General features: G+C 50.4%; 221 protein-coding genes, 5 tRNA genes, 1 pseudogene and 1 other annotated feature (2 of these 228 only partly in view). Of the genes and pseudogenes, 127 read left to right on the top strand and 100 right to left on the bottom strand.

The annotated features are described in order from the left end of the window. The 5 genes from F5I99_RS19895 to F5I99_RS14830 form a co-directional block, all read left to right on the top strand. A protein-coding gene (locus F5I99_RS19895) for a bifunctional diguanylate cyclase/phosphodiesterase (RefSeq protein ID WP_151057323.1) crosses the window boundary here: on the top strand, positions 1-1,918 show its 3' portion. It extends 866 nt beyond the left edge of the window; the window shows 1,918 of its 2,784 coding nt (coding positions 867-2,784); the start codon falls outside the window, past its left edge; it ends in the stop codon at positions 1,916-1,918. 39 nt (positions 1,919-1,957) lie between these two features. Continuing rightward, positions 1,958-2,045 (top strand) — tRNA-Ser (locus F5I99_RS14845). Between the two features lie 27 nt (positions 2,046-2,072). Beyond that, positions 2,073-2,148, top strand: a tRNA-Asn gene (locus F5I99_RS14840). 20 nt (positions 2,149-2,168) lie between these two features. Continuing rightward, positions 2,169-2,244: transfer RNA gene (locus F5I99_RS14835), tRNA-Lys, on the top strand. A gap of 18 nt (positions 2,245-2,262) precedes the next feature. Continuing rightward, positions 2,263-2,338: transfer RNA gene (locus tag F5I99_RS14830), tRNA-Lys, on the top strand. 74 nt (positions 2,339-2,412) lie between these two features. On the opposite strand, the gene greB is transcribed toward F5I99_RS14830, so the two are convergent. From greB to F5I99_RS14815, 3 genes are read right to left on the bottom strand one after another with little or no spacing between them, the layout of a single operon-like run. After that, positions 2,413-2,904, bottom strand: a complete 492-nt coding sequence (gene greB, locus F5I99_RS14825; protein ID WP_151057321.1) for a transcription elongation factor GreB — start codon at positions 2,902-2,904, stop codon at positions 2,413-2,415. A gap of 19 nt (positions 2,905-2,923) precedes the next feature. Beyond that, on the bottom strand, positions 2,924-4,033 hold the full coding sequence (locus F5I99_RS14820; protein ID WP_151057319.1) for a GGDEF domain-containing protein: 1,110 nt from the start codon (positions 4,031-4,033) through the stop codon (positions 2,924-2,926). After that, positions 4,030-4,500 carry a hypothetical protein gene (locus tag F5I99_RS14815; RefSeq protein WP_151057317.1) on the bottom strand — a complete coding sequence of 157 codons (471 nt, stop codon included), beginning with the start codon at positions 4,498-4,500 and terminating at the stop codon, positions 4,030-4,032. The genes F5I99_RS14820 and F5I99_RS14815 overlap by 4 nt, the downstream gene beginning before the upstream one ends. A gap of 207 nt (positions 4,501-4,707) precedes the next feature. On the opposite strand from F5I99_RS14815, the gene F5I99_RS14810 reads away from it, so the two are divergent. Next, positions 4,708-5,154 carry a hypothetical protein gene (locus F5I99_RS14810; RefSeq protein WP_151057315.1) on the top strand — a complete coding sequence of 149 codons (447 nt, stop codon included), beginning with the start codon at positions 4,708-4,710 and terminating at the stop codon, positions 5,152-5,154. Between the two features lie 10 nt (positions 5,155-5,164). Here the strand turns inward: F5I99_RS14810 and F5I99_RS14805 are convergent, their stop codons facing one another. From F5I99_RS14805 to F5I99_RS14760, 10 genes are all read right to left on the bottom strand, one after another. Further along, complete coding sequence (locus F5I99_RS14805; protein ID WP_151057313.1) at positions 5,165-5,545, bottom strand: hypothetical protein; 381 nt, start codon at positions 5,543-5,545, stop codon at positions 5,165-5,167. Further along, the gene (locus tag F5I99_RS14800; RefSeq protein ID WP_151057311.1) at positions 5,529-5,816 is read right to left on the bottom strand and encodes a hypothetical protein; all 288 of its coding nucleotides are present in this window, start codon (positions 5,814-5,816) and stop codon (positions 5,529-5,531) included. Before F5I99_RS14800 ends, F5I99_RS14805 begins: the two co-directional genes overlap by 17 nt. A gap of 13 nt (positions 5,817-5,829) precedes the next feature. Continuing rightward, complete coding sequence (locus F5I99_RS14795) at positions 5,830-6,672, bottom strand: putative RNA methyltransferase (protein ID WP_151057309.1); 843 nt, start codon at positions 6,670-6,672, stop codon at positions 5,830-5,832. Continuing rightward, positions 6,669-7,808 carry a succinyl-diaminopimelate desuccinylase gene (gene dapE, locus F5I99_RS14790; protein ID WP_151057307.1) on the bottom strand — a complete coding sequence of 380 codons (1,140 nt, stop codon included), beginning with the start codon at positions 7,806-7,808 and terminating at the stop codon, positions 6,669-6,671. Before dapE ends, F5I99_RS14795 begins: the two co-directional genes overlap by 4 nt. A gap of 15 nt (positions 7,809-7,823) precedes the next feature. Then, a complete protein-coding gene (gene dapD / locus F5I99_RS14785) occupies positions 7,824-8,855 on the bottom strand; it encodes a 2,3,4,5-tetrahydropyridine-2,6-dicarboxylate N-succinyltransferase (RefSeq protein ID WP_151057305.1) in 1,032 nt (343 codons plus the stop codon). Further along, positions 8,848-9,207 carry an ArsC family reductase gene (locus tag F5I99_RS14780; RefSeq protein ID WP_151057303.1) on the bottom strand — a complete coding sequence of 120 codons (360 nt, stop codon included), beginning with the start codon at positions 9,205-9,207 and terminating at the stop codon, positions 8,848-8,850. The genes dapD and F5I99_RS14780 overlap by 8 nt, the downstream gene beginning before the upstream one ends. Before the next feature lie 14 nt (positions 9,208-9,221). Continuing rightward, positions 9,222-10,418: a succinyldiaminopimelate transaminase gene (dapC, locus tag F5I99_RS14775; protein WP_151057301.1), complete on the bottom strand. Its 1,197-nt coding sequence runs from the start codon at positions 10,416-10,418 to the stop codon at positions 9,222-9,224. Between the two features lie 101 nt (positions 10,419-10,519). Continuing rightward, positions 10,520-11,893, bottom strand: coding sequence for a class II fumarate hydratase (locus F5I99_RS14770; RefSeq protein WP_151057299.1), 1,374 nt, complete (start codon positions 11,891-11,893; stop codon positions 10,520-10,522). After that, entirely contained in the window at positions 11,890-15,054 is a 3,165-nt protein-coding gene (locus tag F5I99_RS14765) for an efflux RND transporter permease subunit (RefSeq protein WP_151057297.1), read from the bottom strand. The genes F5I99_RS14770 and F5I99_RS14765 overlap by 4 nt, the downstream gene beginning before the upstream one ends. Further along, positions 15,051-16,340, bottom strand: coding sequence for an efflux RND transporter periplasmic adaptor subunit (locus F5I99_RS14760; RefSeq protein WP_151057295.1), 1,290 nt, complete (start codon positions 16,338-16,340; stop codon positions 15,051-15,053). The genes F5I99_RS14765 and F5I99_RS14760 overlap by 4 nt, the downstream gene beginning before the upstream one ends. Positions 16,341-16,498: 158 nt before the next feature. Here F5I99_RS14760 and F5I99_RS14755 point away from each other — a divergent pair, with 158 nt between their 5' ends. Further along, positions 16,499-17,497, top strand: coding sequence for a hypothetical protein (locus F5I99_RS14755; protein WP_151057293.1), 999 nt, complete (start codon positions 16,499-16,501; stop codon positions 17,495-17,497). Here the strand turns inward: F5I99_RS14755 and F5I99_RS14750 are convergent. After that, positions 17,494-18,195 (bottom strand): hypothetical protein, encoded by a 702-nt coding sequence (locus F5I99_RS14750; protein ID WP_225307430.1) that lies wholly within the window; start codon positions 18,193-18,195, stop codon positions 17,494-17,496. The genes F5I99_RS14755 and F5I99_RS14750 overlap by 4 nt on opposite strands. 117 nt (positions 18,196-18,312) lie before the next feature. Between F5I99_RS14750 and pdxH the strand changes: the two genes are divergently transcribed. After that, positions 18,313-18,966, top strand: coding sequence for a pyridoxamine 5'-phosphate oxidase (gene pdxH, locus F5I99_RS14745; protein ID WP_151057291.1), 654 nt, complete (start codon positions 18,313-18,315; stop codon positions 18,964-18,966). 60 nt (positions 18,967-19,026) lie between these two features. On the opposite strand, the gene F5I99_RS14740 is transcribed toward pdxH, so the two are convergent. The 5 genes from F5I99_RS14740 to F5I99_RS14720 all read right to left on the bottom strand — a co-directional run bounded on the left by F5I99_RS14740 (position 19,027) and on the right by F5I99_RS14720 (position 25,463). Beyond that, positions 19,027-19,287: a hypothetical protein gene (locus F5I99_RS14740; RefSeq protein ID WP_036519584.1), complete on the bottom strand. Its 261-nt coding sequence runs from the start codon at positions 19,285-19,287 to the stop codon at positions 19,027-19,029. A 409-nt stretch (positions 19,288-19,696) separates the two neighbouring features. Beyond that, on the bottom strand, positions 19,697-19,897 hold the full coding sequence (locus F5I99_RS14735; RefSeq protein WP_151057289.1) for a hypothetical protein: 201 nt from the start codon (positions 19,895-19,897) through the stop codon (positions 19,697-19,699). 660 nt (positions 19,898-20,557) lie between these two features. Then, positions 20,558-23,395, bottom strand: coding sequence for a valine--tRNA ligase (locus F5I99_RS14730; protein WP_151057287.1), 2,838 nt, complete (start codon positions 23,393-23,395; stop codon positions 20,558-20,560). Between the two features lie 122 nt (positions 23,396-23,517). Continuing rightward, a complete protein-coding gene (locus F5I99_RS14725) occupies positions 23,518-23,946 on the bottom strand; it encodes a DNA polymerase III subunit chi (protein WP_151057285.1) in 429 nt (142 codons plus the stop codon). Further along, complete coding sequence (locus F5I99_RS14720) at positions 23,946-25,463, bottom strand: leucyl aminopeptidase (RefSeq protein ID WP_151057283.1); 1,518 nt, start codon at positions 25,461-25,463, stop codon at positions 23,946-23,948. The genes F5I99_RS14725 and F5I99_RS14720 overlap by 1 nt, the downstream gene beginning before the upstream one ends. A gap of 97 nt (positions 25,464-25,560) precedes the next feature. On the opposite strand from F5I99_RS14720, the gene lptF reads away from it, so the two are divergent. After that, entirely contained in the window at positions 25,561-26,667 is a 1,107-nt protein-coding gene (gene lptF / locus F5I99_RS14715; RefSeq protein ID WP_151057281.1) for an LPS export ABC transporter permease LptF, read from the top strand. After that, positions 26,664-27,722: an LPS export ABC transporter permease LptG gene (gene lptG, locus F5I99_RS14710; protein ID WP_151057279.1), complete on the top strand. Its 1,059-nt coding sequence runs from the start codon at positions 26,664-26,666 to the stop codon at positions 27,720-27,722. The genes lptF and lptG overlap by 4 nt, the downstream gene beginning before the upstream one ends. 7 nt (positions 27,723-27,729) lie before the next feature. Here the strand turns inward: lptG and F5I99_RS14705 are convergent, their stop codons facing one another. From F5I99_RS14705 to gloA, 3 genes are all read right to left on the bottom strand, one after another. Beyond that, positions 27,730-28,197: an RDD family protein gene (locus tag F5I99_RS14705; protein ID WP_151057277.1), complete on the bottom strand. Its 468-nt coding sequence runs from the start codon at positions 28,195-28,197 to the stop codon at positions 27,730-27,732. A gap of 67 nt (positions 28,198-28,264) precedes the next feature. Continuing rightward, on the bottom strand, positions 28,265-29,065 hold the full coding sequence (locus F5I99_RS14700; RefSeq protein ID WP_151057275.1) for a tetratricopeptide repeat protein: 801 nt from the start codon (positions 29,063-29,065) through the stop codon (positions 28,265-28,267). A 180-nt stretch (positions 29,066-29,245) separates the two neighbouring features. After that, on the bottom strand, positions 29,246-29,638 hold the full coding sequence (gene gloA / locus F5I99_RS14695) for a lactoylglutathione lyase (RefSeq protein ID WP_151057273.1): 393 nt from the start codon (positions 29,636-29,638) through the stop codon (positions 29,246-29,248). A gap of 141 nt (positions 29,639-29,779) precedes the next feature. On the opposite strand from gloA, the gene F5I99_RS14690 reads away from it, so the two are divergent. The 6 genes from F5I99_RS14690 to ung all read left to right on the top strand — a co-directional run bounded on the left by F5I99_RS14690 (position 29,780) and on the right by ung (position 34,621). Beyond that, positions 29,780-30,109 carry a phasin family protein gene (locus F5I99_RS14690; RefSeq protein ID WP_151057271.1) on the top strand — a complete coding sequence of 110 codons (330 nt, stop codon included), beginning with the start codon at positions 29,780-29,782 and terminating at the stop codon, positions 30,107-30,109. Beyond that, the gene (gene fldB / locus F5I99_RS14685; RefSeq protein ID WP_151059238.1) at positions 30,109-30,636 is read left to right on the top strand and encodes a flavodoxin FldB; all 528 of its coding nucleotides are present in this window, start codon (positions 30,109-30,111) and stop codon (positions 30,634-30,636) included. Before F5I99_RS14690 ends, fldB begins: the two co-directional genes overlap by 1 nt. 79 nt (positions 30,637-30,715) lie before the next feature. After that, on the top strand, positions 30,716-31,150 hold the full coding sequence (locus F5I99_RS14680; protein WP_151057269.1) for a c-type cytochrome: 435 nt from the start codon (positions 30,716-30,718) through the stop codon (positions 31,148-31,150). Between the two features lie 148 nt (positions 31,151-31,298). Continuing rightward, on the top strand, positions 31,299-32,393 hold the full coding sequence (gene prfB, locus F5I99_RS14675) for a peptide chain release factor 2 (protein WP_151057267.1): 1,095 nt from the start codon (positions 31,299-31,301) through the stop codon (positions 32,391-32,393). A gap of 35 nt (positions 32,394-32,428) precedes the next feature. Further along, positions 32,429-33,934, top strand: a complete 1,506-nt coding sequence (lysS, locus tag F5I99_RS14670) for a lysine--tRNA ligase (RefSeq protein WP_151057265.1) — start codon at positions 32,429-32,431, stop codon at positions 33,932-33,934. Between the two features lie 3 nt (positions 33,935-33,937). Then, positions 33,938-34,621 (top strand): uracil-DNA glycosylase, encoded by a 684-nt coding sequence (gene ung / locus F5I99_RS14665; protein WP_151057263.1) that lies wholly within the window; start codon positions 33,938-33,940, stop codon positions 34,619-34,621. Here the strand turns inward: ung and ygfZ are convergent, their stop codons facing one another. The 4 genes from ygfZ to rsgA form a co-directional block, all read right to left on the bottom strand. Further along, complete coding sequence (ygfZ, locus tag F5I99_RS14660; protein WP_191905866.1) at positions 34,622-35,662, bottom strand: CAF17-like 4Fe-4S cluster assembly/insertion protein YgfZ; 1,041 nt, start codon at positions 35,660-35,662, stop codon at positions 34,622-34,624. Between the two features lie 86 nt (positions 35,663-35,748). After that, positions 35,749-36,615, bottom strand: coding sequence for an archaetidylserine decarboxylase (gene asd / locus F5I99_RS14655; RefSeq protein WP_151057259.1), 867 nt, complete (start codon positions 36,613-36,615; stop codon positions 35,749-35,751). 2 nt (positions 36,616-36,617) lie between these two features. Then, positions 36,618-38,246: an HDOD domain-containing protein gene (locus tag F5I99_RS14650; protein ID WP_151057257.1), complete on the bottom strand. Its 1,629-nt coding sequence runs from the start codon at positions 38,244-38,246 to the stop codon at positions 36,618-36,620. Between the two features lie 36 nt (positions 38,247-38,282). Beyond that, positions 38,283-39,308 (bottom strand): small ribosomal subunit biogenesis GTPase RsgA, encoded by a 1,026-nt coding sequence (gene rsgA, locus F5I99_RS14645; protein ID WP_151057255.1) that lies wholly within the window; start codon positions 39,306-39,308, stop codon positions 38,283-38,285. Between the two features lie 107 nt (positions 39,309-39,415). On the opposite strand from rsgA, the gene orn reads away from it, so the two are divergent. Continuing rightward, positions 39,416-39,958, top strand: coding sequence for an oligoribonuclease (gene orn, locus F5I99_RS14640; protein ID WP_151057253.1), 543 nt, complete (start codon positions 39,416-39,418; stop codon positions 39,956-39,958). Here the strand turns inward: orn and queG are convergent. Then, on the bottom strand, positions 39,912-41,045 hold the full coding sequence (gene queG, locus F5I99_RS14635; protein ID WP_151057251.1) for a tRNA epoxyqueuosine(34) reductase QueG: 1,134 nt from the start codon (positions 41,043-41,045) through the stop codon (positions 39,912-39,914). The genes orn and queG overlap by 47 nt on opposite strands. A gap of 36 nt (positions 41,046-41,081) precedes the next feature. On the opposite strand from queG, the gene F5I99_RS14630 reads away from it, so the two are divergent. The 11 genes from F5I99_RS14630 (at position 41,082) to F5I99_RS14580 (ending at position 53,752) form a co-directional block, all read left to right on the top strand. Further along, on the top strand, positions 41,082-42,605 hold the full coding sequence (locus F5I99_RS14630; RefSeq protein WP_191905865.1) for an NAD(P)H-hydrate dehydratase: 1,524 nt from the start codon (positions 41,082-41,084) through the stop codon (positions 42,603-42,605). Then, the gene (tsaE, locus tag F5I99_RS14625; RefSeq protein ID WP_225307429.1) at positions 42,595-43,068 is read left to right on the top strand and encodes a tRNA (adenosine(37)-N6)-threonylcarbamoyltransferase complex ATPase subunit type 1 TsaE; all 474 of its coding nucleotides are present in this window, start codon (positions 42,595-42,597) and stop codon (positions 43,066-43,068) included. Before F5I99_RS14630 ends, tsaE begins: the two co-directional genes overlap by 11 nt. Before the next feature lie 9 nt (positions 43,069-43,077). Then, positions 43,078-44,448: an N-acetylmuramoyl-L-alanine amidase gene (locus tag F5I99_RS14620; RefSeq protein WP_225307428.1), complete on the top strand. Its 1,371-nt coding sequence runs from the start codon at positions 43,078-43,080 to the stop codon at positions 44,446-44,448. Then, a complete protein-coding gene (gene mutL / locus F5I99_RS14615; protein ID WP_151057248.1) occupies positions 44,448-46,313 on the top strand; it encodes a DNA mismatch repair endonuclease MutL in 1,866 nt (621 codons plus the stop codon). Before F5I99_RS14620 ends, mutL begins: the two co-directional genes overlap by 1 nt. Position 46,314: 1 nt before the next feature. Further along, complete coding sequence (gene miaA / locus F5I99_RS14610; protein WP_151057246.1) at positions 46,315-47,244, top strand: tRNA (adenosine(37)-N6)-dimethylallyltransferase MiaA; 930 nt, start codon at positions 46,315-46,317, stop codon at positions 47,242-47,244. A gap of 114 nt (positions 47,245-47,358) precedes the next feature. Further along, positions 47,359-47,598, top strand: coding sequence for an RNA chaperone Hfq (hfq, locus tag F5I99_RS14605; protein WP_036519535.1), 240 nt, complete (start codon positions 47,359-47,361; stop codon positions 47,596-47,598). Positions 47,599-47,607: 9 nt separating this feature from the next. Beyond that, positions 47,608-48,912 carry a ribosome rescue GTPase HflX gene (gene hflX, locus F5I99_RS14600; RefSeq protein WP_151057244.1) on the top strand — a complete coding sequence of 435 codons (1,305 nt, stop codon included), beginning with the start codon at positions 47,608-47,610 and terminating at the stop codon, positions 48,910-48,912. A gap of 73 nt (positions 48,913-48,985) precedes the next feature. After that, complete coding sequence (hflK, locus tag F5I99_RS14595) at positions 48,986-50,209, top strand: FtsH protease activity modulator HflK (protein WP_151057242.1); 1,224 nt, start codon at positions 48,986-48,988, stop codon at positions 50,207-50,209. Between the two features lies 1 nt (position 50,210). Further along, a complete protein-coding gene (gene hflC / locus F5I99_RS14590) occupies positions 50,211-51,083 on the top strand; it encodes a protease modulator HflC (protein WP_151057240.1) in 873 nt (290 codons plus the stop codon). Between the two features lie 169 nt (positions 51,084-51,252). Next, positions 51,253-52,425 (top strand): ATP phosphoribosyltransferase regulatory subunit, encoded by a 1,173-nt coding sequence (locus F5I99_RS14585; protein ID WP_151057238.1) that lies wholly within the window; start codon positions 51,253-51,255, stop codon positions 52,423-52,425. Positions 52,426-52,459: 34 nt separating this feature from the next. Then, positions 52,460-53,752 (top strand): adenylosuccinate synthase, encoded by a 1,293-nt coding sequence (locus tag F5I99_RS14580; RefSeq protein ID WP_151057236.1) that lies wholly within the window; start codon positions 52,460-52,462, stop codon positions 53,750-53,752. A 52-nt stretch (positions 53,753-53,804) separates the two neighbouring features. Here the strand turns inward: F5I99_RS14580 and F5I99_RS14575 are convergent, their stop codons facing one another. Further along, positions 53,805-54,605 carry an inositol monophosphatase family protein gene (locus tag F5I99_RS14575; RefSeq protein ID WP_225307426.1) on the bottom strand — a complete coding sequence of 267 codons (801 nt, stop codon included), beginning with the start codon at positions 54,603-54,605 and terminating at the stop codon, positions 53,805-53,807. 445 nt (positions 54,606-55,050) lie between these two features. Between F5I99_RS14575 and F5I99_RS14570 the strand changes: the two genes are divergently transcribed. From F5I99_RS14570 to F5I99_RS19990, 4 genes and pseudogenes are all read left to right on the top strand, one after another. Continuing rightward, complete coding sequence (locus tag F5I99_RS14570; protein WP_151057234.1) at positions 55,051-55,686, top strand: hypothetical protein; 636 nt, start codon at positions 55,051-55,053, stop codon at positions 55,684-55,686. Beyond that, positions 55,658-58,567 (top strand): hypothetical protein, encoded by a 2,910-nt coding sequence (locus tag F5I99_RS14565; RefSeq protein ID WP_191905864.1) that lies wholly within the window; start codon positions 55,658-55,660, stop codon positions 58,565-58,567. Before F5I99_RS14570 ends, F5I99_RS14565 begins: the two co-directional genes overlap by 29 nt. Positions 58,568-59,013: 446 nt before the next feature. Then, positions 59,014-59,382 (top strand): annotated as a pseudogene (locus F5I99_RS14560) (reverse transcriptase domain-containing protein); the annotation flags it as partial. Between the two features lie 404 nt (positions 59,383-59,786). Then, the gene (locus F5I99_RS19990; protein ID WP_151059227.1) at positions 59,787-59,855 is read left to right on the top strand and encodes a carbon storage regulator; all 69 of its coding nucleotides are present in this window, start codon (positions 59,787-59,789) and stop codon (positions 59,853-59,855) included. A gap of 36 nt (positions 59,856-59,891) precedes the next feature. Here F5I99_RS19990 and F5I99_RS14550 read toward each other — a convergent pair. The 3 genes from F5I99_RS14550 to F5I99_RS14540 all read right to left on the bottom strand — a co-directional run bounded on the left by F5I99_RS14550 (position 59,892) and on the right by F5I99_RS14540 (position 62,919). Next, positions 59,892-61,117 (bottom strand): IS3 family transposase gene (locus F5I99_RS14550; protein ID WP_407670306.1). Its coding sequence is split into 2 segments (ribosomal slippage): positions 59,892-60,829 and positions 60,829-61,117, totalling 1,227 coding nucleotides; the frame shifts between segments, so codons are not numbered across the junction. Beyond that, positions 60,723-60,839: a sequence feature (AL1L pseudoknot), on the bottom strand. Its footprint overlaps the gene before it by 117 nt. 4 nt (positions 61,118-61,121) lie before the next feature. Continuing rightward, positions 61,122-61,397, bottom strand: coding sequence for a recombinase family protein (locus F5I99_RS14545; protein WP_151057230.1), 276 nt, complete (start codon positions 61,395-61,397; stop codon positions 61,122-61,124). Positions 61,398-61,759: 362 nt separating this feature from the next. Further along, a protein-coding gene (locus F5I99_RS14540) for an IS3 family transposase (protein WP_151057228.1) occupies positions 61,760-62,919 on the bottom strand; the annotation gives its coding sequence in 2 pieces (ribosomal slippage) (positions 61,760-62,655 and positions 62,655-62,919; 1,161 coding nt in all). A 242-nt stretch (positions 62,920-63,161) separates the two neighbouring features. On the opposite strand from F5I99_RS14540, the gene F5I99_RS14535 reads away from it, so the two are divergent. The 16 genes from F5I99_RS14535 to F5I99_RS14460 all read left to right on the top strand — a co-directional run bounded on the left by F5I99_RS14535 (position 63,162) and on the right by F5I99_RS14460 (position 80,635). Continuing rightward, positions 63,162-65,690: an AAA family ATPase gene (locus F5I99_RS14535; RefSeq protein ID WP_151057226.1), complete on the top strand. Its 2,529-nt coding sequence runs from the start codon at positions 63,162-63,164 to the stop codon at positions 65,688-65,690. Positions 65,691-65,699: 9 nt separating this feature from the next. Then, a complete protein-coding gene (locus F5I99_RS14530; RefSeq protein WP_151057224.1) occupies positions 65,700-67,568 on the top strand; it encodes a hypothetical protein in 1,869 nt (622 codons plus the stop codon). 241 nt (positions 67,569-67,809) lie between these two features. Continuing rightward, positions 67,810-68,079 (top strand): hypothetical protein, encoded by a 270-nt coding sequence (locus tag F5I99_RS14525; protein WP_191905863.1) that lies wholly within the window; start codon positions 67,810-67,812, stop codon positions 68,077-68,079. Between the two features lie 101 nt (positions 68,080-68,180). Then, positions 68,181-69,899, top strand: coding sequence for a MobH family relaxase (gene mobH, locus F5I99_RS14520; protein WP_191905862.1), 1,719 nt, complete (start codon positions 68,181-68,183; stop codon positions 69,897-69,899). A gap of 4 nt (positions 69,900-69,903) precedes the next feature. Next, on the top strand, positions 69,904-70,809 hold the full coding sequence (locus F5I99_RS14515; protein WP_151057220.1) for a tyrosine-type recombinase/integrase: 906 nt from the start codon (positions 69,904-69,906) through the stop codon (positions 70,807-70,809). Positions 70,810-71,153: 344 nt separating this feature from the next. Next, entirely contained in the window at positions 71,154-71,924 is a 771-nt protein-coding gene (locus tag F5I99_RS14510) for an RNA methyltransferase (protein WP_151057217.1), read from the top strand. Further along, entirely contained in the window at positions 71,917-72,699 is a 783-nt protein-coding gene (cysE, locus tag F5I99_RS14505) for a serine O-acetyltransferase (protein WP_151057215.1), read from the top strand. The genes F5I99_RS14510 and cysE overlap by 8 nt, the downstream gene beginning before the upstream one ends. Before the next feature lie 117 nt (positions 72,700-72,816). Further along, positions 72,817-73,293 carry a Fe-S cluster assembly transcriptional regulator IscR gene (iscR, locus tag F5I99_RS14500; RefSeq protein WP_151057213.1) on the top strand — a complete coding sequence of 159 codons (477 nt, stop codon included), beginning with the start codon at positions 72,817-72,819 and terminating at the stop codon, positions 73,291-73,293. 35 nt (positions 73,294-73,328) lie between these two features. Next, positions 73,329-74,486: an IscS subfamily cysteine desulfurase gene (locus tag F5I99_RS14495; protein ID WP_151057211.1), complete on the top strand. Its 1,158-nt coding sequence runs from the start codon at positions 73,329-73,331 to the stop codon at positions 74,484-74,486. 30 nt (positions 74,487-74,516) lie between these two features. After that, positions 74,517-75,953, top strand: coding sequence for a Fe-S cluster assembly protein SufB (gene sufB, locus F5I99_RS14490; RefSeq protein WP_151057209.1), 1,437 nt, complete (start codon positions 74,517-74,519; stop codon positions 75,951-75,953). A gap of 23 nt (positions 75,954-75,976) precedes the next feature. Next, positions 75,977-76,744 carry a Fe-S cluster assembly ATPase SufC gene (sufC, locus tag F5I99_RS14485; protein WP_407670305.1) on the top strand — a complete coding sequence of 256 codons (768 nt, stop codon included), beginning with the start codon at positions 75,977-75,979 and terminating at the stop codon, positions 76,742-76,744. Next, positions 76,744-78,042 carry a Fe-S cluster assembly protein SufD gene (sufD, locus tag F5I99_RS14480; RefSeq protein WP_151057206.1) on the top strand — a complete coding sequence of 433 codons (1,299 nt, stop codon included), beginning with the start codon at positions 76,744-76,746 and terminating at the stop codon, positions 78,040-78,042. The genes sufC and sufD overlap by 1 nt, the downstream gene beginning before the upstream one ends. Then, positions 78,035-79,270, top strand: a complete 1,236-nt coding sequence (locus F5I99_RS14475) for a cysteine desulfurase (RefSeq protein ID WP_151057204.1) — start codon at positions 78,035-78,037, stop codon at positions 79,268-79,270. Before sufD ends, F5I99_RS14475 begins: the two co-directional genes overlap by 8 nt. A 21-nt stretch (positions 79,271-79,291) precedes the next feature. Next, positions 79,292-79,651 (top strand): HesB/IscA family protein, encoded by a 360-nt coding sequence (locus tag F5I99_RS14470; RefSeq protein WP_151057202.1) that lies wholly within the window; start codon positions 79,292-79,294, stop codon positions 79,649-79,651. Next, positions 79,651-80,184, top strand: a complete 534-nt coding sequence (gene sufT / locus F5I99_RS14465; protein WP_191905861.1) for a putative Fe-S cluster assembly protein SufT — start codon at positions 79,651-79,653, stop codon at positions 80,182-80,184. Before F5I99_RS14470 ends, sufT begins: the two co-directional genes overlap by 1 nt. 19 nt (positions 80,185-80,203) lie before the next feature. Beyond that, positions 80,204-80,635 carry a SufE family protein gene (locus F5I99_RS14460; RefSeq protein ID WP_151057200.1) on the top strand — a complete coding sequence of 144 codons (432 nt, stop codon included), beginning with the start codon at positions 80,204-80,206 and terminating at the stop codon, positions 80,633-80,635. 16 nt (positions 80,636-80,651) lie between these two features. Here F5I99_RS14460 and F5I99_RS14455 read toward each other — a convergent pair whose 3' ends face one another. Both F5I99_RS14455 and fliK read right to left on the bottom strand, forming a co-directional pair. After that, positions 80,652-80,930 carry an EscU/YscU/HrcU family type III secretion system export apparatus switch protein gene (locus tag F5I99_RS14455; protein WP_151057198.1) on the bottom strand — a complete coding sequence of 93 codons (279 nt, stop codon included), beginning with the start codon at positions 80,928-80,930 and terminating at the stop codon, positions 80,652-80,654. Next, entirely contained in the window at positions 80,930-83,032 is a 2,103-nt protein-coding gene (gene fliK, locus F5I99_RS14450; protein ID WP_151057196.1) for a flagellar hook-length control protein FliK, read from the bottom strand. Before fliK ends, F5I99_RS14455 begins: the two co-directional genes overlap by 1 nt. A gap of 132 nt (positions 83,033-83,164) precedes the next feature. On the opposite strand from fliK, the gene ccmA reads away from it, so the two are divergent. Genes ccmA through ligA form a run of 11 tightly spaced genes read left to right on the top strand, consistent with a single transcriptional unit; the run spans position 83,165 to position 94,502 of the window. Beyond that, positions 83,165-83,809 (top strand): cytochrome c biogenesis heme-transporting ATPase CcmA, encoded by a 645-nt coding sequence (gene ccmA / locus F5I99_RS14445; RefSeq protein ID WP_151057194.1) that lies wholly within the window; start codon positions 83,165-83,167, stop codon positions 83,807-83,809. Continuing rightward, positions 83,806-84,540, top strand: coding sequence for a heme exporter protein CcmB (ccmB, locus tag F5I99_RS14440; protein WP_151057192.1), 735 nt, complete (start codon positions 83,806-83,808; stop codon positions 84,538-84,540). The genes ccmA and ccmB overlap by 4 nt, the downstream gene beginning before the upstream one ends. Positions 84,541-84,550: 10 nt before the next feature. Continuing rightward, a complete protein-coding gene (locus tag F5I99_RS14435; protein ID WP_325062993.1) occupies positions 84,551-85,312 on the top strand; it encodes a heme ABC transporter permease in 762 nt (253 codons plus the stop codon). A 1-nt stretch (position 85,313) separates the two neighbouring features. Continuing rightward, entirely contained in the window at positions 85,314-85,493 is a 180-nt protein-coding gene (gene ccmD / locus F5I99_RS14430) for a heme exporter protein CcmD (protein WP_151057190.1), read from the top strand. After that, the gene (gene ccmE / locus F5I99_RS14425) at positions 85,490-85,954 is read left to right on the top strand and encodes a cytochrome c maturation protein CcmE (protein WP_151057188.1); all 465 of its coding nucleotides are present in this window, start codon (positions 85,490-85,492) and stop codon (positions 85,952-85,954) included. The genes ccmD and ccmE overlap by 4 nt, the downstream gene beginning before the upstream one ends. A 2-nt stretch (positions 85,955-85,956) precedes the next feature. Then, a complete protein-coding gene (locus F5I99_RS14420) occupies positions 85,957-87,927 on the top strand; it encodes a heme lyase CcmF/NrfE family subunit (RefSeq protein ID WP_151057186.1) in 1,971 nt (656 codons plus the stop codon). A 2-nt stretch (positions 87,928-87,929) separates the two neighbouring features. Next, positions 87,930-88,469 (top strand): DsbE family thiol:disulfide interchange protein, encoded by a 540-nt coding sequence (locus F5I99_RS14415; protein WP_151057184.1) that lies wholly within the window; start codon positions 87,930-87,932, stop codon positions 88,467-88,469. After that, the gene (locus F5I99_RS14410) at positions 88,466-88,996 is read left to right on the top strand and encodes a cytochrome c-type biogenesis protein (RefSeq protein WP_151057182.1); all 531 of its coding nucleotides are present in this window, start codon (positions 88,466-88,468) and stop codon (positions 88,994-88,996) included. The genes F5I99_RS14415 and F5I99_RS14410 overlap by 4 nt, the downstream gene beginning before the upstream one ends. Then, complete coding sequence (gene ccmI, locus F5I99_RS14405; protein WP_151057180.1) at positions 88,993-90,246, top strand: c-type cytochrome biogenesis protein CcmI; 1,254 nt, start codon at positions 88,993-88,995, stop codon at positions 90,244-90,246. Before F5I99_RS14410 ends, ccmI begins: the two co-directional genes overlap by 4 nt. Positions 90,247-90,295: 49 nt before the next feature. Beyond that, a complete protein-coding gene (gene zipA / locus F5I99_RS14400; RefSeq protein WP_151057178.1) occupies positions 90,296-92,074 on the top strand; it encodes a cell division protein ZipA in 1,779 nt (592 codons plus the stop codon). 22 nt (positions 92,075-92,096) lie between these two features. Continuing rightward, the gene (gene ligA / locus F5I99_RS14395; RefSeq protein ID WP_151057176.1) at positions 92,097-94,502 is read left to right on the top strand and encodes an NAD-dependent DNA ligase LigA; all 2,406 of its coding nucleotides are present in this window, start codon (positions 92,097-92,099) and stop codon (positions 94,500-94,502) included. A 3-nt stretch (positions 94,503-94,505) separates the two neighbouring features. Here ligA and F5I99_RS14390 read toward each other — a convergent pair whose 3' ends face one another. Genes F5I99_RS14390 through ampD form a run of 3 tightly spaced genes read right to left on the bottom strand, consistent with a single transcriptional unit; the run spans position 94,506 to position 97,756 of the window. Further along, a complete protein-coding gene (locus tag F5I99_RS14390) occupies positions 94,506-95,159 on the bottom strand; it encodes a CBS domain-containing protein (protein ID WP_151057174.1) in 654 nt (217 codons plus the stop codon). A gap of 52 nt (positions 95,160-95,211) precedes the next feature. Continuing rightward, positions 95,212-97,185: a bifunctional tRNA (5-methylaminomethyl-2-thiouridine)(34)-methyltransferase MnmD/FAD-dependent 5-carboxymethylaminomethyl-2-thiouridine(34) oxidoreductase MnmC gene (mnmC, locus tag F5I99_RS14385; protein WP_151057171.1), complete on the bottom strand. Its 1,974-nt coding sequence runs from the start codon at positions 97,183-97,185 to the stop codon at positions 95,212-95,214. Beyond that, the gene (gene ampD, locus F5I99_RS14380; protein ID WP_407670304.1) at positions 97,172-97,756 is read right to left on the bottom strand and encodes a 1,6-anhydro-N-acetylmuramyl-L-alanine amidase AmpD; all 585 of its coding nucleotides are present in this window, start codon (positions 97,754-97,756) and stop codon (positions 97,172-97,174) included. The genes mnmC and ampD overlap by 14 nt, the downstream gene beginning before the upstream one ends. A gap of 62 nt (positions 97,757-97,818) precedes the next feature. Here ampD and nadC point away from each other — a divergent pair, with 62 nt between their 5' ends. Then, positions 97,819-98,661 (top strand): carboxylating nicotinate-nucleotide diphosphorylase, encoded by an 843-nt coding sequence (gene nadC / locus F5I99_RS14375; protein ID WP_225307425.1) that lies wholly within the window; start codon positions 97,819-97,821, stop codon positions 98,659-98,661. Between the two features lie 17 nt (positions 98,662-98,678). Here the strand turns inward: nadC and F5I99_RS14370 are convergent, their stop codons facing one another. Then, positions 98,679-99,779, bottom strand: coding sequence for a malate dehydrogenase (locus tag F5I99_RS14370; protein ID WP_151057165.1), 1,101 nt, complete (start codon positions 99,777-99,779; stop codon positions 98,679-98,681). Between the two features lie 228 nt (positions 99,780-100,007). Between F5I99_RS14370 and F5I99_RS14365 the strand changes: the two genes are divergently transcribed. From F5I99_RS14365 to F5I99_RS14355, 3 genes are read left to right on the top strand one after another with little or no spacing between them, the layout of a single operon-like run. After that, on the top strand, positions 100,008-101,291 hold the full coding sequence (locus F5I99_RS14365; RefSeq protein ID WP_151057163.1) for a DUF4123 domain-containing protein: 1,284 nt from the start codon (positions 100,008-100,010) through the stop codon (positions 101,289-101,291). 59 nt (positions 101,292-101,350) lie between these two features. Beyond that, a complete protein-coding gene (locus F5I99_RS14360; RefSeq protein WP_151057161.1) occupies positions 101,351-102,205 on the top strand; it encodes a hypothetical protein in 855 nt (284 codons plus the stop codon). 5 nt (positions 102,206-102,210) lie between these two features. Further along, on the top strand, positions 102,211-103,641 hold the full coding sequence (locus F5I99_RS14355; RefSeq protein WP_151057159.1) for an esterase/lipase family protein: 1,431 nt from the start codon (positions 102,211-102,213) through the stop codon (positions 103,639-103,641). 171 nt (positions 103,642-103,812) lie between these two features. Here F5I99_RS14355 and F5I99_RS14350 read toward each other — a convergent pair whose 3' ends face one another. Next, entirely contained in the window at positions 103,813-104,217 is a 405-nt protein-coding gene (locus tag F5I99_RS14350) for a type II toxin-antitoxin system HicB family antitoxin (protein WP_151057157.1), read from the bottom strand. A 54-nt stretch (positions 104,218-104,271) separates the two neighbouring features. Next, on the bottom strand, positions 104,272-104,367 hold the full coding sequence (locus F5I99_RS14345; RefSeq protein WP_225307666.1) for a type II toxin-antitoxin system HicA family toxin: 96 nt from the start codon (positions 104,365-104,367) through the stop codon (positions 104,272-104,274). Positions 104,368-104,451: 84 nt separating this feature from the next. Here F5I99_RS14345 and ubiU point away from each other — a divergent pair, with 84 nt between their 5' ends. Both ubiU and F5I99_RS14335 read left to right on the top strand, forming a co-directional pair. Continuing rightward, a complete protein-coding gene (ubiU, locus tag F5I99_RS14340) occupies positions 104,452-105,447 on the top strand; it encodes a ubiquinone anaerobic biosynthesis protein UbiU (RefSeq protein ID WP_151057152.1) in 996 nt (331 codons plus the stop codon). Between the two features lie 9 nt (positions 105,448-105,456). After that, positions 105,457-106,362, top strand: coding sequence for a U32 family peptidase (locus tag F5I99_RS14335; RefSeq protein WP_151057150.1), 906 nt, complete (start codon positions 105,457-105,459; stop codon positions 106,360-106,362). A gap of 82 nt (positions 106,363-106,444) precedes the next feature. Here F5I99_RS14335 and F5I99_RS14330 read toward each other — a convergent pair whose 3' ends face one another. The 7 genes from F5I99_RS14330 to glpK form a co-directional block, all read right to left on the bottom strand. Then, entirely contained in the window at positions 106,445-108,172 is a 1,728-nt protein-coding gene (locus F5I99_RS14330; protein WP_151057148.1) for an ABC transporter substrate-binding protein, read from the bottom strand. 57 nt (positions 108,173-108,229) lie between these two features. Next, on the bottom strand, positions 108,230-108,502 hold the full coding sequence (locus tag F5I99_RS14325) for a DUF2160 domain-containing protein (protein ID WP_151057146.1): 273 nt from the start codon (positions 108,500-108,502) through the stop codon (positions 108,230-108,232). An 11-nt stretch (positions 108,503-108,513) separates the two neighbouring features. After that, complete coding sequence (locus F5I99_RS14320; RefSeq protein WP_151057144.1) at positions 108,514-109,308, bottom strand: carbohydrate ABC transporter permease; 795 nt, start codon at positions 109,306-109,308, stop codon at positions 108,514-108,516. A gap of 16 nt (positions 109,309-109,324) precedes the next feature. Continuing rightward, a complete protein-coding gene (locus F5I99_RS14315; protein ID WP_151057142.1) occupies positions 109,325-110,203 on the bottom strand; it encodes a carbohydrate ABC transporter permease in 879 nt (292 codons plus the stop codon). Continuing rightward, a complete protein-coding gene (locus F5I99_RS14310) occupies positions 110,196-111,302 on the bottom strand; it encodes an ABC transporter ATP-binding protein (RefSeq protein ID WP_151057140.1) in 1,107 nt (368 codons plus the stop codon). Before F5I99_RS14310 ends, F5I99_RS14315 begins: the two co-directional genes overlap by 8 nt. A 1-nt stretch (position 111,303) precedes the next feature. After that, positions 111,304-112,392, bottom strand: a complete 1,089-nt coding sequence (locus F5I99_RS14305; protein WP_151057138.1) for an ABC transporter ATP-binding protein — start codon at positions 112,390-112,392, stop codon at positions 111,304-111,306. A 184-nt stretch (positions 112,393-112,576) separates the two neighbouring features. Beyond that, positions 112,577-114,073 carry a glycerol kinase GlpK gene (gene glpK, locus F5I99_RS14300; protein WP_151057136.1) on the bottom strand — a complete coding sequence of 499 codons (1,497 nt, stop codon included), beginning with the start codon at positions 114,071-114,073 and terminating at the stop codon, positions 112,577-112,579. Between the two features lie 206 nt (positions 114,074-114,279). Between glpK and F5I99_RS14295 the strand changes: the two genes are divergently transcribed. Continuing rightward, positions 114,280-115,038 carry a DeoR/GlpR family transcriptional regulator gene (locus F5I99_RS14295; RefSeq protein ID WP_151057134.1) on the top strand — a complete coding sequence of 253 codons (759 nt, stop codon included), beginning with the start codon at positions 114,280-114,282 and terminating at the stop codon, positions 115,036-115,038. A 197-nt stretch (positions 115,039-115,235) separates the two neighbouring features. Next, positions 115,236-116,735: a glycerol-3-phosphate dehydrogenase gene (gene glpD / locus F5I99_RS14290; RefSeq protein ID WP_151057132.1), complete on the top strand. Its 1,500-nt coding sequence runs from the start codon at positions 115,236-115,238 to the stop codon at positions 116,733-116,735. A 26-nt stretch (positions 116,736-116,761) separates the two neighbouring features. On the opposite strand, the gene ubiT is transcribed toward glpD, so the two are convergent. Next, positions 116,762-117,259 carry a ubiquinone anaerobic biosynthesis accessory factor UbiT gene (gene ubiT / locus F5I99_RS14285; protein ID WP_151057130.1) on the bottom strand — a complete coding sequence of 166 codons (498 nt, stop codon included), beginning with the start codon at positions 117,257-117,259 and terminating at the stop codon, positions 116,762-116,764. A 92-nt stretch (positions 117,260-117,351) separates the two neighbouring features. Next, a complete protein-coding gene (locus F5I99_RS14280; RefSeq protein ID WP_151057125.1) occupies positions 117,352-117,948 on the bottom strand; it encodes a helix-turn-helix domain-containing protein in 597 nt (198 codons plus the stop codon). Between the two features lie 257 nt (positions 117,949-118,205). On the opposite strand from F5I99_RS14280, the gene purU reads away from it, so the two are divergent. The 10 genes from purU to amt all read left to right on the top strand — a co-directional run bounded on the left by purU (position 118,206) and on the right by amt (position 130,043). Beyond that, positions 118,206-119,060: a formyltetrahydrofolate deformylase gene (gene purU, locus F5I99_RS14275; protein WP_151057123.1), complete on the top strand. Its 855-nt coding sequence runs from the start codon at positions 118,206-118,208 to the stop codon at positions 119,058-119,060. A gap of 9 nt (positions 119,061-119,069) precedes the next feature. Beyond that, complete coding sequence (locus F5I99_RS14270; RefSeq protein WP_151057121.1) at positions 119,070-120,311, top strand: FAD-dependent oxidoreductase; 1,242 nt, start codon at positions 119,070-119,072, stop codon at positions 120,309-120,311. A gap of 10 nt (positions 120,312-120,321) precedes the next feature. Beyond that, complete coding sequence (locus F5I99_RS14265) at positions 120,322-120,588, top strand: sarcosine oxidase subunit delta (protein WP_151057119.1); 267 nt, start codon at positions 120,322-120,324, stop codon at positions 120,586-120,588. After that, positions 120,572-123,481, top strand: coding sequence for a glycine cleavage T C-terminal barrel domain-containing protein (locus F5I99_RS14260; protein ID WP_151057117.1), 2,910 nt, complete (start codon positions 120,572-120,574; stop codon positions 123,479-123,481). Before F5I99_RS14265 ends, F5I99_RS14260 begins: the two co-directional genes overlap by 17 nt. Then, positions 123,481-123,969, top strand: coding sequence for a hypothetical protein (locus F5I99_RS14255; RefSeq protein ID WP_151057115.1), 489 nt, complete (start codon positions 123,481-123,483; stop codon positions 123,967-123,969). Before F5I99_RS14260 ends, F5I99_RS14255 begins: the two co-directional genes overlap by 1 nt. Then, on the top strand, positions 123,969-125,303 hold the full coding sequence (gene glnT, locus F5I99_RS14250; RefSeq protein ID WP_151057113.1) for a type III glutamate--ammonia ligase: 1,335 nt from the start codon (positions 123,969-123,971) through the stop codon (positions 125,301-125,303). The genes F5I99_RS14255 and glnT overlap by 1 nt, the downstream gene beginning before the upstream one ends. Before the next feature lie 24 nt (positions 125,304-125,327). Further along, entirely contained in the window at positions 125,328-126,233 is a 906-nt protein-coding gene (locus tag F5I99_RS14245; RefSeq protein ID WP_151057111.1) for a class II glutamine amidotransferase, read from the top strand. Between the two features lie 11 nt (positions 126,234-126,244). Beyond that, on the top strand, positions 126,245-126,928 hold the full coding sequence (locus F5I99_RS14240; protein ID WP_151057109.1) for a GltB/FmdC/FwdC-like GXGXG domain-containing protein: 684 nt from the start codon (positions 126,245-126,247) through the stop codon (positions 126,926-126,928). Positions 126,929-126,938: 10 nt separating this feature from the next. Continuing rightward, entirely contained in the window at positions 126,939-128,264 is a 1,326-nt protein-coding gene (locus F5I99_RS14235; RefSeq protein WP_191905860.1) for an FMN-binding glutamate synthase family protein, read from the top strand. A gap of 444 nt (positions 128,265-128,708) precedes the next feature. Next, positions 128,709-130,043, top strand: coding sequence for an ammonium transporter (gene amt, locus F5I99_RS14230; protein WP_151057107.1), 1,335 nt, complete (start codon positions 128,709-128,711; stop codon positions 130,041-130,043). 49 nt (positions 130,044-130,092) lie between these two features. Here the strand turns inward: amt and F5I99_RS14225 are convergent, their stop codons facing one another. From F5I99_RS14225 to F5I99_RS14205, 5 genes are all read right to left on the bottom strand, one after another. After that, positions 130,093-131,919, bottom strand: coding sequence for a flagellar brake protein (locus tag F5I99_RS14225; protein ID WP_151057105.1), 1,827 nt, complete (start codon positions 131,917-131,919; stop codon positions 130,093-130,095). A 16-nt stretch (positions 131,920-131,935) separates the two neighbouring features. Next, positions 131,936-132,367, bottom strand: a complete 432-nt coding sequence (locus F5I99_RS14220; RefSeq protein ID WP_151057103.1) for a PaaI family thioesterase — start codon at positions 132,365-132,367, stop codon at positions 131,936-131,938. A 17-nt stretch (positions 132,368-132,384) separates the two neighbouring features. Further along, on the bottom strand, positions 132,385-132,933 hold the full coding sequence (locus F5I99_RS14215; protein WP_151057101.1) for a biotin transporter BioY: 549 nt from the start codon (positions 132,931-132,933) through the stop codon (positions 132,385-132,387). A 100-nt stretch (positions 132,934-133,033) separates the two neighbouring features. Beyond that, positions 133,034-133,657 (bottom strand): energy-coupling factor transporter transmembrane component T family protein, encoded by a 624-nt coding sequence (locus F5I99_RS14210; protein ID WP_151057099.1) that lies wholly within the window; start codon positions 133,655-133,657, stop codon positions 133,034-133,036. Beyond that, a complete protein-coding gene (locus F5I99_RS14205) occupies positions 133,654-134,370 on the bottom strand; it encodes an energy-coupling factor ABC transporter ATP-binding protein (RefSeq protein ID WP_151057097.1) in 717 nt (238 codons plus the stop codon). Before F5I99_RS14205 ends, F5I99_RS14210 begins: the two co-directional genes overlap by 4 nt. A gap of 783 nt (positions 134,371-135,153) precedes the next feature. On the opposite strand from F5I99_RS14205, the gene F5I99_RS14200 reads away from it, so the two are divergent. The 8 genes from F5I99_RS14200 to F5I99_RS14165 all read left to right on the top strand — a co-directional run bounded on the left by F5I99_RS14200 (position 135,154) and on the right by F5I99_RS14165 (position 143,106). Then, complete coding sequence (locus F5I99_RS14200) at positions 135,154-137,124, top strand: type VI secretion system Vgr family protein (protein WP_151057095.1); 1,971 nt, start codon at positions 135,154-135,156, stop codon at positions 137,122-137,124. Continuing rightward, positions 137,121-138,053 carry a DUF4123 domain-containing protein gene (locus tag F5I99_RS14195; RefSeq protein ID WP_151057093.1) on the top strand — a complete coding sequence of 311 codons (933 nt, stop codon included), beginning with the start codon at positions 137,121-137,123 and terminating at the stop codon, positions 138,051-138,053. The genes F5I99_RS14200 and F5I99_RS14195 overlap by 4 nt, the downstream gene beginning before the upstream one ends. Positions 138,054-138,107: 54 nt before the next feature. After that, a complete protein-coding gene (locus tag F5I99_RS14190; RefSeq protein WP_151057091.1) occupies positions 138,108-139,679 on the top strand; it encodes an IS1182 family transposase in 1,572 nt (523 codons plus the stop codon). A 214-nt stretch (positions 139,680-139,893) separates the two neighbouring features. Beyond that, on the top strand, positions 139,894-140,232 hold the full coding sequence (locus tag F5I99_RS14185) for a hypothetical protein (protein ID WP_151057089.1): 339 nt from the start codon (positions 139,894-139,896) through the stop codon (positions 140,230-140,232). Continuing rightward, on the top strand, positions 140,168-141,262 hold the full coding sequence (locus F5I99_RS14180) for a hypothetical protein (RefSeq protein WP_191905859.1): 1,095 nt from the start codon (positions 140,168-140,170) through the stop codon (positions 141,260-141,262). Before F5I99_RS14185 ends, F5I99_RS14180 begins: the two co-directional genes overlap by 65 nt. A 100-nt stretch (positions 141,263-141,362) precedes the next feature. Then, positions 141,363-142,391 carry a hypothetical protein gene (locus tag F5I99_RS14175; RefSeq protein WP_151057085.1) on the top strand — a complete coding sequence of 343 codons (1,029 nt, stop codon included), beginning with the start codon at positions 141,363-141,365 and terminating at the stop codon, positions 142,389-142,391. Positions 142,392-142,459: 68 nt separating this feature from the next. After that, positions 142,460-142,726 carry a PAAR domain-containing protein gene (locus F5I99_RS14170; protein WP_151057083.1) on the top strand — a complete coding sequence of 89 codons (267 nt, stop codon included), beginning with the start codon at positions 142,460-142,462 and terminating at the stop codon, positions 142,724-142,726. Positions 142,727-142,899: 173 nt separating this feature from the next. Further along, positions 142,900-143,106: a carbon storage regulator gene (locus tag F5I99_RS14165; protein ID WP_151057081.1), complete on the top strand. Its 207-nt coding sequence runs from the start codon at positions 142,900-142,902 to the stop codon at positions 143,104-143,106. 198 nt (positions 143,107-143,304) lie between these two features. Here the strand turns inward: F5I99_RS14165 and F5I99_RS14160 are convergent, their stop codons facing one another. Continuing rightward, positions 143,305-143,625: a hypothetical protein gene (locus tag F5I99_RS14160; RefSeq protein WP_151057079.1), complete on the bottom strand. Its 321-nt coding sequence runs from the start codon at positions 143,623-143,625 to the stop codon at positions 143,305-143,307. A gap of 152 nt (positions 143,626-143,777) precedes the next feature. Here F5I99_RS14160 and F5I99_RS14155 point away from each other — a divergent pair, with 152 nt between their 5' ends. The 6 genes from F5I99_RS14155 (at position 143,778) to F5I99_RS14130 (ending at position 151,798) form a co-directional block, all read left to right on the top strand. Further along, positions 143,778-144,686 carry a LysR family transcriptional regulator gene (locus tag F5I99_RS14155; RefSeq protein ID WP_151057077.1) on the top strand — a complete coding sequence of 303 codons (909 nt, stop codon included), beginning with the start codon at positions 143,778-143,780 and terminating at the stop codon, positions 144,684-144,686. A gap of 92 nt (positions 144,687-144,778) precedes the next feature. Then, positions 144,779-145,915: an AI-2E family transporter gene (locus F5I99_RS14150; protein ID WP_151057075.1), complete on the top strand. Its 1,137-nt coding sequence runs from the start codon at positions 144,779-144,781 to the stop codon at positions 145,913-145,915. Positions 145,916-145,957: 42 nt separating this feature from the next. Beyond that, on the top strand, positions 145,958-146,977 hold the full coding sequence (locus F5I99_RS14145; RefSeq protein ID WP_151057073.1) for an adenosine deaminase: 1,020 nt from the start codon (positions 145,958-145,960) through the stop codon (positions 146,975-146,977). A gap of 16 nt (positions 146,978-146,993) precedes the next feature. After that, a complete protein-coding gene (locus F5I99_RS14140) occupies positions 146,994-148,781 on the top strand; it encodes a putative bifunctional diguanylate cyclase/phosphodiesterase (protein ID WP_151057071.1) in 1,788 nt (595 codons plus the stop codon). A 16-nt stretch (positions 148,782-148,797) separates the two neighbouring features. Continuing rightward, on the top strand, positions 148,798-151,143 hold the full coding sequence (locus F5I99_RS14135; protein WP_151057069.1) for an ATP-binding protein: 2,346 nt from the start codon (positions 148,798-148,800) through the stop codon (positions 151,141-151,143). 31 nt (positions 151,144-151,174) lie between these two features. Beyond that, the gene (locus tag F5I99_RS14130) at positions 151,175-151,798 is read left to right on the top strand and encodes a nucleoside 2-deoxyribosyltransferase (protein ID WP_151057067.1); all 624 of its coding nucleotides are present in this window, start codon (positions 151,175-151,177) and stop codon (positions 151,796-151,798) included. 51 nt (positions 151,799-151,849) lie between these two features. Here the strand turns inward: F5I99_RS14130 and yiaY are convergent, their stop codons facing one another. The 3 genes from yiaY to F5I99_RS19855 form a co-directional block, all read right to left on the bottom strand. Then, complete coding sequence (yiaY, locus tag F5I99_RS14125; RefSeq protein WP_151057065.1) at positions 151,850-152,998, bottom strand: L-threonine dehydrogenase; 1,149 nt, start codon at positions 152,996-152,998, stop codon at positions 151,850-151,852. A gap of 268 nt (positions 152,999-153,266) precedes the next feature. Further along, on the bottom strand, positions 153,267-155,441 hold the full coding sequence (gene katG, locus F5I99_RS14120) for a catalase/peroxidase HPI (RefSeq protein ID WP_151057063.1): 2,175 nt from the start codon (positions 155,439-155,441) through the stop codon (positions 153,267-153,269). A 151-nt stretch (positions 155,442-155,592) separates the two neighbouring features. Continuing rightward, the gene (locus F5I99_RS19855; RefSeq protein WP_151057061.1) at positions 155,593-156,321 is read right to left on the bottom strand and encodes a FadR/GntR family transcriptional regulator; all 729 of its coding nucleotides are present in this window, start codon (positions 156,319-156,321) and stop codon (positions 155,593-155,595) included. Positions 156,322-156,605: 284 nt separating this feature from the next. On the opposite strand from F5I99_RS19855, the gene F5I99_RS14110 reads away from it, so the two are divergent. From F5I99_RS14110 to F5I99_RS14070, 9 genes are all read left to right on the top strand, one after another. Next, positions 156,606-157,580 (top strand): TRAP transporter substrate-binding protein, encoded by a 975-nt coding sequence (locus F5I99_RS14110; protein ID WP_151057059.1) that lies wholly within the window; start codon positions 156,606-156,608, stop codon positions 157,578-157,580. Between the two features lie 64 nt (positions 157,581-157,644). Then, complete coding sequence (locus F5I99_RS14105) at positions 157,645-158,199, top strand: TRAP transporter small permease (protein ID WP_225307423.1); 555 nt, start codon at positions 157,645-157,647, stop codon at positions 158,197-158,199. Further along, positions 158,196-159,488 (top strand): TRAP transporter large permease, encoded by a 1,293-nt coding sequence (locus F5I99_RS14100; protein ID WP_151057057.1) that lies wholly within the window; start codon positions 158,196-158,198, stop codon positions 159,486-159,488. The genes F5I99_RS14105 and F5I99_RS14100 overlap by 4 nt, the downstream gene beginning before the upstream one ends. A gap of 2 nt (positions 159,489-159,490) precedes the next feature. Further along, positions 159,491-160,510, top strand: a complete 1,020-nt coding sequence (locus tag F5I99_RS14095; protein WP_151057055.1) for a 4-hydroxythreonine-4-phosphate dehydrogenase PdxA — start codon at positions 159,491-159,493, stop codon at positions 160,508-160,510. A 55-nt stretch (positions 160,511-160,565) separates the two neighbouring features. Continuing rightward, positions 160,566-161,738: an L-rhamnonate dehydratase gene (locus F5I99_RS14090; protein WP_151057053.1), complete on the top strand. Its 1,173-nt coding sequence runs from the start codon at positions 160,566-160,568 to the stop codon at positions 161,736-161,738. A gap of 8 nt (positions 161,739-161,746) precedes the next feature. Further along, positions 161,747-162,742, top strand: coding sequence for an AraD1 family protein (gene araD1 / locus F5I99_RS14085; RefSeq protein ID WP_151057051.1), 996 nt, complete (start codon positions 161,747-161,749; stop codon positions 162,740-162,742). A gap of 14 nt (positions 162,743-162,756) precedes the next feature. Continuing rightward, a complete protein-coding gene (locus tag F5I99_RS14080; protein WP_151057050.1) occupies positions 162,757-164,325 on the top strand; it encodes an aldehyde dehydrogenase (NADP(+)) in 1,569 nt (522 codons plus the stop codon). 114 nt (positions 164,326-164,439) lie between these two features. Then, entirely contained in the window at positions 164,440-165,918 is a 1,479-nt protein-coding gene (locus F5I99_RS14075; protein ID WP_151057048.1) for a solute carrier family 23 protein, read from the top strand. A gap of 246 nt (positions 165,919-166,164) precedes the next feature. Continuing rightward, positions 166,165-166,602, top strand: coding sequence for a hypothetical protein (locus tag F5I99_RS14070; protein WP_151057046.1), 438 nt, complete (start codon positions 166,165-166,167; stop codon positions 166,600-166,602). 76 nt (positions 166,603-166,678) lie between these two features. Here F5I99_RS14070 and F5I99_RS14065 read toward each other — a convergent pair whose 3' ends face one another. The 5 genes from F5I99_RS14065 to F5I99_RS14045 all read right to left on the bottom strand — a co-directional run bounded on the left by F5I99_RS14065 (position 166,679) and on the right by F5I99_RS14045 (position 170,686). Beyond that, positions 166,679-167,578, bottom strand: coding sequence for an MBL fold metallo-hydrolase (locus F5I99_RS14065; protein WP_151057044.1), 900 nt, complete (start codon positions 167,576-167,578; stop codon positions 166,679-166,681). Positions 167,579-167,677: 99 nt separating this feature from the next. After that, the gene (locus F5I99_RS14060; protein ID WP_151057042.1) at positions 167,678-168,331 is read right to left on the bottom strand and encodes a peroxiredoxin; all 654 of its coding nucleotides are present in this window, start codon (positions 168,329-168,331) and stop codon (positions 167,678-167,680) included. A 96-nt stretch (positions 168,332-168,427) separates the two neighbouring features. Further along, on the bottom strand, positions 168,428-169,639 hold the full coding sequence (locus F5I99_RS14055) for a TsoY family (seleno)protein (protein ID WP_151057040.1): 1,212 nt from the start codon (positions 169,637-169,639) through the stop codon (positions 168,428-168,430). A 66-nt stretch (positions 169,640-169,705) separates the two neighbouring features. Then, complete coding sequence (locus F5I99_RS14050) at positions 169,706-170,020, bottom strand: NifB/NifX family molybdenum-iron cluster-binding protein (RefSeq protein ID WP_151057038.1); 315 nt, start codon at positions 170,018-170,020, stop codon at positions 169,706-169,708. Positions 170,021-170,218: 198 nt separating this feature from the next. Further along, on the bottom strand, positions 170,219-170,686 hold the full coding sequence (locus F5I99_RS14045) for an MgtC/SapB family protein (protein WP_151057036.1): 468 nt from the start codon (positions 170,684-170,686) through the stop codon (positions 170,219-170,221). A 243-nt stretch (positions 170,687-170,929) separates the two neighbouring features. Here F5I99_RS14045 and F5I99_RS14040 point away from each other — a divergent pair, with 243 nt between their 5' ends. Further along, entirely contained in the window at positions 170,930-171,211 is a 282-nt protein-coding gene (locus F5I99_RS14040) for a DUF883 family protein (RefSeq protein WP_151057034.1), read from the top strand. Positions 171,212-171,249: 38 nt separating this feature from the next. After that, on the top strand, positions 171,250-171,531 hold the full coding sequence (locus F5I99_RS14035) for a hypothetical protein (protein WP_151057032.1): 282 nt from the start codon (positions 171,250-171,252) through the stop codon (positions 171,529-171,531). Here F5I99_RS14035 and F5I99_RS14030 read toward each other — a convergent pair. The 6 genes from F5I99_RS14030 to F5I99_RS14005 all read right to left on the bottom strand — a co-directional run bounded on the left by F5I99_RS14030 (position 171,491) and on the right by F5I99_RS14005 (position 175,291). Further along, the gene (locus F5I99_RS14030; protein ID WP_151057030.1) at positions 171,491-171,904 is read right to left on the bottom strand and encodes a phage holin family protein; all 414 of its coding nucleotides are present in this window, start codon (positions 171,902-171,904) and stop codon (positions 171,491-171,493) included. The genes F5I99_RS14035 and F5I99_RS14030 overlap by 41 nt on opposite strands. Beyond that, positions 171,901-173,058 (bottom strand): AI-2E family transporter, encoded by a 1,158-nt coding sequence (locus tag F5I99_RS14025; RefSeq protein WP_151057028.1) that lies wholly within the window; start codon positions 173,056-173,058, stop codon positions 171,901-171,903. The genes F5I99_RS14030 and F5I99_RS14025 overlap by 4 nt, the downstream gene beginning before the upstream one ends. A gap of 14 nt (positions 173,059-173,072) precedes the next feature. Continuing rightward, positions 173,073-173,288 carry a DUF3185 family protein gene (locus F5I99_RS14020; protein WP_151057026.1) on the bottom strand — a complete coding sequence of 72 codons (216 nt, stop codon included), beginning with the start codon at positions 173,286-173,288 and terminating at the stop codon, positions 173,073-173,075. A 101-nt stretch (positions 173,289-173,389) separates the two neighbouring features. Beyond that, on the bottom strand, positions 173,390-173,782 hold the full coding sequence (locus F5I99_RS14015) for a PRC-barrel domain-containing protein (RefSeq protein ID WP_151057024.1): 393 nt from the start codon (positions 173,780-173,782) through the stop codon (positions 173,390-173,392). Continuing rightward, positions 173,779-173,958 carry a hypothetical protein gene (locus F5I99_RS14010; protein WP_151057022.1) on the bottom strand — a complete coding sequence of 60 codons (180 nt, stop codon included), beginning with the start codon at positions 173,956-173,958 and terminating at the stop codon, positions 173,779-173,781. Before F5I99_RS14010 ends, F5I99_RS14015 begins: the two co-directional genes overlap by 4 nt. Before the next feature lie 124 nt (positions 173,959-174,082). Further along, positions 174,083-175,291 (bottom strand): phospholipase D-like domain-containing protein, encoded by a 1,209-nt coding sequence (locus F5I99_RS14005; RefSeq protein WP_225307422.1) that lies wholly within the window; start codon positions 175,289-175,291, stop codon positions 174,083-174,085. A gap of 218 nt (positions 175,292-175,509) precedes the next feature. Here F5I99_RS14005 and F5I99_RS14000 point away from each other — a divergent pair, with 218 nt between their 5' ends. Both F5I99_RS14000 and F5I99_RS13995 read left to right on the top strand, forming a co-directional pair. After that, a complete protein-coding gene (locus F5I99_RS14000) occupies positions 175,510-177,603 on the top strand; it encodes a catalase (protein WP_151057018.1) in 2,094 nt (697 codons plus the stop codon). Positions 177,604-177,646: 43 nt separating this feature from the next. Then, complete coding sequence (locus tag F5I99_RS13995; protein WP_151057016.1) at positions 177,647-178,918, top strand: DUF2254 domain-containing protein; 1,272 nt, start codon at positions 177,647-177,649, stop codon at positions 178,916-178,918. Between the two features lie 44 nt (positions 178,919-178,962). On the opposite strand, the gene F5I99_RS13990 is transcribed toward F5I99_RS13995, so the two are convergent. Both F5I99_RS13990 and F5I99_RS13985 read right to left on the bottom strand, forming a co-directional pair. Continuing rightward, positions 178,963-179,229: a GlsB/YeaQ/YmgE family stress response membrane protein gene (locus F5I99_RS13990; RefSeq protein ID WP_151057014.1), complete on the bottom strand. Its 267-nt coding sequence runs from the start codon at positions 179,227-179,229 to the stop codon at positions 178,963-178,965. A 359-nt stretch (positions 179,230-179,588) separates the two neighbouring features. Next, the gene (locus tag F5I99_RS13985) at positions 179,589-180,149 is read right to left on the bottom strand and encodes a PRC-barrel domain-containing protein (RefSeq protein ID WP_151057012.1); all 561 of its coding nucleotides are present in this window, start codon (positions 180,147-180,149) and stop codon (positions 179,589-179,591) included. 329 nt (positions 180,150-180,478) lie between these two features. On the opposite strand from F5I99_RS13985, the gene F5I99_RS13980 reads away from it, so the two are divergent. Beyond that, positions 180,479-181,567, top strand: a complete 1,089-nt coding sequence (locus F5I99_RS13980; RefSeq protein WP_191905858.1) for a GGDEF domain-containing protein — start codon at positions 180,479-180,481, stop codon at positions 181,565-181,567. Between the two features lie 47 nt (positions 181,568-181,614). Here F5I99_RS13980 and F5I99_RS13975 read toward each other — a convergent pair whose 3' ends face one another. The 5 genes from F5I99_RS13975 to F5I99_RS13955 form a co-directional block, all read right to left on the bottom strand. Next, entirely contained in the window at positions 181,615-184,218 is a 2,604-nt protein-coding gene (locus tag F5I99_RS13975; protein WP_151057008.1) for a chemotaxis protein CheB, read from the bottom strand. Between the two features lie 97 nt (positions 184,219-184,315). Beyond that, the gene (locus F5I99_RS13970) at positions 184,316-185,575 is read right to left on the bottom strand and encodes a Crp/Fnr family transcriptional regulator (protein ID WP_151057005.1); all 1,260 of its coding nucleotides are present in this window, start codon (positions 185,573-185,575) and stop codon (positions 184,316-184,318) included. A gap of 148 nt (positions 185,576-185,723) precedes the next feature. Next, positions 185,724-186,038, bottom strand: a complete 315-nt coding sequence (locus tag F5I99_RS13965; RefSeq protein WP_151057003.1) for a BON domain-containing protein — start codon at positions 186,036-186,038, stop codon at positions 185,724-185,726. Positions 186,039-186,150: 112 nt separating this feature from the next. Further along, positions 186,151-187,044 (bottom strand): transglutaminase-like domain-containing protein, encoded by an 894-nt coding sequence (locus F5I99_RS13960; RefSeq protein ID WP_151057001.1) that lies wholly within the window; start codon positions 187,042-187,044, stop codon positions 186,151-186,153. A gap of 61 nt (positions 187,045-187,105) precedes the next feature. Continuing rightward, positions 187,106-187,324 carry a CsbD family protein gene (locus F5I99_RS13955; RefSeq protein ID WP_151056999.1) on the bottom strand — a complete coding sequence of 73 codons (219 nt, stop codon included), beginning with the start codon at positions 187,322-187,324 and terminating at the stop codon, positions 187,106-187,108. 305 nt (positions 187,325-187,629) lie between these two features. Here F5I99_RS13955 and F5I99_RS13950 point away from each other — a divergent pair, with 305 nt between their 5' ends. After that, positions 187,630-189,597 (top strand): methyl-accepting chemotaxis protein, encoded by a 1,968-nt coding sequence (locus F5I99_RS13950; RefSeq protein ID WP_151056997.1) that lies wholly within the window; start codon positions 187,630-187,632, stop codon positions 189,595-189,597. Positions 189,598-189,625: 28 nt separating this feature from the next. Further along, on the top strand, positions 189,626-189,745 hold the full coding sequence (locus tag F5I99_RS13945) for a DUF924 family protein (protein ID WP_225307421.1): 120 nt from the start codon (positions 189,626-189,628) through the stop codon (positions 189,743-189,745). A 41-nt stretch (positions 189,746-189,786) separates the two neighbouring features. Here the strand turns inward: F5I99_RS13945 and F5I99_RS13940 are convergent. The 9 genes from F5I99_RS13940 to lptD all read right to left on the bottom strand — a co-directional run bounded on the left by F5I99_RS13940 (position 189,787) and on the right by lptD (position 198,240). Beyond that, positions 189,787-189,863: transfer RNA gene (locus F5I99_RS13940), tRNA-Met, on the bottom strand. 66 nt (positions 189,864-189,929) lie between these two features. Continuing rightward, on the bottom strand, positions 189,930-190,298 hold the full coding sequence (locus F5I99_RS13935) for a PilZ domain-containing protein (protein ID WP_151056995.1): 369 nt from the start codon (positions 190,296-190,298) through the stop codon (positions 189,930-189,932). Next, the gene (locus F5I99_RS13930; RefSeq protein ID WP_151056993.1) at positions 190,295-191,083 is read right to left on the bottom strand and encodes an OmpA/MotB family protein; all 789 of its coding nucleotides are present in this window, start codon (positions 191,081-191,083) and stop codon (positions 190,295-190,297) included. Before F5I99_RS13930 ends, F5I99_RS13935 begins: the two co-directional genes overlap by 4 nt. Further along, entirely contained in the window at positions 191,080-191,910 is an 831-nt protein-coding gene (locus F5I99_RS13925) for a motility protein A (protein WP_151056991.1), read from the bottom strand. The genes F5I99_RS13930 and F5I99_RS13925 overlap by 4 nt, the downstream gene beginning before the upstream one ends. A gap of 74 nt (positions 191,911-191,984) precedes the next feature. After that, positions 191,985-192,371, bottom strand: a complete 387-nt coding sequence (gene apaG, locus F5I99_RS13920; RefSeq protein ID WP_225307420.1) for a Co2+/Mg2+ efflux protein ApaG — start codon at positions 192,369-192,371, stop codon at positions 191,985-191,987. Beyond that, positions 192,364-193,191 carry a 16S rRNA (adenine(1518)-N(6)/adenine(1519)-N(6))-dimethyltransferase RsmA gene (gene rsmA, locus F5I99_RS13915; protein ID WP_151056989.1) on the bottom strand — a complete coding sequence of 276 codons (828 nt, stop codon included), beginning with the start codon at positions 193,189-193,191 and terminating at the stop codon, positions 192,364-192,366. The genes apaG and rsmA overlap by 8 nt, the downstream gene beginning before the upstream one ends. Positions 193,192-193,197: 6 nt before the next feature. Further along, positions 193,198-194,196, bottom strand: a complete 999-nt coding sequence (gene pdxA / locus F5I99_RS13910; RefSeq protein ID WP_407670356.1) for a 4-hydroxythreonine-4-phosphate dehydrogenase PdxA — start codon at positions 194,194-194,196, stop codon at positions 193,198-193,200. 14 nt (positions 194,197-194,210) lie between these two features. Next, positions 194,211-195,509 (bottom strand): peptidylprolyl isomerase, encoded by a 1,299-nt coding sequence (locus F5I99_RS13905; RefSeq protein WP_151056984.1) that lies wholly within the window; start codon positions 195,507-195,509, stop codon positions 194,211-194,213. Further along, positions 195,496-198,240 (bottom strand): LPS assembly protein LptD, encoded by a 2,745-nt coding sequence (lptD, locus tag F5I99_RS13900; RefSeq protein WP_151056982.1) that lies wholly within the window; start codon positions 198,238-198,240, stop codon positions 195,496-195,498. Before lptD ends, F5I99_RS13905 begins: the two co-directional genes overlap by 14 nt. Positions 198,241-198,352: 112 nt before the next feature. Here lptD and F5I99_RS13895 point away from each other — a divergent pair, with 112 nt between their 5' ends. The 3 genes from F5I99_RS13895 to djlA are packed head-to-tail and all read left to right on the top strand — an operon-like array spanning position 198,353 to position 200,909. Further along, the gene (locus tag F5I99_RS13895) at positions 198,353-199,390 is read left to right on the top strand and encodes an aminoglycoside phosphotransferase family protein (RefSeq protein ID WP_151056980.1); all 1,038 of its coding nucleotides are present in this window, start codon (positions 198,353-198,355) and stop codon (positions 199,388-199,390) included. Continuing rightward, on the top strand, positions 199,387-200,079 hold the full coding sequence (murU, locus tag F5I99_RS13890) for an N-acetylmuramate alpha-1-phosphate uridylyltransferase MurU (RefSeq protein ID WP_151056978.1): 693 nt from the start codon (positions 199,387-199,389) through the stop codon (positions 200,077-200,079). The genes F5I99_RS13895 and murU overlap by 4 nt, the downstream gene beginning before the upstream one ends. Then, entirely contained in the window at positions 200,076-200,909 is an 834-nt protein-coding gene (gene djlA, locus F5I99_RS13885; RefSeq protein WP_225307419.1) for a co-chaperone DjlA, read from the top strand. The genes murU and djlA overlap by 4 nt, the downstream gene beginning before the upstream one ends. On the opposite strand, the gene F5I99_RS13880 is transcribed toward djlA, so the two are convergent. Beyond that, positions 200,906-201,787, bottom strand: a complete 882-nt coding sequence (locus F5I99_RS13880; RefSeq protein ID WP_151056976.1) for a DUF3530 family protein — start codon at positions 201,785-201,787, stop codon at positions 200,906-200,908. The two genes, djlA and F5I99_RS13880, sit on opposite strands and share 4 nt — an antisense overlap. 97 nt (positions 201,788-201,884) lie before the next feature. On the opposite strand from F5I99_RS13880, the gene rpe reads away from it, so the two are divergent. Then, the gene (rpe, locus tag F5I99_RS13875) at positions 201,885-202,562 is read left to right on the top strand and encodes a ribulose-phosphate 3-epimerase (protein WP_151056974.1); all 678 of its coding nucleotides are present in this window, start codon (positions 201,885-201,887) and stop codon (positions 202,560-202,562) included. A 133-nt stretch (positions 202,563-202,695) separates the two neighbouring features. Continuing rightward, complete coding sequence (locus F5I99_RS13870) at positions 202,696-203,754, top strand: cytochrome-c peroxidase (RefSeq protein ID WP_151056972.1); 1,059 nt, start codon at positions 202,696-202,698, stop codon at positions 203,752-203,754. A 97-nt stretch (positions 203,755-203,851) separates the two neighbouring features. Here F5I99_RS13870 and gatB read toward each other — a convergent pair whose 3' ends face one another. Genes gatB through gatC form a run of 3 tightly spaced genes read right to left on the bottom strand, consistent with a single transcriptional unit; the run spans position 203,852 to position 207,091 of the window. Then, the gene (gene gatB / locus F5I99_RS13865; RefSeq protein WP_151056970.1) at positions 203,852-205,303 is read right to left on the bottom strand and encodes an Asp-tRNA(Asn)/Glu-tRNA(Gln) amidotransferase subunit GatB; all 1,452 of its coding nucleotides are present in this window, start codon (positions 205,301-205,303) and stop codon (positions 203,852-203,854) included. A gap of 12 nt (positions 205,304-205,315) precedes the next feature. Further along, positions 205,316-206,770, bottom strand: coding sequence for an Asp-tRNA(Asn)/Glu-tRNA(Gln) amidotransferase subunit GatA (gene gatA, locus F5I99_RS13860; RefSeq protein ID WP_151056968.1), 1,455 nt, complete (start codon positions 206,768-206,770; stop codon positions 205,316-205,318). A gap of 33 nt (positions 206,771-206,803) precedes the next feature. Continuing rightward, positions 206,804-207,091, bottom strand: coding sequence for an Asp-tRNA(Asn)/Glu-tRNA(Gln) amidotransferase subunit GatC (gene gatC, locus F5I99_RS13855; protein ID WP_151056966.1), 288 nt, complete (start codon positions 207,089-207,091; stop codon positions 206,804-206,806). A gap of 147 nt (positions 207,092-207,238) precedes the next feature. On the opposite strand from gatC, the gene F5I99_RS13850 reads away from it, so the two are divergent. From F5I99_RS13850 to F5I99_RS13825, 6 genes are read left to right on the top strand one after another with little or no spacing between them, the layout of a single operon-like run. Continuing rightward, the gene (locus F5I99_RS13850; RefSeq protein WP_151056964.1) at positions 207,239-208,276 is read left to right on the top strand and encodes a rod shape-determining protein; all 1,038 of its coding nucleotides are present in this window, start codon (positions 207,239-207,241) and stop codon (positions 208,274-208,276) included. 31 nt (positions 208,277-208,307) lie between these two features. Next, positions 208,308-209,180, top strand: coding sequence for a rod shape-determining protein MreC (gene mreC, locus F5I99_RS13845; RefSeq protein WP_325063025.1), 873 nt, complete (start codon positions 208,308-208,310; stop codon positions 209,178-209,180). Next, positions 209,177-209,668 (top strand): rod shape-determining protein MreD, encoded by a 492-nt coding sequence (gene mreD, locus F5I99_RS13840; protein WP_151056960.1) that lies wholly within the window; start codon positions 209,177-209,179, stop codon positions 209,666-209,668. Before mreC ends, mreD begins: the two co-directional genes overlap by 4 nt. 7 nt (positions 209,669-209,675) lie before the next feature. Next, positions 209,676-210,284 (top strand): Maf family protein, encoded by a 609-nt coding sequence (locus F5I99_RS13835; protein WP_151056957.1) that lies wholly within the window; start codon positions 209,676-209,678, stop codon positions 210,282-210,284. Further along, positions 210,277-211,755: a ribonuclease G gene (gene rng, locus F5I99_RS13830; RefSeq protein ID WP_151056955.1), complete on the top strand. Its 1,479-nt coding sequence runs from the start codon at positions 210,277-210,279 to the stop codon at positions 211,753-211,755. Before F5I99_RS13835 ends, rng begins: the two co-directional genes overlap by 8 nt. A 9-nt stretch (positions 211,756-211,764) precedes the next feature. Next, a complete protein-coding gene (locus F5I99_RS13825; protein ID WP_151056953.1) occupies positions 211,765-215,373 on the top strand; it encodes a YhdP family phospholipid transporter in 3,609 nt (1,202 codons plus the stop codon). Between the two features lie 9 nt (positions 215,374-215,382). Here the strand turns inward: F5I99_RS13825 and yjgA are convergent, their stop codons facing one another. Genes yjgA through F5I99_RS13770 form a run of 11 tightly spaced genes read right to left on the bottom strand, consistent with a single transcriptional unit; the run spans position 215,383 to position 222,742 of the window. After that, complete coding sequence (yjgA, locus tag F5I99_RS13820; RefSeq protein WP_151056951.1) at positions 215,383-215,916, bottom strand: ribosome biogenesis factor YjgA; 534 nt, start codon at positions 215,914-215,916, stop codon at positions 215,383-215,385. A gap of 8 nt (positions 215,917-215,924) precedes the next feature. Continuing rightward, positions 215,925-216,194 carry an HPr family phosphocarrier protein gene (locus F5I99_RS13815; protein WP_151056949.1) on the bottom strand — a complete coding sequence of 90 codons (270 nt, stop codon included), beginning with the start codon at positions 216,192-216,194 and terminating at the stop codon, positions 215,925-215,927. 11 nt (positions 216,195-216,205) lie between these two features. Beyond that, positions 216,206-217,063 (bottom strand): RNase adapter RapZ, encoded by an 858-nt coding sequence (rapZ, locus tag F5I99_RS13810; RefSeq protein WP_151056947.1) that lies wholly within the window; start codon positions 217,061-217,063, stop codon positions 216,206-216,208. A gap of 3 nt (positions 217,064-217,066) precedes the next feature. After that, positions 217,067-217,531 (bottom strand): PTS sugar transporter subunit IIA, encoded by a 465-nt coding sequence (locus tag F5I99_RS13805; protein WP_151056945.1) that lies wholly within the window; start codon positions 217,529-217,531, stop codon positions 217,067-217,069. Between the two features lie 20 nt (positions 217,532-217,551). After that, positions 217,552-217,842 carry a ribosome hibernation promoting factor gene (gene hpf / locus F5I99_RS13800; protein ID WP_151056943.1) on the bottom strand — a complete coding sequence of 97 codons (291 nt, stop codon included), beginning with the start codon at positions 217,840-217,842 and terminating at the stop codon, positions 217,552-217,554. Positions 217,843-217,890: 48 nt separating this feature from the next. Further along, positions 217,891-219,396 (bottom strand): RNA polymerase factor sigma-54, encoded by a 1,506-nt coding sequence (locus tag F5I99_RS13795; protein ID WP_151056941.1) that lies wholly within the window; start codon positions 219,394-219,396, stop codon positions 217,891-217,893. A 39-nt stretch (positions 219,397-219,435) separates the two neighbouring features. Beyond that, positions 219,436-220,164: an LPS export ABC transporter ATP-binding protein gene (lptB, locus tag F5I99_RS13790; protein WP_151056939.1), complete on the bottom strand. Its 729-nt coding sequence runs from the start codon at positions 220,162-220,164 to the stop codon at positions 219,436-219,438. 2 nt (positions 220,165-220,166) lie between these two features. Then, positions 220,167-220,679, bottom strand: a complete 513-nt coding sequence (gene lptA / locus F5I99_RS13785) for a lipopolysaccharide transport periplasmic protein LptA (protein WP_151056937.1) — start codon at positions 220,677-220,679, stop codon at positions 220,167-220,169. Continuing rightward, on the bottom strand, positions 220,666-221,232 hold the full coding sequence (lptC, locus tag F5I99_RS13780; RefSeq protein WP_151056935.1) for an LPS export ABC transporter periplasmic protein LptC: 567 nt from the start codon (positions 221,230-221,232) through the stop codon (positions 220,666-220,668). The genes lptA and lptC overlap by 14 nt, the downstream gene beginning before the upstream one ends. Continuing rightward, positions 221,232-221,768 carry a KdsC family phosphatase gene (locus F5I99_RS13775; RefSeq protein ID WP_151056933.1) on the bottom strand — a complete coding sequence of 179 codons (537 nt, stop codon included), beginning with the start codon at positions 221,766-221,768 and terminating at the stop codon, positions 221,232-221,234. The genes lptC and F5I99_RS13775 overlap by 1 nt, the downstream gene beginning before the upstream one ends. A gap of 2 nt (positions 221,769-221,770) precedes the next feature. Next, positions 221,771-222,742, bottom strand: a complete 972-nt coding sequence (locus F5I99_RS13770) for a KpsF/GutQ family sugar-phosphate isomerase (RefSeq protein ID WP_151056931.1) — start codon at positions 222,740-222,742, stop codon at positions 221,771-221,773. 217 nt (positions 222,743-222,959) lie between these two features. On the opposite strand from F5I99_RS13770, the gene F5I99_RS13765 reads away from it, so the two are divergent. From F5I99_RS13765 to hisD, 9 genes are all read left to right on the top strand, one after another. After that, the gene (locus F5I99_RS13765) at positions 222,960-223,781 is read left to right on the top strand and encodes an ATP-binding cassette domain-containing protein (RefSeq protein ID WP_151056928.1); all 822 of its coding nucleotides are present in this window, start codon (positions 222,960-222,962) and stop codon (positions 223,779-223,781) included. Beyond that, positions 223,781-224,563, top strand: a complete 783-nt coding sequence (gene mlaE, locus F5I99_RS13760; RefSeq protein WP_151059213.1) for a lipid asymmetry maintenance ABC transporter permease subunit MlaE — start codon at positions 223,781-223,783, stop codon at positions 224,561-224,563. The genes F5I99_RS13765 and mlaE overlap by 1 nt, the downstream gene beginning before the upstream one ends. Positions 224,564-224,565: 2 nt before the next feature. After that, complete coding sequence (gene mlaD / locus F5I99_RS13755) at positions 224,566-225,024, top strand: outer membrane lipid asymmetry maintenance protein MlaD (protein WP_151056926.1); 459 nt, start codon at positions 224,566-224,568, stop codon at positions 225,022-225,024. 5 nt (positions 225,025-225,029) lie between these two features. Continuing rightward, entirely contained in the window at positions 225,030-225,683 is a 654-nt protein-coding gene (locus F5I99_RS13750) for an MlaC/ttg2D family ABC transporter substrate-binding protein (protein WP_151056924.1), read from the top strand. Then, positions 225,670-225,957, top strand: a complete 288-nt coding sequence (locus tag F5I99_RS13745; protein WP_151056922.1) for an STAS domain-containing protein — start codon at positions 225,670-225,672, stop codon at positions 225,955-225,957. The genes F5I99_RS13750 and F5I99_RS13745 overlap by 14 nt, the downstream gene beginning before the upstream one ends. Before the next feature lie 90 nt (positions 225,958-226,047). After that, the gene (locus F5I99_RS13740) at positions 226,048-226,287 is read left to right on the top strand and encodes a BolA family protein (RefSeq protein WP_151056920.1); all 240 of its coding nucleotides are present in this window, start codon (positions 226,048-226,050) and stop codon (positions 226,285-226,287) included. Positions 226,288-226,311: 24 nt separating this feature from the next. Beyond that, positions 226,312-227,574 carry a UDP-N-acetylglucosamine 1-carboxyvinyltransferase gene (gene murA, locus F5I99_RS13735; RefSeq protein WP_151056918.1) on the top strand — a complete coding sequence of 421 codons (1,263 nt, stop codon included), beginning with the start codon at positions 226,312-226,314 and terminating at the stop codon, positions 227,572-227,574. Positions 227,575-227,586: 12 nt separating this feature from the next. After that, positions 227,587-228,231 carry an ATP phosphoribosyltransferase gene (gene hisG / locus F5I99_RS13730; RefSeq protein WP_151056916.1) on the top strand — a complete coding sequence of 215 codons (645 nt, stop codon included), beginning with the start codon at positions 227,587-227,589 and terminating at the stop codon, positions 228,229-228,231. A 1-nt stretch (position 228,232) separates the two neighbouring features. Then, positions 228,233-229,543, top strand: a complete 1,311-nt coding sequence (hisD, locus tag F5I99_RS13725) for a histidinol dehydrogenase (RefSeq protein WP_151056914.1) — start codon at positions 228,233-228,235, stop codon at positions 229,541-229,543. A gap of 19 nt (positions 229,544-229,562) precedes the next feature. Here the strand turns inward: hisD and F5I99_RS13720 are convergent, their stop codons facing one another. Further along, positions 229,563-230,686 carry the 3' portion of a trypsin-like peptidase domain-containing protein gene (locus tag F5I99_RS13720; protein ID WP_151056912.1) on the bottom strand. The gene runs 22 nt beyond the window's last position, so the window shows 1,124 of its 1,146 coding nt (coding positions 23-1,146); its start codon lies off the right edge, out of view; it ends in the stop codon at positions 229,563-229,565.

Raw genomic sequence — 230,686 nt, 5'->3', positions numbered from 1 at the left:
CACACTAGGGAATAAACGCTTCTACAGTTATTTTGGTGAGGATTCTCAGGGTAAACAGGTATTTGATCTACTGGATGAGCCCTATGCTAGTGAAATTCAGCGCTATGATGAAGAGGTGATCCGCAGTCGAAAACCCTTGCAGTTTGAGTGTAGCTTTCCGGTTGATGGGAAGATGAACAGCTGGTTTATGGTGAAGTTTCCCTTGTTTGATGATCTGGGGCAGCCTGAAGCGATCTGCTCAGTAGCAACCAATGTCACCGAGCAAGAGCAAAATGAGTATATGCTGGGCGTGTCACGGCGCATTTTTGAACATGCGGCCGAGGGCGTTATGATTACCGATGATGCCAATCGTGTGATCGATGTGAATGCATCATTTGAACGTATATCCGGTTACTCTCGAGAGTCTGTTCTGGGTCAGGATCCGGCCTTGCTGAAATCTGATCTGCATGACAGCTATTTTTATCAAGCGATGTGGAATCAGGTTAAGAGTGAGGGTAGCTGGAAAGGCGAGTTGTGGAATAAGCGTCCGGATGGTACGGCTTATCCAGTCCGTTTATCTATCAGCAGTATTCGTGATCGGCGTGACGTGCCAACGGGTTATTTTGGTATCTTTCAGGATGTATCTGAAGAGTATCAGGCACGTACTAAATTACGTAAGCTGGCTTACCGTGACTCGCTTACCGGGTTGTTCAATCGCTTGGCTTTCAAAGAAAAAGTGCATGAATATCTGGCCAGAGCGCGTCGCTATAATGAAACATTTGCACTGTTGTTTGTTGATCTTGATTTATTCAAGGAAGTAAACGATTCCTTCGGACATGATGCAGGTGATGCTTTGCTGAAGCAGGTAGCTGATCGCATTCTGGGGCAGGTTCGAGACAGTGATATTGTCAGTCGTCTGGGTGGAGATGAGTTTACGTTGCTGATCTCACCGGTAGAGAATGATATTGCTCTGGCCAGTATTGCTGAAAACCTTATTGATACACTGAGTAGACCTTTCCAACTGGATGATGTTGAAGTCAGTATTGGCTGTAGCGTTGGGGTGGTAAGTTATCCTCGTGACGGTGAGAACTTAGATCAACTTATGCGACATGCCGATGCCGCCATGTACCATGCTAAAGCGTTGGGGCGGGGTTGTTATGCCTTTTTTGATGTAGATCTGGATCAGCGCAACCACCGGTTGATGCAGATCAAACATGGTCTGCGTCATGCGCTGAGCCGCAATGAAATGAGCCTGGTTTATCAGCCGGAAATACATCTGGAAACACGAGAAATTTTTGGATATGAAGTGCTGATGCGCTGGCACAGTGAAGAGCTTGGACCTATATCACCGTCTGAGTTTATTCCTGTGGCCGAAGAGTCTGACATTATTGCTGATCTGACCAGTTGGATGATGTTGCAAGCCTGTCGGGATCTGTTGCCGCTACTGAATGACAAAATGCAGATTGGCGTCAATATTTCGCCAAGACAGTTTGGTGGTGATCGCTGGTTGACATTGATACGTCAGTGTATCGATCAGGAGGGCCTGAGGCCCTCTCAGTTGTGCGTTGAGATTACCGAGGGTGCACTGATCAGAGATATGGAACAAGCCGTGGTGCAGCTTTCTGAGCTGCGCAAGCTGGGTATCCGGGTGGCTATTGATGATTTTGGTACCGGCTACTCATCACTCAGCTATCTGAAACGCTTGCCAATCGACTTTTTAAAGATCGACCGGACCTTTGTTGCTGACATAGAAACAGATCAGGATGATCAGGCGATTATCTGTGCCATTATCAATATGGCGCAGAGTCTTGGTATAGGCCTGATAGCCGAGGGAGTAGAGACCCAGGAGCAGCTCAAGTTCCTCAAATCTCAAGGTTGTGACATCGCTCAGGGGTATTTTTTCGCCCGTCCTATGTCGGTAGATCAAATTAAGTGTTGACATAATTTGCCGAGACGGTAGAATCTGCGCCCATCCTTTGGAGGGATGGCTGAGTGGTCGAAAGCACCGGTCTTGAAAACCGACGAGTCGAGAGGCTCCCAGGGTTCGAATCCCTGTCCCTCCGCCAAAGGATGAATGAAAATGCAAGGGTTGTTCCCTGATAGCTCAGTTGGTAGAGCAGTAGACTGTTAATCTATTGGTCGCTGGTTCGAGTCCAGCTCGGGGAGCCATATAACCCAGGCAAATGAGCGGGTCGTTAGCTCAGTTGGTAGAGCAGTTGGCTTTTAACCAATTGGTCACAGGTTCGAATCCTGTACGACCCACCACTCATACCTGCCGCAGTTGGGTCGTTAGCTCAGTTGGTAGAGCAGTTGGCTTTTAACCAATTGGTCATAGGTTCGAATCCTATACGACCCACCATTTCCTTTTCCTTGCTTATCCGAACGTTATAAAAAACAGCGATAGGCGGTTTGTATTTGGTTCGACGTGGTTTTTTATTCCAGCGGTTCAGCATCCAGTTCGTAGCGAATCTCATTAATATACCAGCAACTGCTACCAGCGGGTGTTTCCACGGTGGCTTCGTCGTCAACAGACTTTTTCAGTAAGGCGCGGGCCATGGGTGAGTCGATAGAAATATAATCCTTGCGCTCGAAAATCTCGTCATAACCGACAATACGAAATTGGCGAGTTTCACCAGAATCATTCTCTATAGTGACCCAGGCACCAAAGAAAACCTTTCCCTCCTGCTCGGGTGCATAGTCGACAATACGAATCTGCTCCAATGTTTTCAACAGATAGCGTACGCGGCGGTCTATCTCTCGCAGGCGTTTTTTGTTGTACTGATAGTCGGCATTTTCGGAACGATCACCCAGGCTTGCTGCCCAGGTTACCTTGCGGGTAACTTCCGGGCGTTCTTCACGCCATAGCAGATCTAGCTCCTGCTTCAATTTCAGATAGCCCGTGCGGGTGATCAGTTGACTTCTCATCTGGTATATCCGGTAAGTGTCAGGTGGCCAGGCAGTTACGACCGTTATGTTTAGCCTGATAAAGCTTTTTATCGGCATCACGAATCAGTGCATCAGCATTGCGTGTGCCTGCGTTGGCGCAGCTGATACCTATGCTGATGGTCAGGTAGGTTGAAGGACTGCCCGGGTTGGCGATATGCAGCTGCTCTACGGCTTCTAATGCACGAAAGGCTACCTCCACCCCTTCGTCACTGGTTGTGCCCGTCAGTAGCACTGCCAGCTCCTCTCCGCCGTATCGGTAGATGCGATCCTCCTGGCGAAGTACTTCTTTGATGGCCGTGACAACGCGTTGCAGTGCTTTATCACCCTCGGCATGGCCTAGAGTATCGTTATAGGGCTTGAAATAATCGATATCACACATCAGCATGACAAAGCTGTAATCTTCCGAGGCCATACGCTCAAAATGCAGGTTCAGGTCGGCATCCAGTGCCCGACGGTTCAATGCTCCGGTTAACGGATCATGTAAGGCTTGTTTTTTCCAACGCAGTTTGTCACGTAAATTCTGGTTAAAGGCCATACGCTGTTGCTCATGCAGCCACCAAAAGCCAATACCCATTAAATAAAGTATAGCGGCACCACCAAGCAGCATGCGCTGATGGAAGTTGATACGTTCGGCAACTTCCATGGCAACCGCTGAGCGGGTATCCCATTGGCCTTGTTCTATCTCCGTAGCGCACTGTAATACAGGAAGTAATTCAAGTAGAGACTCTTGCGCTGTTGGCGGTGATGTAGTGTCAATTCGCGCAATAAACCGGTCCAGTCTATCAAGGCTCGGGCTGGTGCAGGGGTAGTGTTCTTTATACACGGCGATATTGATAAATCCCCATGCTATGTCCAGATTGGACTTTGCATTGGCAAGAGCATCAGCTGTGTCTTTCGTGATGGCGAGGTCTGATAGAGCCGCTTGTAAATGGTGCCGGCTACGACTGGCAAGTTGCTGTCCCATCAGAGTGCCTGAGTCACCAAAGTAACGTCGCATTTCCGGGTAAAACCAGCGGGTCTCGTAAGTGATCCAGGCCAGTATAATACTGAAACTTAACAGGCTGAGCCAAAGCCAGCGAGTACGCGAGCGCAGCAGATTTCCTATCACTGCAGAACCTCAATTGTTTTGACCATCCATACCCAGTCATTAAAATTACGTAGGTTTGTCGGATTGCGGTTGCCGAGATTTTTTTCAATCAACTTAATCGGGCCATGGTCCCGTAGGCGCAGTTCATGCCCATTTTCGTGCGTGACGAGTAGCCAATTGCCGGAGTCCCACTGCGAAATTTGTACTTTATAGTCATCCATAGCAATGAAACTGACGGCACTGGCCTGACGATGATCAGCGGCAAAGTGTTCAATAAAGGCGATCAGGTCGACCCCGCGGACAGGGACGTTTGCTCGCTGAAATGGGTCATAAATTTCCAATTCACTACCCGCCATCTCACGCAGCTCATTTAAGCTGATCTGCATTTCACCTGATGGTGTTTTCAGTGTCACAGTAGACTCATCAGCAAGTAAACCGGAGCAGCAGATAACCAGTAGCAAAAAAATCAAGTGCTTACTGAAGTGCATGGCTAAGTCGCTCCGCATCCTGTGCATGTACCTTTATTATAGTTATTGTTCAGGTTCAAACTGGGTATGAATAATAATGAATTGGCAATTATTCTAGCAGATAGTGGGCCATAAAACAGACTCTGCTTCATTGAGTCTGTTGTTGATATCGGTGTTAAAGTAATGAGCTTTCTTGCCGATATCAGATGTATTGCAATGGAGACACGCATGTCGAATGAGCGGATAACAAATGAGGTTTTTCTTAATCGGGTAGAAGGTTATACAGCGAACCTTCCCCAAGCTGTGCGCTCACCCAATAGCGCACAGTTTGGTATGCTGTTGAGTCTGATTGCTTCCAGTAACGAGCGCTATTCTTCAGAGGCCAGAGCAACAGCGGCGGCAGACGGTAACTTTCAATTGCCGGGTAAGACGGTTTACCCAGAGCCGGATAGCCTGTTTGACCGGGATCTTGTTGGGCGTTTGAATCATGCCGTCACCGCTCAGGAGACAGGTGAGTTTGCTTATTTAGTCAGCCATCTGAATGTTAAAACCTTGATGCCGTTAAATAGCCCGATTAGAAATGATCGCTTTGCGCAACTATCTCTGGCTTCATTAGGTGGGCATATGCTGGAGCAGATTAGTGCCGCCAAAGACGGTTTTCAGGCGGTAGCCTGAATCACAAGACTCAATCTGTAACCCATTGCATTTTAACTTCTTGGCCTTCCTCAACTTTCCACCACTCATCCGGATCATCACCTTCCTGCCAGCCTGAAGCGATACACCGTACCTGTGCTTTAAGCACGGCTGAAGCTTCGCGTGCGCAGTCCAGATCCACTTTCCAGGGCGTGGTATTGGATTGGAACCAGACACTGATCCAAGCCTTGCCTAATGCTTTTTCATGCACGGCAATAGCAAACTTATGGCCCTGATAGCTGGCGCTGAATTGATGCAACATCCCTTTGCTGCCGGTTGCTTTAACACTGTCGAGGCGTTCAGATAACCACTGGATTACCTCATCCAATTTGCAGTTTTTTATGTAAATTTCAATATCAGGATGGTTTGTCATTATCAGAGTCCAGAAAACGCAATATTCGTAATACACTCAGGCTGAGATAGCCAATGGCAGCAAGGATAATACCACCGCCGAGTAACACTAAACCAAATAATGCCACTAATTCAGCCATTAACGAGCCGGGTAACAGAAACTGGGCTATACCTATAGTCAGCAGCCCCAGCATGAATATACCAAATCCGCTTAATAGCAGCATAAAGTTTTCACGTGGCTGATCAGCGCGTTTGCGCAGGTACTGGCGCAATGGGTGCATAGATGGCTTCATGGTTTGAACGGGGTCACCGTTTTTTATACAGGCTCAGACGTATATCCGCCTGAATGTCCAGTTGCTCGATTTTCAGCAGAGCCTCACGGCGCTCCTGGTTCAGGCGTTGTCCATGGGGCGTCATCACTAATAAATCAGCTAGCTGGGCAGTATCGCTGATCTGAAAACGAAAACGCAAGGTTTCCATGCTGAGTGGTTCAAATAGCTCGTGCAGTTGTGCATCAGGGTTCAGGTCAGAGTCACGTACATCCGTGTAGATCAGCTCGCGTAATTCCCGCAGATGATCCGGGCCAGGCCAGACCACCAGAAACAAACCATTTTTATTTAAGACTTGTGCCGTGGGTTCGGGCAAAAGTCGGGCAAAAATCAACGTGGCCAGATCCACTGAGTCAGGCTGCAACGGAATATCAGCCCCCGTGGCAACTAGCCAGGTGATACGTTTGTCACGCTTACACGCCTGGCGAATGGCCGCTTTGGAGATATCCAGACCAATCAAACTGGCATGTCGCTCAGCCCGGACAAAGCTATGACACAGGTGATCGGTGTAGTAGCCCTCACCACAACCCAGATCCAAGATAACCGGGTTATCCACAGAATCAGTTGCGTGCAATCCTATTGCACATACTGCATCGGCAATGGGCTGATAGTGGTGTTGATCCAGAAAACGCTGGCGTGCTTGTACCATGGCTTCATTGTCACCTGGCGCTTTGGAGCGCTTGCGCTGCGGTAACAACAGGTTCCAATAACCCTGACGAGCACGGTCAAAACTGTGTCCGTTAATACAACGCAGTTGTTTATTATCAGCACCCGGTTGCAGCGGATCACTACAGACCGGGCAGCGTAATACCGAGATCATGCGGTTAATAGCCGGATCATAATCTGTTCATAGATGGCTGACAGGGCGTCCAGATCGTCAATGCTGACGCGCTCATCGATTTGATGAATAGTGGCATTCACCGGGCCGAGCTCTACTACCTGGGCACCCGTGGGTGCAATGAATCGGCCATCTGATGTACCGCCAGCGGTGGAAAGCTCACTCTCCAGTCCGGTGATCTGATGTATGGCAGCACGGCTGGCATCTACCAGACTGCCCGCTGGTGTCAGGAAAGGGTGACCTGAAAGTGTCCAGTCAATCTGCCAATCCAGCTGATGTCGATCCAGCAGCTCAGCAATGCGCGCTTTAATGGCATCGGCCGTGATTTCGGTGGAAAAGCGCAGGTTGAAAGCCACCTCCAGTTCACCTGGTACCACGTTGGTAGCGCCGGTACCTGCATGAATATTGGAGATTTGAAAACTGGTAGGAGGAAAAAACTCATTGCCTTCATCCCAGACCAGTTGCGATAGCTCTGCCAGCGCCGGTGCGGCCAGGTGCACCGGATTGCGAACCAGGTGCGGGTAAGCGACATGGCCTTGAACCCCTTTTACAGTCAGGCTGCCACTGATAGAGCCCCGGCGTCCATTTTTGATAACATCACCCACCCGTTGTGAGCTGGAAGGCTCACCAACCACACACCAGGTGATTTTTTCCTGACGCGCTTCAAGCGTATCAATTACCCGGGTGGTGCCATTGATGAAGGGACCTTCCTCATCACTGGTGATCAGCAGAGCGATGGACCCTTGATGGTCAGGGTAGCTGGCTATAAAACGTTCCAGCGCGGTAATGAAGGCAGCAATGCCACCTTTCATATCGGCGGCACCCCGGCCCCAGAGGTAGCCCTCCGACTCAGTGGGCTCGAAAGGCGGGAAGCGCCATTTTTCTGCAGGCCCTGAAGGGACTACATCGGTATGACCGGCAAAACAAAACAGCGGTCCATCGGTGCCACGGCGCGCCCAGAGGTTGGTAACCTCTGCAAAAGGCATGGATTCAATGGTGAATCCCAAGGCCTCAAGACGACTGATCAAATACGCCTGACAGCCAGCATCATCCGGTGTGACTGACGGTCGGCTGATCAGCTCTTTGGCCAGGGTTAACGTGGCAGATCCGTGTGACATAGGGTTGGCCTGTTATCAGTTATGCTTGTGTAGTTCAGCGTTGAGTTCAATGGCTGACTGGTTGGTTTTTACTTCAATCTGCCCGGTTTGTGAGTTGCGGCGGAATAGTAGATCAGGCTTACCTGCCAGCTCGGCAGCTTTGACCACAGCAACCGTTTGGTTGGTATCATCCAGCAGGGTTACTTTGGAGCTGCCGGTAACATACAGGCCCGCTTCGACAGTACAACGATCACCCAGAGGCAGACCCAAACCGGCGTTAGCACCGATCAAACAGTTCTCACCCACGGAAATCACCAGGTTGTTACCCCCGGACAAGGTGCCCATGGTTGAGCAGCCACCTCCCAGGTCTGAGCCGTTACCGACTACTACACCGGCTGAAATCCGGCCTTCAACCATACTGACACCCAGGGTGCCGGCATTGAAATTGATGAAACCTTCATGCATCACTGTGGTGCCTTCGCCGACGTAAGCACCCAGACGGATACGCGCGGCATCACCGATACGTATACCTTCAGGAACGGCATAGTTGGCCATTTTCGGGAATTTGTCGACACTGTAGACTTCCAGAATGCGACCCTGAGCGCGGGCAGACAGTTGCCGTTTTGCCAGTTCATTCTGGGCAATGGCCCCTTCTGAGGTCCAGGCGACATTGGGTAGCAGACCGAACATGCCGGTTAGATCCAGACTGTGTGGTCTGGCCAGTCGCTGCGATAGCAGGCTGAGTTTCAGGTAGACCTCGGCAGTCGTTTCCGGTTTGCTGTCTGTTTCCAGAATACACAGCACCAATGGCTGGCGTGTACCTTCCAGAATTTCAGTCAACTCGGCCTGATCTTCTGCATCAATAGACAGAAAGGCCACTTCCAGTGCTTTGAGCTGCTCGGCGCTGATCTCGATCGCCTGGTTGCCACCCTGGTAGCCAACCTTGTCGGCTATCGCCTCAACCAATGTGTCGGCAGCATCCACCAGAGGGGCGTAGTAGTAGACTTCCAGCCATTGTCCTGCGGCCGACTTAGTGCCGACACCTAAACCAAATGCAAAATTACTCATGGGTTACTCCGTTCATTAATGCGCTATATTCAGTTTCGTTAAAGCCGACATGGCAAAGCTTATCGCCTTCCAGTAGTGGGCGTTTGATCAGTGCCGGGTGCTCCAGCAGCAGCGCCTGCAGACCAAGGGTGTCTAAGCCCTCCTTGCGCTCTTCAGGCAGTTGGCGCCAGGTAGTGCCTCGCTTATTCAGCAGCTTGTCTATGCCGATAGAGTCAGTCCAGCGGCTAATCTGTTCAGCGGTCAATCCATCTTTCCTGAAATCGTGAAAGTGGTAATCAACCTGGTGTGCGTCAAGCCACTTGCGTGCCTTGCGCACGGTATCGCAGTTATTGATGCCATACAGTGTCAACATAAGCCGCTTCCTATTTAGAGTGATTCTACATAACGGCGAATACGTGTTGCCGCTTCAACACACTCGTCCACTGTGGCTACCAGGGCCATACGTACATAGTTGGCTCCCGGTAACAGGCCATCTACTTCTCTGGATAAGTAGCGCCCAGGCAATACTGTCAGGTTCTGAGATTGCAGTAAGCCACGGGTGAAGCTTTCATCATCAATGGGGGTGGGTGCCCAGAGATAAAAGCTGGCTGGTGGCTGTGTTACATCCATTACCGGTGCCAGAATGTCGATGACAGCGGTGAATTTTTCGCGATAGAGATTGCGGTTATCAATCACATGGGCTTCATCCTGCCAGGCGGCTGTTGACGCGACCTGGTGCTGAACCGGCATGGAGCAACCATGGTAGGTGCGGTATTTCAGGAAAGGTCCGATCAGTGCGGCATCACCGGCAATAAACCCGGAACGCATGCCGGGCAGGTTGGAGCGCTTCGACAGACTGTGAAATACCACACAGTTGCGGTAATCATCACGGCCTATTTCAGCACAGACTTCAAGCAGACCGGTGGGTGGATGAGCCTCATCCAGATAAATCTCGGAATAGCATTCATCACTGGCCAGTACAAAATCATACTGATCGGACAGGGCAATCAGCTTTTTCAGCGTAGCCGCATCGTGTACTGCTCCGGTTGGGTTACCGGGAGAGCAGACAAATAATAACTGACAGTTTTCCCAGACGGCGGCCGGTACGGCATCGTAATCAGGAATAAAACCATTTTCACGGGTGCAATTGAGGTACCAGGGTTTGGCACCTGCAAGATACGCAGCCCCTTCATAAATCTGATAAAAGGGGTTGGGAGAGACGACCAGAGCCTCTGCGCTGGGGTTTATCAGCGCCTGGGTGAAAGCGAAAATGGCTTCGCGCGTGCCATTAACCGGCAGAATGTGCTGCTCAGGATCAAGGCTTTGCGCTTTCAGACCGAAGCGTTGTGTGGCCCAGTCGGCAATGGCCTGGCGCAGACTGAGTAGCCCTTTGGTCGTCGGATAGTTGGATAAACCGGCAAGATTGTTACGTACGGCATCCATCACCAGCGCGGGTGCCGGATGCTTGGGCTCACCAATTCCCAGTGAAATAGCTTCAAGGCTGGGTTCAGGTTGAATGTCGCGAGTTAACTCAGCGAGCTTTTCAAATGGGTAGGGATGCAGCTTATCAAGGTTGCTGTTCATGTGGGTGTCCTGTGTTAACCCCTGCTATCATCAGGGTTTGGGTCTGCCGGATAGGCGCAGCAGTATACCGAATGCGGCTAGTTCATCCAAATAGCCAGGACTCAGTCATGTTCAGCCAGCACAGCCGGATCCAGTAGCTTTTCGAGTTCTGCACGGCTGATATCAGTCATTTCTACTGCTACATCAATGACCTTGCGATTGCTTGCGTAAGCCGCCTTAGCAATTTCAGCCGCCAGCTCATAACCGATTACCGGATTCAATGCGGTGACCAGTATTGGATTACGCACCAGCGCTTCTTCTATATGACGCTCATTGACACTGAACCCGGCAATGGCTTTATCGGCCAGTGCCATGGCCGCGTTGGCAAGCAGTTCCTGGCTTTGCAACAGATTATAGGCGATCAGCGGTAGCATGGTGTTGAGCTGGAAATTACCTCGCTGAGCACAGAAAGTGATACTGGCATCATTGCCGTTGATCTGGGCTACGGCCATGATGACCGCTTCCGGAATCACCGGGTTCACCTTGCCTGGCATGATCGATGAACCTGGCTGCAGTGCTGGTAAGACAATTTCACCCAGACCGGAAAAGGGCCCTGAATTCATCCAGCGCAGATCTTCGGCAATTTTTAGTAAAGCGGTTGCACAAGCCTTGAGCTGACCAGAGAGTGCCAGCGCTGTGTCCTGGCAGGCCTGCGCGGCAAAATGACTGTCTGGTGGGGTCAAACGGTAGGTCGTGCGATTACTCAGGTGGGTACAAAAGCGTCTGGAAAATCCCCGTGGTGCATTCAGTCCACTGCCGATCGCTGTGCCCCCCTGGGGTAATTTCATCAGATCAGCACGTAGCGACTCCAAACGCTGTTCAGCCTGACGTATCTGGCTGCCCCAGGCACGGACTTCATCTTCCATGCGCATGGGGACGGCATCCATCAGATGGGTGCGGCCGGTTTTGATAATCTCGGAGACTTCCACCGCTTTGCGACTGCAACGGGTGCGCAGGTGTTCCAGAGCTGGCAGCAGGGTCTTATCCAACTGTATCAGTGCACTTAAATGAATTGCTGAGGGAATGACATCATTGGAGCTCTGACTCAGGTTGATATGGTCATTGGGGTGCAGCGTCAGGCCCGCATCCTGTTGCACCAGTGAGGCCAATACCTCATTCATATTCATGTTGGTGCTGGTACCGGAGCCTGTCTGAAACACATCTACCGGGAAGTGTTTACGGTAGTGTCCTTTCTGAATTTTATCGCAGGCCTTGATGATAGCCTGGGCCTCATCTTTAGATAATACCCCCAGCTCAGCGTTGGTCTGGGCCGCCGCCGCTTTGATCTGAGCCAGTGCCGAGATAAATGCGACAGGCATTTTTAGTGGGCTTAAGGTGAAATTTTCAACGGCTCTTTGTGTTTGAGCACCATAAAGCGCATCTTCGGGGACTTGAATTTCACCCATACTGTCTTTTTCAGTTCGGTAGGCTTTCATGCTTGGCGTTCCTGTGAAGAGTGTCTCTGTGTTGTGTCCGCCTGATTTTGATTTGCCGGATCACCTTTGCCCTCAAGTATACTAAGCATAGCCGGAACCACCAGTAAAATCAGCACACTGCCATAGGCAAGGCCAAATACGATAGAGGTTGCCATGGGAATCAAAAACTGCGCTTGCACTGAGGTTTCAAATAATATCGGTGCCAATCCGGCAATGGTTGTCAGGGTGGTCAGCAGTACTGCTCGAAGGCGTTGGCAGGCGGCTTCTTCAATGGCCTGGTATGTGGCAACCCCCTGTTCGCGCAGTTTTTTGTAAAAGCTGACTAACACGATGGTGTCATTGATAACGATTCCTGACAAGCCAAAAAGACCAAAAAGTGATAGAACTGTCAGACTTTGTCCAGTTAAGAAGTGCCCAAGAATCGCACCAGTCAAGCCCAGCGGGATGGTTAACATAACAATTACTGGCCAGCTGTAAGACGCAAAGACCCAGGCGAGAATGATATAAATCAATGCCAGGCCCAGCATCAGTCCAGTGCGCATATCAGCCAGGGTTTCCTGCTGGTCACGACTTTTACCCTCAAAGCTGGCTTCTACGCCATAGTGCATCAGCAGGTCCGGTAAAGTCCGGGTCTTAAGGTCGGCGAGTATGTCATTGGCATTAGCGCGTTGTTCATCCAGGTCAGCAGATACATTCAATGCTAATTGACCATTGATACGCTGCACCGAATCCAATCCCTGGCGCGCGTTTAGTTCCACCAGATTGCCTAGCAGGCTGGTGGAGCCATCCGGCAGGACAATCGGTAGTTGCTCAATGGCGACCAGTTGATTGCGACTTGCATCCGGCAGTGATACCCGGACTTCGATTTCATCCTGTCCTTCGTAGAAAGACTGAATTCTGAGACCATCGAAAGCGGCCCTTAGCTGCCGCCCCAGGGTTTCCAGTTGTAGCCCTGCGGCATGCCCCTGGGCATTGAGTGAGTAGATTAGTTGTGACGTGCCAAAAGGTAGATCATCATCGATGTTGGACAGCCCCGGATAGGCGCGCAAGGCATCCTGAACTGCCAGTGACGCTTGTTTGAGCCGGTCGGTATTTTTTCCAGTGAGTTTGATCTCGATGGGCTTGCCAGGGGGGCCTCCCTGGCTGATATTGATGCTGAATTTTTCAATACCTGCCGGAAGCTGAATCGATTGCCGCCATTGCTGAATAAATGCCTGGTTACTGACAGTGCGATCATCAGCAGTAGTTAATTCCACATGCAGCGAGGCATATTCATCCCCAATAAAACTCCCACGGCCGGTACGTGGAAAGTAGGCGATACCCTGTTGTTGCAAGCTGAGTTTAAGCAGTTTTTCATCCAGGTTGCTATCGGTTTGTCGTAGCGTGGTGTCCAAATGCTGTAAAAAAGCATTTATACGCGTGGTATCTGTCCCTGCAGCGAACTGTACATTTGCAGTGAGGATATCCTGTTCAACACTGGGAAAAAAATTAAACTTTAATTGCCCACCTGCCAGTAAACCGGCACTGAGTATCAACAAGCCAACCGTACTGGCCAGTACAACCCAAGGATAGCGCACGGCAAATCTGACACGCTGACGAAATGCATGATTTCTGAACTGATCAAAGGCTTTGTCGAGCCGGATACGCAAGGCTGAGGGCTTGAGGTCTGCAGCACGGTGCAGGCTGTGATGCAGATGTCCTGGCAGAATGAGAAAACACTCAATCAAAGACGCAATAATGACGCAGATGACCACCAGTGGAATATCGATAAGGATATTACCGATAATCCCGCCGACCATGAGTAAGGGTAAAAAAGCGGCAATAGTGGTTAGGGAGGAGGCAATGACTGGCGACTGCATGCGATGTGCTCCGCCAATAGCGGCCTGCAGCCCTGGCTCGCCCTGTTGCAGATGCGTTAGAGTATCCTCACCGACAACAATGGCGTCATCTACAATAATGCCCAAAGCCATGATTAACGCAAATAACGACATCATGTTAATGGAACCACCAATACCATAGAGGATGCCCAGAGTAGCCAGGAAAGACACGGGAATACCGACCATCACCCAAAAAGCGACCCGGGCATTCAGAAACAGAAACAAAATCATCACCAGCAGCAGTAAGCCGGTTAAACCATTTTTAATCAGCAAACCTATACGATCACTGATCAACTGCCAGCGTTCATTAAAGACCACCAATTCAATGCCGTCTGGTAGGTCATTTCGAGCGCTCTCCAGCCAGTTGGTCAGAATGCGGGCAGCTCGTAGGCTATCTTCGGATTCGGTGCGCTTCAGGCTGAATCGAATAGCAGGCTGGCCTTTATAGCTGAGCAGTACCTGGCCATCGCGTATACGGCGTTCAACCTGAGCAATGTCATCAATACGAATCAGCTGTCCTGGCGGGGTGTTATTGAGTGGTAACTGACGAAAGCCTTCTACATCCCGTTGCTGACTCAGGCTGCGCAGCTGTCTTGCTCCCTCATCGCGTGCCGCTGTGCCAGCGGGCAAATCGATGCTGCTAAGACGTATATCAGCCGCCAGCTCAGATAGAGTCATACCCAGTTTATGCAGCTCATCGGGTTGCACCAGTATGGCAATTTCTTCTTCTGCCAGTCCGGTGAAATCAATCTTGCGCACGCCCAGATCAAGCAGTTCCTGTTCAAACTGGCGAGTCAGCCTGCGCAACTCATCCAGGCTGGCTTGTGAACTGGTCAGGATAACATCGGCAATTTCTTCATAACGTAGGGTCTTTTGCACCAGCGGCTCTTCTATGTCGGCAGGCAATCGACTGCGAACACTGTCCAGCCGCTGTTTGACTTCACTAAGGGCATAGTCCACATCACTGCCATCATCCAGCTCGATACGGATAGACGCCGACCCTAACCGCGCGGTTGCAAAAATTTGACGGATATTATCGACACTGCGCAACTCATCTTCTATGGGAACCAGCACTGACGTGGCAATATCCTCAGCGCTGGCACCGCTCCAGATAACTTGTACCGTGACGGTGTCGAGGGAAAAGCTGGGAAAAAACTGGGTGTTTAGTTTAGTAAGGCCATAAATGCCTGACAGAATCATCAACGCCATCAGTAGATTAGCTGCCACTCTATGGCCCGCGAATACCCGGATCAACTGTTTTAATGGACCTTCGTAAATGCTCATGGTGGTGTATTTCCGGTGCCAGCAACACGCCTGACAGGCAGGCCACTGATGGCATTGGGTAGCTGGGTCGTCAGTATCCAGTCACCGGGTTGCAAAGCCTCGCTGCGGACCAGGATCTCACTATCTTGTTCGGTACCTGGTCGCGATCCCAGCCGTTCCACATCGAGGGCTTCAAGCTGCTCATTAACCAGGCGATAGATGCGATCATTGCCATATAAGGCCTGCGGCGGCAGTGCGACTACCTGACTTTCTGGAGGGAGTTGTAGCGTGAGTGTTACCTGACGGCCGGGTTCTGGAAGCCAGGGAGCGTCTTGAAAACGAAAATAGGCTTCAATACCTGTGCGGCTATTGTGGCTGTCGGCTGCTAAGCGGTCGAGATGCAGGGTAAATGCCTGGCCGTCTACCTGTGTGCGTGCCAGGATAGTTTGCTCCTGGCTTTGCAGTTGTTGGCGAAAACGGGTCAGGCTAGAGGATGGCAGTAAGGCTTTCACTTCCAGGTTGCTCAGGTCGTAAAGGCTGAGTATCGGCTCTCCGGGTCTCAGGCGTTCACCAACACTAGCCAGTCTTTCTGCCACACGACCATCAAAGGGGGCATAGATGTCTGTGCGGTCCAGGTCACGTTGTGCTTGATCCAGCAGAGCTTCACTACGATCTCGTTCGGCTTCAGTCTGACGTAAACGATTTGGGTGGTCAGCCAGTGCCATGCGTCGGGAGTTGACTGCCAGTGCTTGTTGCTGGAGCGCGATTCGTGCGGTATCCATCTGCTCCTGGCTACTCAGGTTGCGTTGACTCAGGTCTTCTAATCTGCGCAGTTTGCGTTGTTGAATCTGCAGTAACTCTTCATCCAGTGCGAGTGCCTGTTGATCGGCTTCAAAGCGGATATGCTCAGCGGCTATACGGGCTTGAGCTGACTCAAAATCTGCCTGGCGCTGACGAAGTTGCAATAATAGATCTGTCTTGTCGAGGCTTGCGAGCAAGGTGTTTTCACTGACGCGTTGACCTTCATTAACATTCAACTGCTGCAGCTCCGCGGTGACTGCACTGGTCAGGCTTGCCAGACCGTGGCTGGTTATCTGGCCAAAAATTTGTGTTTCAGCCTGGGCTGTTATCCATTCCACTTGCTGCGCCTGAACATTCCAGCGCTGCGTTTCTGGCGGGATGAGTGGCGTTTCCGCCCGGTTCATCTTCAGCCAGTAAAAGCCAATAATAGAGAGAACAACAATAAACAGTGGCAGTATCCAGATGAAACGCTGTGTCGCACGAGGTGGCTGAAAAGGCGAAGCCATGGCCGTGAAAATCCTTTGTATAAGTGATTGCTGATGTAGCCGGTATGGTGACAGGCTGTGAACATGTCGGCAAGTGATATAAATAAAGCCAGTTGATTTGGTTTTTACCTCAGGCTTGCGGGATAATGAAGTCTACTTGATTATAAGGTGAATGGATCATGAGTGTATTGATTAGCTGGCCATCGAGTCATTTATGTTTGACCGAGCTGGAAAGACAAGCTGCAAGCTGTGCGGTGGAATCGGCTTTTACATCGGCCCTTGAAAACCTTCGGGTGGATATTGGCTTTCGCGATATGGTCGAACAGCTTTATGTACCGATGGGCGCCTGGGTTGCTCAGCAGCAGAGTGACAAGAATAAACCTCTGGTGATTGGTATTAATGGAGCTCAGGGCGCCGGTAAATCAACCCTGTTTAATCTGCTGGAGGTCACGCTGAGTGAGGGTTTCGGTTTGCGGGTTGTGGGTTTCTCCATTGATGATTTGTATAAAACCCGTGCCAAACGATCCGAGTTAGCTGAGCAGGTGCACCCACTGCTACAAACCCGCGGTGTACCAGGCACGCATGATGTTGAACTTGGGATTGAAATTCTTGACTCATTGCTACATGCGAACGATACCACTGTGACTCGAATCCCGGTGTTTGATAAATCTATTGATGACCGTTGTCCGGATTATGTCTGGCAGGAGTGGGTTGGACGTGCCGATATCATTGTACTGGAGGGCTGGTGTGTAGGGGCTACCCCTCAGCTCGACGAAGCCTTGTCTGAGCCAGTCAATCAGTTGGAGCGTGAAGAAGATTCTAATGGGATCTGGCGGCGTTATGCTAATGAGCAACTTAAATATCAGTATGCTGAACTTTTCTCGCGACTTGATCTGCTGATTATGCTGCAGGTGCCTAGTATGCAAGCCGTATTTGAGTGGCGTTCGTTACAAGAGAAAAAACTGGCGGAGCGCGTGCAGTATATACATGATCAGCAGCAGTCGACCGATCACTTACGTATCATGAATGAGCAGCAAATCGTGCGCTTTATCCAGCATTACGAACGTCTGACTCGTGCCATGCTGGAGCAGATGCCGCAGGTGGCTGATCTGGTGTTGAAGCTCAATCAAAATCATAAAATTGAACAGATTGTGATTAACCGCACCCGCGTTGATTAAATCGGAAAAAGTGCTGTTGTGGCAAGGCTGAACACCGCCTTGTTAATACTGCGGTTGGTCTTGTCCGAGATAACGCGTGCCATCATATCCTGATGAGCGATCAGCTTGCCAAATAAGCGTTCAAAACTGAGGTTGCTAATACCCTCTTCACTAACTCCATTGGTAAGAATAAAGGGCTCTCCGTGCTCATTCAGGCGGTTACTCAGTCGCCATACAATAATTTCCACATTGCGGGCGCTGTCATAAAGACGTTGTTGGTTAAGATCGTCGAGTATGAAGAACTCGTCTTTGAAGTTGTAAGCACCGTGGAGCATGCCTGATAAACCTACCATCAAAGCAAACACTCTATCACCATCAAAGTCGGGATCAAATGCCAAAGGAATAGCATCAATGCCGTAGCGATTGTAAAGCTCGGGATGGCTATAGATGCGAGGCGAGTCAAAAAGTTGCTTTTGCCGCATTTCCAGTGTGGTACCGGCCGTCCCTTTGAGCAGTTCACGAGGGTTGCGCTGGTAAAGTTTGACCATCAATTCGCGGAGTAAACTGGTTGTTTCTTCTACATGTGCATCAGCGACCAAATCTATATCCGACTTGGCCAGGTTCTTCAGTTGAAAGGGTCGTTCATTGGTTTGCTGCCCGGCACAGCCTGTTAACAGTCCCAGGATCACTGTCAGAGTTAGAAAATGAAGTAATCGCAAACCTTAATCCTTTCATTTATGAAGATGTAATCATGTAAACAAACCCTGAGGAGGATCATATCTCCCAAGTGTTGTTTTTCGCTATAGTAAGCCAAGTATAACAACCGGAGAAACCCAATGAGTCAAGATACATCAGACCTCAGATCACTGAGGCGTGAATATGAGGTCGGAGACCTGAATCGGGATGACCTGAGTGCCGATCCTATGCAGCAGTTTGCCACCTGGTTTGAACAGGCGCTAGCTCAGTATGCGGATGAAGCCACGGCAATGACCTTGGCTACGGCGGATGCAGAGGGTATGCCGGCTGCCCGTATTGTTTTATTGAAACAGTATGATAGCAAAGGTTTTACCTGGTTTACGGATTACCGCAGCGAAAAAGGTCAGCAATTGGCGATTAATCCTCAGGCTGAACTTTTGTTCTACTGGCCTGCGCTGTCTCGCCAGATCAGGGTGCGTGGGCAGGTGCAGAAATTATCGGCGGCGGATGGTCAGGCTTATTTTAGTCAACGTCCGGCAGGCAGTCGTCTGAGCGCGGCTGTGTCTTGTCAAAGTCAGCCGATAGCGTCACGAGAGCTACTTGAGGTCGCTATCGCAGAGCTTAAGCAGCAGCATCCTGATGGTAATGTTGCCTGCCCAGAATCCTGGGGTGGCTATCTACTCAAACCGCAACGTTTTGAGTTCTGGCAAGGTCGTCCCAGTCGCCTGCATGACCGTTTTAGTTATCGGCTTCAGGATGATGGCAGTTGGGCAATAGAGCGCTTGCAGCCCTGATTTAGTTATTCTTTTTCTATCTATAATGTAAAAAGGTTTCCTGCAGTGCTCTCCTGATGTTCAGGAAACCTTTTCCCGCCATTGCAACTCCCCGATCTGCACATTCAACCAATCAAAACCTATGCGCTTGGCTACTGCCGCTGCGCCATCCAGGCTTTTGAACTCGCGTTCAGTATTTGATCGTTGCAGGTTCAGCGTGATGATTTCCTGATCACGGGTTACGAATTTTAGCGTCCAGCCGCGAGACATGGAAATGGGTATCGCCTGACAGGATTCAAACACGCCAGCTTTAAAAAGCAGCCTTACTTCCTTCTCTTGCATGATCATATCCTCTTTAAGAAACATCATTTAACTATTATTGATAAGTTTATATCAAATAATGATTCATCACAAGTATTTAGTGAATAAATTATGGTTTTAAGTCATTGAAAAACAAGGATAAATAACTATTTATTCAAGGATTTTGAGTTGCAGAATATATATTATCTAACTATTTGATATATAAGGAGTAATTCGCATTTTCTTTGCAAGTTTTTTTAGTCTTTTTTGCTATAAAAATTAGCTTTAGAGTAATCAAAAAATAGTTTTTGATTACTCTAAATTAATAGTTGATGTTTCGTATCTGAGATACAGAATATTAGGGGGAGGTGGTGTGAGTTGGCAGGGTTGAGCGGTAAGGTCGGGTAGGGTGGACCAGGGCTATCCTTTGAGATCTGCCCTGGTGAGCCAATCAGTTGTCTTGTTTGGCGTTAAGGCGCATTTTAAGAGCCTGTTCAATTGCATCAAGTTTTTTGTTGGCTGCGACAACGCGGGCATCGGAATCATCAAGTTCTGGTGAAAATTTGATCATATCCAACACCTCAACCATGAAGGTTTCTTCATTCATTTTGATGACTTCGTCAGCAGTCCAGCGGTTAAAACGATTAGCCATGTTCAACTCCTTTTTTATTTCATAGTGATCTACTTAGAGTGTAATGGGAAGGTGATTAGGAATGCCAGTCTGGAAACATAAATTCTGCGGTGTCTGAGCCGATGTTAGTGCGACCGGAAGAAAAATTGAGCTGGGTCAATATTCCATAGTAAATAAGCGGGTACTCTAGTCGCAGTTAACCGTTAAGAGGTGATGACATGTTCGGAATAGATATCCATAGTCTGGAAGTACTGGTCCCTAGTATGATCGGTATCATCGGTATTACTGCTGTAATGATTTGGGCAGGGTTCAAGCTGCGTGTCTTGATGAAAGAAGATCAAAAAAAGTAAGTCTGCCGGTTTCTTTTTAGATAACAGCTTCATTCTCAAAAATTGTGCCCTGTAAAAACCTGCTGCCTCATCCAGCAGGTTTTTTTATGTACAGGATGTACGGGCAGAAAATTGCTCCTGCATTTTCTGCATACGCGCCATCCTTGGCGCTATATGCCGCGGGCTCTAAGGATTTATACGGGCAGCTGCTGTTCCTGTGTTTTCTGCATGGGCGCCATCCTTGGCGCTACGCTATATGCCGCAGGCTCTACAGGATTTATACGGGCAAGCTGTGCTGTTCCTGTGTTTTTTACATACACGCCGTCCCTGGCGCTATATGTCCTGGTCCGGATTAGATTGCAGCAATAGTGCTGTGCTGTTCTTCAAGGCGGGTATAGGCTGATTGCATTTCTGCCAGCTTGGCGCGCTCTTTCTCCACGACTTCCGCGGGTGCCTTGCTGACAAACCCCTGGTTAGACAGCTTGCCATCCAGTCGGCTGATCTCCTTGTTGAGTTTTTCCAGTTCTTTGCTCAAACGGCTGAGTTCGGCCTCTTTATCAATGATACCAGCCATGGGTACCAGTATTTCCATCTGGCCGACCAGGGCTGTCGCTGACATAGGTGCTTCCTGCTGGCTATCCAGCAGTTCAATCAGCTCCAGCTTGGCCAGTTTGGTGAGCAGTGGGCGGGTTGCTTCCAGGCGGCGTTGATCTTCGGTTGAGGCGTTGCCAAGCCATACCGGAATCGCCTTGCCGGGTGACAAGTTCATTTCACCGCGAATATTACGAATAGCCAGCATTACTGCTTTCAGCCATTCGATGTCGGCATTGGCTTGAGTGTCAATCTTGCTGTCTTCGGCAAGCGGGTAAGCTTGCAGCATAATCGTATCGCCCTGTTTTCCGGCAAGGGGTGCAATACGTTGCCAGATCTCTTCGGTAATATAGGGCATCAGCGGGTGAGCTAAACGCAAAATAGCTTCCAGTACTCTGACTAAGGTGCGGCGCGTACCGCGTAAGCGTTCAGTCGGTGCAGATTCATCCCAAAGCACTGGCTTGGACAGTTCCAGATACCAGTCGCAGTATTCATTCCAGACAAATTCATACAGGGTGCTGGCGACCAGGTCAAAGCGGTATTCGGCAAAGTGTTTGGCAATTTGCGCTTCGGTTTCCTGCAGGCGAGAAATGATCCAGCGATCCGGCAGGGTGAGTTCCACGGTTTCTCCCTGGATGCCGCAGTCCTGCTCTTCGGTATTCATCAGTACATAACGAGCGGCGTTCCAGAGTTTGTTACAGAAGTTGCGATAGCCTTCCATGCGCTGCATATCGAACTTGATATCGCGGCCGGTCGAGGCCAGTGACAGGAAGGTAAAGCGCAGTGCATCTGTACCATAAGCGGCAATACCCTCGGGGAAGTGCTTGCGGGTCTGGTCTTCGATTTTTTTAGCCAGCTGTGGCTGCATCATGTTACCGGTGCGTTTGGCCACCAGGGTTTCCAGGTCGATGCCATCGATCAAATCCAGCGGGTCGAGTACGTTACCTTTAGACTTGGACATTTTCTGTCCATCCTGATCACGCACCAGGCCATGCACATAGACCTGTTTGAAGGGGACTTCGCCGGTGAACTTGAGGGTGAACATGATCATTCTGGCAACCCAGAAGAAGATGATGTCAAAACCGGTAACCAGGGAGCTGCTGGGGTGGAAGGTATTCAGTTCCGGGGTGTTTTCCGGCCAGCCCAGGGTGCCAAAGGTCCAGAGTCCTGAGGAGAACCAGGTATCCAGCACATCATCGTCCTGTTTCAGTGGCAGGTCATGGCTGAGTTGGTATTTGTCTCGTACTTCAGCTTCGTTACGGGCGACATAGACATTACCGCAGTCGTCATACCATGCGGGTATACGGTGACCCCACCAGAGTTGGCGAGAAATACACCAATCCTGCAGGTCACGCATCCAGGCAAAATACATGTTTTCATATTGTTTGGGGACGAATTCAATGTCGCCATTTTCCACCGCGGCAATGGCCGGTTTTGCCAGTTCTTCAACGGCGACAAACCACTGGTCGGTGAGCAGGGGCTCAATGACGACACCTGAACGATCGCCATAGGGCACTTTCAGGGCATGCGGATCAATTTTTTCCAGCAGATCGGCAGATTCAAATTCGCTGATAATCAGTTTGCGCGCATCAAAACGGTCCAGTCCCTGATACTGTTCCGGCAAACGATCATCCAGTTCGGTATTTTCACTGCTGTCAGTGTTGAAGACCTCGGCTCGTTGCAGTATCGCACCGTTGTGATCGAATATATTGATCATGGGTAGCTGGTGGCGTTTGCCGACTTCGTAGTCGTTAAAGTCATGTGCCGGGGTGATCTTCACACAACCACTACCAAACTCGGCATCGACATAATCATCGGCAATGATCGGTATGCGGCGACCGACTAAGGGTAATTCGACATACTGACCAATCAGAGAGGTGTAGCGTTTGTCGTTCGGGTTTACCGCAACCGCGGTGTCACCGAGCATGGTTTCGGGTCGTGTGGTGGCTACAATAAGGTAGTCTTTACCATCACTGGTTTTAGCACCGTCGGCAAGCGGGTAGCGGAAATGCCACAGGTGACCACTTTGATCCTTGTTTTCCACTTCCAGATCAGAGATGGCGGTGTGCAGTTTGCAGTCCCAGTTCACCAGGCGCTTGCCACGATAAATCAGCTTGTCATCATATAAGCGTACAAAAACTTCCTGTACGGCTTTGTAAAACCCCTCGTCCATGGTGAAGCGCTCACGACTCCAGTCCAGCGATGCACCCATGCGACGCAGTTGGCGAGTAATCGTGCCGCCGGATTCTTCTTTCCATTCCCAGATCTTGTCGATAAAAGCCTCGCGGCCTAGATCATGGCGGGTTTTACCTTCTTCGGCAGCCACTTTGCGCTCAACCAGCATCTGGGTGGCAATGCCGGCATGATCTGTGCCTGCTTGCCAGAGGGTGTTTTTACCCAGCATGCGCTGATGGCGGATCAGGCTGTCCATGATGGTGTCCTGGAAGGCATGGCCCATATGTAAACTACCGGTCACGTTGGGCGGCGGGATCATAATGCTGTAGGCATCTCCCTGACCTGAGGGCTTAAAGTAACCGCTCTGCTCCCATTTGTCGTACCAGGTGTTTTCAATTTCATGTGGCTGATAGGTCTTATCCATGCTCATCTCAGTAGTTAACATTCGGGACTGGGGGAAGTGACGCAAGGTGGTAATGCAATGCTTCCGCAAAAATGCGTCATTATAACGGCTGTAGCACACAGGTTGTAGGTTTGTCGGTTAGATTATTTGCGCATGTCCGTTCGGTGCATCTCATAACCCAGTTCCCGGCAGCGGCTGTAGTTCTGACGTGAGCTTGCCAGCAGCTCTGGGGCCTGGATCACCACATCGGCGATGCGTTCAAACTCAAAGGCTGCTTCCGGCAGTAAGCTAGCTGCATTGAGAAACAGCTGTCGGTGTTCGGGTAGCTGATCGCCATGACCTATGCTGATGGGGGCTGTTGGCGTATTGCCGATCAAGTGATGAGGCAGGAAACTGTCATCCCGAAAGGACCAAAGTAGTCGATCAAGGCTTTCAGCTTTTGCTTGATGGTCGGTGTGTATATAGACCTCTAGCCCCTGCTGCATGGCTTTCTGACAAACCCGACAGATGAAGACAGCGCGGCTGTCTTCATCGGCTTGAGGTAGAATGTAAAAATCAGCGCGTCGTGACATCAGTGATGCACTTCCTCGTTGACCTCAACGGCTTCGGCTTGATCAATCAGGTACTGGCAGAGTAATGAGACACAGCGTCCGGTAGCACCTTTTTCTTTGCCATTGCTATTCCAGGCGACGCCAGCGATATCCAGGTGAGCCCAAGGATAGGCTTTAGTGAAGCGCGACAGGAAACAGGCGGCCGTGATGGTGCCAGCTGAGCGGCCACCGATGTTGGCTATATCGGCAAAGTTGGAATCCAGCAGTTCCTGGTACTCATCCCATAGTGGCAATGGCCAGGCGCGGTCAGAGGCAAAGTCACCAGCTTGCTGCAGAGCTCCAGCCAGTTCATCATTATTGGACAGCAGGCCAGTGGCCTGGTGGCCCAGGGCGATAATGCAGGCACCCGTCAGCGTGGCGACATCTATGACGCTGGCCGGTTTAAAACGTTCTGCATAGGTCAGTGCGTCGCAAAGCACCAGTCGGCCTTCGGCATCGGTATTTAGAATTTCTACTGTCTGGCCTGACATGGTGGTGACAACATCGCCGGGTTTGGTGGCTTGACTACCTGGCATATTCTCGGCGGCGGCGACAATCACGACGAGGTTTATGGGCAGTTGCATCTCGGCGGCGGCTTCAACAGTACCCAAAACACTGGCGGCACCACACATGTCAAACTTCATCTCATCCATGCCTGCACCGGGTTTTAGGCTGATGCCGCCGGTGTCGAAGGTAATCCCCTTGCCAACCAGAACGTGTGGAGCATCCGTATCTTTGCCGCCATGGTATTCAATGACAATGAGTTTGGAGGGTTGCGCACTGCCACGGCCTACTGAAAGTAAGCTATGCATGCCAAGTTTTTCCATTTTTTCTTCATTAAGAATTTTAACCTTCAGGCTATCAAACTCCTCGCCCAGTGCTTTGGCTTTGTCGGCCAAATAAGTGGGGGTGCAAATATTGCCTGGCAGGTTGCCCAGTTCACGGGCGCTGCTGACACCGTTGGCAATGGCGACGCCATCCAGTAATGCACTTTCACCTAGTTCGGCGTCGTCTTCCTGGAGGTGAATAGCATACTGTTCCAGTGACACTGGATCGGATTTTTTGCTCTTGGTGCTGTCGTATTTATAAAAATCGGCAGAGGTCCATTCGGTGAACAAGCGAGTCTGTCGGTAAACGTCACTTTGATCGCTGGCCAGTCCATCGAGGGCGATAGTGACAGACTTTAGTTTCAGTTTACCTAGGACCAGGTTGATGCCTTTGACTAGTTTGCGGAAATGACGATCTTTACGTTCATCGGCTTTACCTAAGCCTGCAACCAGGACGCGTGCAGCAGAAATGCCAGCTAAATTATGCAACATCAGCAGTTCGCCCGCTTTACCCGTCAGGTCGCCGCTGTTGATCAACGTTTGAATTCCGCCGCCTGTTGCTTGATCAATCAGTGCGGCTGTCGGCGTCAGGGCACCTTCCGCTTCAATGCCAATTACCAAGCAGTCAGTGGAGAGGGTTTGCGGGGTGTCGCTGATTATTTCAAAAAACATGTTGGCTCCAGAGAAGACATTCAAAAGCGATTGATAGATAATGCCACTATAAACTATTTCCATCGTTCGAAACCATGTTCGCGACCAGGATTCTGCGTTGATCATATTCCGTTACATCACCCGCGAGGTGTTAGTCAGTACGTCCGCTGTAACGGCTGTACTGATGCTTATCATTACCAGTGCCCGCTTAATTAAATACCTGTCTGATGCCGCAGCGGGAAAGTTGCAGGCGGAGGCTGTCTTTCTGGTGTTGCTATATCGCATGCCTGGCTTCCTTGAGTTGCTCTTGCCTCTGGGGTTATTTCTGGGCATTTTGCTGGCGCTGGGGCGCTTGTGTCTCGATAGTGAGATGGTCGTGCTTAGGGCGACGGGTTTCAGTGGCAATCGCTTGTTGAGTTATGTATTTGGGCCAGCGCTGGTTGTTTCCTTGCTGGTTTTGCTGTTGAGCGCCTGGCTATCACCACTGGGATTGAATAAAGCGGATCAACTATTGGCTGTCCAGGATGCACGCAGTGAGCTTGACCTTGTGACACCTGGGCGTTTTCTGTCCCAGTCATCAGGCCAGGTTACCTATGCGGAAGCGATGCAGGGTGATCAGTTGAAGCAAGTGTTTATCTCTCAGCGTGGTGAGGATGGCCGTCCGAATATTCTGATTGCGGAGTCGGCTGAGCGACGTATATTTCCAGAAGCCCACCAACGGTTTTTAGTACTGCTGAATGGTTATCGCTTTGATGGTCGTCCTGGTGACGCTGATATGAGTCGTATCCACTATAGTGAATACGGGGTGCAGTTGGATGAGCCAGAACTGGCGGCTGAAATCCGGGAGGTGGATGCGAAGCCCACAACTATGCTACTGACTTCCTCTGAACACCGAGATTTGGCGGCTTTACACTGGCGTTTCTCTCTGCCGGTGTTGGTGCTCGTGGTGACCTTGTTAGCTGTTCCACTAAGTTATACTAACCCTCGGCAGGGACGTTTTGCCAAACTGATTCCGTCGATCCTGCTTTATCTGGCTTACATGACGTTGCTGACCACCGCCCGTTCGCAGGTTGAGTCGGGAGGATCTCCCGCCGTGCTCTGGTCTGTGCATTTTGTGTTTGTTTTTATCGCAGGCAACTTCCTCTATTTAGGGCGCTATTGGCAGCAGTTGTTCAGCTATCTTTCGCCATTGAGACGTTGGAAGCCTGGGAGGAAAGCGCTATGAAGGTGCTGGATAAGTATATTTTTAAACAGGTTGCACTGTCGGTGCTAGTGGTGTTGTTGGTTGTTCTTGGGTTGGATCTGCTGATCGCTTTTCTGGATCAGATGGATAACATGAATGAACACTATACCTTGAGTGGCGCTTTTTATTATGTGGTGTGGACTCTGCCGCGACGTCTGTATGAGTATATCCCGCTGGGAACCCTGGTTGGGGTGATGGTGGGTTTGGGCATGCTGGCCTCTCAGAGTGAGTTGACTGTGATGCGTGCGGCGGGTATTTCTACGGGACGTATTTTGCTGACGGTATTCAAACCGGTGATGTTGATGGCGCTGGTGGGGTTGCTGCTTGGGCAATTTATAGCGCCAATAACAGAGCAGCGAGCACAGAGTGTACGTGCTCTGGCGATGGCTGGTGGAGGTGCCTATTCTGATAATGGTGTCTGGCACAAAGAGGACAATACCTTCATCTTTATCAATGCCGTAGAAAGCGGTGAAATTATACACGGCGTGACACGCTATGAATTTGCTTCAGACCTGCAGCTGCTGCGTAGCAGTTTCGCGGAGCGTGGAACCTTTGAAGATGGCGCCTGGAGTCTGAGTAATATTAGTGAAACTCGTCTTCATGATGCGCATACTGAAACAGCCACCTTGGCACAAGAGCGCTGGCAAAGTGGTTTGACACCTGATTTGCTGTCGATAGTCGTGGTGGAGCCGGTCGATTTGTCTATCACCGGGCTTTGGGAGTATGCCCGTTATTTGCAAGGGCAGGGCGTAAATGCCGATGTCTATTTTCTGGCTTTCTGGGCTAAGCTGCTGCAGCCTTTGTCGATTGTGGCGCTGGTGTTAGTGGGCATTTCTTTTGTCTTCGGGCCATTAAGAAGTGTCCCTATAGGGCAGCGAATTGTGTCGGGTGTTATTCTTGGGTTGATATTCAAGTTTGCTCAGGATCTGTTGGGGCCAGCAAGTAGTGTCTATGGTTTTCCGCCCTTGCTGGCAACGTTGTTACCTATTCTGTTATGCAGTCTGGGTGGTTGGTATTTACTCCGGCGAGCGGGTTGAGGGATCTTCAATCATTTTTCTTGGGCGTTTTTGGAAGTTGTACAATGCAGCTTTCTGAAAGTTTGTCATGCCAGGCGAGCTTTTCATCACTGAACAGTATCCACAAATATCCCAGTCCGAGTGGAATAAAAGAGATGATCGCCAGCATAAAGCGCATCAGTGCACGACTCCAACTGAGGTGGTAGCCATCCAGTGTTTGTACTCTCAGGCGCCAGGCCTGCATGCCTAATGTTTGCCCAAGACGGGTCCAGAAGTAACCAAAAAATAGAAAAGTTAAGCAGAATAGTGCGGTCTTAAACAAGGGGCCTTCCACCGCTTCACCATCATTGAGTGCCACCGCAACAAAGCCGGTAACTACCCATATTGCCAAAATCAGCATGAAGTCGTATAGCATAGCCATTAGGCGCTTTATCAAGGAGGCGGGGCGGATTCCAGGGACATCAGTCCGGAAAGGACGTTTAGCCGGGCTGTTCATTGGGTGTGTTCCTGATCGTATTGAGGAGTGACTGGCAAGCGACCTTTAGGTCGCTTGCCAGAAAAGTCTAGGGGTTGATGTACTGCGTTTTGTAGCGTTCAGCCAGTTGTTTTGCAGTTTTTTCTTGCTCATCGTCCAGTTTAAGTAACAGACGTTCAGCGATAGGTCGCGCGGTTTGGTCACCCAGTTCGGCGGCATTCTGTAACCAGGCATAAGCGATAATATCGCTGTTGTAACTGGTATCAATACCATGGTCAGTGGCATAAAGGGTGCCTAGAAAAAACAGAGATTTAGTGTATCCACGATCTGCTGCTCGACGGTACCAATCTTCTGCCACTTCAAAATCCTGATCTACGCCTGTACCAAAATTGTAGCTGCGACCTAAGTTATGCCAGGCGGAAATTTCACCTTGATCAGCAGCGCGTTGGTACCAAGCGAAGGCTTCCAGTTTATTGCGTTCAACGCCCTGGCCAAATTCGAGCATTTCGCCAACCCGGTTTTGTGCTTCGCTGTTACCGGCTTCAGCCAAAGGCAATAGCTGACTGTACTCTTTGGCAAACGCTTTATTCTGTAATGCCCGCAAGCTGGTTACGCTATCAAGGTGACCCTGGTTGGCACCGATGCGATAGAGTCGAGCAGCCTCTTCTTCATCGACCTCCACACCCCAGCCATTTTCATACATCTGCCCAAGCAGGATGTTGGCATCCAGGCTGCCTTCTCTGGCCAGTAGTTGGAGTTGTTCCAGTGCTACTGTGTAATTCTCAGATTCAATGGCATCTCTGGCATCCTGAAGTGTGTCAGCACTGACGGACCCCATGTGCAGTGTCAGCATAAGTCCTGCTGCTGCAATGAAAGTTGATTTTTTCATTCAAAGTAAACCCTTCGTCTTTACCGGGATAAATAGCAAATGGCCTTAACCATCGGGATAAGGCCCTTCTCAGAAGCAGCAAATACCTGCCGATTCTTTGGCAGGGTGGATCAATGTTTCTAGTTGCTGCGAATATTAGCAAAAAAATTGACTGTCAGCACTCCGGATACTTGATCAGTGTCAGTCTTTTCTTTCAGTGCTCAGCAGCTCTACCATATAACCATCGGGATCACGCACAAATGCAAGAATGCTCTTGCCGTGTTTCATCGGGCCCGCTTCCCTGACAACTTCGCCGCCCTTGCTTTTGATTTGGTCACAGGCGGCATAAACATCATCCACTTCTATGGCAATGTGACCATAGCCTTCACCCAGGTTGTACTCATGGGTATCCCAGTTATGTGTCAATTCCAATACGCTGTTGCTGGCCTCATCACCATAGCCGACAAATGCCAGGGTGAAGCGACCTTCAGGGTAGTCTTTCTGACGCAATAGCTGCATACCAAGAATATCGGTGTAAAATTGCAGAGACTTTTCCAGATTTCCGACACGTAACATAGTATGTAAAATGCGCATGGACAGCTCCTGTTGCGGGTAATTCATTGTAAAGTGGGATCATAGAACTTGTCACGGGTTCCTGATCAGCATGAAAAATAGTTGGAATAGCGTTAAACTGTAACACACAGCGCAAGCATTTTTTTGTTAAGGAGAATAACTATGTTTCAGGATATGACAAAACAGATGACTGAGTCGATGGAACCTTTTAAAGATCTGGTGAATATCCAGACACGTATGTTGGAAGATCTGACTCGCCATCAAATGGAATGTACCAAAGCTTGTCTTGAAGCGACTATGCAGCAGACGGCTGATCTACAGAAGTGTAAGACACCGGTTGATTTGATTGAGTTGCAACAAGCATATGCAAAAGATCTGGAGCAGACTTTGCGTGCCGCAAATGAACAGAATATGAAAGCCCTGAGTGAGGCACGCAGCTCCATGGAAAAACTGGCGCGTGGTTCTGTCAATAAGGCGTCTGACACCTTGTGATGCAGACGATCGAAGAGCCAATTGGAGTTTTTTATGCCAGCACCACCGGTAACACCGAGTTGGTGGCAGAGAAAATAGCCGAGCTACTTGCCGGGCGAGCCCGGTTACATGATATTGCGGTTGAAGGTCTGGTGGCTATACCCGCTTACAAATATATGATCATGGGAATACCTACCTGGGATTTTGGTGAGCTTCAGGAAGACTGGGCTGTGCACTGGGATGCATTAGGCCAGATGGACCTGAGCGGCGTTCAGATAGCCTTGTTCGGTCTGGGCGATCAGATAGGTTATGGTGAGTGGTTTCAGGATGCCATGGGGGCGCTTCATGATTTATTACGTAACACTGGTGCACAGATGCTCGGTTATTGGTCTGTAGAAGGTTATGATTTTGAAGCATCAAAAGCCTTGACTGAAGATGGACAGCAATTTGTCGGCCTGGCATTGGATGAGGATGGTCAGTCAGGGCTGACAGACGAGCGTCTGCAAAAATGGTTGGTTGATGTTTGCAATGTCATACAAGCGAGTTAAACTGAGCTGTGTATATTAGTTCATTCTTATGCTGTGATGTTGCAACCTATAATCTGTTAATGAAATAAAGGATTGAATCATGAAGAAGCTTACATTGACCTGTCTGACTGTATCTTTACTATTTACTGCGGGAACTGTGCTGGCAGATGCCGAAAAATCGATTGAATATCGTCAGTCGGTTTTTAACGTGACCAAATGGCACATGGATCCCCTGGGTGGTATGGCGAAAGGGGAGTTGGCGTATGATGCGGATGCCGCTTTGCATCATGCTCGCCAGGTGAATGCCATGAGTCATATGGCTGAGGAAGGCTTTGCTGAAGGCACCGAAGGAGGGGATGCTAAAGCTGATATCTGGTCAAACTGGGATCAGTTCAGCGGTGGCATGGAAAAATTTCAACAAGTTAGTGCTGAACTGGTGTCTGCTGCCGAAGTCGGAACTCTTGAAGCACTGCGTCCTGCTGTAGGTGAGATGGGTAAAACCTGCAAAGGCTGTCACGATAATTTCCGCGACTGAAGTTCAATTCGCCTGATTTCTGGAGCAGCTTTGGCTGCTCCATTTGTTTAAACACCTTGTTTAAACTCTGCTCAGTAGATTCAATCAATCCCCGATATCAGTTAGAATAGCTCTCTTTTTTGCCAATGCCGGAGTTCTAGGTTCTAAAATGGAAATCAATCCGATTCTTAACAGTCTTAAAGACTTTGATGAGCGAACCACTACGCTGAAACGTTATCTTGATTACGATGGCAAACGTGAGCGTCTTGAAGAGGTGGAGCGCGAACTTGAGAATCCGGATATATGGAATAATCCGGAGAATGCACAGCAGTTAGGCCGTGAGCGCAACAGTCTTAGTACCACGGTTGAAACGCTGGATGAACTGGTTTCCGGCATCAGCGATGCGCGTGATCTGCTTGATCTGGCCGTTGAAGAAGATGACCAGGAAACCGTCACCGAAGTTGAAGCTGAAGTCAGTGCGTTGGGTAAAAAGCTGGATGATCTGGAGTTCCGTCGGATGTTTTCCGGTGAAGCAGATGCAAACAATGCGTTTGTGGATATCCAGTCCGGATCGGGCGGCACTGAAGCCCAGGACTGGGCCAACATCATGTTACGCATGTACCTGCGCTGGGGTGAAGACAAGGGCTTCAAAACAGAGTTGATTGAAGTATCCGATGGTGATGTGGCTGGCATCAAAAGTGCCACCATCCGCTTTGAAGGCGAATATGCCTTTGGGTGGTTGCGTACGGAAACGGGTGTACACCGTCTGGTACGTAAGTCACCCTTTGACTCAGGTGGTCGTCGCCATACCTCCTTTGCTTCGGTGTTTGTGTCACCGGAAATCGATGACAATATCGATATCGAGATTAATCCGGCGGATCTGCGTGTCGATGTCTACCGCGCCTCCGGGGCGGGTGGTCAGCATGTTAACCGTACCGAGTCGGCCGTGCGTATTACTCATGAGCCCTCGGGTATCGTGGTGCAAAGCCAGTCGGCCCGCTCACAGCATCAGAACCGTGATGTATGTATGAAGCAGTTGCGCTCAAAGCTGTATGAAATGGAAATGCTGAAACGTAATGCCGCCGCCCAGGAGTTGGAAGATTCCAAGGCGGATATCGGCTGGGGTAGCCAGATACGTTCCTACGTGCTGGATGATCAGCGTATCAAAGATCTGCGCACCCATGTACAGACCTCCAACTGCGATCGTGTGTTGGACGGTGATCTGGATCAGTTCATTGTAGCAAGCCTGAAAGCCGGCCTCTGATTAATCGATAATTTACAGACTAGGGTAATAACTTCATGTCCGAAGTGAATCAACCGCAAGATGAAAACCGCCTGATTGCTGAGCGTCGTGAAAAACTGCGCCAGTTACGTGAACAGCAGGGTGGTGCGTTTCCTAATACCTTTAGACGTGACAGCTATGCGGCTGACCTGCAGGCGGCGCATGGGGATAAAACCAAAGAAGTGCTGGAAGCCGAGGGTAATCTGGTCGCGGTCGCCGGACGCGTCATGCTCAACCGTGGCGCGTTTATGGTACTTCAGGACATGAGTGGCCGGATTCAGCTGTATGTAAATAAAGCTGCACGCCCTTTTGCCAAATCCCTGGACCTTGGCGATATTATCGGTGTGCGTGGGATACTGCATAAGTCAGGCAAGGGCGATCTGTATGTGGATATGGCAGAGAATGAATTACTGACTAAAAGCCTGCGACCCTTGCCGGAAAAGCACAAGGGCTTGCAGGATACCGAAATGCGCTACCGTCAGCGCTATGTCGATTTAATCACTAATGAACATTCGCGTCGGGTGTTCGAAGTACGTTCAAAGATCGTGTCCGGCATACGCCAGTATCTTGCAGCACGTCGTTTTATCGAAGCCGAAACGCCGATGCTGCACAGTATTCCCGGCGGCGCCACGGCACGTCCGTTTGTCACCCATCACAATGCGCTGGATCTGCAAATGTACCTGCGTATCGCACCAGAACTCTATCTGAAGCGTTTGGTCGTTGGCGGGTTTGAGCGGGTTTTCGAAATTAACCGTAATTTCCGTAATGAAGGCTTGTCTACCCGGCATAATCCGGAATTCACCATGATTGAATTCTATCAGGCCTATGCCGACTATCATGACCTGATGGACTTGACCGAAGATATGCTGCGCACTTTGGCCCAGGATATTCTCGGTACCACCACCCTGACCAATACCATCCGTAATGAAGACGGTGAGGTGCTGGAAGCCTTTGAATATGACTTGAGTCAGCCTTTCCGTCGCATCAGCGTGTTTGATTCCATTTTGCACTACAATCCGGACATCAAACCTGAGGCTTTGGCCGATGAGCATGCGGCTCGCCAGATCGCTGAGCGTTTGCATATCAACTTGATGGACAACTGGGGGCTCGGCCGTATCCAGATGGAAATCTTTGATAAAACTGTAGAGCATCATCTGGATCAGCCCACCTTTATCACCGAATATCCTACTGAGGTTAGCCCACTGGCACGCCTAAGTGACCATGATGCACATGTTACTGACCGCTTTGAGTTCTTTGTCGGTGGTCGAGAGCTGGCCAATGGTTTCTCGGAGCTTAACGATGCCGAAGATCAGGCTGAGCGTTTTCGCCGACAAGTGGCGGAAAAAGATGCCGGTGACGATGAAGCCATGCATTACGATGCTGATTATATCAATGCGCTGGAATATGGTCTGCCACCCACTGCCGGTGAAGGTATAGGGATTGACCGTTTGGTGATGTTGTTTACCGATTCACCGTCTATTCGTGATGTCGTGTTGTTCCCCGCCATGCGGCCGCGCGGTTAAACCATGGCACTGGAAAGCGCGCCGAGCTGGAAGCCTTATCTGGATGAGGAGTTTCAGAAGCCCTATATGCAGGCGCTGAAACAGTTTCTGCGCGCGGAAAAAGATCGACATAAAGTGATTTTTCCGCCGTCGTCTGACTGGTTTCATGCTCTGGAGGCTACGCCGCCAGAGCGGGTGAGCGTGGTGATTCTCGGACAGGACCCTTACCATCAACCGGGGCAGGCACACGGTTTGTGTTTCTCGGTGAAGCCGGGTGTGCGTATTCCACCGTCGCTGCAGAATATTTACAAAGAGCTGCAGGCCGATTTGGGGATTCAGCCCCCTGGGCATGGATTTTTGGACAGTTGGGCGGCTCAGGGTGTGCTGCTGCTTAACGCCGTGCTCACAGTTGAACAGGGGCAGGCCAATGCACATCAGGGCCAGGGCTGGGAGACCTTCACCGACAAAGTGGTTGAGGTGGTTAATCAGCAATGTGATCGGGTGGTGTTTATGCTCTGGGGCAGTTACGCCCAGAAAAAAGGTGCAGGTATCGATAGGCAACGTCATTTGGTACTTAAGGCGCCACACCCCTCACCGCTTTCGGCCCATCGCGGATTTCTGGGGTGTCGTCACTTCAGTCAGGCCAATCAATGGCTGATTGAACAGGGACGCGCGCCGATCAATTGGCAGTTGCCTGCACTGGTTTGATCAGCGTTTACTTTCAAACAGCCGGGCATCCAGGCTGTAAGGAAGCTCTAACAGTTGCAGTGGGCTCTGATCCGGCAGCAATACTGTGTCAGTCTCGGCGCGTGCCTTCAGTATCACTGCTAGCAACTCAAATTCACCGGCCCGTCCGGTTTCAGCCGCCAGTACTACCTGACCTATGCCATCTTTGTCATCACAGTGCAGCGGTGTGCCCGGAAGGGGTAGGGTTTTGCTCTGCACCCGGGCGCGATACATAGGGCGCTTCAATTGGCCACGATGCTGTAGACGCGTGATAATCTCCTGTCCGGTATAACAGCCTTTGCGAAAACTGATCCCCTCAAACTCCTGCAGGTTGGTCATCTGTGGAATAAAGGCTTCGGACGTTTCCTGTCGCAGATCGGGGATACCTGCCTGAATATCACTTAGCAGCCATTGTTGCAGAGGCATTACTGCGGCAGTCGCCTGAAGTTTAGTTAGCAGGGGTTTTAGTGCGGCTGCTTCAGCCCAAAGTTCATAGCGCTGCTTGCCGACACAAACAAAGCTGATCTGCTCTAGCTGAAGACTCTGTCCCGGCTGGGTGGGTAAACTCTCAGCGGGTAGACCTGCCAATTGGCTAAGCCTTGCGGTAGTTGCCTTTCCTTGTACGCCCAGTCCAACAAGGTCGCTAGCTATCTCAGCGGTGGCTTTGGAAAATATGATGTATTTTTTTAACTGTGCCAGGGCTTTTTCACTCAGATCCTGACTGCCTCTAAGCCAGAAAACACTCTCCTCAGGCTGAATCACTCGGAACAGACTCAACATATGGCCTTTGATATTGCAGTGTGCTCCGAGTCGGGTCATCTCTGTGCCGATATCACGTAGGTCGCAGCTGAGTTGTCCCTGCAGAAAGCTGAAAGCATCTTTGCCCTCGACCCTAATCACCTGCTGGTGCTGCAAGGGTGTGAACAGGCAGTCACTGGCCGGATCGGAAAACGGTCCGACAATACCAACCTCTTCAAAGCTCAACTGAGTGGGTAGAGCCAGTGTGCGCCAAAAGCTGTGCATAGCCAGATTCATCCTGTGATACAAAAATCATTAAGACTTCTATTGTAGACAAGGATGCGACAGGATTCATCCGCTGCCTTGTGGGGTTATTCCGTTGTGCTTTGCTTGATACGACCGATTGCACTTCCCAGTGTGACAGGGCTGCCCGCGGTGAGTGTGCTCTGCCATTCAACGGCATCCTTGCCGAACAGTAAGATCACAGTAGAGCCCAATTTGAAGCGCCCCATCTCGTCACCTTTGCTCAGGCTGATACTGTCATCGTAGCGCTTACCCAGCACCAGCGGTGTTTTTTGCATGGGAGCTACGTGCCCCTGCCAAACGACTTCGATACCGGCAACGATCATCGCCCCGACAAGTACCATGGCCATCGGGCCGATTTCCGTGTCAAACAGCGCCACCAGGCGTTCATTGCGGGCGAACAGCTGGTCTATCTGCTCGGCGGTGACCTGATTGACTGACCAGAGGTCTCCGGGAATATAAACAGTTTCGCGCAGTACCCCGCTGATGGGCATGTGTACTCGGTGATAATCGCGTGGAGACAGGTAAATGGTGGCAAAACTACCATTGATAAATTCGGCGGCACGAGACTCATTTCCGCCTAGTAAGGTCGTTAGCGAATAGCTTCGCCCTTTGGCCTGAAACAGGCGACCATACTCGATCGGCCCTGCTTGACTCACGGCGCCGTCTGCTGGCGAGACCAGCGTATCCTGATCCTTGTCGATGGGACGGGCATCTGCATTTAATGCACGGGTAAAAAAGGCGTTGAAGTTGGCATAAGCCAGTGGATCGGTTTCCTGAGCGTCGAGCATGTCGACACGATAGCGTTTATGAAACCAGCTGATAAACAGATTCTTTATCCACACAACGCGGCAATCGGCCAGTTTGCCGACAGCGCGTGATAACAAGTGCTGGGGGATCAGAGTTTGCAGCAGAATAAAAAGACGATCTTTCACGGCTATTCCTGTGGTGATTGTTTCAGGGCCAGTACGGCAGATGAACCTAAATAACGAAAGCGCTCAAAGTAAAACTCGTCCATGGGGGGCGCCTGCTGGCCTTGGTCTGCATAAATAATGGCAAGTGGCCCTGATGGCCCGAACAGTGACATCATCAGCCAGTCATGAGCTGGCAGGCAGTTTTCAAAATCGCTTGGTAGCATTGGCATCAGGCGATTATAAGTACGGTAATTATACCAGATGCAGGTAGGCTTATCGCAAAGTCGTTTGAACAGGCTGGGGATTTCCAGGTTGTTAGTATATTGAGTCAGCGGATGCTGGCTATCAAAGCCTTCGTTGATCAGGGGTTTAAGTTGATGCTGGTTTATCTGCATAATGCTTACACGCGGCATGCCCAGGCCCTCATGGACGCCTTGTAACAACATTCTTAACACCTGATCGGCCTTACGGTAGTTAGCATCCGTTTGTCGAAGGGATGAGATGATATTGTCATACAGTGGCTGGTCCAGAAACGAGGCGGCGGTGGGTGCACTTGGCTTATCTGAGGGTTGCGTTGATGCAGAAGACGGCGATTCTGCCCGCCTCAGGCTACTGACGGCGGGGGCTGTTTCATACAGTTTTTGACGTTCTGATTTGCCTAATATTCCCGGCGTCGGTTGCGCAGAAGGAATCAGTAGCAGCTCACTGGCGGGCGACAACACCCCGGGCAGATGGTACTGTCTGGCCGACACGGCACAGGTGGTATGTAAGCGCGCCAGCGTTGCGTTTTGATCGAGTCTCAGATAATCGCCGATGATTTCATAGAGACGGCGCGCCTTAGGCGTGTTCCAGCCACGGGTAGCCGTTAATGCCAGCCAGTTAGCCAGCTTAACAGCAAAAAAAGGTTGTTGCAGAAAGTGATTGACCTCGCGCAGATCCTTGCCATCCAGGCGTGGATCACCCATCGCCTTGAGATGTAGCTTGTTTAGCAGGTTTGATGACGGTGAGGTGTCGTGGCTCAGTGCCTCAACAGTCAGTTCCGGCAATTTCCACCGCTGTGCCAGGCGATAGCCCAACTCCTGGAGCGTACAACCGAACACATCAAATTCTGCCAGGGCTACATCGACACCATCTTCTATCACTTTGCGCTGATAGGCTTCCTTATGCAGCGGTGCATAAAGCCAGGCGCACCAGTGTATAAAGCCATAAAGCAAAGCAGATAGTTTGACTTCTTCGGTGTTGCTGGCATTTTTTCTTTCCTGCCAGTCGGCGGCCTGGGTAGCGGCATGATGGCTGTCAGCCACGGCGCGCATAAACAGGGTATGGACTGTACTGGTAGGATTTAGCCTGAAACTCTTAACCTGGCTGAGTAATTGAGTGATTTGATCAAATCCGAGCGTTTGAACGGCATGGTCTATCCCGGCAATCTTGCCTTCCTTGTCGCTGAGTAGTGCTTGTGCGGCCCGGGTCACATGTAAACAAAGAACCGGATCAGTACGGATGATCGGTGCCAGCGTTAACAGGTTACTGGATGGATGATCGAGGGCCTTGTTCAGTCGAGCAGCCGTGCTGGCTCGGACAGGTAGTGACTTGTCCTGAAAAAAATCGAGCCACTCATTCAGGCCGACGGGGGAGGTGGGGGTTCGAGACATGGGCAGTTCCGGTAAGGCTGTCCTGAAAAATTCAGTTTACAGGGTTTCTTGCATGGAGTTAAGAATCATGCGGTAGCTTTTAAAACGCTGCTCGGATATTTCTCCCTTATCCACGGCACCCATGAGCGCACATCCGGGTTCCTGAAGGTGCTTGCAGTCACGAAAACGACAGTGACCAATAAAAGGTCGGAACTCGATAAAACCCTCCAGTACTTCATCTTCGTGCATATGCCAAAGGCCGAATTCGCGAATACCCGGCGAGTCAATCAGGTCGCCACCATCCGGCATGTGGAACAGTCTGGCAGTTGTGGTGGTGTGTTTGCCTTTGCCACTTTGTTCCGAGAGTCCTCCGACTTTCAGATCAATACCGGGTAGTAATGCATTGATCAGTGACGATTTTCCGACACCTGATTGACCGACAAATACGCTGATGCGGCCATTCAGTAGTGCTTTTAATTCAGTTAGACCTGATTGCTCGGTAGTTGATGCTTCGAGTATGCGGTAGCCGATCTGCCGGTACAAGGCCAACATGGGGTCCAGCCAGACTTTATTTTCCGGGGTTATCAAGTCAGTTTTGTTCAGCAGCAGCACGGGTTCAATTTCCGAGCGTTCGCAAGCAATCAGATAGCGGTCAATCAGGTTGGCATGGGCTCTGGGTTCCGGCGCCAGGGTAATGACGATCTGATCTATATTGGCTGCAACGGGTTTCAACTCGCCATGGTTGTTGGGGCGTTGCAACTGATTATGGCGTGGCAGCACGGCAACCACTACGCCGCCATCTGGAGAGCGGCGCCAGATCACCCGATCGCCGGTAACCAGTTGTCCTAGATGAGTGCGCAAATGACAGCGTACGATAGCCCCCTGCGTGTCGCCTTCCAGCGCTTCAACATCCACCTGTTTGCCAAAGTGGGAAATGATCAGCCCGTTTTGCTCAGTGCCCAGTTCTCCACCACTAAGCTGTTCTTCAATCTGGGTTTCCTTGCGATTGGCACGGTCGGTGCGTTCCTGCTGGATCTTACTGATGCGCCAGGATTGGCGGCGGGTGACTTTGCGTTTACTCATGCGTAGGTGTGCTTTCCTGAGGGTCGGGTTTTGGACTACGTTCTTTATAGAAGATAAGGTAATCTATAGTGCAACTTTAATACAGTCTTATAACTGGAGAATAGCGGATGCCGCGACAGAATGCCCTGCTGTGGATAGATCTGGAAATGACCGGGCTGGATCCGGAAAAAGACCGGATCATTGAAATGGCTGCAATTGTCACCGATGCTGATTTGAACTCACTGGCGGAAAGCCCTGTGATTACGGTACATCAGCCAGACAGCTTGCTAGCACAAATGGATGAGTGGTGTACCCGTCAGCACGGACAGTCAGGTCTGACGGCACGGGTGCGCGAATGTCGTGTTACCGAGGCCGAAGCTGAGCAGCAGATGCTGGCATTCGTGCGCCAGTATACTGATAAGGGCGTTTCACCTATGTGTGGTAACAGCATCGGTCAGGATCGCCGCTTTCTGGTGAAATACATGCCGGAGCTGGAAGCGCACTTTCATTATCGCAATATCGATGTGAGCAGTATCAAAGAGCTGGCGAAGCGTTGGAAACCCTCGATCATGAGTGGTATTAAAAAGAAGGGCGCTCACCTGGCGTTGGATGATATTCGTGATTCTATTGAAGAGATGCGTTATTACCGCCGGCATCTGTTTCGCCTCTGAGTCGAGCCAGGGCCCAGTGGATATGTTCAGCCAGCATAGCTGAACAGTCGGATTGCAGGCGTTGATTTAACGCGGCTTCCACCTCGGGCCCTCCACGGCTATTACCCAGCGCTACAGCCAGGTTGCGTTGCCAGCCTTCAAAGCCGGTTCGTCGGATCGCAGAGCCCTCGGTGCGCTTGAGAAACGTCGCTTCGTCCCATGCAAACAGGCTTAACAGGTCTATGTCATCTAACTGATGCCTGGGTTTAAAGTCGCTTTCTTGTGAGTGTTTGGCAAAGCGGTTCCAGGGGCATATCAACTGACAGTCGTCACAGCCAAAAATCCGATTACCCATTTTTGCCCGTAGCTCTACCGGTATGGGGCCTTTGAGTTCAATGGTCAGGTAGGAAATGCAGCGGCGTGCGTCCAGCACATAAGGACGAGGGAAAGCCTGAGTGGGACAGATATCCAGGCAGGCACGGCAACTGCCGCAGTGGCTGTTTGTTTCTGGCGCATCAACGGGCAAGGGTAAATTGATGAACAGTTCGCCGAGAAAAAACCACGAACCAGCCTGGCGGTTAAGCAGTAGCGTATGTTTACCTATCCAACCCAGTCCGGCATTGCGTGCAATCGGGCGCTCCAGTATCGGTGCACTATCAACAAATGGGCGAAAAGTGCTGTTTTGCTGTAAGTGTTCATCAATGCGTTGGCCCAGTTGCTGTATGCGTTTACGCATCAGTTTGTGATAATCCCTGCCCAGGGTATAGCGGGCGATATAGGCTTTATGTGGATTATTGAGTATGCGCAGGGTCTCAGTCTCAGGGGGCAAGTAATCCATGCGCAGGCTGATGATACGCTGGGTGCCTGGGAGCAGTTGTGACGCGTCCAGCCGTTTAGGTTGATGCTGCTCCAGCCAGCGCATTTCGCCATGCATACCCTGGTCCAGCCATTCTGTCAGGCTGTCAGCTTCGGCTGACAGGTCTGTGTCAGTGATGGCACACTGTTGAAATCCCAGTTCGCCGGCCCAGTGTTTAATCTTGCCAGCCAGTTCGGCGAGTGACAGGGTGTCGGGGAGGGGTTGATTTTGCTTGCTCTGTTCGCTATGCATGCCAGAATAACAATTAAAGATTAAGGAGAATACGGCATGATCACTCGAACCACACTGCCTTCGACATTATACACAGCTGAGCAGTCACGTGCGCTGGATCAGCAGGCAACCGAGGCTTTCGGTATCCCGGGCTTTCGTTTGATGCAGCGTGCCGGACATGCTTTGTTTGCGGTGATACTGCAACAATGGCCGCAGGTTAAGCGCCTGACACTGCTTTGTGCGACTGGCAATAATGGCGGTGATGGGCTGATTGTAGCGGGATTGGCTCAGCAACAGGGCCTTGATGTGCAGGTGCTGACCCTGGGTGAGGAACCTTATGCTGATCAGCTTCAGGGCGAGGCGCTGGAGGCCTGGCGCTGGGCTGAAGCTGTTGGCGTGACAACGCAGCCCTGGTCAGCGCAGCTGGAATTGAGCGGTGAGGTTATAGTGGATGCAATGCTCGGTACGGGCATCAAGGGTGATGTAAGAGGCCAGGTTCGTGACGCCATCATCAAGTTGAATCATCAAAGTCGTCCGGTGGTGGCAGTGGATATTCCCTCAGGTCTGTGCAGTGATACCGGTCAGGTATTGGGTGTGGCGGTCAAAGCGGTTATTACGCTGACATTTATTGGTGTCAAACAGGGATTGCTGACACATGAAGGGGTGAATTACTGCGGCAGCTTACGTTTTGACAGCTTGCGCGTGCCGGATGAACTCTATGAACGCGTGCCTGTCAGTGCATTTCGAACCGATCAGGATGATCTGCAAGAGCTGTTGCCTGCACGTCAGCGCTCGGCGCATAAGGGCTGCTTTGGTCATCTGCTGGTTGTCGGTGGCGGTTTGGGATTGGGTGGTGCGGCACTAATGGCAGCCCAGAGTGCTGCGCGTAGCGGCAGTGGTCTGGTGTCTCTGGCCACGCGACATGAGCATGTTGCGGCGGCTTTGACTCGCCTGCCAGAAGTTATGGCGTTGGGGGTTGGTTCCGGTCAGGAGGTGGTGCCTCTGCTAGAGAAAGCCAGCGTTGTTGTTGCCGGTCCCGGTTTAGGTAATAGTGCCTGGGCGGATCAGTTAATGCAGCAGGTGTTGAGCTCGGACAAATTTCAGGTGCTGGATGCCGATGCGTTGAATTACCTGACAAGTGCTACAGATCGCTACAGCTATCGACGGGTGATTACACCCCATCCCGGCGAAGCCGCACGGCTGCTGGGCTGTTCTGTGAGTGAGGTGCAGCAGGACCGCTTTGCCGCTATTAAGGCGTTGCAGTTGCGCTTTGGTGGTACCGTGGTGCTTAAGGGCGCTGGATCACTGACCTTCGATGGCGATGTAATCCACCTTTGTAGCGCCGGTAACCCGGGGATGGCCAGTGGTGGCATGGGGGATGTATTGTCAGGCATAATCGGCGCATTAATGGCGCAGGGATTGAAACCGGTCGATGCGGCTCGCCTGGGTGTGTATGCCCATGCTGTAGCCGCTGACCGGTGTGTGGCAAAATCGGGAGAGCGTGGTTTGCTGGCAACCGATCTGATCCCTGAAGTGCGCCGTGTATTAAATGGTTTAGGAGAGCAGGTAATTGATCAATAGCGTTTATCTGGCTGATGATGCGGCAACCATTCAGTTTGGTGTCTGGCTTGCTGAGGCCGTGGGGACACAGGGTGCGGTGGTTTTTTTGCACGGTGATCTCGGTATGGGCAAAACCACACTGTGTCGGGGTGTAATGCAGTCGTTGGGGCATCAGGGTGCGGTTAAAAGTCCGACCTACACCTTGGTTGAGCCCTATGAGTTACCTGATAAAACCGTTTACCATTTTGATCTGTATAGACTTTCAGACCCTGAAGAGCTGGAATACTTTGGTATTCGTGATTATTTCGCTGAGCAGGCACTTTGCCTTATCGAGTGGCCGGAAAAAGGGTTGGGCTGGTTGCCTGCAGCGGATCTTGAGTTAACTTTAAGTGAAAATTTACCTGGTCGATGTATAAAGTGGTCAAAAAACACTCAAAAAGGGTGTATGATTGCCGATAGAATAGTAAAGAAATTGAATGGGTAAGCGCATACTGTGAAAGTAAATGCTCGCAGTTTTCTGGTGAAGCTGCTGTTATTGTGGGTAAGCCTGTTGCCGGTATTGGTGTTTGCCAATGCCGAGGTGAAGGGTGTGCGCTCCTGGTTGGCGCCGGATAACACTCGCTTGGTGTTTGATCTCAGCGGACCGGTTGAGCATCGCCTGTTCACTCTGTCGAATCCGGATCGAATCGTCATAGATGTCAGCGATACCCGCCTGCAAACTGATTTTGATCAACTGTCTCTGGATGAGAGTCCCATCGATGCTATTCGCTACAGCCATTCCGAGGGTACCCTTCGCATTGTCCTGGACCTGAAAGATCAGGTGCGCCTACGCCCAAAGAGCTTTGACCTGCCGCCCAATGATCAGTATGGCCATCGTTTGGTGGTAGATCTTGAAAATCAGGCTGTGGCGGCTGTTTCTGCACCGGTTGTCAGTGCGACCCCGCCTGCGGATGGGCAGGGTCAGTTGCGTGATATAGTGATTGCTATAGATGCCGGGCATGGAGGTGAGGACCCGGGCGCTGTGGGGGGGAATGGTACTCGGGAAAAGGATATTGTTTTGGCTATTGCGCTGGCATTAAAACGCGTTGTCGATGCGCAGCAAGGCTACAAAGCGGTGATGATTCGTGACGGAGATTATTTTGTCAGTCTGCGTAATCGTTCCCTTAGAGCGCGCCAGGCCAATGCCGACCTGTTCATTTCAATCCATGCTGACGGCTGGAAAACGCCGAGAGCCCGGGGCGCCTCGGTGTGGGTTCTGTCAGAGCGTGGTGCCAGTAGTGAAATGGGGCGCTGGCTAGCAAGCCGTGAAAATAGTTCAGACTTGATCGGAGGGGTCGGCAGCGTCAGCCTGGAAGATAAGGATGAAGTTCTGGCCAGTGTGCTGCTGGATATGTCCATGACTGCCAGTCGTACCGGCAGTCGCGAGGTTGCCGGTATTATTCATAGCAATCTGGAGCAATTTGCGCGTATGCACAAGTCCAATGTTGAAATGGCTAACTTTGCCGTGCTGCGCTCACCCGATGTGCCGTCGATTCTGGTCGAAACCGGCTTCATAACCAATCCTCAAGAAGAAGCGCAGTTACGTACGGCTGCTTATCAGCAGCGTATGGCCCAGGCGATTTTTCAAGGCGTGAATAATTATTTTTGGCAAAAACCACCCGATATGACCTGGATAGCCTGGCACAAGCGTCAGGGGGGTACGTCCCTGGCCAGTGTTGATCGTACCCATCGTGTACAGCCTGGTGATACACTGTCTGTGATTGCTGTGCGTAATGGTGTGTCGGTGACCGCCTTGCGTGAGGCAAATCAGATCAATGGTGATCGTATTCGAATAGGTCAAGTGTTAAGGATACCTGCGGGTTGATGCAAAAAGAACCATTACAACCATCTTCAATACATCTGCTTACACCACAACTTGCTAACCAGATTGCCGCGGGTGAAGTCGTTGAGCGTCCGGCATCTGTGGTCAAAGAGCTGCTGGAAAATAGCCTCGATGCCGGTGCGCGATCAGTTACGCTTGAAGTTGAACAGGGCGGTGTCCGCCTGATACGGCTGCGTGATGATGGCTCAGGTGTCAGTAAAGATGACTTGCCCCTGGCGTTGAGTCGTCATGCTACGTCCAAAATCACCGTGCTGGAAGATCTTGAGGCTGTTATGAGCCTGGGGTTTCGGGGGGAGGCGCTGGCCAGTATCAGCTCAGTGTCGCGTTTGACGCTGACTTCACGACCCCGGCATCAGGATCAGGCCTGGTCTGTAACGGCCGAAGGGCGTGATATGGAGCCGGAAATGGCACCGGCTGCCCATCCTCATGGTAGTACCGTAGAAGTCCGCGATCTATTTTTTAATACGCCGGCACGGCGCAAATTTCTGCGCACTGAAAAGACGGAATTCAATCATCTGGAAGAGGTGGTCCGACGGCTGGCGCTGAGTCGCTTCGATGTCAGTTTTACCCTGACACATAATGCCCGGACCCTGTATCAGTTGCGTCCGGCAGTCTCGGAGCTGGAGCGCGAGCGGCGTTTATCGCAACTGCTGGGGCAGCCGTTTATTGAGCATGCGCTGGTTGTGGATATGCAAGCTGAAGCCTCGGGCTTACGTTTATATGGTTGGATTACTCAGCCGACGCACTCGCGCAGTCAAGCCGATCAGCAGTACTTTTTTGTTAATGGTCGAATTATCAAAGACAAGGTGGTCAGTCATGCGGTGCGTCAGGCCTATCAGGATGTGCTTTATAATGGCCGCCATCCGGCCTTTGTGCTGTATTTAGAGCTGGATCCGGCCTTGGTGGATGTCAATGTCCATCCGACCAAACATGAAGTCAGATTTCGTGAAAGTCGTTTGGTGCATGATTTTATCTACCGTTCCCTGCACCGCGTGATTGCGCAGATGACACCAGCAACTGTACTTGAGCAGGCCGCTCCCATACCACATCAGGCTGAGTTTGCTTCTTCGGACGCGTCGGCTCAAGCACCTGAACAGCAATTTTCACAAAATCGTTTTTACTTGCCACCTCAGACCTCTTCAGCGCCATCAGCGTCTGCGGTGCAGCGACAGATCGCCCAGTATGGGCAGCTCTATCCAGATGACCGCAATGCGGTTGTTGCCAGCGTGAATGAAGCCATGCCAGCCGATGCCGTGGACGGTACTCCACCACTGGGCTTCGCACTCGCACAGTTGCATGGCGTGTATATTCTATCCCAAAGTTCAACCGGTCTGATTCTGGTGGATATGCATGCGGCGCATGAACGTATTGTCTATGAACGTATGAAACTGGCGTTGACGGATGAGCGTCTGAGAAGTCAGCCCTTGTTGGTTCCTGTCAGCTTATCGGTCAGTCGGCGCGAAGCCGATCTGGCGGAAGAGCAGCAGGAACTCTTTGCGCGCTTGGGGTTTGGTTTGCAGCGACTGGGCGATGAAACCCTGGGTATTCGTGAAGTGCCCGTCTACCTGGCTAAGGCTGATGTGCAGCAACTGGTCAGGGATGTACTGGCAGATCTGTTTGAACTGGGTGATAGTCGTCGGATAGAAAATCATATCAATGAATTGCTCGGCACTATGGCCTGTCATGGCGCTGTGCGTGCTAACCGACAGCTGACTTTGGCGGAAATGAACGCCTTGTTGCGCGACATGGAACAAACTGAGCGCAGTGGCCAGTGTAACCATGGACGTCCGACCTGGGTGCCGTTGAGCATGACTGAACTGGATAAGTTGTTTCTGCGTGGACAATAACATGAAACCGTTGGTGGTGTGCCTGATGGGACCTACCGCTTCGGGAAAGACTGACCTGGCTATGCGCCTCGCTGATCACCTGGATGTTGAGCTGATCAGTGTTGACTCAGCACTGATCTACCGGGGTATGGATATAGGTACAGCAAAGCCTGATGCCGACACCCTGCAGCGCTATCCTCATCATCTGGTTAATATTCGTGATCCGGCTGAAAGTTATTCGGCCGCTGAGTTTCGTGAAGATGCTCTGCAATGTATCGATCAGGCGCTGTCTGCTGGACGCACCCCGTTATTGGTGGGGGGGACGATGATGTACTTCAATGCATTGCTGAAAGGTCTGGCGACTTTGCCTGCGTCTGATCCGGGCGTACGGGCTGAGCTGGACGATCGCATTGCAGCGAAGGGGATCGAAGCTTTACATAGTGCGTTGAGGGTCGTGGACCCGGTTGCTGCTGCGCGCTTGCATCCGACCGATACCCAGCGAGTCCAGCGGGCGATGGAAGTTTATGTGCTTACCGGTAAAACCCTGACGCAGCACTGGCAAGAACAGTCTCAGCAGGAGCTGCCCTTCAGGGTATTGTCTCTGGCGTTGCTGCCGGGTGATCGTGTTGCACTGCATCAACGTATCGCTTTACGCTTTGAACAAATGCTCGCAGAAGGGTTTGAATCAGAGGTGTCCGAGCTGTTCAGGCGTGGTGATCTGCATGAAGGTATGCCCTCTATGCGCTGCGTAGGTTATCGGCAGATGTGGCACTACCTGGAGGGCCATCTAGATTATGCCAGCATGCATCAGAAGGCTGTTATAGCGACACGCCAGTTAGCTAAACGGCAGTATACCTGGCTCAGAGGTTGGCCGGAATTACACATCCTGCCAGAAGAAAAACACGATATCCTCAGAGATAGCTTGATGTTGATAGAGGGTCGCGTTATATAATGCAATGGTTTTGTGCATTGCAGGTCTTGTGCGGTTGGTATAAGGTCTGCCATTGCTTAAAAGTATAATTACACTAATTTTTATGACTGAATGTTTTCAGTGAAGGAGTAAACAATGTCAAAAGGGCAGTCATTACAAGACCCTTATCTAAATGTGTTGCGCAAGGAGCGGGTCCCTGTATCGATTTTTTTGGTTAACGGTATCAAGCTTCAGGGGCAGATCGAGTCATTTGATCAGTTCGTTATTTTGCTGAAAAATACAGTCAGCCAGATGGTCTATAAACATGCCATCTCAACCGTCGTTCCTTCCCGTCCGGTGAAGTTGCCGCAGCCGGAAGATAAGCCTGAAGAGTGAGTGAACTGATTGTTTTTTGAGCGTCCGGAGTCCGGAGAACGCGCCATATTGGTGCATATTGATCTGGCCTCAGAAGCTGAGGCTGAAGATCCGAAAGAACTTGAAGAGCTTGCTCTTTCCGCTGGTGCTGACCCCATTTGCTTCATGAATGGCAGCCGCTCTGATCCGAGTCCTCGCTTTTTTCTTGGTAAGGGAAAGGTTGAGGAACTGGCGGAGTTGGTTCGCTTGCACGAAGCCGATCTGGTTATTTTTAATCACGCGCTGAGCCCTGCTCAAGAGCGTAACCTTGAGCGCGAAATCAAGTGCCGGGTGCTTGACCGTACCGGCCTGATTCTGGATATTTTTGCTCAGCGTGCACGTACCCATGAGGGTAAGTTGCAGGTTGAGCTGGCACAGCTGGAACATATGTCTACACGTCTGGTGCGTGGTTGGACTCACCTTGAGCGTCAGAAGGGCGGGATAGGGCTGCGAGGTCCGGGTGAAACGCAGCTGGAAACCGATCGGCGCTTGTTACGTGCCCGTATCAAAGCGATTCTTAAACGACTCGATAAGGTTCGGCGGCAGCGTGATCAGGGGCGTCGTGCGCGTGTCAGAGCGGAAATCGCCACAGTCTCTCTGGTTGGTTATACCAATGCAGGCAAGTCAACTCTGTTCAATCGGTTAACAACGGCGAGTGTTTATGTCGCTGATCAGTTGTTTGCCACCCTTGATCCTACGTTGCGTAAAGTGCAATTGCCGGATGTGGGCCCCATTATCTTGGCGGATACCGTCGGGTTTATACGGCACTTGCCGCATAAGCTTGTGGAAGCTTTTCGTGCTACCCTTCAAGAGACGGCTGAGGCTGACCTGTTGTTGCATGTTATTGACTGTCATGACGATGAGCGTCAGGCGCACATAGCGCAGGTTAATGATGTGTTGACTGAAATAGGGGCCGACTCGCGGCCTGTGCTGTTGGTGTATAACAAAATAGATCTGTTGGATGACTTTTCTGCACGGATAGATCGTGATGAGGAAGGCACACCGGTTCGGGTCTGGTTATCTGCTGAGACAGGTGAGGGTGCTGAGCTGCTGTTGCAGGCGGTGAATGAGCGTCTGTCCGGGTTGATGTTTGAAGATGTTTTGCAATTAAGTCCATCAGAAGGTCAGCTTCGCTCTTTGCTTTACACAAAAGATGCTGTGTTGAATGAGCGGATTGATGAGGATGGCCGTATTAGTCTTCAGGTGCGTATACAGCAGAAGGATTTTCGTCAGCTATTGAGTCGACTGGATATTCCGGCGGAACGATACCTGCCGGTTAGGGTCGATAATGAATAGCGGTTGCATCCATGTAGCGCGCCTCATAGAATTTCATTTTTTTAATTAAGTTGTTTTTAAAGCGGAGAACACTATGGCTTGGAATGAGCCTGGCGGAAATGGTAAGAACCATGACCCCTGGAGCAGCGGCGGTGACAAAAATCCCGGCGGTGGTAAGCGTAACGGTGGCGGTAACAATGATCAAGGGCCTCCTGATCTGGATGAGGCGCTGCAAAAGTTGCAGGATCGTTTAAATGGGCTGTTTGGGAGTAAGAAAGACGGCTCTGGTAACAGTGGCGGTACTGGTAGCTCCGGTGGCGGCAAGGGCGGCAGCTTTACACTCGTGGGTATCGTGGCGGTTCTGGCTCTGGTTGTCTGGGCCGGTATGGGCTTTTATACGGTAGATCAGCAGGAACGTGGTGTCGTGCTGCGATTGGGTAAATTCCACAATGTGGTAAACCCTGGTCTGCAATGGAACCCGCCGCTCATTGACGAGGTGAATAAGGTCAATGTCACTCAGGTGCGTATCCATGATCATCGTGCGTTGATGTTGACGGAAGACGAAAATATCGTTGATGTCGATATTAGTGTGCAGTACGTTGCTGAAAATCCGGAGTTTTTTACTCTCAAGGTGAGAAATCCTGAAGTCAGTCTTGCGCAAGCATCAGAAGCGGCATTGCGTCAGGTTGTCGGTGGTTCTGATATGAACTCTATTCTGACTGAAGGTCGCCAGATCATGGCGATCTCTGTGCAGGAGCGTTTGCAGCGTCATATGGATAACTACGAAACCGGTATTCGTATCTCTGGTGTTAACGTCCGTAATGCCCAGGCACCAAGCCAGGTTCAGGATGCCTTTGATGACGTGATCAAGGCGCGTGAGGACGAGCAGCGTTCGAAAAACGAAGCTGAAGCCTATGCTAACAGCGTAGTTCCAGAAGCACGCGGTAATGCTCAGCGTATGTTTGAAGAAGCCAGTGCCTATCGTGAAGAGGTGGTTGCCAGAGCCAATGGTGAGTCGCAACGTTTCCTGGCGCTCTTAACTGAATATCGTCAGGCGCCAGATGTTACCCGTGAACGCCTCTATATCGATATGATGCAGAATGTGCTGACCAATACGCCGAAAGTACTCATGGATGTTGAGAGTGGTAGCAATAATGTTATGTTCCTGCCGCTGGACAAGTTGATGGAACAGCAGCGCGGAACGTCGGGCGCCTCAACCCGAAGCAGTAGTGCTGAGATGAATCTGCGTCAACTGAATGATCAGGTTACGGAACAGGCGCGAAATCGTCAGGCCGGCAGTCTGAGGGAGGGTCGATAAGATGAAATCCAATTCAGTAATAGTGCTGGTTGTTGCACTGATCGCAGTCTGGCTGGTGTCTGAATCAGTTTATATTGTCAAAGAAACCGAGCGTGCGGTGAAGCTGCAATTCGGCGAAATTGTCGAGCCGGATATCGAACCAGGTTTGCATTACAAAATTCCATTTGTGAATACGGTGCGCAAATTTGAGTCGCGTCTGATCACCATGGATTCCAGACCTCAGGCATTTCTGACGCTGGAAGCCAAGCGTCTGATTGTTGACTCGTTCATTAAGTGGCGCATCTCTAATGTGCAAAAGTATTACACCGCAACCTCAGGTGATGAAGACCGGGCCAACAGCCTGCTTTCCAGTCGAATTGAGACTAACCTGCGTAATCAGTTTGGTGAACGTACTTTGAATCAGGTTGTATCCGGTGAACGTGAAGAGCTGATGGACCAGGTCAATCAGGCGTTGAGTCTGGTAGCGCAGGATGAGCTGGGTATTGAGATAGTCGATATCCGTATCAAGCGTATCGATCTGCCCACAGAGGTTTCAGCATCAGTTTATGATCGTATGCGTTCTGAACGTTTGCGTCTGGCACGTGAGTTGCGAGCACGTGGTATGGAACTGGCTGAAGGTATTCGTGCGGATGCGGATCGTCAACGTACCGTTATTACCGCGAATGCATTCAGCGCTGCTGAAATCGTTCGCGGTGAAGGGGATGCTGAGGCCGCTAATATCTATGCTAACGCTTTTACGCAGGATGCAGAGTTCTACGCTTTCATGCGTAGTCTGGATGCCTACCGCGAGTCCTTTAATGGCAGCGGTGATGTGATGGTGCTTGAACCGAAGAGCGACTTCTTCCGTTACTTACAGAACCCAATGGTTCAGTAAGTAGGCTAACAAGTACGCTAGCGTATGACTAAAGCAGGTGCCAATGGCACCTGCTTTCATGTTAGAATTCGTTAACCGGGTCAGGGCCCGGTTTTTTTATGTACAGGATGTGCGCTATGCTGCGGGTGCAGGGATGTACAGAGAGTGGCGATGACAAGAGGAATGATGCATGGCACTGGCAGATAGATGGTTGCTGCCTGAAGGTATAAAAGAACTGCTGCCTCCTCAGGCCCGTCAAGCGGAACTGATGCGCAGACGTATACTGGATTTGTATAACAGCTGGGGCTATGAATTAGTGATGCCGCCATTGGTTGAGCATCTGGAATCCCTGTTAACGGGTACCGGTCGTGATTTGGATCTGATTACGTTCAAGTTGACTGATCGTCAGAGTGGTCATGCGCTGGGCATTCGTGCTGATATTACTCCCCAGGTCGCACGTATAGATGCGCACAGACTGCGCACTGAAGGTGCCAGTCGCTTGTGCTATTGTGGCTCGGTAATTCACACCCATGCCGCGCATATGCTTGCCAGCCGTAATCCGCTGCAGGCCGGTGCAGAACTGTATGGTCATGCGGGTATTGAAAGCGATGCGGAGATCATTGCCTTGATGCTGGAAACACTTCACGCCGCCGGTATCAGTGATGTGCTGACGTTGGATCTGGGGCATGTGGGTCTGTTTCGTGCGTTGGTTCGGGAAGCCGGTCTGGATCAGGAGCAGAAAGATCAGTTCATTGACTTGCTGCAGCGCAAGGCGATGCCTGAAATAGCCGTTTTTATTGAAACACTTCCGGTCAGCGAAACGCTGCGTAAACAGTTGTCGGTTCTGCCAAGTTTGCATGGTACTGTAGAGGTACTGGCTAAAGCGCGTGATTGCTTCAATCAACCAGAAGCACGTCAGGCCATTGATTATCTGGCACAGTTGGCAGCCCTGATTCAGCAGCGCTATCCGACGGTGCGTTGTTACTTTGACTTGGCCGAGTTGCGTGGATACCACTACCATACCGGTGTGGTGTTTGCCGCTTATACACCCAGCTATGGTCAGTCGCTTGCCAAGGGCGGGCGCTATGATGAGATAGGTGAGGATTTTGGTCGAGCGCGTCCGGCTACTGGCTTCAGTACTGATTTGAGTACGCTTATCGATCTTGCGGGTGTGACGGCTGAGGCTGAAAAGGCCATACTTGCACCTGCCGATGTTTCAGATTCGGCGCTTCAGGATAGAGTTCGTACGTTACGACAGCAAGGTTATCGTGTCATTCAGATGCTGGATGGCCTGCCTGTACCGGCATCATGTGATCGTCGGCTGGAAAACCAGGGTGGAGAGTGGCAGATCAAGCCGCTCTGATTTATTAACACTTTTATGAGTACATGAGACAGCAATGGGTAGAAACGTCGTTGTTCTGGGCACCCAGTGGGGTGATGAAGGAAAAGGTAAAATCGTCGATCTTTTGACTGAAAAGATTGCCGCGGTGGTACGTTTTCAAGGCGGTCACAATGCTGGCCATACGCTGGTAATCGATGGAAAGAAAACCGTACTCCATCTGATTCCTTCCGGGATCCTCCGGGAGAATGTACTCTGCCTGATTGGTAATGGCGTGGTGCTTTCTCCGGAAGCCTTGCTAAAAGAGATCGCAGAACTGGAAACCACCGGTATCCCGGTCAGTCAGCGTTTGCGTTTAAGTCCGGCTTGTCCTTTGATTCTTCCGTCTCATGTGGCTCTGGATCAGGCGCGTGAACTGGCGCGTGGTGAATCTAAAATTGGAACCACCGGTCGTGGTATCGGTCCAGCTTACGAAGATAAGGTCGCTCGCCGTGGTTTACGCTTAGGCGATATCCGTGATGCTGATCTGTTTGCTGCAAAGTTGCGTGAATTGCTTACGTTTCACAACTTCATGCTGCAACAGTATTATGGCGTGGAGCCGGTCAGTTTTGGTGCTGTGTTAGCTGAATGCATGGAAATGTCCAAGAAACTGCTGCCGATGATTGCCGATGTAACCACTATTCTGCATGACTTGCGCCGTCAGGGTGCCAGCATCATGTTTGAAGGTGCACAGGGTTCCTTGTTGGATATTGACCACGGTACCTATCCCTATGTGACCTCGTCTAATACCACCGCAGGTGGCACGTCTACCGGTAGTGGTTTTGGTCCGCTCTACCTCGATTATATTCTCGGTATCACCAAAGCCTACACTACACGTGTCGGTGGCGGTCCTTTCCCGACAGAGTTGTCTTGTGGAATCGGCAAGCAGTTGGCTGAAAAAGGTCACGAGTTTGGTGCGACCACCGGGCGTGCACGTCGTTGCGGTTGGTTTGATGCTGTAGCGCTGAAGCATGCCATCGAGATCAACTCGATTTCGGGTTTGTGTCTGACTAAGCTGGATGTGCTCGATGGTCTGGAGCAGATAGGCATTTGTACTGGCTATGAAGATGCGCAGGGTCAACCGGTCTATTCACTCAGTGGCAGTGAAGATTATGAAGCGATTACGCCCGTGTATGAGATGATGCCAGGCTGGAGTGAGTCGACAGTGGGTGCTAAAACGGTTGAAGACTTGCCTGAGAATGCGCGTGCGTATATTCGTCGGTTGGAAACGCTGGTAGGTGCACCGGTTGATATTATTTCAACTGGTCCTGACCGTAATGAAACGATTGTGTTGCGCGATCCGTTTAACTGATCGATGAAGCAACCACTGCCAGAGTAAGCTCGCTGGCAGTGGTTGTTTTGACTTATCCGACTGTCTGAATCGTTTTGATCAGCAGTTTAAACATTTTCGGATTGGCCGCTACCAGATTGCCAGTTTGGCGATGAGCATTACCACCCTTGTAATCACCCACTAAACCACCCGCTTCCTGAATCAGCAGTATGCCTGCATCCATATCCGCTTCGCTCAGATCCGCTTGAAAGAAGCCATCCAGTCGGCCTGCGGCGGTATAGGCCATATTCAGTAGCGCAGATCCGCTGCTAAACAGATTGGCACCGGCTGTGGAGATGTGGCTTAACAGGCGCTGATGTTCTGCAAACGCCTGGTCACGATCGGTAGCAGAGACAAACCCACTTCCCAGTAGTGCCTGCAGCAGGTTTTTGTTGTTGCTGACACGTAAGCGGCGTCCGTTAAGCTGTGCACCATTACCACGGCTGGCGGTGAATTCTTCGCCGGTTACCGGATTGATGACCACGCAGTGTTCGATGCGGCCATTGATGCGACCGGTCAGGCTGAGTGCATAAACCGGTAGAGCGTTGGAGAAGTTGAGCAGGTTGTCGACTGGGCTGATATGCCAGTCGCATACCACCGGACCTTCACCTGTTGCTTTGTAGTTGCCACTGAAATCTCCCTGCACCGTGTGGTGTGGGTAAGCTTTCTGAATGGACTGAGCTATGCTCCGCTCAACCTGTGAACAGGTTTCGCTAATGAATTCAGCCGCACTGGACTGTTCGGATTTGATCAGATCAAGGCGTTCTGCCGCGCGGGCAATCTGTTCTCCGCCAAGGCGGGCAGCACGAAGTGCGATATTTACTATCGGTTGCATCAGGTTAAGCGTCCAGTTTTGTTCAAGAGCAAAGCGCCATTATACTGAAGTGGCGGTTGCTTATCTATTCATGTGGGTTTTTTTCATGTTCTTGGTATTGGTGCATGGCTGGGGTGGTGGTATCGCTTTGCTGTGACACGCTTTGCATCATCCCTGATCGCTCGGCAGCCGCCTTCCCTGGCGGCTGACGGTCACACCAAAGCGATACCACCACCCCGCTGAGAGTTCGGTGCCACCTGATGATTTAGGATCGATGTGTTGATCAGTTTTTCATCGCTGGACAATTTGATGTTGTTGGTGGAGTATACTGAGTAAATTTAGGGTAATAAAAAGTGCCAGCCTAACACCATATTTTTAGATTTTGCTTACGCACTTTTGGGCAAGGTAGGATTAATGCAATATTATTTATTCGAAGAATATTTTGGCACTTAGAGAGTAAAGATCAGTGCTAAATGACGAACAACAGCGAGTTTATGAATGGCTGAATGATGATCTCAGCCTTTCAGTCTTTGCCGAGGCGTATAAAGGTGCTGCAATTTTAATAAATCAGAGGTCAGCAGGTTACGTCTCCTTTGTTGCCCATGTTGGTCGGGACTTGATGAACCGTCTTGCATCTACTGTTGCTGGCATCAAATCGGAGCGCGTTCAATATCAGCAGCATATCGACAAATTACAGGGTGGCTGGCGTGAGGAGTGGCGGTTAACTAATGAGTTTTCGTCTGAAGTGGCCGAGAAAGGACACCTGATTCCCATCGATGTATGTCAAAAAATCTCTACACTGATTGATGAGCACAAATCTGGCCGCATGCGAAGTTCAGAGGCTGATGGCTTGTTTTTCAGCACATTTCTCGATTACTCCGATAGAGACAAGATACCCGATAATTTTCTTTCAGAATGGAAAGCTGCAAAAGAATGGTTTCTTGGTCATGCACATCTTCGGGACAAACCCTTTCGTGAAAATATCGGCAATGACTTAGAAAAGCATTTCAATTGTCTGGATGGGTATCTCTACATAGCAGCCAGTAGTCAATATGATCGACTTAAGGACTTAAATGAAATCCTGGACGCCACCAACCAATGAGATGATAGATAAAGTAATGGCTTCCGTTAAAAAAGAGACGGATCGACAGTACTTTTTCTCCAGGCTAAATAACCCTCTCTGGGTAGAACCACTGCGACAACGTGGCTATTTTAGCAGCCCCCCCGGTTTGAAACAGCTGCGTGACGGGTATGTGCAATATCCACATTGGCCAGAACTGAGCTATTTATTGACCATTACAGAGGAGGTACCAGATCAAGTAGTCGAAATTATTTTATCTCTGCCGAAAACAGATAACCCTCGGGTTTATGATGATGTCCTTGCAATAGCACTTAAGCTAGAAGGGCGGCAATCCGCAGAGTTGTACCCGAAGCTTAATGAATACATTGAACTTGATAATCCGTTCCTTGCTCATCGTTATCCTGAATTACTTAAGCATTGGATGGCGCAAGGTAACATTGCCGAATCGCTTAAAGTAACGAAATCACTGGTTTCCTTTCGGGAAGACCCAAAAGCTCGTGAAAAAGAGCTACTTCGCAAAAAAAATCCAAAGTCTTTAGTATCCTTACTAGAACCTATACCCCGCTTTCAACAATGGGAATATCAGCAAATCCTGGAAAATGGTGTTCGCCCCTTGGCCGAGCATGAGCCCTATCAGGTTTCCCGCATCCTGATTGATGCGGTGGCAAGCATGATCAGGCTGGGAATTTATCAGGAAGATTTCGAAAAAGGGAGCGGACAGGATTATTCGGAAATCTGGTGCCGGAGGCTGGATAAGCCAGATCGCGAGTATCAAGATGTAAAAGGAACTCTAGTGCAGACGCTGGCTTATGCCTGCGAGCAGGTTTATGACAAAGCTCCGGAATCCATTGACTCCCTGGACCAGGCATTGCGAAATCATCGTTGGAGGGTGTTCACGCGGCTGCGGCAGCTCCTTTATGCATCTAATCTGAATGATAAGACCCTCCCATGGATACGTGAGCAAATCCTTGGACATGATGACTACTCTAAATGGGAGCACCACTACGAATTCCAATTGATGATCCGTAAGGCAAGTGAGCGTTTCGGCCTCCGCTTGCTCAGCGAGGACGAACGAAAAAGAATATTCGATGGTATTCTCAGTGGACCTTCGACAGATGATTATCGTGCTTGGATGGGCGAGAGTTACACTGATGAGAGTTTTCAACAACATCAACGCTACTTTCATCGCATGCAGCTACGCCCCTTCGCTGTTCTGCTGAGCGGGGATGTCCAACGTTATTTCGATGAGCTGGTAGGTGAAACACTGGATGAAACTGTTACTGATGACAGCTATTTACCCTATGGTGAGGTAACCGGCGGTACGATCAGCTATAGGAGTCCGAAGTCTGTCAAGGATCTAGAGAGCTTTACGGATGAAGAGCTTCTATCCTATCTAAACGACTGGGACGAAGAGTGTCGGGACAAAGACAACTCGCTGATTGAGATCAATATATCTGCGCTGGCTGATGTCTTTCAGTCCCTTTTCAAAAAGCAGATTATGCCTGATGTCGAGCGACTGGATTTCTGGCTGGCGAGCGGTGACAGGATTGCTCGGCCAGTCTATGTCGCTGCCATGCTCAAGGCCATGATCGAGGTCGTCAAGGAAAGGAATTTCGAAAACCTGGACCGGTGGATTTCATTTTGTACATGGATCTTGTCTCATCCAGACATCCAGCGAGTAGAAGGACAACCCGAACCCCAAGACGAATCACGCGTCCACCCCGATTGGGGCAGTTCGCGCCGAGCCGTAGTTGATTTTATTGATGCATGTGTGAAAAAGGATACGGATGCGCCAATTACCGCAAGGGATGGACTTGGGGTTATGCTTCGACAAGTGTGCAGTCAATTTGATTGGCGGCTCGACCAGGATTGTCCAGTGCTGCTTAATCGTAACGATCCCATTACTGAGGCTATCAACAACACCCGTAGTCGGGCACTCGAGTCCCTTGTTAATTTTGGCTTCTGGGTTCGCCGTCATTTTCCAGAAGATCATGTCTCGGAAGTGACCGATATCCTCACAAGACGTATAGCAGAGGATGCTGATATTAAGTTAACTGCGCCTGAGCATGCGCTAGTGGGGATGCACTTCGGAAACCTTTGTACTCTCAATCCGGGTTGGGCTAATCTGCAACGAAAAATCTTATTCCCTCAAGCAAATGAAGCTGTTTGGCGGAGTGCCTTTTGTAGCTTTATACGCTTTAATCGTCCAGTCAAGCTGACGTTTGAAATTCTGAGGGGTGATTTTGAACACGCAGTAGCGAACCTGAGCATCCTGTCAACCGAAGAAGGCAGTGGTAAGGATATTGTCGACAGACTAGGTCAGCACCTTTTCGCCTACTACCTTTGGGAGGTCTACTCTCTAACGGGTCATGAAAGCCTGCTTGAGCGTTTTTACGATATGACTAAAAACGACCGTGAACGCTGGAGTCAGCTTTTCGATCATGTTGGTCGATCACTGAAAAATAGCGGTAGGCAACTGGATAAGACATTGACTGCTCGCATTATCGCATTTTTTGATTGGCGCTTTGAAGCTGCTGAGCCGCTAGAACTTCAGGAATTTACCTTTTGGCTGGAAGCCGAATGCCTCGAACCTGACTGGCGTTTGCAATCGTACTCGAAGATTCTTGATCTTGATCTTGAACAGGGAAAGGGTATTGGGCTTTCCATTCAGGTAAGAGCCTTAAATAATCTGCTCCCAAATCACTTAGCTTTAGTTGTCGAATGCTTTGCTAAAATCACGGATACCATGGATCAAGGTACACAGATATATATTTTAGACGAGGAAGCTAAACCTATCTTGAAAGCGGGCCTAAAATCTGAAGACCAGGAGGTCTGCAATAATGCTGTACGTGCTCAAGAAAACTTGTTGCGGTTAGGCTGCTTTGATTATCTGGAGGTTTAATGAATGAGGGCTTGTGATGGCTTGCGTTAGTGCGTCAAGCGAAGCTTGATGCATCTTACAGGGTGAAAGTCCCTGTCAGGTAAGGGTTAACCACCCATCTATATCGAGTGTTGCGCGTTGTGCGGAGTCTGAAATCAGGAATATTTGTGTGGCAGGAAGCACGGATGAATAAGCAACGTGAAGCGTACACAGAGAATCATATAGGCCACGGGGGCTGTCGTGGCCCTGACGTGCCGGTATCGCCCGATAATAAAGTGAGTTCTGACTGACGAGGTTTGTAACGCCATCGAAGTCCATGCAAACCAGCCGCCTTGGTGAGGCTGTGATGAGTCAGAGATGTTCCACAGGGGACGTGGTAGGGAAGTCCAGCGTAACAGCAGGCCGACGATAGACGACAAGCTGGTCCAGCAGGGCGTCAGCCTGATCCTGTAAAGCACTGGGAACAGGACTTTCGCGGTTATCGGCCCAATAACAGTGCTCATCAGACGGTTCATAGCTTAGGACTGAACCTGCAATGCAAAGGCTATGGTTACATCGTGGAGGCCGACATCAAAGGTTTCTTCGACAATATGGATCTCGACTGGATGAAACGTATGTTGGTCCACCGGATCGATGATGATGCCCTACTGAGCCTGATTGGTCAGTGGCTAAAAGTGCGGATTAAATCACCGGAAGGAGAATACACTAAGCCTAGCAGTGGTAGCCCACAGGGAGGGGTGATTAGTCCGATTCTGGCGAACATCTATCTGCACTGTGCGCTTACCTGGGGTTCGAGTTTTACTGGGGCAAGGACGTCAACGGTTAGCCTCGGTTGAGGCAGCGAACGGCATCGAAGAAGCTGAAGGTGACGATGAGCGAGTACTACCGCAGGATCAAATACAAACAGTCTACAGCACTGAGGGAGTGGCTCCTGTGAGCGCTCGGGGCATACTTCTGACAGCGCTGATGCATTGCAATCGAATGAGTATATAGCCACAGTTCCATGGTAATAGAGTGCGATATTCTACAACGGAATCAAAGTGTTATAGATCCTGCTTTTATCGGTAATGACTGCCTCTGTGAAGTTTTGCCTAATCGAATCACCTTGTGCAGAAATTCAGATGGGCTGCAGGTGCAGGGTAGGGCCTCTAAAGATGATGTTCACACAGTTGAAAAATCATCTGGTTTGCGCTAGATTTTGATATTCAAAGGACTATCACATAATCAAGGAGAAGATTAAATGCTTATATTGACCCGCCGCGTTTGCGAGACATTACTGATTGGCGACGATGTGACAATTACTGTATGAATCGTACCGGGTTTTGTGGAGGCAGTTTGCTTTAAGTCAGGCCGCTATAGCCTGACCAGTTTGGTGCTGATAGTAGTTTGCCTCAGCTTCCGCTGGAGGTATATACCCAATCGAACCCAGTAGCCGTTGATGGTTGTACCAATGCACCCATTTCAGAGTAGCCATTTCAACGGCTTCACGGCTCTTCCATGATTGGCGGTGGATCACCTCAGCCTTGTACAAGCCATTGAGGGTCTCAGCCAATGCATTGTCGTAGCTGTCTCCTTTACTGCCCACAGAAGGCTCTATATTGGCCTCGGCTAGGCGCTCAGTGTATCGGATGGAAACATACTGGCTACCTCGGTCACTGTGATGGATCAGCCCCCCCCCGGCCCGATGTGGTTGTCGTTCATGCAAGGCCTGCTTGAGTGCATCCAGAACGAAATCAGTCTGCATACGGTTGCTGACCCGCCAACCCACAATTCGACGCGCAAAGACATCGATCACAAAAGCCACATAGAGCCAGCCCTGCCAGGTCGAGACATACGTGAAATCCGATACCCACAACTGGTTGGGCTGATCAGCATGGAAATAGCGCTTAACCCTGTCTTGTGGGTAGGCGGCTTTATCATCAGGTACCGTGGTGCGGACAGCTTGGCCTCGACGCACACCCTGTAATCCAAGACGCTGCATCAGGCGCCTCACGGTGCATCGAGCCACCTCAACCTGCTCCTGTAGAAGCTGCTTCCAGACCTTAACTACATCGTAGCATTGCATGTTGTCATCCCAGACACGCTGGATTTCAACACAGAGCTGGTCATCCCGTTTACTGCGGTCAGGGCGCAACTCAGGATCACGAGCTCTGGCGACCTGCTTGCAGTAACCCGACGGAGCAATCTGTAGGATTCGACAGATCGGCTCGACTCCGTATTGGTCACGATACTCATCAACAAAAGCAATCAATGTTTGGTACGGCGGTCGAGCTCCGCCTTGGCAAAATAAGCACTGGCGAGTCGAAGAATTCCATTGGCTCTGCGCAGCTCTCGATTCCCACGCTCAAGCGCTTTCATGTGCCTTTGCTCATCAGTGGTTTGACCAGAGCGCTGACCTGTATCCGTCTGATGGCGGCGTAACCAGCCGTGAAGGGTCTGAGGGAAACAACCAATCTTGGGTGCAATGGACTCAATAGCGGCCCACTCAGATGGATAATCATTAAGGTGTTCTTGAACCATACGCACGGCACGCTCACGAACTTCGGGGGAGTATCTGTTAGAGTTTTTCATAGCCTTATTCTCTCAAAGAAATAGGCCTCCACGAAAGCCGGTACGATTCAATAATCTCTACCAGGTCTTTGAGTGATCGTGCTAATCGATCCATTCGCCAGACCACTAGAGTGTCGCCCTTGCGAAGTGTACGAAGACACTGCGTCAATTCTGGTCGCTCTCGAAGCTTGCTTGTGATTTTTTCCTGATATATCTGTTCACATCCGGCTTGAATGAGGGCATCGAGCTGCAGATCTGAGTGCTGGTCTTGGGTGCTGACCCGAGCATAACCAATAATCATAAAAAAACGTACCTAATCTGTTTATAGATTGTTGTACGGGAATATGATCATAAAAACAATGATTATTGAGTGTTTTTGGTGTGGAAAGGTGAGTGTCCAACAAGCGGTGGTTTTTTTGTAATCCTTCATACCCCTACAACAATGTTTATCGAGAATTTGTAGCTCACCATCTATTGCGTAATCGAGGTCAGCAACGAATAGAAAGACGTTAACACGGAGTTTTTTCCTAGGACTCACATTAGCGAGCATTTTTACAGAGCCCAGTTTAGGGAATCTATCAGGAAATCACTTTGATGAGACAAAATGTATTAGGATGACTAAGATCAACCTTTCTATGGATTTAGTAAGTAGGGGTGTACTGGTCAACTAAAACCGGACACTTTTTTTAGCTCGTTTTCATAGTCCACCGGTGACCGATCACCGTTGGCCGTATGTAATCTTTCCAGGTTGTAATAACGCATGTATGCTGCCACGTCATTTCTCATATGCTGCCGTGTGGGCTGTGGGATTTTCAGTAGCCAATCATGCTTCAGGCTCCCAAAGAAGCGCTCTACAACGGCATTATCCCAACACGCACCCACGTCTCCCATGCTGGCCCGCATGTTGTAATCGGCCAACAGTTTACGATACCGACGACTCGTGTACTGAGAGCCTCGGTGGCTGTGGAACACCAGCCCAGGTGGAGGGTTCCGCAAATTAAACGCTTTCATCAGCGATTTACTGACAAGATCGGTCGTCATGCGCTTATCTATATGCCAGCCGACTATACGGCGGGAATATAAGTCCATTACCACCGCCAGATACATCCAGCCTTCTCCAGTTCGGCAATACGTCACATCACCAGCCCACACCTGATTCGGCCCTGTGGGATTAAAATTCTGATTCAACAAGTTATCAGCGACCGCATCGCTGAATTTGCGCTTGGTGGTCACTTTGTAGGCCACGCGCTGATGTACAATCAGGTTCATTTGCTCCATGAGTTTACGTACCCGATAGCGACCAATTTTAAAGCCTTCTCCGCGTAGTTTTTTCAACATCTCTCGGCTCCCCAAGCTTGAACGACTGCGCTTAAACAGCTTTTTCATCCGGCGTCTAAGCGTCAACCCTTCAGCCGGTATAAGCTTGCCAGGCCGTTTTTGCCAGTCATAGTAGGCCGAGCGGCTCACACCCATTACCTGGCAAAGAACAGCAACTGGGTAATGGGTTGATTCAGCCGCGATGAAATCAAACTTTACTTCATTTCTTTCGCGAAGAAGGCTGAAGCCTTTTTTAAAATCTCCTTTTCCATCCGCAGGTTACGGTTCTCTTTGCGTAACCTAAGCAGTTCTTCTCGTTCGGTCTCAGTGACTTGGTTGCCACTGTTTTTAGCTTCTAGTTTATCTTTCCAGCGATAAAGCATATTCGTATTAATACCCAAGGATTTGGCCGCCTCTGGAATCGTATAACCTTGATCTGTGACCAACGCCACGGCTTCTTCTTTGAACTCTGCCGAGTACTGTTTGTAGGTTCGTTTCTGACTCATAATGACACCTCAATAGCTGACTGATATTGTCGCTAATTAAAGTGTCCGGATCTATTAGACCAGTTCAGGGTGTGTAAATTTAATTTCGACTAATGTATAAATATAGTAAATAAGCACATTCATTTAAGCAGGATTGGCTAAGAGTGAATGACGTCGAAAAGATCGAAATTAGGAGAGCTACACTAGACTTCCCTAAGTTTTAGGGCTTCTAAACCAGACTATTCTTTATTAAGGACTACCCAATGAGCCCAAACCTGAAGATCGAAAACGTAATTGTTTATAAGCGACGCCCCCTACTAGAAGACGACAACAAAGGATTTCTCACCCCTCTGCTCTCTGTGACTGAGGACGGAGAGCTCCAATATATCGACAAATCAGACTATCCCTCCGACATATTTGTTTCACAAGCTTATCAATCAATCGATAAAGCCTATGCAGAGCATGAGCCGTTCCTACTGAGCGTCCACTTTCGGGACGATGAAAAAACTGAATCAGTGGGTGAAAAAAGGTACTGGACAGACGGTAAGCATGCTAAATCACTTCCAGCCGGGTATTTAATCCCCGTCGTGAATACGATACTGCCGCCAGCGGAATCAAGCCGTCTTCCTTCTGGACTTAAAGCACCTAAAACTCCATTTTTTATAAAGGATGGTCAACAAGGAAGCTTGTTCGGATTATTCATGGCTACAGATGAGGGTGAGAACGGCCAACTGCTTGAGCCAAGATCTTCTAATGCGCTCAATTACGCTTCACACGCAGTAGCCAAATTCGATCATAACGAGGTCAGAGACAGCCTTGTTGAACTATCGATTAACGGAGTACTGAAAATATTTGTGTCTACGTTGAAACATCTGTCTCAGCACACTTATGAAACTTATGACTATATGAGCAATTCAAAGTTGATTACTTACTTCAACGGCATGCAGGCGGGAAAGAAGAATACATTTCTCAGTAAGCGTGAGGCTGATAAGTTAAAACAAGGCATTGCTCAGTTCGAGCGCCAAAACCTGAACATTAAGGGCAGTCCCCACCTAGATCGATTAAAGACCGTTCTTGATGAGTATCTAGCTGCTACTGATACGGGCCACCAAATTGTCAGAGATTACTTTGAGTCCTCCAAAGGTAAAATATTCCTCGAGGATTATGTTGCCAAGAACAAGGATGCACTTCTGAGTGATCAAATCAGCAAAATCGAAGAAGATGCAAAAAAGCAAGAAACCGAGGCCAAACGACGAATCGAGCAAATTGAGGCTCAAATCGCGAAAAAGCAAAGCGAGCTGAAAACGGTTGGAGATGAGGTTACGCAAGCACGACGTGATGCAGAAGTAACAATACAGATTATCAAGGAAGAGACTGAAGTTACTCGCAGGGAAAATCTCAAGGAGCTGGAGTCCGAACTTCAAGCCGGGATTGAAAAACTTGAACAACAACGGGATGAAATTGCCGATGATGTAGCTAGCAGGCTACAAACACTCCAGTTAGTAGAGCAAGTTGAAGACCTAAATACTGAGATCAGGGTACTCGAACGAGAGATCACTAAACGGAAGGGGGAAAACGAGGAGCTCAATAAAGCTCGAAAATCAGTCGAGGATACTTTGAAGCATAGTGACCTAGCTGCCAAGGTCGGTGAGATGGCTGTTGTCAGCAGAGTCCTCAAAGGCGGATCAGTTACGAGCAATGAATCGAGTAAGTTCAAGCCCCTTCAATTTGCAAGTGAAAAGCCTAGTTCGGCTACAGAAGTCGTAGACTCGGTTCGTAGTCATTTAGATGAAGACTATGGCAAAACTTTCTCTGATGTCGAAATGGCTAACCTGCTTCTCAGCACCACTCAGTCGTTTCTTACAGTGCTAGCAGGGCCGCCGGGGGTCGGTAAAACTTCTTCTGTTGTCCGTCTCGCTGATGGCCTTCAATTGGGCGACTCATCCAATGATAAAAACTTTCTCTATATGCCCGTTGCTCGTGGCTGGGTTTCTGGCCGGGATATCCTCGGATTCTATAACAGCCTCAATAACTCCTACCAAAGAGCCCGTACTGGCCTCTATGACTTCCTGAACAATCCGGTGGATGAAACGAACGATAGTTTACGGCTGGTGCTGCTCGACGAAGCCAATCTTAGTCCGATGGAGCACTACTGGTCTGATTTCATCGGTATGTGTGATAAAGAAGGCCGCCATCGTCCTATTGTTACGGGTCGTCCAGAAAAAGGGAGTGATCTGCTCAAAGTGGCCAGGAATGTGCGGTTTGTCGCGACCATCAACCATGATGCGACAACAGAGCGATTGTCCCCTCGGCTGATCGATCGTGTTCCAATTATCTCGCTTGATAATGATGATAGTTCCAAGAACGACTTTGCTACGGGCCTGAAACTCAATGGCGCATTGAACTACGATCTCTTTGAAAAGTACTTCACAACGGAAGATGCGGAACTTTCTTCAGTTCTCGAAGATAAACTCAATACGATCATCAATCTCCTTGGTGAACGTGATCCCGCACTAGGTCAGCCGGTCTCTATCTCTCACAGGAAGGTTGCGGCGATTACTGAGTATTTTGGTGCAGCGATGGACGGCAATCTCATGGATGCGACAACCGCCTTCGACTTCGCCCTCAGTCAGCATATCCTCCCGCATATTGAGGGCTACGGATCGAAGTTCAGAGTCAGAGTTGAGAAGCTGCAGAGCGAAATCGGCTCTAGTTATACACGATCCTCACGCCATCTAGAGCGCATTCTGGCCAGCGGCAATGACATGACCGGCACCTACTCATTTTTCTAGGAGGTCGAGATGGAACTTGAACTCTTAATACTAGATGGGAAAAGATCAGGAGAGGTCGTAACCTTGCCGGATATTGAGCAACCGATACAGGAGAATTTGCCATGGGTGCTCGAGGATGAACGAATAGAGTTTCGTCTTCGAGTCCCACGACACTTTTCAAACGCGACACTTGAACTGTACCAACATGCAATTGAGGCGACTCATCGCGAATATCCTGATGCAGCGGAAACCACAGAGTTTGTATGGACGCCTAAAACTTCGAATTATCGAACTGAGAAACTTTTCAGTAACTACTTCGGAATCTCCGAGCTAACGGTACTTTTACATAATGAGGCGGGAGAAGCGGTTGAGCTAGCAGCGTTTCAGCCCCTACAAGTGGCAGCTAAAGCGACTTCTGCAGAAAATGTCGAGCGAATGTTTGAATACCTGGCGGGCCTATCTAGCGATGCTTTGCATTCGGTCTTCAGTGCCACAAGGCACAGCGCCGGATTCAGTGAGGGTGCTGTTTCGCCTGCTCACACGTTAGAAAGGATCGAGCGATCGATTGAGCTGCTAGTGGATTCAATGCCTATCATCATCAACAAGCCAATCACGCGACTCGTACCCAAGCAGCGAATGGTTTCGCCGACTGGTGGCGAGGAGATGGATGATTCAACCATAGGGTGGTTGCTCGAGAATCTTTCTGTTTTGGAGCCCGATGAAAATCCGGATCAGGCACATATCCTCTATGAAGGTGAGCATTTCAGAGCATCTAGCTTGAGAATGCCGGTGCTACTCGAAAACCCTGATGTCTACGAAAACTGGATAATTCACGGTTATGTAGATCTTCTTCTCAGGGAGGCACAGCAACTGGCTCAGAAGTACCAGCGTGAGTTCAGGGCAGGAAACCTAAGCGCACAGCTACCCAAAGGCTATATCTCATTTTTTGATAAAGTATCGAAGTTCAAGTCCCATCTTATGGGGGCTCACATAACACGAATCGACAGGCTCATTGATAACCTTAAGCAGATCAAGGGGCACTTAGATACGCGCCTACCCGTCTCTAGGCCCCTGAATGAGCGGCCAATTATCACACCTAAGACACGCAGCAACCATGTCTACATGGAAGTCTTTATTGATATCATCAAATGGCATCAACGTGGGACTCTTGACTGGTCGGCTTACGAGAACCTGTTTGCCATACAGAGCATCCCTGATCTCTTTGAAGCATATTGCTATTTCCGGGTTGTTCAGAGCGTAAATATCTACTTCAATCCGGCTCTTGCGAGCAGTGATTCAACACCAAATCTTGAAACTGTATTCACAGATCCGAAAGGCACTCAGCTCATTGTAGAGCGAGAGCCCATCTACTGGACTCCTTTGAATTCAGCTCAGCATCGGCATGGGTTGGTAAATAGCGAGGCCTACTCCATCAAGGATAAATCTTACTTTAGGGAGCGGGGTCAGTTTTGGATTAACTCCAAGCGAGTGCCTGATATTGTGATTCAGTTAATAGACTCTGAGACAGGGGATATTCGGCTACTAGTAATGGATGCTAAATACACGAACCGTAACTGGGCATTCGTAAACTATCTTCCAGAGTTGACAATGAAGTATGTCCATGGGATACACCACCCTAACCAGAAGACGCCAACAGTTAACTCCTTAACGATACTCTACACCGAAAAGGAATTAGGTGATTTAGCGAGCTATCATCATGGCGAAATGGGTATTCATGGGACTAACCCTGTATCACCCAACTTGCAAAGTGTTGGTTTGATACTCGGTGCCAAGCGCGACACCGATCCGCTACAAAAACTCGTGACAAGATTGCTCGAGATAAACGGTGTTAAGCGCACGGGTTTGACTCTAGTAACTAAAAGTAGAGAGGTGGCATAGCCACCTCAGTGCTTTAAATGAATCGGCACCTGTACGCTAGAGATTTAGTATTTGTAGCGGACTAGTGTTCCACTTACTTTCGTCCCAAGTGCGCACTCTGCCCCCAAAGTGAACACCTATTCTGGTGCAAAGTGAACATTTTTGCCCGATTTCCAGAATCAGTGTTCACTTAATTCCAGAATGCCTTCTCCGCGTTGATTGTTATCACTGATAACCTATTCATTTTCAGATGGATACGGTTATGACCAGACAGAGAACATCCATGCGTAAACTTCGTGAAATCCTTAGGTTACGGTTGCATGCTGGCCTATCCGTTCGTCAAGTCCGCGATAGCCTGCGTGTCAGCGTCGGTGCCATCCAAAAAGTAACGAGTTCAGCCGAACAGCAAGATCTCAATTGGGAAACCATTTGTACTCTTGATGATAGCGCACTGGCACGGCTAATCTATCCGAAAGCACAGTCCTCAGGTGCAAATAAATTAGTCAATTTTTCATTTAAGCTTTTCACTTGATTGAAGTGTAACTTTATTTATATTGAGTTTATCAATATAAATAGTTGAAATATATGATTAATAAACTGATTCAAAAGCTAATACCTTCAAGTGCTGTGAGTATGTCTGAAGCCGTTGATTTGCAGGCAAAAGAAGATGGTTGGCTACTATCTAAGTCAAGTGATGAGCTGTTACAAGACGTCAATAGAAGGCAGCTTATTAGGCAGCTTTGGGATCTAACTTCATTAACGCACGAATCATTTGAGTTGCATGTGGAGCAACCTATCCGTCGGCTTGCCGAAATAGTGCAATTATTACCGGCATCAGCTAATCATCATCATTGTTACCCTGGTGGTTTGATAGATCATGTGCTTGAAGTCGCTATATATGCTTTAAAAATACGCAGGAACAGGTTGTTACCACCAGGAGGTAAGTCTGAGGAGCAGTCCAAAGTAGCAGAAATATGGACCGCCGCTATCATCTATGGTGCACTTTTACATGATATTGGAAAAATTGCGTTTGATATGAGAGTGCAGGCTATCGATGGTACTGACTTATGTCTGATTCATGGAAATATACCCTTTGGAACTCAGTATACCATTTCATATGTGAAGGGCAGAGATTACCAAGTTCACGGCGTTTCTGGTTTGCTATTTTTTACCAGAATTTTAACCCAAGTGAATATCGACTGGATTCGATCTGAAGTAGATGTCTTTAATCAATTGGTTATGGAATTGTCCGGCCATCATGATAAGTCTGGTGTGATTGGTGAAATTGTAAAAAAGGCAGATAAAGCCAGCGTAAGTAAGTTCATGGGAGGTAATCCTAAAATCGCAATAGAGCAAAACATTGTTTCACTTCAAGGGAAGCTGATCACTGGACTACGTTATATAGTAAATAATCGACTAAAACTTAATGAGAAGGGTGCAAGTTGCTTTGTTACAGGTGATGCTGTTTGGCTTGTTAGTAAAACAGTAGCAAATGAATTGCGGTCATATTTACTTGAGCTTGGCTATAGTAGTGTGCCTTCGAGCAATCCAATTTTGTTTGATGAAATGCAAAGTTGTGGATTGCTTCAGCCTAACTTGCAAAAAAAAGCTGTATGGAAGTGTAAAATATCAATTGATGAATGGTCGGTCTCCTTGACATGTGTAAAGGTTCATCCTTCAGTTTTGTGGCCAAATGGTGACTTAAGCGATTTATTTAAAGGTGATGTTACAATCGAAGATAATCAGTATATTGAGTCTGACAATTCTAATCCGCAAGATCAAGTTATTTTAGATAGCTCTGAAGAATTAAAATGCGAAGATAAAAATATAATTAAGCCCGAGGTATCATTGCACTCATCTAGCTATCTGGATGTATTTGACGACCTTGATATTTCTAGTGCTAATGTGAATTATTGTGATGGATCTGAAGAAGATTTAAATAATTCTATATCTTATAAAAATGAATCTATTGATACTTTTGAAGTGGATGTGTCTTTAGGGAAGCAGTTTCTTGAATGGGTATTTAGCAGTATTAATTCTAAAAAATTAATTATTAATGATGCAAGGTCATTCGCCCATACGGTAGATGATACCTTATTCATTGTTAGTCCTAAGGCATTCAAAAGATTTAGTCTTGAGAAGTATGGTGATGACAATGCATGGAAAGATATCCAGAAATCCTTCCAGAGATGTAAAGTTCACCAGAAGAGTGAGGACGCAATGAATATATTTAAGGTGAATGTACAGGGGCCTAAGAGAAGCTCAGTAATCCAGGGGTACCTACTCAGGAAAGAGTGTAATCAAGTTAGTTTTTTGTATAATAATCCCTTTCTAGAGCTGAAAAGGGATTGATGAAATGGATGACAAAGTGACTTTTGATGAGCTGATCGAGCTGTACACTCTTGAAAAAAATCTACGGAGTAGTAGTAATAAACTTTTTATATCAATTGTATCTAGGTTTTCTATAACTATTGATGCTGTATACCCTGATGATGTTGATAGGCAGGCGGTTTTATTATGGAGGAAGGATTTTTTGAAAAAAATAAAACCCGCAACTATAAATTCATATATTGCATATCTTAATAGTTTTTATAAATTTGGAATTAAAAATAACTATTTGAAAAGTAAATTTAGCCCATTTGAGGGCTTGAGCGTTAAAGCCCCTATTAGTAATGATAGAAGATTGAGTGATAAAAAAATTAATAGAATTTTTAAATTCATAGATGATAATGATGTTTTATTTAATAGGGATCCTTCGTGGTTTTGGAAGACTGTAGTAATGGTTTTTTATCACACAGGTATGAGGGTTTCACAGCTTATAGGTCTGAACAATCAAGATGTGGATTTGGTTGATGGTTGGATTAGATTAAGAGCAGAGCATTCAAAAAATTATCTTGAATACAAAGTTCCAATTAGTGATGATTTGAATCGTGTGCTTGTAGACTATATTTCAAAAAGAAAACGCATAGCAAATCAATTTTTTAATATTCACGAAAATAGGCTTAAGTTTGATCCAAAGCGTAAAGATTATATGAATTCAGATGATGTTTTTTATGCATTTGGGCTGTTGTCAAAAAGTGTTGGTTTTAGGGTAACAAGTCATATGTTTAGACATACTTTAGCCTCAGATATAATTAAAAGTAGTGGTAATGTGGTTTATGCACAAAGACTTCTAGGTCATTTGAGTGTTCAAACAACCACTAGATATATACATCTCGATACTGAGGATTTAAAGGAAACCTTAAATGACTGTAGAAAGTAAGCCCTACTTAAGCTGAGTTTTGCGCTACCGATTTTAGCTCAACTTTATAGATTGTTGCTATCGCTTCGTTCTGTGAAGCGATAGCTTATGGACTATGTGCTGAGTTGTTATGTTGTATAATCAGTATCAGAAAGTTGCTGCGAATCCAAAAAAGCCATACATAGTTGTATTAATATCTAGCTTAATCTATACTCATGATAGTTCGGCCAAAAGTGTAAGTTCTAATTGTTGTATTACACTTCTTATCACTCTGTTGATAGGTCTAAGATCTATCTTGCATCTCTGCACTTCCCTGATTATCTGCTATTATACCGGCCTTGTTTTTTTGCTGGAAATGTCGAGCTATGTTGGGCCAGATACGTATTGTCATGATTCATACCACGCACCCGGGCAATATCGGTGGGGTGGCGCGTGCCATGCAGAATATGGGATTAACGGATTTGTGTCTGGTTGCGCCTAAGCGCTTTCCTGATCCGGAAGCGGACGCGCGTGCCTCTGGGGCCACGGATCTTCTGGCCTCTGCTAAGGTTGTTGAGACGTTAGACGAGGCGTTGGACGGGTGTCATCTTGTGGTGGGCACCAGTGCGCGTGATCGACATATTCCCTGGCCTGTGATTACACCGCGGCAAATGGCGTCGGTGGCATGTGACTTGCAACCGGGTAAGCGGATGGCCATTTTGTTCGGTCGTGAAGACCGGGGTTTGACTAATGATGAGTTGCATCGCTGTCATCATCATGTGCATATACCCACTAATCCTGATTTTAGTTCGTTGAATGTCGCTGCAGCGGTGCAGGTGATTGCTTATGAATTGCGTATCGCCAGTCTTGAAAGCGAGCCAGGGCTGTTACCGCAATGGGGGACGGCCTGGGATATTGATCTGGCTGATGCGCGTGAAACTGAGTTGTTGTTTGAGCATCTGGAGAAGACCCTGGTTGGCGTCGAGTTTCTTGATCCGGATAATCCGCGCCAGTTGATGACGCGGCTGCGTCGGCTGTTTCTGCGAGCCGTTCCGGACAGGGTTGAGGTGAATGTGATGCGTGGCTTCCTAAGTGCTATTGATAAGGTGCTGGCAAGAAATCCCCGGATGAAGGGTGAGGAGAAAAACGATGTTTGAACGGTTGAAGGAAGATGTGCGCTCGGTGTTTGACCGAGACCCGGCGGCACGTAATTTTCTGGAAGTGATTACTAACTATCCGGGCTTGCATGCTGTTTGGTGGCACCGAATGGCCAATGCTTTGTGGCGACGTAATTTTAAGTGGCTGGCGCGTATGGTGTCGAATTTTGCCCGTTGGACAACCGGTATTGAGATACATCCGGGTGCGCAGATAGGTCGGCGTTTTTTTATAGATCATGGTATGGGTGTGGTCATAGGTGAGACTGCCGAAGTGGGTGATGATGTCACCCTCTATCAGGGGGTGACGCTCGGTGGTACCAGTTGGAATAAGGGGAAGCGTCATCCAACCCTGGAGAATAATGTCATTGTCGGTGCGGGTGCGAAAATACTGGGGCCTTTCACCGTAGGGGCGGGGGCTAAAGTGGGTTCTAATGCGGTGGTGACCAAAGCGGTACCGGCTGGCGCTACTGTAGTGGGTATACCGGGCCGTATCGTCAAGCGTGCAGACGATGACCGGGAGGGTAGTAGTGATGAACAGCGTCGGAAAATGGCCGATAAAGTCGGCTTTGATGCCTATGGTGTCACCAATGAAGTCTCCGACCCGGTAGCTCATGCCATTGGTTGCATGCTGGATCACCTGCAAGCTATGGATAAGCGCATGGATAAGATGGGTAATGTGCTGTGTGATATGCGTCCGGAGTACTGTGATGAGCAGTTGCCGGAGTTGAAAAAAGAGGATTTTGAAGGCGCTGTAGAAGAGGAATCAAAGCCCTGAAAAAATTGTGATCGATACAGTGATCCGAAGCCTGAGTAAAATAGTAGGATATATAGTTGACTATTTATGTTGGTTTTAGCATAATCCCTACATTCTGTAAGCGATGTGAGGTGAGAAATGCGGTTAACAACTAAAGGACGTTATGCGGTGACAGCCATGTTGGATCTGGCACTGCATGAAGGTAAAGGGCCAATCAGCCTGGCGGATATATCAGAACGACAGGGGATCTCTCTGTCTTATCTGGAGCAGTTATTTGCCAAGCTGAGACGTAATGAACTTGTCAGCAGTGTACGTGGACCGGGCGGTGGCTATCAATTGAAGCGCTCTCAGCGTGATATTAATGTTGCCGAAGTGATCGATGCTGTCAATGAGAATGTTGATGCTACCGGCTGCAACAAGCGCGGAGACTGCCAGTCAGGCGAGGTGTGTCTGACGCATCACCTTTGGTGTGATCTGAGTGATCAGATTCATACTTTTTTGAATGGCATAACACTGGCTGATCTGGTGGAACGCCAGGATGTTAAAGATGTGTCTCAGCGTCAGGATGGTCGACACACTGAGCAGATGATTGCCAGTGACATACATGTTAGCTAACGGACTCTGAATTTAACTTTGTCAGTGAAGGTGTAATGAGAAAGCCGGTGTATCTTGATTATGCGGCCTCGACTCCCGTAGACCCTCGGGTTGCCGAGAAAATGATGGCCTGCCTGACGTTGGATGGAAATTTTGCTAATCCGGCTTCCCGGTCGCATATATACGGCTGGAAAGCTGAGGAAGCGGTGGAAACAGCGCGTCAGCAGGTGGCTGAATTGGTTAATGCCGATCCACGTGAAATTGTCTGGACCTCGGGAGCAACCGAGTCCAACAATCTGGCATTAAAAGGAGCTGCGCATCAGCATCGGCGCAAGGGGCAGCACCTAATCAGTTCAGTGATTGAGCATAAAGCCGTCATAGATACGCTGCGCCATTTAGAGTCAGAGGGTTACGAGGTTACCTGGTTAGCTCCTGATTCTAACGGTTTGATTCAGCCGGATCAGGTGGCAGCCGCCATCCGTGAAGACACACTGTTGGTCAGCATCATGCAGGTCAACAATGAGATCGGCACAATTAACGATATTGCCGCAATAGGTCATATCTGTCGTGAGCGTGGGGTGTTGTTTCATGTTGATGCCGCGCAGAGTCTGGGTAAATTGCCTATCGATCTGCGCGAGTTGCCGGTGGATCTGATGTCCTTCTCAGCCCACAAACTGTATGGGCCCAAGGGCGTCGGTGCACTCTATGTTCGCCAGCAGCCTCGGGTTCGCTTAGAGGCTCAGATACACGGTGGCGGGCATGAGCGGGGGATGCGCTCGGGTACGCTGGCGACACATCAATTGGTGGGTATGGGCGAGGCCGCCCGTCTGGCTGCTGAGTCTATGGCAGAAGAATCCGCACATATTCAAGGAATCAGAACACGTTTTCTTGAGGGTGTCAGGGACTTGCCGGGTATCCATGTGCATGGTTCATTAACACAGCGAGTTGCAGGTAACCTGAATCTCGGTGTTGAGCAGGCTGATGGTGAGTTGTTACTGATGGCGCTGAAAGATCTGGCTATATCGACAGGTTCGGCCTGTACGTCGGCCAGTCTTGAACCCAGTTATGTGCTGAAGGCTATAGGTGTTCCAGATGCGTTGGCACATGCCTCCCTGCGGATCAGCTTTGGTCGTTTTACCACAGTAGAAGAAGTCGATTTTGCCGTTGCCCATTTCCGGCAGGTGGTGAGTAAATTGGTCAGTATCACCGCCTGACCGTGGTTAGCGAGAATTAGAGGTAGGGTTATGTCTGAACAGGTTGAGCAGTTAATTAACAAAGAGTACGCGGCAGGTTTTCATACGGATGTCGAGTCTGAAACCTTGCCTCCCGGGTTGAATGAGGATGTCGTTCGCTTTATTTCTGCCAAGAAAAACGAGCCGGAATGGATGCTGGAGTGGCGTCTTAAGGCTTACCGGGCCTGGCTGACGATGAAAGAGCCGGAGTGGGCGCATGTGCATTATCCGACTATCGATTTTCAGTCGATCTCCTATTTTTCAGCACCTAAAAGCCTGGCTGACCGGCCGCAGAGTCTGGATGAAGTTGATCCCGACCTGATTGAAACCTACAACAAGCTGGGTATTCCTCTGCATGAGCAGGAAATGCTGGCGGGTGTGGCTGTGGATGCGGTATTTGATTCTGTGTCTGTGGTGACCACCTTCCGGGCAAAACTGGAAGACGCCGGTGTGATTTTTTGCCCTATCAGTGAGGCGGTGCACAAGTACCCTGAGCTGGTGAAAAAATATATCGGCTCTGTCGTACCTCAGCGTGACAACTATTACGCTGCGCTTAACTCGGCGGTTTTCTCTGATGGCTCCTTTGTCTATATCCCCAAGGGGGTGCGTTGCCCGATGGAGTTATCGACTTATTTCCGCATTAACCAGATGAATACCGGGCAGTTTGAACGTACGCTGATCGTTGCCGAAGAAGGTTCTCACGTTAGTTATCTGGAAGGCTGTACGGCCCCTCAGCGTGATGAAAATCAGTTGCATGCGGCGGTTGTTGAGCTGGTTGCAATGGATAATGCTGAAATCAAATATTCTACCGTGCAAAACTGGTATCCCGGTGATGCGAACGGTAAGGGCGGGATCTATAACTTTGTCACCAAGCGTGGCATCTGTCATACCCGCGCCAAAATTTCCTGGACCCAGGTTGAAACGGGTTCTGCAGTCACCTGGAAGTACCCGAGCTGTATTCTTAAAGGGGATCACAGTATCGGTGAGTTTTACTCGGTTGCGTTGACCAATAACTATCAACAGGCCGATACCGGTACCAAGATGATCCATCTGGGTAAAAACACCCGCTCGACCATCATCTCCAAAGGGATCTCTGCTGGATACAGTCAGAATGCCTACCGTGGCCTGGTGCGTATGGGGCCAACCGCGGCCGGTGCGCGTAATTACACCCAGTGTGATTCGCTGCTGATTGGTGACCGTTGCGGCGCGCATACCTTCCCCTATATTGAAAGCTCGCATCCTTCGGCCATTGTCGAGCATGAAGCCACCACCTCTAAAGTGAGTGATGACCAGATGTTCCTGTGTCAGCAGCGCGGTCTGGATCCGGAAAAAGCGGTGTCGATGATCGTTAATGGCTTTTGTCGTGAGGTGTTCAAGCAGTTGCCGATGGAGTTTGCCGTAGAAGCCGGCAAGCTTTTGGAAGTCAGCCTGGAAGGTTCTGTCGGTTAAGCGATCCTCAGCCGTATACGTTAATGTTTTTGGAAGATACTATGTTAAATATCAGTAATTTATGTGCCTCTGTAGAAGATAAAGCCATCCTCCGTCAGTTATCGCTGGAGGTAAAGCCAGGAGAGATTCACGCCATTATGGGGCCCAATGGTGCCGGTAAAAGTACGCTGGGCAATGTATTGTCAGGGCGCCCCGGCTATGAGGCTACCTCCGGTAGCGTCACTTTTAAGGGGATGAATCTGCTCGATCTTGAGCCTGAAGTGCGGGCGCGTGAGGGACTGTTTCTGGCATTTCAGTATCCGGTGGAAATCCCGGGTGTCAGCAATATGGAGCTGCTCAAGGCGGCTGTCGATGCTCGCCGCGCACATACCGGACAGGAAGAGCTGTCAGCCATCGATTTTATGAAAATGGCGCGTGAAGCCAGCAAGGCTGTCGATCTGGACCCAAACTTCCTCAAGCGTGGCGTCAATGAGGGCTTCTCCGGTGGTGAGAAAAAACGTAATGAGATCATGCAGATGATGCTGATGGAACCGTCACTGTGCATTCTGGATGAAACTGACTCAGGTCTGGATATCGATGCCCTGCAGGTGGTCGCCCGTGGCGTCAACGCCATGCGTGCAGAGAACCGCAGTTTTATTGTTGTGACCCACTATCAGCGTCTGCTGGATTTCATCGTGCCGGATTATGTGCATGTACTGGCTAACGGTCGCATCGTTAAATCGGGTGACAAGTCACTGGCGCTGGAACTGGAAGCCAAGGGTTACAGCTGGCTCGAAAACGAGGTGGCGTGATGACTTCTGAGTTTCAGCAACAGGCAATATCGCTGGCAGCTAGCCAGCCGTTTCCGGCTTGGTTGGGTCAAGTAAGAGAGCAGGGCAGTCAACTGTGGCAGGATTTGCCCTGGCCGACACGTAAAACCGAAGCCTGGCGCTATACCTCTCTTCTACCGATTGAAAATGCACAGTGGCAGTTGGCGTCTCAGGCAAAGCTGGATTCTACTGATGGGCTTATCGAACTGGATGCCTATCGCCTGGTGTTTGTGAATGGTCGCTTCGATGCTGCTTTGTCTTCAAGCCTGCCTGCCGAAGTGGTGCGTTTTTCCGCCGCAGATAGCGAACAGCAGGCACTGATCAATGAACATCTGAATAGCATTGCTGATCAGCGTAAACACCTGTTTGCGGCACTCAATAGCAGTTGGCTTGAAGAAGGTGTTTTACTGCATGTGCAGGCCAATCAGCGCCTGGATAAGCCGGTGTATATCGTGCATGCAACCGATACGCCGTCAGCCGAAGTGGTTAACAGCCGTTTACTGGTGGTGTTGGAAAGTGGCGCTGAAGCGCAAGTGCTGGAGCATTTCTTTAGCATGAAAGACCAGGAAAAAGGCTGGGTAAATTCCACCACTGAGCTGGTCCTGAAAGCCAATGCCTCACTAAGCCATCATCGTATTAACCTGGAATCTGAGCAGTCACTGCATACCGGTGGTGTGCATGTCAGTCTGGACGCCGATGCGCGTTTGCTGGGATTCACCCTGGCGACTGGCAGTCGTCTGAAACGCATTGATTACCATGTGTTTCATCAGGGCAGTGGCGCTGATTTGCAGCTTAATGGCATCTATCTGCCACGCAATAATCAACGTATTGATTACCACACCAATGTTGAGCACTGTGTCCCTAACTGTACCACCACGGAAGTGTTCCGTGGGGTGATGTCGGATAGCTCAAAAGCGGTTTTTAATGGCCGTATCCATATTCATAAGGATGCCCAGAAAACCCTGGCACAGTTAAGCAACCGCAATCTGCTTACCTCAGATCGGGCCCAGGTCAATACCAAGCCTGAGCTGGAAATTTATGCGGATGATGTGCGCTGTGCGCATGGAGCAACTGTCAGTCAGCTGAATGATGAATCGCTGTTTTACCTGACCAGTCGCGGTATTTCTGAAGCAGAAGCGCGGGTAATGCTGAGCTTTGGTTTCGTTAACGAGCTGGTAGAGAACCTGACCCTGGAGCCCCTGAAACTCTGGCTGCGTCCACGTCTGGCAAAGTTGTTTGGCCAGGATGGACAACTGACACGGCATATTATTCATGACTGAACAACGTAAACCCTTTGATGTTGACACTGTGCGGGCTGACTTTCCTATCCTGCAACAGCAGGTGAATGGTCATCCTCTGGTCTACCTGGATAATGGCGCCACGACACAGAAGCCTCAGGCGGTGATTGATGCGCTGGTGCACTACTACACCTGTGACAACAGTAATGTACACCGGGGCGCACATACCCTGAGTGATCGTGCTACCGAGGGCTTTGAACAGGCGCGCTTGGCGGTGGCGGCGTTTATCAATGCACCGGAAGCGCGTGAAGTGATCTGGACACGCGGTACCACCGAAGGCATTAATCTGGTCGCCGCCAGTTGGGGGCGTCAGCATCTTCAGGCTGGGGACAGAGTGTTGGTTTCGATGATGGAGCATCATTCCAATATTGTGCCCTGGCAGTTAATTGCGGCTGACAAAGGTGCGCAGGTAGAGGCGATTCCCGTCACAGCATCAGGCGAAATCGATATGCTGGCATTCGAAAGTATGCTGGATGAGCGCGTCAAGATGGTCTCTGTCGGGCATGTATCCAACGCCCTCGGCAGTATCAATCCGGTGCGTGAGATAGCCCGGTTGGCTCATGCAGTGGGGGCGCTGGTGATGATTGATGGAGCTCAGGCGATCAGTCACTGGATGACGGATGTACAGGCTTTGGAGTGTGATTTTTACGCCTTTTCCGGGCATAAACTGTTTGGCCCGACTGGTATTGGTGCTCTCTGGGGACGTGCTGAACTGTTGGAAGCTATGCCGCCCTGGCACGGTGGCGGCGAAATGATTGAAGATGTCAGCTTTGCAGGCACGACGTTTAACAAGATTCCTTTCAAGTTTGAAGCTGGTACACCCAATATTGCCGATGCCATAGGTCTGGCCGCGGCCATTAGCTATCTCAACAGTCTCGACAAAGCGGGCATGATCGCGCATGAGCAGGCTCTGATGCAGTATGCTCAGCAGCGTGCTGAGGCGTTCGAAGGAATGCGTTTGGTGGGTACAGCGCAGAACCGCATCTGTGTGATGAGTTTTGTGCTTGAGGGGATACACGCCGCTGATATCGGTATGTTGCTCGACCAGCAGGGCATCGCTGTGCGTACCGGAAATCACTGCGCCCAGCCAGTGATGGAGCATCTGGGTCTGGATGGTACGGTCAGGGCAAGTTTTAGTTTTTACAATACGCTGGCTGAGGTGGATCGTTTGTTCGATGGTCTGGCCAAGGCACGCGAATTCCTACTCTGAATTACAGGTGGAGGTTAATTTATGTCGGTAGAACGTTTTGATCCGTCGACTCAGACAGTAACGGTACTTCCAGCTGCCCTTGAGCATTTTCGCAAACAACTGAGCGCTCAGCAGAATGCTCAGGCTATCCGCTTGAGTGTGAAACCCAGCGGTTGTTCTGGTTTTATGTATGTCCTTGATCTGGTTGAAGCCGGGCAACAGGAAGACCTCAAACTGCAGGTGGAAGATGTGACGCTGCTGATTGATAAGTCCAGCCTGGCGATTGTCAGTGGCTCAGAAATTGATTATGTGCGTGAAGGTATTAATCGCCAGATTAAATTTATCAATCCCAATGCCACCAGCGAATGCGGTTGTGGTGAAAGTTTTACGGTGAATGAATAATGGAAAGACGCATGGTTGTGACTCAGACTGACTGTCCGGCGCGTATTGTTCCGGCAGGCACGCCTGTGACCATTCCCAAGGATACCTTTGTCACTATCACCCAGTCCCTTGGCGGCAACTATACGCTGACCTGGCATGGACAGATGGTGCGTGTGGATGGTACCGATGCGGCGGCGCTGGGACTGGAAGCGGAAAAGCTGTCCTTCCCGCCCGCGGAAACGGATGAAATTGTCGAAACTCAGGTCTGGGACGCACTGCGGACTATTTATGATCCGGAAATTCCGGTAGATCTGGTGAATCTGGGGCTGATTTATTCGGTCCGTATTGATCAGCAGGCACACAGGGTTGATATCGACATGACGCTGACAGCACCGGGTTGTGGTATGGGGCCGGTACTAGTGGGTGATGTCGAATACCGGGTGGCCAAAGTCCCTAATGTTGAAACGGTTAAGGTTGAGTTGATATTTGATCCGCCCTGGCAACGCGATATGATGAGCGAAGAGGCGCAACTCGCTACCGGTATGTTCTACTGAAAGAGATAACAGACAGCTGATGAAAACTTTTGGAACCGATATAACCACCGACGATATAATCGACACCCTGTCTTTTTTTGATAGCTGGGAAGATCGTTATCGTTACATCATCGATCTAGGCAAAGAGCTTCCGCCTATGGATAAGGCACAGCAGACCGAAGCCAATCAGGTCAAGGGATGCCAGAGTCTGGTGTGGTTGTCTGAGCGCCTGAAGGATGACAAACTCTATTTTGAAGCCGATAGCAATTCGCATATTGTGCGTGGACTGCTGGCGGTGGTTCTGGCGGCCTACAATGCCAAAACCCCGGCTGAGATTCAGCACTTTGATATCGAAGGCTATTTTGAAGCATTGAATCTGATAAAACACCTCAGTCCAAGTCGTGGTAATGGGCTGAAGTCCATGGTGGCCCGGATTCGGGAGACCGCTGCGCGTATGTCGGCGATGGCGTAACTCTGTCTATCCTGCATTAACTATCCGTCTCGTTTTGCTTTAGTGTGTAGGCAAATGCGATGACTTCGGCAATCGCTTTGTAGAGTGTTTCCGGGATTTCGTCACCTAACTCCAGCCTGATCAGTACTTCAAGCAATTCCGGGTTCTCGTGAATATGTACATCATGTTCACGCGCCAGCGCCAGGATCTGTTCGGCGATCAGGCCTTTGCCCTTGGCAACAATTTTGGGCGCTGTCCCTTTCTGTTGATCATATTTCAGGGCGACGGCCTGGGTGTCGAGTTCGGATTTTTTCATCAGGTATGCACGTCTACTAAGCGTTTCTGCAACGGAGTGAGCTCCGGATTAGCCATTTTTCCCAGTCTGGCATTGAGCGGCGACACATCAAACCCCTTGCGCTTCAAATCACCTTCGAAACCATTCAGGCGTTCGCGCAGACGCCCAAGTGTTTCGGGCTTTTCCACCCAAAAGCTGGCGCTGAGTTGGAAGTTATCTTGCAGATTGATATCGGCATCGATAGAGCCGTCTTCCTCCAGTTCGAAGTGCAGGCGTACGCTCCAAAGGGTGACAAAGTTGCCCTGTTCATCCCGGCGACGGTGTTCGGTAATGCGCAGCTCGGCATTGTCGAATTTCTTATCCTGCTGGATTGGCAGGTCCAGTCGGAAGTGGCGTTCCTGACCGCCATCGGGCAGGTCCTTCCAGCCTTGCAGGCTGCTGATCTGTTGAGCCGTTGAGCGGGCAAGCAGTGAATTGATTAGTTGTGTCAGTTGTTCGCGGGCCTGAGGCGGGAGCTGATCGGCCAGTTTAAGCAGTTGCCCGAGTTGTTGTTTTAAGTCGGGTGGCGGCGCACGCTCACCGCTGGCTCGGTTCAGTCCGGCCTCACTCAGCAGTCCCCCTTGCTGTAGATTACGGGCAATCGCCTTATCGGCATCGGCTGAGCCAGGTTTTACGCTGAAAAGCCCCAGCATTGACTGAATTAACTGATTTAACGCACTGTTTTGCTTCACTCCCTGGCGCTCACTGATTTGCATCAACTGGTTTAGACCATCAGCCAGTGGCAATTGTACCGGTAACACTTCGCGTAGCGCTTGTTGCATGATGGCCTGAATGCCGGGCTGTTGTGACAAGGGTAAGGCGGGTTGGGTAATCTGCAGGCGTAACAGTCCCTGGTCATTGCGGCTGACTTCAACCTGTTGGCCTGCCTGTATAGGGCGAGGGCTGACCAGATCGATAGCCTGTCCGGCTACCAGAACACGCACCGGATACCCTTGTGGTCTGGAGGCTGTTTCGGCCTGGCCGAGCGCATTGACTAAGGGGGTGGTAGGTGTGGTGAGTGGTGGGGCCGTGGCGGCTTGTGGAGCGCCAGAAGCGGGAGGTGCTGACGATTGACCGGGTGTTGTTGTCGCTGGAGGTAGAGGGGCTGGTTGAACATTGGCTTGTGTCGGCTGCTGTCCACTAGTCTGAAGCGGGAGTGGTTGGCTGGTTATAGTCGCTGCCAATGCATTTGCACCCGCTACTGCAGCTGGTAATGCAGCCGCTGGAGAGGTTGGCGAGCCGAATGTTGCCGCAGCCGATGCTGCTGTAGCGGCTGCCGTTGCGGCGCTGCCAGCGGGTGCTGATGTGCCAGGTGCTGTGTTGCTGGCCGAGGTATTACTGCTGGCACTGGATGCGGGAGCTGTCGTTGCTGGTACGGTGCTGGTCGCGGACGCGCTGCTGGCTGGGGTAGCACTGGTAGCCGTTGCCGGTGTAGCTGTGGCCGGTGTGGTGCTGGCGGGGCTGCCGCTGGTTGTGGGTGCTGTAGTTGCGGGCGCCGTGTTGGTCGGGTTACCGCTAGTACTGGGTGTCGCTGCAGCCGGAGATGTGTTACCGCCACTCCCCGGTGTTGCCGTGGCGGGTGTGCTGCCTGGCAGTGGTGCTGTTTGCGCTGCAACAGCGGGCTGTGAAATGACCACCCCGCGAACCGGTTGATTTAAAGGTAGACTGTTGGCCTGGCTGAGTGATCCGGCGGTGATACGCAGCAAAAAAGCTTCAGCCGCCGCTCTGGCCTGGGCCGGTGCATTCTGGGCATTGCCAGCCCCCGATTGCCCGGGCATTTGTGCTGCAGAAGATTGCCCTGTGTTGATTGGCAGACGCAGTTGTAGATTACCTTCCGTGTCACGGCTGAGGATAACCTGACTGCCTTGAGGTAATGGGCGCTGGGTAGTCAGTTCCAGGGTTCGATTGCCGCTTTGCAACTGGACAGTGAACTGTCCAGGCTGTGCCGGATTCTGTGATACACGCTGAACGGTCGCACTGGCTTCCTTGCCGGCAGGCAGCATTCGGGCAATATCTGTCCCTCGACCAGTTTGACTGGCTTCATTGCTGACATGGTTAGCACGTATGTTCAGGTATGATTGCACAGTCTTCCCCGGTAAACCTCTAACATGACTGACTCTAACAGTTTATAATAATAGTTATGTTTATATCGGCGGTAATACAGATTTTTTCAGTGTTATTGCTGATTCAGTATATTTTTCATGACAGGGTGATTTGTGGCTGACCCGCTTCTTCAGGTGGTAGACCTCTTCTGCGAACGTGATGACCGAGTTTTGTTCGATGGATTATGCTTCAGTGTGTTTCCTGGCGAAATCTTGCAGGTCGAAGGTCAGAATGGTAGTGGCAAGACAACACTGTTGCGTATTCTGAGTGGTCTGTCACGGCATTATGAAGGGCAGATCCTTTGGCGTGGTGAGCCGGTTGCCCGGCAGGTAGACGCATTTCGGCGTCAACTCTTGTATTTCGGTCATCAGCCAGGTGTTAAAGCGATACTGACAGCGGAAGAGAATTTGCGCTGGTACGCGGCATTGGATCCAGGTATTGATCTACAGCAAATCACTCCGGCGCTTGATGCGGTAGGCTTGAAAGGGTTTGAAGATATACCCTGTCACATGCTCTCGGCCGGACAGAATCGACGGGTCAACCTGGCTCGCTTATACCTCAGTCGGGCACCTTTGTGGATTTTGGATGAGCCTTTTACGGCAATCGATAAAAAAGGGGTTGCTGCAAAAGAAGCACTGCTGGTAGAACATGCAGCGCGGGGTGGCACAGTGATGCTGACCACTCACCATGAGCTGGATTTGAGTCGGCATGTTCGTCGTATCAATCTGGATGAATTGTCGGGAACTAAATGCGCATGATAGACACAAATCCTCAGCGATTGGCTGCATTACAAACTGACAGTGAAACTGATTACAGCCTGGCAAAAATTTTTTTCGCTACGTTAAAGCGTGAGATGCAACTGGCATTGCGCCGACGCAGTGATCTGGTTAATCCACTGATCTTTTTTTTGATGGTCGCTACGCTGTTTCCGCTGGGAGTCAGTCCTGAGCCGACCTTGCTGGCAATATTGGCCCCTGGTGTGGTTTGGGTGGCGGCTTTACTGGCAACCTTGCTGGCGATGGATAGTCTGTTTCGTTCAGATTTTGAAGATGGATCGCTTGAACAGATATTGTTAAGCCCGCAACCTTTGTTTGTCGTGGTGTTAGGTAAAGTATTGGCGCATTGGATGATGACCGGTTTGCCGCTCACATTGATGGCGCCTTTATTGGGTGTGATGCTGTTTTTGCCGGCAGAGGGAATGCAGGGGTTAATGCTGAGTCTGCTGATCGGCACTCCGACTTTGAGTCTGGTGGGAGCAATAGGGGCGGCGCTAACAGTGGCTTTGCGTAAAGGTGGTGTGTTGATTTCATTGCTGGTGCTGCCCTTGTATATACCGGTACTAATCTTTGGTACGGCGGCTGTTGAGGCTGCCTTGACGGGTCTGCCGGTCGGTGGGCATCTGGCTTTACTGGGCGCGTTGCTGGCACTGGGGTTGGCTTTAGCGCCACTGGCCATTGCAGCTGCATTACGAATTTCGGTGAGTGGATAAAGAGAAAATTATGGCAGGAAAAAACCTGATGCCGCGCTGGTTTTATCAGTTGGCTTCACCACGCTGGTGTTACCAGATTACCGGAAAGCTATTACCGGGGTTTGCAATCGCTGCAGTCATACTGATTGTGGGCGGAGTGATCTGGGGGCTGGCCTTTGCGCCACCGGATTATCAGCAGGGTAATAGTTTCCGGATTATCTATTTACATGTGCCGACCGCTTACATGGCGCAGTCCACTTATATGACGATGGCGATTGCCGGAGCTATAGGTCTGATCTGGAAAATGAAGGTGGCTGATATGGTCGCCAAATCCTGTGCACCTATCGGGGCTTCATTAGCTGTGTTGGCACTGATTACTGGCGCAATCTGGGGTAAGCCTACTTGGGGCTCCTGGTGGGTTTGGGATGCCAGACTAACGTCTATGCTGATCCTGCTTTTTTTATATTTAGGCGTTATGGCACTGAACTCTGCCATAGAAAGTGAGTCTACCGCTGCACAATCTACGGCTGTATTAGCGTTGGTTGGATTAGTGAATATACCAATCATCAAGTATTCAGTGGACTGGTGGAATACATTACACCAGCCCGCCACGTTTAGCATAACGGAAAAACCAGCTATGCAAGCGGAAATGTGGGTGCCTTTGCTGATCCTGGTGATAGGTTTCTACTGTTTTTTTGCCGTTGTACTGATGATGCGCTTACGTAATGAAATCATCCGTCGGGAGCGCCGCACCGGTTGGGTTCGTGAATTATTGCTGCAGCAAAGGGGTTGATGTGAGTTTCGATAGCTTTTCTGATTTTCTCGCCATGGGCGGGCATGGGCTGTATGTCTGGAGTAGCTACGCCTTGGGTCTTGTGGTCCTGCTGGCGAATGTGATTTCACCTATGATGACGCGAAAACGACTGTTCGCTGAACAGTTGCGTCGGATTCGCAGAGAGGAGACAAAATCATGAATGCACAACGCAAGCAACGCCTAACGATTGTGTTGATGATTGTATTTGGCGCCAGTGTCGCTGTCGGTCTGACGGCCTATGCGTTGAGTCAGAACATCAATCTGTTTTACTCCCCCAGCCAGATTTCCATGGGCGAGGCACCGGCTGATACGCGTATTCGTGCCGGAGGTATGGTGGTTGAGGGCAGTATCCTTCGTGACCCGGACAGTCTGAAGGTGGAATTTGATATTACTGATTATGCCCATACCACTCGAGTGGAATATGTGGGGATATTGCCTGATCTGTTCCGTGAAGGTCAGGGGATCGTTGCTCAGGGAATGCTAGATCAGGGTGGCCGTTTCGTAGCATCTGAAGTACTGGCAAAGCATGATGAAAATTACATGTCACCCGAGATAGCTGAAGCTCTGGCTGCATCGGGCAAAGCGCCAACCATGCCAGCCTCAGCCGGTAAGGAATACTAAGCATGATCCCTGAGTTAGGTACTTTTTCGACGATACTTGCTTTATGTTTGGCCTTGATGCTTGCCGTTGTGCCGTTGACTGGCACTTACACTGGCAACAAACTCTGGATTGATTATGCCAGGCCTTTGGCTAAGGGAGTATTTTTCTTCCTGACCCTGGCGATGTTGCTGTTGGCCTATTCATTTCAGTTGGATGACTTCTCGGTCGTTTATGTGGCTCACAGTTCTAATATCAACTTGCCCTGGTATTACAAGGTCAGCGCGATCTGGGGTGGCCATGAAGGATCATTGTTACTGTGGGTGTGGATACAATCCTTCTGGACCCTGGCTGTAGCGATCAAGAGTAAAGACCTGCCTCTGGATATTATGGGGCGTGTATTGGCGGTTATGGGGATGATCTCTGCTGCCTTTTTACTGTTTATCTTATTCACTTCCAGTCCCTTTGAGCGCTTCCTGCCCAATGCACCGATGCAAGGTGCGGACCTTAATCCCTTGTTGCAGGATTTTGGTCTGATCATCCATCCACCGGCTTTGTACATGGGCTATGTGGGTCTATCAGTGGCTTTCTCATTTGCCATAGCGGCGTTGTTGAGTGGTCGACTTGATGCGGCCTGGGCACGCTGGTCACGTCCCTGGACCAATGTCGCCTGGGCATTTCTGACGCTGGGGATCGCGCTGGGTAGTTGGTGGGCTTACTACGAACTCGGCTGGGGAGGCTGGTGGTTCTGGGACCCAGTGGAAAATGCATCATTAATGCCCTGGTTGGTGGCTACTGCCCTTGTTCACAGTCTGGCTGTTACTGAAAAGCGCGGGGTGTTCAAAAGCTGGACAGTGTTGCTGGCGATTTCCGCTTTCTGTTTGAGTTTGCTGGGGACCTTCCTGGTGCGTTCCGGTGTATTAACTTCGGTACATGCCTTTGCCACAGATCCTGAGCGCGGTATCTTCATTTTAGGTATGTTGGTGTTTGTCATCGGTGGTTCGCTGCTGTTGTACGCCATTCGGGCCGGTTCGGTAAAAAGTGAGTCATCTTTTGCGCTCTCATCACGTGAAAGCTTTCTGCTGGTAAACAATATTCTCTTTACCGTAGCCTGTGCCACGGTATTGATTGGCACCCTCTATCCGCTGGTGATGGATGCGCTGGGTATGGGCAAAATTTCAGTAGGGCCTCCTTACTTCAATGCCTTGTTTGTGCCGCTGATGTCTCTGATGGTGATTTTCCTCGGCATTGCCTCTGTGAGTCGCTGGAAAGAAACCTCGGTTTCCCTGCTGCTATCAAAACTCTGGTTGCCCGCCGTGCTGGCTGTGATTGCTGGTTTTGCGACCAACTGGTTGTATAGTGGCTCGCTGGATTTTTGGGTGGTATTGGCCTTTGTACTGAGTTACTGGATCGTGTTCACCTGGGGGCTTGAGTTTGTCGGTCGTCTGCGCAGGCGCAAAGGGCTGCTAAGTGGGTTGAGCAAGCAGTCACGTAGCTACTATGGCATGTTGCTTGGGCATGTGGGTGTAGCCGTTACTGTGGTAGGTATTGCGATGGTTACCGTATTTGTTGAGCATCGTGATGCGCGAATGGCGCCGGGTGATACCTTGGAATTCCGCGATTACACCTTTATTTTTGATGGTGCACGCAAGGTGGAGGGGCCAAACTATACCTCGGATATGGCGCGTGTCAGAGTTCTTTATGACGGTAAGCCTTATCGGGAAATGTTTCCGGAAAAGCGTATGTACAACGCCAGGGGCATGGTAATGACACAGGTCGCGCTTGATCCGGGTCTGTTCCGCGATCTTTATGTTGCCATGGGCGAGGAGCTGGAAAACGGTGCCTGGGCCCTCAGACTGCAGTTTAAACCCTTTGTTCGCTGGATCTGGTTGGGCGCCTTGCTGATGACAGCCGGTGGCCTACTGGCAGCGAGTGATCCGCGTTATCGTAAGCAGGCACGCAGGGATGCGGCTGCACGACAGACTGTCACGGAGTAACTATGCGTAAATTAATGGTGTTTGTTCCCTTCGTTGCCTTTCTTGTGTTGGGTTTTTTTCTGTACAAGGGGTTGTTTATGGATCCCACAAAACTGCCTTCTGCATTGATTGACCGGCCACTTCCAGAATTTGCCCTGCCGTCTCTTTATGAACCGGAGCAAATACTGACTCAGGATGATTTAAAAGGTGAAATTGCGTTGTTGAATGTCTGGGCAACCTGGTGCGCTACCTGTAAAGAAGAGCATGAACAACTAAATAAAATTGGCCTGGAAGAAGGTATCCCCATCTACGGATTGAACTACAAGGATGATCCGCAGCTGGCGCGTGACTGGTTGCAGCGTTACAACGACCCTTATAGCAAGGTGATCGTTGATCGTGAAGGGCGCTTAGGCCTGGATCTGGGGGTTTATGGTGCACCGGAAACTTATATTCTGGATCGTGCAGGTGTGATTCGCTATCGCCATGTTGGTGAAGTGAACGAGAAGGTCTGGCAGCAACTCAAGGGACTGATGGATACCATTGCGGCTGAGGAGGGGGCATGAGTGTGCGATTAAGCTTGTTTGCATTGCTGCTTCTGCTGTTGTGTACCGGTGCTCAGGCCTCATTTGAAACTTACGAGTTCTCATCTGCTGAGAATGAAATGCGTTATTTCAATCTGTCTAAGGAGTTGCGTTGTCCGACCTGTCAGAATCAGAATATATCCGACTCTGATGCGCCGTTGGCAGCCGATCTGCGCCGTGAACTGCACCGGATGATTGAAGCTGGTTATGATGATGAGAAAATTCTGGACTTCATGGTCAGCCGTTTTGGTGAATTTGTTCACTACCGTCCCCGTGTTACTCCTGATACTTACCTCCTTTGGTTCGGGCCATTTGTACTGCTGTTGGGTGGTTTTGGTGTGGTCTGGTTGGTGGCAAGAAACAGACGGCTAAGACGCCTGACGGTTGATGTTGATGCGACGGTGGATTTACCCGCTCAGTCTGAAGTCAATACCAAATTTTCAGATGAATTGACCTCTGAACAGCGCTCGCGCCTGAATAAATTACTGCAACAGGATAAGAATTTATGACGTTACTCTGGCTGGGCATCGGTGTTTTGACACTGATTGCTGTTGTTATCGTGTTCTGGCCTTTGCTGAAAAGTCGTCGAGAGCGGCCTGCTGCAGAAGAAACTGAAGCGGACAGAACAGCCCAGAATGTGGCTATTTTCCGGGAACGCCTGGCTGAGCTGGAAAAAGAACTGGATGCCGGTACGCTGACTGAGAGTGCTTTTATCGAGTTAAAAACTGAGTTAGAAAAAAACCTGCTGATTGACGCAGATGAAAAGCGTCCTGTCACGCCAGCGATGAGGGTGGGGCAGTCTCAGTTAGTTACCATTACGCTGATTGCGCTGTTGGTGCCGACCTTCTCATTCGGGCTTTATGCCTACCTGGGTCGTGCTGATGATGTCGCCAGTAAAATGGCCATGGATGTCTGGCAGCAGGCTCCTGGACAAGATGATATCTCCATTGAGGAAGCCATCGCACAGCTCGAAGATGAGCTGGAACAACGCCCTGAGAACGCGGAAGGCTGGTACCTGCTGGCTACCACACGGATGAATATGAATCAGTATGCTGTTGCAGTTGATGCCTTCAGGAAGTCACTCACGCATTTACCTGAGTCGGCTCCTGAGTTTCCGATGGTGATGGGTCAATTGGCACAGGCTATGTTTTTCGCCAATCAGGGTGAAATGAATGAAGAGGTTATGGCGCAGGTGGATGCCACCCTTCGACTCGATGCAAATGAGTTGACCGCCCTGGGTCTGTTGGGGATTGCTGCATTTGAAGCGCAAGACTATCAAACCGCCATTATGCATTGGCAAAAAGCGCTTCGGGCCGCCGATGGGCAGGCCGCGCAGTCGCTGCAAACTGGTATAGCTCGGGCCAAAGCGCAACTGGAAGCGCAGGGTGTGGTTATAGAAGAGGTTGCCGAAGGCCCTGGAGTGCGTCTGCAGCTCGATCTAGACGACGCATTGATGACGGAGGTCCGTGGGGACCAGTTGATCTTTGTGTATGCCCGTGCTCCGGGTGAACGCATGCCGATTACTGTTGAAAGGTTACAGGTTTCACAACTGCCTGCCGATGTTTTTCTCAGTGCAGCCAACTCGATGGTTGAGGGTAGAAATCTGGCCGATTTTGAAAATGTCGATATAGTGGCGCGTATCAGTGTATCTGGTAGAGCAGAACAACAGCCGGGTGACTTTAAAGGTGAGCTCAGCAATGTTAAAGTGACAGATGGTGATGAGTCTGTCAGGCTGACCATCAGTGAACGGGTTGAGTAACCTTAACACTATTTATAATCAGAGTTGTAACTTGGGAACCGCTTGAATCATGGAGATCAGTCTTCGCGAATGGCTTATCATCGGCGCTATTTTTGTCATCGCCCTGATTCTTTTTGACGGTTGGCGCCGCATCCGTGCCAACCGTAACCGTCTGCGTATCGATATTGACAAAACCTTGTCTGAGATAGGTGAGACCAGCCATCATAACCCTGAGTTGCCGAATGGCGGTGCACGGGTTCGTTCAGCCGTTGATGAGCCGTCCCTGACAGCATCTGGATATAGTGACTTGCAGGCAGAGGTCCAGGATCAACCGGTTATCAAAACAACTAATTTAGAGCCCGAGTCCAAACCTAAATCCAAACCTGATACCCTCGATGTCGGTATTACTGGGTTAAAAACACCAAAACCGCAAGAATCACAACAGTCTCAAAAACCACCGGCGTTTCGTGCCAGTGCCGACGATATGGTTGATGAGCAGGCTCCGGCGTCAGATAGCATAGATATTCCCATGCTCAATGATATTAATCCTGCTGAACTTCAGGAGGGTATGATTGATGAGTTTGATTTGCCTACTGAGACAAAACCAGCCGCATTCAGTGCCTATGAGGATGATACGGATCATTTGCAGCCACCTCTGCCTGTTGAACCTGAACCTGAACCTGAACCTGAACCTGAACCTGAACCTGCCGCTGACGCTGACGCTGACGCTGAGCAGTATGAGTGGGATCCTGAGCTGGAGCGCCAGTTTGATAGCTTTGATGAGCCGGAAGACCTGTTGGCACCCCGGACAATGGTTGAACCTGAGCCAGAAATAGAACGAGATCCAGAACCAGAACCAGAATTCCTGGCTCCAGAGGATACAATCAGCCCGCCTGAAGATAGCAAAGCGGACTATTCCGGTTTGGATCCGTTGTTTGATGATATACCCTCAGATCGCTTTGATGATCCTACTTCGGATCAGGCATCTACCCAGTCGAATCTCTACCTTGATCTGGATCTGGAACAGCCGATTCATCAGATTATGGCTAGCAAAGCCGCGGCTAAAAACTCAGTTAAAGACGACAGTAAAGACACCAGCAAAGATTATAGCCGTCGGGTAGCGGAAAAACCGCGTCGCCGCCAGGCTGAGAACCCCAGCTTTACGCTACCTCTGGATGAACCTGAGGATGACCTGTTGTCAGATATGGGACTTTCTGCGCTGGAATCCGAATTTGAAACTCGGCAGGAAGCTGAACCGCCCTCTAAGCCGAAAGAGCAAGCGCCTAGAACATCAGCGCCCAGCACACCTGCAAGACCTGATAATCGCGCGGCAGAATCCCGGACGACCAGCTCGGCAGCCTCTAAATCGGCGGCGGCTGCGGCTCGTAAAGCACTCACTGATATGCCGGATCCAGACGAAGTGCTGGTAATCACAGTGGTCGGTCGTGATCGTCAGAAACTGCCAGGTGCACCTTTGCAAAAGGTGGTAGAGGCCTGTGGTATGGAGTTCGGTGATATGTCGATCTATCACCGTTTTGAAGGCGATGCCGCGGCGTCATCTTTACAGTTCAGCATGGCCAATGCAGTCAATCCGGGTACCTTTGATCCGGATGCCATGGAAGAGCTGGAAACCCCCGCCGTGTCCTTTTTCATGTCGATGCGTGAACCGAAAGACCCGATGACAGCCTACGAGTGCATGCTGGCAACGGCTGAAACACTTGCCAAGCACCTGGACGGTGATCTGCTCGATGAAGACCGTTCGGTGATGCGTGAACAGACCAAAGAGCACTATCGTCAGCGTATCCGTGATTTCGAGATGCAGAGCCGTCGTCGAAAACTGGGTCGATAACCTCTAAGCCACAAGACACCCTATGACTCATCAGGATATAACTGCCAAACTGGCTGATCTGCGTGAACAGCTGGATCAGCACAACTATCGTTATTATGTACTGGATGACCCGAGCATCACTGATGCCGGATATGATCGCCTGTTTGCAGAGCTACAGGCACTGGAAGCGGAATACCCCCAACTTATTACCCCCGAGTCTCCCACCCAGCGCGTAGGCGCCAAGCCGATGGGCGGTTTTGCCGAAGTGGCACACGAACTGCCGATGTTGTCATTGGATAACGCCTTTAATGATGATGATTTGGCGGCGTTTATGCGACGTGTCGAAGAGCGTCTGGATCAGTCACCCGTCGATTTTGCCTGTGAACCCAAGCTGGATGGTATTGCCATCAGTCTGATCTATGAACAAGGATTACTGGTACTGGGTGCGACACGTGGTGATGGTTATACCGGTGAAAATATTACCGGCAATGTCCGTACTATCCGCAGCGTGCCACTTAAACTGCATGGCGAAAATATTCCAGAGCGCCTGGAAGTCCGCGGTGAAATCTATATGCCTCGCGCCGGTTTTGATGCACTTAATCAGGCTTCTATAGAGCGCGGTGAAAAAACCTTTGTTAATCCGCGTAATGCCGCCGCCGGTAGTCTGCGCCAGTTAGATCCGCAAATTACTGCCTCACGGCCGCTGGAGTTTTGTGCTTACAGTACCGGAATCCTATCCGGGGGTGAGCTGCCGGAAGGGCATGTGCAAACCCTTGAGCAACTGCAGCGCTGGGGTATACGTATCAATGCCGAGATGCGCCTGGTCTCCGGGCTGCAGGGCTGTCTGGATTACTATACCCAACTGGCAGAAAAGCGGCAGACGCTGCCCTATGATATTGATGGCATCGTCTTTAAGGTCAATCAGCGCCAGCAGCAGCAACAGCTGGGGTTTGTCTCGCGTGCGCCACGCTGGGCGATTGCCCGCAAGTTTCCGGCACAGGAAGAGATCACCCGGCTGAACGCAGTGGAGTTTCAAGTAGGGCGTACCGGTGCGATTACCCCTGTTGCCCGACTGGAACCGGTATTTGTTGGTGGCGTCACGGTCAGTAATGCGACGCTGCACAATATGGATGAAATCAAGCGCCTGGGGGTGATGTCCGGTGACTATGTGATGGTGCGCCGCGCGGGTGATGTGATTCCGAAGATTGTCAGTGTGGTTATGGAAAAGCGCCAGAAGGAAAATCGTAACCCGGACGATATTGAACTCAGTGAAATTCATCTGCCCGAACACTGCCCGGTCTGTGGTTCGGATATCGAACGTAGCCTGCTGAATAAACACCGTAAGGCTACTGATAGCCAAAGCTTCGGTACCGTCTATCGCTGTGTCGGCCGACTGGCTTGTCGGGCGCAGGTTAAGCAGTCTATCTTGCATTTTGTGTCTCGCCGGGCGATGGATATCGAAGGGCTTGGCGATAAGAATGCTGAGCAGCTGGTTGAGCGCGGATTGGTGAAATCTCCAGCAGACCTGTATCAGCTGACGAGTGAGCAGTTACTGCAATTAGACGGCTTTGCCACGCTGTCATCCGAAAATTTATACCAGGCGATTCAATCCAGTAAGTCGGTAACGCTGGAGCGTTTTATCTATGCTTTGGGTATACCCGAAGTAGGGGAAGAAACTGCTCGGGTGCTGGCACAAAGCCTCGGTAGCCTGAACCGTATTCGTGAAGCCTTACCTCAGCTGTTGGTGTTTTTGCGCGATATAGGCCAGGAAGTTGCGGCTGAAATTTATAACTTTATGCAGGATAGCCACAATCAGGACGTAATGGATGCCCTACTTGCCGCGGGTGTGTCGCTTAAAGCCTCTGGTGAGGTAGCGGTTGGGCTGCGGGGCAATATTACCTTCAGTGACTTGCTGAGTCATTTAGCTATACGCGGCGTCGGACCGACCAGTGCCAAAGCCCTGGCTGCCTTCTTTGACAATCCGGAGCAACTGTTTAACACCGATGCTGCACGTCTGGCTCAAGTACCCGGGTTGAATAGCAAAGCGCAGCAAGGCGTCGCCGAATGTCTGAAGGACAGCGACTGGCTGGATAAGGCCCGAACGCTCTATCAACAACTACAGGACTTTGGCCTGTATGCAGGAAGCGAAGCCGCGCAGGTTGCTGCGGAGAACTCAGCCGAGAGCTCATCAGAAAACGTGCAAAAAAATGCACAACCTCTGGCGGGAGAAACCTGGGTGTTAACCGGAACGCTGGAAGTCATGACCCGTGATGAGGCCAAGGATCAATTGCTGGCGCTGGGGGCGAAGGTGAGTGGCAGTGTATCCGGTAAAACGGCTTGTGTGGTGGCAGGTCCTGGGGCTGGATCAAAGCTGACGAAAGCGGAGCAACTCGGCGTCAAGGTGATCGATGAAGCGACCTTTTTGACTTTGGTGGAGAGCCTGAAGTAAGCCTCAGGCCCAGCTTTCCACCTGCGCGTCATTAATAAGTAAGCGCACCAGATCCGTTCTGGAAATGATGCCAAGCAGCTCGTCTTTTTCGCTGATCACTGGAATGGCGCTGATCGGGTAATTAACAAAAGTTGAGGCAATCTGGGACAGCTCAGTTTCCAGTGTCGCGGCAACCATCTGTTTCTGATACACCACCGCCACCGTAACAGTGGAGTCAGTGCCGTGCTCAAGAATATCCGGGCGAGAGATCAGCCCAACAGGCCGTTCGCTGTCGTCCAGCACAACCAGATGGGCAATGTTGTGTTCTTCCAGTTGTAACCAGGCCTGACGCAGTGATGCAGTGGTGGTAATGGTCTGTACTGGAAAGGTCATAATCTGCTGCGCACGCAGTACCGGGCGAGCCGTTTTGGGTTTGCCAGCTTTACTGGTTTCTTCGTAGGCTGCCTGAGCGCCACCTGTTGTTTGCGGCGCAGGGTGTCGATTAGATTCCGGATCCAGCCGAATAAAGCGTTCTCCGGGACGCTTCATATTCTCATCCGAACCTGGCAGTCTACGTGACGCATTACTGGCAGCGGTTTCATCAACACTGCGTTGTTTAAACAGTGCCTTGACCGGTGTCTGTATCCTATTGCCTTGGTCTATGATTATCAGTGACATACTTAACGACTCCCCTCTCTTGTAGAGTATATCGTCATTTTGCTGAAAAGCATTAAATTCGTCGTCGAATCAGGTCGCGTAAAATGAACCTTGCCGGATCCAGGCGTGCTGCCAGATCCTTGGCTAAGGGCGCGGGTGTGCCACAGATCTCTGCCGTCAGCAGTGCGGCGCTAATTGGGCAGGTTATCAGGCCTTTGGAACCATGACCGGTGTTGACATAGAGTCCAGCTAAACGTGGTACCGGCTGATCAGACAGGCGGCGGGAATCGGTTCTCAATGGAGCAAACAGTTCCACTGTGGCATCGTAATCGGCCACCTGGCCTACCATCGGCAGATAATCCGGGGTGCTGCAACGAAATCCGGTACGTCCATCACAGTCGGCCGGTGTCAGCGTCTCGAAGGCGGGTAGGGCGGCGGCCAGAGTATTAAGGTTCTTCTGATGATCGCTGTCACGCAGTTCGGTATTGGCATAATGCAGATCAAACGTAGCGCCAAAGCAGTAGTGCGCTTTCCGAGCCGGAGAGATATAGCCTTCACCACAGACAACCGTATGGAGTTCAGGAAGTGATACACTGGCCTGGACCAGACTGGTTTGTCCGCGTATCGGTTTAACCGGCAAGTGGGCAAGCACATCTAACTGACGTGTGTCGGCGGCGGTACAGATAATCACCTTGGCGGCTGAAAAGCATCCTTGGGGCGTTTTGACTGTCCAATGACTGTGATCGGCATCGGCAATCAATTGCTGTACTGGCTGATTGAAGTGACATTCGATCGCCGGATGATCCAGCAGATAGCGGCAATAGTCAGCGGGGGCGACCCAGCCAGCATGGGGAAAGAATAATCCGGGGTAGCCTACCTGGGTTCCGGCTAGCGCTGAGGCTTGTTCAGCAGAAACAGCACGAAACAGGCTGTCTGCGTAATGACCCTCAGATAGCAACTGTTCCTGACGCTTGGCATCCTTGGGCTGTATGGCCAATTGCAGTACCCCGCAGAGCGAGGCCAGCGGTGGATCTGTGTCGGGAAGTTGTCGCAGTTGATTGGCGCTAAATAGCAGCCCCTGCAGGTGAAAGGCACTTTCATAAGTGGGCTTTACCGCTAACTTGGCGTACAGCGCGCCCTGGGCATTACCTGATCCTTGCTGCGCCGGTTCAGGTCCGGCTTCGAGAAGTGTCACGCTTATACCTTGTTCGGCCAGCGCCCGGGCTGTTGAAGCGCCCGCCAGCCCGGCACCGACAACAATCAAGTGTTGTGGCACTGGTGCTGATGGCTGGGACAATGTCTGTGGTTGCGACGGTGGTTCTAACGGCGACTGTAACGGCGCGTCCCGCAGTTGCCCACAGAGCATTTCCCGTTTACGGCCAAAGCCGGAGCGTTTACTCAGGCTAAACCCGGCCTGCTGCAGACCTTCTCTGACCTGGCGCGCCACGGTAAAGGTTGCCAGCGTGCTGCCGGGGCGACTGTTAGCGGCCAGTTGCTGAAACAGCGCTGGCTGCCACATATCTGGATTTTTATCAGGAGAAAAGCCATCCAGAAACCAGGCATCGACGTTGGCCCGGAGTTGCGGCAATTGCTCCAGTGCATCACCGATAATCAGTGTCAGTTGTACACGACCCTGGTCAAAGAACAGGCTATGGAAGCCCTGTTGCCGGGGCGGGTACTGCTGTAGAAAACTGCTTTGACAATCGGTTATATCAGGCCAGCGCTGCAGCAGGATTTCCATGTCGGTCAGAGATAACGGATATTTCTCAAATGCCAGGTAGTGCAATTGGGCATCGGCTGGTGCGCAGGACAGCCACAGCTTCCGAGCAGTAAAAAAATTCAATCCGGTACCAAAACCGGTTTCACCTATGACAAAAGTCTGTCGACTGGCTAGCGCCTGAAAGCGTTGCTCGAGCTGGTTGCCCGCCAGAAAGACATGCTGGCTCTCTTCAATACCGCCATCCGTGTTGAAATAGAAATCATCAAAGGCTTCTGCGACAGGTACGCCGTCTTCCCAACGCAGTCTGGCACTTTCAATACGACTCATCGGCAAACCCCTGTGCTATTGATTCAAGGCTTTTAAGGTAGTAATCCCAATCGAAACAGGGGCCTGGATCTGTTTTTCGCTCCGGCGCAATATCACTATGGCCGGTGATGCGTGCAGGCGTGATCTCAGGGTAAGCCTGCATTAACAGCAGGGTAATCCGGCTGAGTTGCTGATACTGTGCTGGGGTGAAGGGGGTGGTATCTGTACCTTCCAGTTCGATACCGATAGAGAAGTCATTGCAGTTGTCACGGCCTTCAAAACAGGAGGCGCCGGCATGCCAGGCGCGTTGATTGAAGGGCACAAACTGCAGCACTTCGCCGTCACGGCGAATCAGCAGGTGAGCCGAGACCTGTAGCGCTGCAATCTGGCAGAAACCGGGATCGGCCTGCGGATCCAGACGGTTACAGAACAGGTCTTCGATATAAGGGCCACCAAACTGACCCGCAGGCAGGCTGATGTTATGGATCACCAGCAGCGACACCTCATCATTCGGGCGGGCGTTGAAATTATCACAGTTAACCTGACGGGCAAACGTCAGACGATGATCCTTGAGTAAGCTTTGCACTGGCACAGAGTGATCCTGATGGTTAGAATGCTGCATCTTAGTTTGAAATATCGGAATAGCCTATTCTCATGCTTACACTCCCTGAACTGCAAGCCGTTATCCAGGATAATGTTACCTCTGCCCTGTTGGAAGATGTCGGCAGTGGCGATATTACCGCTGAACTTATCCCGGCGGCGCATCAGGCCAGTGCCCGGGTGATCACCCGTGAAGCGGCGGTTATCTGTGGTGTGGCCTGGGTAAATGAGGTGTTTCGCCAGGTGGACCCTGAGGTGGAGCTGTTGTGGCAGGTTCAGGATGGTGATCGGGTGGCTGCGGATACTGAGCTGCTGTTACTCCAGGGGTCCGCTCGAGCACTGTTAACCGGTGAACGCGCAGCGCTTAACTTTCTGCAGACCTTGTCCGGCACAGCAACACTCAGTGCTGCGTATGCCGATAAAGTGTCGGCAACCAGCGTAAAGTTGCTCGATACCCGTAAAACCCTGCCGGGGCTGCGGATGGCGCAGAAATATGCCGTCAGTTGTGGAGGCTGTTTTAACCACCGCATCGGTTTATTTGATGCCTTCCTGATCAAGGAAAATCATCTGATGGCTTGTGGCGGCATTACCACCGCCATCGAAACCGCGCATCAGAACCATCCCGGCAAGCCAGTTGAGGTGGAAGTGGAAACCTTTGCGCAGTTACACGAAGCGCTGCAGGCCGGAGCGGACATTATTATGCTGGATAACTTCACCCCGGCGCAGATGCGAGAAGCGGTACAGATAAACGCCGGTAAAGCGAAGCTGGAAGCTTCAGGTAATATCACCGATGCCACGTTGCTGGATTTTGCCATCACCGGTGTCGATTATATTTCCATAGGTGCCTTGACCAAACATTGTCGGGCGATCGATCTGTCAATGCGGATCACCCTGTAACGTTCACTGAGCCGATACTAGAGAACCCGGTTAGTGGTGAGGTACTTAAAACTCGCCTCCGGACCGGTGCCGTCAGCGTAGAGGGTCACCCCCGAGCGCAGGCAGATAGTCAGATGGTTATGTGACGCCTCGGTTTCTGTCGGTAGCAGATGATTAACCGCGGCTTTTTCATCCAGCAATTCCTGCTCGGTATGCTTCATCATCTCCAGGCTGTATTCATTCAGATCCAGCCCTTTAACGATCTGATAGCGGCCATAGTTACAGCGCACCGGAAAGGAATAGAAAATCCCTTTCTCAATACCATAACTGCCATCACTGATAATACCCATACTAACAATCTGGCCCGGTGGGGTGCCGAGCGCCCAGTCGCGCATATGATGAATAACGGCCTGAGCCGCAGATGCGGCACTGGATACGCCGCGGGCATCAATAATCTGACTGCCACGGGTCTGTACCTTGGGGATGAACTCCTGCTGATACCAGTTCTGATCGATCTGCTCCATAACAGGCTGCCCCAGCACACTGGCATGATAAAGATCAGGAAACTGAGTCGGTGAATGGTTACCCCAGATGATGATGCCATCAATATCCAGTGGATTAGCCCCTGTGTGGTTAGCCAGGATACCCTTGGCCCGATTGTGATCAAGTCGAGTCAGGGCAGTGAACTGTGATGGCGACAATTTAGGCGCATTACGACTGGCGATCAGCGCATTGGTGTTCGCCGGGTTGCCCACCACCAACACCTTCACATCACGGTTAGCGTGATCGTTGAGGGCCTTGCCCTGACGGGTAAAGATTTCCGCATTCACTTCCAACAAGTCGCGTCTTTCCATACCCGGCCCACGAGGACGAGCCCCGATCAATAATACATAGTGAGCATTGTTAAAGCCCTCTTCGACATTATCGTGCAACGAAATAGTGTGCAATAACGGAAAGGCGCAGTCTTCCAACTCCATGGCCAGGCCACGCAGGGCTTCCATACGTTCAGGCATTTCAATCAATTGCAGGATGACGGGCTGATCATCTCCCATCATACTGCCATCGGCGATCTGGAAAAGCAGGCTGTTACTGATGGCACCAGCGGCACCGGTAATGGCGATACGAACAGGGCGTCTCATAAGAGGCTCTCTTTTTATAGTGTTTATGGATTGCAGAATACTAGACGAAAGTCTAGTTAATATAAACCCCTGCTAATGTTTTCTGCTAAAGTCGATTACGGCTGGCTGCTAAGTGGATGGCAACCCACTCACTTAGTTTATTGACAAGCGATAACCCCCTATGTGAATATTCAATAGCTATACAAAATACATGGATTTTATGTTTTGGCTAGGGATGCGCCTGTTGATATGAAACCTTACCTCGGCTTCTGTCACCTATCCCAGGGTGATAATCTTTTTACACTCATCAGTGCTGCCCTCTGCAATCATGCCAATGAGTTTGAGACCTTAATTTCTACAGAAATTGCCAAAAATGGCTATTGGTTACATTGGGTTAACGATGTTCTTCCAGCCGACCAGTGGCTTTTAAAACACCCTGACGAATGGGGTGATGTACTGTTATGCAGTTTAAGCGAAGCCTGTCCCATCGTGCTGGGTCCTCTCGAACCGCTGAACAACACGCCACAGCCAGGGGTCAATATTCTTGAAATTGAACACCTGGAGCCAATCGAAGCGTTAGATAGTCAGCTAGGTGTCGATCCCAAAAAATATGTTCCTGATATTCTGCGTGATGCTGTGTTTGGTCAGCCAACCCCTACCGATGCGGAACAACTTCATTATCAGCAAGCTGTACCCGTCATGAAAACCTATGCCTTGCTGGATGCTGCAAAAATGCCTTACCTGCTGCCCGATATTTTGCAGGCCTCAGGCCTTCACTACGAGTCACTGTTTCAAGGAACTCTGCAGGATGAGATTAGCCATCATGCCCCTTACCTGGTCGAACTGGAGCAGGATCATCGATTGACACGGCAATTATTCACCGGTCCCCAAGGCATTCTTGGGCTATGGGAAAAGTCACTCGGTATCTTCATCCGGACACGCGCCGAGTTTTCAGCGCTGCGGCATCATCTGCGCAAGTTTACCCGCTTACAAAATGCACAGGGTAAAGGGTACTTTTTTCGCTTTTGGGAAAAAACCAGCCTCCCGGCGTTAACCCATGGTCAACCCGCCGAGCTGGCCGAAGCGCTCCTTCAGGACACCAGTTATTTAGGGCAGTTTTGGCTTATCCCCCTTCCCGAAGACAACAAGGTTATTACCTGTAAACGGCATCCCGAACGCCATGGGCAGCCAACACGGCCAGCTAAAATAACTGAGGAAATCTTAGCGGCTTTCGATACGAATCTTGAACAGTTTCAAGACCAACTGATGATCGATAATGCGCTAAAACATTTTGCTAATAATGAATTAACGCCACCGGCACCGGATCAAGCGCACTTACTCAACTTGCTAGCATTTTTACGTACAGAAGGCTTTTCTGACAAAGAAAAGCGTCAAGAAGCTCTAGATCGCTATACGCATGCCTATTCACTCGGCCTTGCTGATCAGGCGCTGGCTATATTCAAAGAAAGCGCTCAGGGGCCGGCTATACGTCTTTGGCACGTGAATAACTTGATTAAGGATTCGAGCTCATGACCCTTATCCAACTTAAGCCACGCCTCCTGTGGCTACTCATACTCTTGGGAGCATCTACCATGGCTAACGCTGATGAATTCAAAACCTACTGTATCGGTCGTTTATTGATTGATATACCTGTCAGCTTTGAGCTCGTCAATCAGAGTGGCTGGGCCTATGTGAGTGAATTTGAACGCTTGGGGCCGGGTGGGCATGAAGAGGCTGAGAGGATTGCGCGTGAACAGGTAAATGCCTTGAAAGATGGTGTTGTGACTAGTCAAACCGGAAGACGGCAACTATATCTTAGTCAAGAAAAAATTGGTGATGTCTATGTCGTATCAAGACAAGGTGATTATTCAACTTCCAGTATGGATTTGAGTTATATGTGGTTCGAGGACGCTTTTTTTTCATCTCAAGGAGTAGTTTTCCGTGCCGCCATCGTGATGGATGAAACTGACGCCGATACGCAGCGCCAAAAATTACTCAGGGTCGCTAACGCCACCCGTCCTCGCGAACCCGACGAAATCCCCAGAGGAGAAGGAAGCTGCGTAGCGGGTGCATTTATTGCACTGCCGCCTGAGGGGGAAGTTCAGGGTGCAACCTTTCGGCTTCCAAACGAGGATCCTATAGGTGTTCGGATCAGTTTTAGCCTTCGAAAACCCGGTGAAAGAGAACTCGATCTTGAAGCCGCTCAAAGTAATATAGGCAGCAGAATTACCATTGCTGGTCTTCCTGGCCGGTATGGTAAAGATTACGGGCGTGAAATCTTCTATATGGCTTCCGTTGGCCAGCAGACGACAGATCAACAATTTGGACTATCTCTGGATGTTCGTTATTTTGATCGAAGACGACCCTTTGGGGTTGAACCCTTCACACGAGAAAAAGCTGACCAGATTTGGGACAGATTAGTCGACAGTGCAAGGATTAGAAGGTAATCACTATGAGACATTCTTCTGTTCAATATTGCCCAGAACCCGTTGTGCTTCCCATTGTTTTTGTCCCCGGCATTATGGGGAGCCGATTACGAACCAGGCACGATGGACAGATCGTTTGGGATCCTCAAGATAATAAAGTGAATGCAGCAACTATCGCTTTCAAAGGTGCGAAAGCTAAAAGAGATCTCCTCGTCAACGAAGGTGGACTTCCTTACTCCCCCGATTATCTCGAAGTGGATTTCGGAGAGACCCAAAGCAGTCACTCCATGCACCAGGAACAAATCGAACGTGGTTGGGGTGGATTGATGCAGGGATCCTATTTCAATTTTATAACCTGGTTGCAGCTTATCGCCCCGCATCCAGCCAGCGGGCAGTTGCCACCTGGATGCTTTAGTTTGCAGTATGAAGTCTGGGCGCACCCCTATAACTGGACCGATGATAATTTCAATGCAGGAAAGACACTGGCCGATACCGTACAAAAAGCCATTGACGGCACACATGAAAAATATCAGGGTACAAATACCCGTGTACTCAAGCCGATCATTATTACCCATTCCATGGGCGGCCTGGTTTCGCAGGCCTATACCCAGTTGCATAGAGGTGAAGGAGAGGTGCATGGCGTTATTCACGGCGCTCAACCCTGCGACGGTGCCCCTGATGCTTACAAACGCATGCTGGCCGGTGCTGAAGGAATGGCGCGTTTTGTGCTCGGGGCGAATCAGGCACAAGTCACAGCAACGGCAGGTAATATGCCTGGTGCCCTTCAGTTGTTGCCTAATCAATGTCACAAAACCGTTGCAGGTGACACTCAGTGGTTAAAGGTGACTGGACGTCAGGGTGAACCACTTCTAACCAAGCCGGAAGAAAATCCTTACTCAGAAATATATGCGAACCAGCAAGACTGGTGGCGTTTGATTTATGCAGAGTATCTAAATCCTGAAACCGATAACATACGTATGGATCTTTCGTCATATGCAGATGCACTAGAAAAGGCAGAAATATTCCACGCTCAACTCGGCCCAGAGGTATTTCATCCCAACACACGCATGCTTTATGCCGATGATACTGGGCACCCATCATGGGATCATGTGGAATGGAGACAAATCTATGGCGAAGACGATCACACTGATAGGAATAATTGGCCCAGAGGTACATTTTCAGCAACACTTGGTAGAGGACAGATTGAAATCTCAAAAAGTGTTCAGGACCCATTATACGATGTGCAAGGCTTACACGAACTACTTTCAATATATAAAATCCAGCCCGCCAACGCACCTGGTGACGGTGCAGTTCATGCAGGCTCTGGTATCCATGTTTCAGGCCCCATGTCCATTCCCACTCAACGTGGTTTTGAACACCAATCCTGTTTTGATTCATTCGAGGCTCGTCGTATAACAGCAGAGTGGTTGCTGGATATGGTGCAAGAGCAACTCTAAACATTCATGAACCCTGCTTTCATAGCATGAACAGTGTCCACACGCTGCAGGGTATCAGCACGTCGAGTGAGTTCGGTTAGTCGTGCTTGAATAACTACTGGGCACAGTGTGGTGCCCAGAGGATTAGAAACTCACCTTGAAGCCCGGAGCAGCCTGGGCTTCAAGGGGTTGTTAAGACGAAGCTAATAAGCGCAACGACGCCTCTGCCAGGAATTGTGAACGGCTTTTGAAAAGTTTGTTTTCGTTCACCGCTCGGTCAATTTTAGTGATCAAAAGGTGAGGCAGGGTGATATTCAGCCGATCGGCATTGCCTAAATATTTGGTAATGTCGACATCAACAAGAAGCCACACCCCGCCACTGAATTCCTCATTTGCGATGAGTGCTTCCAGTGAACTGGCTTGGGGAATATCTCCCCCCTCTTCAACCAGACTTTCCAGATGAAGGTCGATTGCTTCAACTACGTTACTGATGGCATCTTCCATGGTATCGCCAGCTGAGTAGCAACTCGGAATATCCGGAACAATGACACCGTATGCGCTATCCTTTTCATGATGGATGGCAACTGGGTAAAGCATTGTTAAAGTCTCCTGCTATTGAATATCTGCTGCATGAATTGAAAAACACCAGGCTTACCTCAGCCCAGCTTGTTTCAAGATGCTTGCAACGGTCTTTGTTGGTAAGTCTTTTTTAGGATGCGGTAGCGTGACCTTTCCTTTACAGACCATCACCTGTATCAATCGGATCATGACCAGTATCAACTTATCACAGCCGATGAACTGCTATGCTTGCCAAAATTTTGGGAGGTATGCATGGAGTTGGTCTGTCCTGCCGGGAATCTCCCGGCGCTGAAAAAGGCGGTAGATGAGGGGGCTGATGCGGTTTATTTCGGTTTTCAGAACGCCACCAATGCGCGGCAGTTTATTGGATTGAATTTTAACGACAAACGCGCGCGTGAAGGTGTCGACTATGCGCAGAGTCGCGGCTGTCGGGTGTTCTGTGCTATCAATACCTATCCGCAACCCTCACGTTGGTCCGAATGGACCGGCGCTGTGGATCAGGCCGCAGCACTGGGTGTGGATGCGCTGATTCTGGCCGATATGGGGCTGTTGGATTATGCCGCTCAGACCTATCCTGATCTATCACGTCACCTGTCCGTGCAGGGATCAGCGACCAGTCGTGCTGCGCTGACCTTCTATCAGCAACAGTTTGGTATTAAGCGGGCAGTGTTGCCGCGGGTACTGTCGATTGCTCAGGTTGAGGACTTAGCCAAACAGAGTCCTGTCGAACTGGAAGTGTTTGCCTTCGGTAGCCTGTGCATCATGGCCGAAGGGCGTTGCTATCTATCCTCCTATCTGACCGATGAATCCCCCAATACCCGTGGGGCTTGTTCACCGGCCAAGGCAGTACGCTGGCAGGAAACGGATGCAGGCCTGGAAGCACGCCTCAATGGGGTGCTGATTGATCGTTTTCTGGATGGCGAAAAAGCCGGTTATCCTACGCTGTGTAAAGGGCGCTTTGCTGTCGGTGATGAAACCTATCATGCCCTGGAAGAACCGGTCAGTTTGTCCACATTGGATCTGTTACCCAAGCTGCAAGCGATGGGTATCGCTGCGGTAAAAATTGAAGGGCGTCAGCGCAGTCCGGCGTATGTGGCGCAGGTGACGCAGGTCTGGCGGCAGGCGATCGATAAGGCCAGGACCTCGGCCGCTGATCCGGCACAGTTGCAGCGCTGGGCAGGGCAGTTAAGTCAGTTGTCTGAGGGCAGTCTGACGACACTGGGTGCTTATCACAGAAAATGGAAGTAGGAATTGGCGATGAAATTGTCTTTGGGACCCTTGCTGTATTACTGGAAAAAATCCGAGGTTGAAGCCTTCTATGAGCAAGTCAGTCAGTGGCCGGTAGAAATCGTTTACCTGGGTGAAACCGTGTGTGCCCGCCGCCGTGAACTGAAGCTGGATGACTGGGCCAGTATCGCTAACCAGCTAGTGCAGGCGGGTAAGCAGGTGGTGTTGTCCAGCCAGACACTGATTGAATCGGAAGGGGATCTGAAACAACTGATGCGCCTGGTTGACCTGGCCGCCAGCCAGGGTTGGCAGGTGGAAGCCAATGATCAGAGTGCGTTGCAACTCCTGTCTGAAGCCGAGGTGCCCTTTGTTAGTGGGCCAGCGGTGAATATCTATAACCCAAGAACACTGCAGCGTTTGGTGAACCTGGGGCTGCAGCGCTGGTGTTTTCCGGTGGAGCTGTCGCGTGAAACCCTGGCCGATATGCAACAGGCAATCGCTGCGCAGGGCATGCAGGTCGAAACGGAAGTATTCGCTTATGGTCATCTGCCACTGGCCTGGTCATCGCGTTGCTTTACCGCGCGTTATCATGATTTACCCAAAGATCGCTGTGGTTTTGTCTGTCAGCAGTATCAGGATGGGCTGTTAATGCGCTCTCAGGAGGCACAGGATGTTTTTGTGCTTAATGGTATTCAGTCCCTGTCCGGCGCTTGCTGCAATCTGGCTGATCAGCTGCCTTTAATGCAGCAACTGCAGGTTGATGTGGTGAGGCTCAGCCCTCAGGCGCAGAGTATGGCTGAAGTGGTCAGTCATTTTGATCAGTTACGCCACGGCTGGACACCGCTTGAAACGACCATCCCACTGCATGATCAGCTGGATTGCAATGGCTACTGGTTTGGTCGCCCAGGTATGGAGCAGGTAGAGTCAGGCAGGTAATGGCTGGTCAGAATATGGGTAGAGCCTCTGCCAGCCCGTCGCTTTGCAGACTGGCCGAGGCTTGTCACAGAATGGATCGGCCTTATTGGGCCATCCATTCTTCCATCATCTGATCATAGGGTTTGGTCTGACCCTGGGGTTTTTCATTTTCCAGGGCTGGCTTGGGTGCACCGGGTTGATCCAGCCAGTACTGCTCGTCACGTGGCTCGTTAAGCACAGGTGCATAGTTTGCGAACACGTTGGCCCGTGCCAGACGCGCCATAGTGCGATCCATGGCGTCCGCCAAATTGTCCAGCGCTTCCTTGGGCGTGATTTCGCCGTTGACGGCTGGTGCCAGGTTCTGCCACCACAAGGGTGCGAGACGTGGGTAATCCGGCACGTTGGTACCTGTCGGTGTCCACATGCTTTCATTTTCACTGCGGTAGAACTCGACCAGTCCGCCCAGCTTGGGTGCCAGCTCGGTCATTTCATCCGAGAAGATATCTGAACGGCGAATCGGTGTCAGACCGGCAATGGTCTTTTCCAGAGAAACAGTCTTGGAAACTGTGAACTGGGCAAACAGCCAGGCCGCCGTACGACGATCCTCAGGTGTGGAGTTGAAGAACGTCCAGGCTCCCACGTCCTGGTAACCTACCTTCATGCCTTCTTCCCAGTAGGGGCCTGCAGGAGACGGCGCCATGCGCCACTTCGGGTTACCCTCATCGTCAGTCACTGGAAGGCTTGGGTCGGTCATGTCAGCCGTAAATGCGGTATACCAGAAGATCTGTTGCGCAATCTGGCCCTGTGCCGGTACGGGTCCGGCTTCGCCAAAGGTCATGCCCCGTGCACTCTCCGGCGCATAGTCACGCAGCCACTCTACCATCTTGGTGACTGCATATACGGAGGCCGGAGAGTTAGTCGCACCACCACGGCTGACACTGGCACCCACCGGATTACCCTCTTCATTGACTCGGATGCCCCAGTCGTCGACTGGATTGCCGAAAGGTACGCCTTTGCTGCCCATACCTGCCATGGAGAGCCAGGAGTCATGGAAGCGCCAGCCCAGGGATGGATCGCGACGACCATAGTCCATATGGCCGTAAACACGTTCACCATCGATTTCTTTAACGTGAACACTGAAAAACTCGGCGATGTCTTCATAGGCTGACCAGTTAAGTGGTACACCCAGATCATAACCATAGCGCTCTTTGAACTGAGCCTGCAGATCCTCGCGAGCAAACCAGTCTGCACGGAACCAGTAGAGATTGGCGAACTGCTGATCCGGCAACTGATAAACCTTGCCATCGGGCCCGGTGGTGTACTGCAGACCGATAAAATCATCCAGGTCCAGGTATGGACTGGTAAAGTCCTTCCATTCGTTTTCTATGGCATCCGAGATGGCAATGGTCTTGCCGTAACGCAGATGAGTCCCGATAGCATCCGAGTCGTTGATGTAGCCGTCGTAGATATTCCGGTCGGACTGCATTTGCGTCTGCATGGTATCCACCACATCACCTTCACCGATGATGTTATGGGTGATTTTAATACCGGTAATATCTTCGAACACCTTGGTCAACACTTCGGCTTCGTAAGTGTGGGTCGTTAAGCCTTCGGCTACAGTCTTGATTTCCATGCCGCGGAAGGGTTCAGCGGCTTCGATGAACCACTCCAGTTCGGCAAGCTGTTCTTCCCTGGACAGGGTCGAGCGCTGAAAATGCTCATCCAGAGCTTTTTCAGCCGCCGCCCTGTAGTCCTGGGCGTATAGCTGTGATGACGTCAGCAGAGCCCCGGAAATAATCAGCGAAAGGTACTTCATTTTTATGTTTTTCATACATACCTCATCTAGCTTTGTTTGCATCCCTGTAATAAGGAAAGTCCCTTTCTTGGATTAACCCCAGCGCATCAGAATGACCATCCAGACAACAGACACTGCGGTTGCAACCAACACATGCAGTTCAGTCACTCCGATGAATACAAGGTGAATGAACGCACTGGTCAAAAGACCAATGAACAGCCGGTCACCACGCGTTGTGCTGATCGGCAGGAAGCCTTTTCGCTCGACACTGGGCGAAAAGTACTGCCATACAGTCATGCCCGTCAGAATCAGGGCAATCGAAATAAAGAATCCAGCCGTCGGACCGGTCCAATGCATCCAGCTCATAACAAGTCTCCTCAGGTACGACCCAGAGCAAAGCCCTTGGCGATGTGATTGCGTACGAAGTAGACCACGGCAATACCCGGTACGATGGTGAGGACGCCCGCTGCCGCCAGTGTGCCCCAGTCGATACCGGAGGCACCCTGCGTTCGGGTCATGATGGCCTGGATCGGCTGGGCTCCGGTTGAGGTGAGGGTCCTTGCCAGCAATAACTCTATCCAGGAGAACATAAACAGGAAGAAGGCGGTCACACCGATACCGGAGCGGATTAACGGGATGTAGATTTTTACGAAGAAGGTTGGAAAGCTGTAACCGTCGATATAGGCGGTTTCGTCTATTTCCTTGGGTACGCCACTCATAAAACCTTCAAGAATCCACACAGCCAGGGCTACGTTGAACAGGGTGTGGGCCAGTGCTACGGCGATATGGGTATCGAACAACCCTACGGACGAGTATAGCTGGAAGAAAGGCAGCGCGAATACCGCTGGTGGAGCCATCTTGTTGGTCAGCAGCCAGAAGAACAGGTGTTTGTCACCTACAAATTTGTAGCGGCTGAAAGCGTAGGCGGCCGGCAGAGCGACTGTCAGGCTAATGGCCATGTTCATGAACACATAGGTCATGGAGTTTACATAGCCCATGTACCAGCTGTCGTCCGTCAGGATATTGATGTAGTTGTCGAAGGTCAGATTCTTCGGCCAGAAACTGAGTTCGCCAAGAATCTCCGAATTGGTCTGCAGTGACATATTCACCAGCCAGTAGATCGGCAGAATCATCACTATCAGATAAATGATGAATGCGATGCGTGATTTCATCTCTGTCCCCTTGTTGTTATTGTTGGGCTGACTTGTCTTTCTGCAGCGTCATGATGGCGGTGTAAAATACCCAACTGACGGCAAGAATGATCAGGAAATAAATGATGGAGAAGGCCGCAGCAGGCCCCAGGTCAAACTGCCCCACGGCCATGGTGGTCAGCGCCTGACTCAGGAAAGTGGTGGAGCTGCCGGGCCCGCCACCAGTCAGTACGAAGGGTTCGGCGTAGATCATGAACGAATCCATAAATCGCAGCAGTACCCCGATCACCAATACATTGGTCAGTTTGGGCAGTTGGATGTAGCGGAACACCGCCCAGCGTGAGGCTCGGTCGATACGGGCAGCCTGGTAATAGGCATCCGGGATGGCTCGTAAACCACTGTAACTGAGCAGTGCAATTAGTGGTGTCCAGTGCCAGACATCCATGAGAATGATGGTGAACCAGGCGTCTACAGCGTTGGCATTGATGTTGTAGTCCATGCCTAAACTGCTCAAAGACCAGCCCAGAAGTCCGATGTCGGTACGAGCAAGGATCTGCCAGATGGTGCCGACAACATTAAGGGGTATCAGCAGCGGCATGGCCACCAGAACCAGCGCGGCTGATGCGGCCCAGCCTTTCTTCGGCATCAGCAACGCAATACCAATGCCCAGCGGAACCTCAATGGCGAGAATGGCAAAGGAGAAGGCAAACTGCCTAAGCAGGGCGGCCTGCAGGTCCGGATTTCGGAGCATCTCCTTGTACCACTCGGTACCGGTCCAGTAGGCTGAATCAGCGCCAAAAATATCCTGTACGGAATAGTTGACCACTGTCATCAACGGGATCACGGCCGAAAAGGCCACGATCACAAAGACCGGGATGACAAAAAACCAGGCTTTATTGTTTTCTATTTTATTCATGATCGGCCTCCACGAGTCGCTCGTCGACGTACACTTTCAGCCAGGCTTCAGGAAAGCTGATACTGGCTGTATCACCTGGAACCGGCTGGTCTTCGGGAGTACGTATTTTTATGATGATGGAGCCGAACGCCACATCGACGATCCGATAGGTGCCCAGATCTTCGATGCCGGTGACAGTGACGGCATAGCTCTGGTCACTGGTATCGGTGCCAAGCGTGACGTACTCCGGACGTATACCCAGCTTGATGTTATCTGAGCCGCTGAGACGTACCTTCTCGAGAAGTGTCTCACTGACCGGCATCTGCCTACCATTGAACATCAGCCCCTCGTCGGTCAAGCTGGGCTCAAAGAAGTTCATCCCGGGGCTACCAATGAAATAACCGACAAAGGTGTGTGCCGGCCGCTCGAACAGCTCCTGCGGAGTGCCGAACTGCACGATCTGTCCTTCATACATCAGGGCGATTTTGTCAGCAAAGGTTGAGGCTTCTAACTGGTCGTGGGTCACGTAGACCATAGTGATATCAAATCGCTCATGAATCTGCTTGAGCTTGCGGCGCAGACGCCACTTAAGCTGTGGATCGATAACGGTCAGTGGCTCATCAAACAGAATGGCGGTGACATCCTCACGTACCAGGCCGCGTCCCATGGACACTTTTTGCTTCTGGTCGGCACTGAGGTTTTTCGCCTTGCGTTTCAACTCACCGGAGAGCTCAAGAACTTCAGCGACTTCATGCACTTTTTCGCTGATTTGCTGTTCCGAGAAACCGCCTTGATTGCGCAGTGGGAAAGCCAGATTGTCGTAGACTGTCATGGTGTCGTAGACCACCGGGAACTGAAAAACCTGAGCGATGTTGCGCTTCTCCGGCGGTAGTTCGTTCATCCGTTTACCGTCGAACAGCACATCGCCTTCCGAAGGCGTCACCAGCCCGGAGATGATATTCAGCAGCGTGGATTTGCCGCAGCCTGAAGGGCCAAGTAGTGCGTAAGCGCCGCCTTGGGCCCACACATGTTCCATCTTGCGGATGGCATAGTCCTCCGGTCCCGAAGGCTTTGCGCTGTATGAGTGTGCCAGTGTTTTTAGCCTGATTTCTTCAGCCATGTCAGAGACCCTCCGCCCGACTGGGCACCTGTACTGTTCTACCATCAGGCGCAAATGCATAGAGTTTGTGGGTAGGGAAGTACACTTTGATTTGCTCGTCGGTGTGATACTGATAGATGCCTTGCAGGTGCAGAACCAGGTCGAAAGATTCGCTATGCACGTGCAGGAAGGTTTCCGATCCGCTGATTTCGGCCAGATCTACCGTGACTGAAATTTCCAGATCATCCTCAGCTTGAGGTACCAGGCCAATGTGTGAAGCACGGACGCCGAACTGGTACTGACCTGGTGCGAGGGAATCCAGATCCGCATTGAGCTGAAAATGAACCCGCTCATCAAAGGTCACTTCCGTTTCGCTGACGCGTCCTGGCACGATGTTGATGGGCGGTTCAGAGAAGATTTCTGCCGTCTCGATATTCTGAGGGCGATGGTAAACTTTTGGGGTGGAGCCTTTCTGCAGCAATCGGCCTTCATGTAATACAGCGGTTTCGCCACCCAGTGCCAATGCTTCCTGGGCCTCGGTGGTGGCGTAGACGGCGATACAGTTGCGTGCCTGGAACAGGGTTTTCAGTTCACTGCGCAAGGCCTCGCGTAACTTGTAATCCAGATTGACCAGCGGTTCGTCGAAAAGTACCAGATCGGCATCCTTGACCAGCGCCCGGGCCATGGCGACCCTTTGCTGCTGGCCACCTGAAAGTTCGAGTGGCAAGCGTCTCAGCAGGTCTTCAATCTTGAGCAGCTCTGCGGTTTCCCGGACCCGCCGGTCGATCTCTTGTTTACTTTGTTTGGCAAGCTTCAGTGGCGAGGCGATGTTCTCAAACACACTCAGGGTGGGGTAATTGATGAATTGTTGATACACCATGGAGATGTTGCGTTTCTGAACAGCCATGCCGGTCACATCCACGCCATTCATCAGGATATTGCCGCTTGATGGTCTGTCCAGCCCCGCCATAATACGCATCAGCGTTGTTTTTCCGGCAAGTGTCCGGCCAAGGAGGACGTTAAAGGAACCTGGTTCCAGCGTCATGCTGACGTCCGATATCCAGGTTTCTCCATCCACAACGCGCGATATATTCTGCAGCGTTAGAGACATGATTGTTCCTTTCTTTTATTGTTATCATTAGAAGTTAGTCTACAAGAGCTATGTTAAAACGAAAAGATACGAAAGTAATTTTTTACTGAATCGAACACTGGTTTCTCTATAACGAATCCCGTTGGGTGCTAGCTAGAACCCTTGCTCCTCAATTTCTGCCTTTACCCACAGCGAGAGTAGAGTGTTACTTGGCACTCAGGGGACCGCTCTGCAACTTGGCCACGGCGGCATACCAACCCGCATAGAGTTCGTCGCGTTTTTGCTTGCTCATCTGCGGCTCGAAGCGCCTATCACACTGCCAGGCTTCCTGTAGCGTATCAAGGGATTCGTAGACACCCGCCTGAAGCCCCGCGAGGTAAGCCGCGCCCAATGCAGTGGTTTCCACCATTCTAGGACGATCCACCGGAGCACCGAGAATATCAGCCAGAAACTGCAATACCCAGTTGTTGGCCACCATGCCACCATCAACCCTCAGGGTGATGGGCCTCAGGCCATCCTTCTCCATGGCTTTTTGTAGATCCTTGGTCTGGTAACACACCGATTGCAGGCCCGCCGTGACGATTTCCTTAATCCCCGTGTCTCGGGTCAAGCCGAAAATGGCGCCGCGGGCGTTGGGATCCCAATAGGGGGCTCCCAGCCCGGTAAATGCTGGCACCAGATACACACCGTGATCTACGGATGTACCCTCTGCCAGTGGTTCGGTCTCGCTGGCATTGCTGATCAATTGCAGGCCATCCCTGAGCCACTGAATGGCCGCACCGGCGATAAAGATACTGCCCTCCAGGGCATAAGTCGGCTTGCCTTTGAGGCGATAGGCCACGGTTGTGAGTAGTCGGTGTTCCGAGACCAGCGGCTTGTCTCCGGTGTTCATGATCAGAAAGCAACCGGTTCCATAGGTGCTTTTCGCCATGCCGTTTTTAAAACAGGTCTGTCCAAACAGGGCCGCTTGCTGGTCACCAGCAACCCCCAACACCGAGATGCCGTCAAGGCGACCATGCCCCTCAATCTGGCCAAAGTCTGCCGCAGAATCCATAACTTCGGGCAGCAGCGAATCGGGAATGCCGAACAGCTCCAGTAGTTCCTGGTCCCATTCCTGCTTGTGTATATTGAACAGCATAGTGCGACTGGCGTTGGTGGCATCAGTGCGGTGGGCTTTGCCGCCCGTCAATCGCCATAACAGGAAACTGTCGATGGTACCGAAGGCCAGTTCACCCTTTTCGGCACGCTCTCTGGCACCAGGTACATTATCAAGCACCCAGCGAATTTTTGTGGCTGAGAAATAGGGGTCTATTAATAGTCCGGTTTTGCTGCTTACCAAAGGTTCCAAATGCTGTTTTTTCAGAGTTTCACACCAGTCAGCGGTCCGGCGATCCTGCCAGACAATCGCTGGATACACCACTTCGTTGGTAGCTCGGTCCCAAAGTACGGTTGTCTCTCTCTGGTTGGAAATCCCCACCGCGACAACTTCGTCGTTGTCGCCACACCCTCGCTGCATGACCTCATCACAAGCTTCTCTTACCGTGCGCCATATATCTTCAGGGTCGTGTTCCACCCAGCCGCTGGCCGGGAAATGCTGGGGAAATTCTTGCTGACTGCTGGCGTGTATAGTGCCATCCAGGGTGAAAAGAATGGCACGAGAACTGGTGGTTCCCTGATCTATCGATAGAATGAACTGAGTCATGGTTGTTTGGCCTCGGGTGTTCTTATTTTTTCGTATTTTTACCTTTTTGAAAACAAAAGCCAACCCTTGGTGCGGGTGAAAACTGCTGCGGCCGTTACAACTCCATAAAAAGGCTGAATAAAAGCATAAAACACTCTAGAATAAGTTCAAGTTTGAAAACGTTATTTCGTTCGTTACAGAAAAAACCGGGATGCGGAGGAAGTTGAATGGCACTGCGACGTCGACAAGACCTGATCATGGAGCTTATCCAGCAGAGCGGCTTCGTGACCACCGAGCAGTTGGTTGAGCAGTTCAAGGTTACGCCACAAACCATCCGCCGGGATCTGAACGAACTGGCCAGTCAGAAAAAACTGCGTCGGCATCATGGCGGTGCAGGTATTGATTCCAGCACAGTCAACACGGCCTATCAGGCCCGCAAGATCATGGATCTTGAAGCCAAAGAGCGCATCGCCGCGTCACTGGTGAATATGATCCCTGACAACTCCTCCATGTTCATCAATATCGGCACGACCACCGAGACCATCGCCAAGGCGCTGCTGGAAAAAAACAACCTGCGAGTGGTGACCAATAATCTTCATGTGGCCTCCATTCTGTCGGCCAAGGAAGATTTTCATGTCATCATTGCCGGTGGAGAAGTAAGAAGTCGTGATGGAGGTATCGTGGGCGAAGCTACTCGGGATTTCATCAACCAGTTTAAGATGGATTTTGGCATTATCGGTATCAGTGGTATCCACAGCGACGGTTCGTTGCTGGACTTTGATTACCGGGAAGTGCGTGTTGCCCAGTCAATCATCGAGAATTCAGGGCAGGTCCTGCTGGCGGCTGACCACTCCAAATTTGGCCGCAATGCCATGGTGCGTCTTGGCAGTATTACCCAGGCTGATCATGTGTTTACCGATAAAACACCGCCTGTTGAGATATGTAAGCTACTGCGCGAAAGCAATGTTGAGCTGCATCTGGTCTGATCCACCACATATCTGACTGATCCCGCCTTGCCATTTTGTTGCGTGGCCTCGTTTTTGCTTGCTTTTGATTTTCGTTTTTTTTCTTTATTTTCCTTTACGAAATTATTTTCCTTTCGCATAATAGCGTTTAATGTTGGTATGGAAAACGTAAAGTGCGCTGTGTTCATCTTTTCACTGGCGTCAGGAGATGATAAAAAATGACTGGAGAGAGTTCACAATTTGACCTTGTGGTCGTAGGCGGTGGCATTAATGGTACGGGGATCGCCATGGATGCAGCCGGCCGTGGCCTCAAGGTGCTGTTGTGCGAAATGAACGACCTCGCCTCAGCCACATCTTCCAGCAGCAGCAAGCTGATTCACGGCGGGCTGCGTTATTTGGAACACTATGAGTTTCGTTTAGTACGTGAAGCCTTGGCTGAAAGGGAGTCGCTGTTACGGAATTCTCCGCATATCATGTGGCCGATGCGCTTTCGTCTGCCTCACCGTCCTCATCTTCGTCCCGCCTGGATGATCAGAATGGGGCTGTTTCTTTATGATCACCTTGCCAAACGCGAAATTCTGCCTGGATCAGGTTCGATCAAGTTCGATGAACAGGATCCGCTCAAGCCAGACATTACCCAAGGGTTTGAATATTCCGATGGCTGGGTCGATGACGCACGTTTGGTGGTACTGACGGCAAAAAAAGCGCAGGAGTGCGGTGCTACTATTCTGACCCGAACCAAATGTATCCACGCCGAGCGAGGCACAGATTCATGGAACATTTCGCTGCAAAACAGGCATGACGACACTATTCGCCAGGTTTCAGCGAAAGTGATTGTTAATGCGGCTGGACCCTGGGTCAGTCGTTTATTTAGTGAAAGCCTGTCGATGAAGGCGCCGAAAACTATTCGCCTGGTTAAAGGCAGCCATATTGTGGTTCCCCGCCTGAATAGGGATACCGAGGCCTATATCCTGCAGAACGAAGACGAACGGATCGTTTTCGTCATCCCTTACGAGGATGAGTTTTCATTGGTTGGTACAACCGATGTGGACTACGAGGGTGATCTGAATGAGGTGAAAATTTCGGCAGAAGAAACCCGGTATCTGCTCGATATCGTTAACTCACATTTCAAGCGCCAACTGACGGAAGTTGATGTTGTTTGGTCCTATTCCGGCGTGCGTCCGCTGATGGATGATGAACAGGGCGATGCCAAGAAAGCCTCTCGGGATTATTCGTTTGAAATCAGTAAGGAAAAGGGCAAGGCCGCGGTTATTTCTGTTTTTGGCGGCAAGATTACTACCTATCGCAAGCTGGCCGAAGCTGCCACTGACAAGCTGTGCCAGTTCTTTCCCCCTACCAGCGGTCACTGGACAAAAACTGCTATTCTGCCGGGAGGGGACTTCGAAAACCACGGCACTCTGGAGACGCAACTAGCGGAAGATTACCCCTGGCTTCCGGAAGCTGTCACTAGCCGCTATGTGCGCACCTTTGGAACCTGCGCCTACGATATTCTTGGTGATGCACAATCGGTTCAGGATCTCGGTTATCATTTTACTGGCACGCTGTATGAGCGTGAAGTGGAGTACCTTATCCAACACGAATGGGCGATGACCTCAGAGGATATCCTCTGGCGCCGCACCAAACAGGGGCTCTATGCCAGCGAAGACGCTGTCCGTGAGTTGAATAGCTATCTGTCTACTCATAGTCATCATGATTGAGCCCAAGCTGGCTCAGGGTTATGTATCTAGCTAGCCGAGCTAGCTGTACTTGGGAATCTCTGGCGTAGAAAGGCTTCAAGGCGCAAGGCTAACGAGCCTAAGCGGGAGTCCTGCATTGACCATTCAAGACTGTCGAGCAGATTACGTACGCCCAATCCAAGTTCGGTATCACCTTCCAGCAGCAGCTTACGTTGAAAGAACAAGCCGTCTGCGTCGGCTTCCTGGCGGGCCAGTTGTAAAAAGGTGGGTAGATCACCACTAATTTGAACTTCACCGGGCCTCTGACTGAGTTGCAGACGATCATCGGATAGCGTCAGGGTGATGCTAATATCCAGATCACGGAGTTTCAGACTGATGAAACGCCCTTCAAGCAGATCGAATTCACCGGCGGCAATATACTCCCCGAACAACTGATTAAGCTGAGGTTCCAGCAACTGTCGCTTGAGTCGCAGTGGCGCCCAGCGGTCCAGGTGATGAATCATACGGACAGGCGTCGGCAGACGACGCGAAAGCGCAATAAACATGGAGTCTCCTTAATAAGCCGTTGCTGAGCATAGTAATCGGCTTTAACCCCAGGCTTGTTGATGTTAATCAAGCCAGCGTTAGTTCGCTGAGTTTACTCCGTATCATCATAATGAATGATGGAGAGTAGCCGGATAGGTACCTCGATGAGCGCTTCAGGGCCGTGAGGGATCTCTGCATCAAATGACAGGCTGTCACCCGGTCCCATCTCATAGAGGTGGTTGCCGTGGCGGTAGAGAATCTGGCCTTCCAGCAGGTAGATAAACTCCTGACCAGGATGAGAGAAGGTCGGGAAGACCTCGGCGGCATCATCCATGGTGATCAGAAACGGCTCGTAGCTTTTCTTGTTACCGCGCTGATAACTGAGCAATTGGTAGGTATGGCCTTTCTCTGTACCCCGGCGCACGACCTCCATCCCTTCACCTGATCGGGTCAGTTGAGCACCGCCTTCAGGGCGGTCATAGTCGCTGAACAGTGTGGAGATGGTCAGTCCTATGGCATCACAGAGACGGCTCAGGGTATCCAGACTGGTGGACACCTGGGCATTCTCAATTTTGCTGACCATGCCCTGGCTCAAATTGGCGATACGCGCCACATCAATAATCTTCAGGCCCTGCTCAACGCGTTTACGTTTTACTTTCATGCCGATGTATTGCTCAAGCCGAAGTTTGGGATCTTGTGGTGCCTGCATATCTGCTTTCCTTTGGTGCAAATTGTTGTGTTTATGCCCAATTTGGGTGCTGTCAGTGATTAAAAATCTCTAATAACTCAACGCGATTTTGGACTTAAAAGTTTCCTAAAAATATAAAAAAATTATCATAGGTAATATTTTCAGGCATTTATCACCCTTTAAAGCTAAACAATGGCCCAAGGTAGCAAAGCTGGCAAGCTTGTTGCTTTACTTTAAGGAAACTAATTTTCTTAAAAGTAAATAACAGGATTGCAACAATGGAAAGAACCTATCGGGTGGTTATCTCCTGTCCTGATCAAGTGGGCATAGTGTCCAGCGTCAGTGGTTTCATCGCCGGACAAGGTGGCTGGATCACCGAAGCGCACCAGTTTGCTGATGCCGAGCGTCAGCAGTTCTTTATGCGCTACGAAATTCTGGCCAGCTCTTTGCCTTACGACCTTGAGGGCTTTAAACACGAGTTTACACCGATTGCAGAACGTTTTGGTATGCATTGGTATGTCACCGATTCCGCGGTCCCCAAAAAAGTCGTGCTGATGGCATCCAAACAGGCGCACTGTTTGTCTGACATTCTTTATCGCTGGCGCAGTGGTGATCTGGCATTTGATATTCCCTGTGTCATTTCCAATCATGACGATCTGCGCAGTTATGTCGAATGGCATGGCATTCCCTACCTGCATCTGCCGGTGGACCCGAACAACAAAGAACCCCATTTTCAGGCAGTACGCGAACAGATCGCCGCAGTCGATGCTGATCTGGTGGTGCTGGCGCGTTATATGCAAATTCTACCGCCACAGCTGTGTGAAGACTATCCGGGTCGCATTATCAATATTCATCACAGTTTCCTGCCATCGTTTGTGGGCGCCCGTCCTTATCATCAGGCCGCTGAGCGCGGTGTGAAACTGATTGGTGCCACCTGCCATTACGTGACCTCGGAGCTGGATGCCGGACCGATCATTGAGCAGGACGTCGCCCGCGTTAATCATCATAACAGTACGGCGGACATGGTTCGCATTGGCAAGGACGTGGAAAAAAGCGTTCTCGCCCGCGGGTTGCGCTATCACCTGGAAGATCGGGTGCTGGTGTATGGCAATAAAACCGTTGTGTTTGCCTAGGAGAGCACTATGCCCTGGCGTTTACTTAAATATGGCTTGAGCAAATCGCATAACGAGCCGCGTTTCTTCCCGGACACTAAACCACTTAAGCCGCACTATGATGTGGTCATTATCGGTGGGGGCGGGCACGGGATGGCGTGCGCCTATTACCTGGCCAAGGAACATGGCATTACCAATGTGGCGGTGCTGGAGCAGGGGTATATCGGCGGGGGTAACACCGGTCGTAATACCACCATCGTGCGTTCCAACTACCTGACTCCGGAAGGGGTCAGGTTTTACGACACCAGTGTAAAGCTGTTTGAAGATCTGTCTGATGACTTCGATCTGAATATTTTTTACTCCACTCGCGGTCATTTCACCCTGGCGCATACCGACAGTGCTCTGCGCACCATGCGCTGGCGCGCTGAGGTGAACAAGCATATGGGTATTGCCAGTGAAGTGGTGGATCGTCAGCTGATCGCTTCGGAAGTGCCCTATATGGATCTGGATTGTGCTGGTCACAGCCCGGTGATGGGAGCCCTCTATCATGCACCGGGCGCTGTGGCACGTCATGATGCCGTAGCCTGGGGTTATGCGCGGGGGGCTTATAACCGCGGAGTGGAAATTCATCAGAAAACCCGTGTCACCGGTATCAGAACCCAGGGTGACAAGGTCTGTGGTGTGGACACTGACCGTGGCCGAATCAGCTGTAATCAGGTGGTGTCGATGGTGGCTGGATCCACCCCCCGCATTACCGAAATGGTCGGCATCCGCACCCCTATAGAGATTTTTCCATTACAAGCCTGCGTGACCGAACCGGTGAAGCCGTTTATGAACACCATCGTGGTATCCGGCAGCTTACATGTCTATGTCAGCCAGTCTTCCCGTGGTGAGCTGGTGATGGGGGCGTCGGTCGACCCGTCTGTATTGCATTCCACCCGCTCAAGTTTTGATTTCACTGAGGGTCTGTCTGACAAGATGCTGGATCTGTTTCCGTTTGTCAGTCGCCTGAAAATGATGCGCCAGTGGGCCGGGATGAGTGACATCACCCCGGACTTTGCGCCGATTATGGGCAAAACCCCACTGGACGGCTTCTACCTGGATGCGGGTTGGGGCACCTGGGGCTTCAAGGCGACACCGGTCAGTGGCAAAACCCTGGCCTGGACCCTGGCCAATGATCGCAACCATGAACTTATCGAACCTTTCCGTTTATCCCGCTTCGCTGACTTTGATCTGGTCGGCGAGAAGGGTGCGGCATCGGTCGGACACTGAGGAGACGACATTGAAATTACTCGATTGCCCGGTCATCGGCTCACGCCCGATCAGTGAATTTGACTATATGGGCGAGGTGCGTGTTCCGCCAACAGACGCTGATGAGTCTACCTGGAGTGACTATGTCTTTAATCGTAATGGCGCCCCTGGCGTGCTGAAAGAGTGGTGGTATCACCGCCCTAGTGGGCGCTGGTATGTGCTGTTGCGGGACACCCTGACCGACCGGATTACCGGCCACGTTGATATATCTGAGGTGCAGTATGAACTACCGTCTTGAACCCCAGCCGCTGGAGTGGATTGACCGGTCCGAAACGCTGCAATTTACCCTGGAAGGCAAGCCTTACAAAGCCTATCAGGGGGATTGCATCAGCTCGGCACTATTGGCGGATGGTCGCCGTGTGCTGGGGCGCAGCTTTAAATACCATCGTCCACGCGGTGTGCTGACCCTGGCTGATCACGACGTCAATGCGCTGTTTCAGTCATCAGAACGCCCCAATATTCGTGGAGACGTGACCCAGGTCACTGAGGGGCTGGCGCTCAGCCCCTGTAATGTCAACGGCACCCTGGAGAATGACAGTGACAGCCGCATTGGCTGGTTGTCACGCTTTATGCCGGTAGGTTTTTATTACAAGGCGTTTTATCAACCGCGGCGGTTGTTTCCTTTATGGGAAAATCTGATCCGTAAAAAAGCCGGTTTAGGGCAGGTGGATACCAGCTGGCAGGTTGAGCGTCAGGCCAAGTCCTATGCCTATGCCGATCTGCTGGTGATAGGTGCCGGTGCTTCGGGCATGCAGGCGGCCTTGAGTGCCGCTGATGCCGGGCTGGATGTGGTGTTGGTGGATGAAAATCCGCATATTGGCGGTAGCCTGGATTACCAACTGGCGAATGACTCCAGTGTTGCCCCCGAGCGTCAACGGCTGAAAAACAGTGTCAGCCAACACCCCAATATTCGCGTGCTCACAGCGACGCTGGCCTGTGGCTGGTATACCGATCATTACCTGCCCTTACTGACACCCCAGGGCATCATCAAGTTACGCAGCCGTGCGGTCATTCATGCCGGTGGTGTGATGGAGCAGCCCGCAGTGTTTCGTAACAATGACCTGCCTGGGGTGATGATGGCCTCAGCTGCCCAGCGCCTGATCAGTCGTTATGCGATAAAACCGGGCCAACGTGCCGTGGTGCTCTGTGCCAATGATGAAGGCTACCGGGCGGTACTGGATCTGTTGGATGCCGGAGTGGACGTGGTTGCGATCGCTGATCTGGGTGATCTGAACCGTCGTGGTGACAGTGCGAGGCAGGTGGTGGCTAAAGGGATCAAGGTGCTACAGCAGCATGGAGTGTACGAAGCGCTGGGTCGACAGTCCCTGACCGGCGTCAAGCTGGCACCTGTGTCAGAAGGGCAGTGTGATCTGAGCCGCCTGGAGCCGTTCGACTGCGACCTGTTGTTAATGAGTGTGGGTTGGGCACCGGCCGCACAACTGATCTATCAGGCTGGTGGCAAGCTGGCGTATGACTCAGGTCTTGAACAGCTCTTGCCTGCACAGCTACCGGAAGGCATCTTCGTTTGTGGCCGCTTAAACGGGGCCTATACTCTGGCGCAGCGCCTGGCCGATGCTAGGGCTGCGGCCGATGAAGCTGTCGCCTGGCTGGCCGGTCAGCCGCAGCCACGTGATCTGACGGCGTTTCGTGACAGTCAGCCGCACAGTCACCCCTGGCCAATTATTGAGCACCCCAAGGGCAAAAACTTTATCGATTTCGATGAGGATCTGCAGCTCAAGGATCTTAATAACGCGATGGCCGAAGGCTTTGATAATATCGAATTGCTGAAGCGTTTTTCCACCGTAGGTATGGGGCCCAGTCAGGGTAAACACGCCAATATGAACGCTATCCGTGTGCTGGCGCGGCACCATGGCATCCCAATCGATGCCGCCGGTTCCACCACCGCACGGCCCTTCTTTCATCCGGTCCCGGTATCAGCACTGGCTGGACGACGCTTCCGTCCGGAACGCCTGACAGCTTTACACGCGCAGCATCTGCAGTTGGGCGCACAGTTTATGGAGGCCGGTGTCTGGTTGCGTCCGGAATACTATGGCGCAGTTGCCGAGCGTGAAGCCTGCATCCGCAATGAAGTGTTGGCGGTCCGTCAGGGGCTGGGACTGATCGATGTATCCACGCTGGGCAAAATAGAGGTGATGGGAGCGGATGCTGAACGCCTGCTGGACCTGGTGTACACCATGAAAATGTCCAGTCTGGCTATCGGTATGACCCGTTATGGGCTGATGGTGGATGATTCCGGCGTCATTATCGATGACGGTATTGTCGCACGGGTCAGCGATGATCGTTTCTATGTCACCGCGACCACCAGCCATGCCGATGCCACCTTTAAGATCCTGTCCAAACAGATTCAGTTCTGTGGTTTGAATGTGCAGCTGGTTAACCGTACCGGTTCACTGGCGGCGATGAATCTGGCTGGCCCTCATAGCCGCCGTATCCTCTCTGCACTGACAGATATCGATCTGGATGAAGCGGCGTTTCCCTATCTGGGCATGCGTGAAGGCCAGTTGTGTAGCTATCCCGTACGCCTGATCCGCGTGGGTTTTGTCGGTGAGCTGGGCTACGAGATCCATCTGCCACACAACGCGGCGGCAACTGTGTGGCAAGCGCTGATGCAGGCCGGTGACTCTGTTGGTATTCGCCCGTTTGGTGTTGAGGCGCAGCGTATTCTGCGCCTGGAAAAAGGCCACATTATTGTCGGTCAGGATACCGATGGTCTGACCAATCCTTTCGAAGCCGCCATGAGCTGGGCGGTACCACTGAAATCGAAACTCTGGTTTACCGGTAAACCGTCACTGGCATTGCTGAAAGAGCGCTGTAAACGCCGCCTGGTGGGCTTTCGCCTGGCTGAAGGCGCACCGGAAAAACAGGTCAAAGAGTGCCACCTGATCATAGAAGGGGGCGAGATGGTGGGTCGAATCACCAGTGTGGCCTTTAGTCCGTCACTGGGCTACGTAATCGGACTGGCGATGCTGGATCTGCCACTGGCCGACCAGTTGGAAACGATTCAAATCCGTACTGATCAGGGTGCTTTGCTGCCTGCAACCCTTTGTGATCTGCCATTTTATGACCCGCAAGGGGCGCGTCAGCGTGTTGATATCGAGGAGGTTGCCTGATGAATGCGTTGAAACTCACGCCAGTGGATGCCTGGCAAGGCTGGATACTGACCGGTCCTGATAGTAGCGAGGCGCTGCAACAAGCCGATTTGCCCGTACCGCAGCAAGCCTTTGAAGCGCTTATGCATGGCGGCAATCTGGTCGCTAAAACCGGCCGTGATGAGTTTATGGCCTTTGTACTGCCTGATGCCCGTCAGCCGCTTGGCGAATGGTGCTTTCGCCGTCATGACAGCATTTTTCAACTCAGTGGGGCGGCCTGGATGGCGGTGATGGCGCAAGTCTGTCAGTTCGATTTTCGTCAGCTGCAGCCAGGTGACTGGCAGATGCTGGCGGTCGCCGGGGTGAACTGCTGGCTGTACCTCAGCGCCGAACCTGAAGCCCGACTGCTGATCGGTTGTGATCCCGGATTTTCTCAATACCTGCAAGACAACTTGGATGCCGTCATCGCCGATGTCGGTCCGATTTCAGAATACCCAGGAGGTGCATAATGTTGCCCACAGATGTTCAGAGCTTTATCACAGAGAAACAGATCAAATACGTACTGGCCCAGTTCGTGGATATTCATGGTGTGGCCAAAACTAAATCCGTACCGGTGCATACCCTGATGGATGTAGTGGAGAAGGGCGCCGGGTTTGCCGGTTTTGCGGTCTGGGGCATGGGGATGGAACCGCACGGACCGGATTTTATGGCGCGTGGTGATCTGAATACCCTCAGTGCTGTGCCTTGGCAGCCAGGGTATGCCCGCCTGGCCTGTGATGGTTACGTCAATGATCAGCCGCACTCGTATTGTAGCCGGGTACTGCTCAAGCAACAGCTGGAGCGACTGACGCAACGCGGCTGGACCCTGAACAGCGGACTGGAGCCGGAATTCTCGCTGTTCCGTAAAACAGCTGATGGCAAACTAATACCGGTTGATGAAAGCGATGTACTGGATAAACCCTGTTATGACTATAAAGGCCTGTCCCGCTCACGTGAATTTCTGGAACAACTGGTTGAATCGCTGCAAGCCGTCGATTTTGATGTCTATCAGATTGACCACGAAGATGCCAACGGTCAGTTTGAGATCAATTACACCTACAGTGATGCCCTGACCTCGGCGGACCGCTTTACCTTTGTGCGTATGGCCGCCGGTGAAATCGCCAACAAACTGGGCATGGTCTGCTCCTTTATGCCCAAGCCTGACTCCAGCCGTACCGGTAACGGCATGCACTTCCACCTCTCCATTTGTGATGAAAGCGGTCGTAATCTGTTCAATGATGACAGTGATCCACTGGGTATGGGCCTGTCGAAGATGGCCTATCACTTTACCGCCGGTCTGCTGCATCACGCTCCGGCGCTGTGTGCCTTCGCGGCGCCCACGGTCAATTCCTATAAGCGTTTAGTGGTCGGACGTTCCTTGTCAGGCTCCACCTGGGCACCGGCGTATATCTGTTATGGCGACAACAACCGTTCCGCCATGGTGCGCGTGCCCTATGGCCGCCTGGAGTTCCGTCTGCCGGATTCCGGCTGTAACCCCTATCTGGTGCATGCGGCACTGATCGCCGCCGGGCTGGATGGTATCGAGCGTGAGCTGGACGCGGGTGAACCGCACAATATCAACCTGTACGAACTGGATCGTCAGCAGTGCCTGGAAAAGGGCATCGGCATCCTGCCACAGAACCTGGATGAAGCCATCAATGCGCTGGAAGCCAACCCCATGTTCAGTGAGGCGCTGGGCGCTGACTTTGTACAGGAATTTATCAATATCAAGCGGATGGAGTGGGTGGAATACAGCCGTCATGTCTCCGACTGGGAACTGAAACAGTACGCTGAATTTTTCTGATCTGGTTTTGTTGAGGATAAACATATGTGTGGAATTGTTGGGCTCTATTTGAAGAATCCGGCGCTGGAAGCGCGTCTGGGTGAGCTGTTCGAACCCATGTTGATCGCCATGACTGATCGTGGACCGGACAGTGCCGGTTTTGCAATTTACGGTGATGAAGTGGCCGAAGGCTATATCAAACTGACACTGCGCCATCCGGATGCGGATTTTGACTGGGAAGTCTTGGCTGAGTTGGCCAAAACCCAGTTGAGTGCCAGTCTGGAGTGGTTTCAGAATGCCAATGTGGCGGTGTTTAAACTGGAAGCTGAAGAGTTCGCGGCGCGTGACTGGTTTGCGCAGCATGCGCCGGAGGTTCTGATACTGAGTGTCGGTCGTTCGATCGAAATTCTCAAAGAAGTCGGACTGCCGGTTGATATTGCCAGCCGCTTTTCACTCTCGGGTATGCAGGGTAGCCATATTATCGGCCACACTCGCATGGCAACCGAATCAGCCGTCACCATGGAGGGTAGCCATCCTTTCTCAACCGGTATGGACCTGTGTCTGGTGCATAACGGCTCGCTGTCCAACCACAACCGCCTGCGTGAATCGCTGCGTCGGGAAGGGATCAGTTTTGAAACTGAAAATGATTCAGAAGTGGCAGCAGGCTATCTGACCTGGCGTTTGCGTCAGGGCGACAGCCTGAAACAGGCGCTGGAAAGCGCACTAAAAGATCTGGATGGCTTTTTCACTTTTACCGTAGGTACGCGTAATGGCTTTGCCGTGATTCGCGACCCCATCGCCTGCAAACCCGCGGTATTAGCTGAAACCGAAGATTATGTCGCCATGGCGTCCGAATATCAGGCGCTGACCAGCTTACCGGGTATCGAAAAGGCCCATGTCTGGGAACCCGATCCAGCCACCGTTTATGCCTGGGAACGCCAAGGTCAGTGAGGAGCAAGAGTATGAAAACAATCGATTTAGACCAGAGTAGTGTGCGCGATCTTAATCAGGCACTGCACGACCAGGCGCTGGAATGCACCGAGCGTGAATGGCAGGTGACCCACCCGGCAGGCAAGCACAATCTCGCCTGTGGCCTGGACCAGAATCTGTCCATCGATATCGTCGGTCATGCCGGGTATTACTGTGCCGGTATGAACAAAAAAGCCCATGTAGTAGTACATGGTAATGTCGGTCAGGGGGTGGCTGAGAACATGATGTCCGGCAGCGTCAGGGTCAAGGGCGATGCCTCCCAGTCAGCCGGTGCTACCGGACATGGCGGGCTGCTGGTGATCGAAGGCAATGCCGCGGCACGCTGTGGTATCTCCATGAAAGGCATTGATATCGTGGTCAAGGGCAATGTGGGCCATATGAGCTGCTTTATGGGCCAGGCCGGTAACCTGGTGGTTTGTGGTGATGCCGGTGATGCGCTGGGTGATTCGCTCTACGAAGTGCATATCTATGTCAAAGGACAGGTTAAGTCGCTGGGTGCGGATTGCATCGAAAAAGAGATGCGCGATGAACATCTGCAGGAGTTGGGTGCGCTGCTAAACCGCGCCGGTGTCGATGAAGACCCTGCCAGCTTTAAGCGCTACGGCTCCGCCCGTGAACTCTATAACTTCAAAGTCGATAATGCGGCCGCCTACTGAGGATAGCATCATGAGTGACATAAACGTAAAACCGGGTCTGCGTGAATCAGCCACCTTTGATCGTCATACCATCGCTGAAATTCAGCGTGCTGCTGATACCGGCATCTATGATATTCGTGGCTTTGGTGCCAAGCGCCGTGTGCCACATTTTGATGACCTGCTGTTTTTAGGGGCCAGCATGTCGCGTTATCCGCTCGAAGGTTACCGGGAAAAGTGCAATACCCAGGTGGTACTGGGTGACCGCTTTGCTAAAAAACCTATCGTAATCGAAACCCCCGTCACCATTGCCGGTATGAGCTTTGGTGCCTTGTCGGCCAATGCCAAAGAGGCGTTGGGTCGTGGTGCATCCGCCGTCGGTACCTCTACCACTACCGGTGATGGCGGCATGACCCCGGAAGAGCGTGGTCAGTCGAGTAAGCTGGTGTATCAGTACCTGCCATCGCGTTACGGCATGAACCCGGATGATCTGCGCAAAGCTGATGCCATCGAGGTGGTGCTGGGGCAGGGCGCCAAACCCGGTGGTGGCGGTATGCTGCTGGGACAGAAAATCACCGACCGTGTGGCGATGATGCGCACCCTGCCCAAAGGCGTGGATCAGCGTTCGGCCTGTCGTCACCCTGACTGGACCGGCCCGGATGATCTGGCAATCAAAATTCAGGAACTGCGTGAAATCACCGATTGGCAGGTGCCTATCTATATCAAAATCGGTGCGACGCGTACCTATTATGACGTCAAGCTGGCGGTTAAAGCCGGTGCCGATGTGATTGTACTGGACGGGATGCAAGGCGGTACGGCAGCCACCCAGGATGTGTTCATCGAACATGTCGGCATACCCACCATGGCGGCCATTCCACAAGCGATACAGGCTTTGCAGGAGATGGGTATGCATCGCAAGGTGCAGCTGATTGTCTCTGGCGGGATCCGCAATGGCGCCGATGTCGCCAAGTGCATGGCCTTAGGTGCCGATGCCGTGGCTATCGGCACGGCAGCGCTGGTGGCACTGGGTTGTAATCATCCCAAGTGGCAGTCTGAGTACGAGAAAATCGGCTCAGCTGCCGGCTATTACGATGATTACCATGAAGGTAAGGACCCAGCGGGTATATCCACCCAGGACCCGGATCTGATGGGACGGCTGGACCCGGAAGAGGGTGGGCGACGTCTGGCGAACTACTTGCGGGTGCTGACACTGGAAGCACAAACCCTGGCACGCGCCTGTGGCAAGAATGACCTGCGCAATCTGGAACCGGAAGATCTGGTCGCGCTGACCGTTGAAGCGGCAGCGATGGCACGGGTGCCTTTAGCCGGTACCCAGTGGATACCCGGCCAGGGATACTAAAGCAGTTAGCCAGCAGTAGAGCTGTAGATACTCTCTGTCAAAACCGGCGATTGGGCCGGTTTTTTCTTTGGCGTAGTACACACGAGGCTAACCTCCGATTGTAGGAGCCCGGTCTCCGGGCGAAGAGAAGGGCATCGCTCACAGTGAGCTCCTACAGGGTATATCTCCTAGTAGGCGGAATTAGGCGCAGCTGACAGGCTTATGTGCGGTTGCACAAAAATATAACACGACGCTGCCCCAGTGTTTCTTTCTGGGGCATGAAATCCTTGGTTTTTGTTCGAAATATTCAATTAAGTAATTGAAATATAGTTATTATATTTAGATGGCATGAATTTTTCATATAAAAATATGTTTATCTAAGAGAAATTATATTTCTTTAAAATTAATTTTGGGGGTGGCTATGTTGTACTTTAACCACAGATTCACACGCGGGGGAACCTTGTGATGGAAGGCATGATTCTGGAACTGGGCTATGCCCTGGATACCTTTTATTTTCTGATGTGCACGGCACTGGTGATGTGGATGGCAGCGGGTTTTGCCATGTTGGAAGCCGGTCTTGTACGAAGCAAAAACACCGTGGAGATACTGAATAAAAACGTACTGCTCTACGGCATAGCTTGTACAGCCTATCTCTTTGTCGGCTACAACATCATGTACCCGGGTAGCCCGGTCAGCAGTGTTATTCCAGGCATTGATTTCCTGTTGGGTACCGATAATACAGTCGAGGACGTCACCCTGGGTGGCGATGGTGCGCCTTACTACTCGAGTATGGCCGACTTTATTTTCCAGGCGGTGTTTGCGGCGGCGACCATGTCGATCGTTTCGGGTGCTGTCGCAGAGCGTATGCGCTTGTGGCCATTCCTGGTATTTTCGATTTTCATGGTGAGTGTAATCTATCCGGTTTCCGGTTACTGGAAATGGGGTGGTGGCTTTCTGGATGAACTAGGCTTCCAGGATTTCGCCGGTTCCATTGTGGTGCATGCCGCCGGAGCATCTGCTGCACTTGCTGCGGTGTTGCTGGTTGGTGCCCGTAAAGGCAAGTATGGACTAAAAGGTGAGGTGCGGGCGATCCCGGGTGCTAACCTGCCAATGGCGACTCTGGGTATGTTCATTCTGTGGATGGGTTGGTTCGGTTTTAATGGCGGCTCAGAACTTAAAATTGCCAATGTTGAAGAAGCCAATGCGGTTGCGATGATTTTTGTGAATACTAACGCCGCTGCGGCTGCGGGTGCCGTCGTAGCTGCACTATTTGCCAGGTTCCTGTTTGGTAAAACCGATATCACTATGACCATTAATGGTGCTTTGGCTGGCCTGGTCTCCATCACCGCTGAGCCATTGATGCCGAGTGCTGGTCTTGCGGTTCTGATTGGTGCTGTGGGGGGAATCGTCGTGGTGGTCTCGGTACTGGGACTGGATAAACTCAAACTGGATGATCCCGTCGGTGCCATTTCAGTACACGGTACTGCCGGTATCTGGGGCGTTTTTGCCGTGCTGCTGAGCAACCCGGATGCCACCTTCATGGGGCAATTGATAGGTACGCTGGTCATTGTTGCCTGGATGTTTGCTGCCAGCATGGTGGTTTTGGTGATTCTGAATAAAGTGATGCCGCTGCGTGTCAGCGAAGAGGAAGAGCTTGAGGGCATGGATATTCATGAGTGCGGTATGCTCGCTTATCCGGAATTCGGCCCGGCTTCTCAGGCATCAGAAATGCACTCGGGTGGTGACTCTGATCAGCGTGCCACACGAAGCAAACCTGTTTCGAATCCAGCTATTAGTTAGTAGCTAGGTTCTGAAACAAGCCCTCCATTAAAGGCCCGCCAGGGCCTTTCTATATTCTTAATGGCAGCTTTAGCAACTGGCTACTGATTTCATACCGTAATGGATTAGCAGAGCGCTCAATCTGTAGCTCATTCTTATCAGTCAACAGCAGATCACGTGGTGGAACCAGGCTATTAAATCGGGTGTTATACACAATGCGCAAGTGTGATGGGTGTTGTTGATCGTCTTGGCGCAACACCAGTGCCAGAGTTTCATCATTCAATAATACAGTGGAGCCAAGCGGATATTTTCCATGTTGTTTCAGTAACAGTCGCATACTGGGCTGGTGAAATTGATCTGATCTGTCCGCCAACTGTTTGAAGGCTCTGAGTGGATGATAATGCCAGTCACCATTATGTCTGCACTGACTGAGTTTTTCATGCGCATAAACGGCGGCGGCCAGTTTGCTGACACGATTCAATGCTTGATCAGTATGGCCGTTGGGTAAACCGCTGCCATCCAACCGTTCGTGGCAGTCACGCACGATGTAGAGGGTTTCACGGGCTAAGTCAGGTAAGGCATCCAACAGACTGACCAATTGCATGTGTGTAGCCGAAAGGGCCACGCGGGTTTCTTTGTCAAGTTCCAGCTGGGAGCTCTGGATACCATCAGGTAGCAGTGCCCGTGATAATTCATGGCATAGACCACCCAGAATTAAGCCGTCCAGCATCTCATCTTTAATCTGATCACCATATTGAGTTGAAAGAGTACCTGCCAGGCTGATGGCAAAACTGATCGAATGCTGAAACAGAAAGGTTTGCGAGTCCCGTGGACAACAGAGGATAGCGAGCCCCTGAGGATCTTGACGTAGTGCCTGCAATAGCTGTTGTGAAGCCTCTTGCGCTTGTTCAATTGGCAGCGCTTGGCCACTGCGCAAACGGGTGATCAGACTTTTGATTGCAGTGATTCCGGATTGATGAGCCCGGCGTATATCAATCGGAGCCGTTTCTGCGGTAGCAGGAATAACAGGTTTTTTGTTCGAAGAAGTCGCATTGGTCAGATCGGACTGTGTTTGTTGTTCAGAATAAACTTCAGTAGCGGAGCCTATTCTGTCACCTGCTACGACCTTATGTTCAGCCGGCACAAACAGCGCTGGTGTTCCGGCCGTGCTCCCCTCGTTGCGAACATGGTTGATATGATCTCGTTGCAGATCCGTTACCAGCCGAGACAGTTGCTGTTTCTGGCCAGCTGTCAGGGAAGTGAAGCAGCAGCCCAACTGAGTGTAGTCACCTGATGATGCGTAGTCAGCGCGTACAATGCTGAGATCAACACTAAAGCAGCTGCTGTCCGGAAAGGTAAGTGACAAGGGTAAGACTTCTGAAAGGTCGCGAAAATCGTCCAGCAGATTACCGGTCAGTTTGATGCGACAGCCATCCACCGATAGATCCTTAAGTCGTCCCGTCACGGTAACTTTATCGGCAAAAGGCAGACTGGCAAAAATATCCAGCAAGGGGCGAACCGGCGCACGATAAGAGCGTCGACGTTGCAGGTAATAAATGCTATCCGGAATGGCCGCAGTAAAAACCAACTCACCGTTTTTATCAGTGGTTGGGAGCATGAAAATACCCGGCAGGGTCAGTAAGCAACCGTTATACTGTGATGTCAGCGTCAGTTTGCGTGCCTGTATTAGATGATGGCGTCTCTGGGGCAGTGGAGCGTCAAGCCATATCAATCCCTGCTGTACGTCCAGTCCAGCGATATAGGTAGTTAGTACGCATGAGGAGTTATCCGGGTAGATAGTAATCGGTGAGGCACGCTCGCTCAGCCGACACAGCATCTGCTGGATCTCTCTGGCAGAATAAATTAATTCACCTTCAGGTACCTGTTTATCTGACATCGATATAACTCATCTATTACCGGCGTGGCGGTACAGAGTAAGTACCGACAACATGTGCAACGGGCATATCCTGGCCTTCACTGTAGAGCTCAACCTCACCTATTACCAAGCGTTTACCCAGTTTCAGTAAGGTGGCTTTGGCCAGCAGAGCCGCGTTAGCAACCGGTTTATTTAGAAAATGACAGGTAAAATCCGTGGTAACCGTCAGGGCTTCTGGGCCTATGCGCGACAGAATGGCAACATAGAGCGCTACATCAGCCAGTGCCATCATGGTCGGGCCGGACACTGTGCCTCCCGGACGCAAATGGCTGATGTCGATGGGTTGACGAAGCCAGGTATGCTCAAGGGTTACTTCGGTGATTTGGCCTGCAAATTGCGGATAGACTACAGCAAGAAACTCCGTGAGTTCATTGCGATCCATCAACAAAGCAGAGGTTTGTTCAGTCATGTTTAGTCCTGGATTAATTATCGAGTCAGCATGGCACCGGGAAGGCCTTTAACAACGGCTTGAGCGACACCTGCAGCAATAACGGCTTTAACCAGGTCGCCGGGGATAAAAACCGCCATCACCAGCAAAGCATCCAGCCAGTCGCGACCGGAAATTAGCTTGAAACCGGTAATACCGAATAAGTAGAGAACCACTATGCCGCCAAAGACAGACGCTAACAGCGCCGCGGAAAACACTGGCAAGCGTTTGAGCCAGAGCGCCATATAGCCAGTAGCAAATGCTGCGAAAGGAAAGCCAATGGCGAAACCCGCGGTTGGACCGACAAAAACGCCCAGTCCACCACGCCCGCCAGCCAGCAAGGGTGCGCCTAATGCCACGACAAAGATAAACAGCGCCATAGCTAGCGCACCCCGCCAAGGACCCAGCATCACGCCAGCTAGCATCACACCCAGTGTTTGTGCAGTAATCGGAATGCCGGTAATAAAGGGGACCGGTGGAATCAATCCTAAGGCGGCAATCAGGGCGGCATAGAGTGCTATCTGAACCAGGGACTTATCTTGTTTCATGCGTTTCGTTCTAGTTTTAGCTGGTACAGGACCGGCTGAATTAATGTAAGGGAGGTATTGTAACATGCACAGACATTTCTGAGTTCTATGGAGAGGTATTTCAGCGGCGTCTGTTGGTTGGGTCAGTCGGGCTGATACCGCCACGGGCTGCCAGAGCTTCAGCCACATTATCAGACAAACGAATGGATTGAATAGTCAGTGGTATCGCCAGGCGCCAGAGTTTGCGGCCGCCGCCGCGCGCTTTCCATGCATCCAGCAAATGGCTGACGACCGCCATCAATACCGGAATAAAACGTATCAGTAAGGTGACGGCAAACGCAATACGGCGGGTGTCGATACCCAACAGGCGCAGCGGTGAAAACAGCGGCATCACCGCGTCCATCATGTCATCCATGCGGGTGGTCAGGGTAATCAGGTTTGCCAGCAGTATCAGTGTCAGCATCCGCATCACCAGCACGGCGGCCGCTGCCAGTCCAATGCTCCACCACTGCAGCAGAAAGATCAGAGAAAATAGCGGTAGCAATACTTTCAGGGCCAGGAGCTGATGGAGGGCCGCTGAGCCTAGTGACACATAGGCGAGCAAAGTGACTGCCAGCAGGCCCAGCAAAATGGCAGGTTGTTCTACTGGATAGAGCAGCAGACTGATGACGGCTAAAGAGAGTAACTTTACTCCAGCGGGGAGGCGATGGAGCCAGCTCTTCTGGGCCAGATAGAGGCTGATCATAGGCCACGGGCTCTTCTGGCCGCTGCCTGATACGCAGGTAACACCTGATCCGGCGGACCATCTAGAAATACCTGCCCCTGCTCAAGCCAGATTATCCGCTCAAACGATTCCAGTGTATCCAGCTCATGGCTGATCATCAGTAGCTGTTGTGGAAGCTGTGATAATAGATCCATTATCTGATAGCGCGTAGGCAGATCCAGTGCTGAAAAAGGCTCATCCAGTATCAATACACTGGGATTCATCAGCAGTACAGCAAAAATACACACCAGTTGTTTCTGCCCATCTGAGAGACTGTGTACGGCCTGATCAGCCCAGTCACTGCGCTGCTGAGTAGCAAGAAAATCGGCGACTTGCTGGACGGCTTGTTTCTTACTGACCCCTTGATTAATCAAGCCGAAACACAGTTCTTCTTCAACGGTAGGAAAAATGATTTGATGGTCTGGATTCTGAAAAATAAAGCCAACCTGTGCCGACATATTCTCCGGACCACAGGATGGATTATGGCCATGCACATCAATACGACCCGAATCTGGTTGCAATAGCCCGTTAATCAGGCGCACCAGGGAGCTTTTACCAGAACCATTATGGCCGATCAGGCCAATGCGTGACTCCCGCAGTTCAAGAGACAGATCCTTGAGAACACACTTGTTGTTACGAGTTAAGCTGACCTGATCAAAAGTGATAGAAGGGCAAGTGTCGGCGCTGTTAGTCATAGGGCTTGGCTAATAGTAAGGGGGGGTAAAGAATAACTGTTCAGTGATTAGGGACGCAAGCGTAACCGCTGTTATTGCTAGAGTGATATTTTTATTTGTATCTCAATTGGGGGTGGTTTGTGCTGGATGTTACAGGGGGAATGCCGAAAATGCAGGAGCATTTTTCGGCCCTGGCGGCTGACGGTCCCACCAAAGCGATACCACCATCCCGCCGAAACCCTGTGCCAGTCCAACTTCAATCTGGCACTGGAGCCTCCATGGATGGGTTTAAGGCGTGTCAGACAGATCCGGCCCATTAGCCCTAATATTACTCATTCTACATTAATCATATTCAGCTTATGTGGCATTCAGTTCAAAGCCTGACGCACTCCAACTGGGTAAGCTTTGATAGTGCTTAATCACAGGTTTCTATGAGTCAGATCAACAAACTGTGGTTTGAGCTCTTGACGCTGCATACTAAAAAAATTAGGCTTTGGTCCCAGAAGTAAGGACAATTTCTGCATGTAATGATCAAAATACGACAAGGAGATAGTCATGCCGTTTCCCAGACTGAATCACACTGGTCCCAGACAGTTTTTATTTCAGGATCAGACCCGTATCCCCTCGACTCAGAGGGCCCCTTGCTCCTCTTCAGTTATTACGACTATCAACCAGCAACCTGTCACACGACTGGATGCTTTTCGTTCGTACCCAAAGCATAAATAAACAGGCAAAAAAACCTGTTCTTACTGACTCGCATAACAAATAGCACTACATGAATGGAATGTTTAATAAGGGATTACTATGGCTCTCTTTACCCAACAGGACCGGCTCCTGGCTATCGATACCCCACTGGGGTCTGATGTATTGTTACTGACCCGATTAAAGGGGCAGGAAAACATCTCGGCACTGTATTCCTTTGACGTAGAACTCTATTCCGCCAGTACCCAGATTGCCGCCGACAAAATTGTTGGCGAAAACGTTACCCTGAAAATCATGCAGGCCGATACCCTGGGGTTTAGCTCGGGTGGCTATCGACACATTAATGGCTACGTCCGGCGTTTTCGGGGTGAAGGTGAGCAGTTGCAGGGATTACGCCGTTACACGGCCGAAGTGGTGCCCTGGTTATGGTTCTTAACACAAACCAGTGACTCGAGAATTTTTCAGAATAAAACCGTCAAACAGATCGCTACTGAGATCTTTGCTGAAAATGGCTTTAATGATTTTGAATTCCGACTGATCGGGCAGCACCCGATCAGGGAATATTGCGTGCAATACCAGGAAAGTGATTTCACCTTCCTGTCTCGTCTGTTTGAAGAGGAAGGGATTTTCTATTATTTCCATCACGAAGACGGCAAACATACCCTGATTATCGCTGACCATAATGGTGCTTATGAGACCTGCCAAGAAGGCTCAGTGAGCTACCAGGCTGGTTCTTTGTCGGCACATAGTATTCATGCCTGGTCGCATCAATATGAGTTTCGAACCGGACGTTATGCCAAACGTGACTATGATTTCAAAAAGCCTTCTGATCGACTGCAGACGGGTGTCGCGGCAGATATGCCCTTAAATGGTGTGAAACGCTTTGAGCATTTTATCTACCCGGGCCGCTACGAGGACAAAAGCTTCGGTGATCAACTCACCCGTTTACGCATTGAACAGGACGAAGCCTCCCACGATCAGGTCAAAGGTGAAAGTGGCTGCCGGAGCTTTACGCCCGGGCATAGTTTTACCCTGAATCGGCACGATGATGCCCCCGACGAGATGGATGACTACTTGCTGCTGGGCGTAGATCACCAGGCCAGTGATTACAGCTACACCAGTCAGGATGACGTCGAGCGCGAATACAAAAACACCTTCCGCGCCATGCCAGCTTCCCGCGTCTATCGTCCGGCGATGATTACCGGCTGGCCAAAAATGCAGGGACCCCAGAACGCCATGGTGGTCGGCCCGGCCGGTGAAGAGATCTACACCGACAACTATGGCCGGGTAAAAATTCAGTTTCCCTGGGACCGCTACGGCCAGTACAACGAAAACAGCTCCTGCTGGGTCCGCATGAGCAACAATTGGGCCGGCAAGAATTGGGGTGGCATATTCATACCCCGTATCGGTCAGGAAGTGATTGTCGACTTCTACGACGGCAACCCGGACCGACCGATCATCACCGGGCGTGTCTACAACGCTGAACAGATGCCGCCCAACAGCCTACCGGCGAATAAAACCCGCATGACCCTGCGCAGCGATACGCACAAGGGGGAAGGGTTTAATGAGCTCACCTTTGAGGATGAGGCGGGTGAAGAGTTTATTTATATCCATGCGCAGAAAAACATGGAATTGCAGGTGCAAAACTCACGCCACAAGCGAGTTGAGTTTGATGATACCGCCACTATTGGCAATAACTCCTATCTGGCCGTTGCTCATGACCGCATCGAAAAAATCGATCAGAATCAAGATACGACTATTACCGGTAATTTGACTGAAAAAATTGATGGCAATCAGGGGATTACCCTGGGTGGCGATCAACACACCAAAGCGGGAGGCGATATCACCTATAAAACCGGTGGTGAAATTGTTCTGGATGCCAGAAAGATCACCCTGGTGTCTGGTGGGACGGCTTTGGTAGTGTCCGCAGGCAGTGTCAACGTGGTTCCCAGTCTCAATGTGGGTTCTGCATCGCCAGGCACCGCCGCTATACCCGCTATCCCAGAGGTTTTGGATACAGCGTCGGGCACAGGTTCCCCCTTTGTTTCTCACTGTCCCAAGAGTGCCGCATGAGTTCAATAACAAGACCGACCTGGATCGGACAGTGTCAGGTACGCGTTCACCCGGGGCACGATATTCCCTGGGCTGGCAATGCTCAGGATGGTCGTAGCTATGTGGTGATTCAAGCTGACACCCAGAATGAATTTGAAGCCGCTTTGTTAACCTCGCTAGAGGAGCTGCATCTCGACCTTACTGGGCTTGAAGAGGTTGAGCCCTTGCTGCAGCATTTTGCTCGTCAGGGTATGAGTCGCCCCTTGGTAGAGCTGGCTCAGCAGCTCAATGATGATAATCGAGTGGTCTTTGGAAGGTTTGAACCGGTCAATAGGGGACCCTTACAAGCAGGGAATGCAGAAACAATAGATACCCAATGCCGCCAGGAAAGTGACTCTAGCATCACGCATCTACCACCGCCCCCACTGGGTTCAGAAGTAGAATGGGGATCTTTACTACAGTCAGATGCAGAACCACTTTGGGCCATCGTAGACGGTGTAAACTGGCCTGAAATCCAATCGCTGTTGAGCGAGCACCTGCCGCCACATGCGTGTTTGTATTCGACGCAGGATGTCCAGTCTCAGGCGATAGCCCCTTGGTTGGTTCGTCTGGAACCCGATAATCCCATAACCTACATTGTTCAAGCACGACCACAAGATAGTCATGCGCTAATTCTGTTTCAAAGTCAGTCTCAATTAAAGGCACTGCGAGATCATTTTCGCTTATTTACCCTGGTCTGGACCCCCGCTGATGAACAGGCACCGATCTATTTTCGTTTTTATGACCCACGTGTCCTGACAGATCTGTTCAGTGCGCTTGATCCTTGGAAGCAAACCCGATTTTGTGCCCCGGTCAGTGCTTTTTATGTGCCGCTGAGCCCCTGGCTGCGTGTTCCGGAATGGGCTAAGTTGGATCAGCCCCTGCCACTGACCGCTGCGTTCAGGCTGTAGAAAAACCTCTTCATCTATGGTCTGATGAGATTTTCAGGAGACGGAGGCTCTGGGATGGCTCGATTCAAACATTACGACTACAACCAGATGTCGATGGTGGTCATCAACTACTTGGAACAGATTCAACCGGGTACTTTTGAATTTGCGCTACACTACCTGATCTCTGAAAAACTCGACCTGTCTGCTTTTCATCAGCCCTATAAAAATGATGCTGAAGGCCGCCCAGCCTATGATCCGGCTATACTGCTCAAGATTATTTTATTTGCTTACTCAAAGGGCATTACCTCCAGCCGTGAAATCCAGTGGTGCTGCGAAACCAATATCATCTTCAAAGCGTTATCCTGCGATACCGTGCCGCACTTCACCACGATTGCTCACTTTATCAGTAGCCGAGGCCAGGCGATTGAAGCCTTATTTGAACAGGTGCTGCTGATCTGTGATCAACAAGGGTTGCTGGGTCATGAACTCTTTGCCATCGATGGCTGTAAGATGCGCTCCAATGCGTCGAAGGAATGGTCTGGTACGTTTAAGGAGTTGGAACAAAAGCGCCAGAAGCTCAAACGCCTGATCCAGCATCACCTCAGTGAGCATCAGGAAAAGGATACCCATGAAAGCGAAGAAGCGCTGGAGCGTGATATTCGCAAGGCCAAGACCATCCAGACACTGGATGCGGCGGCCAACAAGATCGGTGATTTTTTAAAGCGCAGCCAGCCAAGGATGGGCAAGGGCAAACGCAGCAAGGAAGTGAAGAGTAATATCACTGATCCTGAATCAGCAAAAATGACCACCAGTAAAGGCACCATTCAAGGTTACAACGGTGTGGCCGCCGTCGATAAAAAGCATCAGATTGTCATTGATGCTCAAGCCTTCGGTGAAGGACAAGAGCACCACACCCTGCAACCAGTATTGGAAAGTATCAAGGCTCGTTATCAACGACTGGGCATTAATGACAACGTATATGCAAGTGGCATCATAGCGACGGCCGATACGGGTTTTGCGAATGAAGCCAATATGGAATATCTTCACCAGAACCAGATCAACGGTTACATTCCTGACAATCAGTTTAGAAGCCGTGATCCCAAATTCGCACACCAGAAAGACAAATACGGCAAGCGCCACCAGACACCCGGTAACCCTAAAGCTAAACACCTTATTCCAGCCAGTGAGTTCCAGTTTGATCCCGTGACGATGACGTGCAGATGTCCAGCGGGTGAGCAAATAAGTCATCGAGGTATCAGAACTAATGAACACGGCCAACTTACAGCCTACTTTGAAGGTCGGTTGCTCCAGTGCCGTCATTGTTCTAAAAAAGCGAGTTGCATGAAAAATCCGACATCAGCTGACCATCGCAAAGGAGCCGGAAGGCAAGTGAGCTTTGCGCTTAATGATCAAAGAGCACCCACCTACACCGACTGGATGAAACACCGAGTGGATAGTCCGAAGGGTAAGCAGATTTATAGTCACCGAATGTCTGTGGTGGAACCGGTATTCGGCAACATTGGGACCAACAAAAGGCTAAACCGCTTTAGCTTGCGCGGCAAAAGCAAGGTTCAGGGCCAGTGGCAGTTGTACTGCTTGGTGCATAATGTTGAAAAACTGGCAAAATACGGACAGTTAAGTAGTTGAAGCAACGAAGGCGTAAGCCCGGCTGAAAGCCTTATCAATCAGGCCACTGTTGACTGATGTGGCAGTAAGACAAAGAAATGCCAGTCCCGAGAGCGCCGAAACAGACATTGAAGGGAGTGGCATTATAAATGAACAAATCGAGCACCGAGGAAAGATTGATGCACTATAAATTGGTTTTTCTACAGGCTCGTTACATACCGCCTGGACATGGGAAGTGAAAACTATCGATAAGCAGCGCAAAAAACGCTTTTACTTTGAGGGTCTCAAGGTCAGTGTGGAGGCGTATGCGGAGATTGAATACGATGATGAACCAGCTACAACTGAGGAGGCGGAGTCTAGTTCAGATTACTCCCACAGTAGAAACGTTGAACTAGACGTTCCAGTTTATTCAATTGAAGATGAAATTGATCGATCGCAGAAAGCAGTCGAAGAGATGCGGGCAAGACATGCCGAACAGGCATCAACCAACAGTCAGGATGGAGAGACCTATGAAATACTTAAACCCACCGTTGCAGAGGTTACCGAGGAGAGTCCACCTTGGGACGATTTTTAAAGGGCTAGCCCTGGCCCTGTTGGTATTGGCATTGGGTGGTTGGTCTTTAACGGCCTTAAGTACAGAGCAGGCTACAGAGCAGGAGATATACACCATGGAACGTAGTTACTACCTGATTATTCGCAGCAATGCCGTTGTCTATGATGTGCAGGTGAATGGGTTGAATAGCAAAAAAAATAAAGAATTGGGTGCTATTGATTTTAGTTTGCCCATCAACCACCTGATGCAAAGTGGTGAAAACACCCTAACCTTGAATTACTTGGCCTTAGCAGGAATAGATCCTGACACCCATGAGCCGATAAAAGAATACCATGATAATTTTTATGTGCGTATAGCCATTGAAAGTCTGAATCTAACCACGCGTGAACGTGAACGTATTACGCTGATGGATATCAGCTATGATCATGAAAATCAGAGGATACAGGGCAACCCTCTGAATCCACAGGGCGAGGAGCATGTGTATGAGACTGCGCATATGTTTACCGATGGTAAAATCCGACAAGCCAGTCCGCATGTTATCGTGACCAATAGAGGGCCCTCCGATCCAACTGAACGCCTCACCGTACGTTTTACTACACCGGATCGTTTTCCGGCGTTTCATTGGTTGGATGCGGTGGAGCTGGAGGATACACCACAGATGCGGGCGGAGCTGGTAGCCGCGTATGAGCGGATGTATAGCTATATTTACAATGAAGAGTTTGATTCATTTCTCCAAGAGCTTGAACCTGTGTGGCGTCATGCGGCGATTACGATGGGTGTAGGCCAAACAGCCATGGACTTTGTAGAGCGCCTGGATATTGAAAACCGTAACGTGCGAGTAAGACCCAATGGTCAAATTCTGAACCCGTTAAAAATCCCCGATAATCTGGATCATCATGTGGAGTTTATGGGTGAAGGTCGCTTGGTTCGAATTCAACCAGCGCCAGTAACATGGCAATACCCTGATTCTGATAGATATTCGCGCATGCAGTTACTGTTTTACAAAACCCCATCCAGGGAATGGAAAGTAGCAAGAATCCTCACAGATTGACGATGTCCATAATGACTGATTAAACGGAAAAGTTAAGATTATTACGTTAATGCGCAAGGAGCGATGAATATGAAACCTGTGGTGTGTTTAGGCGATTGTTATGCGCTGTAACAGAGCTAGCATCGCCTTGCTTATGTTTGTAGGCATACTCCTGTCATCTGTTGCTTATGCAACAGAGCAGGAGACATACACCATGGAACGCAGTTACTACCTGATTATTCGCAGCAATGCCGTTGTCTATGATGTGCAGGTGAATGGGTTGAATAGCAAAAAAAATAAAGAATTGGGTGCTATTGATTTTAGTTTGCCCATCAACCACCTGATGCAAAGTGGTGAAAACACCCTAACCTTGAATTACTTAGCCTTAGCAGGCCGAGATCCTGAGACGAATGAGCTGATACATGAGTACCATGATAATTTTTATGTGCGTATAGCCATTGAAAGTATGAATCTAACAACGCGTGAACGTGAACGTATTACGCTGATGGATATCAGCTATGATCATGAGAATCAGACCATACAGGGCAACCCTCTGAATCCACAGGGCGAGGAGCATGTGTATGAGACTGCGCATATGTTTACCGATGGCGAAATCCGACAAGCCAGTCCGCATGTGATCGTGACAGGAAGGGGGCCTTCGTTTCCGACCGAACGCCTCACCGTGCGCTTTACCACACCGGATCGTTTTCCGACGTTTCATTGGTTGGATGCGGTGGAGCTGGAAGACACCCCGCAGCTGCGGGCGGAGCTGGTAGCCGCGTATGAGCGGATGTATAGCTATATCTATAATGGCAATTTTGATGCTTTTTATCAGGAACTAGCGCCTGTCTGGCGTCAAGGAGCAATTACGACGGGTGTGGGCCAAACAGCCATGGACTATGTAGAGCGCATGACTATTGAAGAACGTATAGTGCCTGTCCGTCCTGATGGAAGAACGCTTAACCCGTTAAAAATCCCCGATAATCTGGATCATCATGTAGAGTTTATGGGTGAGGGGCGCTTGGTTCGTATTCTTCCTCATCCCGTCACTTGGCAATATCCAGATTCTGAACGCTATTCAGCAATGCCGCTGCTGTTTTACAAAACCCCTTCCAGTGAATGGAAAGTAGCTGACATCCTTACAGACTAAGGTAGTTTCAATAACTCATTTTATGGAATTTTTTTGAGCTTAAAATTTATTAGCAAGGAGCATGCAAGATGAAACCCGTCGCTCGCTTAGGTGATTTACACCAATGTCCAAAACATAAACACGGCACCACCGCAATTACGCAGGTAGCGGGCAATTCCACCGATGATGGTCGTCCGATAGCCTGTGTGGGTGATAAAACTGCCTGTGGTGCCACGATTATCGAAGGCTCATCCACAGCTTTTATCGATGGACGCGCCGTCGCTTATGTTGGCTGTAAAACAGATCACGGCGGCGTGATTATTACCGGTTCCTCCACGGCAAAGGTGCAGCCGTAGGCATTTACCGCAACAGTAGGGCTTCGGAAGTATGCTTTGGAAGCATTCCCTTGAAACAAAACGGATTCCCGGCTTTCTGATACTGATAGGGAGGTGAGTATTCAAAGAAAAACATTTTTTGCTGAAAAATTTAAGATGTTAAACGACTATAACATAATCAAAGGAGCGCTTAAGTGCTGGTTCTTACACGAAACATTGGTCAATCCCTCAAACTAGGCGATGACATATGCCTTACCGTTACTTGTATAAATGGCGGACAAGTCAGGTTCGGCATAACCGCACCTAAAGAGATAAATATCGTCAGATCAGAACTCATCGATAAAGACCGCACCAGCTCAACGAAAAAACCAAGGACTATTGGAAACGGAACTCCAGAGTGATACCACCCTACCCAAACTCTGTGTCAGAGCAAGCACTGATTTTAAGCCGACGTACGCTGGCACCCAAGTTGTTGAGGGCTGATGGGATCGGGTCTGGCTGACCCTGTGCGCCAGGGATGGCGCACTGGAGTCCCCATGGATGGGTTTACGGCGAGTCAGACAGATCCGATCCCATTAGCCCTAAGAGCCTAAATGAGGCTACCAGCCCCTGCGTTTTTTCAAGTGCGCACGTTGTTTCTCTCGCTGTTGTTGTAAAACCAGACGGGCGTCTACCTTCAATGGCTGCTGCGCCGCCCAGAGTAGATCACGGCGTGTATAACCCATGTCTTCAAGTATATGATCATCATAATCCAACAGTCGTAGAAGTTTGCGCCGTTTGAACCAGTTTTCCAGGGTATTTATCAGCCATAGCGGTGGCATGGCTGGCATGTAAAAGTCAGGAAGTGCTGACTGCTTTGCCCGTGTTTTATTCACGGCTTCCTGACGGTAAAGCTCGCATTGTTGGTTTAGGCTTGTCATTTTTCTACCCTCCTGACGATCCATTGCGAGATCGTTTGTCAGTGTTCAAAGATTGCTCATTGCTGTTGAGGGTTTAAGCATGGATGTCTAACATTGTTCAATCAAACGAAAAATACTACACTGTTGGTTAAGAAAAATTGAAAGGTGATGATATGACCAGTCTGCAACCCCCATCAACGCCAGTGGTGCCGGCTTCTCTGCCTCTACTGGACACCGAGGTGCTGCGTACATTTGTAGCTATCGCTGAAAGTGGCAGCTTTACCCGTGCGGCCGCTCAGGTATTTCGTACGCCTTCAGCCCTTAGCATGCAGATCAAGCGTCTGGAAGAAACACTTGGCAAGACCCTGTTTCTGAGGGAGGCAAGACAGGTCAGGCTGACCCCGGATGGTGAAGTGCTGTTGAGTTATGGCCGACGTTTACTCAAGCTCAATGAAGAGGCCGTTACCCAGTTTCTGTTACCGTCACTTTGCGGCACGGTGCGGCTGGGCACGTCTGATGATATCGGTACCCGCATTCTTCCGGGCGTGCTGGCTCAGTTTGCTCGGTCACATCCGGCTACTCAGGTGGATGTGGTGATCGGTCGCAGTATCGATATGACCGAACGACTGGATGCCGGTGAACTGGATTTGATCGTGATCACTGCGGGTAATACCGGGCAAGAAGAAGGCCGTGGCAAGATCGTTCATACTGAAGCGTTAGTCTGGGCCGGGCGAGAAGGAGGTATTGCGGCGATGAAAACGCCGCTGCCAGTGTCTCTAGCCAACGCGGGTTGCACCTGGCGAAACATGGCGCTGAAATCTCTGGATCAGGCGGCTGTCGATTACCGTATCGCCTATACCAGTGAAAGCTGCTCAGGACAGGCTGCCGCTATGATTGCAGACCTTGCTGTGGCTCCCTTTCCAGCCTGTATGGTGAAACCACCCTTGCGCAAGTTGGGCAAGGAATATGGTTTACCGCCACTGGGTGATTATCAGATACTGCTGGTTCAGAGGCAGGGGGCGGAGGATACCTGCAATACCCTGGCGGGTCATGTGATCGATGCCCTGCAGGGGTTGCGTTGATTTTTTTAGCTGATAAATTCAATTAGTAATATAGTGACTGTAATGTTTATCCTGTGAAGGGAAGGTTAAAGCAAGCTAGCTTAGGAGACAGGATGTTTAAAGAACTCGAATTGGGCCCAAGGCAACGTGCAACAGTTGCCGCAGCGATTACACTGGGATCAGTGTTGGTACTATTAGTGGTTTTCAGCTTGAGTGTGTGGGGACTGGCGCGCTTTGTCGGGGCGTTCCAGAATGTGTTGCTGCCCCCGGTAGTTGCGCTAATCCTGACAATGTTGTTGCGTCCATATTACAGCTTCTTGGTTAAGGTTTGCCGCGGATCCCGGGTCGGGGGGCTGGTTGTGTTTTTTCTTTCCGCACTCATTCCACTGGGTGTTTCTATCTGGTTTGTTAGCACCATTGCCGCCGATCAAATGCTGCGGTTGTTCGATGACTTACCCTCTATGCTAAATGCTACGCTTGAGGCAGGGCGTTCTCTTTCGCCGCAAGTTACCGCGCTATTGGAGAAGTACGGGTTGATGGCTGAGGTTGATAAGCTGCTTGAGAACCCTGTTGATATGGTAGCTAAGGTATTTCAGGATTTATGGGGGCGCATGTCGCAGCCTATTGCGCAGATGTTTCAATCCGTGGTGGGGTTGTTCGCTTGGGCGGGGCTTCCTCTCTATTTGGCCTTCTTTCTCATGGCAAAACCGTTTGAACCCAGACAGATTGGCGAATTTCTGCCTTTTCTCAAGAAAGACACCAGAGAAGATGTGATCTATCTGTTTGAACAGTTTGTCGGCATCCTGCTAACGTTTTTTCGTGGTCAGATCATTATCGCGCTGATTCAAGGTGTGTTGTTTGCTGTAGGTTTTACGTTAGTAGGGTTTCCCTACAGCATTGTGATTGGCTTCACTCTGGGGCTTCTCAATATTATTCCTTACCTGGGAAGTATCGTGGGTCTAAGTGTTGTGCTGCCGTTGGCCTATTTCGGCGAAAATGGCGGTGTTACATCGCTGTTGCTGGTGCTGCTAGTGTTCGCTGTGGTGCAGGTAATTGAAGGTTATGTCCTCACGCCAAAAATCATGGGTAACCGCACAGGATTGCATCCAGCACTTATCATTTTTGCGGTGTTTTTCTGGGGCGCTGCGCTTGGGGGCATCCTCGGCATGATTCTGGCGATTCCGTTAACCGCCTTTGCTGTTGTATTCTGGAGACTGTTGAAAAAGAAATACATTACCGAAGTGGTGTAGATTTGAAGCACCTGAAAACAATGATTATTGCAGGTAAAGCCTATGACGAAAGCACAACTTCAACAACTTGCAGCGGCTTTGCCTAAAGCTGAACTGCATCTACATATCGAGGGCAGCCTGGAACCGGAGCTGATGTTCCAATTGGCTGAGCGCAATGGCATTACGCTCCCTTATGCCAGTGTAGAGGCTTTACGTCAGGCCTATCAATTTACTAATCTGCAAGAGTTTCTGGATCTTTATTATCAAGGTATGTCGGTATTGCAGACTGAGCAGGATTTTTATGACCTGACCTGGGCGTATCTGCAAAGAATTGCCGCCGATGGGGTTATTCATACAGAGATTTTTTTCGATCCCCAGGGACATTTGTCGCGCAATATCAGTTTTGAAACCCAGATTCAGGGGATCTATCGAGCCCTGTGTGATGGTGAAACGAAGTTGGGCATCAGCTTCAGATTGATCATGTCGTTCCTGCGCCATCTTTCCGAGCAAAGTGCCTTTGATACTCTGGAGCAGGCGATGCCCTGGCTGGATCGTATAGACGGTGTTGGTCTGGATTCTTCAGAACTGGGTCATCCGCCGGAAAAATTTACCCGGGTGTTTGCGCGTTGCCGTGAATTGGGTTTGCGGGTTACCGCCCATGCCGGTGAAGAGGGTCCACCTGAATATGTCTGGCAGGCACTGGACTTGTTGAAGGTACAACGTATTGATCATGGTAACCGGTCACTTGAGGATGTCACACTGATCGAGCGCTTACGTAATGATCAAGTGCCATTGACCGTCTGTCCCTTGTCTAATCTGAAGCTTTGCGTGGTGACAGAAATGTCACAACATCCTATTCTGAAATTACTGGATGCTGGCCTTTTGGTAACCATCAATTCGGATGATCCAGCTTATTTCGGCGGCTATATGATGGATAATTTTCGTGTACTGTCGGAAAATATACCGATTACAGCTGCTCAAATTGTGCAGTTGATGCGTAACAGTTTCACGGGTAGTTGGCTTTCTGAAACGGAAAAGCAGGCCTGTTTGCAGCGTCTTGAAGCGGCCGCATTGATATCTTGACCCCTGAGGTACTTGTATGAGTGACCAGCTGTTTGAATTTCTTGATGATATTGATGCGGTTAACTCCCATGCGCAGCAGCCATGTGTCTCAGTTAAGCACACTCCGAAACCTCGGTCGCTTAAACTTTTAGTAGTGGATGACGATGAAGATGTCCATTTGATGACTGAGTTGTTACTCAAGGGTCTTAACTTCGATGAGCATCAACTGCTGGTACAGCACGCCTACAACAGTCAAGAAGCGTATGACATACTGCTGCATGACCCTGATATAGCTGTGATGTTACTGGATGTAGTGATGGAATCTGAAGATGCCGGTTTGCAACTGGTACATAGGATTCGTCACAGTCTGCGGCGCTCCAAACTCAGAATTATTCTTAGAACCGGGCAGCCTGGCTATGCACCGGAGTTGGAGACGATTCAGCGTTACGACATTAACGATTACAAAACCAAAACCGAGTTGACCCGGGAGCGTTTGTACACCTGTCTGATGACCGCTGCTCGTAGTTATCGTCAGTTGGATCAACTGGAACAGCTGGCTTACGAAGACCATCTCACTGGGTTGTTAAACCGCAATGGTTTGCTGCGTGCATTGGAGATTAAGGCAGAGGGCAAGGTTGAGGACTATGCACTGGTACTGCTGGATATTGATAATTTCTCCATGATCAACGATACCTTTGGTGCTCACTATGCGGATCGTTTCCTCATCGATTTTGCCGCTATACTGCAACATCTGCCCATGACAGAGGGGGTTGCCCGTCTTGGTGCAGACCAGTTTGGGTTGATTGTCGGCAGTAGGGGGAGCCTGGTCGAGGAGATAATACGCAGTCAGCTCACCTCCCGTACCCTGGCAATTGAGGGGGTAGAAACGGCTTTGAGCTTTTGTATGGGAATAGCGCATTGCCATAAAGAGCTGGCGCCATCAGAAATGCTCGGGCACGCAACCCTGGCCCTCAAGCGAGCCAAAAAAGTGGGTATAGGGCAGGCAGTAACATTCAGTGATGCGATGATCTGTTCGTTGCGGGAACGGGTGAGTATGCTCTCTTCACTGAAGCAGGACCTGGATCGTCATCGCTTGTACCTGGTTTATCAGCCACAGATCCACCTGAAATCGGGCCAGTTGATCGGCGTAGAAGCGCTGGTACGCTGGATGGATGAGTCTGGCCAAATGATATCACCGGCCGTATTTATTGAACTGGCTGAGCAGTCCGGGCTGATTGTTAAACTGGGTGAATGGGTATTGCGCCGGGCCTTGTATGACTGTGCCGAACTCTGCCGGACACGACCCGGTTTTCGTGTAGCTGTCAATGTATCGCCGTTGCAATTTCAACAATTGGATTTTGTAGATCAAGTCAAAGCAGGTCTGCATGAACAAGGTCTGGAAGGGCAACATTTGGATCTGGAAATCACTGAATCAGTATCCATGAGCTATGCGGAAGAAACCATTGAAAAGTTCAATGCATTGCGTGCGTTGGGAGTTACTATATCGATTGATGACTTCGGCACCGGGTTTTCTTCGCTTTCCTATCTGGAAAGACTGCATGTCGACTGTTTGAAAATTGATCGTTCCTTTGTCGATAAACTGACCACGTCGACATCGGGTTACCGTATTGCGCAAACCATACTGACTCTGGGGCAGCGCCTTAATATGCGCGTATTGGCTGAAGGTATTGAAACTGATGCCCAGTTGAACGAGCTGGTAAAACTTAACTGCGATGAAGGTCAGGGGTATTTAATTGCCCGACCCATGAAAATAGACGCACTGCATGAGTGGATCGCAGTGCATGCTGAGCAGCAGAGTTTGTGAATCAGGTCGGTAATGGATGAAGCACTTTTCTCGCTATGTTCGATCACTCTTGTCCGCTGCAGCTTTACTGGTGTTTTCTCTTGGTCTTATTTTATTTTTTGCATTGTTTCTACTGCAGAAAACCAACCGTGAAAGTGAAACCGTTTCTGTCACTTTATTGCAGGAGTCACTGAATGAACAGCTGGAGCTGAATGCCGAAGCTTTGCGTGACAACCTGCTCACCTTCATGGATCAGGCAGGTCAGAGTCCTAAACTCCTGGCTGCATTACTGGGTCAAACGGCCAGACAACAGGGCCAGTTGAACCGACTGCAGGTACAGAAGCTTACCGCTGCTTCTCTAGTAGCCAATACGCTCGTCAGTTCAGCTTATGTGCATTTTGAAGCCGAGTCTTATGATGGTCTGGATAGTGTTTATGCTGGTATCAGTGAGCATAGCTCAGCTCAAGGGACTCTGGAGGTTTATTGGGTTCGCGAGTCTCAGGGCATCACCTTTTACCCGAGTCCGGATGCTGCCTTTAAATACAATGAAGCCAGGGATGCCTTCGGTCAACGTGACGCCGAGTGGTATCTATGCCCTAAAGAGCAACTGGCACCCTGTCTGACTGAACCCTACGCCTGGGAATTAAAGCCGGGTGAACTGATTGATATGATATCGCTGACCAAACCCATTATGGTCAGTGGCAAATTTGCCGGAGTTGCAGGAGTAGATCTGAATCTGGATGCCTTTCAACGCGTCGCCCTGCATCTCGTCAGCCCGGTATTTGCCGGTCAGGCCAAGCTGGTTTTACTAAGCCAACAGCAGCGAATCCTGGCCGCCTCTGATTATCCAGAGGCCCGAGGTCAATATCTTGATCAAATCAGTCCAGAGCTTGCACATTACCTGGCATCCGGCGATGAAAAAACCTATCAGTCAGGTAATGAAATCTATTTAGTCAAGCAACTGCCAGTCTCCCTGGTCAACACTGAATGGACGCTTGTATTGATGCTGCCAATGCAAAATACCTATTCCACTATGGAGGCTATGCGCTCTGATTTGATCAGCAGAAATACCCGCAACATATTATTATTGTTACTGGTGTCAGGTTTGGTTTTGTCGGTCAGTCTGGTGATTGCGTTCCGTTACGTTCGCCAGCGTGAATCTGCGTTGAGCAGAAGCCGACACCAATTGGAAACGATCTTTAATACCGCGCCTGGGCCTATGGCTGTCGCCAGTTACCAGCGAAACCGATGCAACACCACGCGTGTTAACAAGGCCTGGCTGAGAGAGTTTGGCTACACTGAATCACAGGTACTGGGCTCGAATGGTGAAGAGCTGGGGTGGTGGTGTTCTGATGCTGATCGACAGCGTGTTACCCAGCAAATTTTTGATCAGGGAGGGGTGGATCAGTTTCAAGTTTGGTTGAAGCGTGCCGATGGGTCTGTGTTCTTGGCGTCGGTATCGGGTTCAACCATTGAGTTGGGGAATGAAAAAATGTTGGTCATGGTGTATGACAACGTTACCTATACACACCATTTGCAACAACAGCAGCTTCGTTTGAATCGTGAACTGGATCAGCGGGTAAAAGAACGTACTTTAGAATTGGAGCAGGCGATTGGTGATCTGGAAATGGCTCAGCAGGAGTTGATTCAAACCGGGAAGTTAGCGGCTCTGGGTAATCTGGTTGCGGGTATTGCGCATGAACTGAATACACCGGTCGGTAATGCAGTGATGGCATCGTCACGCTTTCGTGGTGATTATGAAGCGTTGCGCTCCAAATTAGAGCAAGGGATGCGTCGATCTGATCTGATGATGTTTATTGAGCAGGGAGAACAAACTACCGATATTCTGGTTCGCAACCTGCAGCGTGCGGCGGAGTTAATTAATAGCTTTAAACAGGTGGCTGTGGATCAGGCTACATCTCAGCGTCGTCGTTGCTCGCTGAATGAGGTAGTACATAATGTCCTGCTGATGCTGCAACCTTCCATTCGTAAATCACCACATCAAGTAATTAATGATCTGCAGGAAACCATCATCATGGAAACTTATCCTGGTCCTCTGGAGCAAGTGTTGATTAACCTGATCCAGAATGCCTTGATTCATGCTTTCGAAACTCAGCCGGGAAGCATCCGTATTACAGCATCGGCCTCTGATGAGTGGGTGTGTCTGCGTGTGCGTGATGACGGTAAGGGTATGGCTGAGGCAATCCAGCAGCGTATTTTTGAGCCCTTCTTTACCACCCGTCTTGGCCAAGGCGGCAGTGGTCTGGGCTTAAGTCTGGTTCACAACATGGTTACTGGAGTATTGGGTGGTAAAATTCGCTTGATCAGCCAGCCAGGGCAGGGCAGCGAGTTTGAGCTGACGTTGCCACGTTCATCTGAATGACCTTTCATTTTGCCAATAATGCGGAAACTACATGAGCAAGACTGTTCAGACTGAATTATTGAAAAGCGAGGCACGCAAGTTGCTGATCGAATCTGAACGGCAGCCTTTGTCGACGATGCCGTTCCATATTTATCTGGCAGGCCCATCAGTGTTTTACCCGGATGTTGCCAGCTTGTCAGCACAGCTAAAAGCTGATTGCCGTAAACTGGGAATGGAACCCCTCTATCCGCTGGATAATGAAATACATCAAGAGCAGCTGACACCTGCCGAAATGGCGCAAGCTATTGCTCAGGCTAATATTGGCATGATTCAACAAGCGGATGCCATTATTGCTGATATCAGCTGTTTTCGTGGCACGGCGATGGATGTGGGTACGGCATTTGAGATCGGTATGGCAGTACAGCGAGGCATACCAGTGATCAGCTACACGGAGGCTCCCCGTCCGGATTACCTGACTAGGGTCAAGGCGGTGGATAGCGATGTTCGACAAACACAGGGAATATGGATGGATGCGGTTGGCATGATTGAAGATTTTGGCCTGCAGGAGAATCTAATGATTGCCTGCACTACTGAGTATACCGATCAGGGAGCGGCTATGGCGCTGTCTATGGTCAGAGTGTTGTTAACTGGGCCGCTTGCTGTAAAGCGGTGCTAAAAATGGCGCCTGAAAAATCAGACGCCATGTTATAACTAACCTAAACCATCCTTACCAGGCGCTTTTGAAGATTTCCTCGATTTGCGCCTGTGTTGCCTGAATCGGGTTGGTTATTCCACAGGCATCTTTAAGCGCATTTTCAGCCAGTATGGGGATGTCTTCCTGCTTGGCACCCAAATCAGCCAGTCCACGAGGAATACCCACCTGATCTTTTAGTGCCTTGATCGCCTCAATGCAGGCGCTTGCACCAGCCTGAGCTGATTCACTGGCTGCCAGTCCCATCGCCTGACCTACTTGCGCCAAACGCTCAGCCGCCACCTGACTGTTAAAGGTTTGCACATGGGGTAGCAGTACGGCGTTACACACACCGTGGGGTAAATCATAAAAACCGCCCAGTTGGTGGGCCATGGCATGTACATAACCCAGAGAAGCATTGTTGAACGCCATGCCGGCCAGGAACTGGGCATAGGCCATCTGCTCACGGGCTTGCATATCATCGCCCTGTGCCACCGCACGAGGCAGATACTGAGCTATCAGTTCGACGGCTTTCAAAGCGCAGGCATCGGTGATGGGAGTGGCGGCGATGGACACATAGGCTTCGATCGCATGGGTCAATGCATCCATCCCTGTAGCGGCGGTCAATTGACGAGGCATACCCCGCATGGTCAGTGGATCATTGACCGACAGGATGGGGGTGGTGTGCTTATCCACTATGGCCATTTTAATATGACGGGTTTCATCGGTGATAATACAAAAGCGCGTCATTTCACTGGCTGTGCCCGCGGTAGTGTTTATGGCCACCAGCGGCAATTGGGGTAGGGCAGATTTATCCACACCTTCGAAATCACGTATATTGCCACCATTGGTGGCGACCAGAGCTATGCCCTTGGCGCAGTCGTGAGGAGAGCCACCGCCCAGTGAAATTACCAGGTCGCACTGGCCTGCTTTAAGCAATGCCAGTCCAGCCTCCACGTTGGCAGTGGTCGGGTTGGGATGTACCTCAGGAAATACACTGCACTGGATACCTGTCTGCTGTAGTGAGGCTGTGACCTGATCTACCAGTCCTGCAGCGACCAAGCCTGCATCGGTGACAATCAGCGCGTGTTTGAAGCCTTTTTTCTGAATTGTTTCGATGGCTTGTGCAAGTGCGCCTTCACCCATTAGGTTCAATGAAGGAATATGGAATTCGCTGACCGCCATGGTCTATCTCCTTGTTGATAACTGATTAGTCTTAAGTGTATCAAGTTGGTTGGTGGGCGCTTTGATCAAGGTCAAATTGCAGCAGAGTAACTCTATGCACAGATTGATCGTTCGACTTGTGCACAAAAACCGGGGACAAGGCTGTGTATAACCCGTGGGGGAATTGGGCAGGCGCCTAGCAGCGGGGTGTGTAGGCTAACTGGGTAGGAAACGCACAGTAAAACGAACGCCCCTGTGAGGGACGCCCGTTAGTCACAAAAATCGATGATCAGAGCAGATCAAAACGATCGGCATTCATCACCTTGGTCCAGACCTTGACGAAATCCTGCACGAATTTTTGTTTCGAATCGTTCTGCGCATAGACTTCGGCATAGGCGCGCAGAATGGAGTTGGAACCGAATACCAAGTCCACGCGTGTGGCTGTCCACTTCACTGTTCCAGTTTTGCGTTCTACGATTTCATAGGCGTTTTTGCCGGTGGGTTTCCAGCTATAACGCATATCAGTCAGGTTGATAAAGAAATCATTGCTCAACTGCCCGACTTTGTCGGTGAACACGCCATGCTGGCTACCGCCGTGATTAGTACCTAGTACACGCATACCACCCAGGAGTACTGTCATTTCCGGTGCTGTCAGGCCCATCAACTGAGCACGATCCAGCAGCAGCTCCTCAGGACTCACGGCATAGTCTTTCTTCACCCAGTTACGGAAACCATCGTGTACCGGTTCCAGGTAGCTGAAGGACTCGACATCAGTCATTTCATCAGAGGCATCACCGCGACCTGGTGAAAAGGGTATATTAATTTCCATGCCTGCCGCTTTGGCCGCCTGTTCGATACCGACATTGCCCGCCAGCACGATGACATCCGCTACACTGGCACTACTTTCGGCAGCAATGCCTTCCAGTACAGCAAGCACTTTGGCTAGACGCTCTGGTTCATTGCCTTCCCAGTCTTTCTGAGGTGCCAGACGAATACGTGCACCGTTGGCACCACCACGCATATCAGAGCCACGAAAAGTGCGGGCACTGTCCCAGGCGGTTGTGACCATGTCAGCGATACTCAGACTGCTGGCCGCAATTTTTGCTTTCACCGCAGTGACATCATAATTGTTGTTGCCGGCGGGAATAGGGTCCTGCCAGATCAGGTCTTCCTGTGGTACTTCCGGGCCGAAATAGCGGTTTTTCGGCCCCATGTCGCGGTGAGTCAATTTAAACCAGGCACGTGCAAATACCTCACTGAAATACGTGGGATCCTGGTAGAAACGCTCAGAAATTTTGCGGTATTCAGGGTCCATCTTCATGGCCATATCAGCATCGGTCATGATTGGGTTGTGGCGGATAGATGGGTCTTCTACATCGACCGGTTTATCTTCTTCCTTGATATTAACTGGCTCCCACTGCCAGGCACCTGCCGGGCTTTTTTTCAGTTCCCAATCGTAGCCCAACAGCAGATAAAAATAGCCGTTGTCCCACTGGGTTGGGTGGGTTGTCCAGGCACCTTCAAGGCCGCTGGTGACCGTATCACGGCCAACGCCACGCGAGGTTTTGTTATTCCAGCCTAAACCTTGCTCATCAACATCAGCCGCTTCAGGCTCAGCACCGAGTAAGTTAGCATCACCATTGCCGTGGCATTTGCCTACAGTATGTCCCCCAGCGGTCAGGGCGACAGTTTCTTCATCGTCCATGGCCATGCGGGCAAAGGTTTCACGAACATCCTGAGCTGTTCTCAGCGGGTCAGGGTTGCCATCAACCCCTTCCGGATTAACATAGATCAGGCCCATCATTACCGCAGCTAGTGGGTTTTCCAGATCACGCTCACCGGAATAGCGGCTTTTTTCATTATCACTGGGTGCCAACCATTCTTCTTCAGCACCCCAGTAAATATCCTCTTCAGGGTGCCAGATGTCCTCGCGACCGAAGGCAAAGCCATAGGTTTTTAAGCCCATGGATTCATACGCCACGTTGCCTGCCAGAATGATCAAGTCAGCCCAACTGATTGCATTGCCATATTTTTGTTTGATCGGCCAGAGCAGCCGACGCGCCTTATCCAGGTTGGCGTTATCTGGCCAGGAGTTCAGTGGCGCAAAGCGTTGGTTGCCGGTACCGGCACCACCGCGCCCATCCGCAACACGGTAAGAACCGGCAGAATGCCAGGCCATACGAATCATCAGGCCACCGTAATGGCCCCAGTCTGATGGCCACCATTCCTGACTGTCGGTCATCAGCTTAGTCAGGTCTTTTTTCAGGGCCGCTACGTCGAGCTTTTTCAGCTCATCGCGGTAGTTAAAGCTCTGTCCCAGCGGATTGGTCTTGGTATCATGCTGGTGCAGAATATTCAGGTTCAGCGCATTCGGCCACCAGGCCATATTGGTTTTGCCACTGGTGGAGTTGGCGCCATGCATTACAGGGCATTTGCCAAACGAACCGGCGTTATTGTTTTCCATATCTCTCTCCTGTTTCATGACTTGTACGCTGTGTAACAGCCTTCTTTAGTAAGGACATTTACACTTCACCAACAGAATAGATGAAAATTTAGCCTTTCGCCTTATTTATGCAATTTCATTTATTCACCATGCTGATAGTTTTTATTTATCATTAGTGGTGCAGTTTTTCCTTTGTTGTTCGATATACACTATCAAGGTGCGACAGCATGGCACGTTCAGCTGCATCGGGATCTCCGCGTTTCAACGCATCAACGATATAACAATGCTCATGGTAACTGCGCTCAATTGAGCCCGCTTCAACCATGACCTGGCGCCGTATACTGAGTCCGTAAGAGTAGAGTTCTTCAGAATAGCGGAGCAGGATTTCATTTCCGGCATACTCGGAAATAATTTTGTGAAAACTTTTGTCAGAGAGCTGGAAGTGGACTGGTGAGTCAAAGAGTTTGCTTTGGGCTTCCAGTAACCGTTCTAACTTGAGAATGCCTTCTGCATCAATCCTCATTGCGGCGTTTCGGGCAATGGCGCGCTCAACCAATATCCGGCTTTCAAACACACTGTCGATATCAAATTGATTGACGATGTGATCTATACCGTCCATGTAAGTACTACGAAAGCGGGCGAGACTTTCATCGCTGGCGCAGATGCGTGTTTTGCTACCCTGTGCGACAGTGATCAGACCGTAGGCTGTTATTTGAGATAAAGCCCCACGCACTGTTTCACGACTCACACCAAAGAGTTGAGCCAGCTCGCGCTCGCTGGGTAATACATCACCGTCTCGCAGCAAGCCGGTCAGAATCATTTCAATCAGTTTGTCTGACAGGATGTCTTTTTTGGTTTTATTTTTGAGTGTTTTCTCAAAGGCAAAGGCCAGATTTTCCATTCGATTTCCTCATCTGGGAGTCCATTGTTCTGTGCAATCTCTGTGGCTTGATAGCTCGTCTGCGCAGAGCGATACAGACTGTATCTATTGGTATGTATGATAGACCAGTTGCTGAGATTTATCCACAATATAAACGTAGGATTGCGCTTATATCCACTTATTGTGCTGTTTTTTGCTTGACAATCCCGCGTTTCACTATCTAGACTTCGCTAAAGTGGTCTGCTAGACATACCACTAGACCAGTGGTGTTATTACACAAATTTAACAACAATAAGGATAAAACCATGATTAAGAAGTTTCTGTCACTTTCTGTGCTTGGACTCGCCTTAACTGCAACTCAGGTTCAAGCAGATAAAATCGTTTTTGCAATTGGCGGCTCACCCCAGAGTTTACAAGGGCAAACGGCACAGGAGTTCACCCGACGCCTTCAAGAGCGTCTAGGTGATGGTGTTGAGGTGGAGTACTACGACAGTGGACAGCTGGGCGATGAACGTCAGTTAGTTCAACGTCTCAGGATGGGTACCGTGGATCTGGCGGCAATCTCATCCATCATGTCTTCTATTGCCCCTGAATTTGCATTATTTGATCTGCCTTTTCTAGTCAAAAATCGCGATCACCTGAAACGCATTGACAGTGAAATAGTCATGACTGATTTGGCTGCTAATGCTGCAGAACAAGGTTTGAAAATTGTATCAACCTGGGAAAACGGTTTTCGGCATATTACCAATAACAATCACCCGATTGTGACACCCTCAGATATGGAAGGCATGCGTATCCGAACCCCACAAAGCGAGTGGCGTACCAGTATGTTCAGTGCGTGGGGTGCTAATCCGACGCCCATGGCATTTTCTGAAGTATTTGTCGGCTTGCAGACGGGCGTCATTGATGGCCAGGAAAATCCTCTGACAAATATATACGGCGCACGTTTTCAGGAGGTGCAGAACTACTTGTCTTTATCCAGCCATGTTTATAGTCCTATCTGGCTGACGGCTGGAACGGGGCGCTGGGATAGCCTTTCTGATGAGGTGAAACAAGCCATCGTCGATGTCGCGGCTGAAACCCAGGACTGGGCATTGGTACGCGGCGCTGAGCTGGATGAAGAATTGTTGGTGCAGATGAAAAACTCAGGCATGGAAGTGAATGAGGTCGACCGCGAAGCATTTGTAGAAGCGAGTAAATCAATCTACCAAACATTTGCCAGTCAAGTGCCAGGTGGTGAGCAGTTGGTTGAGCGTAGTCTGACATTGGCAAATGATTAATTAATCTTGCTGTCTTTGGGTGGCAAAGGCTACCCAAAGACACTCTTGACGAGAGTTGTTTCCCATGTGGATGATCAATATCACTCGATTTTGGGTCGAGAAACTGCTTGAAATATTTACTGTTTGTTTGCTTATTGGACTCACCAGCATCGTGTTGGCTGCCGTTCTCTTCAGAGCATTTGACAGTTCACTGATCTGGTACGACGAAGTGGCTTCGGTTGGGCTGGCCTGGCTGACGTTTTATGGCGCTAATCTCGCCGCGCTTAAACGTGCCCATATGGGCTTTCCTGGCATTATCAGTCATTCACCGCTCCCTATACGTATTCCCTTGTTTATTTTTTCGGAGCTGATCGTGATTAGCTTCTTTGCCCTGGTGGCCTACTACGGTTATCAGGTGATGGAAATTCTGGCTTGGGATGCTCTGGTGTCGCTGCCATCCGTCAGCCTGACATTAACCCAGTCGGCTGTACCCATAAGCGCCTCGCTATTTATCCTCTGCGAACTACTGAGTCTTCCTGGTGCCTGGAAAAAGATGTGTGCCGGAGTTGATACAGAGCATGAAGCAATTGAAGAGGCTATTCGTCTGGCTGAAGAAGAGCTCAAGGAGGCCAAAGCATGATTCTCTTGGTTGTGATTGCGGCACTGTTTGCACTGGTGTTGATTAATGTGCCTATAGCGGTGGCTATTGGTGTCGTTGGGGGCGTCGGTGTGTACCTGAATATGGGGGAGCAGCACCTGATGAATATTCCCCTGACATTATTTAATGGGGCCACCAATTTTCCGTTGATAGCCATACCCTTGTTTATTTTCGCTGGTGCGTTGATGAATACCTCTGGTATTTCAACTCGCCTGATTAATCTGGTTTCAGCCTTGATTGGCTTTGTTCGCGGTGGTCTGGCGATGGTCAATGTCGGTGTGTCGATGTTCTTCGCTGAAATTTCAGGTTCAGCTGTCGCCGATGTGGCCGCTACCGGTTCAGTGTTGATTCCTGAAATGAAACGCAAGAAATACAACCCGAACTTTTCCGCTGCGATTACCTCATCATCAGCCTCTCTGGCAGTGATAATTCCGCCGTCCCTGTCAATGATCATCTATGGGGCTTTGGCAGAGGTATCGGTTGTTCAGCTCTTTGTGGCCGGCATTATACCTGGCATTCTGGGTGGCTTTGGCTTGGCCTGTTTCTGCTATTACTACGCCGTGAAATATGACTTGCCAAGAGAAGAAGCTTTTTCATTGGGACGTGTGTGGACAACCTTCAAGGAGGCCGCTTGGGCACTGTTGTTGCCGGTCATTATCCTCGGCGGCATCTTCGGTGGGTTTGTCACGGCGACCGAAGGTGCGGGGATTGCTGTGCTGGCGGCCCTAATCATTGGCGGCGTGGTTTATCGTGAACTAAATCTGAAACTGTTGTATCGGGCCTTGACTGAAGGTGTCGTTCAAACCGCGGTGGTGATGTTGTTAGTGGCGACTTCTGCCGTGTTGGGTTTGTTCTTGACCGAAATGCAGCTGCCACAACAGCTGGCGCGTCAAATTACTACCTTCACTGATGATCCTATCGCCGTGTTAGCGCTGCTCAATATTCTGTTATTACTCCTGGGGATGTTTTTGCATGGTGCTGCCGCCATCATTCTGGTGGTCCCTATTGTCATGCCTTTGGTTTATCAAGTGGGAATAGATCCGATTCACTTCGGCATCATCCTGACATTGAATCTGGCCATAGGTCAGCAAACCCCTCCAGTGGCCTCGGTTCTGGCAACCGCTTGTTCTATCGCAAAAACAGATATGTGGCAAACCACCCGCGTCAACCTGCCGATGATTGGTGTGCTGTTCATCATCCTGGTGCTGGTGACGTATATCCCGGCGATACCCATGTCCCTGGTTAATATTTTCTACTCTACAGGAGGTTGATAATGCGCTCTGAAAAACCTGTGATTGCCCTGACGCTGGGTGATCCTTCCGGGATAGGTCCCGAACTGATTGCACGTCTGGTTTCTGAACCTGAGTGTTTTACAGAAGTACATGCGGTGTTGATCGGTGACCGCTGGGTGTGGCAAGAGGGTCAACGCGTTGCGGGTGTGCAGCATGATTTGCCTGAGGTGAGTTGTTTTGTGGAAGCACGTCTGCACCAGGGAGCCGTGTTTTTGCCAGTCGATACCCTCCAGCCAACGGCAAGCCAGTATGCGGTTGAAAGTGCCGCGGGAGGGGCTTCTGTACTGAATCTACTGACGCAGTGTATGGATGCGGCGCAGGCTGGTGATGTCGATGCTATCTGCTTTGCCCCTCTGAATAAGCTGGCGATGAAAATGGGTGGTTTGAAGCATGAAGATGAACTGCATTTTTTTGCCGAACATCTGGGAGTGAATAGCTACTTTTGTGAGTTCAATACCCTGGGGCATTTATGGACCTCGCGTATCTCATCACATATACCGCTCAAAGATGCCGCCGAGTATGTCACTCAGGAGCGGATTATTCAGGCTAGTCAGCTAATTCATGACTCCTTGAAACTGGCAGGGTTTGATCAGCCACGCATTGCTGTAGCGGCATTCAATCCGCATGGAGGAGAAGGCGGTACCTGTGGTCGTGAAGAGATCGATATTATTCAGCCAGCCGTTGTCGCATGTCAGGCGGCCGGATATCCAGTTCAAGGTCCTTTCCCGGCCGATACCATTTTCCTCAAGGCACGTGACGGTGAGTTTGATGCGATTGTGACGATGTACCACGACCAGGGGCAGATCGCGATCAAGCTGATGGGTTTTAAGCAGGGTGTCACCGTACAGGGTGGGCTGCCTATTCCCATAACCACGCCAGCCCATGGAACCGCCTTTGATATTGCCGGGCAGGGCAAGGCTGATGTTGGACCCACACGCAACGCCTTTCTCATTGCCTGCCGCATGGGTGGCAACCTCCGCAGGCAGCGCATTAACCGTTAATGACAAGTTATTACCAATGTATGTGTAAGCGTCTCTTTTTATCAGGAATAAGATAATGAAAATTACCAATGTTCGTACCCGTGTTTTTGAATGGAAAGGCCACACCGTGCCACCCACAGCTAATTTTTGCTCCAATGCCATGGATGAGCTCTGGGATAAGAGTGATTCAATGGGTACTTTCCGTTTTCATGGCTGGACCACGGTCGAGATAGAAACCGATACCGGCCTAGTCGGGTTGGGTAATGTTGCCTTGGCGCCACGTATTGCCAAGGCAATCATCGACCAGTATCTGACGCCGCTGATTTTGAATCAGGACCCCTTCGATTATGAATATTTGTGGCAGCGCATGTACCGATCTACACATGCCTGGGGGCGCAAAGGAATTGGTATGGCGGCCATTTCCGGTGTGGATATCGCCATCTGGGATATTCTGGGTAAAGCGACTGGCAAGCCTGTGTTCAAACTGCTGGGAGGGCGCACCAAGGACAAAATTCCCTGTTACGCCTCCAAGCTGTATCGCACTGACCTGAACGAGATGCAGCGCGAAGCGCAGTCTTATCTGGATCAGGGTTTCAAAGCGATGAAAATGCGTTTTGGTTATGGTCCCAAAGATGGCCCAGAAGGGATGCGCAAGAACCTTGACAGTGTTGCCGCGGTTCGTGAGGTGATAGGTGAAGATATTGATCTGATGCTTGAGTGCTATATGGGTTGGAATCTGGAGTATGCCAAACGGATGCTGCCTCGCCTTGAGACCTATCAGCCACGTTGGTTGGAAGAGCCTGTATTGGCGGATGATATTGATGGTTATGTGGAGCTGAACCAATTGACCAGCATTCCGATCTCCGGTGGAGAGCATGAATTTACCCACTATGGCTTCAAACAATTACTGGAGAAACGGGCTATCTCTGTGGTGCAGTATGATACCAACCGCGTGGGAGGGATTACGGCGGCTCGCAAGATCAATGCGATTGCTGAAGCCTACAGTGTACCGGTGATCCCACATGCGGGGCAGATGCATAACTACCACCTGACCATGGCCACTCTGGCATCACCCATGTCTGAATACTTCCCAGTGCACGATGTCGAGATTGGCAATGAGTTGTTCTACTACCTGTTCGAAGGGGACCCGGAACCTGTTAATGGCTTCATTGATCTGGATGATAACAAGCCAGGTCTGGGATTGAGTCTGAATACACGCTACTTCGACCAGTTCAACATCATCGAGTGAGGTGACAGATGCGAGTTATACAATATGTTGTCGCTGATCAGCTGTGTGTCGGCCTGGTACAGGACCATGACTGGATACTTCCAGTTATGGCTGAGGGCGGTGTTTATGCTTTGGCGCAGGAGGCAATCACTCACTCCCGATCACTGCGTGAGTTGATTAGTGAACGGATGACTGATGAGCGCATCGCTTATCAATTGTTAATTGACGAAAAGCGTTTATTACCACCCATCACACATCCCGATCCTGCACACTGTCTGGTGACGGGGACAGGGCTGACGCATCTGGGCAGTGCCGATACCCGGTCTGCAATGCATGCCAAAGTAACGGCTGATGCGGCAGAGCTCACTGATTCTATGCGGATGTTCAAACTGGGTGTCGAACAGGGTAAACCACCCGCCGGTCAAGTCGGTGCGCAGCCAGAATGGTTTTACAAAGGTGACGGCTCCTCAATCGTAGCACCTGAACAACCCTTGCAAGCACCTTGCTTTGCTGAGGATGCAGGTGAGGAGCCGGAACTCGCTGGACTCTATATCAATGGACCGGATGGCACACCCTGGCGTGTTGGCTATGCGATGGGTAATGAGTTTTCGGACCATGTGACGGAACGGTTCAATTACCTCTGGCTGGCGCATTCCAAACTGCGTGTTTGCAGTCTGGGCCCCGAGCTGTTGCTAGGTGAATTGCCTGAACACCTGGAAGGGGTGAGTCGTATCCGCCGCAACCATTCAGTGATCTGGGAGAAGTCGTTTCTGACCGGTGAAGTCAATATGGCGCATACCCTGGCCAATTTAGAGCAGCATCATTTCAAGTATGCACAGTTCAGGCGTCCAGGAGATCTGCATGTGCATTTCTTCGGCACGGCTACCTTGAGTTTTGCGGATGGCATTAAGGCTCAGGCCGGTGATGTGTTCGAAATCGAATTAAATCAGTTCGGAAGACCGCTGCGTAACCCGCTGCAGTTTGAGAACGAACAGCCTGTACTGGCAATCGCTGACCTGGCATGAAAGGAGATAACATAATGATACTGGAAGGTAAGTTACTGATTGGTCAGTCTGCTGTCAGAGGCACTGAGGCGGCTGTTCATGGCGTTAATCCCGCAAAAAATCAGCTACTGGAGCCGGACTATCCGGGCGCATCCCAAGCTGATATTGAGCGAGCCTGTCAGCTCGCCAGTGATGCTTTTGATGGCTTTCGGATAACCTCGCCACTGCAGCGAGCCGAGTTGCTTGAGGCTATTGCGAGCGAAATAGAGGCGATTGGCCAGCCGTTGATTGAGCGGGCGCAGCTGGAGTCCGGTTTGCCCGAAGCGCGCTTGATCGGTGAGCGGGGCCGAACCTGTAATCAACTGCGGTTGTTTGCGGGACTGTTACGAAGCGGGGCCTGGCAGGAGCTGCGTATTGATCCAGCCCTGCCGTCACGCACACCCCTGCCCAGAAGTGATCTGCGTTATCAGCTAATGCCACTCGGTCCCGTAGCTGTGTTCGGGGCCAGTAATTTTCCTTTGGCCTTTTCTGTGGCTGGCGGAGATACGGCTTCAGCCTTGGCCGCAGGATGTCCGGTGGTGGTGAAGGGACATCCGGCACATCCTGGCACCTCTGAATGGGTCGGGCGGGCCATTCAGCGCGCCGTGGCGAGCTGTGGGCTGGAAGACGGGGTGTTTTCACTGTTGTTTGGTGAGGGCAATGCACTGGGTCAGGCTTTGGTAGCCGATCCCAGGATTAAGGCGGTCGGTTTTACCGGATCGCGCGGTGGTGGTATGGCGCTGATGCAGATCGCTCAGTCTCGTCCTGAGCCTATCCCGGTGTATGCTGAAATGAGCAGTATCAATCCCGTTATTTTATTTAACGGCGCACTACAGCAGGATGAGGGGGTGACACAAGGATTTGTTACCTCGCTGACCCTGGGCGCCGGTCAGTTTTGTACCAATCCTGGTTTGCTGCTGGCGGTTGAAGGCGCTGAACTGAATCAATTTCTGAGTCAGGCCGGTGAGCTACTCAGCACTCAAGTCGCACAAACCATGTTGACGCCAGGTATCCATAGTGCTTATGAACAGGGCGTGGCTGTGCTGGCGGCACACCCGGCTGTTACCACACTGGCACGAGGGTGCTCCACAACAGGACCGAACCAGTGTCAGCCAGGATTATTCCAGGTTCAGGCAGATGCCTTTATACAAAACCCGCTGTTACATAACGAAGTGTTTGGTGCTGCGTGTTTGGTGGTTTCATGTCGTGACTATGCCCAGTTGAAACAGGTTCTGGAGCAGCTTGAAGGGCAATTAACCGCAACACTTTTCATGGATGAGAGTGACCTGCCAAGGGCCAAAGAGATATTTCCCCTACTGGAGCGTAAGGCCGGCCGAATTCTTGCCAATAGTTGGCCAACCGGCGTGGAAGTAACACATGCTATGGTCCATGGTGGGCCTTTTCCTGCAACATCAGATAGTCGATCTACGTCAGTGGGGAGCAGTGCTATTCGCCGTTTTCAGCGGCCCGTTTGTTATCAGGATATTCCTGACGCCCTGCTTCCGGATAGTTTGAAAGACAGCAACCCTTATGCAATGAAACCTGTGATAGATGGGGCGCATTAGCCCCATTGCTGTTCTTAGTAACGCATAGACGCTTCTCTGGCTGTTACTCAAGCATTACTGCTAAAATTCGCGCTTTTATTAGCTTGAATTCATAACTAAGAGAATCGCATTCCCATGACCCCTCAGCCTGTGCATTACCCTTGGTACAAAAAGGAAGATACTGACGCCTTCTTCGCCCTGTTTCAGAACAACATTGCCAACTTCGTGATTATTGCGATCTCCATGTTGGGTATGGGGTTTTCTGCATCAATCGTGTTTGGCCAGGTATTGCCGGGTGCGGCGGTCGCGGTGATGGTGGGTAATTTTTACTATGCCTGGAGTGCCGCACGTCTGGCGCGTAAGGAAAATCGTGCCGATGTCACGGCACTGTCTTACGGCATCAGCACTCCTGTTATGTTCGTCTTTCTGTTTGGGGTGTTGTTACCGGCAAAGACCCTGACCGGAGATGAGGTCATGGCGTGGAAAATTGCCGTGGCGGCCTGCTTCATTAGTGGGCTGATTGAGGTGTGCATCAGTGTAATTGGCCGCTGGATTCAGACACATTTACCTCGTGCGGCGATGCTGGGTGCAGTTGCCGGGGTGGCTTTGACCTTTATTGCTGGTGAAATGCTGTTCAAAACGCTGGAAATCCCGGTGATTGGTCTGCTGGTACTGGCGATCATCATCGTCGGCTTGGTTGCCAGAGTGTCAATGCCGTTTCGTATTCCGGCATCATTGTTTGCCATTATCGTCGGTACGGCGTTGGCTTATTTGATTGGTGCGGCTGATACAGCCAAGTTCAGTGACGCTTTCACCCATCTGGGGTTCTATCCGCTGTTGCCGGGAATGGCCTGGTTTGAAGGTCTGGGTTTGCTGTTCACCAGTATGCTGGCGATCCTTACCGTGGTGCTGCCGATTACCCTGTACAATGCCATCGAGACAATGAACAACGTCGAAGCCATGGAAGCGGCGGGTGACAAGTATGATGTACGTGAGTGTCAGGCCGTAGATGGCGTTGGCACCATGCTGGGTGCGGTATTTGGTGGCGTGTTCCCGACCACCGTTTACATAGCTACCGTGGGCTCCAAGTGGATGGGAGCTGGCCGTGGCTACAGTATTCTCAATGGTGTGGTCTATGGCATAGCAACCATGTTTGGTTTGATTGCCGCCTTAGCGGCGATTATTCCGGTATCGGTAGTGGCGCCGATTCTGGTGTTTGTCGGCATGTCGATGATTGCCACCGCATTTCAAAGCAATGAGACACGCTACTATCCGGCGATTGCCTTGGCGATGCTGCCTTACTTTGCCAACTATGTCATGACCCGTTTTAACCGTGGGGCCGGTGATGTGGTCGATAATATCTCCAGTGCCATTGTGGTGTTGGGGCAGGGCGCGATGTTTACGGCGATTCTGCTAGGGGCGATGACAGTTTCAGTGATTGACCACAAATTCCGTCAAGCGGCTATCTTTGCCTTGGTCGCAGCAGCCTGCTCGTTTGTGGGGCTGATGCATGCACCGGAACTGTCATTCAATGCTTCACCGGATTTCAGCCTGGGTTACCTGGTGATGGCGGCCTTCTTTGGCTGGTTTGCATTTAAGTCAGCGAAACTGTGATTAGCTCCAACCCTGTATTTCATCGGTAAATAGCAGTACTACACACTGCGTTTGCGTGTTCAGTGGTTGAGCGTTGGTAACGAGATTTGCAACATTGTTGATAGCATGGCCGGGCCGGACAAACCAACTATTATCAATGATATTGAATAGGGCTTGGGTTTAATACATTAATGATATCTCCACTAACATTAGATTATTCTAATGTGTTATTATGCTATTTAATAACCTTTAAAGTGGAGATGTCTAATGAAGACAAGTAACTATGCTGCATTGATTTTAGCTGCAAGCCTGTTGGCGCCTATTGCTGTTCAGGCAGACGATCACAGTGTTGAGAAAGCCTTAATCATGGTCAATAGTGGATCACTTCAGACTCAAGGTATGGCTATGGTGTTGGGTAATGCCATGCAGGGACAGGGAGCGCAAGTTGATGTGTTGCTCTGTGACGAAGCCGGGAATCTTGCCTTACAGGACACCGTCAGTGAAGCGTTAAAGCCAAACAACGTGACACCTGAACAACTGATGTTAAAACTGCAACAGGGTGGTGCAAGCGTGAGTGTGTGTGCCTTGTATTTGCCTAACAGTAGCAATGACAGGGATGCACTGCGTGAAGGCGTTGACGTTGCCGCGCCACCAGCGATTGCTGAAAAAATGTTGGCTACGGATACACGTGTATTCAGTTTCTGATTATTGTTGCATACTTGCATGGCAAAGACGAAAGCCAGGCTCAAGTGCTTTACGGTTCTGGTTGTGCCTAAGACATTCAGAACAGATTAATCGGAATTTTCAGGTAGATTTGGCCATTGTCTTCGGCGGGTGGCATCTCACCCGCGCGCATGTTGATCTGCACCGATGGCAGAATCAGGGCTGGCATGTCGAGTGTCGCATCCCGTTCGGTGCGCATGTGCACAAATTCGGCTTCACTGATGCCTTCATGTACATGAATGTTGTTTTTGCGCTGTTCGGCAACGCTGGTTTCATGGACATATTCTTCACGCCCTGGTGCCTTGTAGTCATGGCATAGAAATACACGCGTTTCGGCCGGTAAGCTCAGCACTTTCTGAATAGATTGATACAGGGTTTTCGCATCACCACCAGGGAAGTCACAGCGTGCAGTTCCGTAGTCAGGCATGAACAAGGTGTCGCCGACAAATACGGCATCGCCAATCACATAGCTCAGACAGGCTGGTGTGTGTCCCGGTGTATGGAGTATGTAACCCTGCAAATTTCCGATGGCGAAGTGATCACCTTCTTTAAACAACTGGTCAAATTGACTGCCATCACGAGCAAACTCTGTGCCGGCATTGAAGGCCTTTCCAAAAGTGTCTTGTACCACGGTAATCATGGCACCTATAGCGGTTTTACCACCCAGTGCATCATGCAGGTAAGGTGCAGCAGATAAGTGATCTGCATGCACGTGAGTTTCTAAAATCCACTCAACCTGCAGCTTCTCAGTCTTCACGTAAGCGATGATTTCGTTGGCAGAGTAAACGTCTGTACGCCCACTGGCATAATCGAAATCCAGCACTGAATCGATAATGGCGCAGGCATTGGATGTAGGATCCTGCACCACGTAACTGAAAGTATTGGTCGGTTCGTCAAAAAAGGCTTTAACCTTTGGGATGTTTGACGTATCTATTCGAGTATCGACTAAATTATTCATGTTTTAACTCCTAAGCATTAATAGTAACGGCTGAAAAAACCCTCACTTTTGATGCTAAGTGAGAGTTTTAGATCAGCCACTAATAGCTAAGTATATGTTTCAAAGCTGCTTGGTGCAGAAGTAGAAATCAACACACTCGTATTCACCGGAATTGACTCGCTCATCAGCACCAGCGGCTGTTGCAGAAGGCGGTACAATAACGCGGTCACCTGGTTGCCAACCTTCTGGTGTAGCAACTTTATGCTCGTCGCTGGTTTGTAGCGCGTCAAGCAGGCGCAGGAATTCCGGTATGGAGCGACCATTGCTCATGGGGTAGTAAACCATGGCACGCAGAATACCGTTAGGATCAATCATAAACGTTGCTCGCACGGCCGAGGTATCCGCGGCTCCAGGATGAATCATACCGTAGGCGCGTGCCACATCCATTTTCAAGTCGGCAATGATCGGGAAGGGAATCTCAACGCCGAACTTCTCTTTAATATTACGTATCCAAGCGATGTGCGAGTGATGACTGTCGATAGACAGGCCCAGTAGTTCGCAGTTGCGCTTGTTGAACTCAGGGGCCATTTTGGCAAAGGCCATAAACTCCGTGGTGCAGACTGGGGTAAAGTCAGCCGGGTGTGAGAAGAGCACCAGCCACTTGCCCTTGTAGTCGTCCAGGCACTTCATGCCATCGGTTGTGGGGGCATTAAACTCGGGTGCTCGCTGGTTTAAGCCTGGCAATCCAACAGCTGTATTTTCAATGTTTTCCATAGTTAAATCCTCGGTTATTTGCTTTAGACAAGTCTAATATAACAGTCAAATAACTAAATGGAATATGTTTATATCTATTGTTGCGATAGCTGTTTTTTATTGCATCGACGCAATAACAACAGACTTGTGGCGAAGCAAGCGGTTGCTTAAGCGAAGTAGTGCAGCAAATGTGAGTAACTGAATCGCTGCCAGCAGGGTAATTCCCAGCCAATAAAGTGGACTAAATGCGGTGACAATCCCACTTTTTACCCAAACTAGATGCCACCAGAACATACCCATTACAAACACTGCTACACCGGGGCAGATTAATCCAAAACTGACAGGATTGCGTTGATCACCGTGAAGATGTGCTTTGAGATAGCCGTTAAGTTTCATGACCCTGAAGCCCAGCAGCATGATGCCCAACTGAAGCATGAAGATTGCAGTCAGTACAACAAACAACTTCCCCTGTTCAATTGAAGTACCAAAGTGATGACTTAAGCCGTGTTGTATCCGCACCCATTCAATACCAAGCAAAGTCATGATAGGAACCATCATCCAGATGCTAGGGGTCGCCTGTGGCTGTAAACCATGTTGTAGCATGGCTTGTAAGCCGGATATTAGCACTAGTAGGCCGGTGACAAGCGTTACCATCAGAAACAGTATAGATAGTGTGCCTGCCAGTGCCGCAAGAACTTGTGAGTGAGACATGGCTGCAGGTGCCGCAAAGCCCACTGACAACATAGAAAAAGTAAAAACTGCGATCAACGGCGACAGGTGATTGTGTTCTTCACTACGGTAGCCACCATTAACTAACATTCGGCTCAGGTAGCGACCATATAGTTTTAGGGACCAAATGCCTATAGCTGAAAACGCCAGTATTGCTAGTGGGAACAGATACTCCACAATTGTCCATAGGTTTGGTACTAATAAGGCACCAAGCGCAAAGCAAACATTGACGGTCATTGCTAGTGTAAGTGGTTGAGTCATGAGTTGAACTTCATTTGGAGACCCTAGCAGTTTCATGTATGCCTCCGTGGTGCGGGCAGCACTGAGTTCACGAAAGTTCCAGACCAACAGTACGAAATGTAGTAATGCTAATAGCATCATTAACAGAGTAGCCAAAATCGCTACGGGTCGCACTCCAATAGGTAGTGGTACATGGCCTGTCAGCACTACCTCAAGATGCTGCCAAGTCGGCATGGGGAAGTTTGTATGTGGCACCAGCCACATCAGATACATGAAAAAAGATATTGAGAGTCCGCCTGCGCCCAGGGAAGCAAGCCAATAACTAGGGTGCCAGGGTTGCTCTGGATCGCGTCTTAACATCGGCGGCCTCCTTGCTTATGAGGTTGGTATAGAACGTTCTAGGGTATGAGTAAATGTTTAGCGAAATTATTCTGTCGTCTGTACGAGCTGCTTTATAGCACTATCAGGATCAGTTTCCTGTGTAACCACTACACGGATGCCTTTGCGGGCGAGGCGCGCTGATAAACCTTTTCCTACTTCCGCCGTAAGCAGAATGTTCATATTATCCAGTGGGTGAGGTGCATTTGAATCACTGTCGTGAAATGACTCATCCTTGCTGAGCTCAAGCAATGATTTATCCACTACCCGACTCTCCTCAAGCGTATAGATCCAAAACTTACGACAGCGGCCCGCATGCCCAGTAACGGTCTTGCGGTTTTGACTGGTAACGGCAATTTTCATTTTAAGCGCTCATTTGCTATTTGTTGCGATAAATCTAATATATCAGATTTATTGTTAAATGGAATAAGCTTATAGCAATAGAGTGGGCGTTGTTTTGTGGCGGTGTTGAAAAGAAATGACTGTGGCTTTTCAGTATTCAGCTGTTTTCTGAATCAGCAGTTGAGGCGCTAACATTGGTTGGAACGCTTAATAAGTGCTTCAGGGCGTTTTGTCTTCCTGTGAGCGTAAGAGTGCTTTGGCCGGGGTCACGATTCGCAGGGTAAAGAAAGTCAGTACACTCAGAATCAGCGCAATTTCGAGTCGTCCGGTGGCGACTGATATACCGATTGCGCCTGTTAGCCACAGGCTAGCCGCTGTTGCTGTACCGGAAACGAAGCTTTCACCTTGGACTACATTTTTGAGGATGGCACCCCCGCCAATAAATCCTATACCGGTAATAATACCTTCCATAACACGTGCTTCGGCATCTGTTGAGCTTAGCACCTGAAGTCCGACCAGCATGTAGCCGCATGCAGCAACAGCTACCAGAGGAAAGGTGCGCAGGCCCGCCGTGCGTTCATGCTTTTCGCGGTCCCAACCAATTGGCAGAGCAAGGATATAAGCGAACAATAAATCGCGGATATGCAGTATGACAATGTTCCAATCAATATCAGGTATCAAGCTCATATAACTATACCAACGGATTTAAAAATGCATCGCGGAAAATGAAAGAGCCTCGTTGATTCCAGGTTCAACTTAAGGTTAGCACCTGCTGATTAATTTAACCTGTGGCAGGCAGTGATACAAGCCAGAACTCTGTTCGGTGCCGCGCAGACAGGTGGTCGTCTATGCGAGAGACTTCATGGTACATGCTAGTGGAAGCTGATTAGCTTTCACTCGTGTTTCATCCCTAGCAATGGAGAAAATACCATGAGTAAAAGTAACGACCACGCCACCACAGACCGCTTTTCTGAAAGTGCCCATGAGTCAGTTGATCAGATCGCCAAGTCGGCGGGCAGGGCCGAAGAACGTATTCGCCATGAAGCCGAAGATGCGAAAGATTATGTCAAAGATGCCAAACAGAAAACCAAGCAGCGCTCCGATGAAGCTATGAATACCGTTAGCCTCTTCGTACAAGAGAATCCTTTGATCTCCCTGGGCATAGCCTTTGCTGCAGGAAGCTTGCTTTCCGCCTTAAAACGTCGGTCATAGTGTCTAGTTGCAAGCAGTTAAGGCACGAGGCCGCGCAGGTGCGCGGCCAGATTGATCGTCGGGCTGGTGCGATTCATCAACGTATCGACAGCTACCTGCATCAGGTGCGAGCTTTGGCTCGCCACCCTGCTGCACTGCCTGTTGCGTTTGTCTGTGGCATACTGGCTGAACGCCTGAATCTGCCTGGGATCAAACGTGTCTACGGATTCCTGACTAGCCAGATGAAAATCATGCAGATCGTTTCCAGCCTTATCGGCTCGTACAAGCCTGCTGACCTGCTCAGTGCTCTGCAGTATCAACGACAGTCCGGGCATGAGTAATCAAGCTGTTAACGCTTGCCCGGCTCTGGCGAAACGTCAGGTCTCGTGTAATATAACGCAGTCGCCAGAATGTTAGGGTCGCCAGCACCAGGTTGATCAGCGCCACCGTCAGCAGGGCGCTTGTCAGGCTGAAGGCCTGCAAGCTGACCAGTGCCATCGCTACTGCTGCCCCGGTAAACAGCCATCCACCGATGACTAGCAGTGCTATCACCAGGCTGAGTCCAATCATTGCCAGCAGCGTGTGCCCGAACAGTTTCGTTTCTACTACGACAAGATGTAGCATATCAGCTGATAAAGTTCTAAAAATGCTGGTGATGTCCTCGATGTTGTCCTTATCACTGGCATTGTCTTGGACGCTATCTTTTTCCGTCATGGCTTGGCACCTCGACCATTAAGTACATTTTCCAGGCTGGTTTTGATCTCGCTCCAGATGGCTACGAAGAAGGCTGTCAGGGGTACTGCGAGCACCATGCCGATAATACCGCTCAGGACAGTGCCCCAGAAAAACAGTGAGATAACTACTAATGCGGGGTGTAGGCCTGATCGGTTGGCCATGATCTTCGGTGTCAGCAGCCAGCTTTCAATCAGTTGTACTGCTGCGAATACCAGGCCGGCCAAGAGTAATAACTCAATACCGCCATCTGGCTGTAGATAAGCCATGGGCAGGACCACCAATAGGCCGATCAGAGAACCCAGGAAGGGGACGATATTCAGTAGCCCCAGTGCCAGCCCGATGAGTACACCGAACTCCAGACCGATCAACGTAAAGCTCGCGGCATACAGGCTACCCATACAAACAGCGATGATCAGTTGCCCCTGAAAGAATGTTGAAACGTATTCCACAAACATATCCATGAAATACAATGATTTTTGCTGGGTCGGCTTGTGAAAGACAGATAAAAGTTCGGATACCTTCTCTCGCAATAATCCTCTGGACAGTAGGGTAAAAAACAGAAACAGGGGCACAAAACTGATACCTGCTAACAGTCCCAGATAGGACATGATGGTTCTACCCGTGTCTTCCAGACCAGGTAAGATAGGCTCGGATTTCTCCCCGTCGCTGTCCTCCATTTCGTTTGAAATCATGGAGCTGAGTTCGGGAAAATTGAAGGAAAAATGTGACTGCCAGCTTGCCAGTAGCTCGGGTAAAACCTTCATCAACTGAACAGCCTGGCTGACTAGAATAGGTACGAGTAGCAGAATAAGGCCACCAATAATGACAAAAAATACCAACAATACAATAATGATGGCCAGCAAGTGCGGTAGGCGGAGCCGTCTTTCCAGAAACTCCACCACTGGATAAAGCACCAGAGCCAGGATGCCGGCGAGAGATAGCGACAGGAGCAGGTTGTAAAATATACTGAGTAACCAGCTAAATGCCCATACGATGATTCCGACCAGCGTGGTCAGAGCAACCAATGAAAACAGTACTGCTGTGCTGCGAAATAAGCGAATCTCAACGGCGTTGAACAGCCGTTTATCCGGGTTTTTATTAGCAACCTGGGATTCATTTATATCATCGGGCATTGCGAATTCCTGTGTCAGTTGCTTGCAGATTTTCCGAACATCAGCAATCCAGCTCCGACCAGGGTTGACGCTATACCAATAATCAGAAACCAGATAGTGGAGTCAGTGAAGTTGCCTGTAACGGCCTCTGACACCTGATCGTCCAGACCTTGGGATGATTGATATGCAAAGAAAAGCAGGATTAAACCCACCACAAGCAACACCAACGCCAGAATTTTATTACTCGTCATTTCAATTTCCTTTTCGCCACGCCGCATGGTTTTTTTGGCAGGGTCGATCCGGGTAGGGGTATTACCCGGATCTTCCGTGCTCAGTTTACCGGTTGATCAGATCACCGGGTGTAGTAGGAATCGATAGTTGCGTTCCAGGTGGGATCAGCCATATTCGGCCATTCATCCTTGTTAAAACCTGGTGCCTTTTTCAGGCGGTCGAGATCGATATCGAGAAGGAGTCGATGGTTCTCTTTGTCCAGTTTGAAAGCTCTCCAGGGAATCGCAAACAGGTGATCACCCATGCCCAGGAATCCGCCCGAAGACAACACCGCGTAACGTATCTTGCCCTCAGTGATATCGAGCATAATGTCCTGAATTTTTCCAAGATTCTCATCCTGCAAGTTGAAGACTTCATCACCGGTAATAGTGGAGGCGCTCAGTAAAACTAATCCGGCCTGCAGCTTTCCTGCGGCATCGAAGGCGCTGTCCAGTTGCATCGTTGAATTATTCATTTCGTTACCTTTTTGCTATCGTTATTGACATCGGCTAACACGGCTTCATGCTCGCCACCAGACTTCACTGTTTTATGCTTCGTTTCCGTGTTTTTATCGTCGGTGACCTTGGTGACTACTTCTTTGTTCTTCCCTTTCTCGTCGCGCTCACTCACTTTGACCTGATGCGTGCTCATGAGTTGATCTCCAGGTAATTGTTGCGTTTTGGGTCTGTCTCTCACCAGCTGTATACGGTGAGGTTTCCAAACTAATGCAAGCTCAAATAAGGGTCTGTGCGGTGACCAACTTAGCTAACCGCAATCAAAGCTGTGATCTGATGGGGAGCAGAATTGTTTCGGAGAGCTTTGCGTATAAGGGACGGCTGTTCCAGTGAGCAAGTGAATAGGGCTCAGCTGCCAGCAGATCATTCTCGAACACTGTTGTCATCTGAGTGGCAAAGTCGTTGCTGTATATATTTAGACTCGCTTCGTCATTGAGTCGAATCGAACGCATGTCGAAATTGGTAGATCCCACTGAGACAAACTCTTCATCGATGATCAATAGCTTGGTATGTAGCATAGTTGGCTGATAGATATGAATCTCCACACCTGCGTCCAGCAATGCGCCCCAATCTGACTTGGAGGCTAGCTTGACGGTAAGCGCATCTATGTGTGGACCAGGTAACAGAATACGAACGCGAACATCGCGATTACGGGCAGTGATCAAGGCCTTGATCAACAGCTTGTCGGGCACAAAGTAGGCCGCCGCCAGGTCGATAGACGACTCGGCGGCGGTGATCGCAAGCAAGTACATCAGGTGCATGCTCTCGCTACCGCCGGAGGGTGAAGCTAAAAATACCTGGGCGTCCATCTTGCCGTGCGCCTGCAGGGCTGGAAAGTAGCTCGGGCCATTCAGTACCTGGTCAGTGGTCTTGATCCAATTGTCGTTGAAGGCCGCTTGTAACTGTGCCACTACAGGCCCTTCAACCCGGTAATGCGTGTCTCGCCAGTGGTCGGGATCGCCGCCATCGCCGGTCCACTGATCCGCGATCCCGACGCCTCCGGTGAAGCCGATGTGGCCATCAACTACCAGCAATTTGCGATGAGTGCGGTTGTTCATATGGCCTAAATTGTACCAGTGCAATGGACGATATCGATATACCTGCACACCGGCGCTCTGCATGGAGTCCAACAACGACTGCTCCATGCGGGAGCTACCGACCCAGTCGATGATGACGCTAACCGGCACGTCGGCACGGGCACGTTCGGAAAGTGCTTCAGAGAAGGCTTCACCCGCCTCACCTGACCAGTAAATATGCGTTTCTAAGGTGATTGATGTCTGTGCCGAACGAATGGCCAGCAGCATCGCAGGAAAAATATCCTTGCCGTTATGCAGTGCAGTTACTTGATTGCCGGGCACGATCGTGGGGCCGAGCAAGACGGACATCTCGCGCCGAAACTGTGGATCAGAGACAGTGTGGCGATGTTCAATCTTACGCTCCAGCATCTTTCCCGGTGATTTGAAGACCATCGGTAACTCCTGACAAATCATTTCTAGTCTGTGTGTCAGCTAGTGTTGCCCAGCACGGGCCGTCGCGTCAGTGCGTTATCACACTTTACGCATAACAGAGTGGCGTGGCTGAGAGAGGGACAGCCTGTCTCAAGTGTTCGCCAGCAAACAGACAGATCCCAGCAGCCACATGAAAATCGATACAGGTTATCCCCCTACACACCTTATCGGAGAACATCATGGCCAGGAACAAAAAACCAGCTCAGTCGCCACAAGCAGGCATCAGTGCTGATGCGAACGCTACAACCTTGACCACTAATCAAGGTGTTCGCATTGAGGATAATCAAAATAGTTTGAAAGCCGGTTTGCGTGGACCCTCGTTACTTGAAGATTTTATTCTGCGAGAAAAAATCACCCACTTTGATCACGAACGCATTCCTGAACGCATCGTCCATGCGCGCGGTTCTGCCGCTCACGGCTACTTCGAAGCCTATGATACGTTGACTCAGTACACTCGCGCCGCGCCGTTCGCTGAAAAGGGGAAGATCACTCCGGTGTTCGTGCGCTTTTCCACCGTGGCTGGCGAGCGTGGCTCAAAAGACACTGCGCGTGATGCCCGTGGTTTCGCCGTGAAGTTCTATAGCGATGAGGGTAACTGGGATCTGGTCGGCAATAACATACCGGTATTCTTTATTCAGGATGCGATGAAGTTTCCTGATCTGGTTCACGCCCTCAAGCCGGAACCGCATCATGGTATGCCACAGGCCGGGTCTGCGCATGATACCTTCTGGGATTTTGTTTCGCTGATGCCGGAGTCCACACATATGCTGATGTGGGTGATGTCGGATCGTGGGATACCCCGCAGTTATCGGATGATGCAGGGCTTTGGCGTGCATACCTTTCGCCTGGTTAACGCGCAGGGTGAATCGGTATTCTGCAAGTTCCACTGGAAGCCGCTGCTGGGAACCCATTCTCTGGTCTGGGATGAAGCGGTGAAGATAGCCGGTGCGGATCCTGATTTTCATCGGCGTGATTTGTGGGAGGCCATCGAGTCTGGGGAATTCCCGGAATGGGAGTTGGGGCTACAGATTTTCACCGAAGAACAGGCAGAAAGCTTCAGCTTCGATGTGCTTGACGCGACCAAGCTGATACCGGAAGAATTGGTACCTCTGACGCCTGTCGGGCGCATGGTGCTTAATCGCAACCCGGATAACTTTTTCGCCGAAACCGAACAGGTTGCCTTCTGTACCGCGCACATTATACCGGGCATCGACTTCTCCAATGATCCATTGCTTGCCGGTCGCATCCATTCCTATGTGGATACGCAGATCACTCGACTCGGTGGTGCTAACTTCCACGAAATTCCAGTCAATGCACCGCTTGCCTCAATACAGAATAACCAGCGTGATGGCATGCATCGTCAAGCCGTGCCTTCAGGGCGTATTGCCTATGAGCCGAATTCATTGGCCGGTGGCTGCCCCCTTCTGATCGGAGCCTCCGGGTTTGAGTCCTTTCCTGAGGTCCTTGAGGTAGATAAAGTGCGTGGAAAGCCGGAGAAATTTTTCGAGCACTATGTCCAGGCCACCCTGTTTTTTGACAGTCAGACAGCAGCCGAAAAAGAACATATTATAGCTGCCTTCCGCTTCGAACTGAGTAAGGTCGGAGTTCGCGCCATACGTGAAAGGATGCTATCTTCATTAGTAAACGTTTCAGTACAACTGGCCGCCAAAGTTGCTGCTGGTCTGGGTATGGAGGTGCCTGCTGCCATGTCTAAGGTCATTGCTGATCCACCCTTGCCTGAGGTCACCGTTTCTCCTGCCTTGTCACTGATGGCGCTACCGGGTGACGGTGGTATTCGTACCCGCCAGATTGCCATGCTGGTTGAGAGTGGCGTCCAGCATGCCTCTCTTGCCAGTCTTTATGATATCCTCACCGATGCGGGTGCTGTCGTACATTGGGTGGGGCCACGCGTGGGTCTGTTTACGGGTTCCTGCGGTGAGAAAATACAAGCGGGCAAGTCGATGGAAAACTCTCCGGGGGTTCTCTTCGATGCTGTGGTGCTGCCTGATGGTTGCGATGCCGTCCAGGCACTCGCAGGCAACGACCATACTATGGAGTTTTTAACAGATATGTTCAGACACGGTAAAACGCTACTGGCTTTAGGTGCCGGACGGAAGTTGCTGGACATGGCCGGTATTGATCACTCTCTGCAAGAAACGAACAAGGGTATCCTGCTGGCCAAGAGTGCCAAGGCTGCTGAAACGGCGCCTGCATTCATTGAAGCAGTCGCCGCTCATCGCCATTCATCCCGCAATAGTGGCCCTCCTGCTTGATTAAGCTGCCAGCCCTCCGGGATATCGGCAAGCAGGCCTTGGTATGCTGAGCCTGGACAGGTTTCGTTTTGTTTTCAGCCGTATCAAAGAGCGTTTGTGGATCAAACCCCTGATAGTGTGCGTGCTTTCTGTTGGCGGTACATTCATCGCCATGCTGGCTGACGATGCGGGACTTTCCAGACTGTTGCCCGAGGTCAGTCAAGGGTCAGTGGAGTCGTTGTTGTCCATCATGGCATCCAGCATGCTGGTTATCGCGACCTTTGCCGTAGGCTCGATGGTTGCGGCTTATGCTTCCGCGAGTACCGGCGCTACCCCTCGCTCCCTGCCTTTGGTAATTGCCGATGACGTTACTCAAAACGCCTTGTCTGTGTTTATCGGTGCTTTCATCTTCAGTATTGTTTCCCTCATAGCGGTCAAGAATGATCTGTTCGACTCGGCAGGTCTGTTTGCGATTTTTGTGCTGACTCTGCTGGTTTTCACTCTTGTCATCGTCACCTTCGTTCGCTGGGTAGACAGAATTGCCCGGCTGGGTCGGGTAGTGAATATCATTGAGAAAGCAGAAAATGCCGCTGCTGATGCCCTGGATCGCCGCCGTCATGCCCCCACGCTGGGTGCTTTGGCAGTCTCATCACAACAGGCCCACAGCAAGGGAATTCTGGTCAGTTCGCCAAGGGTTGGGTATGTACAGCATATTGACCTGGAGACGTTGCAATCCTGCGCTGAAACCTTTAACTGTCAGGTTGTAGTCATTGCCGTGCCAGGCACTTTTGTCAGTGCAGGGCGTCCGTTGCTGCGTATTGAAGGACACCTTGAGGGCTGTAATGCGTTCAAGCCTGATGCTTTTTCGAGTGCCTTCACTGTGCGCTCAAATCGTGCTTTTGAAGATGATCCCCGTCTTGGGCTGCTTGCCTTGTCCGAAATTGCCGATAAGGCACTATCACCGGGAATTAATGACCCTGGAACCGCAATCAATGTTATTGGCACATTGGTACGGCTGCTGACGCTTTGGCAATCACCGCTGGAGAGCGACAGATTAGCCGAGATTATCTACGATCGCGTAGCGGTTCCCGAGCTCGTGATTGACGACTTGTTCGATGACGCCTTTACGGCAATTGCCCGTGATGGTGCAGCAATGGTTGAGGTTTCTATCCGTCTGCAGAAAGCTTTCTGCGCTTTGGCTGAAGCGGGTGATCCTGCGATGACTGCTGCCGCCAGAAAACATTCACGTATGGCACTGGCACGCTCAGAACGGGCTATGTTACTCCCGGATGATATCGATGCTGTACGCAGGGTTGCTTATCGCCTTATCAACTGAGGCTCACCACGCGCTTCTGCTACGCGGCAGACAACAGGTTTCCTTCAGACCTTCGATCTACGTTGAAAAAGGCTTAGGATGGCAAGCAGTATTACCGCACCAATCAGTGACACGACGAAACTCATGATAGAGATGCCATCGTTTATGGAGCCCGCACCGAGCAGTGGCCCGATCAGCCATCCGCCGATCAGTGCGCCGACAATACCGACTATGACGTTGAGAATGATGCCTTGCTGAGCTTCAGTTCCCATGATCATGCTTGCGACCCAGCCAACCAGGCCACCCATGACGAGCCATATGATAATACCCATGATATTTCCTCCAGGTTGTTTCGGCGCAGCATGCGCCAGTTGGGAAAGCATACTGCTGCTGTTCAGCAGTTACCGTGCGCTATCACACCGACTCAATAGTGCCTCGCTTCCTACCATTTACATATCAGTTGGCCATCACCTATATCCTACCAAGGGGTTCACCCGTGATTGGTGCAGAACCAACGCGATGATATGTGTTGCAGCAATCTAATGCTTGATGGATCAACATTGCTGGTCGCTGGAATCACAATTGCCGGTGTGTCTGGAAAAGGGTATTTACCGGTAGAATAAGGAACGGCAGAGGCTTTCGCCTCTGCCGTTCCTTTATTTCGCTATAGGTAAGTTTGTGTTACTGGAATTTAATCTAGTTTTGCAAACTTTGGTGCAGAGCGCAGGTCTTCACCGGTCACGTCAACGCGCAGTTCCTGCTCGTCGCCTGTGCCAGTGATGGTTACGTGATCCCAGCCTATGGCTACATCTTTTTCACCCAAGCCCAGAAAACCACCGACGCTAACCAGAATGGCTACGACCTGGCCCGACTCATCAATAATCAGCTCACTAATTGAACCTATATCATCATTGTTGGTTCGAACATCAGCACCAATCAGTTCGCTCGCCTGAGTTCCATTTACGGGAGCAGATTCCAGGTAGCCGCGGTTCTGCATGCCAGACAGGTCGCTGGTTTTATTGCGATCTGTTTCCGTCATAGAACTAGACTGTCCAGAGTCCTGTCCCTCTGAATTTTGGTTACTTAGTGTAGTGTTAGCAGCAGATTGCTTGTCATCCTTGTAAACATCCGACTTATGCTGTTGGTTAGCACTATCCTGTTCAGTCGGTTGTTGAGCCAGCACAGATCCTGCACCCAGGGTAATAGCGGGTGTGACCAATGCACAAAAGACAAGTGAATGTAGCTTCTTCATATGTATATCCTCAGTTAGGATGTGTTATTCAGACAAACTGCCTGTCCAACCGCTTCATCACAGCTTTTCTTCCCGGCAACATTACTAGGAAAAAGTCTGAATCACCCAGAGAGCTGTAATTCAGGATGAACATCTAAAGTACGTGGAGGGAGTAAGTCAGTCGGTTCGATAACGCACTAACATAAAGCACGAGCGAGTAGAGGTGACACTGGGTAATTTAGGCTACTTGCATCCGTGCTGAGTATGTTGGCTAGCTAACGGACATGCATGACCTCGCCCCCTAGACTCAAGATTTTTGAATCAAGTTGTCTAAAAAGAGTGTTATGTCCATGCTGAAAAGATCTAATCATAAAGCTAAAGCGCGGAATGCTATTGCATCCCGGGCACAGCGTGTACCCCTGCCAAACAATGCGCAGCTACGCCAGCATGACAGATCCTTGCTGAGTGAACTTCAAGTTCATCAGATCGAATTGGAGATGCAGAATGAGATGCTGCGTAAGGTGCAGGCTGAACTTGAAGATACCCGTGATCGCTATGCTGATCTGTTCGATTTTGCCCCTGTACCTTATCTCACCCTGTCTGATGATGGACAGATCAGCGATGCTAATCTCGCCGCTACTGCGCTATTGGCAGGGGATCGGGCAGCTATAGTTGGCCATGGCTTCGCAGGATTTATCGATCCGGATGACCTGGCGCGCTGGACGCGGTATATGCGTGCCGGCTGGCAAGTGCCGGGTGTCCACCTGCCAGCGTTCGAACTTTGGCTCAGAGCTAACGGGAACACGCTGCTTTCGGCTGAGTTGCACTGTATGGTAACGGCGCGTTCGGGGGCTTCTTCAAGCATGCGTATCGCCTTATTTGACACGACCGAGCGCCGTGCTGCGGCGGCGGAAATGGAACAGTTTGCCTATTTAGATTCACTCACTCAACTGCCGAATCGCAGATTATTTCAGGATCGTCTGGAACAAGCCGTAACGGCCAGCAAGCGCAGTGGTCGCTATGGTGCCGTGTTGTTTCTTGATCTGGATGGTTTCAAGTTACTCAACGATACCCATGGGCATGATGCCGGCGATCATTTGTTGATTGAGATAGCGCATCGCTTGCGCACGAATCTGCGTGAAGGAGATACCGTGGCCCGTATTGGCGGAGATGAGTTTGTGATGATTCTGGAAAGGCTGGATATGTCCGAGGCGGGAGCTGCACAGTTTGCTCAGGAGGTCGGTGAAAAGCTCAAGCGTATTATTGCACACAGATTTGATCCGGAGGGTATAGAATTACAGTGCACTGTCAGTATTGGCATACGCCTGTTCGGTCCGGCTGCACAAGTTGATGACTTGCTTAAACAAGCCGATCAGGCGCTCTACCAGGCCAAGCGGGCCGGGCGCAACCAGATCAGCTTTTTTAATGCAACAGAGTAAAAGAGTAAATGAGTAGCCGCTATTGTGCCGCTACCTGATAGTGCTTACTACGGGGTAGATTGAGTCTGATTTTCTATTCGGGCCACCGTCGCACGCAATTCTGCTTCCAGATTTTTGGCCAGGGTAATATCGATAAAAGTAATGACCACGCCGTTAATAAGATTTTGCATGGTTCGATAGGGCATGATACGTACAGTAAACCAGCACTTGTTACGTGAAGTGACCTGCTTTTCCGAGAAGACCAGCGTACGCAACACCTCCTCTGCATCCTGAGCCATATCCGGGTAGTCCAGATCACTGGCCAGATCTGACAAAGGTCGTCCAACATCGGCCGAAATAAGTTTAATAATATGTGCAGCTTGTTCAGTAAAACGGCGGATATGTAAACGGTTGTCGAGAAAAATGGTGGCAACCTCGGTGCTGTTGAGCAGGTTCTGCATATCGTCGTTAACGCGTGACAGGTCGTCCACTCTGGATTGCAGTTCAACATTGACTGTCTGCAATTCCTCGTTCAGCGACTGCATCTCTTCCTTCGAGGTAGTCAGTTCTTCGTTAGTTGATTGCAACTCTTCGTTGGATGATTGCAGCTCTTCGTTAGTCGATTTGAGCTCCTCGCCTGAGGTTTGCATCTGCTCACGCAGGCACTTGACTTCATCCTGTGCCTGCTCAAGAGATTTTTCGAGTTGGGCTTCTACCGGCGACTGTGCTTGTTTCCTGGTTTGGCGTTTGGTCGGTGGTTTCGAACGTAACTCTTTGAACACAATCATGACGGTGCCATGCAGGGGTTCTGGTTCCTCAACATATTGCAGGGTGAGGTCAAGTTGATAGGTGTTGCCGTCGTCTTCCAGAGAGAGGTCGTGGCACTCTACACGTCCTCTCTCGCGTACAACCTGCTGCAGTGTGCTCGCGAGAGCATGACGTAGGCCATTACGTGCCATGGCGTAGACATTCCAGTTGGCCTTACCCGCAGCGGGCTCTAAGTAGCGACCGGTACGTCCGCAGATGTAAATAATGTCTCCGCTAGCATTGACCAGAACCGCTGCAGGGGCAAATTCGCGCAGTAACAGCTGATCGGCGAGAATCTGTAAGTTTTTGGCAGGCGGGGTAATTGGGGTATCCGTTCCAGCCGAATAGGTGCTAGAGCGAGTTGGGAAGTCAATCGCGAGCGTTTGGTGGGAACTATCCAGACGACGATAGAGCCGTGTTTTTGAATCCAGTGCTTCAAACAAATGTGTGGTGGAACCGATGGTTTCGGAATTGCCCAGGAAGAGTATGCCCCCTGGCGTCAGGCTATAATGAAACAACGCCAGCAGTTTTTGCTGCAGCTCGGGCCCGAAGTAAATCAGTACATTGCGACAGGACAGCAGATCCAGCTTGGTGAAAGGTGGATCCTGAGCCATATTTTGCGGTGCAAAGATTACCATTTCACGCACTTCCTTGGTGATCTGATAGCCATCGTCAGTGGCTATAAAATAACGCGCTAACCGTTCAGCAGACACCTTGGAATTGATGTCTTTGGCATAATGACCCAGGCGTGCCAGATCAACGGCATCCTGAGCCAGATCAGTGGCAAAAATGTGCAAAGAGAAACGGCCTGCAGGCTGGTGTACTTCCAGGGCCTCTTTAAAGCTGATCGCGATAGAATAAGCTTCTTCACCGGTCGAACAGGCGGGCACCCAGGCGCGTAAAGCACGCCCTGATGGACTGCGTTGGAAAAGAGCTGGAAAGGCAATGTCACGCAGGCTGTCCCAGGCCGCAGGATCGCGGAAGAAGCTGGTAACGCCGATGAGTAATTCTTTGAACAGCAGATCAAGTTCTTGAGCATTTTCCTCTAACAAGCGTACATAATCACCAATATGACCGAGTTGATGGACTCCCATGCGCCGTTCGATACGTCGGTAGAGTGTGCTCTTCTTATATAACGAAAAATCCTGACCATTGTGTGCCTGCATCAGAGATAGCACCCTATCCAGTCCGCTTTTAACCAAGTCATCCCGGCTATTACTGGTTTTCTCGACGCTTGATTCTTGCCGTAAACTCGCGATGATACGCTTCGGTAGTTCTCCGGCAGAGGCAATGATATCCACCAGGCCAGCATCGATTGCACTTTGTGGCATCGAGGGAAATGCGGCAGAGGATGGATCTTGTACCAATACCAGGCCCGCATTCTTCTTGATGGCCCCCAGACCCTCGGTACCGTCTGAGCCCATACCCGATAACAGTACTGCGACCGCCATTTTGCGGTAATCCAGTGCCAGAGAATTCAGGAAAAAGTTAATCGGCAGGCGCTGCCCGCGCGGTGCTGCTGGTTTGGACAGGTAGAGTACGCTTTTCTGAATGGATATATCGTGGTTGGGTGGCAGGACATAGACATGGTCTGGAAGGACGTTGAGGTGATCTGTCACCGGTACTACGGGTAAGCAGGTGATACGCTGAAGCAGTTCCGGCATCATGCCCTTATGCGTTGGGTCAAGGTGCTGTACGATCACATAGGCCATGCCGCTGTCTGTGGGTACACCGCTTAGAAATAACTCCAGGGCTTCCAGCCCACCTGCCGAGGCACCAATGCCTACTACAGGAAAGGGTTGGGGTACAGGTGTTGCATCGTTGCTACTACAAGCAGGGTTCTGAGCAGTTTCACATTCATTCATAGCTTGTGGTTCCATCAGGCCGCAATCAGACATCAGTGAAAACGACCGGCGACGTGGTATTTGAGCCTTCCTCGAAATTATGCCATTGGCTGGCGAATCAAATTTTGCTCATGTTAATGCGGCACTCCTGGCCCTCTTCATTGGGGACACCCTCCAGCTTAATTAATGTTTCGGGCTGTTCCGGGCTGGATTTGAGAGCGACCTCACAGGTGTTCAGCACCTTGCCGTGGAGTATATCATCGATAAAGCGTTGAAAGATCGGTAGAGATAACTCGGTGAGTAAGGATTGAAAGCGATGGCGGTCTTTTTGCGAACGCTTGATTTTGATTAGAATGGCAGCGGCTAGATTCATCTCCAGAATTGAACCTATCGAGTTTAGCGTGAGATAAGGTGCGGGTGCAAAGTCATATATATCGATATAGTGGGCACGTAGCGCATCGGTTTCTTCATAAGCTCGTTTGAGTTCTTCATTATTCATCTCCAGCTCAATTTGATGTATCTGAAGTTCCTGTATCATCCGAGAACTGTCCCAGCTGCTTTCCGGAGGGGGCGAAGGCATTTCCTCTAAGCGCTTTTCGGCACGCTGGCGCAGTGTGGCGGGGTTTTGGCGGAACCGCCCTCTGGCGTGTGGAATTGGTTTTTGTCCAAACAGTCGATCATATTCTGATTTGACTACATTGTAGCATTCGCACGCACGCTGTTCGATTCCCGCTCTGTCGACGACGATAATGCGTCCACGGCTGTAGTGGATAAGGCCGGCTTCCTGAAGTTTACCGGCGGCTGCCGTGACGCATTCGCGGCGCACGCCGAGCATGTTGGCGATGACTTCCTGGATCATGTCAATCTGATCGCCGCCCAAAAGATCCAGGCTGAGCAGTAGCCAGCGGCAAAGCTGTTGGTCGGCAATATGATGGCGATTACAGACAACGCTCTGGGCGATCTGGGTCATGAGTGCCTGTACGTATGCCAGAGAAAGTTGTAACAGATTTCCGCTTTGTTGTAGCTCCCAGGTATAAATCTCGGCATTCAGGCGGTAGGCGTAGCCCTTACTTTGTACGACCGCCTCATAGGATGAGTGCACTCCACCCAGTACCAGCGGGATACCGATGAAACCATCTTTGCCGGTCATCGCCAGTCCGGCTGATGATCCATCCTGAGTAGTAAACACTCTGGATACGATCCCGGACGTTGGAAAATAAACATGCTCCAGTTTTTCACCGGGCTTGAACAGCACTTGACCTGTCTGTAGGGGCACCTGTTCAAGATCGTTTAGCAGGCGGGTGTAATCTTCATCCTGTAATTCAGCCAGAATTCGATTGTGTTTTGGATCATCCACTTTACAGGGTGTTGCAATCATACTATTCCTCGCATATTGAGGCGGACAAGATTGTACAACACAAGAGTGATCCGCATTCTCAAGTATAGTCTAGAAAAGTTTGCTAGAGTATGACTGTCGAATGAGTCTCGGGTGATAAGGGTATCCAGTGGCGGCCCTTATCATCTACTTACTTGAGTTGCATATCGTTTTTGACCGATTTTACACCTTCGACATTTTGCGTAACGCGAACAGCTCTGTTTATGGCTGTTTCTGAGCTGACAAAACCGCTCAGTTGAACAACACCATCAAAGGTTTCAACATTGATTTCGCTGACTCTAAGTTCTGCATCATCCAGAATGGTCGCTTTGACACGTGCAGTAATTGTCGAATCATCGATATAGGCACCTACCGTTTGCTGCTTATCCGGCGCGGCACAGCCTGCCATGACTAACATTGAGAGAGCGAAAAAGACCGCTACAGCATATTTGCCAAGATATTTCATGAGTAAAACTCCAGATGTTGAAATTGAAAGTGCATAAAAAGATCAAACGTTGGTTTAGTTTAGTGTACTCGGACTGAGTGGTCTGTGCGATACCGCACATTAAGCGGTTCGGTTAAGACACCCGACGGTAATTTGTGACCGGCGTATCGGCGGTCGACAGTAACTTAGCCTGGTGTACGGGTAGCATAAATCCTTTTTCAGCATCCACTATGGCTGCAATTTTGATCAGCACTGGCGAACTGGTCACTGAACCGAAAACTGTAGCAAATGACACATCAGCGGCATCCCTACCGGTTCCCAGTCGCATTAGCCCCATGGTTGGGCATAGGCCACTCGGATCAAACAGATACCAGCGGCCACTGAGATAGACCTCAACATAGGCATGGAAATCTGTAGGCCCCAGCGCGGGATCAGAGCCATAATCGATACCGGAGACAAACCGGGCCGGGATATTTAGCGCGCGGCACAGGGTGATCATCAGATGGGTAAAATCGCGACACACTCCTGCTTGATCGGCCAGAGTCTCTATTGCCGATGTGCTTTCTGCTGAGCTGCCGGAGCTGAATTTGGTGCGTTGATTGACCCAATCCTTAATCGCACAGACACGATCATACCCTGACGCCATGCTGCCGAACTCCTTGTTAGCGAGTTCGCGGAAACGGTCTGATTGGCAATACCGACTCGGGTAGATATAACTGATCACATCCAGTGGCAGGTCGCCCACCCCAATCTCTTCTAAATCACCCGGCTCTGCTTCGATATGCACCAGATCCAGCAGACCTTCATAGCGAATCACGAGTGGTCCGGCATAGCCTCTTAAGCGCATGCAGCGCGTACCATCCACCTGTTGAGTAAACACCTGTGGCTGCACCGACTGGTTTATAGTCAAAGATTCACTAACAACCTTTTGGCACTGCGTTATAGCCGGGTGAATATTGAAGATAAATTCGCATGCGTCATCCAATACTTCATAGGCCAGTTCAATTGAAAATTCTAATCTAACCATGGCAGAGTTCGCTTTTATAAAGAGTTTGCTTGTGTAGATAGCGCATGGATAATGTATTTTATTAGCGAATATGCGTCTCGGTGAACAGTTTCACTTGTTTCTCGGCTTCTTCGCGGGTGATGTTGTACTGCTCTTCTATCAGGCCAACCAGTTTTTGATGGTGACCGGAAGTTTCCATCAACTGATCATCAGTGAGTTTGCCCCAGGCGATTTTGGCCGCGCCCATATGCTGTTTCCATTGAGCGGAGAGCCGGTTAATAGCATTTTCGGAAGTTGTCATGTTGACCTCTGCGGGTGATGCTCTTCTGGCGACATGCCAGTTTGTAGAACCACTAAGGAGTTGCAGGTTAGTTGTCTTCGCTGTAGAGGTCAGTGTGGTAACGCGCATAACAGGCGAGGAGTGCGGCTTATCGATCAAACAGAATGTACTCTGCACAATAAACGCCTGTGTTCAATAATCCAATCGGTATGGCGGTGTCGTAAATAGAACGTGTTAAGTGAAAACTGGAATAGTAAATTTGTAACATTCTGTTAGTTTACTATAGACAGTAACTATTATTATTTCTCATGCACAGGCACTTATAAATGAAAATAAAATCTAAGCTGCTTATCGCTTTTTTACTGACGGCTTTATTTCCTGTGCTAATTGTTTCAGCACTGACAATACACAATGTAGCTAACCAAGCACGCGAAGCGTTTATAGAAACGAGTCGTTTAGACATGCAGCTTGCGGAAAATACTTTCGTAACATTTTTCAATCTGGTTGAACAAAATGTCGCGGCGGTTGCGGACTATCCTGCACTCAAAGCCGTCAAGGATATTGGCATCAGCACTTACTTTGGTTCGGGGGAAAAACCTTCGGAAACAGCCCTGGCAAAGGGTGGAGAAGAACGCCGGATTTTTGAGTACTTTTCAAGTATCGGTAATAACAATCCGTCCTATGGTTATGTGTATATGTCCGATACTGAAGGTGGTTATATTGAGTGGCCCGGAACAGATGATTATGCCGACTGGGATCCTCGTAATCGTCCTTGGTTTAGCATTGGTCAAAGTGCAAATTATGAAGTGTCACGTCGTGATAGCTATTATTGGGAACCTGTGGATGCTGTTTTTGTGTCTGTTCTCAAAGGATTTAAAGATGCTGAAGGAAAATTCGGTGGTGTGGTTGCCATTGATGTTTCACTTAAATCACTCACAGATATGACGCAAAAACTGCGGTTTGGCGAGACCGGGTTCTTTATGTTGCTTGAAGGCAACGGCACTGTATTGGTTGATGGCCTGAAATCAGAAAACAGTTTCAAAAAAGTCTCTGACCTGTCAGACCCTTATTACCAGGCCTTGTCATCTACTGAGAATGGTGTGATTGAAGTAAAAATTGATGGTGTTGACTATATGGCCAATGTCTATACATCACCAACACTGGGTTGGAAATTGATTGGCTTTAAACAAAATGCTGAGATATTTGCCAGTGCGTCACGTCTGATTTGGCAAACAGTAATGACTAGCATTCTGGTTATTTTGATATTTAGTATTGTCGGCGCGTGGATTGCCAGGCGTATCAGCTCGCCCATTAACTTGGTTAAAGATGGTTTAAAAACCATTGCTCAGGGTGAGGGTAATTTAACCCATCGATTAGAGGTTGTCAGCCAAGACGAGACAGGAGAGCTGGCTAAGTGGTTTAACCAGTTTATTGAGTCGACGCAAACCATGGTTCGTTCCATTAAAGAGAGCGCACTGACTATCCATGATGTTTCAGATCATACCAGCCAGGAAACAGCGGCGATGACGGCGCTGTTACAGCAGCAGCTGCAATCTGTTGAATTGATTGTAACAGCCATTACGCAAATGTCCTCGGCTGCCAATGATGTAGCCCGCAATAGTGTACGTACTGCTGAAGTATCAGAACACGGTTTGAATATGACTCGAGAGGGCAAAGCCGTTATTAACCGTAGCGCTTCCAGTGTTAATCAGTTAGGTAAAAGTATTGAAGCTTCAAGTCAGGTTATCCAGGAGTTGGAACAAGAAACTGACAATATTAATAATATTTTGACCACTATCCAGCAAATTGCTGAACAGACTAACTTACTGGCGTTGAATGCCGCCATTGAAGCCGCTCGTGCGGGTGATCAGGGGCGTGGCTTTGCCGTAGTGGCTGATGAAGTCAGAAGTCTTGCCAAACGTTCGCACGATTCTACTGAACAGATTAATCATATATTGAACATGCTGGTTAGCCGTATTCGTGAAGTGACCACTGTAATGAATCGAAGCCTGGATGAATCTCAGGAAGCTACTCGGTTGTCACAAGAGGCACTTAGTGCCTTTGAAAGTATTGAGCACTCTGTCGAAAGTATTCGTGATATGACGATAGCGACGGCAAGCGCTACGGAGGAGCAGCATTTGGTGACAGAAGATATTAATAAGAATGTTGTTGCTATTAATGAGTCGATCAACCAGGTTTCTGTTCAAGCACAGGATGTCGAAGGTTTCGCGCGTCAGCAAAGTGAATTAAGTGCTTCACTGCGTAAGCTTGTGGCTCGTTTTCGCACAGATTAAAAGTCCCTGCTGAAAATCATGCTATGAGTTGCGACATAAAGCGATCATTGATCGTTTTGGTCGATATCCACACAGACATGAGGTCCTTGGAAGAGAGTTTTCACGCCAGGGGAATACCAGTGGGAATAAATACAAGTCTATAAAATAAAAAGGCAGATCAGTAACTAACTGATCTGCCTTCTAAAAATTTGGTAGCGGGGACAGGATTTGAACCTATGACCTTCGGGTTATGAGCCCGACGAGCTACCAGACTGCTCCACCCCGCATCAACGTGGGACGGATATTACAGACGAGGGCTTTTGTTGTCAAGGGTTTATTACGCACTCGCAAAGTTATTCTGCTCTCTGGCGTAAAATCGCCTGTTTCTGGCATTCCAAAATGAAGCGGGATAAAAGACGCTCGTCCATACTGCTTATTTCTTGGAGTTCGCCACCATAAGTACCCGTCAGTGTTCGAATCAGATCCAGTTTGCAAAAAATGGTGAAATCGCGTTCATCCAGCGTGAAGTTGATCTGCGCATCGTAGCGTCCGGATTTCAGTTCATGCTCACTGATAAACGCAACGCCGTTAGCCGACAAGTCTTCCAGGTCGACCAGGTCACCATTTACACGCAGACTAACCGGATCATCCTGCACAGGCGTCATACGGAAAGCTCTACGACCACGGTCTTTTAATTCTGGAAATGAGATCAATGGTTTCATCGTGGTAACTCCGTCCGTTCAAGGACAAATTCGAGGCGTCGGTTCGCGGCTCTGTTTTCTTCAGAGGTGTTGGGTAATAGTGGCATGGAATCACCGTATCCACTGGCAACAACACGCTGTGGTGATAACCCCCCTTCAATTAAAAAGCGTAGCACAGCTGTGGCGCGAAAAGCAGAAAGCTCCCAGTTTGATGGAAAGCGTTCGCTATCGACGGGTTGATCATCCGTGTGTCCTTGAATTTCAAGCTTAAAACCTGGGTTGTCCAATACCACTTCAAGCACACTGTCGAGCAATGGCATCATTGAGCGCCGAATCTCAACAGAACCTGGTTCAAACATCACCGCAGCATTGACCTTTAGGTTGAGCTTACCATCCCTTGGGGTGCCGATTTCAACCCAGCTACCCATATCTTTTTCGGCCAGAGATCCTTGTATATCAGTGACGACCTCTTCGAGCTCGGCATTGATGGAGTCTACCAGCGCCTGCTGGAAGCGCATCTGATCGGCCAGCTCAGCATTACGGTTAATGATTGCCGGGTCATTAAGATCGGGGATACGGGTGGTTTCGGCAGCTGGTTCGAGTAACGGAATCAGGCTGGAGGGTGCTGAATCTCTAGACAGGGCAATATTCAACGATTTGGCGGCCTCTTCGAAGGCTTCATGTTCAACACTGGACATGGAAAATAGCAGTACAAAAAATACCAACAGTAACGTCATCAGATCAGCAAAAGTGGTAATCCAGCCAGGCCCCTCATTGTCATCCAAGAGCTGCTGTTTACGACTCATGCCTTTTTATCCTGTGGCTTAACTTTTTTGTCAGCTGCTTTATCCTGCTCCTGTGTTTTAGCCTGTTTGGCGGCACGTAGCGGTTTGCGTGACGCTTCCGGCAGATAAGAAGATAATTGCTCATATACGTGCGCATAATGGTCGTTGGTCAGTATGCTGATGCAGCCTTCCCGGATGATCTCCAAATTGGTCACTTCTGAAAGTGTTCTGGCGCGTAGTTTTCCGGCGATGGGCAGAAATACTACGGTTGCCAGAAGTGAACCATAAAAAGTAGTCAGTAGCGCGATAGCCATGGCCGGACCAATGGTTTCAGGGTCCTGAAGGGCGCTGAGCATCTGGATCAAGCCGATCAATGTGCCCAGCATACCGAAAGCTGGAGCATACATGGCCATTTTGCGAAAAACATCCTGTACCGTGAAGTGTCGGCCTATCAAAGAGTCGATTTCATTTTGCAAGGTGTTACGGATGACCTGTTCGGAGGCGGCTTCTGCCAGCAGGTTTGCTGCACGTTGCAGAACACGGGAGTTGGTTTCAATATCTCCCAGCATCAGCAAGCCGTGGCGGTGACTGATACGGCTTAATTCCAGCATAGTGTCAATCATTTCCTGGGCATTGGTTTTATCCTGAGTGAAGACGATCCAGGCTGCACGAAAGGCATTCAGGACATCTTTAAACTGTACTGTCAGTAACGTAGCAGCAATGGTGCCACCGGCTACAATCATCAGACCCGGCACATTGACAAACACATCCGGGTTACCACCCAGGAAAATGGCAATAATAATCAGGGCAAAGCCTGAAACGATCCCTAGTAATGATGCAAAATCCATAGCCGGTCTCTGTTGTTGATAGTAATCAGAAGCCGAGTATAACAATACCCGGCTGAAGTTCAGTAGGTATTATATCAGTGTAATGCATTTGGTAATGCCAGGGTGAAGGCGGGAATTGGGGCGATAAACTCACCGGTTTCATCGGTCATCATGCAATAGTGTCCCTGCATGCTGCCGACTTCAGTCGGGAGCACTGTTCCGCTGGTGTAGCTGTAGCTTTGGCCTGGCTCAATAGTTGGCTGCTCACCGACCACACCTTCGCCAGTGACTTCCTGTATCTGTTCGTTACCATCGGTGATGACCCAGCGGCGGCTGATCAACTGAACCGGAACCGGATTTTGGTTGGTGATGGTGATGTGATAGGAAAAAACATAGCGGTGTGCATCCGGATCAGACTGCTCGTGCAGGTAAGCGGTATCGATTGCGATGTGCATGTTTTCACCCATAGATTTACTATTCATAAACGCTGGTTATTCCTTTTTCTTGTTCACATAGAAAGTCACTGATACGGATAAACTCCTGCAGTGTCAGGCGTTCGGGACGTTCTCCCGGATTAATTTCAAGTGATTCGAGTGCCTCAGCACTGATCAGTTCTTTCAGGTTGTTACGTAAAGTTTTACGGCGCTGATTAAAAGCCGTTTTAACCACAGACTGCAACTGATCCACATCTCTGGCTACAAACGGTAGCTGCTTATGCGGTGTCAGTCGCACGATGGCCGAGTCCACCTTGGGAACCGGATTAAAGGCTTCGGGTGGTACCAGAAACAGATTTTCAACCTGGCAGTAATACTGTGCCATGAGACTTAGCCGACCATAATGTTTTTCACCAGCCTTGGCAGCCAGGCGTTCCACTACCTCTTTCTGCAACATGAAATGCATATCAGCAATCTGCTTATTATAGCTTAGCAGGTGGAAAATCAGCTGTGTGGAAATATTGTAGGGCAGGTTGCCGACGATACGCAGTGGCCGCTGATCGTCACACAGCGAAGTGTAGTCGAATTTCATCGCATCGGCTTGATGAACACGAAAGTGTTCAGCATAGTTAAAAAATTTGGTGCGCAGAATCGGAACCAGATCTCGGTCCAGTTCGATGGCATCAAGATCACCGGCAGCATTGAGGATCTCTTCCGTCAGTGCGCCCAGTCCTGGACCGATTTCAACCAAATGATCCGTAGGATGGGGTGATATGGCACGAATAATGCGATGAATAATTCCCTGGTCCTGAAGAAAATTCTGACCGAAACGTTTGCGGGCTTTGTGGCCAACCGGTTTTTTACTCATGAGTTCCTATGCAGTTTCTGATGCTGAGTGACGAGCCGAAGCCATCTGCGCAGCGTAATTAATGGCGGTAATCAGGCTGCCGGTATCGGCTCTACCACTACCGGCCAGGTCAAAAGCGGTACCATGATCAACTGATGTGCGGATGATCGGCAGCCCCAGGGTAATATTGACGGCTTGGCCAAAGCCCTTGTACTTCAATACCGGCAACCCCTGATCATGATACATCGCTAACACGGCGTCGGCCTGGCTCAGGTATTTTTCGTTGAATAAAGTGTCGGCTGGCAAGGGGCCCTGAATCTGCTCACCGCGTTGGCGAAAGGCGTCTAGTACGGGAATGATTGTAGTCAGTTCTTCGTTACCCAGATGACCACCTTCTCCCGCATGGGGGTTGAGCCCAGCCACCAGCAATCTTGGTTGGGGAATGCCGAATTTCCGGCGTAAGTCCTGCAAAAGAATAGTGATGATCTCTTCCAGTAATGGACGGGTAATGGCGTCTGCTACGGCTCTCAATGGCAGGTGGGTAGTAGCCAGGGCAACTTTCAAACCTTCCGTTGCCAGCATCATCACCACCTTGGGGGTGCCGGTCAAAGTTTCCAGAAATTCGGTATGTCCGGTGAAAGGGATCCCCGCATCGTTGATGATGCCTTTGTGGACGGGTGCCGTGATCAGCGCATCCAGCTTGCCCTGTTGGCAGTGCTGGGTGGCAAGTGTCAGTGTTTCCAGGACATACTGCGCATTGCGGACATCGGGAGTACCGACCTGGGCAGGTACAGACATGGGCACTGGATAAACCAATAGCTCTCCCGGTGGCATCAGTCTGTGGTCCTGCTCACCCTGCCACTCACTTAGTACCAAGGGTAGTTTCAGTATTTTGGCGCGTGCGCGCAGTAGTTCCGGATCAGCGAAGATAACCAACTGGTGTGGCCAGGATGTCTGTGCCAGTTGCACACACAAGTCTGGACCTATACCGGCAGGTTCACCAGGAGTCAGTGCAAAACGTAGCAAAACCACGGGGCCTGTTATCCTGGATTCCGGATTTCAACATAGGCTTGTGAACGTAATTCTCTCAGCCAGTTGTCCAGTTCTTCATTATATTTACGCTGAATGATGGTGTTGCGCGCCATGTTTTCCATCATCTCGGCAGACATATCCTCAGTGCGACGCTCTTTGACCCAGAGTATATGCCAGCCAAAACGTGATTCGAAGGGTTCGGATATTTCTCCTACCGGGGTGCGGCCCATCACCTGTTCAAACTCCGGTACCATTTGTCCTTCCTGAGTCCAGCCCAGATCTCCACCCTGGGAACCGCTGCCAGGATCATCACTATAACGCCGTGCCAGATTTTCGAAGGGCTGGCCATCGCGGATACGCTTGACCAGATCATAGGCCAGGTTGCGGGTTTGCTGATCGGAACGAATTTCATTAGGTGTCAATAAAATGTGGCTGACTAGCGTTTGTTCGACGAGGGTAACTTCACCGCCACGGCGGTCTCTGACCTGGAGGATGTGAAAACCACCGGGTGTCCGTATTGGACGGCTAATGTCACCGGGTTGCAAGCTGGCAATAGCGGCGGCCAGCGTTTCCGGCAGCGCATTCTGATCACGCCAGCCCAGGTCTCCACCGTTGAGGGCATTGGGTGCGTTGGATACAGACACCGCGGTATCAGCAAACTCCGCACCGGCTATCAGTGTATCGTAGATTTCCTGGGCTTTGCGTTCTGCAGCCTGAATGGTCTCTGGAGAAGCCTGAGAGGGGAGTGCGATCAGAATATTACTTAGCAAAAACTCAGCCTGGCGATGCTGTTGGGTGGCATCTGAGTTCAGGAAATTACGAATCTCCTGTTCTGATACCTGAATACGGCGGTTTACATTGCTTTGTTGGACCTGACTAATCAACAGTTCACGACGGATCTGTTCCCGCGCCTGAGCATAATCCTGACCTTCCGCAATCAGTGCTTCACGAAACTCCGGCAGTGTGAGGCCATTTTGAGCCGCAATGGATTCCAGCGTTTCATTCAGTTCACGATCAGATATACGCATGCCTTGTACTTCGGCTATCTGCAACTGCAGACTGTCGAGGATTAAACGGTCCAGAACCTGCTGACGCAGCACGTCAGCAGGCGGGACTTGAACACCGCGCGCCTGGATCTGTTCGGTGATGATTTTAGTGCGTAGATCCAACTCACTTTTCATAATGATATCATCGTTGACCACGGTGACAATTCTGTCCAGCTGCTGTGCCTGGGTTTGCACTGAAAGTAGAGTTGTAAGCACAAAGGTCAATAATGACCTGATCAGCCATTTATCAGAAGTTATCATGATCTTTCTCTCTAAAACCGGTTATTTCTTCAATCAGGCTGCGACCACCGTCGCCGCCAAAGGAACCCAGGCCTCGAAGGACCACCTGGATAAACACACCACGGTCATAATCGGCAGCATCCGTAAATCGTTTTGCTGGTGATAAATATTCACGTGCTGTAAAACGCATCTTCCAGCAACAGGTTCCGTATTCCAAGCCTAACAAGGTATCCAGTCGCTGGCTATTGGCGATGTCATGTTGCCAGCGTCCAATGACCGCCCACTGGGGATCCAGTTGATTACGAAATACCAGATCTGATTGGCGTGTCCGTTCATTGTTTGGATCTGTTGAGTTTATACGGTCTCGATAACTGAAGTAGAAAAGGTTTTCATCATCAGGACGCCAGGTAAGTTGGTAGTTTTGCTCTTCCAGAGAAAAGTCATCACGGTTAACTTCAGAGTCATGTCTGAGGCGCAAGGTTGGCGTTAAACTCCATTGCGCAAGTAACGCAATATTGGAACTCGACTCTGTACCACTGACATCACCAGGACGCAGATCATTTTGTTCTCGGTCTTGGGCATAAAATGCTTGTGCAGCTGCAATTCGAGCCACTTCTCGTCCCTGGTTATTGTACAGAGCCGAAGATGTACCCAAAGTGACCTGCGAGGTCGCAGAAACCCGATCATTACCACTCCAGCCGTAGCGATCAAATAAATTGTAATAGCTGAAGCTCATCTGTGATGAGTCGAAGTTAGTTGAGGGGGTGTTATTATTTTTTTCACTGTGCAACAACTGCAACCGGGGTTCCAGCGATTGAGAAAACTCTTTGCTGCCGATTGAGAAATCACGATCGAAATAAAGTCCGGAATCAATGCTGGCTATACCCGCTGTCAGTGATGAGGCTGCATTACCTGCTGGTTTATTAAAATAATCGTAACTACTATGCCAAAGCGTTAATTCAGCATTCGAATATCCCCAGGGCTTTGATGCTCGATAAGATAGGGACGGCCTTAAATGCACACGGTTTGCATGTATAAGACTTGAATCGGATGTGTCGAAGCGCACAAACTCAGTCAGATAGTTAAGCGCTACTCCGGAGCCCAACTGCTCATTACCTGTTAGTTGCAGTTGTGGTGATTTCTGGTAAGGGACACCGCCACCACTAATGGTCTGGTATTGATGTAAGTTGGCCAGAAATTGCCAGCCATTTCCCAGGTAGCGCAACTGGCCCTGCTGGTTTAGATGGTCTTCACGTTGAACTTCCAGCGAGGTGCCGAGGTCGGCAAAGTAATCAATGTCACTGACCTTGGTATAGTCAACGTGGCTGAGCCAGCGTTCACTGGGTGAGCCTTCGTGGTTGAAGCCTACTAGCCAGCGATCCTCGTCCTCGTATTTGTTGTCTCCTGACAGGTAGCCCAGGCTTAAGGTGTTATGAGACCAGTCATTCATATACCTGAGCTCATTTTCCAGTAACATCCCGCGTTTCTCGATGTGGCGTAGCGCCAGGGTATCATCCAGATTCGGTGCTATATTGAAGTAATAGGGAATGCTGAAATCTACCCCATCACTTTTTGAAATTCCGAGGCTTGGGTAGAGAAAACCGGATTGGCGGCGGCTATCGATAGGAAAACGGAACCATGGCATGTAAAAAACCGGGATGTCTGCCACTCTGAATGTGGCGTGGGTGGCTATACCATAGCCCTTGTCAGGGTGGAGTACGATATTGCCAGAGTTAATTGCCCAGTCGCTGTTGCCTGGTTCGCAGTAAGTGATCGCCCCGGATTCAAGACGGACGCGGTTATCATCATAGCGGGTTATTTTAGCAGCCGAACCACGCAGGTGTTCGGTGTGCATAATATATTCAGCTGAATAGAAGCTGGATACACCTGTATCAAAATTAGTTTCTGCACGCTGCCCGACCAATAGCAGCCCTGGTTCTCTGAAGGTTACCTCTCCTTCAAGGAAGGCCGTACTGTTTTCATTGTCTACTTCGCCATAACGGCTGGTGAACAGGCGGCTTTCCTGCTGCAGTTTTACCCCACCTGTCAGGCGTGCCAAACCACTTTGCAGGTCGGCATTGGATAGATCGGCCTCGGCATACACGGCTTCTTCACCAGGTGCCAGATCTTTTTGCAGGTAATCAATATCCGGTTCTACATAACGCCCACGGCACAAAGCCGGCTCATCATTGTTGTAAGGATACCAGTCAAGGTAGGCATAGGGATTATTCAATAACAGTCCTGAAGCTCCAGGACTGCTGGAATTGAAACGACCCAGTTCGGCAACGCTGACGGCTTGGTTATTACCTGGTGCACATGACCAGTTGCCATCAGTACCGACAGTGCAGTCCCAGGCATCAGCAGAACGGGCCCGGTTACTTGTCTGTTGTTGGGGTGTTGCTGCAACTGGCTGACTGGTTTGCGTTGTCAGGGTTGATGGCTCTGACGGATAGGCCTGAACACGACTCTCCGGCTCAGGTCTTACTGGAGTTACTTCGGGCTTGGACGGGTTGGCGGGCGAAGACGTTACTTCTGGCGTTGTGACACTGCGTGGTGCAGGTGATGACGGTATAGAAGGCTCTCCTGACTGGGCATCCATCAGAAGCTCATTCACTTCGCAGTCCCATTCGCCATTAGGCAGCAGGTCACATACCCAGAGGCGTTCATCCGATTGGGCAGCCACCAAGGGTGCGCACAGGATAGCAGCCACGGCAAGGGTCAGTTGGTAAGCGCTATTTTTTTTAAAAGGCATCAGGTCGCAGTCCGGTAGCGAATCAGGCAGAGTTTCTTGCTGCCTGTGAGTCTAGTACTATTAAGCACTGCATAATAAAGCATTAACTAGGGCAAGTGCTAGGGGACAACGAATGGGAAGGCGACAGCTGGCGCTTAAAAACTGGGTAGCTAAGCAAATAACTGGTTTTGCTTTAGGGGTAGATGAGCCCATTACACTGGAGCCGGTGGCTGGAGATGCCAGTTTTCGGCGCTACTTTAGAGTTCAGGCTGACAAACAATCTTTTATTGTTATGGATGCGCCGCCTGAGCATGAGGACTGTCGCCCCTTTGTGGCAGTCGCACAACAGTGGCTTGCCGCAGGTGTACGGGTACCGAAATTACTGGCTGAGGATCTTGATCAAGGGTTTTTACTGCTTGAAGACTTTGGTGACCAACTATTCTATGCGGCACTGAATTCTGGAACTGCGGATGGTTTATACGCGTCAGCTTTTTCCGAGCTGGTTAAAATTCAAAGTATTCCAGCACAGACATTACCGCCTTATGATGAGATCTTGCTGCGTCGGGAAATGCAGTTGTTCCATGAGTGGTTTTTACAGCGCTGGCTGGGGCTATCACTGCCCAGGTCGCAATCCAGCTTGTTGGCAAAGGTGGAATCGCAGTTGGTTGAAGCCGCACTGGCGCAACCGCAGGTCACTGTACACCGAGATTACCATTCGCGTAACCTGATGCTTCTGCCAGATGCACAAATCGGGGTGATCGATTTTCAGGATGCTGTTGCCGGTGCACTGACCTATGATCTGGTTTCATTGCTGCGTGACAGTTATATCCACTGGCCGGAAGAAAAAGTTGCTGGGTGGGTAGAGCAGTTTCAGCAGCAATCTCCGCTGGCAAAATCTATGGATGTTGCTGCATTCAAACAGGCATTTGACTGGATGGGGATGCAGCGCCACCTTAAAGTGTGTGGGATATTTGCGCGTTTGTGTTTGCGTGATGGTAAAACAGCCTATCTTCAGGATATTCCGCTGACTTTGCGCAATTTGTATCAGAGTGCCCAGCGTTACCCTGAGTTCTCCGAGTTTGCTGACTGGTTACAAAGTCAGGTTATACCCACTGTTAATCAACAACCTGAATTACAAGGTCGTGAACTAAATGATCGGTGGTATATATGAAGGCAATGATCCTCGCGGCAGGCTTGGGTACACGCATGCGTCCATTGACTTTACACACTCCAAAACCCCTGTTGCAGGTGGGTGGGAAGGCACTGATTGTCTGGCACTTGGAGCGGCTGGCTGCGTCAGGTATTACCCAGGTGGTCATCAATCATGCCTGGCTGGGCGAGCAACTAGAGGCTGAATTGGGCAACGGGCAGTCGTGGGGGCTGGATATCTGTTATTCAGCTGAAACCGAACCCCTTGAGACTGGGGGTGGTATTCTGAAAGCGCTGCCCCAATTAATAACTGAGTCAGATGATCGCTTTCTGGTGATCAACGCCGATGTATTTTGTGATCTGGATCTGCGATTGCTGATAGATACGCCACTAGCAGAGCAGGATTTAGGCGTATTGTTGATGGTGGATAATCCGAAATGGCATGAGCAGGGTGACTTTAAGCTGGATTCCAGCGGTTATTTGCATCCTGAAAATGGGCGTTCACATACCTTCAGTGGTATCAGTGTGCTCAAAGGTCATTTGTTCGAATCCTGTCAGTCTGGACGCTTTCCTTTGGCACCTTTATTCAGGCAGGCGATTGCCAGCGGATGTTTGCGGGGTGTGTATCATGGTGGCTGCTGGTCCGATGTCGGTACTCCAGAGCGTTTATATCAGTTGGATCGGCAGTTAATTGAGGAAATAAAAGAGTGAGCGGTCAACATTGGGGCGAAAAAACCGGGCAGGAATTTATCCGTTACAAAACCGGTTTGGTGTTAGGTGGCTTGGTTGGGTTGATGTCCGGCGGGCTGTTTGGGCTGGTGTTTGGTGGTTTGATTGGCTACTTTGTTCAACGCGCCTTTCAAAAGATTAAGGCTATTGCACCGCAGCAGTTATTTTTCCGGGCCACTTTTACGGTGATGGGGAAAATTGCCAAAGCGGATGGTCGGGTCACCGAGTCGGAGATCGGCTTTGCGCGAGAAGTCATGGCGCGGATGCAGTTAAATGAGTCGGCCAAGCAATTGGCAATTAAATACTTTTCTCAAGGGAAAGAGGCCGATTTTGACATGTCATCGGTGTTAAAACCGTTGGCATTAGTGCTCAGACACCGCTTGCCGGTAAAGCTGATGTTCCTGGAACTGCAGTTGCAGGTGGCTATGGCCGATGGCGAAATGTCAGCGGCTGAGTTGTCAGTGATTGAAGAAATTTGCCATTTGCTGGCATTCAGTCCTATTGAGATGCGTGCGGTTATGGAGCGTATTCAGGCGGCGCAGGCTTTTGCGCGTCATGCAGGGGACTGGGATCATGCAACCGGACGGTCACACGAATCCTTGATGGCGGAGGCATATGGGGTGCTGGGCGTGAGTGAGTCAGCCAGTGATGCTGAAGTCAAAAAGGCTTGGCGTAAGCTGATGAGTCAGCACCATCCGGATAAACTGGTCTCTCGTGGTATGCCTGAAGCCATGATGCAGCTGGCCAAGGAACGGGCGCAGGAGATTCAGGGGGCTTACGACCGTATTCGTACAGCACGCGGATTTCGCTAACGGCGAATACCCGGTGGGCGCTGATCCATATTTTCTGGCGCCATGATTTGATCATCGGACCGTTGATCGGGTTCGATAATATGCCTTAATAACTTGCCTCTGAGCTGGCGACTCAGCCAGGGCATTTCCTGGCGCCAGCCTGCCCAGGGTGTTTTGATGCTGCTTTGGTGATAATCCTCTAATCTGGCTTGTCTGGCTGCATTACGGCGCATTCGTGCATCAGGGATAGCGGTTTCGCCAGGTGGGTAGGGTTCAGCATAAAGATCGATAAGTGTTATCTCCAGCTCAGTCAGTTGCTGTAGAAATTCGGCCCAGTGAGTGTCATCGACGGGCCTGGGGTTAATCAGAATCAATCCTCTGTTGTTTTCATTCGGGTTCTGATGAAGAAATGCGGTTGCTTGAGCCGCGCTGCGGCCTATGCCTATAATCAATAAACGCGCTTGTTCACGTTCGCCCAGTGTCTGCAGACCTTGCTGAATCCGTTGTTGTACAATTGTTTTGTGTGCTTCCAGTGTCTCCTCTTTATCCTGTGCTGATACTTCAGGCAAGTTGAGGGGTGTCAGCGGGAGCTGGCTGGTGAGTGTCCACCAGCCGTACTCAGCCAGATACAGTCGCAAAGCATGAGACTGTTCCAGCCATTGATTACCACTGTCAGTGTCGGTCAGTATCAGAATGCCACCGAGTGCATCGGCACGTTCAGCTTGCTGCAGTAGCGCAGGGTAGCTATCGTCCCCTTGTTCCAGCATCACTATTTCTGTGTCTGCGGGTAGGACTGCTTGCAGTTCTGTCATGCTGTATGCCTGAACCTGAGTAGCAAAAGCAAATAAGCCGGTCATAAGTAGTGCAGCCAGAAAAAAGCCGGATTTTGTCGTTTTCATGATCTAGGTGGGACCTCGCAAAAAAGGTAAAGCTGATGCATGCTCGGTTATTCGATACAATAACGCAAATTTGACAGACTGACGACCAGGATTATATATGACAGACTTTCTGATAGCCCCTTCCATATTATCCGCAGATTTTGCCCGTCTGGGTGATGAAGTAAATGCTGTGCTGGACGCGGGTGCTGATGTGGTGCACTTCGATGTCATGGATAACCATTATGTGCCTAATCTGACCATCGGACCGATGGTGTGTAAAGCCTTGCGCAAGCATGGTATCACTGCGCCGATTGATGTCCATTTGATGGTGAAGCCGGTGGATCGCCTGATCGGGGATTTCATCGAAGCCGGGGCCAGCTGGATCACCTTTCATCCAGAAGCTTCCGAGCATATTGATCGCTCCTTGCAGTTGATTCGTGATGGTGGCTGTAAATCGGGTCTGGTGTTTAACCCAGCAACTCCGCTGCACTATCTCGATTATGTGATGGATAAAGTTGACATCATTCTGCTGATGTCTGTTAACCCCGGTTTTGGTGGGCAGAAGTTCATACCGGCGACGTTGGATAAGCTGCGTGAAGCACGACAGCGCATTGATGCCAGTGGTTACCCGATACGCCTTGAGGTCGATGGTGGGGTGACAGTAGACAATATTGGCCAGATCGCTGCCGCAGGCGCGGATACTTTTGTCGCTGGTTCGGCTATTTTTAATACGCCTGATTATGTTGCTACGTTGGCACAAATGCGAAGCCAGCTTAGCCAAGCTGGCATAGAATAAAAAAAACGGTGCTTTAATTGATCTACATCAGCTTTTATATTGAACTATGACGCCGGTTTCATTTGGCAATCCCTATAACCCTGCTAGAATTACGGGTAGTTTAATACCCTGAATCAGGGTTAAAGGGGGCAAAATGAAAAGTAAAATCAATCTATTATCGGCAGCTATCTGTCTGTCCATGGCATCTTCGGTTACACTGGCTGATGAGTTGCGTGATCGTGCTACTGGAATGTTTGAAGCGATTCCAACAGAAGCACCTGTCATTGAAGGTAATGTGCTGACACCGGAAAAAGTTGAATTAGGGGCGATGCTGTTCTTCGAGCCGCGTCTGTCTTCCAGTCATTTGATCAGTTGTAATACCTGTCATAACGTCGGTTTTGGTGGTGATGATTATTTGCCTGTATCCATTGGTCATGGTTGGCAGAAAGGGCCACGTAACGCACCGACCGTATTCAATGCGGTCTTTAACGCCGCCCAGTTCTGGGATGGTCGTGCGGCAGATCTGGCTGAGCAGGCTAAAGGACCGGTTCAGGCCGGGGTTGAAATGAGCAGCACGCCAGCACGCGTGGTGGATACCCTTAACAGCATGCCAGAGTATATTGACCGCTTTAAAGCCTCCTTCCCAGAGCAGGCTGATCCGGTCAGTTTTGATAATATGGCAGTTGCCATCGAAGCCTTTGAAGCCACGTTAATCACCCCTAATTCACCATTTGACCTGTGGCTCAATGGTGAGGATGATGCGCTGAATGCTGAGCAGAAAGAAGGCTTGGCGCTGTTTATGGATAAAGGCTGTGCCGCTTGCCACTCTGGCGTTAACTTTGGTGGACAGGGTTACTTCCCATTTGGTCTGATTACCCGTCCAGGTGCGGATATTCTACCTGAGGGTGACCGTGGTCGTTTTGAAGTGACTAAGACAGCCACTGATGATTATGTCTTCCGCGCCGCACCACTGCGCAATATTGAGCTGACAGCGCCTTACTTCCATTCCGGAGCTGTATGGGACTTGGAAGAAGCCGTTGCCGTTATGGGTGTAGCGCAATTGGGTGCTGAACTGAACGACAATGAAGTTCAGAAAATCACCGCCTTCCTGCGCACCTTGACGGGTGATGTTCCGGATGTAATGTATCCGAAACTGCCGGTTAGCACTAAATCAACTCCGCGTCCTGTTGATATGGTCGGTGGAGATTATTGATCGGTAGTTAGTACTGAGTATGTAGAAACAAAAAAACCGGGTCAATGATCCGGTTTTTTGTTACTGGCGCTCTATATCGTAGCTGGATGCCTCTATATCAGCAGCGCTCGTCCAGTTTTTTCTTCAGTACACCCTGAACCTGACCCGGGTTGGCTTTGCCTTGGGTCAGTTTCATCACTTGGCCCATAAAAAAGCCCAGCATTTTGCCGCGCTTATCGGGTTCGGCGGCAATATACTGTTCTACCTGCGGCGTGCATTCCGCAATGACCTGGTCGATCATCGCTTCAATAGCACCAGCATCATTAACCTGCTTCAGACCCTTCGCCGCAATGATGCTATCGGCTGTGCCACCGTCACTCCATAGGACTTCGAATACGGTTTTGGCAATTTTGCCGGTTATGGTGTCATCCTTGATACGGTTGATCAGGCCACCTAACTGCTCGGCTGAAACCGGTGAGGCACTGATATCCAGGTCCTGCTGATTGAGGTAGCGAGCCAGCTCTCCAGTCACCCAGTTGGCCGAGAGTTTTGCATCACCCGTGATTGAAACCACCAGCTCAAAATAATCAGCCTGCTGACGGTAGGCCGATAGTAGTGCCGCATCATAGGCTGATAAACCGTAGTCGTTGATAAAGCGTGCACGACGTGCATCCGGTAGTTCTGGAAGATCCTTACGAATGGCCTCTATGTAGCTGTCGTCAATGATGACTGGTAGCAGATCCGGGCAGGGAAAATAACGGTAGTCGTTAGCTTCCTCTTTGGAGCGCATGCTGCGGGTTTCATTACGATCCGGGTCATAGAGACGCGTTTCCTGTATGACCCGGCCACCGTCTTCGATCAAATCGATTTGTCGAGCGACCTCGGTATCGATAGCGCGTTCGATAAAGCGGAAGGAGTTGATGTTTTTCAACTCGGTACGGGTGCCGAGCGCTTCCTGGCCTTTGGGACGAATTGAGACGTTGCAGTCACAACGCATCGAGCCTTCGGCCATATTGCCATCACAAATACCCAGTGTGGTGATGATAGCGTGAATTTTTCGTGCGTAGGCCGAGGCTTCTTTGGCGCTGCGCATATCCGGTTCCGAGACGATTTCGACCAGGGGGGTGCCAGCACGATTCAAGTCGATACCGGTCATGCCATGGAAATCTTCATGCAGCGACTTGCCCGCATCCTCTTCCAGATGGGCATGGTGGATGCGTACACGACGGGTGCTGCCGTCATCCAGCTCAATATCGACATGGCCCGGGCCAACAATTGGCTCAGCTAGCTGTGTCGTCTGATAGCCTTTGGGTAGGTCCGGGTAAAAATAGTTTTTACGATCAAAAACAGAGCGCTTACCAATTTCGGAATTTACCGCCAAACCAAACATCACCGCCATGCGCAGGGCGTTTTCATTGAATACCGGCAGGGTGCCTGGTAGCGCCAGATCGACTGCGCAGGCCTGGGTATTGGGTTCAGCACCAAAAGCGGTGCTGGCTCCAGAAAAAATCTTTGTTTGGGTGGCGAGCTGGGCATGGATTTCCAGCCCGATAACAACTTCCCATTCCATCTTAATCTATCCTCACTCAGGGGTGGCAGGTGCCTGTTGATGCCAGTCGGTGACTTGCTGGAATTTGTGGGCGATATTCAGCAGTTTCGCTTCGGCAAAATAGTTACCGATAATCTGCAGCCCGACTGGTAGTTTTCCGGTGAAACCACAGGGAACTGACATGCCGGGAAGTCCTGCCAGGTTGAGTGACAGAGTGAATATATCTTCCATGTACATGGACACCGGATCACTGTTTTTTTCGCCCAGGCGGAAGGCCGGGTAGGGGGTTACAGGGGCCATGATGACATCAACCTCGTCGAGAACGCTGACAAAATCCTGCTGCAGCATCCGGCGGATCTGTTGCGCTTTACGGTAGTAAGCATCATAGAAGCCCTCTGACAGGGCATACGTGCCGACCATGATGCGGCGTTTGACCTCGGTGCCAAACCCTTCGGCGCGGGTGCGTTTGTATAGATCTTCCAGATCTTTGGGATCATCGCAACGATGGCCATAGCGAACCCCGTCAAAGCGCGACAGGTTGGAAGAGGCTTCAGCCGGTGCCAGAATATAATACGCGGGTATGCATAGATGCGTGTTGGGTAGGCTGACCTCTTTGACGCTGGCGCCAAGTTTTTCGAACTCAGCTACCGCTTCGCGCACTTTTTGCAGTATGGCTGGATCAGTACCTTCTGCGAAATACTCCTTGGGCAGGCCGATACGCAGACCTTCCAGCGAGTCATTCAGCGTGGCGCTGTAATCAGGCACGGCCTGGGTTGAGCAGGTGGAATCGAGTGGATCTTCTCCCGCCATCACTTGCAGCAATAGAGCCGCATCTTCTGCGGAACGGGTCATCGGACCGGCCTGATCCAAAGATGAGGCAAAGGCCACCATGCCATAGCGTGATATGCGCCCGTAGGTGGGTTTGAGGCCGGTGATGCCACAGAGTGCAGCAGGTTGGCGAATAGATCCGCCGGTGTCGGAGCCTGTGGCTGCCGGAATCAGGCGTGCAGCGACCGCCGCGGCAGAGCCGCCGGATGAGCCGCCGGGCACGTGTTGCGTATCCCAGGGGTTACGGGCCGGACCATAATAGCTGGACTCGTTGGAAGACCCCATGGCGAATTCATCCATGTTGGTTTTCCCCAGAGTGACTGCACCGGCCTGATTAAGGCGCTCCACCAGTGTGGCATTGTAGGGCGATATAAAGTTATCCAGCATTTTAGAGCCACAGCTGGTGCGAATCCCTTGGGTACAAAACAGATCTTTGTGCGCAATCGGCAGGCCGGTCAGTGGGGTGGCATGGCCAGCCGCGCGCGCGGCATCGGCAGCCTTGGCTTGTAATAGTGCAGTGTCATCAGCCAGAGTGATAAAGCTGTTGTAGTGGCTGTCCAGTCGGTGAATGCGGTCCAATAGCGACTGGGTGAGCTCAACGCTGCTGAATTCTCCCCGGCTGAGAGCATGCGATAGCTCGCTGAGTGTCAGGTTAAACATCAGTGGTTTTTCCTTGCGGTAATAAGAGGGCAATCATTCGATAACTTTAGGGACCAGGAACAGGCCATTGTCTACAGCCGGTGCGCAGGCTTGTAACTGATCACGCTGATTTGCTTCGGTGACCGTATCAGCACGCAGGCGCTGAACAGCATTCAGCGGATGGGCGAGTGGTTCTATGCCATCAGTCGGCGTGGCCCGCATCTGATCGATTAGCGTGAGAATGCTATTGAGGCTCTCAGTATATTCCGGTACTTCCGGTTCAGAGATGGCCAGGCGGGCGAGATGCGCGATGCGTTCAACATCAGTTCGATCCAGAGACATAAAGCAGTTTCTCACATTAAGCTTGAAAAAAAGAGTAATCATGCATAAGTTAACACATTTGTTCCTTGCTCAAAATCCCTGCCATTGTTAGAGTTACAGCCTTTCAGGATTATTGGCCAAACTGGCGAATCTCAGGTACTCATTCACATGTTTAAGAAATTCAGAGGGCTTTTTTCAAGCGACCTTTCCATCGACCTCGGTACAGCCAACACACTGATTTATGTTCGGGATCGTGACATTGTACTTAATGAACCTTCCGTGGTGGCTATTCGCACCATAGGAAATCAGAAAACGGTTGCAGCCGTGGGTACTGAGGCCAAGCGTATGCTCGGTCGTACGCCTGGCAATATTACCGCAATCCGTCCCATGAAGGACGGCGTGATTGCTGATTTCCATGTTACCGAAAAAATGTTGCAGTATTTTATCAGTAAAGTACACGACAACAGTTTTATGACACCAAGTCCGCGGGTACTGGTTTGTGTGCCGTGTAAGTCAACTCAGGTAGAGCGTCGAGCCATTCGTGAATCCGCCATAGGCGCTGGTGCCCGTGAAGTGTACCTGATCGAAGAGCCTATGGCAGCGGCCATCGGTGCGGGCTTGCCAGTGGATGAAGCCACAGGGTCAATGGTGGTGGATATCGGTGGTGGAACCACAGAGATTGCTGTTATTTCCTTGAACGGTATTGTCTATGCTGAGTCAGTACGAGTGGGTGGTGACCGTTTCGATGAGTCCATTGTGACCTATGTTCGTCGTAACTATGGCAGCTTGATCGGTGATGCAACGGCCGAGCGCATCAAACAGGAGGTAGGTACCGCTTACCCAAGTAACGAAGTGTTGGAGATTGATGTCCGGGGTCGTAACCTGGCCGAAGGGATTCCTCGCAGTTTCACACTGAACTCCAATGAAATTCTTGAAGCGCTGCAAGAGCCTTTGTCAGCTATTATTCAGGCTGTTAAAAGCGCGCTGGAAGGCTGTCCGCCTGAACTGGCGTCTGATATTGCTGAGCATGGAATTGTTCTTACAGGGGGCGGTGCGTTGCTGCGTAATATAGATCGTCTGATCAGTGAAGAAACCGGTCTACCGGTAATTATGGCTGAAGACCCGTTGACCTGTGTGGCCAGAGGGGGCGGTCGTGCACTTGAGATGCTGGATAAGCATTCCTTCGAGATACTGACACACGAGTAACGCATGCCGATCTGGCCAATCTTCACTCTGAATCGGATACCTCTGTTCCCTGAACAGCAGGAGGTGTCCGATTAATCCTATTTTTCGTGGTCGTAATCCGCGCTTTCTGTTTATCTTTCTGCTGATCATGACGTTGGGGCTCATTGCCACGGATCTGAATTGGCCGAAGATGAAAGAGGGGCGCATGTACCTTACTTTACTGGTAACACCTCTGCAATGGCTGGTGGATATACCCTCGCGTACAGCTGATAAGCTCTCCGACCTGTTTGTAGATCGTGCTGCACTGATTCGTGATAATGAACAGCTGCGTACGGAAGCTTTGGAGCTGCAGCGCAAGTCATTGCGAATGGAGTCTTTGACCGAGGAGAATCGGCAGCTGCGTGAGTTACTCAATGCACGTGAACGCCTTGAGCCAGGCGTCAAGGCGGTGGAGTTGATTGGCATCAATCCAGACCCTTTTCTGCATGAAGTGATTTTGAATCGAGGATCTGAAGAAGGGTTGCGTATAGGGCAGCCGGTCATTGATGCCGGAGGCATCATGGGGCAAGTGCTTTCCCTGGCCCACTATACCAGCCGGGTGATGTTGATTACGGATGCGCGTACTGCTATTCCGGTCGAAGTTAATCGCAGTGGTTTTCGAAGTATTGCACTGGGTAAAGGGTTGTTGGATGAGTTGGAGCTCAGCCATGTGCCCAGTACCGCTGATATACAGGAGGGCGACCTGCTACTGACTTCCGGCCTGGGCGGACGCTTCCCGAGAGGCTATCCGGTCGCTGTGGTGGATGAAATAATTCATGATCCTGGACGTCCCTTTCTGCTGGTTAAAGCCCGACCCACTGCGCGCCTGGACCGCAGTCGTCAATTACTGGTGATAGATTATCCCGATGAGTTTGATGCGCCATGAAGCAGGATCACACTCAGGGCGGCTCGCTGATTATCTTCGCGACCTTTTTGGTTGGCCTTATTCTCAGTCAGATTCCTTTACCTGTTTTTTTGCTTTGGTATCGTCCGGAATGGGTGGCATTGGTATTAATCTACTGGGTGCTGATGCTGCCTCATCGAGTTGGGCTGGTCAGCGCGTTTGCCATGGGCGTGTTGCTTGATATTATTCGAGGCAGTGTGCTGGGACTGAACGCTTTGTCACTGACATTAATTGCTTACTTGGTGCTTTTGTTATACAAACGTTTGCGTATGTTTCCCTTGTGGCAGCAATCGATGATGGTGATGGTACTGGTGGGTGTTAACCAATTGCTGTTCTTCTGGATGCAGGGTATTACTGGCACTACGTCTGGTGGTTTGCACTTTATGTTGCCCTCATTAGTGAGTGCGCTGCTCTGGCCCTGGGTCTATGTTATTTTACACGGTGTACGTAGAACCTTCAGAATAGAGTGAGACAAGCATGACCGAGCTGATACTGGCGTCCGCATCTCCCCGTCGTCGGGCCTTGCTTGAGCAGATAGGTGTGGCCTACCGAGTCGTGCCGTCATCCATTTGTGAAGCCGTTCAGGCTGGTGAAACCCCCTCTGGTTATACAATGCGTCTGGCGCTTGAAAAAGCGTTAAGTTGTTATCGGCAACTTGACAGGCCACTGGCTGTGCTCGGTGCAGACACCAGTGTTGCTATTGATGGAAGTATATTGGGTAAGCCTGAACATGAAGCCGATGCTATTAGTATGTTGATGCGCTTGTCAGGCCGTACTCACCAGGTGATTACAGCGGTGGCACTGGTTACGCCGCAGCAGCACGAAGTGATTCATGTGACCACTGAGGTCAGCTTCTCTGAGTTGAATGAAACGCTGTGTCGGGACTATTGGCATACTGGCGAACCCTTGGATAAGGCAGGTGGTTACGCCATACAGGGCAAAGCAGCGGTGTTCGTCCGTTCTATTACCGGCAGCTATTCCGGCGTTGTCGGCTTGCCACTTTTTGAAACAGCCGCCTTGTTGCAGCGCCATGGCGTGATGATTTGGCAGCAGGGTGCAGGAGTAAAGGAACATGCCTATGGCTGAAGAAATTCTGATCAACTTTACCCCAATGGAAACGCGTGTGGCCGTCGTTGAAAATGGTATGCCGCAGGAAATCTACGTTGAGCGTGCCAGCCGTCGGGGGATTGTCGGTAATATCTATAAAGGTCGTGTTGCCAGAGTGCTGCCAGGTATGCAGGCGGCGTTTGTTGATATCGGTCTTGAGCGCGCGGCCTTTATTCCAGTGGATGAACTGGTGGGCGTTGATACCAATGGCAGTCACGCCAGCCGAACCACTGTACCTATCGCTCAGGTGATTCGTGAAGGTGACACGTTATTGGTTCAGGTAACTAAAGACCCTATTGGTAGCAAAGGCGCGCGCCTGACAACCCACTTGTCTATTCCGTCACGCTATCTGGTGTTAATGCCGAAGAATGACCATATTGGTATTTCTCAACGAATAGATGATGTTGATGAGCGCGAGCGCCTCAAAGGTATTATGGAGTCTTTGCTGTTAGAAAATGATCAGGCAGAGGATAGTTGCGGTTTTATTCTGCGTACCGTGGCTGAAAGCGTTGCTGAAAATGAACTCAGATCAGATATCGACTTTTTACGCCGTCTATGGCGCAATCTGCAGCAAAAAATCGAATCAGCAAGTGTTACTTCCATCGTTTATGAAGACCTGCCATTGCACATGCGCGCGCTGCGCGACATGGCGCACTCTGGTGTGGAGCGTATCCGTATCGATTCAAGAGAAACCTATCAGAGTGCGTTGGAGTTTGCGCAGGTGCTGGTGCCGGAAATTGTCGATAAGATCGAGTATTACCCCGGCGAGCGTCCACTGTTTGATATGTTTAATGTTGAAGAAGAGATGCAAAAGGCACTGGGACGTAAAGTTGAGCTGAAGTCTGGTGGCTATCTGATTTTTGACCAGACTGAAGCTATGACTACGGTGGATATCAATACTGGCGGATTCGTAGGTCACCGTAATCTGGAAGAAACCATCTTCAAAACTAACCTTGAAGCGGCTACAGCGATAGGGCGTCAGCTAAGATTGCGTAATCTGGGGGGGATTATTATTATCGATTTTATCGATATGATTGACCCGGATCACCAGCGCCAGGTGCAACGCACACTGGACCGGGTGCTGGAAAAAGACCATGCAAAATGCAAAGTAACCGGGGTTTCTGAACTGGGTCTGGTCGAAATGACGCGCAAGCGCACCCGTGAAAGTCTTGAACATGTACTCTGCGAAACCTGTCCAGTCTGCCAGGGGCGAGGAAGTGTCAAAACGCCGGAAACAGTCTCTTACGAGATTTTCAGAGAAATACTGCGCCAACACCGTGCGTATGATACGGAAAGCTATTTGCTGCTGGCGGCAACCAGTGTGGTTAATTATCTTATGGACGAGGCGTCGGATCATGTGGCTGAACTTGAAGCGTTTATCGGTAAAACTATTCGCTTTCAGTCAGAAACCCAGTATTCGCCTGAACAGTTCGATGTCGTATTGCGCTGAGATCGCATTATGATTCGTCGGTTGGCAAAACTCTACAAAGTGCTGTTGGTATTGGCACTGATACCAGCATTGGTGCTTTTGAGCCTGCGCTTTGGCCTGCCTCACCTTTCACGTTTCTCAGATCAGATCGCATCTCATCTCAGCTCCAGACTCGGTATGACTATCCGATTTGGTGAATTTAACGTCTCACTGTCTCGCCTGCATCTGCAGCTGCGCATTGAAGATCTGACATTACTGTCTTCCTCACCGAATGCACCGACTGTCTCTTTACAAGCTGAACACCTGGAAATGACACTGGATGTGGTGCAGAGCCTGATACAGTTTATGCCGGTATTCAGCGTCGCTGAACTTCGGGATGCGGATTTGCTTTGGCAGGAATATGAAGGGCGTTGGCTACCCTCGGCGGCAGAAGGGATAAACGATGGGGAGGATAACGCAGGCAGTGGAAAATTTCTGGCTTTTTTGCAGCATCAACCCTCAGTGGTGTTAAGTAATCTGCATGTTGGGTTGCAGCCGCAAAACGGTGAGATACAGCTGATATCGCCGATAAATGCCATGTTCGAAGCCGCGCAAGGAGAGTATCAAATCAGTGGTTCAGCGCGGATGCCGCGTATTGGCGAAGATGCTTATGGCGTATTCGCACTGCATGCCAGTGAATTTGATCCTACTGATCCACTGGGTGGAGATTACCGTTTCTTTTTACAAAGTGATGCTTTGGGACCCGAGCTATTAAATCTGGGAATTTTGCCGGTGGAAATGGATGCTCTGGATCTGTCGGCCCACCTATGGGGCAGCTGGTCTGATCATCAACTGACAGAACTGCAAGGTGATTTCTCGGTGACACCGCTGTCCATCTCAGGTCCTCAGTGGCCAGAAATTGATAATCTGAAAAGCCGCTTTGTGCTGCTGCCGCTTGATGATGACAGTTATCAATTACAATTCAGGTCATTGCAGGCCAGCGTGCAAGGGGTGCAGTTAGTTTTGCCCGAGCTGATTTCAGAATTTCGTCTGTCAGAGAGCCAGGGGATTGAGCCGCTACATCTGGCGTTGGATTCACTCGATCTTGCAGTGTTGCATTACTGGGTGGAAATGCTGGATGTGTTGCCGGATACGGCGGAGTCGGTCCTGGATCGCCTGGCACCAGAGGGGCAGGTTAGTCAATTAGCGGTGGGGTGGGAGAATCCACAAGACTGGTTAAGTTTTGTGTTGACCGCCCGTCTGGATGATGTGGCAGTATCTGCCTGGCAGGATGCGCCCGAAGCCTCCGGTATCAGTGGTCAGTTGCATGCTAATCTGGACATGGGACAAATTGAACTCGAAAGCGCTGCGTTTACGCTGAACTTTCCACAGCTTTTTGGTACTGGCTGGAATTACTCTGAAGCGAGTGGGCTGGTGAGCTGGGAAGTCAGTAGTGAGGCGTTGCGTCTGAACAGTGGCTTGCTCAGCTTACGCAATGAGGCCATTAGTGCTAACGGGCGCTTTGGCTTGTACCGTCCGTTTGATGCCGAGGAGCAGATCGAATTCAGTCTATTAATCGGTATTACTGACACGGATGCCCTACAAACGGAGTTTTACACACCGCCCAGGGAGCTTGGAGAAACCCTGTATGACTGGCTTAAAGAGGCTATTCGTGCCGGACAGGTTAACCAGGCGGGTTTGTTGATACATGCAGGCTTACGTCCAGATTCGCAACATTTACCGGTGAGTGTGCAGTTGTTTCTGGATGCCGATCAGGCTGAGTTTGCCTTCCATCCCGATTGGCCGGTGGTACGGGATGGGCGGATATTTTTACATCTGCGCAACACAGAGTTGCGAATTGATATTGCAGAAGGGAATATTCTCAACTCACGTATCAATAGTGGCTGGATCTATCTACCACCACAAAGTCAGCAGTTGCATGTGGCATCGCTGTTAGAGGGCGATGCGTCTGATTTTAGTGCACTACTGACTGAGTCGGCGTTGGGGGGCTATCTAGGGTCAGCTTTTGATGACTTACAATTTAGCGGCGAGACCACTACACGTTTGCATCTCCAGGTTCCGGTGGATGACCCCGACAAAATAGATGTTAAAGTCCAGACGGCACTTAAACAAAGTAGCCTGCGTCTACTGGAAAGAGATATTTATTTCAGCGGCATCAATGGGCAGCTTAGCTATACCACACGGCAAGGGCTGACATCGGACAGTTTACAGGGGCAGTTGTTTGGGGAAGCGGTCAATGCCCAGATAACTACCGAAGGTACTGACACGCAAGTTCATCTGCAAGGGGCTGTATCCAGTGTGAATTTGGACCACCTCGCTGGTATAACACTATCCGATAGGCTTACTGGCAAAAGTCAGGCGCAGATGGATATGACCTTTTGTGCTGAGTCGTCACGCTGCCCACGCATGGAGATACGTTCAGACCTGGTAGGAACAGCGGTTGATCTACCCTTGGTATTGGCAAAACCGGCTGAGGAGAACCGCTCGCTGTATCTGGACATCTATCCTGAAAATTCACGTTTATCTTTTCACTATGATCAACTGCTGCAAGGTGTTATGGACTTGTCAGCTGAGCTGCGTGGACAGGTGTTGCTGGGCCAGGGAGTTCCGGTACTGCCGCAAACCGCCAGGCTTGAAGTATCTGGTGAGTTGGCTGGACTAAGCGCCCAAGGCTATATTCAACCCCCAGCATTGGTCTCTGAAGGTGAATGGGTCGCTCGATTTGCTTATCTGCATCTGCCCATTGCAGATGCAGAGTCTGAATCTTCTGTGCCGTTGCTGCAATCGGGTAGTGATCAAACGCACTCGGTAGATACCTCAGAGCTTCCCAGGCTTGATCTGCAAATTGATGACTTGCGTTTGGGTCAGCGGGCTTTGGGGCGCTGGCAATTGCGTATGCAACCACAAGCACAGCAGGTAACCTTTGAAGACATACAGGGTGAGCTGCTTGATTTTTCTGTGAGTGGCAGAGCCCATTGGCAAGCTGGGGCACATCCGGCCACAGACCTGACATTAAACCTGTCAGGCGCTGATTTGGCTGATGTGCTTGATCTTTGGGGGCAGGGAAGGCCTCTGGAGACAACTCGGTTAGTATCTTCAGCACAATTGACCTGGCCAGGTGCTCCCTGGCAATTCAGTGTGGCTGAACTGGATGGTTCTTTCAGCTTTCAGGCTGAAGAGGGGCGTATCATTGAATCCGGTAGTGGTGCTAACTTGCTGCGGGTATTCGGGCTGCTTAATTTAAACACCCTGTCAAGACGACTGCGACTGGATTTTAGTGATCTGCTTCAGCGTGGCTTGGTATTCGATGAGTTAAAGGCCAGCTATGATCTGAATGGGGGGCTGGCAAGTACCCGTGATCCATTCATGCTAACTGGCCCGTCGGCCTCCATGGAAATTACCGGCAGCGTCAACCTGAATACACAGCAACTGGATAAAACCATTAAGGTGAGTGTGCCACTGAGCAGTAATTTGACTCTTGGGGCGGTGTTACTTGGGGCTCCTCAGGTTGCCGGTGCGTTATTCATTTTTGATAAAATCATGGGTGACCGCATCGAAAAAATGACCCGCATTGCCTATACATTAACGGGTCACTGGGATGATCCTGAGCTGAACCTGCTGAACGCTAACGAGGGCTGATGTCCTGGCTCAGTTTGATTCGGTGGTGTCACGCAGAAAGCGGAATAGCTTACGATACTGCGTCGGGGGTTGCTGTTTTTCAATTTCCCGTCGGGTATTCCGGATTAGTTGACGCAGTTGCTGGATATCTGTCTGTGGGTGATCATTGATAAAGGCTTCCAGTGCTTCATTTCCGGCTGTACCTTCAAGCAGTAATCGCTCACGCCACTGCTCAATGGCATGAAACTTCTGGTTATGCGCCTGGCTTGCGGTATCAAATTCATCTAATGCCAGACGGATAGCGTCCACGTCAGCATGGCGCATTAATTTGCCAATAAATTGCATATGGCGTTTTAATGCCCCGTTAGAGGTGATGCGTCGGGTTTCGGTTATGGCTGCTCGCAGGGCTTCATCCATCGGGATTTTCTCCTGCTGATCCGGACGCAGCTCGGTGATGCGTTTACCCAGTTGTTTCAGCGCATCCATCTGCCGTTTCAGCTCAGAGCGACTGACAAGTATATCTTCATCATCAGTCTGAAAGTTATTTTGATCTGGTGAATTCATAAGGGGCTCTATTCCGGCTCATCAAAACGGTTGTTGATCAGCGTAATTATGGCTTCAAAAGCCTGGTGTTCATCTGTGCCTTCAATACGAAGGTTAAGCTCAGTGCCTTTGCTGGCTGCCAGCATCATCACTGCCATAATGCTTTTACAGTCGACGCAGCGGTCATTTTTTTCAATCTCAATCTGACTGGAAAAACCACTGGCCAGGGTGCTGAGCTTAGCGGCGGCTCGTGCATGTAAACCGAGTTTATTAATAATAGTGATGGGAGATTCAATCATGCCTTTCTCAATCAGGTCAGTTCACGGTGACGGACGTGGACACTATCCATGGACAAGCTGAAATGACTAGCCAGGTATTCTGCCAGATAGACCGAACGATGTTGGCCTCCAGTGCAACCTATACAGACTGTCAGGTAGCTGCGGTTATCCTGGCGAATACGCGGTAACCAGCGTTCCAGAAAATGAGTGATATCGGCCGCCATTTCATCCACATCAGGCGACTGCTGCAGAAATTCACGCACCTCCGTATCCAGTCCTGTCAGGGGGCGTAATTCAGGTATCCAGTGAGGGTTGGGTAGTGTGCGGACGTCAAAAGTGAAGTCAGCGTCCAGTGGTACGCCATGTTTGAAGCCAAAGGACTCAAATAGCAGGGAGAGGGATTGCTCGCGCCTTTGTGTAATACGTAGTTTGATACGATCACGCAGCTCATAGAGCGTCAGTCGGGTGGTATCAATGCGCATGTCGGCCAGGGTCGCGATGGGCTCCAGTAACACGCGTTCGTATTCAATTGCTTCACGTAATCCTGAGTGAGTGTCGGTGAGCGGGTGTTTGCGCCGGGTGGCACTGAAGCGTTTTAGCAACGTGGATTCTGATGCATCCAGATAGATGACTTCACAGCTCAGGTCACTGAATTGTTTGAGTTGTTCAAGTAACGCTGGAAAGCGTTCCAGGTTGCTGGTCAGGTTCCGGGCATCAATACTGACCGCTATTTTTGACGGGTTTCCCGTGGCCTCAGTCATTTGCTTGATCAGTTCGGGTAGTAAAATGGCTGGCAGGTTGTCGATGCAATAAAAGCCAGCATCTTCAAGTGCTTGCAATGCCGTGGTTTTACCTGAACCAGATCGACCACTCAAAATGACCAGCTTCACAGCTTAGGCCCCTTGCCTGGCAGCGTTCAGGAAGCGACTGTACAGCGTTGCTGCATCAGCAGCACTGCGCAGTGTTTCACGTATTTCAGACTGACTGAAAAGTTCGGCAAGCCCGGCCAGTGTCTGTAAATGCTCTGTAGCGGCATCTTCAGGTACTAGCAGGCAACAGAGAAGGTCGACTGGACGGTTGTCTATCGCGTTAAAATCAATCGGCTCTTTCAGGGTGACTAAGAGTGCGAGAGCTCGATTGCACCCAGCCAGACGACAGTGTGGGATCGCCACACCGTCGCCGATACCGGTACTACCGAGACGTTCACGATTGAGTAGGGCACTGAAGACATCTTCAACTTCCAGTTTATCGATCTCGGCGGCCAGAGCTTCGCTGGCGATTTCTAAAACACGTTTTTTACTTCCTGCATCAATATGACAAAGTGTCAGGGATTCAGTCAGTAGTTCGGATATAGGCATATGATAGTCAATACTAAAGGTTATTTATGAGATTTCATTTTTTCCTTGTGCTTAATGATCTGACGATCCAGTTTGTCGATCATGGCATCTATTGCAGCATACATGTCATCCTGTTCGGCTTGTGCAAATATTTCACCACCAGCTACATGTAAGTCAGCTTCAGCTTTCTGGCGCTGCTTCTCAACACTCAGGGTCACCTGTACGTTGGTAATATTGTCGAAATGACGCTCAAGACGCACGAATTTACTGCGCACATACTCATTTAATGCATCTGTCAGTTCTACGTGATGACCAGTTATATTGATCTGCATGGTTTCTCTCCTTAGTGCTGGTACGATAAGGTCGTACTCTATAGTTAATTAAAGCAGACGCTTGCGCTCATTAGAAGGCGGAATGCTTAGCGCTTCACGATATTTTGCAACGGTACGTCTCGCTACGTTGATTCCCTGCTCTTTCAGCAGTTGTGCGATCTTGTTATCGCTGAGGGGTTTGGCTGTATTTTCAGCAGAGATCAACTTTTTGATCAGCGCCCGGATAGCTGTAGATGAGGCGCCTTCACCATCAGCGGTATTGACCTGGCTGGAAAAGAAATATTTCAGCTCGAAAATACCTCTGGGGGTATGAATGAATTTTTGTGTGGTGACACGGGAAATGGTTGATTCATGCATGGACACCGCTTCGGCGATATCATGCAGCACCATGGGTTTCATGGCTTCATCACCTGTATCGAGAAAGTCACGCTGTCGCTCTACGATCTCAGTCGCCACTTTCAATAGCGTATCATTTCGGCTCAGTAAGCTTTTCAAAAACCAGCGGGCTTCCTGCAGATGGTTTTTCAGGTAAGTATTGTCTGCGCTACTGTCAGCGCGGCGGATCAAATCAGCGTACTGTGAGTTAATCCGCAGTTTCGGAGCGATATCGGGATTAAGGGATACAATCCACTCATCATGGATCTTGCGGACCATAACGTCAGGAATTACATATTCAGATTGGGTGGAACTGATCAGTGCGCCGGGTTTGGGGTTCAGTGATCGGATCAGATTGATGACATTATCTAACTCAACGTCATTTAGGCGCATTTTGCGCATCAGGGTTTTGTAGTCATGACTACCCAGCAGCGGAAGAAATTCCCGGCAAAGACGGATCGCTTGTTCACGCCACTCAATTGCATCAGGCAGTTGCTTGATCTGAATACACAGGCATTCACTCAGATCACGGGCTGCCACACCGGGTGGGTCAAACTGCTGAACCCGATGAAGTACCGCCAGAATTTCATCTTCATCTGCTTCCATGAACAGTTCCGGCTGTTGTGCCTGAAACTGTTCCAGAAGTTCTGCGGGGTCGCTACGCAGGTAGCCATCGGCATCAGTAGCATCGATAATGGCTTCCGCCACCATGTAATCCTGCTCACTCATGGGCGTTAAGTTCAGTTGCCAGATCAGATGATCCTGCAGAGTGTCTTCTCGGGTATCATTATCCTGATTGGGCCAGTCGCCTTCAGTAGCCGGGCCGGTACCTGAGCCTTGAGCCTGGAAGGTATCTTCCCAGTTGCTGTCAGTGGGCAAATCTTCCGGAATAGACTCATTCCAGTCATTATCTGCTGCTGTGTCATCGCTCAGACTGTCTGAGGTTTCACTGTTACTGCTGAGTGCGGCCGTTTCTTTGTCTTCATAGGTTTCACCCACGTGCCCTTCGGCCGCGTCAGACTCTTCATCACTGACTTCCAGCAACGGGTTGCTGTCCAGCGCTTGCTGGATCTCCTGTTGCAGATCCAGAGTTGACAGCTGTAGCAGGCGGATAGCCTGTTGCAGCTGTGGCGTCATCGTGAGATGTTGGCCGATCTTGAGATGTAACGCTTGCTTCATATGCCGTTTAGATCACTTATTCAGAGGCAGGGATGGTGACTAGAGTTGGAACTGATCGCCCAGATAGGCGCTGCGAACCTGCTCATTACCCATTATGTCAGATGGACTGCCATCTGCAAGGATGGCGCCTTCACTCACTATGTAGGCACGTTCACAAATATCGAGGGTCTCACGAACATTGTGATCTGTTATGAGTATACCTATATTACGTTCCTGAAGATGCCGTATAGTTTGTTTAATGTCATTTACTGATATCGGATCAACACCGGCGAAAGGTTCATCAAGCAGAATGAAGCGGGGCTCCGTGGCCAATGCCCGGGCTATTTCCACGCGTCGACGCTCCCCCCCGGACAGCGCCATGCCAGGACTATTTCGTAGATGGGTAATATGGAATTCCTGTAACAATTCTTCCAGCAGTTGTGTGCGATCTGATTTGGATAATTCTTTGCGGGTTTCCAGAATAGCCATCAGGTTGTCACTAACGCTTAGTTTTCTGAAAACTGAAGCTTCTTGGGGCAGATAGCCTATGCCTTTTTTGGCACGGTTGTGCATGGGTAATTGGGTGATATCCTGCTGCGCAAGGCGAATATTGCCTTTGTCGGCATTAACCAGCCCTACAATCATATAGAAACAGGTTGTTTTGCCTGCGCCATTGGGACCCAGCAGACCCACTATCTCACCCTGATTGATACTTAGGGATACATCGCGAACAACATCGCGTCCTTTGTAGGACTTGGCCAGGTGCAGGGCTTCCAGTGTAGTTGTCATAGCTACTGATCGCCTTTCGGTTGAATGACCATTTGTACGCGCTGGCCATCCTGAGATTCACTTCTAAAGGCATCAACGACTGACTTGTCCATATCATAAACGATGCGCTCTCCAGTGAATTCATCAGCATCCTGCATGACGCGAGCGTTTTCTGTAATGGTTACTGTCTGATCGGGCACACGGTAATCCATACGCAAGCCGTAGGCTTTGGTTAGCGGTTGCTCGGCGCTGGCTTGTTGGTGAAATTCAGCTGGGGCACCGGTAGATAAAATTCTGGAAATGCTACCGGTATCATCACGGTGCATTTCGACACGTGAGCCCAGCATCAGCATGGTACCCTGACGTATCTCAACTGATCCGGTATATACAGCGATACCTGTAAGTTCGTTCATGCTGGCATGATCAGCAGAGACATAAATTGGCTGCTCCTGATCTTCAGGTAAAGCCTGAGCGGTCTGGCTTAGTATTACTAGAGCAGCGATCAGGCACCGCATTAACATTTTAGTAGGTCGCATAATATCCTCTTACGTCAGACAGCAGGTCTATACGGTGTTCTCTGAGCCACGCCTGCATGCCGATAGCATCAGTACGGTTAGTTCCCTGTTGAATCTGAACCGGGGCATCGGTTTCGGCATAATCATCCGGTGGCAGTAGTGTCATGACTGATGTCGTCAGTACCCAAGGTGTATCTGCTGCAGGATTATCAATAACCCTGACGTTTCCTGCAAGTTCAATCTTGCTTTCATCATCAAGCATGCTGCCCAAATCAGATGAAATCTGCGTATCACCACGTGTATCACGAGGCAGGGTGATCAATGGGCTGTTCAGCGTGATCAGCTCGGGCGCAGGGTAATGCTGCAGATGAGGTGATTGAATGATACTTGATACTTGCCCGTTTTCATCAAAGTCAGTGATGTAAGCATCACGGATAAAAAAATCCACCCGTTCCGGATCATTCGGATTACCTGTGAGGGTTTCGCTGGGACTGCCAAAAAAACCCCAGTACACCAGCGCCGCCAGTAATATAGCCAGACCTGTTATCAGCTTCAGACGGGCTGCATTTAGCATCAACGAAATTCCTCAATCAGGCCAGACAGTTTACCTTGAGCTGATAACAGTATTTCGCAGAACTCCCGTGCGGCACCTTGTCCACCACGACGGGTGGTGCACCAGTCAGCTTCTTTACAGACCACGGGATGACCATTGGGAACCGATGCGCCAAAAGCGACAGTGATAATAGCCGCCAAATCAGGCAGATCATCACCTATATAGGCTGTAGTGGTTGCGCTGTCTCCACTTTCCTGCCAGATCTCTTCCAGAGCGGTCAGCTTGTCTTCTCGCCCCTGTAGCAGCCAGTCAACACCCAGTGCTTTGGCGCGCATACTGACTTGGGATGAGCTGCGTCCGGTGATAATGGCTGTCTTGATGCCGGCTTTCTGCAGCAGTTTCAATCCCAGACCATCCAGGGTGTTGAAGGCTTTAATTTCCTGGCCATCGGGCAAAAAATACAATGAGCCATCGGTCAGTATGCCATCCACATCGAATACTGCCAGCCGTATGGCTTGCAAGCGTTGTTTCAGTTCATCGGACAGGATTTCAGTCATGGTCAGATAACTCCGGCTTTAAGCAGGTCATGCATGTTCAGTGCACCGGCGAGTTGGCCTTGGTGATCTGTGATCAACAGCGCATTAATTTTACGTTCCTGCATGATTTTCAGTGCTTCTGCAGCCAGTGAACCAGTTTTTAATGTGGTTCCACCTGGGGTCATAACGTCTGCAATCGAGGTGTTTTTAAGATCAATTTCCTGATCCAGAGTGCGGCGCAGGTCACCATCGGTGAAAATACCCAAGAGTTCACCGGTTGCATTGGTTACCGCGGTCATGCCCAGGCGTTTCTGAGTAACCTCGAGCAGCGCTTCACGTATTGATGTATTCACCGTGACCTGAGGGATGTTTTCACCGGCATGCATAATGTCATCCACGCGCAACAGCAGCTGTCTACCCAGGCTGCCACCTGGATGGGAAAAGGCAAAGTCTTCGGGGCTGAAACCGCGTGCTTCCAAGAGTGCAATCGCCAGGGCATCACCCATGACCAGTTGTGCTGTGGTGCTTGAAGTCGGTGCCAGGTTGTGTGGGCAGGCTTCACGTTCTACCGGTAAGTGCAGATTCACATCAGCAAAGCGAGATAGGGTGGATTCAGCGTTTGAAGTCATGCTGATCAGGGGAGCGCCCATGCGTTTGATCAGCGGCAAAATAGTGACAACTTCTGTGGTCTCACCAGAGTTGGATAACGCCAGAACCACATCTTTGCCGGTAAACATGCCTAAGTCGCCGTGGCTCGCTTCTCCCGGGTGCACAAAAAAAGCCGGAGTGCCCGTGCTTGCCAGCGTAGCTGCAATTTTATTGCCGATATGCCCGGATTTGCCCATGCCGGTGACAATGATGCGTCCTTCGCAACTGAGTAAAAGCTCACAGGCTTTGCTGAAACTGTCATTCAGTTGGGCCAGCAGGGCACTAATAGTGGCATGCTCTATTTCAATAGTACGTATGCCGGCGGCGATAAAGTTAAATGTATTCATTCGGATCGGGATCAGCCATCTGTTGAATAATGTGTGCGTTTGGATAAGTTTAACGCAGATTCGCCCGAGATCGTAACTCAATTTGCTGTAGCGGGTGATTTGCATAAGTTTGGATCATTGCTGCGTTTAAACTTAACCTCTGTAATGGTATATTTGTCGGTCTTGTCTGTTGTAACAGGGTGTAAGGATGGGCGTTGAAAAAAACTCAACGAGGGAAATGAAACAATCTTCAGATAACAACATAATTGAAATACGTAATATGAGCTTTTCACGGGGCTCAAAGCGTATCTTTGACGATGTCAGTATCAAGATTCCTCGTGGTAAAGTGACGGCGATCATGGGGCCTTCCGGTACAGGGAAGACCACGCTGTTGAAGCTGATTGGTGGTCAGTTGTTACCGGATTCGGGCCAGATCTTGCTGGATAATCAGAATATACCCACACTGAGTCGTCGGGATCTTTTTGTTGTGCGTGAGCGCATGGGGATGTTATTTCAGAGCGGAGCGCTGTTCACGGACATGACGGTGTTTGATAATATCGCCTTCCCTATCCGTGTGCACACCCAGCTACCCGAAGAGATGATTCGCGATATTGTATTGATGAAGCTACAGGCGGTTGGTTTGCGTGGTGCTGTGGGATTAATGCCTAGCGAACTTTCCGGGGGAATGGCGCGGCGTGTGGCGTTAGCGCGTGCGATTGCGCTGGATCCGGATATCGTCATGTATGATGAGCCCTTTACCGGTCAGGATCCTATTGCTAAGGGCGTACTGGTCAACCTGATCAAGCGCCTGAATGAAGCGCTGGGGCATAGTTCCATTATTGTTTCGCATGACATTGAGGAAACCCTGTCGATTTCGGATTATATTTACGTGCTTTCAGATGGCAAGGTAATCGCTGAAGGTACACCCGATCAGCTTAAAGGTCAGGATTCTGAGCAGGTGCGTCAGTTTGTTGAAGGTTTGCCTGATGGGCCGGTTGCGTTTCACTATCCGGCACCGGATTTCACTGAACAGTTGATGGCAGGGGGAGTCTTCAGGTGATACTGGATCGTATTCAAAGGCTGGGTCATAAGACGCTGTCTAAATGTGCCGCACTGGGTCGCTCAGGGCAGATACTTTATCACTCAGTGGTGGCGAGGCCAGCACCGGTGATGATGTTTCCTTTGTTGATCCGGCAGATTTATTTCATCGGTGTCTTGTCGCTGGTGATCATTATTGTCTCAGGTGCTTTTATCGGCATGGTACTGGGGTTACAGGGCTATACTATCCTGGTGGATTATGGCTCTGAACAAGCGGTAGGCCAGATGGTGGCACTGAGTTTGCTGCGGGAACTGGCGCCGGTTGTGACCGCCTTGTTGTTTGCCGGACGTGCCGGTTCAGCGCTGACGGCGGAAATTGGCCTGATGAAAGCTACCGAGCAGTTGGCCAGCCTGGAAATGATCGGTGTTGATCCTTACCGGCGTATTATTGCCCCGCGTCTGTACGCTGGCTTTATCTGTATGCCACTGCTGTCAATGATATTTGCCGTTGTAGGTATCTGGGGAGCGTCTCTGGTTGCCGTTGACTGGTTGGGAATCTACAGTGGCGCTTTTTGGGCGAATATGCAGCAGTCCGTGGATTTTCAGGGTGATGTGTTGAATGGCCTGATAAAAGCGGTAGTGTTTGGTTTTGTTGTTACCTGGGTCGCTGTGTATCAGGGTTATGACTGTATTCCGACTTCAGAAGGAATCAGTCAGGCTACAACCCGTACAGTGGTCTATGCATCGCTTGCTGTTCTGGGCTTGGACTTTGTGCTTACCGCTTTGATGTTTGGAGACTTGTAAAAATGCGTATCCGTACTGTAGAAATCAGTGTAGGGCTGTTTATGCTGATTGGCTTCCTGGCCTTGATTGTGCTGGCATTGAATGTCAGTGGTTTAAATCTTACCCCAAAATCGGGTGGTTATAAGCTGTATGCCAGTTTTGAGAATATAGGCGGGCTGACGCCCCGTGCTAAAGTGGCCATGTCCGGTGTGCAGATCGGTGAGGTCAAGAATATTCGCTTGGATCCGCAGATGCTGATGGCAGAAGTGGAGATGGAAATATTTGCAGATGTTGATTATATCAGTACCGATAGTTCAGCAATGATTCTGACATCCGGCCTGCTGGGCCAACAGTATGTCGGTATCGTTCCGGGTGGAGACATGGAAGTGTTGGGTGAAGGCGATTTTATTTTCAACACCCAATCCGCGCTAGTTTTAGAGGATCTTGTGGGCAAATTCCTTATGAATCAGGTTAGTGAGTAAACACCATGAAAAAATTACATGCCGCAAATCTGGTCTTTCTCATGTCAATGTTGTTTACATTGAAAGCGTTTGCAGTTGATCAGAATTGGGACGCTGCAAAACAGGTGGTTGAAAGCACAACCGAGAAAGTGATTGATGTGATGAGTGACTCCTCATTGTTTGAGGAGGAAAATAGAGAGCGTTTGCAGTCTGAAGTTGAGCAGATAGTTACCCCTGTGATCGATTTTTACGGCTTTGGTCGTGGGGTCATGGGGCGGTTTTCCCGAAGCGCGTCTGAAGAACAGTTAGAACGTTTTGCCAGCGTGCTCAAAACAACCCTGATTAGAACCTACTCTATGGCTGTGAGTGAATTTTCTATTCGTGAGTACACGATTACACCTCCGCGTGCGCCCAGTCCGCAGCCGGAAATGCAGGTGGTTAATGTTCAACTGACTTCAACCGCTGGGAAAACCTATAATATTCTCTATTACATGCGTAATGTTGACGGTAATTGGATGCTGGTAAACGTCGCTGTTGAAGGAATTAATCTACGTCTGACCTTTCAAAATCAGTTTGCCGATATGTATCAGAGCTCACGCGATATTTCCGCTGTGATTGATAGCTGGGAAGAGCGAGTCGCCAGTACAGTTGCTGAGGTGGTGGAAGATGTCGAAGGCTGAGGTTGTCAGTCAGGTTATCAGTGTAGAGGGTGATTTGCTGTTTTCTACTGTGGTAGCGAAACGAACTGCCTTGCTGAGTCAACTCAAACAGATGCAGGGCCCTTGCCAGCTGGATTTTTCGGCTGTGGGCCGGGTGGATAGTTCAGCTTTATCGCTGTGGTTTTGTTGTGAACGTCTGGCGCTGGAAAAAGGCTTTGAATTGACTGCCATTAATACCCCAGAAGATCTGCTTTCTATTGCTCGTCTGGTGGGCGTTGAAGAAAATCTACATTGATTGACCCCACGGGCCTTAAAGGCAATGTCGCCTTTAAGGCCCGTTTTGCGTTATTATCGGCCCCCTGTCAAAAAAGTTTCCGGAGTTCCTATGCAAGCTGAAGACGTAAAACAGGTAATTGAAAGTCAACTGGCTGCTAGCCAGGTGATGACCGCGGGAGAAGGGTGTAATTTTGAAATTACCGTCATCAGTGAACAGTTTACGGGTTTGAGCCCGGTGAAAAAACAGCAGTTGGTTTATGCCTGTCTGAATAAGCAGATTGCCAGTGGTGACATTCATGCTGTGACGATCAAAACCTATACTCCCGAGCAATGGGCCGCCCTGAACTAATCAAGCCCTAATACGGACAGATAAATGGATAAGTTTCTGATACAAGGGGGGGCGTGCCTGAATGGTGAGGTGCGTATCTCTGGTGCCAAAAATGCGGCCTTGCCAATCCTGGCCGCTACTCTACTGGCGAGTGAGCCGGTAACGCTTACTAATCTGCCACACCTGCATGATATTAATACCATGCTTGAGTTGATGCGTCGACTCGGTGTCAGTGTCACCCTGACTGAATCACAAAGTGCCGTGATAGACGCCAGCCAGATCAACTCGGTGGTAGCACCTTATGATCTGGTCAAAACTATGCGTGCATCGATTCTGGTTCTGGGACCGCTGTTGGCACGTTTTGGCCAGGCTGAGGTATCTCTGCCAGGTGGTTGTGCTATCGGCAGTCGACCTGTGGATCTGCATTTACGCGGACTGGAAGCTATGGGCGCTCATATCGAAGTGGAGCAGGGCTATATCCGCGCCACCTGTGATGGCCGCTTAAAAGGTGGCAAAGTGTTTTTTGATACGGTAACCGTCACCGGAACAGAAAATATTATGATGGCGGCAGCGCTGGCTGATGGCGAGACACTGATTGAAAATGCCGCGCGTGAGCCGGAGATCGTAGACCTGGCCAATTGCCTGAATGCGATGGGTGCTGATATCCGCGGTGCCGGAACCGATATGATTAGTATTCATGGTGTTGAAGCTCTGAAAGGCTGTCGTTATGCGGTTATGGCAGATCGTATTGAAACCGGCACTTTTCTGGTGGCTGCTGCGGCAACAGGTGGCAAGGTGCGTACCTGCAATACCCGTTCGGATACACTGGACTCGGTGTTGAAAAAACTCCAGGAAGCTGGCGCTGACATAACTACCGGTGAAGACTGGATTGAATTGGATATGCATGGGCGTCGCCCAAAAGCTGTCAATCTGACCACGGCTCCCTATCCTGCATTTCCTACTGATATGCAGGCACAGTTTGCGGCGATGAATGCCGTTTCAATTGGTGTAGGTATCGTCCGCGAAACCATTTTTGAAAACCGCTTTATGCATATGCAGGAAATGCTGCGTATGGGGGCTGATATTACCATTGATGGTAATACCGCCATTATTGAAGGCGTAAGCAAACTCAAGGGTGCACCGGTAATGGCAACGGACTTGCGTGCATCAGCCAGTCTGGTAATTGCGGCGCTGGTTGCCGAGGGCGAAACCCTGATAGATCGTATTTACCATATTGATCGGGGTTATGAGTGTATTGAAGAGAAACTCCAGGGCTTGGGTGCTACCATCCGACGCGTAAAAGGTTAAGAGAGAATCCCTATGACACAGCAGCTGACCATCGCGCTTTCCAAAGGACGCATCCTGACGGAAACACTTCCCCTGTTGGCGGCAGCCGATATACATCCGGCCGAAGATATTTTCAGTAGCCGTAAACTGATATTTGATACTAATCATGCCAATATCAAATTACTGGTTATTCGTGCCACCGATGTGCCTACCTATGTTGAATATGGTGGCGCTGATATGGGTGTGGCGGGTAAGGATGTGCTGATGGAGCACGGTGGGCAGGGGCTCTATGAGCCACTGGATTTGGAAATCTCCCGTTGTCGTTTGATGATTGCCGGCCTGAAAGGTGCCCCGGCTGTCGAAGGTCGACTTCGGGTGGCGAGTAAATTCATCAATATTACCCGCGACTATTATGCCCGCAAGGGGGCTCAGGTAGATATTATCAAACTCTATGGGGCCATGGAGCTGGCGCCGATCATGGGTTTGGCTGACCGTATTGTCGATATTGTCGACACGGGCAACACCTTGAAGGCTAATGGCCTGGAGCCCATGGAACACATAGCGGATATCAGCTCGCGCCTGGTGGTGGGGCAACCTTCTATGAAGATGAAGTATGAGCTGATTCAACCGATTATTGAGCAAATGCAAGCTGCTGTAGCAGCCAAACGTGAGGTTTGATATGTCAGTAGAGATCACACGTCTGAAGGCTGATCAGGCCGATTTTGACAAGCAGTTGAATGCTATGTTGGCGTGGGAAAGTGTTTCGGATAAGCAGGTCAATCAGATCGTTGACGATGTGATTGAGCAGGTCCGTGCCCGTGGTGATGCCGCGTTGGTTGAGTACACTAACCGTTTTGACCGCATGCAGGCAACACAAATGTCTGAACTTGAGGTCAGCCAAACACGCTTGCTTCAAGCACTGCAGAGCCTGCCGCTGGATCAGCGCACTGCGCTGGAAGCGGCAGCTCAGCGCATTAGTGCCTACCATGAGCGCCAGAAAAGTGAATCCTGGCGTTATACTGAAGCGGACGGCACCGTGTTGGGGCAGCAAGTCACACCGATGGATCGCATAGGTATTTACGTGCCGGGTGGCAAAGCGGCTTATCCGTCGTCAGTGTTGATGAATGCTTTACCTGCCAAAGTCGCGGGTGTGCAAGAGATTATCATGGTGGTGCCGACCCCTGATGGGGTGGTCAACGAACTGGTATTGGCCGCCGCTGCTTTGGCTGGTGTAGATCGAGTGTTCACCCTGGGGGGTGCTCAGGCGGTAGCGGCTCTGGCTTATGGCACGGAAACCGTCCCGCGAGTGGATAAAATTGTTGGCCCAGGCAATATTTTCGTGGCAACAGCGAAGCGCGCTGTATTTGGTGCGGTGGGCATCGATATGATCGCTGGCCCCTCTGAAATCCTGGTAATCTGTGATGGGCAGACAGACCCGGATTGGATCGCTATGGATCTTTTCTCCCAGGCTGAACATGATGAAGATGCCCAGTCCATCCTGATCTCTCCTGATGCCTGCTATCTGGACCAGGTGGTGGCGAGCATTGAAAAACTACTGCCCACTATGGAGCGCAGTGACATTATCAGTGCTTCACTGAAAAACCGTGCGATGCTGATCGAAGTGGCGGATATTGATGAGGCTGTGAAGCTGTGTAATCGTATTGCTCCGGAGCATCTTGAGTTGTCAGTGGCTGATCCGGAAGCCCTGTTGCCGAAAATACGCCATGCCGGTGCTATTTTCATGGGGCGCTACACCGCTGAGTCTCTGGGTGATTACTGTGCGGGTCCTAACCATGTGTTACCGACCTCTGGTACGGCGCGGTTTTCATCGCCGCTGGGTGTTTATGATTTCCAGAAACGCTCTTCTGTGATTATGTTCTCAGCAGAAGGCGCTTCTGAAATGGGTAAAGTGGCTTCAGTTCTGGCACGAGGTGAAAGTCTGACAGCACACGCCCGCTCAGCTGAGTATCGTATCATCAAGGATAACTAACTGTCTGAGCAGGGTCTGCTTAGTTGGGTGAGCGGGCCTGTTCAGACAGTTGTGCAACTAAAGATAAACGTCGCTCATCTCTGAGTAACTCCAGGTGGACATTTTCACCTGGCTTGGTACGTGCAATTTTCAGCATCAAATTGCGACCCGTGGTGATGGCTTCACTGTTAATGGCAGTGAGTATATCACCGGGTTGCAGACCGGCCTGATGAGCCGGGCCGTTCCGTACCACGCCGGATACAATCACTCCATTTACTGATTCAAGATTAAAGGATTCGGCTAGTCGGGGAGTGATTTCCTGTACTTCAATGCCGAGCCAGCCGCGAATCACTCGCCCGTGTTCGATTAAATCCTGCATAACCTGGCGTGCCGTGAGGGCTGGAATAGCGAAGCCGATGCCATTTGATCCACCGGATTGAGAAAAAATCGCGGTATTAATCCCCACCATATGCCCGTTGGGATCAATCAAGGCTCCCCCGGAGTTGCCCGGGTTGATGGCCGCATCGGTTTGAATGAAACTTTCGTAAGTGCTCAGGCCGATGCTGTTTCGTCCGGTGGCACTGACAATGCCCTGGGTGACTGTCTGACCAACCCCAAAGGGGTTGCCAATTGCCAATACAACATCGCCGACACGCAGGGTGTCAGAAGTATTCATCACAATGCTGGGCAGTTCGTTGAGATTGACCTTCAGCAGTGCCAAATCGGTTTCTGGATCACTGCCAATAACCTGAGCAAGAGATTCCCGCCCATCCTGCATTGAGACCACAATACTATCAGCACCACTGATGACATGATTGTTGGTAACCACATAACCATCCGGGCTGAGAATAACACCGGAACCCAAGCTGGACTGGATGCGTTCCCGTTGTGGCAGGCGGTCAATATTGAAAAACTGCTGGAACAAGGGATCATTGAGCAATGGATTAGTCGGTTCTCTGACGACAGTCTGAGTGTAAATATTCACTACGGCTGGTGAAGCTATATCCACAGCGTCAGCATAGGATATGCGCGGCTGTATAATACTATCCGACAGAGGGGGGGGTGTTTCCACTACTTCTACCTTGGTTGCCGGTGGATTAATACGATCAGAAAAGAACTGAATGATCAGCAGAGCCAGTAGAATGCCGACAGTGACCGGCCAGG

The sequence above is a fragment of the Nitrincola iocasae genome (assembly GCF_008727795.1).
Lineage (GTDB): Bacteria > Pseudomonadota > Gammaproteobacteria > Pseudomonadales > Balneatricaceae > Nitrincola > Nitrincola iocasae.
Note: the sequence above shows the minus strand (reverse complement) of the source record. Positions and strands in the feature narration are given on the sequence as shown.

Coding starts and splice junctions, on each gene's coding strand:
- greB (WP_151057321.1), bottom strand. CDS start 2,904: ATGAGAAGTCAACTGATCACCCGCACGGGCTATCTGAAATTGAAGCAG.
- F5I99_RS14815 (WP_151057317.1), bottom strand. CDS start 4,500: ATGCACTTCAGTAAGCACTTGATTTTTTTGCTACTGGTTATCTGCTGC.
- F5I99_RS14810 (WP_151057315.1), top strand. CDS start 4,708: ATGTCGAATGAGCGGATAACAAATGAGGTTTTTCTTAATCGGGTAGAA.
- F5I99_RS14805 (WP_151057313.1), bottom strand. CDS start 5,545: ATGACAAACCATCCTGATATTGAAATTTACATAAAAAACTGCAAATTG.
- F5I99_RS14800 (WP_151057311.1), bottom strand. CDS start 5,816: ATGAAGCCATCTATGCACCCATTGCGCCAGTACCTGCGCAAACGCGCT.
- F5I99_RS14795 (WP_151057309.1), bottom strand. CDS start 6,672: ATGATCTCGGTATTACGCTGCCCGGTCTGTAGTGATCCGCTGCAACCG.
- dapE (WP_151057307.1), bottom strand. CDS start 7,808: ATGTCACACGGATCTGCCACGTTAACCCTGGCCAAAGAGCTGATCAGC.
- dapD (WP_151057305.1), bottom strand. CDS start 8,855: ATGAGTAATTTTGCATTTGGTTTAGGTGTCGGCACTAAGTCGGCCGCA.
- F5I99_RS14780 (WP_151057303.1), bottom strand. CDS start 9,207: ATGTTGACACTGTATGGCATCAATAACTGCGATACCGTGCGCAAGGCA.
- dapC (WP_151057301.1), bottom strand. CDS start 10,418: ATGAACAGCAACCTTGATAAGCTGCATCCCTACCCATTTGAAAAGCTC.
- F5I99_RS14770 (WP_151057299.1), bottom strand. CDS start 11,893: ATGAAAGCCTACCGAACTGAAAAAGACAGTATGGGTGAAATTCAAGTC.
- F5I99_RS14765 (WP_151057297.1), bottom strand. CDS start 15,054: ATGAGCATTTACGAAGGTCCATTAAAACAGTTGATCCGGGTATTCGCG.
- F5I99_RS14760 (WP_151057295.1), bottom strand. CDS start 16,340: ATGGCTTCGCCTTTTCAGCCACCTCGTGCGACACAGCGTTTCATCTGG.
- F5I99_RS14755 (WP_151057293.1), top strand. CDS start 16,499: ATGAGTGTATTGATTAGCTGGCCATCGAGTCATTTATGTTTGACCGAG.
- pdxH (WP_151057291.1), top strand. CDS start 18,313: ATGAGTCAAGATACATCAGACCTCAGATCACTGAGGCGTGAATATGAG.
- F5I99_RS14740 (WP_036519584.1), bottom strand. CDS start 19,287: ATGCAAGAGAAGGAAGTAAGGCTGCTTTTTAAAGCTGGCGTGTTTGAA.
- F5I99_RS14735 (WP_151057289.1), bottom strand. CDS start 19,897: ATGGCTAATCGTTTTAACCGCTGGACTGCTGACGAAGTCATCAAAATG.
- F5I99_RS14730 (WP_151057287.1), bottom strand. CDS start 23,395: ATGGATAAGACCTATCAGCCACATGAAATTGAAAACACCTGGTACGAC.
- F5I99_RS14725 (WP_151057285.1), bottom strand. CDS start 23,946: ATGTCACGACGCGCTGATTTTTACATTCTACCTCAAGCCGATGAAGAC.
- F5I99_RS14720 (WP_151057283.1), bottom strand. CDS start 25,463: ATGTTTTTTGAAATAATCAGCGACACCCCGCAAACCCTCTCCACTGAC.
- lptG (WP_151057279.1), top strand. CDS start 26,664: ATGAAGGTGCTGGATAAGTATATTTTTAAACAGGTTGCACTGTCGGTG.
- F5I99_RS14705 (WP_151057277.1), bottom strand. CDS start 28,197: ATGAACAGCCCGGCTAAACGTCCTTTCCGGACTGATGTCCCTGGAATC.
- F5I99_RS14700 (WP_151057275.1), bottom strand. CDS start 29,065: ATGAAAAAATCAACTTTCATTGCAGCAGCAGGACTTATGCTGACACTG.
- gloA (WP_151057273.1), bottom strand. CDS start 29,638: ATGCGCATTTTACATACTATGTTACGTGTCGGAAATCTGGAAAAGTCT.
- F5I99_RS14690 (WP_151057271.1), top strand. CDS start 29,780: ATGTTTCAGGATATGACAAAACAGATGACTGAGTCGATGGAACCTTTT.
- fldB (WP_151059238.1), top strand. CDS start 30,109: ATGCAGACGATCGAAGAGCCAATTGGAGTTTTTTATGCCAGCACCACC.
- F5I99_RS14680 (WP_151057269.1), top strand. CDS start 30,716: ATGAAGAAGCTTACATTGACCTGTCTGACTGTATCTTTACTATTTACT.
- prfB (WP_151057267.1), top strand. CDS start 31,299: ATGGAAATCAATCCGATTCTTAACAGTCTTAAAGACTTTGATGAGCGA.
- lysS (WP_151057265.1), top strand. CDS start 32,429: ATGTCCGAAGTGAATCAACCGCAAGATGAAAACCGCCTGATTGCTGAG.
- ung (WP_151057263.1), top strand. CDS start 33,938: ATGGCACTGGAAAGCGCGCCGAGCTGGAAGCCTTATCTGGATGAGGAG.
- ygfZ (WP_191905866.1), bottom strand. CDS start 35,662: ATGCACAGCTTTTGGCGCACACTGGCTCTACCCACTCAGTTGAGCTTT.
- F5I99_RS14650 (WP_151057257.1), bottom strand. CDS start 38,246: ATGTCTCGAACCCCCACCTCCCCCGTCGGCCTGAATGAGTGGCTCGAT.
- rsgA (WP_151057255.1), bottom strand. CDS start 39,308: ATGAGTAAACGCAAAGTCACCCGCCGCCAATCCTGGCGCATCAGTAAG.
- orn (WP_151057253.1), top strand. CDS start 39,416: ATGCCGCGACAGAATGCCCTGCTGTGGATAGATCTGGAAATGACCGGG.
- queG (WP_151057251.1), bottom strand. CDS start 41,045: ATGCATAGCGAACAGAGCAAGCAAAATCAACCCCTCCCCGACACCCTG.
- F5I99_RS14630 (WP_191905865.1), top strand. CDS start 41,082: ATGATCACTCGAACCACACTGCCTTCGACATTATACACAGCTGAGCAG.
- mutL (WP_151057248.1), top strand. CDS start 44,448: ATGCAAAAAGAACCATTACAACCATCTTCAATACATCTGCTTACACCA.
- miaA (WP_151057246.1), top strand. CDS start 46,315: ATGAAACCGTTGGTGGTGTGCCTGATGGGACCTACCGCTTCGGGAAAG.
- hfq (WP_036519535.1), top strand. CDS start 47,359: ATGTCAAAAGGGCAGTCATTACAAGACCCTTATCTAAATGTGTTGCGC.
- hflK (WP_151057242.1), top strand. CDS start 48,986: ATGGCTTGGAATGAGCCTGGCGGAAATGGTAAGAACCATGACCCCTGG.
- hflC (WP_151057240.1), top strand. CDS start 50,211: ATGAAATCCAATTCAGTAATAGTGCTGGTTGTTGCACTGATCGCAGTC.
- F5I99_RS14585 (WP_151057238.1), top strand. CDS start 51,253: ATGGCACTGGCAGATAGATGGTTGCTGCCTGAAGGTATAAAAGAACTG.
- F5I99_RS14580 (WP_151057236.1), top strand. CDS start 52,460: ATGGGTAGAAACGTCGTTGTTCTGGGCACCCAGTGGGGTGATGAAGGA.
- F5I99_RS14575 (WP_225307426.1), bottom strand. CDS start 54,605: ATGCAACCGATAGTAAATATCGCACTTCGTGCTGCCCGCCTTGGCGGA.
- F5I99_RS14565 (WP_191905864.1), top strand. CDS start 55,658: ATGAAATCCTGGACGCCACCAACCAATGAGATGATAGATAAAGTAATG.
- F5I99_RS14545 (WP_151057230.1), bottom strand. CDS start 61,397: ATGATTATTGGTTATGCTCGGGTCAGCACCCAAGACCAGCACTCAGAT.
- F5I99_RS14535 (WP_151057226.1), top strand. CDS start 63,162: ATGAGCCCAAACCTGAAGATCGAAAACGTAATTGTTTATAAGCGACGC.
- F5I99_RS14530 (WP_151057224.1), top strand. CDS start 65,700: ATGGAACTTGAACTCTTAATACTAGATGGGAAAAGATCAGGAGAGGTC.
- F5I99_RS14525 (WP_191905863.1), top strand. CDS start 67,810: ATGACCAGACAGAGAACATCCATGCGTAAACTTCGTGAAATCCTTAGG.
- mobH (WP_191905862.1), top strand. CDS start 68,181: ATGTCTGAAGCCGTTGATTTGCAGGCAAAAGAAGATGGTTGGCTACTA.
- F5I99_RS14515 (WP_151057220.1), top strand. CDS start 69,904: ATGGATGACAAAGTGACTTTTGATGAGCTGATCGAGCTGTACACTCTT.
- F5I99_RS14510 (WP_151057217.1), top strand. CDS start 71,154: ATGTTGGGCCAGATACGTATTGTCATGATTCATACCACGCACCCGGGC.
- cysE (WP_151057215.1), top strand. CDS start 71,917: ATGTTTGAACGGTTGAAGGAAGATGTGCGCTCGGTGTTTGACCGAGAC.
- iscR (WP_151057213.1), top strand. CDS start 72,817: ATGCGGTTAACAACTAAAGGACGTTATGCGGTGACAGCCATGTTGGAT.
- F5I99_RS14495 (WP_151057211.1), top strand. CDS start 73,329: ATGAGAAAGCCGGTGTATCTTGATTATGCGGCCTCGACTCCCGTAGAC.
- sufB (WP_151057209.1), top strand. CDS start 74,517: ATGTCTGAACAGGTTGAGCAGTTAATTAACAAAGAGTACGCGGCAGGT.
- sufC (WP_407670305.1), top strand. CDS start 75,977: ATGTTTTTGGAAGATACTATGTTAAATATCAGTAATTTATGTGCCTCT.
- sufD (WP_151057206.1), top strand. CDS start 76,744: ATGACTTCTGAGTTTCAGCAACAGGCAATATCGCTGGCAGCTAGCCAG.
- F5I99_RS14475 (WP_151057204.1), top strand. CDS start 78,035: ATGACTGAACAACGTAAACCCTTTGATGTTGACACTGTGCGGGCTGAC.
- F5I99_RS14470 (WP_151057202.1), top strand. CDS start 79,292: ATGTCGGTAGAACGTTTTGATCCGTCGACTCAGACAGTAACGGTACTT.
- sufT (WP_191905861.1), top strand. CDS start 79,651: ATGGAAAGACGCATGGTTGTGACTCAGACTGACTGTCCGGCGCGTATT.
- F5I99_RS14460 (WP_151057200.1), top strand. CDS start 80,204: ATGAAAACTTTTGGAACCGATATAACCACCGACGATATAATCGACACC.
- F5I99_RS14455 (WP_151057198.1), bottom strand. CDS start 80,930: ATGAAAAAATCCGAACTCGACACCCAGGCCGTCGCCCTGAAATATGAT.
- ccmB (WP_151057192.1), top strand. CDS start 83,806: ATGATAGACACAAATCCTCAGCGATTGGCTGCATTACAAACTGACAGT.
- F5I99_RS14435 (WP_325062993.1), top strand. CDS start 84,551: ATGGCAGGAAAAAACCTGATGCCGCGCTGGTTTTATCAGTTGGCTTCA.
- ccmE (WP_151057188.1), top strand. CDS start 85,490: ATGAATGCACAACGCAAGCAACGCCTAACGATTGTGTTGATGATTGTA.
- F5I99_RS14420 (WP_151057186.1), top strand. CDS start 85,957: ATGATCCCTGAGTTAGGTACTTTTTCGACGATACTTGCTTTATGTTTG.
- F5I99_RS14415 (WP_151057184.1), top strand. CDS start 87,930: ATGCGTAAATTAATGGTGTTTGTTCCCTTCGTTGCCTTTCTTGTGTTG.
- F5I99_RS14410 (WP_151057182.1), top strand. CDS start 88,466: ATGAGTGTGCGATTAAGCTTGTTTGCATTGCTGCTTCTGCTGTTGTGT.
- ccmI (WP_151057180.1), top strand. CDS start 88,993: ATGACGTTACTCTGGCTGGGCATCGGTGTTTTGACACTGATTGCTGTT.
- zipA (WP_151057178.1), top strand. CDS start 90,296: ATGGAGATCAGTCTTCGCGAATGGCTTATCATCGGCGCTATTTTTGTC.
- ligA (WP_151057176.1), top strand. CDS start 92,097: ATGACTCATCAGGATATAACTGCCAAACTGGCTGATCTGCGTGAACAG.
- F5I99_RS14390 (WP_151057174.1), bottom strand. CDS start 95,159: ATGTCACTGATAATCATAGACCAAGGCAATAGGATACAGACACCGGTC.
- mnmC (WP_151057171.1), bottom strand. CDS start 97,185: ATGAGTCGTATTGAAAGTGCCAGACTGCGTTGGGAAGACGGCGTACCT.
- nadC (WP_225307425.1), top strand. CDS start 97,819: ATGCTTACACTCCCTGAACTGCAAGCCGTTATCCAGGATAATGTTACC.
- F5I99_RS14370 (WP_151057165.1), bottom strand. CDS start 99,779: ATGAGACGCCCTGTTCGTATCGCCATTACCGGTGCCGCTGGTGCCATC.
- F5I99_RS14365 (WP_151057163.1), top strand. CDS start 100,008: ATGAAACCTTACCTCGGCTTCTGTCACCTATCCCAGGGTGATAATCTT.
- F5I99_RS14360 (WP_151057161.1), top strand. CDS start 101,351: ATGGCTAACGCTGATGAATTCAAAACCTACTGTATCGGTCGTTTATTG.
- F5I99_RS14355 (WP_151057159.1), top strand. CDS start 102,211: ATGAGACATTCTTCTGTTCAATATTGCCCAGAACCCGTTGTGCTTCCC.
- F5I99_RS14350 (WP_151057157.1), bottom strand. CDS start 104,217: ATGCTTTACCCAGTTGCCATCCATCATGAAAAGGATAGCGCATACGGT.
- F5I99_RS14345 (WP_225307666.1), bottom strand. CDS start 104,367: ATGGTCTGTAAAGGAAAGGTCACGCTACCGCATCCTAAAAAAGACTTA.
- ubiU (WP_151057152.1), top strand. CDS start 104,452: ATGGAGTTGGTCTGTCCTGCCGGGAATCTCCCGGCGCTGAAAAAGGCG.
- F5I99_RS14335 (WP_151057150.1), top strand. CDS start 105,457: ATGAAATTGTCTTTGGGACCCTTGCTGTATTACTGGAAAAAATCCGAG.
- F5I99_RS14330 (WP_151057148.1), bottom strand. CDS start 108,172: ATGAAAAACATAAAAATGAAGTACCTTTCGCTGATTATTTCCGGGGCT.
- F5I99_RS14325 (WP_151057146.1), bottom strand. CDS start 108,502: ATGAGCTGGATGCATTGGACCGGTCCGACGGCTGGATTCTTTATTTCG.
- F5I99_RS14320 (WP_151057144.1), bottom strand. CDS start 109,308: ATGAAATCACGCATCGCATTCATCATTTATCTGATAGTGATGATTCTG.
- F5I99_RS14315 (WP_151057142.1), bottom strand. CDS start 110,203: ATGAATAAAATAGAAAACAATAAAGCCTGGTTTTTTGTCATCCCGGTC.
- F5I99_RS14310 (WP_151057140.1), bottom strand. CDS start 111,302: ATGGCTGAAGAAATCAGGCTAAAAACACTGGCACACTCATACAGCGCA.
- F5I99_RS14305 (WP_151057138.1), bottom strand. CDS start 112,392: ATGTCTCTAACGCTGCAGAATATATCGCGCGTTGTGGATGGAGAAACC.
- glpK (WP_151057136.1), bottom strand. CDS start 114,073: ATGACTCAGTTCATTCTATCGATAGATCAGGGAACCACCAGTTCTCGT.
- F5I99_RS14295 (WP_151057134.1), top strand. CDS start 114,280: ATGGCACTGCGACGTCGACAAGACCTGATCATGGAGCTTATCCAGCAG.
- glpD (WP_151057132.1), top strand. CDS start 115,236: ATGACTGGAGAGAGTTCACAATTTGACCTTGTGGTCGTAGGCGGTGGC.
- ubiT (WP_151057130.1), bottom strand. CDS start 117,259: ATGTTTATTGCGCTTTCGCGTCGTCTGCCGACGCCTGTCCGTATGATT.
- F5I99_RS14280 (WP_151057125.1), bottom strand. CDS start 117,948: ATGCAGGCACCACAAGATCCCAAACTTCGGCTTGAGCAATACATCGGC.
- purU (WP_151057123.1), top strand. CDS start 118,206: ATGGAAAGAACCTATCGGGTGGTTATCTCCTGTCCTGATCAAGTGGGC.
- F5I99_RS14270 (WP_151057121.1), top strand. CDS start 119,070: ATGCCCTGGCGTTTACTTAAATATGGCTTGAGCAAATCGCATAACGAG.
- F5I99_RS14260 (WP_151057117.1), top strand. CDS start 120,572: ATGAACTACCGTCTTGAACCCCAGCCGCTGGAGTGGATTGACCGGTCC.
- F5I99_RS14255 (WP_151057115.1), top strand. CDS start 123,481: ATGAATGCGTTGAAACTCACGCCAGTGGATGCCTGGCAAGGCTGGATA.
- glnT (WP_151057113.1), top strand. CDS start 123,969: ATGTTGCCCACAGATGTTCAGAGCTTTATCACAGAGAAACAGATCAAA.
- F5I99_RS14245 (WP_151057111.1), top strand. CDS start 125,328: ATGTGTGGAATTGTTGGGCTCTATTTGAAGAATCCGGCGCTGGAAGCG.
- F5I99_RS14240 (WP_151057109.1), top strand. CDS start 126,245: ATGAAAACAATCGATTTAGACCAGAGTAGTGTGCGCGATCTTAATCAG.
- F5I99_RS14235 (WP_191905860.1), top strand. CDS start 126,939: ATGAGTGACATAAACGTAAAACCGGGTCTGCGTGAATCAGCCACCTTT.
- amt (WP_151057107.1), top strand. CDS start 128,709: ATGGAAGGCATGATTCTGGAACTGGGCTATGCCCTGGATACCTTTTAT.
- F5I99_RS14225 (WP_151057105.1), bottom strand. CDS start 131,919: ATGTCAGATAAACAGGTACCTGAAGGTGAATTAATTTATTCTGCCAGA.
- F5I99_RS14220 (WP_151057103.1), bottom strand. CDS start 132,367: ATGACTGAACAAACCTCTGCTTTGTTGATGGATCGCAATGAACTCACG.
- F5I99_RS14215 (WP_151057101.1), bottom strand. CDS start 132,933: ATGAAACAAGATAAGTCCCTGGTTCAGATAGCACTCTATGCCGCCCTG.
- F5I99_RS14210 (WP_151057099.1), bottom strand. CDS start 133,657: ATGATCAGCCTCTATCTGGCCCAGAAGAGCTGGCTCCATCGCCTCCCC.
- F5I99_RS14205 (WP_151057097.1), bottom strand. CDS start 134,370: ATGACTAACAGCGCCGACACTTGCCCTTCTATCACTTTTGATCAGGTC.
- F5I99_RS14200 (WP_151057095.1), top strand. CDS start 135,154: ATGGCTCTCTTTACCCAACAGGACCGGCTCCTGGCTATCGATACCCCA.
- F5I99_RS14195 (WP_151057093.1), top strand. CDS start 137,121: ATGAGTTCAATAACAAGACCGACCTGGATCGGACAGTGTCAGGTACGC.
- F5I99_RS14190 (WP_151057091.1), top strand. CDS start 138,108: ATGGCTCGATTCAAACATTACGACTACAACCAGATGTCGATGGTGGTC.
- F5I99_RS14180 (WP_191905859.1), top strand. CDS start 140,168: ATGAAATACTTAAACCCACCGTTGCAGAGGTTACCGAGGAGAGTCCAC.
- F5I99_RS14175 (WP_151057085.1), top strand. CDS start 141,363: ATGCGCTGTAACAGAGCTAGCATCGCCTTGCTTATGTTTGTAGGCATA.
- F5I99_RS14170 (WP_151057083.1), top strand. CDS start 142,460: ATGAAACCCGTCGCTCGCTTAGGTGATTTACACCAATGTCCAAAACAT.
- F5I99_RS14160 (WP_151057079.1), bottom strand. CDS start 143,625: ATGACAAGCCTAAACCAACAATGCGAGCTTTACCGTCAGGAAGCCGTG.
- F5I99_RS14155 (WP_151057077.1), top strand. CDS start 143,778: ATGACCAGTCTGCAACCCCCATCAACGCCAGTGGTGCCGGCTTCTCTG.
- F5I99_RS14150 (WP_151057075.1), top strand. CDS start 144,779: ATGTTTAAAGAACTCGAATTGGGCCCAAGGCAACGTGCAACAGTTGCC.
- F5I99_RS14145 (WP_151057073.1), top strand. CDS start 145,958: ATGACGAAAGCACAACTTCAACAACTTGCAGCGGCTTTGCCTAAAGCT.
- F5I99_RS14140 (WP_151057071.1), top strand. CDS start 146,994: ATGAGTGACCAGCTGTTTGAATTTCTTGATGATATTGATGCGGTTAAC.
- F5I99_RS14135 (WP_151057069.1), top strand. CDS start 148,798: ATGAAGCACTTTTCTCGCTATGTTCGATCACTCTTGTCCGCTGCAGCT.
- F5I99_RS14130 (WP_151057067.1), top strand. CDS start 151,175: ATGAGCAAGACTGTTCAGACTGAATTATTGAAAAGCGAGGCACGCAAG.
- yiaY (WP_151057065.1), bottom strand. CDS start 152,998: ATGGCGGTCAGCGAATTCCATATTCCTTCATTGAACCTAATGGGTGAA.
- katG (WP_151057063.1), bottom strand. CDS start 155,441: ATGGAAAACAATAACGCCGGTTCGTTTGGCAAATGCCCTGTAATGCAT.
- F5I99_RS19855 (WP_151057061.1), bottom strand. CDS start 156,321: ATGGAAAATCTGGCCTTTGCCTTTGAGAAAACACTCAAAAATAAAACC.
- F5I99_RS14110 (WP_151057059.1), top strand. CDS start 156,606: ATGATTAAGAAGTTTCTGTCACTTTCTGTGCTTGGACTCGCCTTAACT.
- F5I99_RS14105 (WP_225307423.1), top strand. CDS start 157,645: ATGTGGATGATCAATATCACTCGATTTTGGGTCGAGAAACTGCTTGAA.
- F5I99_RS14100 (WP_151057057.1), top strand. CDS start 158,196: ATGATTCTCTTGGTTGTGATTGCGGCACTGTTTGCACTGGTGTTGATT.
- F5I99_RS14095 (WP_151057055.1), top strand. CDS start 159,491: ATGCGCTCTGAAAAACCTGTGATTGCCCTGACGCTGGGTGATCCTTCC.
- F5I99_RS14090 (WP_151057053.1), top strand. CDS start 160,566: ATGAAAATTACCAATGTTCGTACCCGTGTTTTTGAATGGAAAGGCCAC.
- araD1 (WP_151057051.1), top strand. CDS start 161,747: ATGCGAGTTATACAATATGTTGTCGCTGATCAGCTGTGTGTCGGCCTG.
- F5I99_RS14080 (WP_151057050.1), top strand. CDS start 162,757: ATGATACTGGAAGGTAAGTTACTGATTGGTCAGTCTGCTGTCAGAGGC.
- F5I99_RS14075 (WP_151057048.1), top strand. CDS start 164,440: ATGACCCCTCAGCCTGTGCATTACCCTTGGTACAAAAAGGAAGATACT.
- F5I99_RS14070 (WP_151057046.1), top strand. CDS start 166,165: ATGAAGACAAGTAACTATGCTGCATTGATTTTAGCTGCAAGCCTGTTG.
- F5I99_RS14065 (WP_151057044.1), bottom strand. CDS start 167,578: ATGAATAATTTAGTCGATACTCGAATAGATACGTCAAACATCCCAAAG.
- F5I99_RS14060 (WP_151057042.1), bottom strand. CDS start 168,331: ATGGAAAACATTGAAAATACAGCTGTTGGATTGCCAGGCTTAAACCAG.
- F5I99_RS14055 (WP_151057040.1), bottom strand. CDS start 169,639: ATGTTAAGACGCGATCCAGAGCAACCCTGGCACCCTAGTTATTGGCTT.
- F5I99_RS14050 (WP_151057038.1), bottom strand. CDS start 170,020: ATGAAAATTGCCGTTACCAGTCAAAACCGCAAGACCGTTACTGGGCAT.
- F5I99_RS14045 (WP_151057036.1), bottom strand. CDS start 170,686: ATGAGCTTGATACCTGATATTGATTGGAACATTGTCATACTGCATATC.
- F5I99_RS14040 (WP_151057034.1), top strand. CDS start 170,930: ATGAGTAAAAGTAACGACCACGCCACCACAGACCGCTTTTCTGAAAGT.
- F5I99_RS14030 (WP_151057030.1), bottom strand. CDS start 171,904: ATGACGGAAAAAGATAGCGTCCAAGACAATGCCAGTGATAAGGACAAC.
- F5I99_RS14025 (WP_151057028.1), bottom strand. CDS start 173,058: ATGCCCGATGATATAAATGAATCCCAGGTTGCTAATAAAAACCCGGAT.
- F5I99_RS14020 (WP_151057026.1), bottom strand. CDS start 173,288: ATGACGAGTAATAAAATTCTGGCGTTGGTGTTGCTTGTGGTGGGTTTA.
- F5I99_RS14015 (WP_151057024.1), bottom strand. CDS start 173,782: ATGAATAATTCAACGATGCAACTGGACAGCGCCTTCGATGCCGCAGGA.
- F5I99_RS14010 (WP_151057022.1), bottom strand. CDS start 173,958: ATGAGCACGCATCAGGTCAAAGTGAGTGAGCGCGACGAGAAAGGGAAG.
- F5I99_RS14005 (WP_225307422.1), bottom strand. CDS start 175,291: ATGGTCTTCAAATCACCGGGAAAGATGCTGGAGCGTAAGATTGAACAT.
- F5I99_RS14000 (WP_151057018.1), top strand. CDS start 175,510: ATGGCCAGGAACAAAAAACCAGCTCAGTCGCCACAAGCAGGCATCAGT.
- F5I99_RS13995 (WP_151057016.1), top strand. CDS start 177,647: ATGCTGAGCCTGGACAGGTTTCGTTTTGTTTTCAGCCGTATCAAAGAG.
- F5I99_RS13990 (WP_151057014.1), bottom strand. CDS start 179,229: ATGGGTATTATCATATGGCTCGTCATGGGTGGCCTGGTTGGCTGGGTC.
- F5I99_RS13985 (WP_151057012.1), bottom strand. CDS start 180,149: ATGAAGAAGCTACATTCACTTGTCTTTTGTGCATTGGTCACACCCGCT.
- F5I99_RS13980 (WP_191905858.1), top strand. CDS start 180,479: ATGCTGAAAAGATCTAATCATAAAGCTAAAGCGCGGAATGCTATTGCA.
- F5I99_RS13975 (WP_151057008.1), bottom strand. CDS start 184,218: ATGAATGAATGTGAAACTGCTCAGAACCCTGCTTGTAGTAGCAACGAT.
- F5I99_RS13970 (WP_151057005.1), bottom strand. CDS start 185,575: ATGATTGCAACACCCTGTAAAGTGGATGATCCAAAACACAATCGAATT.
- F5I99_RS13965 (WP_151057003.1), bottom strand. CDS start 186,038: ATGAAATATCTTGGCAAATATGCTGTAGCGGTCTTTTTCGCTCTCTCA.
- F5I99_RS13960 (WP_151057001.1), bottom strand. CDS start 187,044: ATGGTTAGATTAGAATTTTCAATTGAACTGGCCTATGAAGTATTGGAT.
- F5I99_RS13955 (WP_151056999.1), bottom strand. CDS start 187,324: ATGACAACTTCCGAAAATGCTATTAACCGGCTCTCCGCTCAATGGAAA.
- F5I99_RS13950 (WP_151056997.1), top strand. CDS start 187,630: ATGAAAATAAAATCTAAGCTGCTTATCGCTTTTTTACTGACGGCTTTA.
- F5I99_RS13935 (WP_151056995.1), bottom strand. CDS start 190,298: ATGAAACCATTGATCTCATTTCCAGAATTAAAAGACCGTGGTCGTAGA.
- F5I99_RS13930 (WP_151056993.1), bottom strand. CDS start 191,083: ATGAGTCGTAAACAGCAGCTCTTGGATGACAATGAGGGGCCTGGCTGG.
- F5I99_RS13925 (WP_151056991.1), bottom strand. CDS start 191,910: ATGGATTTTGCATCATTACTAGGGATCGTTTCAGGCTTTGCCCTGATT.
- apaG (WP_225307420.1), bottom strand. CDS start 192,371: ATGAATAGTAAATCTATGGGTGAAAACATGCACATCGCAATCGATACC.
- rsmA (WP_151056989.1), bottom strand. CDS start 193,191: ATGAGTAAAAAACCGGTTGGCCACAAAGCCCGCAAACGTTTCGGTCAG.
- F5I99_RS13905 (WP_151056984.1), bottom strand. CDS start 195,509: ATGATAACTTCTGATAAATGGCTGATCAGGTCATTATTGACCTTTGTG.
- lptD (WP_151056982.1), bottom strand. CDS start 198,240: ATGCCTTTTAAAAAAAATAGCGCTTACCAACTGACCCTTGCCGTGGCT.
- F5I99_RS13895 (WP_151056980.1), top strand. CDS start 198,353: ATGGGAAGGCGACAGCTGGCGCTTAAAAACTGGGTAGCTAAGCAAATA.
- murU (WP_151056978.1), top strand. CDS start 199,387: ATGAAGGCAATGATCCTCGCGGCAGGCTTGGGTACACGCATGCGTCCA.
- F5I99_RS13880 (WP_151056976.1), bottom strand. CDS start 201,787: ATGAAAACGACAAAATCCGGCTTTTTTCTGGCTGCACTACTTATGACC.
- rpe (WP_151056974.1), top strand. CDS start 201,885: ATGACAGACTTTCTGATAGCCCCTTCCATATTATCCGCAGATTTTGCC.
- F5I99_RS13870 (WP_151056972.1), top strand. CDS start 202,696: ATGAAAAGTAAAATCAATCTATTATCGGCAGCTATCTGTCTGTCCATG.
- gatB (WP_151056970.1), bottom strand. CDS start 205,303: ATGGAATGGGAAGTTGTTATCGGGCTGGAAATCCATGCCCAGCTCGCC.
- gatA (WP_151056968.1), bottom strand. CDS start 206,770: ATGTTTAACCTGACACTCAGCGAGCTATCGCATGCTCTCAGCCGGGGA.
- gatC (WP_151056966.1), bottom strand. CDS start 207,091: ATGTCTCTGGATCGAACTGATGTTGAACGCATCGCGCATCTCGCCCGC.
- F5I99_RS13850 (WP_151056964.1), top strand. CDS start 207,239: ATGTTTAAGAAATTCAGAGGGCTTTTTTCAAGCGACCTTTCCATCGAC.
- mreD (WP_151056960.1), top strand. CDS start 209,177: ATGAAGCAGGATCACACTCAGGGCGGCTCGCTGATTATCTTCGCGACC.
- F5I99_RS13835 (WP_151056957.1), top strand. CDS start 209,676: ATGACCGAGCTGATACTGGCGTCCGCATCTCCCCGTCGTCGGGCCTTG.
- rng (WP_151056955.1), top strand. CDS start 210,277: ATGGCTGAAGAAATTCTGATCAACTTTACCCCAATGGAAACGCGTGTG.
- F5I99_RS13825 (WP_151056953.1), top strand. CDS start 211,765: ATGATTCGTCGGTTGGCAAAACTCTACAAAGTGCTGTTGGTATTGGCA.
- yjgA (WP_151056951.1), bottom strand. CDS start 215,916: ATGAATTCACCAGATCAAAATAACTTTCAGACTGATGATGAAGATATA.
- F5I99_RS13815 (WP_151056949.1), bottom strand. CDS start 216,194: ATGATTGAATCTCCCATCACTATTATTAATAAACTCGGTTTACATGCA.
- F5I99_RS13805 (WP_151056945.1), bottom strand. CDS start 217,531: ATGCCTATATCCGAACTACTGACTGAATCCCTGACACTTTGTCATATT.
- hpf (WP_151056943.1), bottom strand. CDS start 217,842: ATGCAGATCAATATAACTGGTCATCACGTAGAACTGACAGATGCATTA.
- F5I99_RS13795 (WP_151056941.1), bottom strand. CDS start 219,396: ATGAAGCAAGCGTTACATCTCAAGATCGGCCAACATCTCACGATGACG.
- lptB (WP_151056939.1), bottom strand. CDS start 220,164: ATGACAACTACACTGGAAGCCCTGCACCTGGCCAAGTCCTACAAAGGA.
- lptA (WP_151056937.1), bottom strand. CDS start 220,679: ATGCGACCTACTAAAATGTTAATGCGGTGCCTGATCGCTGCTCTAGTA.
- lptC (WP_151056935.1), bottom strand. CDS start 221,232: ATGCTAAATGCAGCCCGTCTGAAGCTGATAACAGGTCTGGCTATATTA.
- F5I99_RS13775 (WP_151056933.1), bottom strand. CDS start 221,768: ATGACTGAAATCCTGTCCGATGAACTGAAACAACGCTTGCAAGCCATA.
- F5I99_RS13770 (WP_151056931.1), bottom strand. CDS start 222,742: ATGAATACATTTAACTTTATCGCCGCCGGCATACGTACTATTGAAATA.
- F5I99_RS13765 (WP_151056928.1), top strand. CDS start 222,960: ATGAAACAATCTTCAGATAACAACATAATTGAAATACGTAATATGAGC.
- mlaD (WP_151056926.1), top strand. CDS start 224,566: ATGCGTATCCGTACTGTAGAAATCAGTGTAGGGCTGTTTATGCTGATT.
- F5I99_RS13750 (WP_151056924.1), top strand. CDS start 225,030: ATGAAAAAATTACATGCCGCAAATCTGGTCTTTCTCATGTCAATGTTG.
- F5I99_RS13745 (WP_151056922.1), top strand. CDS start 225,670: ATGTCGAAGGCTGAGGTTGTCAGTCAGGTTATCAGTGTAGAGGGTGAT.
- F5I99_RS13740 (WP_151056920.1), top strand. CDS start 226,048: ATGCAAGCTGAAGACGTAAAACAGGTAATTGAAAGTCAACTGGCTGCT.
- murA (WP_151056918.1), top strand. CDS start 226,312: ATGGATAAGTTTCTGATACAAGGGGGGGCGTGCCTGAATGGTGAGGTG.
- hisG (WP_151056916.1), top strand. CDS start 227,587: ATGACACAGCAGCTGACCATCGCGCTTTCCAAAGGACGCATCCTGACG.
- hisD (WP_151056914.1), top strand. CDS start 228,233: ATGTCAGTAGAGATCACACGTCTGAAGGCTGATCAGGCCGATTTTGAC.